The organism is Mangrovimonas cancribranchiae, assembly GCF_037126245.1.
Classification (GTDB): Bacteria; Bacteroidota; Bacteroidia; order Flavobacteriales; family Flavobacteriaceae; genus Mangrovimonas; species Mangrovimonas cancribranchiae.
In genome coordinates, this window is the sequence record NZ_CP136925.1 from 115344 (window position 1) to 346029 (window position 230686).

202 protein-coding genes, 4 tRNA genes, 1 pseudogene and 1 riboswitch (2 of these 208 only partly in view) are annotated in these 230686 nt (G+C 34.5%); of the genes and pseudogenes, 141 read left to right on the forward strand and 66 right to left on the reverse strand.

Going from position 1 to position 230686, the window contains the following annotated elements; all coding sequences use genetic code 11:
* The 3 genes in view from R3L15_RS00490 to R3L15_RS00500 are tightly spaced (at most 26 nt apart) and all read left to right on the forward strand, a layout consistent with a single transcriptional unit that may run on beyond the window.
* A protein-coding gene (locus R3L15_RS00490; protein ID WP_338732576.1) for a gliding motility-associated C-terminal domain-containing protein crosses the window boundary here: on the forward strand, window positions 1-2464 show its 3' portion. It extends 3485 nt beyond the left edge of the window; 2464 of the gene's 5949 nt are visible here — the last part of the coding sequence; the start codon falls outside the window, past its left edge; the stop codon is at window positions 2462-2464.
* 26 nt (window positions 2465-2490) lie between these two features.
* The gene (locus R3L15_RS00495; RefSeq protein WP_338732579.1) at window positions 2491-3402 is read left to right on the forward strand and encodes a type IX secretion system membrane protein PorP/SprF; all 912 of its coding nucleotides are present in this window, start codon (window positions 2491-2493) and stop codon (window positions 3400-3402) included.
* Window positions 3403-3423: 21 nt separating this feature from the next.
* Window positions 3424-5331 carry an OmpA family protein gene (locus R3L15_RS00500; RefSeq protein ID WP_338732581.1) on the forward strand — a complete coding sequence of 636 codons (1908 nt, stop codon included), beginning with the start codon at window positions 3424-3426 and terminating at the stop codon, window positions 5329-5331.
* 59 nt (window positions 5332-5390) lie between these two features.
* Here the strand turns inward: R3L15_RS00500 and R3L15_RS00505 are convergent, their stop codons facing one another.
* Together R3L15_RS00505 and R3L15_RS00510 are read right to left on the reverse strand one after the other, a co-directional pair.
* Window positions 5391-6935, reverse strand: a complete 1545-nt coding sequence (locus tag R3L15_RS00505) for a ribonuclease E/G (RefSeq protein WP_338732583.1) — start codon at window positions 6933-6935, stop codon at window positions 5391-5393.
* A 307-nt stretch (window positions 6936-7242) separates the two neighbouring features.
* Window positions 7243-7551, reverse strand: a complete 309-nt coding sequence (locus R3L15_RS00510) for an HU family DNA-binding protein (RefSeq protein WP_317124821.1) — start codon at window positions 7549-7551, stop codon at window positions 7243-7245.
* Between the two features lie 119 nt (window positions 7552-7670).
* On the opposite strand from R3L15_RS00510, the gene mutY reads away from it, so the two are divergent.
* The 4 genes from mutY (at window position 7671) to gldD (ending at window position 11165) form a co-directional block, all read left to right on the forward strand.
* Window positions 7671-8705 (forward strand): A/G-specific adenine glycosylase, encoded by a 1035-nt coding sequence (gene mutY, locus R3L15_RS00515; protein WP_338732585.1) that lies wholly within the window; start codon window positions 7671-7673, stop codon window positions 8703-8705.
* 84 nt (window positions 8706-8789) lie between these two features.
* Complete coding sequence (locus R3L15_RS00520) at window positions 8790-9236, forward strand: single-stranded DNA-binding protein (protein WP_338732586.1); 447 nt, start codon at window positions 8790-8792, stop codon at window positions 9234-9236.
* Between the two features lie 36 nt (window positions 9237-9272).
* Window positions 9273-10580 (forward strand): gliding motility-associated protein GldE, encoded by a 1308-nt coding sequence (locus R3L15_RS00525; protein WP_338732587.1) that lies wholly within the window; start codon window positions 9273-9275, stop codon window positions 10578-10580.
* Window positions 10581-10583: 3 nt separating this feature from the next.
* Window positions 10584-11165, forward strand: coding sequence for a gliding motility lipoprotein GldD (gldD, locus tag R3L15_RS00530; protein WP_338732589.1), 582 nt, complete (start codon window positions 10584-10586; stop codon window positions 11163-11165).
* A 51-nt stretch (window positions 11166-11216) separates the two neighbouring features.
* Here the strand turns inward: gldD and R3L15_RS00535 are convergent, their stop codons facing one another.
* Window positions 11217-11732 carry a heavy metal-associated domain-containing protein gene (locus R3L15_RS00535; protein WP_338732591.1) on the reverse strand — a complete coding sequence of 172 codons (516 nt, stop codon included), beginning with the start codon at window positions 11730-11732 and terminating at the stop codon, window positions 11217-11219.
* Window positions 11733-11821: 89 nt separating this feature from the next.
* Between R3L15_RS00535 and R3L15_RS00540 the strand changes: the two genes are divergently transcribed.
* Window positions 11822-12706 (forward strand): EamA family transporter, encoded by an 885-nt coding sequence (locus tag R3L15_RS00540; protein ID WP_338732593.1) that lies wholly within the window; start codon window positions 11822-11824, stop codon window positions 12704-12706.
* Between the two features lie 36 nt (window positions 12707-12742).
* On the opposite strand, the gene R3L15_RS00545 is transcribed toward R3L15_RS00540, so the two are convergent.
* Window positions 12743-14806 carry a pitrilysin family protein gene (locus R3L15_RS00545; RefSeq protein ID WP_338732594.1) on the reverse strand — a complete coding sequence of 688 codons (2064 nt, stop codon included), beginning with the start codon at window positions 14804-14806 and terminating at the stop codon, window positions 12743-12745.
* Window positions 14807-14822: 16 nt separating this feature from the next.
* Complete coding sequence (locus R3L15_RS00550; RefSeq protein WP_338732596.1) at window positions 14823-16142, reverse strand: pitrilysin family protein; 1320 nt, start codon at window positions 16140-16142, stop codon at window positions 14823-14825.
* A 192-nt stretch (window positions 16143-16334) separates the two neighbouring features.
* Here R3L15_RS00550 and R3L15_RS00555 point away from each other — a divergent pair, with 192 nt between their 5' ends.
* The 6 genes from R3L15_RS00555 (at window position 16335) to R3L15_RS00580 (ending at window position 23605) form a co-directional block, all read left to right on the forward strand.
* Window positions 16335-16787 (forward strand): DUF4199 domain-containing protein, encoded by a 453-nt coding sequence (locus R3L15_RS00555; protein ID WP_338732597.1) that lies wholly within the window; start codon window positions 16335-16337, stop codon window positions 16785-16787.
* Window positions 16788-16873: 86 nt separating this feature from the next.
* Window positions 16874-17536, forward strand: coding sequence for a 50S ribosomal protein L21 (gene rplU / locus R3L15_RS00560; protein ID WP_125466791.1), 663 nt, complete (start codon window positions 16874-16876; stop codon window positions 17534-17536).
* Between the two features lie 36 nt (window positions 17537-17572).
* Complete coding sequence (rpmA, locus tag R3L15_RS00565; protein WP_125466792.1) at window positions 17573-17833, forward strand: 50S ribosomal protein L27; 261 nt, start codon at window positions 17573-17575, stop codon at window positions 17831-17833.
* A 142-nt stretch (window positions 17834-17975) separates the two neighbouring features.
* Window positions 17976-19547, forward strand: coding sequence for a tetratricopeptide repeat protein (locus R3L15_RS00570; protein WP_338732602.1), 1572 nt, complete (start codon window positions 17976-17978; stop codon window positions 19545-19547).
* Between the two features lie 157 nt (window positions 19548-19704).
* The gene (locus R3L15_RS00575; protein WP_338732603.1) at window positions 19705-22581 is read left to right on the forward strand and encodes a TonB-dependent receptor; all 2877 of its coding nucleotides are present in this window, start codon (window positions 19705-19707) and stop codon (window positions 22579-22581) included.
* A gap of 7 nt (window positions 22582-22588) precedes the next feature.
* Window positions 22589-23605 (forward strand): phytase, encoded by a 1017-nt coding sequence (locus R3L15_RS00580; RefSeq protein WP_338732604.1) that lies wholly within the window; start codon window positions 22589-22591, stop codon window positions 23603-23605.
* A gap of 131 nt (window positions 23606-23736) precedes the next feature.
* Here the strand turns inward: R3L15_RS00580 and ahcY are convergent, their stop codons facing one another.
* Window positions 23737-25053: an adenosylhomocysteinase gene (gene ahcY, locus R3L15_RS00585; protein WP_338732605.1), complete on the reverse strand. Its 1317-nt coding sequence runs from the start codon at window positions 25051-25053 to the stop codon at window positions 23737-23739.
* 129 nt (window positions 25054-25182) lie between these two features.
* Between ahcY and R3L15_RS00590 the strand changes: the two genes are divergently transcribed.
* From R3L15_RS00590 to R3L15_RS00640, 11 genes are all read left to right on the forward strand, one after another.
* Window positions 25183-25809, forward strand: a complete 627-nt coding sequence (locus R3L15_RS00590) for a 4'-phosphopantetheinyl transferase superfamily protein (protein ID WP_338732606.1) — start codon at window positions 25183-25185, stop codon at window positions 25807-25809.
* Between the two features lie 5 nt (window positions 25810-25814).
* Window positions 25815-26558, forward strand: a complete 744-nt coding sequence (locus tag R3L15_RS00595; protein ID WP_338732607.1) for a geranylgeranylglyceryl/heptaprenylglyceryl phosphate synthase — start codon at window positions 25815-25817, stop codon at window positions 26556-26558.
* A 16-nt stretch (window positions 26559-26574) separates the two neighbouring features.
* Complete coding sequence (locus R3L15_RS00600; protein WP_338732608.1) at window positions 26575-26835, forward strand: thiamine-binding protein; 261 nt, start codon at window positions 26575-26577, stop codon at window positions 26833-26835.
* Window positions 26819-27451 (forward strand): nicotinamide riboside transporter PnuC, encoded by a 633-nt coding sequence (gene pnuC, locus R3L15_RS00605; RefSeq protein WP_338732609.1) that lies wholly within the window; start codon window positions 26819-26821, stop codon window positions 27449-27451. The genes R3L15_RS00600 and pnuC overlap by 17 nt, the downstream gene beginning before the upstream one ends.
* Window positions 27412-27981, forward strand: coding sequence for an ATP-binding protein (locus R3L15_RS00610; RefSeq protein WP_338732610.1), 570 nt, complete (start codon window positions 27412-27414; stop codon window positions 27979-27981). Before pnuC ends, R3L15_RS00610 begins: the two co-directional genes overlap by 40 nt.
* Window positions 27978-29510, forward strand: a complete 1533-nt coding sequence (locus R3L15_RS00615; RefSeq protein WP_338732612.1) for a DUF4301 family protein — start codon at window positions 27978-27980, stop codon at window positions 29508-29510. Before R3L15_RS00610 ends, R3L15_RS00615 begins: the two co-directional genes overlap by 4 nt.
* Window positions 29503-29910: an alternative ribosome rescue aminoacyl-tRNA hydrolase ArfB gene (gene arfB, locus R3L15_RS00620; protein WP_338732614.1), complete on the forward strand. Its 408-nt coding sequence runs from the start codon at window positions 29503-29505 to the stop codon at window positions 29908-29910. Before R3L15_RS00615 ends, arfB begins: the two co-directional genes overlap by 8 nt.
* Before the next feature lie 52 nt (window positions 29911-29962).
* A riboswitch (TPP riboswitch) is annotated at window positions 29963-30098 on the forward strand.
* A 92-nt stretch (window positions 30099-30190) separates the two neighbouring features.
* Window positions 30191-32374, forward strand: a complete 2184-nt coding sequence (locus R3L15_RS00625) for a TonB-dependent receptor domain-containing protein (protein ID WP_338732615.1) — start codon at window positions 30191-30193, stop codon at window positions 32372-32374.
* Between the two features lie 388 nt (window positions 32375-32762).
* Window positions 32763-33428 carry a hypothetical protein gene (locus R3L15_RS00630; RefSeq protein ID WP_338732616.1) on the forward strand — a complete coding sequence of 222 codons (666 nt, stop codon included), beginning with the start codon at window positions 32763-32765 and terminating at the stop codon, window positions 33426-33428.
* A 430-nt stretch (window positions 33429-33858) separates the two neighbouring features.
* A complete protein-coding gene (locus R3L15_RS00635; protein WP_338732618.1) occupies window positions 33859-34227 on the forward strand; it encodes a hypothetical protein in 369 nt (122 codons plus the stop codon).
* Between the two features lie 17 nt (window positions 34228-34244).
* A complete protein-coding gene (locus R3L15_RS00640) occupies window positions 34245-34622 on the forward strand; it encodes a hypothetical protein (protein WP_338732619.1) in 378 nt (125 codons plus the stop codon).
* Between the two features lie 2 nt (window positions 34623-34624).
* Here the strand turns inward: R3L15_RS00640 and R3L15_RS00645 are convergent, their stop codons facing one another.
* Complete coding sequence (locus R3L15_RS00645; RefSeq protein ID WP_338732620.1) at window positions 34625-35074, reverse strand: hypothetical protein; 450 nt, start codon at window positions 35072-35074, stop codon at window positions 34625-34627.
* Between the two features lie 230 nt (window positions 35075-35304).
* Here R3L15_RS00645 and greA point away from each other — a divergent pair, with 230 nt between their 5' ends.
* Window positions 35305-35778, forward strand: a complete 474-nt coding sequence (gene greA, locus R3L15_RS00650; protein WP_338732622.1) for a transcription elongation factor GreA — start codon at window positions 35305-35307, stop codon at window positions 35776-35778.
* A gap of 100 nt (window positions 35779-35878) precedes the next feature.
* Window positions 35879-36268 carry an HIT family protein gene (locus R3L15_RS00655; RefSeq protein WP_338732624.1) on the forward strand — a complete coding sequence of 130 codons (390 nt, stop codon included), beginning with the start codon at window positions 35879-35881 and terminating at the stop codon, window positions 36266-36268.
* On the opposite strand, the gene R3L15_RS00660 is transcribed toward R3L15_RS00655, so the two are convergent.
* Both R3L15_RS00660 and R3L15_RS00665 read right to left on the reverse strand, forming a co-directional pair.
* Window positions 36243-36590, reverse strand: a complete 348-nt coding sequence (locus R3L15_RS00660; protein WP_338732626.1) for a hypothetical protein — start codon at window positions 36588-36590, stop codon at window positions 36243-36245. The genes R3L15_RS00655 and R3L15_RS00660 overlap by 26 nt on opposite strands.
* A gap of 11 nt (window positions 36591-36601) precedes the next feature.
* Window positions 36602-37798 carry a HAMP domain-containing sensor histidine kinase gene (locus R3L15_RS00665; protein ID WP_338732628.1) on the reverse strand — a complete coding sequence of 399 codons (1197 nt, stop codon included), beginning with the start codon at window positions 37796-37798 and terminating at the stop codon, window positions 36602-36604.
* A 118-nt stretch (window positions 37799-37916) separates the two neighbouring features.
* On the opposite strand from R3L15_RS00665, the gene R3L15_RS00670 reads away from it, so the two are divergent.
* The 4 genes and pseudogenes from R3L15_RS00670 to aat all read left to right on the forward strand — a co-directional run bounded on the left by R3L15_RS00670 (window position 37917) and on the right by aat (window position 41244).
* Entirely contained in the window at window positions 37917-38786 is an 870-nt protein-coding gene (locus R3L15_RS00670; RefSeq protein WP_338732630.1) for a flavin reductase family protein, read from the forward strand.
* Between the two features lie 18 nt (window positions 38787-38804).
* Window positions 38805-39182, forward strand: coding sequence for a DUF3127 domain-containing protein (locus R3L15_RS00675; protein ID WP_338732632.1), 378 nt, complete (start codon window positions 38805-38807; stop codon window positions 39180-39182).
* Between the two features lie 65 nt (window positions 39183-39247).
* The gene (locus R3L15_RS00680) at window positions 39248-40624 is read left to right on the forward strand and encodes a TIGR00366 family protein (protein ID WP_338732634.1); all 1377 of its coding nucleotides are present in this window, start codon (window positions 39248-39250) and stop codon (window positions 40622-40624) included.
* Window positions 40621-41244 (forward strand): annotated as a pseudogene (gene aat, locus R3L15_RS00685) (leucyl/phenylalanyl-tRNA--protein transferase). Before R3L15_RS00680 ends, aat begins: the two are co-directional and overlap by 4 nt.
* 2 nt (window positions 41245-41246) lie before the next feature.
* Here aat and R3L15_RS00690 read toward each other — a convergent pair.
* Window positions 41247-41810 carry a DNA-3-methyladenine glycosylase I gene (locus tag R3L15_RS00690; RefSeq protein WP_338732635.1) on the reverse strand — a complete coding sequence of 188 codons (564 nt, stop codon included), beginning with the start codon at window positions 41808-41810 and terminating at the stop codon, window positions 41247-41249.
* A gap of 112 nt (window positions 41811-41922) precedes the next feature.
* Between R3L15_RS00690 and R3L15_RS00695 the strand changes: the two genes are divergently transcribed.
* Window positions 41923-42531, forward strand: coding sequence for a thioredoxin family protein (locus R3L15_RS00695; RefSeq protein WP_338732636.1), 609 nt, complete (start codon window positions 41923-41925; stop codon window positions 42529-42531).
* Here R3L15_RS00695 and R3L15_RS00700 read toward each other — a convergent pair.
* The 6 genes from R3L15_RS00700 to R3L15_RS00725 form a co-directional block, all read right to left on the reverse strand.
* Window positions 42515-43123, reverse strand: coding sequence for a hypothetical protein (locus R3L15_RS00700; RefSeq protein WP_338732637.1), 609 nt, complete (start codon window positions 43121-43123; stop codon window positions 42515-42517). The two genes, R3L15_RS00695 and R3L15_RS00700, sit on opposite strands and share 17 nt — an antisense overlap.
* A 166-nt stretch (window positions 43124-43289) precedes the next feature.
* Complete coding sequence (gene truB, locus R3L15_RS00705) at window positions 43290-43985, reverse strand: tRNA pseudouridine(55) synthase TruB (RefSeq protein WP_338732638.1); 696 nt, start codon at window positions 43983-43985, stop codon at window positions 43290-43292.
* 2 nt (window positions 43986-43987) lie between these two features.
* The gene (locus R3L15_RS00710) at window positions 43988-44782 is read right to left on the reverse strand and encodes an undecaprenyl-diphosphate phosphatase (protein ID WP_338732639.1); all 795 of its coding nucleotides are present in this window, start codon (window positions 44780-44782) and stop codon (window positions 43988-43990) included.
* Window positions 44783-44828: 46 nt separating this feature from the next.
* Complete coding sequence (locus R3L15_RS00715; RefSeq protein WP_125466818.1) at window positions 44829-45092, reverse strand: DUF3098 domain-containing protein; 264 nt, start codon at window positions 45090-45092, stop codon at window positions 44829-44831.
* Between the two features lie 2 nt (window positions 45093-45094).
* Window positions 45095-45454 carry a hypothetical protein gene (locus R3L15_RS00720; protein ID WP_338732641.1) on the reverse strand — a complete coding sequence of 120 codons (360 nt, stop codon included), beginning with the start codon at window positions 45452-45454 and terminating at the stop codon, window positions 45095-45097.
* 60 nt (window positions 45455-45514) lie between these two features.
* The gene (locus R3L15_RS00725) at window positions 45515-46393 is read right to left on the reverse strand and encodes a permease-like cell division protein FtsX (RefSeq protein ID WP_338732642.1); all 879 of its coding nucleotides are present in this window, start codon (window positions 46391-46393) and stop codon (window positions 45515-45517) included.
* A 127-nt stretch (window positions 46394-46520) separates the two neighbouring features.
* Between R3L15_RS00725 and leuS the strand changes: the two genes are divergently transcribed.
* The 4 genes from leuS to R3L15_RS00745 all read left to right on the forward strand — a co-directional run bounded on the left by leuS (window position 46521) and on the right by R3L15_RS00745 (window position 53797).
* A complete protein-coding gene (gene leuS / locus R3L15_RS00730) occupies window positions 46521-49352 on the forward strand; it encodes a leucine--tRNA ligase (protein WP_338732643.1) in 2832 nt (943 codons plus the stop codon).
* 137 nt (window positions 49353-49489) lie between these two features.
* A complete protein-coding gene (locus R3L15_RS00735; RefSeq protein WP_338732645.1) occupies window positions 49490-51808 on the forward strand; it encodes a DNA topoisomerase 3 in 2319 nt (772 codons plus the stop codon).
* Window positions 51809-51923: 115 nt separating this feature from the next.
* Window positions 51924-53027, forward strand: a complete 1104-nt coding sequence (gene ald, locus R3L15_RS00740) for an alanine dehydrogenase (RefSeq protein WP_338732647.1) — start codon at window positions 51924-51926, stop codon at window positions 53025-53027.
* Between the two features lie 74 nt (window positions 53028-53101).
* Window positions 53102-53797 (forward strand): zinc metallopeptidase, encoded by a 696-nt coding sequence (locus R3L15_RS00745; protein WP_338732648.1) that lies wholly within the window; start codon window positions 53102-53104, stop codon window positions 53795-53797.
* 55 nt (window positions 53798-53852) lie between these two features.
* Here the strand turns inward: R3L15_RS00745 and R3L15_RS00750 are convergent, their stop codons facing one another.
* Both R3L15_RS00750 and R3L15_RS00755 read right to left on the reverse strand, forming a co-directional pair.
* Window positions 53853-54323: an Lrp/AsnC ligand binding domain-containing protein gene (locus R3L15_RS00750; RefSeq protein ID WP_338732650.1), complete on the reverse strand. Its 471-nt coding sequence runs from the start codon at window positions 54321-54323 to the stop codon at window positions 53853-53855.
* Between the two features lie 57 nt (window positions 54324-54380).
* Complete coding sequence (locus R3L15_RS00755; RefSeq protein WP_338732652.1) at window positions 54381-55745, reverse strand: saccharopine dehydrogenase family protein; 1365 nt, start codon at window positions 55743-55745, stop codon at window positions 54381-54383.
* A 78-nt stretch (window positions 55746-55823) separates the two neighbouring features.
* Here R3L15_RS00755 and R3L15_RS00760 point away from each other — a divergent pair, with 78 nt between their 5' ends.
* The 3 genes from R3L15_RS00760 (at window position 55824) to R3L15_RS00770 (ending at window position 59018) form a co-directional block, all read left to right on the forward strand.
* On the forward strand, window positions 55824-56207 hold the full coding sequence (locus R3L15_RS00760; RefSeq protein WP_338732654.1) for a DUF423 domain-containing protein: 384 nt from the start codon (window positions 55824-55826) through the stop codon (window positions 56205-56207).
* A 74-nt stretch (window positions 56208-56281) separates the two neighbouring features.
* A complete protein-coding gene (gene pckA / locus R3L15_RS00765) occupies window positions 56282-57898 on the forward strand; it encodes a phosphoenolpyruvate carboxykinase (ATP) (RefSeq protein ID WP_338732655.1) in 1617 nt (538 codons plus the stop codon).
* Window positions 57899-58067: 169 nt separating this feature from the next.
* Entirely contained in the window at window positions 58068-59018 is a 951-nt protein-coding gene (locus tag R3L15_RS00770; RefSeq protein ID WP_338732656.1) for a T9SS type A sorting domain-containing protein, read from the forward strand.
* Window positions 59019-59092: 74 nt separating this feature from the next.
* Here R3L15_RS00770 and R3L15_RS00775 read toward each other — a convergent pair whose 3' ends face one another.
* Window positions 59093-59842, reverse strand: a complete 750-nt coding sequence (locus R3L15_RS00775) for a uroporphyrinogen-III synthase (RefSeq protein WP_338732657.1) — start codon at window positions 59840-59842, stop codon at window positions 59093-59095.
* A gap of 20 nt (window positions 59843-59862) precedes the next feature.
* Window positions 59863-60510, reverse strand: coding sequence for a DUF4271 domain-containing protein (locus R3L15_RS00780; protein ID WP_338732658.1), 648 nt, complete (start codon window positions 60508-60510; stop codon window positions 59863-59865).
* 107 nt (window positions 60511-60617) lie between these two features.
* On the opposite strand from R3L15_RS00780, the gene R3L15_RS00785 reads away from it, so the two are divergent.
* From R3L15_RS00785 to R3L15_RS00795, 3 genes are read left to right on the forward strand one after another with little or no spacing between them, the layout of a single operon-like run.
* The gene (locus R3L15_RS00785) at window positions 60618-61355 is read left to right on the forward strand and encodes a polyprenol monophosphomannose synthase (RefSeq protein ID WP_338732660.1); all 738 of its coding nucleotides are present in this window, start codon (window positions 60618-60620) and stop codon (window positions 61353-61355) included.
* On the forward strand, window positions 61345-62688 hold the full coding sequence (locus tag R3L15_RS00790) for a dihydroorotase (RefSeq protein ID WP_338732661.1): 1344 nt from the start codon (window positions 61345-61347) through the stop codon (window positions 62686-62688). The genes R3L15_RS00785 and R3L15_RS00790 overlap by 11 nt, the downstream gene beginning before the upstream one ends.
* Window positions 62685-63134: a DUF4296 domain-containing protein gene (locus tag R3L15_RS00795; protein ID WP_338732663.1), complete on the forward strand. Its 450-nt coding sequence runs from the start codon at window positions 62685-62687 to the stop codon at window positions 63132-63134. The genes R3L15_RS00790 and R3L15_RS00795 overlap by 4 nt, the downstream gene beginning before the upstream one ends.
* Before the next feature lies 1 nt (window position 63135).
* On the opposite strand, the gene R3L15_RS00800 is transcribed toward R3L15_RS00795, so the two are convergent.
* Window positions 63136-64137 (reverse strand): NAD-dependent epimerase/dehydratase family protein, encoded by a 1002-nt coding sequence (locus R3L15_RS00800; RefSeq protein WP_338732665.1) that lies wholly within the window; start codon window positions 64135-64137, stop codon window positions 63136-63138.
* Between the two features lie 136 nt (window positions 64138-64273).
* Between R3L15_RS00800 and tyrS the strand changes: the two genes are divergently transcribed.
* Window positions 64274-65581 carry a tyrosine--tRNA ligase gene (gene tyrS / locus R3L15_RS00805; protein ID WP_338732667.1) on the forward strand — a complete coding sequence of 436 codons (1308 nt, stop codon included), beginning with the start codon at window positions 64274-64276 and terminating at the stop codon, window positions 65579-65581.
* A gap of 118 nt (window positions 65582-65699) precedes the next feature.
* On the opposite strand, the gene R3L15_RS00810 is transcribed toward tyrS, so the two are convergent.
* From R3L15_RS00810 to R3L15_RS00820, 3 genes are all read right to left on the reverse strand, one after another.
* The gene (locus R3L15_RS00810; protein ID WP_338732669.1) at window positions 65700-66677 is read right to left on the reverse strand and encodes an acyl transferase; all 978 of its coding nucleotides are present in this window, start codon (window positions 66675-66677) and stop codon (window positions 65700-65702) included.
* A gap of 72 nt (window positions 66678-66749) precedes the next feature.
* Window positions 66750-69074 carry a lamin tail domain-containing protein gene (locus tag R3L15_RS00815; RefSeq protein WP_338732670.1) on the reverse strand — a complete coding sequence of 775 codons (2325 nt, stop codon included), beginning with the start codon at window positions 69072-69074 and terminating at the stop codon, window positions 66750-66752.
* 111 nt (window positions 69075-69185) lie between these two features.
* A complete protein-coding gene (locus R3L15_RS00820; protein WP_338732671.1) occupies window positions 69186-69515 on the reverse strand; it encodes a T9SS type A sorting domain-containing protein in 330 nt (109 codons plus the stop codon).
* 272 nt (window positions 69516-69787) lie between these two features.
* Between R3L15_RS00820 and R3L15_RS00825 the strand changes: the two genes are divergently transcribed.
* Both R3L15_RS00825 and R3L15_RS00830 read left to right on the forward strand, forming a co-directional pair.
* A complete protein-coding gene (locus R3L15_RS00825; protein WP_338732672.1) occupies window positions 69788-70471 on the forward strand; it encodes a response regulator transcription factor in 684 nt (227 codons plus the stop codon).
* The gene (locus R3L15_RS00830) at window positions 70471-71508 is read left to right on the forward strand and encodes an ATP-binding protein (protein WP_338732674.1); all 1038 of its coding nucleotides are present in this window, start codon (window positions 70471-70473) and stop codon (window positions 71506-71508) included. Before R3L15_RS00825 ends, R3L15_RS00830 begins: the two co-directional genes overlap by 1 nt.
* Here the strand turns inward: R3L15_RS00830 and R3L15_RS00835 are convergent.
* On the reverse strand, window positions 71491-72543 hold the full coding sequence (locus tag R3L15_RS00835; protein WP_338732675.1) for a glycosyltransferase: 1053 nt from the start codon (window positions 72541-72543) through the stop codon (window positions 71491-71493). The two genes, R3L15_RS00830 and R3L15_RS00835, sit on opposite strands and share 18 nt — an antisense overlap.
* A 59-nt stretch (window positions 72544-72602) precedes the next feature.
* On the opposite strand from R3L15_RS00835, the gene trmB reads away from it, so the two are divergent.
* The 8 genes from trmB to R3L15_RS00875 all read left to right on the forward strand — a co-directional run bounded on the left by trmB (window position 72603) and on the right by R3L15_RS00875 (window position 78188).
* The gene (gene trmB, locus R3L15_RS00840; RefSeq protein ID WP_338732676.1) at window positions 72603-73283 is read left to right on the forward strand and encodes a tRNA (guanosine(46)-N7)-methyltransferase TrmB; all 681 of its coding nucleotides are present in this window, start codon (window positions 72603-72605) and stop codon (window positions 73281-73283) included.
* Window positions 73280-73909 carry a LysE family transporter gene (locus R3L15_RS00845; protein WP_338732677.1) on the forward strand — a complete coding sequence of 210 codons (630 nt, stop codon included), beginning with the start codon at window positions 73280-73282 and terminating at the stop codon, window positions 73907-73909. The genes trmB and R3L15_RS00845 overlap by 4 nt, the downstream gene beginning before the upstream one ends.
* Window positions 73909-74235, forward strand: coding sequence for an MGMT family protein (locus tag R3L15_RS00850; RefSeq protein ID WP_338732678.1), 327 nt, complete (start codon window positions 73909-73911; stop codon window positions 74233-74235). Before R3L15_RS00845 ends, R3L15_RS00850 begins: the two co-directional genes overlap by 1 nt.
* Before the next feature lie 55 nt (window positions 74236-74290).
* Complete coding sequence (locus R3L15_RS00855) at window positions 74291-75139, forward strand: hypothetical protein (protein ID WP_338732679.1); 849 nt, start codon at window positions 74291-74293, stop codon at window positions 75137-75139.
* 104 nt (window positions 75140-75243) lie between these two features.
* Complete coding sequence (locus R3L15_RS00860) at window positions 75244-76398, forward strand: Mrp/NBP35 family ATP-binding protein (RefSeq protein WP_338732680.1); 1155 nt, start codon at window positions 75244-75246, stop codon at window positions 76396-76398.
* A 2-nt stretch (window positions 76399-76400) separates the two neighbouring features.
* Window positions 76401-76643: a NifU family protein gene (locus R3L15_RS00865; RefSeq protein ID WP_338734095.1), complete on the forward strand. Its 243-nt coding sequence runs from the start codon at window positions 76401-76403 to the stop codon at window positions 76641-76643.
* A 148-nt stretch (window positions 76644-76791) separates the two neighbouring features.
* On the forward strand, window positions 76792-77853 hold the full coding sequence (locus R3L15_RS00870) for an NAD(P)/FAD-dependent oxidoreductase (protein ID WP_338732681.1): 1062 nt from the start codon (window positions 76792-76794) through the stop codon (window positions 77851-77853).
* A complete protein-coding gene (locus R3L15_RS00875) occupies window positions 77853-78188 on the forward strand; it encodes a ferredoxin (protein WP_338732682.1) in 336 nt (111 codons plus the stop codon). Before R3L15_RS00870 ends, R3L15_RS00875 begins: the two co-directional genes overlap by 1 nt.
* A 3-nt stretch (window positions 78189-78191) precedes the next feature.
* Here R3L15_RS00875 and R3L15_RS00880 read toward each other — a convergent pair whose 3' ends face one another.
* The 5 genes from R3L15_RS00880 to R3L15_RS00900 all read right to left on the reverse strand — a co-directional run bounded on the left by R3L15_RS00880 (window position 78192) and on the right by R3L15_RS00900 (window position 82227).
* Window positions 78192-79088 (reverse strand): serine/threonine protein phosphatase, encoded by an 897-nt coding sequence (locus tag R3L15_RS00880; protein WP_338732683.1) that lies wholly within the window; start codon window positions 79086-79088, stop codon window positions 78192-78194.
* A gap of 66 nt (window positions 79089-79154) precedes the next feature.
* On the reverse strand, window positions 79155-80333 hold the full coding sequence (locus R3L15_RS00885; protein WP_338732684.1) for an acyl-CoA dehydrogenase family protein: 1179 nt from the start codon (window positions 80331-80333) through the stop codon (window positions 79155-79157).
* A gap of 63 nt (window positions 80334-80396) precedes the next feature.
* Window positions 80397-81110 (reverse strand): methyltransferase, encoded by a 714-nt coding sequence (locus tag R3L15_RS00890; RefSeq protein ID WP_338734097.1) that lies wholly within the window; start codon window positions 81108-81110, stop codon window positions 80397-80399.
* Entirely contained in the window at window positions 81103-81636 is a 534-nt protein-coding gene (gene rimM / locus R3L15_RS00895; RefSeq protein ID WP_338732685.1) for a ribosome maturation factor RimM, read from the reverse strand. Before rimM ends, R3L15_RS00890 begins: the two co-directional genes overlap by 8 nt.
* Before the next feature lie 81 nt (window positions 81637-81717).
* Entirely contained in the window at window positions 81718-82227 is a 510-nt protein-coding gene (locus R3L15_RS00900) for a 30S ribosomal protein S16 (RefSeq protein WP_125466850.1), read from the reverse strand.
* Window positions 82228-82380: 153 nt separating this feature from the next.
* Here R3L15_RS00900 and R3L15_RS00905 point away from each other — a divergent pair, with 153 nt between their 5' ends.
* The 8 genes from R3L15_RS00905 (at window position 82381) to R3L15_RS00940 (ending at window position 93105) form a co-directional block, all read left to right on the forward strand.
* Window positions 82381-83388, forward strand: a complete 1008-nt coding sequence (locus R3L15_RS00905) for a DUF6252 family protein (RefSeq protein WP_338732686.1) — start codon at window positions 82381-82383, stop codon at window positions 83386-83388.
* Window positions 83389-83553: 165 nt separating this feature from the next.
* Window positions 83554-87936: a DNA polymerase III subunit alpha gene (dnaE, locus tag R3L15_RS00910; RefSeq protein WP_338732687.1), complete on the forward strand. Its 4383-nt coding sequence runs from the start codon at window positions 83554-83556 to the stop codon at window positions 87934-87936.
* 216 nt (window positions 87937-88152) lie between these two features.
* Complete coding sequence (trxA, locus tag R3L15_RS00915; protein WP_125466853.1) at window positions 88153-88470, forward strand: thioredoxin; 318 nt, start codon at window positions 88153-88155, stop codon at window positions 88468-88470.
* 65 nt (window positions 88471-88535) lie between these two features.
* The gene (locus R3L15_RS00920; RefSeq protein ID WP_338732689.1) at window positions 88536-89465 is read left to right on the forward strand and encodes a DUF58 domain-containing protein; all 930 of its coding nucleotides are present in this window, start codon (window positions 88536-88538) and stop codon (window positions 89463-89465) included.
* A gap of 77 nt (window positions 89466-89542) precedes the next feature.
* A tRNA-Asp gene (locus R3L15_RS00925) sits at window positions 89543-89616 on the forward strand.
* A 485-nt stretch (window positions 89617-90101) separates the two neighbouring features.
* Window positions 90102-90284 carry a hypothetical protein gene (locus R3L15_RS00930; protein ID WP_338732691.1) on the forward strand — a complete coding sequence of 61 codons (183 nt, stop codon included), beginning with the start codon at window positions 90102-90104 and terminating at the stop codon, window positions 90282-90284.
* A gap of 115 nt (window positions 90285-90399) precedes the next feature.
* On the forward strand, window positions 90400-92415 hold the full coding sequence (locus R3L15_RS00935; RefSeq protein WP_338732694.1) for a tetratricopeptide repeat protein: 2016 nt from the start codon (window positions 90400-90402) through the stop codon (window positions 92413-92415).
* Window positions 92416-92427: 12 nt separating this feature from the next.
* Window positions 92428-93105 carry a DNA-binding response regulator gene (locus tag R3L15_RS00940; RefSeq protein WP_338732696.1) on the forward strand — a complete coding sequence of 226 codons (678 nt, stop codon included), beginning with the start codon at window positions 92428-92430 and terminating at the stop codon, window positions 93103-93105.
* Between the two features lie 224 nt (window positions 93106-93329).
* Here the strand turns inward: R3L15_RS00940 and R3L15_RS00945 are convergent, their stop codons facing one another.
* Window positions 93330-93839 carry a DUF456 domain-containing protein gene (locus R3L15_RS00945; protein WP_338732697.1) on the reverse strand — a complete coding sequence of 170 codons (510 nt, stop codon included), beginning with the start codon at window positions 93837-93839 and terminating at the stop codon, window positions 93330-93332.
* Window positions 93840-93961: 122 nt separating this feature from the next.
* Between R3L15_RS00945 and R3L15_RS00950 the strand changes: the two genes are divergently transcribed.
* The 4 genes from R3L15_RS00950 (at window position 93962) to R3L15_RS00965 (ending at window position 97402) form a co-directional block, all read left to right on the forward strand.
* Complete coding sequence (locus R3L15_RS00950) at window positions 93962-94321, forward strand: BlaI/MecI/CopY family transcriptional regulator (protein ID WP_338732698.1); 360 nt, start codon at window positions 93962-93964, stop codon at window positions 94319-94321.
* Between the two features lie 119 nt (window positions 94322-94440).
* Window positions 94441-95739 carry a M56 family metallopeptidase gene (locus R3L15_RS00955; RefSeq protein ID WP_338732699.1) on the forward strand — a complete coding sequence of 433 codons (1299 nt, stop codon included), beginning with the start codon at window positions 94441-94443 and terminating at the stop codon, window positions 95737-95739.
* Window positions 95732-96862: a tetratricopeptide repeat protein gene (locus tag R3L15_RS00960; RefSeq protein ID WP_338732700.1), complete on the forward strand. Its 1131-nt coding sequence runs from the start codon at window positions 95732-95734 to the stop codon at window positions 96860-96862. Before R3L15_RS00955 ends, R3L15_RS00960 begins: the two co-directional genes overlap by 8 nt.
* A gap of 63 nt (window positions 96863-96925) precedes the next feature.
* The gene (locus R3L15_RS00965) at window positions 96926-97402 is read left to right on the forward strand and encodes a hypothetical protein (RefSeq protein WP_338732701.1); all 477 of its coding nucleotides are present in this window, start codon (window positions 96926-96928) and stop codon (window positions 97400-97402) included.
* Here the strand turns inward: R3L15_RS00965 and R3L15_RS00970 are convergent.
* From R3L15_RS00970 to R3L15_RS00985, 4 genes are all read right to left on the reverse strand, one after another.
* Complete coding sequence (locus R3L15_RS00970) at window positions 97399-98133, reverse strand: Bax inhibitor-1/YccA family protein (protein ID WP_338732702.1); 735 nt, start codon at window positions 98131-98133, stop codon at window positions 97399-97401. The two genes, R3L15_RS00965 and R3L15_RS00970, sit on opposite strands and share 4 nt — an antisense overlap.
* 1 nt (window position 98134) lies before the next feature.
* Window positions 98135-99019, reverse strand: a complete 885-nt coding sequence (locus R3L15_RS00975; RefSeq protein WP_338732703.1) for an outer membrane beta-barrel protein — start codon at window positions 99017-99019, stop codon at window positions 98135-98137.
* Window positions 99020-99104: 85 nt separating this feature from the next.
* On the reverse strand, window positions 99105-100232 hold the full coding sequence (locus R3L15_RS00980; protein WP_338732705.1) for a glycosyltransferase: 1128 nt from the start codon (window positions 100230-100232) through the stop codon (window positions 99105-99107).
* Complete coding sequence (locus R3L15_RS00985) at window positions 100233-101201, reverse strand: hypothetical protein (RefSeq protein ID WP_338732706.1); 969 nt, start codon at window positions 101199-101201, stop codon at window positions 100233-100235.
* Window positions 101202-101227: 26 nt separating this feature from the next.
* Here R3L15_RS00985 and R3L15_RS00990 point away from each other — a divergent pair, with 26 nt between their 5' ends.
* The 10 genes from R3L15_RS00990 (at window position 101228) to R3L15_RS01035 (ending at window position 107961) form a co-directional block, all read left to right on the forward strand.
* Window positions 101228-101866, forward strand: a complete 639-nt coding sequence (locus R3L15_RS00990) for an outer membrane beta-barrel protein (RefSeq protein WP_338732708.1) — start codon at window positions 101228-101230, stop codon at window positions 101864-101866.
* Window positions 101866-102420, forward strand: coding sequence for a crossover junction endodeoxyribonuclease RuvC (gene ruvC / locus R3L15_RS00995; protein ID WP_338732709.1), 555 nt, complete (start codon window positions 101866-101868; stop codon window positions 102418-102420). Before R3L15_RS00990 ends, ruvC begins: the two co-directional genes overlap by 1 nt.
* Window positions 102420-103559 (forward strand): radical SAM family heme chaperone HemW, encoded by a 1140-nt coding sequence (hemW, locus tag R3L15_RS01000; RefSeq protein ID WP_338732710.1) that lies wholly within the window; start codon window positions 102420-102422, stop codon window positions 103557-103559. Before ruvC ends, hemW begins: the two co-directional genes overlap by 1 nt.
* A 14-nt stretch (window positions 103560-103573) precedes the next feature.
* The gene (locus R3L15_RS01005; protein ID WP_338732711.1) at window positions 103574-104320 is read left to right on the forward strand and encodes a cyclase family protein; all 747 of its coding nucleotides are present in this window, start codon (window positions 103574-103576) and stop codon (window positions 104318-104320) included.
* Window positions 104321-104671: a DUF4260 domain-containing protein gene (locus tag R3L15_RS01010; protein ID WP_338732712.1), complete on the forward strand. Its 351-nt coding sequence runs from the start codon at window positions 104321-104323 to the stop codon at window positions 104669-104671.
* 2 nt (window positions 104672-104673) lie between these two features.
* The gene (locus R3L15_RS01015; RefSeq protein WP_338732714.1) at window positions 104674-105294 is read left to right on the forward strand and encodes a DUF4230 domain-containing protein; all 621 of its coding nucleotides are present in this window, start codon (window positions 104674-104676) and stop codon (window positions 105292-105294) included.
* The gene (locus R3L15_RS01020; protein WP_338732715.1) at window positions 105291-105650 is read left to right on the forward strand and encodes an MmcQ/YjbR family DNA-binding protein; all 360 of its coding nucleotides are present in this window, start codon (window positions 105291-105293) and stop codon (window positions 105648-105650) included. Before R3L15_RS01015 ends, R3L15_RS01020 begins: the two co-directional genes overlap by 4 nt.
* Window positions 105651-105841: 191 nt before the next feature.
* Window positions 105842-106666, forward strand: a complete 825-nt coding sequence (locus R3L15_RS01025) for a hypothetical protein (RefSeq protein ID WP_338732716.1) — start codon at window positions 105842-105844, stop codon at window positions 106664-106666.
* A 104-nt stretch (window positions 106667-106770) separates the two neighbouring features.
* Window positions 106771-107349 (forward strand): PhnA domain-containing protein, encoded by a 579-nt coding sequence (locus R3L15_RS01030; RefSeq protein WP_338732717.1) that lies wholly within the window; start codon window positions 106771-106773, stop codon window positions 107347-107349.
* A 330-nt stretch (window positions 107350-107679) separates the two neighbouring features.
* Complete coding sequence (locus R3L15_RS01035) at window positions 107680-107961, forward strand: STAS domain-containing protein (RefSeq protein WP_338732718.1); 282 nt, start codon at window positions 107680-107682, stop codon at window positions 107959-107961.
* Between the two features lies 1 nt (window position 107962).
* On the opposite strand, the gene R3L15_RS01040 is transcribed toward R3L15_RS01035, so the two are convergent.
* The 5 genes from R3L15_RS01040 to R3L15_RS01060 form a co-directional block, all read right to left on the reverse strand.
* A complete protein-coding gene (locus tag R3L15_RS01040; RefSeq protein ID WP_338732720.1) occupies window positions 107963-108409 on the reverse strand; it encodes a nuclear transport factor 2 family protein in 447 nt (148 codons plus the stop codon).
* Window positions 108410-108512: 103 nt separating this feature from the next.
* Window positions 108513-110555 carry a M56 family metallopeptidase gene (locus tag R3L15_RS01045; RefSeq protein ID WP_338732722.1) on the reverse strand — a complete coding sequence of 681 codons (2043 nt, stop codon included), beginning with the start codon at window positions 110553-110555 and terminating at the stop codon, window positions 108513-108515.
* Window positions 110556-110670: 115 nt separating this feature from the next.
* Entirely contained in the window at window positions 110671-111036 is a 366-nt protein-coding gene (locus tag R3L15_RS01050) for a BlaI/MecI/CopY family transcriptional regulator (protein WP_338732724.1), read from the reverse strand.
* 245 nt (window positions 111037-111281) lie between these two features.
* Window positions 111282-111665: a DUF1801 domain-containing protein gene (locus R3L15_RS01055; protein WP_338732725.1), complete on the reverse strand. Its 384-nt coding sequence runs from the start codon at window positions 111663-111665 to the stop codon at window positions 111282-111284.
* 114 nt (window positions 111666-111779) lie between these two features.
* Window positions 111780-113168 carry a dipeptidase gene (locus R3L15_RS01060; protein ID WP_338732726.1) on the reverse strand — a complete coding sequence of 463 codons (1389 nt, stop codon included), beginning with the start codon at window positions 113166-113168 and terminating at the stop codon, window positions 111780-111782.
* 109 nt (window positions 113169-113277) lie between these two features.
* On the opposite strand from R3L15_RS01060, the gene R3L15_RS01065 reads away from it, so the two are divergent.
* The 9 genes from R3L15_RS01065 (at window position 113278) to R3L15_RS01105 (ending at window position 124018) form a co-directional block, all read left to right on the forward strand.
* A tRNA-Leu gene (locus tag R3L15_RS01065) sits at window positions 113278-113359 on the forward strand.
* A gap of 209 nt (window positions 113360-113568) precedes the next feature.
* Window positions 113569-115077, forward strand: a complete 1509-nt coding sequence (locus R3L15_RS01070; protein ID WP_338732727.1) for a sodium:solute symporter family transporter — start codon at window positions 113569-113571, stop codon at window positions 115075-115077.
* Window positions 115052-116560 (forward strand): class I adenylate-forming enzyme family protein, encoded by a 1509-nt coding sequence (locus R3L15_RS01075; RefSeq protein WP_338732728.1) that lies wholly within the window; start codon window positions 115052-115054, stop codon window positions 116558-116560. The genes R3L15_RS01070 and R3L15_RS01075 overlap by 26 nt, the downstream gene beginning before the upstream one ends.
* Before the next feature lie 10 nt (window positions 116561-116570).
* Complete coding sequence (locus R3L15_RS01080) at window positions 116571-117509, forward strand: alpha/beta hydrolase (RefSeq protein WP_338732730.1); 939 nt, start codon at window positions 116571-116573, stop codon at window positions 117507-117509.
* A gap of 3 nt (window positions 117510-117512) precedes the next feature.
* The gene (locus R3L15_RS01085) at window positions 117513-118928 is read left to right on the forward strand and encodes a hypothetical protein (protein ID WP_338732731.1); all 1416 of its coding nucleotides are present in this window, start codon (window positions 117513-117515) and stop codon (window positions 118926-118928) included.
* A 158-nt stretch (window positions 118929-119086) separates the two neighbouring features.
* Window positions 119087-121558, forward strand: coding sequence for a TonB-dependent receptor (locus R3L15_RS01090; protein WP_338732732.1), 2472 nt, complete (start codon window positions 119087-119089; stop codon window positions 121556-121558).
* Between the two features lie 8 nt (window positions 121559-121566).
* Complete coding sequence (locus R3L15_RS01095) at window positions 121567-122355, forward strand: alpha/beta hydrolase (RefSeq protein ID WP_338732733.1); 789 nt, start codon at window positions 121567-121569, stop codon at window positions 122353-122355.
* Complete coding sequence (locus R3L15_RS01100) at window positions 122348-123118, forward strand: 3-hydroxybutyrate dehydrogenase (RefSeq protein WP_338732734.1); 771 nt, start codon at window positions 122348-122350, stop codon at window positions 123116-123118. Before R3L15_RS01095 ends, R3L15_RS01100 begins: the two co-directional genes overlap by 8 nt.
* Before the next feature lie 102 nt (window positions 123119-123220).
* Complete coding sequence (locus tag R3L15_RS01105) at window positions 123221-124018, forward strand: hypothetical protein (protein ID WP_338732735.1); 798 nt, start codon at window positions 123221-123223, stop codon at window positions 124016-124018.
* Here R3L15_RS01105 and R3L15_RS01110 read toward each other — a convergent pair.
* A complete protein-coding gene (locus tag R3L15_RS01110; RefSeq protein ID WP_338732736.1) occupies window positions 124010-127687 on the reverse strand; it encodes a metallophosphoesterase in 3678 nt (1225 codons plus the stop codon). The two genes, R3L15_RS01105 and R3L15_RS01110, sit on opposite strands and share 9 nt — an antisense overlap.
* A gap of 156 nt (window positions 127688-127843) precedes the next feature.
* Between R3L15_RS01110 and R3L15_RS01115 the strand changes: the two genes are divergently transcribed.
* On the forward strand, window positions 127844-129028 hold the full coding sequence (locus tag R3L15_RS01115; protein ID WP_338732737.1) for a Pycsar system effector family protein: 1185 nt from the start codon (window positions 127844-127846) through the stop codon (window positions 129026-129028).
* On the opposite strand, the gene R3L15_RS01120 is transcribed toward R3L15_RS01115, so the two are convergent.
* The 3 genes from R3L15_RS01120 to R3L15_RS01130 all read right to left on the reverse strand — a co-directional run bounded on the left by R3L15_RS01120 (window position 129025) and on the right by R3L15_RS01130 (window position 135114).
* Complete coding sequence (locus R3L15_RS01120) at window positions 129025-131421, reverse strand: GAF domain-containing protein (protein WP_338732739.1); 2397 nt, start codon at window positions 131419-131421, stop codon at window positions 129025-129027. The genes R3L15_RS01115 and R3L15_RS01120 overlap by 4 nt on opposite strands.
* A gap of 88 nt (window positions 131422-131509) precedes the next feature.
* Window positions 131510-133948 carry a DUF4982 domain-containing protein gene (locus tag R3L15_RS01125; protein WP_338732741.1) on the reverse strand — a complete coding sequence of 813 codons (2439 nt, stop codon included), beginning with the start codon at window positions 133946-133948 and terminating at the stop codon, window positions 131510-131512.
* 2 nt (window positions 133949-133950) lie between these two features.
* Window positions 133951-135114 carry an arabinogalactan endo-1,4-beta-galactosidase gene (locus R3L15_RS01130; protein WP_338732743.1) on the reverse strand — a complete coding sequence of 388 codons (1164 nt, stop codon included), beginning with the start codon at window positions 135112-135114 and terminating at the stop codon, window positions 133951-133953.
* A 115-nt stretch (window positions 135115-135229) separates the two neighbouring features.
* On the opposite strand from R3L15_RS01130, the gene R3L15_RS01135 reads away from it, so the two are divergent.
* The 4 genes from R3L15_RS01135 to R3L15_RS01150 are packed head-to-tail and all read left to right on the forward strand — an operon-like array spanning window position 135230 to window position 139277.
* Complete coding sequence (locus tag R3L15_RS01135; protein ID WP_338732745.1) at window positions 135230-136228, forward strand: GntR family transcriptional regulator; 999 nt, start codon at window positions 135230-135232, stop codon at window positions 136226-136228.
* Window positions 136228-137094: a hypothetical protein gene (locus R3L15_RS01140; protein ID WP_338732747.1), complete on the forward strand. Its 867-nt coding sequence runs from the start codon at window positions 136228-136230 to the stop codon at window positions 137092-137094. Before R3L15_RS01135 ends, R3L15_RS01140 begins: the two co-directional genes overlap by 1 nt.
* On the forward strand, window positions 137091-138239 hold the full coding sequence (gene galK / locus R3L15_RS01145) for a galactokinase (protein ID WP_338732748.1): 1149 nt from the start codon (window positions 137091-137093) through the stop codon (window positions 138237-138239). The genes R3L15_RS01140 and galK overlap by 4 nt, the downstream gene beginning before the upstream one ends.
* A 9-nt stretch (window positions 138240-138248) precedes the next feature.
* Complete coding sequence (locus R3L15_RS01150; protein ID WP_338732750.1) at window positions 138249-139277, forward strand: UDP-glucose--hexose-1-phosphate uridylyltransferase; 1029 nt, start codon at window positions 138249-138251, stop codon at window positions 139275-139277.
* Between the two features lie 64 nt (window positions 139278-139341).
* On the opposite strand, the gene R3L15_RS01155 is transcribed toward R3L15_RS01150, so the two are convergent.
* Genes R3L15_RS01155 through R3L15_RS01175 form a run of 5 tightly spaced genes read right to left on the reverse strand, consistent with a single transcriptional unit; the run spans window position 139342 to window position 149753 of the window.
* A complete protein-coding gene (locus R3L15_RS01155; RefSeq protein ID WP_338732751.1) occupies window positions 139342-142215 on the reverse strand; it encodes an alpha-amylase family glycosyl hydrolase in 2874 nt (957 codons plus the stop codon).
* Between the two features lie 59 nt (window positions 142216-142274).
* Complete coding sequence (locus R3L15_RS01160; protein WP_338732752.1) at window positions 142275-144101, reverse strand: SusE domain-containing protein; 1827 nt, start codon at window positions 144099-144101, stop codon at window positions 142275-142277.
* 6 nt (window positions 144102-144107) lie between these two features.
* On the reverse strand, window positions 144108-145169 hold the full coding sequence (locus R3L15_RS01165; protein WP_338732753.1) for a SusE domain-containing protein: 1062 nt from the start codon (window positions 145167-145169) through the stop codon (window positions 144108-144110).
* 12 nt (window positions 145170-145181) lie between these two features.
* On the reverse strand, window positions 145182-146765 hold the full coding sequence (locus tag R3L15_RS01170; RefSeq protein WP_338732755.1) for a RagB/SusD family nutrient uptake outer membrane protein: 1584 nt from the start codon (window positions 146763-146765) through the stop codon (window positions 145182-145184).
* A 12-nt stretch (window positions 146766-146777) separates the two neighbouring features.
* Window positions 146778-149753, reverse strand: coding sequence for a TonB-dependent receptor (locus R3L15_RS01175; RefSeq protein ID WP_338732756.1), 2976 nt, complete (start codon window positions 149751-149753; stop codon window positions 146778-146780).
* Window positions 149754-149973: 220 nt separating this feature from the next.
* Between R3L15_RS01175 and R3L15_RS01180 the strand changes: the two genes are divergently transcribed.
* From R3L15_RS01180 to R3L15_RS01215, 8 genes are all read left to right on the forward strand, one after another.
* Entirely contained in the window at window positions 149974-151014 is a 1041-nt protein-coding gene (locus R3L15_RS01180; protein WP_338732757.1) for a LacI family DNA-binding transcriptional regulator, read from the forward strand.
* A gap of 135 nt (window positions 151015-151149) precedes the next feature.
* Window positions 151150-152529, forward strand: a complete 1380-nt coding sequence (locus tag R3L15_RS01185; protein ID WP_338732758.1) for an MFS transporter — start codon at window positions 151150-151152, stop codon at window positions 152527-152529.
* 2 nt (window positions 152530-152531) lie between these two features.
* Entirely contained in the window at window positions 152532-153188 is a 657-nt protein-coding gene (pgmB, locus tag R3L15_RS01190) for a beta-phosphoglucomutase (RefSeq protein WP_338732759.1), read from the forward strand.
* A complete protein-coding gene (locus R3L15_RS01195; protein WP_338732760.1) occupies window positions 153185-155491 on the forward strand; it encodes a glycoside hydrolase family 65 protein in 2307 nt (768 codons plus the stop codon). Before pgmB ends, R3L15_RS01195 begins: the two co-directional genes overlap by 4 nt.
* Before the next feature lie 54 nt (window positions 155492-155545).
* Complete coding sequence (locus R3L15_RS01200; protein WP_338732761.1) at window positions 155546-157462, forward strand: glycoside hydrolase family 13 protein; 1917 nt, start codon at window positions 155546-155548, stop codon at window positions 157460-157462.
* A gap of 44 nt (window positions 157463-157506) precedes the next feature.
* On the forward strand, window positions 157507-160998 hold the full coding sequence (locus R3L15_RS01205) for a TIM-barrel domain-containing protein (protein WP_338732762.1): 3492 nt from the start codon (window positions 157507-157509) through the stop codon (window positions 160996-160998).
* 3 nt (window positions 160999-161001) lie between these two features.
* A complete protein-coding gene (locus R3L15_RS01210) occupies window positions 161002-162438 on the forward strand; it encodes an alpha-amylase family glycosyl hydrolase (RefSeq protein WP_338732763.1) in 1437 nt (478 codons plus the stop codon).
* Between the two features lie 4 nt (window positions 162439-162442).
* Window positions 162443-164497 carry a glycoside hydrolase family 97 protein gene (locus R3L15_RS01215; protein ID WP_338732764.1) on the forward strand — a complete coding sequence of 685 codons (2055 nt, stop codon included), beginning with the start codon at window positions 162443-162445 and terminating at the stop codon, window positions 164495-164497.
* 23 nt (window positions 164498-164520) lie between these two features.
* On the opposite strand, the gene R3L15_RS01220 is transcribed toward R3L15_RS01215, so the two are convergent.
* A complete protein-coding gene (locus R3L15_RS01220; protein WP_338732766.1) occupies window positions 164521-167790 on the reverse strand; it encodes a T9SS type B sorting domain-containing protein in 3270 nt (1089 codons plus the stop codon).
* A 120-nt stretch (window positions 167791-167910) separates the two neighbouring features.
* Here R3L15_RS01220 and R3L15_RS01225 point away from each other — a divergent pair, with 120 nt between their 5' ends.
* The 15 genes from R3L15_RS01225 to R3L15_RS01295 all read left to right on the forward strand — a co-directional run bounded on the left by R3L15_RS01225 (window position 167911) and on the right by R3L15_RS01295 (window position 181806).
* Window positions 167911-169470 (forward strand): protein adenylyltransferase SelO family protein, encoded by a 1560-nt coding sequence (locus R3L15_RS01225; protein ID WP_338734098.1) that lies wholly within the window; start codon window positions 167911-167913, stop codon window positions 169468-169470.
* A gap of 26 nt (window positions 169471-169496) precedes the next feature.
* Window positions 169497-170360 carry an acyl-CoA thioesterase II gene (locus R3L15_RS01230; protein WP_338732767.1) on the forward strand — a complete coding sequence of 288 codons (864 nt, stop codon included), beginning with the start codon at window positions 169497-169499 and terminating at the stop codon, window positions 170358-170360.
* Window positions 170357-171574 (forward strand): NAD(P)/FAD-dependent oxidoreductase, encoded by a 1218-nt coding sequence (locus R3L15_RS01235; RefSeq protein ID WP_338732768.1) that lies wholly within the window; start codon window positions 170357-170359, stop codon window positions 171572-171574. Before R3L15_RS01230 ends, R3L15_RS01235 begins: the two co-directional genes overlap by 4 nt.
* Window positions 171571-172098 (forward strand): DUF1697 domain-containing protein, encoded by a 528-nt coding sequence (locus R3L15_RS01240; RefSeq protein WP_338732769.1) that lies wholly within the window; start codon window positions 171571-171573, stop codon window positions 172096-172098. Before R3L15_RS01235 ends, R3L15_RS01240 begins: the two co-directional genes overlap by 4 nt.
* 9 nt (window positions 172099-172107) lie before the next feature.
* A complete protein-coding gene (locus R3L15_RS01245) occupies window positions 172108-173199 on the forward strand; it encodes a diphosphomevalonate decarboxylase (protein WP_338732770.1) in 1092 nt (363 codons plus the stop codon).
* A 61-nt stretch (window positions 173200-173260) separates the two neighbouring features.
* Window positions 173261-173608 carry a four helix bundle protein gene (locus R3L15_RS01250; RefSeq protein WP_338732771.1) on the forward strand — a complete coding sequence of 116 codons (348 nt, stop codon included), beginning with the start codon at window positions 173261-173263 and terminating at the stop codon, window positions 173606-173608.
* 36 nt (window positions 173609-173644) lie between these two features.
* On the forward strand, window positions 173645-174574 hold the full coding sequence (locus R3L15_RS01255; RefSeq protein ID WP_338732772.1) for a mevalonate kinase: 930 nt from the start codon (window positions 173645-173647) through the stop codon (window positions 174572-174574).
* Window positions 174575-174713: 139 nt separating this feature from the next.
* A complete protein-coding gene (locus R3L15_RS01260; protein WP_338732773.1) occupies window positions 174714-175628 on the forward strand; it encodes a geranylgeranylglycerol-phosphate geranylgeranyltransferase in 915 nt (304 codons plus the stop codon).
* Between the two features lie 41 nt (window positions 175629-175669).
* Window positions 175670-176548, forward strand: coding sequence for a pseudouridine synthase (locus R3L15_RS01265; RefSeq protein ID WP_338732774.1), 879 nt, complete (start codon window positions 175670-175672; stop codon window positions 176546-176548).
* Window positions 176549-176869: 321 nt separating this feature from the next.
* The gene (locus tag R3L15_RS01270; protein ID WP_338732775.1) at window positions 176870-178270 is read left to right on the forward strand and encodes an arginine decarboxylase; all 1401 of its coding nucleotides are present in this window, start codon (window positions 176870-176872) and stop codon (window positions 178268-178270) included.
* On the forward strand, window positions 178260-179198 hold the full coding sequence (gene speB, locus R3L15_RS01275) for an agmatinase (protein WP_338732776.1): 939 nt from the start codon (window positions 178260-178262) through the stop codon (window positions 179196-179198). The genes R3L15_RS01270 and speB overlap by 11 nt, the downstream gene beginning before the upstream one ends.
* Window positions 179188-180162: a deoxyhypusine synthase family protein gene (locus R3L15_RS01280; protein ID WP_338732777.1), complete on the forward strand. Its 975-nt coding sequence runs from the start codon at window positions 179188-179190 to the stop codon at window positions 180160-180162. The genes speB and R3L15_RS01280 overlap by 11 nt, the downstream gene beginning before the upstream one ends.
* Window positions 180163-180164: 2 nt before the next feature.
* On the forward strand, window positions 180165-180476 hold the full coding sequence (locus tag R3L15_RS01285; protein ID WP_125466915.1) for a hypothetical protein: 312 nt from the start codon (window positions 180165-180167) through the stop codon (window positions 180474-180476).
* A 257-nt stretch (window positions 180477-180733) separates the two neighbouring features.
* Window positions 180734-181027, forward strand: coding sequence for a bleomycin resistance protein (locus tag R3L15_RS01290; RefSeq protein WP_338732779.1), 294 nt, complete (start codon window positions 180734-180736; stop codon window positions 181025-181027).
* The gene (locus R3L15_RS01295; protein WP_338732780.1) at window positions 181027-181806 is read left to right on the forward strand and encodes an RMD1 family protein; all 780 of its coding nucleotides are present in this window, start codon (window positions 181027-181029) and stop codon (window positions 181804-181806) included. Before R3L15_RS01290 ends, R3L15_RS01295 begins: the two co-directional genes overlap by 1 nt.
* Here R3L15_RS01295 and R3L15_RS01300 read toward each other — a convergent pair.
* The 3 genes from R3L15_RS01300 to R3L15_RS01310 all read right to left on the reverse strand — a co-directional run bounded on the left by R3L15_RS01300 (window position 181803) and on the right by R3L15_RS01310 (window position 183657).
* Window positions 181803-182624: an alpha/beta fold hydrolase gene (locus R3L15_RS01300; RefSeq protein WP_338732781.1), complete on the reverse strand. Its 822-nt coding sequence runs from the start codon at window positions 182622-182624 to the stop codon at window positions 181803-181805. The genes R3L15_RS01295 and R3L15_RS01300 overlap by 4 nt on opposite strands.
* A gap of 11 nt (window positions 182625-182635) precedes the next feature.
* Window positions 182636-183448, reverse strand: coding sequence for a purine-nucleoside phosphorylase (locus R3L15_RS01305; protein WP_338732782.1), 813 nt, complete (start codon window positions 183446-183448; stop codon window positions 182636-182638).
* Between the two features lie 133 nt (window positions 183449-183581).
* Window positions 183582-183657, reverse strand: a tRNA-Phe gene (locus R3L15_RS01310).
* A gap of 102 nt (window positions 183658-183759) precedes the next feature.
* Here R3L15_RS01310 and R3L15_RS01315 point away from each other — a divergent pair.
* The 7 genes from R3L15_RS01315 to R3L15_RS01345 all read left to right on the forward strand — a co-directional run bounded on the left by R3L15_RS01315 (window position 183760) and on the right by R3L15_RS01345 (window position 191506).
* The gene (locus R3L15_RS01315; protein WP_338732784.1) at window positions 183760-184491 is read left to right on the forward strand and encodes a type III pantothenate kinase; all 732 of its coding nucleotides are present in this window, start codon (window positions 183760-183762) and stop codon (window positions 184489-184491) included.
* Window positions 184488-185804: a hypothetical protein gene (locus R3L15_RS01320; protein ID WP_338732785.1), complete on the forward strand. Its 1317-nt coding sequence runs from the start codon at window positions 184488-184490 to the stop codon at window positions 185802-185804. The genes R3L15_RS01315 and R3L15_RS01320 overlap by 4 nt, the downstream gene beginning before the upstream one ends.
* A 21-nt stretch (window positions 185805-185825) precedes the next feature.
* On the forward strand, window positions 185826-187202 hold the full coding sequence (locus tag R3L15_RS01325; protein ID WP_338732787.1) for a tetratricopeptide repeat protein: 1377 nt from the start codon (window positions 185826-185828) through the stop codon (window positions 187200-187202).
* 32 nt (window positions 187203-187234) lie between these two features.
* Complete coding sequence (gene lptC / locus R3L15_RS01330) at window positions 187235-187756, forward strand: LPS export ABC transporter periplasmic protein LptC (protein ID WP_338732789.1); 522 nt, start codon at window positions 187235-187237, stop codon at window positions 187754-187756.
* Between the two features lie 34 nt (window positions 187757-187790).
* Window positions 187791-187982 (forward strand): hypothetical protein, encoded by a 192-nt coding sequence (locus tag R3L15_RS01335; protein WP_125466924.1) that lies wholly within the window; start codon window positions 187791-187793, stop codon window positions 187980-187982.
* 8 nt (window positions 187983-187990) lie between these two features.
* Complete coding sequence (locus tag R3L15_RS01340) at window positions 187991-189280, forward strand: hemolysin family protein (protein ID WP_338732790.1); 1290 nt, start codon at window positions 187991-187993, stop codon at window positions 189278-189280.
* 99 nt (window positions 189281-189379) lie between these two features.
* Window positions 189380-191506 carry a peptidylprolyl isomerase gene (locus R3L15_RS01345; RefSeq protein WP_338732792.1) on the forward strand — a complete coding sequence of 709 codons (2127 nt, stop codon included), beginning with the start codon at window positions 189380-189382 and terminating at the stop codon, window positions 191504-191506.
* 47 nt (window positions 191507-191553) lie between these two features.
* Here the strand turns inward: R3L15_RS01345 and R3L15_RS01350 are convergent, their stop codons facing one another.
* Both R3L15_RS01350 and R3L15_RS01355 read right to left on the reverse strand, forming a co-directional pair.
* Window positions 191554-192474 carry a GYDIA family GHMP kinase gene (locus tag R3L15_RS01350; protein WP_338732793.1) on the reverse strand — a complete coding sequence of 307 codons (921 nt, stop codon included), beginning with the start codon at window positions 192472-192474 and terminating at the stop codon, window positions 191554-191556.
* Entirely contained in the window at window positions 192474-193790 is a 1317-nt protein-coding gene (locus R3L15_RS01355) for a hydroxymethylglutaryl-CoA reductase, degradative (RefSeq protein ID WP_338732794.1), read from the reverse strand. The genes R3L15_RS01350 and R3L15_RS01355 overlap by 1 nt, the downstream gene beginning before the upstream one ends.
* A 235-nt stretch (window positions 193791-194025) precedes the next feature.
* Here R3L15_RS01355 and R3L15_RS01360 point away from each other — a divergent pair, with 235 nt between their 5' ends.
* The 4 genes from R3L15_RS01360 to R3L15_RS01375 all read left to right on the forward strand — a co-directional run bounded on the left by R3L15_RS01360 (window position 194026) and on the right by R3L15_RS01375 (window position 200110).
* On the forward strand, window positions 194026-196251 hold the full coding sequence (locus R3L15_RS01360; protein WP_338732795.1) for a S9 family peptidase: 2226 nt from the start codon (window positions 194026-194028) through the stop codon (window positions 196249-196251).
* Between the two features lie 30 nt (window positions 196252-196281).
* Entirely contained in the window at window positions 196282-197682 is a 1401-nt protein-coding gene (locus R3L15_RS01365; protein WP_338732796.1) for a peptide MFS transporter, read from the forward strand.
* A 17-nt stretch (window positions 197683-197699) separates the two neighbouring features.
* The gene (locus R3L15_RS01370) at window positions 197700-199475 is read left to right on the forward strand and encodes a peptide MFS transporter (RefSeq protein ID WP_338732797.1); all 1776 of its coding nucleotides are present in this window, start codon (window positions 197700-197702) and stop codon (window positions 199473-199475) included.
* Window positions 199476-199561: 86 nt separating this feature from the next.
* Window positions 199562-200110, forward strand: a complete 549-nt coding sequence (locus tag R3L15_RS01375) for a thioredoxin fold domain-containing protein (RefSeq protein WP_338732798.1) — start codon at window positions 199562-199564, stop codon at window positions 200108-200110.
* On the opposite strand, the gene R3L15_RS01380 is transcribed toward R3L15_RS01375, so the two are convergent.
* Genes R3L15_RS01380 through surE form a run of 5 tightly spaced genes read right to left on the reverse strand, consistent with a single transcriptional unit; the run spans window position 200100 to window position 204945 of the window.
* A complete protein-coding gene (locus R3L15_RS01380; RefSeq protein WP_338732799.1) occupies window positions 200100-202166 on the reverse strand; it encodes a ComEC/Rec2 family competence protein in 2067 nt (688 codons plus the stop codon). The two genes, R3L15_RS01375 and R3L15_RS01380, sit on opposite strands and share 11 nt — an antisense overlap.
* A 33-nt stretch (window positions 202167-202199) precedes the next feature.
* The gene (locus R3L15_RS01385; RefSeq protein ID WP_338732800.1) at window positions 202200-202760 is read right to left on the reverse strand and encodes a C40 family peptidase; all 561 of its coding nucleotides are present in this window, start codon (window positions 202758-202760) and stop codon (window positions 202200-202202) included.
* Window positions 202761-202763: 3 nt separating this feature from the next.
* Window positions 202764-203879: a lipid-A-disaccharide synthase gene (gene lpxB / locus R3L15_RS01390; RefSeq protein ID WP_338732801.1), complete on the reverse strand. Its 1116-nt coding sequence runs from the start codon at window positions 203877-203879 to the stop codon at window positions 202764-202766.
* Window positions 203880-203891: 12 nt separating this feature from the next.
* The gene (locus tag R3L15_RS01395) at window positions 203892-204176 is read right to left on the reverse strand and encodes a hypothetical protein (protein WP_125466936.1); all 285 of its coding nucleotides are present in this window, start codon (window positions 204174-204176) and stop codon (window positions 203892-203894) included.
* Window positions 204169-204945 (reverse strand): 5'/3'-nucleotidase SurE, encoded by a 777-nt coding sequence (surE, locus tag R3L15_RS01400; RefSeq protein WP_338732803.1) that lies wholly within the window; start codon window positions 204943-204945, stop codon window positions 204169-204171. Before surE ends, R3L15_RS01395 begins: the two co-directional genes overlap by 8 nt.
* 204 nt (window positions 204946-205149) lie before the next feature.
* Here surE and R3L15_RS01405 point away from each other — a divergent pair, with 204 nt between their 5' ends.
* Both R3L15_RS01405 and R3L15_RS01410 read left to right on the forward strand, forming a co-directional pair.
* Window positions 205150-207294, forward strand: a complete 2145-nt coding sequence (locus R3L15_RS01405) for a carboxy terminal-processing peptidase (RefSeq protein ID WP_338734099.1) — start codon at window positions 205150-205152, stop codon at window positions 207292-207294.
* A 7-nt stretch (window positions 207295-207301) separates the two neighbouring features.
* A complete protein-coding gene (locus tag R3L15_RS01410; protein ID WP_338732804.1) occupies window positions 207302-208387 on the forward strand; it encodes an ABC transporter permease in 1086 nt (361 codons plus the stop codon).
* A gap of 15 nt (window positions 208388-208402) precedes the next feature.
* Here the strand turns inward: R3L15_RS01410 and yihA are convergent, their stop codons facing one another.
* Together yihA and R3L15_RS01420 are read right to left on the reverse strand one after the other, a co-directional pair.
* Window positions 208403-209008, reverse strand: coding sequence for a ribosome biogenesis GTP-binding protein YihA/YsxC (gene yihA, locus R3L15_RS01415; protein WP_338732805.1), 606 nt, complete (start codon window positions 209006-209008; stop codon window positions 208403-208405).
* A 10-nt stretch (window positions 209009-209018) separates the two neighbouring features.
* Entirely contained in the window at window positions 209019-209783 is a 765-nt protein-coding gene (locus R3L15_RS01420) for an alpha/beta hydrolase (RefSeq protein WP_338732807.1), read from the reverse strand.
* A gap of 286 nt (window positions 209784-210069) precedes the next feature.
* Here R3L15_RS01420 and mraZ point away from each other — a divergent pair, with 286 nt between their 5' ends.
* The 16 genes from mraZ to R3L15_RS01500 all read left to right on the forward strand — a co-directional run bounded on the left by mraZ (window position 210070) and on the right by R3L15_RS01500 (window position 226973).
* Window positions 210070-210537 carry a division/cell wall cluster transcriptional repressor MraZ gene (gene mraZ, locus R3L15_RS01425; RefSeq protein WP_338732808.1) on the forward strand — a complete coding sequence of 156 codons (468 nt, stop codon included), beginning with the start codon at window positions 210070-210072 and terminating at the stop codon, window positions 210535-210537.
* Window positions 210524-211435: a 16S rRNA (cytosine(1402)-N(4))-methyltransferase RsmH gene (gene rsmH, locus R3L15_RS01430; RefSeq protein ID WP_338732810.1), complete on the forward strand. Its 912-nt coding sequence runs from the start codon at window positions 210524-210526 to the stop codon at window positions 211433-211435. Before mraZ ends, rsmH begins: the two co-directional genes overlap by 14 nt.
* Window positions 211425-211742 (forward strand): FtsL-like putative cell division protein, encoded by a 318-nt coding sequence (locus R3L15_RS01435; RefSeq protein ID WP_125466944.1) that lies wholly within the window; start codon window positions 211425-211427, stop codon window positions 211740-211742. The genes rsmH and R3L15_RS01435 overlap by 11 nt, the downstream gene beginning before the upstream one ends.
* Before the next feature lie 60 nt (window positions 211743-211802).
* Window positions 211803-213758, forward strand: coding sequence for a penicillin-binding protein (locus R3L15_RS01440; RefSeq protein ID WP_338734100.1), 1956 nt, complete (start codon window positions 211803-211805; stop codon window positions 213756-213758).
* A complete protein-coding gene (locus R3L15_RS01445) occupies window positions 213755-215221 on the forward strand; it encodes a UDP-N-acetylmuramoyl-L-alanyl-D-glutamate--2,6-diaminopimelate ligase (RefSeq protein WP_338732812.1) in 1467 nt (488 codons plus the stop codon). Before R3L15_RS01440 ends, R3L15_RS01445 begins: the two co-directional genes overlap by 4 nt.
* Window position 215222: 1 nt before the next feature.
* On the forward strand, window positions 215223-216464 hold the full coding sequence (gene mraY, locus R3L15_RS01450; protein WP_338732813.1) for a phospho-N-acetylmuramoyl-pentapeptide-transferase: 1242 nt from the start codon (window positions 215223-215225) through the stop codon (window positions 216462-216464).
* Window positions 216465-217796 carry a UDP-N-acetylmuramoyl-L-alanine--D-glutamate ligase gene (gene murD, locus R3L15_RS01455; protein WP_338732815.1) on the forward strand — a complete coding sequence of 444 codons (1332 nt, stop codon included), beginning with the start codon at window positions 216465-216467 and terminating at the stop codon, window positions 217794-217796. It begins immediately after the preceding gene.
* Between the two features lie 9 nt (window positions 217797-217805).
* A complete protein-coding gene (locus R3L15_RS01460; protein WP_338732817.1) occupies window positions 217806-218996 on the forward strand; it encodes an FtsW/RodA/SpoVE family cell cycle protein in 1191 nt (396 codons plus the stop codon).
* Window positions 218996-220087 (forward strand): undecaprenyldiphospho-muramoylpentapeptide beta-N-acetylglucosaminyltransferase, encoded by a 1092-nt coding sequence (gene murG / locus R3L15_RS01465; RefSeq protein ID WP_338732819.1) that lies wholly within the window; start codon window positions 218996-218998, stop codon window positions 220085-220087. The genes R3L15_RS01460 and murG overlap by 1 nt, the downstream gene beginning before the upstream one ends.
* Before the next feature lie 3 nt (window positions 220088-220090).
* On the forward strand, window positions 220091-221443 hold the full coding sequence (murC, locus tag R3L15_RS01470; protein ID WP_338732821.1) for a UDP-N-acetylmuramate--L-alanine ligase: 1353 nt from the start codon (window positions 220091-220093) through the stop codon (window positions 221441-221443).
* A complete protein-coding gene (locus R3L15_RS01475; protein WP_338732823.1) occupies window positions 221433-222152 on the forward strand; it encodes a hypothetical protein in 720 nt (239 codons plus the stop codon). The genes murC and R3L15_RS01475 overlap by 11 nt, the downstream gene beginning before the upstream one ends.
* Window positions 222153-222155: 3 nt before the next feature.
* Complete coding sequence (gene ftsA, locus R3L15_RS01480) at window positions 222156-223490, forward strand: cell division protein FtsA (protein WP_338732824.1); 1335 nt, start codon at window positions 222156-222158, stop codon at window positions 223488-223490.
* 16 nt (window positions 223491-223506) lie between these two features.
* Window positions 223507-225471 carry a cell division protein FtsZ gene (gene ftsZ / locus R3L15_RS01485; protein ID WP_338732825.1) on the forward strand — a complete coding sequence of 655 codons (1965 nt, stop codon included), beginning with the start codon at window positions 223507-223509 and terminating at the stop codon, window positions 225469-225471.
* Between the two features lie 108 nt (window positions 225472-225579).
* A complete protein-coding gene (locus R3L15_RS01490) occupies window positions 225580-226032 on the forward strand; it encodes a GatB/YqeY domain-containing protein (protein ID WP_338732826.1) in 453 nt (150 codons plus the stop codon).
* 10 nt (window positions 226033-226042) lie between these two features.
* Window positions 226043-226116 (forward strand) — tRNA-Arg (locus R3L15_RS01495).
* 437 nt (window positions 226117-226553) lie between these two features.
* A complete protein-coding gene (locus R3L15_RS01500; RefSeq protein WP_338732827.1) occupies window positions 226554-226973 on the forward strand; it encodes a CBS domain-containing protein in 420 nt (139 codons plus the stop codon).
* A gap of 36 nt (window positions 226974-227009) precedes the next feature.
* Here R3L15_RS01500 and R3L15_RS01505 read toward each other — a convergent pair whose 3' ends face one another.
* The 4 genes from R3L15_RS01505 to R3L15_RS01520 form a co-directional block, all read right to left on the reverse strand.
* Window positions 227010-228074: a nucleotidyltransferase family protein gene (locus R3L15_RS01505; protein ID WP_338732828.1), complete on the reverse strand. Its 1065-nt coding sequence runs from the start codon at window positions 228072-228074 to the stop codon at window positions 227010-227012.
* Between the two features lie 66 nt (window positions 228075-228140).
* On the reverse strand, window positions 228141-229268 hold the full coding sequence (locus tag R3L15_RS01510; RefSeq protein ID WP_338732829.1) for a hypothetical protein: 1128 nt from the start codon (window positions 229266-229268) through the stop codon (window positions 228141-228143).
* A 21-nt stretch (window positions 229269-229289) separates the two neighbouring features.
* Complete coding sequence (locus tag R3L15_RS01515) at window positions 229290-229466, reverse strand: hypothetical protein (RefSeq protein WP_338732830.1); 177 nt, start codon at window positions 229464-229466, stop codon at window positions 229290-229292.
* A gap of 8 nt (window positions 229467-229474) precedes the next feature.
* A protein-coding gene (locus tag R3L15_RS01520) for a T9SS-dependent choice-of-anchor J family protein (RefSeq protein ID WP_338732831.1) crosses the window boundary here: on the reverse strand, window positions 229475-230686 show its final stretch. The gene runs 3090 nt beyond the window's last position; 1212 of the gene's 4302 nt are visible here — the last part of the coding sequence; the start codon falls outside the window, past its right edge; it ends in the stop codon at window positions 229475-229477.

The window sequence follows — 230686 nt, forward strand, 5'->3', positions numbered from 1 at the left end:
CGGTCAGGATACAGAAAATTATGAAATTAATGCTATAGATACGTGCCCGTCACCACCAGTTGATGGTGCTACACCAACAAGTGTAGATAGTGATGATGTATGGTCAGAAGTTATTGACCTTGGATTTGAATTCTGTTTCTATGGAGGTGTATATGACCAAGTAATAATAGGTTCTAATGGTGTAATTAGTTTCGAAACACAATATGCAGGAACAGGAAATGGCTGGGCTTTTGATGATACCGATACATTACCCAATAATGATAATGCGTCTATAACAGAAGGTAATATTTTTGGAGTAGGTCATGATATCGATCCAAGTGTTTGTGGTAGTATAGATTATGTTGTATTAGGATCAGCACCTTACAGACAGTTTGTAGTTAATTTTAATGATGTTTGTCATTTTAGTTGTAATGATATACAATCAACTAGCCAGATTGTGTTACATGAGTCCTCTAATAATATCGATATCCATATTATTGAAAAACCAACTTGTCCAGGATGGAATGACGGTTTAGCTGTTGTTGGTTTACAAAGTATAGACGATACGCAAGCAACAACACCTCCAGGACGTAATATGGGAGTTTGGACTGTAACAGAACCAGAATCTTGGAGATTCTCGCCATCTGGAACACCAAACTATACTTTAGAGTGGTTAGATGAAGATGGAAACTCTGTAGGAAATACAGAAACAGTAACAGTATCACCAGGTGAAACAGAAAATTATACGTTTGAAGTAACTTACGATTTATGTACTGGTGGTCAAGCAACAGTTTCTGATGAAGTCCTTGTTGAATATATTGGAGGCGATGAATTTGATGCTACATTTACAATGGAGCCAACATGCGATGGAGGTATAGCAACTCTTTCTGCTACAGCTGATACAGGAGGAACATTCGAATTAGATCCTGCACCAACAGATACTGCAGTTATCGATCCTGCAACAGGAGAAGTAACTAGTGGAACTCCAGGAGAAACTTATACTGTTCAATATACAACTTTAGGTAACTGTCCAGCAATAGAAACACAGACAGTTACTGTATTAGGGGTAGGCGATGCATCATTTACAATGGAGCCAACATGTGATGGTGCTACAGCAACTATTACTGGAGATGCAGGTGGAACATTTGCCTTTAACCCGGCACCAACTGATGATGCAGTTATTAATCCAAATACAGGTGAGATAACAGGAGGTAATACAGGAACAATGTATACTGTAGAATATACTTCACCAGGAGATTGTCCAGCAGTTTCAACACAAACAGTAACTACATTATCTGGAGGTGACCCAACGATTACTGTTGCACCAACTTGTGATGGTGGAACTGTTACCATTGTTGGAGATGCAGGCGGAACATTTGCTTTCAATCCAATGCCGAATGATGGAGCAGTTATTAATCCTACTACAGGAGAAGTAACTGGAGGAACTCCAGGAGCAACTTATACGATTGAATATACTGTTACAGTAGGTTGTACCGTTGTAGGAACGCAATCTTTAACAGTGCTACCTGCGGAAGACGCCACATTCACTATGGAACCAACTTGTGATGGAGCAATAGCTACAATAACAGGAGACATGGGCGGAACATTTGCTTTTAACCCAGTACCAACTGATGATGCAGTTATCAACCCAAATACAGGTGAAATAACAGGCGGAACTCCAGACACAAGTTATACAGTTGAATATACAACAGCGGGTGATTGTCCTCAAACCGAGATGCAAACAGTTACTACTCTACCTTTAGATGATGCTACTTTCACAATGGTTTCAACTCCTTGTGGTGCAGAAGTAGATAGTGTAATAACACCAGGTGGTACATTTACATTTAATCCAGAACCTAACGATGGTGCTTTAATAGACCCTCAAACAGGTGAGATTACAGGGGCTATGCCTAATACAGATTACACAGTTGAATATACAACGCCAGGAGAATGCTGGTCAACATCAACAGTAACAGTTACTCCTGAGCCAGGCGATGATCCTTATTTTGAGATGGAGCCAACAGTTTGTGGAGCACAAGTAGTCGAAGGTAGTGTGATGACACCAGGAGGAACCTTTAGTTTTGATTCATCACCATCCGATGGCGCTGAAATTAACTCCAATACTGGTGAGATTACAGGCGGTACTATTGGAACCACTTATTCTGTTCTTTATACAACAGCAGGAGATTGTCCAGAGTTTATGGTTGTTGATGTTACTGTAGAAGTATGTACTATTCCTCAATTAATAACACCAAATAATGATGGTAATAACGATGTATTTGATTTAGATGGGTTTAATGTGAGTAGTTTAGAGATCTTTAACAGATATGGTGTTAAAGTTTATAGTAAACAAAACTATACAGATGAGTTTGGAGGTATTTCAGATGATGGCGAAGAATTGCCAACAGGAACCTATTACTATGTAATGAAGTATCAAGGCAATCAAGTTAAAACGGCTTGGTTATACATCAATAGACAGAAGTAAACCACTAAATCAACTAATATATTATAATGAAAAAACTATATATAATAATCGTAACAGTTTTGCTTGCATATCAAGTGCAGGCACAGCAAGACCCACAATATACGCAGTATATGTATAACATGAATATCATCAACCCAGCCTATGCTGGATCAGTTGAAGATGCTATATCTATAGGTGCGTTATATAGAAGTCAATGGGTTGGTTTAGAAGGCGCTCCTAAAACAGGAACATTTTCTATCCACTCACCTGTAGGTAGACGAGTAGGTCTAGGACTTTCTTTTATAAGTGATGAGATAGGTCCAGTAAATGAAAACAATGTGTATGCAGATTTCTCATACACATTGCCTTTAGGTGGCGATCATAAGTTAGCCTTTGGTGTTAAAGCCGGTGCTACTTTTCATGACATTGGTCTAGGTAATCTAGATGTTATTGAAGAGAATGACCCTTTAAGAGAAAACATTAACGAAGTAACGCCAAACATTGGTGCTGGATTGTACTTATATCAACCTAATAGATACTATGTGTCTTTATCTATGCCAAATATGTTGAATTCGGTACATTTAGATACTAATGGAAGAAAAATAGGTTCAGAAGTACAACACTTTTTTGCAGCAGCAGGTTATGTGTTTGGTTTGTCTGACAACTTTAAGTTAAAACCACATGCGTTTCTTAAAGCGGCTGTAGATGCACCAGTGAGTTTTGATGTTAATGCCAACTTATTTATGTACGATTTGGTAGAACTAGGAGTAGGTTACCGCTTAGAAGATTCGTTTAGTGGGATGATTAATTTCTTAATTACGCCAAACCTAAGAATAGGCTATGCGTATGACAGTATTCAATCAGATTTAGACATTGAAACCTCATCGTCACATGAAATTTTTATCAACTTTGATATTAATTTAACGAAGAAAGTATCACGTTCACCACGTTACTTCTAATAACTACTTAAGCTAAACATTATGAGAAAAATTAAAATATTTATCACATTGATATTAATGAGTAGTTTAAGTGTAACTGCTCAAAATAAACACACTAAAGAAGCCGACAAACGTTTTGCAAAATACGAATTTGTCGAAGCTATCGAAGATTACAATAAATTGGTAGAAAAAGGTAAGGCCGATAGTTATGTTTACGGGCAATTGGCCGAAGCTAACTACAATATTTTTAATACTGAAGAAGCCGAGAAATGGTACGCAAAGGCCTTAGAAACCTCAGAAGATCAAGATTCTGAAATGGTGTACAAGTATGCACAAATGCTTAGAGCCAATGGTAAATACGACCAATCTAATACGTGGATGCAAAAGTTTGCCGCTATGGAGCCAAAAGACGATCGTGCAAAAGCGTTTACATCAAACCCAGATTATGTTTCTAGTATTTTAAATGCAAAAGAAAACTATGAATTATCATCGCTTGATATTAATTCTGAAGTAACCGATTTTGGAGGAACATTACAAGATGGTGTGCTTTATTTTTCATCAGCAAGAAATAATGCACGAAGAGACTATGGGTGGAATGAAGAGCCGTTTTTAGACGTTTATCAAGCAGATATGTCTATGACTGACGGCGAAGTAGCTGAAGCAGAAAAAGTATCAGGAGACATTAACACAAGATACCATGAAGGTCTAGTTACGTTTAGTCCAGATGGCAACACCATGTATTTTTCTAGAGAGAGCTTTTTTGAAGGTGTATATGAAAAGAATAAAGGCGACAGAACAAAAATAAGTTACCTTTATTTGTACAAAGCTACTAAAGATGGTGTACAATGGGGAAATGTCGAACTATTACCATTTAATGGCGAAGACTACTCAGTTAAAAATCCATCATTAAGCCAAGACGGAAAAACACTATACTTTGCCTCTAATATGCCAGGCGGAATAGGAGAGTATGATATTTATAAAGTATCAGTAAACGATGATGGTTCTTTTGGTACACCCGAAAACTTAGGCGATAAAGTAAATACAGAAGGACAAGAAATGTTTCCTTACATTAGTGATAATGGCACGCTTTACTTCTCTTCAACAGGGCATTTAGGCCTTGGAGGATTAGATGTATTTTATGTTGATGATTCTGGAAAAGCCCAAAATATAGGAACACCAGTTAACAGTAAAGCCGATGATTTAGCTTTCACAATTAATGAAGAAACAGGAGCAGGATTTGTATCATCTAATAGAACAGGTGGACAAGGAAGCGACGATATTTATGGCGTACAACGTTTAAAACCATGTAATGTGGATTTAACTATAGTTATTGTTGATGAAGACACTAACAATCCATTACCTGGTGCTAATGTAACTGTAGCCGATGCCAATGGGAGAGTTGTTTTAACAGAAACAGCTAATGCTCAAGGTGAGGTTATGTATACGGTGCCATGTTCAGAATCGTTAGATATTTCTGCAAAGTTAGCAGACTATGAAAGTAACCAAGTTACTTTTTCTGGAAGTGAAAAAGAAGAAGACATCTTTCAAGTTAATTTAAAGCCAATAGAGAAGATTATAGTTAAAGATCGTGTGGTGTTAAACCCAATATTCTTTGAGTTTGATAAATCTAATATCACATCACAAGGTGCTTTTGAGTTAGACAAACTTGTAGCAGTTATGAAGAAATACCCAGACATGGTCATTTCAGCAGAATCACATACCGATAGTAGAGGACCAAAACGTTATAATGAGCAATTATCGGAAAGACGTGCGCAATCTACAGTACAGTATGTAATTTCTAAAGGCATAGATGCTTCTAGAATATCAGGTGTAGGAAAAGGCGAAAACGAACCAAAAATAGATTGCGGTTCTGGTTGCAGCGAAGAAGAACACCAAGAAAACAGAAGATCTGAATTTATTATAGTAAGTGGAGGACCTTCTCAAGAATAAATTTAAGATATAAACAATACAAAAAAAGCCTTACTAAATTAATAGTAAGGCTTTTTTTGTTATTTAATCTTTTTACCATTCTTATCAAAGAAATGGTATTCGAGATATGTGTAAGCATCTCTTGGTAAAACTTTAACCCATTTTTTATGTTCAAAAAACCATTTTGAACGTATAGATGGAAATCCTCTTGTTAAAAAGGCTGCTATAAAAGGGTGTGCATTTAGCGTTACTTTTTTATAGTCTTTTTTAAATAATTGCTCAAGTTCGTGAGTTATTTTTTGTACTAAAACAATAGGCGCTTCAATTTCAGAGCCGTTAGTCCCATTAGGGTTTGTTTCCCTTGTTTTAATGTTCATTTCAGGTCTTACACGCTGTCTTGTTATTTGTACTAATCCAAACTTACTTGGAGGCAATATTTTGTGTTTTGCTCTATCGTCTTTCATTTCATCTCTTAAATGATTGTAGAGCGCTTTTCTATTTTCAGCTTTTGTCATATCTATAAAGTCAACCACAATAATGCCACCCATATCACGCAATCGTAATTGTCGTGCCATTTCTGTTGCGGCAATAAGGTTAACTTCTAAGGCTGTTTCTTCTTGCGATTTGGCTTTATTAGAGCGGTTTCCACTATTTACATCAACGACATGCATCGCTTCTGTATGTTCTATTACTAGATAGGCTCCTTTTGCCATAGAAACAGTTTTCCCAAAAGAGGTTTTTATTTGGCGTTCAATACCAAATTTTTCAAAAATGGGAACTTTAGTTTGATATAACTTAACTATAGATTCTTTTTTTGGTGCAATTTGCTGCACATAATCTTTAATTTGAATATAAAGCTCTTCATCATCAACATGAATACTTGTAAAGGTGTCGTTAAAAATGTCTCGTAAAATAGACGAGGCTTTGTTTAACTCTCCTAATACTTTGGTTGGGTGATGAGCTTTATGTAATTTTTTACACATGGCGTTCCAACGCCCCATAAGGTTGTGTAAATCTTTGTCTAATTCAGCCACTTTTTTGCCTTTGGCTACAGTACGTACAATAATTCCGAATCCTTGCGGTGTGATACTTTTAACAAGTCGTTTTAGGCGGTCTTTTTCTTCTTTGTCCTCTATTTTTTGAGAAATAGAAATACGGTTAGAAAAAGGTACTAAGACGATGTATCTGCCCGCTATCGAAAGTTCCGAACTTATGCGCGGCCCTTTTGTTGATATGGGTTCTTTTACTACTTGTACTAAAATAGACTGATTTGATTTTAAGACGTCGTTTATTTTGCCGTCTTTATCAATCTCTTTTTCAAATGGGAAGTTTTTTAAAGAAAAATCTTTTAGTTTTCCTGTGCTTACACGTTTTGTGAATTTTAAAAGGGAAGATAGTTTAGGGCCTAAATCGTGATAATGTAAAAAGCCGTCTTTCTCGTAACCTACGTTTACAAAAGCAGCGTTTAAGCCGGGAATAACTTTTCTTATTTTGGCAATAAATACATCGCCAACAGCAAAGTTATTACTTTCTTCATCTTTATGTAATTCAATTAATTTTCCATCTTTTAATAAGGCAAAATCAACATGTTCTGAATCAGATCTAATGATCAATTCTTTTTCCATTTTGTTAATTTTTATCCATACAATTACGTACAGATGGATTAAATAATATTTTCACAGGATTGTTAATCCAGAGGGTTTTAGACGGCGTAAGGTAAGCGCTGTCTTTTATAAAAACCCGTTATCAAAGAACGTTTTACTATAAAACCAAAAAAGTAGTTAACAAACTACTTTTTTGGGTTTATTTTTTCTTTTTATGACGATTAGCGCGTCTTCTTTTTTTACGCTTGTGCGTAGCTACCTTGTGTCTTTTACGTTTTTTACCACTTGGCATAAGTTACATGGGTTTAAAATTAATATTGTGTTTTAATTACTTTACTTCAACATTAGCTTTTACGCCTTCTAAGAAAACTTTAGCAGGTTTAAATGCTGGTATGTTGTGTGCAGGTATTTTAATAGTTGTGTTTTTAGAAATGTTACGTCCTGTTTTTTCAGCTCTAGTTTTCACGATAAAACTTCCAAAACCTCTTAAATAAACGTTATCTCCACTTTCTAAAGACGTTTTTACTTCATCCATAAAAGTTTCAACCGTTGCTTGAACATCTCCTTTTTCTATTCCTAATCTTTCAGAAATCTTTGCTACTAAATCAGCCTTAGTCATTTTTAAAATATTTTGTATAGTTACTATTAATTATAAAAGGGTTGCAAATATAGTCATTTAATATTCAATTTTTCAAACCTAAATAACTAAAATTTAACATTATAAACGTTTATTTTTGCGTTTAGTATATATTTTTCATGGTATTTTCACAAACTTTAACTAATTGGTACTCAGTAAATAAACGCGATTTGCCTTGGCGAAACACCGTCGACCCTTATCGTATTTGGCTATCAGAAATTATTTTACAGCAAACACAAATTAAGCAAGGATTACCTTATTATCAAGCATTTGTGAACGCTTATCCAAATGTAAAAAGCCTTGCAGATGCCTCGCAAGATGACGTTTTAAAGTTATGGCAAGGTTTAGGGTATTATTCTAGAGCGAGAAATTTACATGAAACAGCTAAACATGTTGCTTATAATCTTAACGGGAGTTTTCCAGATAGTTATAAAGAGTTATTAAAGCTTAAAGGCGTTGGCGATTATACAGCAAGTGCTATAGCATCTATTTGTTATAATGAAAAAAAGGCTGTTTTGGATGGTAATGTGTATAGAGTTTTATCTCGCTATTTTGGGGTTGATGAACCTATAAATACATCGAAAGGGTTTAAAGTTTTTAAAGTTTTGGCGCAAGAACAACTCGATTGTAATAACCCAGCAAATTATAACCAAGCTATTATGGATTTTGGCGCCACACAATGTACGCCAAAAAAAGTAGCGTGTAAAAACTGCCCGTTAATGGAAGGTTGTGTTGCCTACAGAAAAGATTTAGTTGAAGCTTTACCTATAAAATTGAAGGTAAAAAAGCCTAAAAAGAAATATTATAACTTTTTGGTTTACTTATCGGCAGATAATAAAACGCTACTAGAGCAACGACAAGGGAAAGGAATTTGGGAAGGATTATATCAATTTCCTTTATTAGAAACCGAAAAACCAATAACACATGCAGATTTAAAAAAGCAAATTGCAAATAATCAAAAGCAAGCATTTGATTTAAGGCTTTTTAATACAAAAGATATAGTACATAAACTATCTCATCAACATTTGTATACTAAGTTTTGGATTATTGATGTTCAAGAACTTTCAGAAAACAGTATTTTATTTTCAGAATTAAAAAGTTATCCTGTACCAGTTTTAATCGAGAAGTTTATTGAAGCGTTTAACTTTTCATAAAGCTGTAAGCTCATATTTTTTTATTAATTTTAATGAGATGTAAAGCAAAAACGTAATTTTGTTATTTAAAACTAAAATAAAGACATGTCAGGAACACTAAATAAAGTTATGCTTATTGGGCATTTAGGAGACGAAGTTAAAATGCATTACTTTGATGGCGGCGGATGTATTGGACGTTTTCCTTTGGCTACAAACGAAACATACACCAATAAACAAACTAACGAGCGTGTTACAAATACCGAATGGCATAATGTTGTTGTAAGAAACAAAGCAGCAGAAATTTGTGAAAAATACTTAAGTAAAGGCGACCGCATTTATGTAGAAGGTAGAATAAAAACAAGAAAATGGACAGACGATAGCGGTAATGAAAGATATTCTACAGAAATACAATGCACAGATTTCACGTTTTTAACTACAAAGTCTGAAAGCGGTAACAACCAACAACCAAAACAAGCAACACCATCGCCACAAAAGCCTGTTGAGAACAAAGAAACTTCAGGTGATAATGAAGATGATGATTTGCCTTTTTAATAAACCACTAACGTTTGTTTAACCAAAGTTTTACTATTGGATTCAGAACCTCCGAGTTTACTGTTAATGTATATTTTAACAATTGATTACTCAATTGTATTTGGATTTGCCTTGCTTTTTGTGTTGTTACTATGCTCTGCATTAATATCAGGCGCAGAAGTAGCGCTTTTTTCTCTCACAAAGTCAGATGTTGAAAATAGTATTGAAGAAGATGTAGCGGCAATTAAAATCGTTTCAGCATTACTTGAAAGACCCAAAAAATTATTAGCCACCATACTTATAGCCAATAATTTTGTAAACATTGCTATTGTTATATTGTTTGCTTATTTAGGCGAATTCTTATTTAAAAGTTTAACCACAGCTTGGTTAAGGTTTGTAATAGAAGTCGTTGTAGTGACATTTTTTATATTACTATTTGGTGAAATTTTGCCAAAAATTTACGCCAGCCGAAACAATCTAAGATTCGCCACTTTTATGGCTTATCCACTTAAAATTTTAGACACCATTTTTTCACCTTTAAGTTTACCTATGCGAAGTATTACAATAGGAATTCATAAACGTTTGGGTAAACAAAAAACAAATATAAGTGTCGATCAGCTTTCGCAAGCCTTAGAGTTAACAAGCGAAGAAGACACCACAAGTGAGGAGCACAAAATTTTACAAGGTATTGTGTCTTTTGGCAATACCGATACCAAGCAAGTTATGAAGCCTAGGATTGATATTTTTGCACTTAATATCAATCAAAAATATCAAGATGTTATTCCAGAAATTGTGAACAATGGTTATTCCAGAATCCCTGTTTTTGAGGATAATATCGATAATGTAAAAGGGGTTTTATACGTAAAAGATTTGTTGCCGCATATAGACAAAAAACAATTTGATTGGACTACATTACTAAGAGCGCCCTTTTTCGTGCCCGAAAATAAAAAGCTTGACGATTTAATGGTTGAGTTTCAAGAAAAGAAAGTCCACTTAGCCATTGTTGTAGATGAATATGGTGGTACATCAGGTGTTATTTCATTAGAAGATATTATAGAGGAAATTGTTGGCGACATTAGTGATGAGTTTGATGATGAAGACCTCGTGTATTCTAAATTAGATAAGAACAATTATGTTTTTGAAGGAAAAACACCACTAAAAGACTTTTATAAAATTATAAAAATAGACGATAATACTATCTTTGAAGAGAAAAAAGGTGAAGCAGAAACTATAGCAGGTTTTGTGCTTGAAATATCTGGAAGTTTTCCGAAGTTAGGAAGTAAAATAAATTATAAAAATTACGTTTTTACTATAGAGTCTTTAGACAAAAAGCGCCTTAAAAGAATAAAAGTAACCATACCTTAATTTATGAGATTACCTATTTCAATTTTAACTATGTTTATTTTGCTAAGTTGTGGTGAAGATCCCTTGCCAAAACCTAAAGCATATTTAAGATTAGACTATCCAAAGCCAGAGTATAAGACATATAAGTCAAATTATACGCCAATCGTGTTCGATAAAAATGAAGAAGTTTCTAAAGTAAATGTTAGAGAGCTTCAAGGTGAAACAAAAACTGTTGGTGTGGACTTAGTATATAAAAATTTGCAGGGCACTATTTATTTAACCTATAAACATGTTGAAGGTGATAAAGAACGATTAATAACGTTTTTAAAAGATGCTCAAAAATTTACGCAAGAGCACACTAGAAAAGCAGATGAAATTGTTGAGCAGCCTTATTTAAATGCTGAGAGAAAGGTTTACGGTATGTTTTATGAAGTTGGTGGAAATGCCGCTTCGCAATCTCAGTTTTATGTGACAGATAGTTTAAATCACTTTTTAACAGGATCGCTTTATTTTTATACAAAACCAAATTACGATTCTATTTTGCCAGCTGCAAAATACTTAGAGAATGATATTAAGCGTATCATGGAAACAGTAAATTGGCAATAAAAAAAAGCACTCTAAACTAGAGTGCTTTTAATGTAAGTATTGTATTTTTTTCTAAGCTTGCTTTTTATCTGCACAGCATGGTTTTTTACAATCTTTAGCGCAAGCAGTCTCTTTTTTAGCCTCTTCCTTATTAGCACAACAAGCCATTTTGCAATCTGCTTTGCATCCTTTTTTTGTTGAAGCCTCACCAGATCCATCAAGTGTTTTCATGTTTTTTACAGAATACATGTCGCCAGCTTTCTTTACAGTTTCTTCTAAAGAAGTTGTGTTAACTGTTGCTACATCGTACTCAACCATGGCTAATTCTTTATCAAAATCTACTGTTGCAGATTTTACACCATCCATGTTAGCTAATTTTTTCTCGATAGTTTTGGCGCAACCTACAGCACAAGTCATGCCGTCTATATTAAACTCAGCTTTAGCGTAAGTAGCATTTGGGTTTAATTTTTTTGTTTTAGATGTTTCAACTTCTACAGTTTTTACTTCTGGAGTTGTGTTGTTCTCTTTACAAGCAATAGTTAATAATGAAATGGTAACTACAGCAAAAAAATATTTTAAGTGTTTCATCTTTAATGAATTTTATTTCATACAAAATTAAGAAATATTGCCTTTTATTCTATTAAAAGTTAGAGTTTTGTGCTTTTTTAAAACTATCTATGAAAAATATACATCCTAAATGGCTTTTTCTAGTGTCATTATCTCTTATTTGGGGAAGCTCGTTTATATTAATAAAAAAGGCGCTTTTAGGTTTTACACCTTTTCAGTTAGGAGCTTTAAGGTCGGCGCTTACAGGATTGATTTTATTGGTTTTTGGTGCTAAGTATCTAAAGCATATTCCTAAGGAGAAATGGAAATGGATTGCGTTATCGGGTTTTCTAGGGTCTTTTTTTCCGGCGTTTCTGTTTGCGTTTGCACAAACAGAGATAGATAGTTCTATCGCGTCCATTTTAAACTCTTTGGTGCCTTTAAATACGACTTTAATTGGACTTACAATTTTTAAAATTATTTCTACCAAACGCCAAATATTAGGTGTAATGATTGGTTTTTTGGGTACAGCAATATTAATTTTTGAAGGTGCTGATATTAATCCAGATCAGAATTACTTTTATGCCCTTTTTGTGATTACTGCAACGGTTATGTATGCGTTTAATGTAAACATTATTAAACGGTATTTGCAAGATGTTAAACCATTGGCTATTGCTACTGGCAATTATCTTGTTATTTTCTTACCAGCACTATTGGTTTTGATTTTTTCAGGGTTTTTTACGTCAAAAACCATTCATGGAGTTATGTTTATGGAAGCATTGGGATTTGTAGCCATTTTAGCGTTGTTTGGTACAGCCATGGCAAAAGTTATATTTAATAGGTTGGTACAAATATCAACACCAGTATTTGCATCTTCAGCGACATATTTAATGCCAGTTGTTGCCTTGTTATGGGGTGTTTTGGATGGTGAGGGTTTTAGCGTATTACAAGCTTTAGCAACCTTAATTATTTTATTTGGGGTTTATCTTTCTCATAAACGAAAAAAGCCCGAATAAGTTATTCGAGCTTTTTTAAATATTTAAGTTTAAAACTTAGTTGAAGTCTTCTTCTGTAACACCTTCGTTAATAACTACTTCAATTAATTTAGAAGTAATAGGCTGTCCCATTTGGGTACCTTCTTTAACTGAAGGGAAAAGAATACCATCGTAATCTTTATAGTCTTTTAAAACAGCTTCTTGAGTTTGTGTTTGTCCTTGCATAGAAGTGGTTTGAACTTCTTTGACTTTAAGACCTGTTTCTACATCGTAATATAAGGTAACAGATACAACTTCTCCAGAAACATCAACTTTATAAGCGTCTTTCCCATCGATTTTTTCCATTCCAGAAAGCTTAGCTTTGTCTGAGTTTAATAAATCTTTTTCTAAAAATAAGCCTGCCATTATTTTCATGTCATTGGCCATATTTTCAGGAAGTGGTTGTTTCATGCCGCCTCTTTTCATAAAAGTTTCTTTTTGAGTAACAACAACAGTCATCATTGGTGCACCATTCATAGAAACAACTTGAGCCATTTTGTTGTCTACCTTTTTCTCTTCATTTAATAATGTAGATCCCATGGCATTGGCTTCGTATTTTAAAATTAAAGACGATACTTTATTTAATCTTTCTTCGCCGCCAATAGCCTTAATGTAATTGTTTAAAACAGTATTTACATCTACCCCTGATACTTCTTTAGGAGCTTCTGGCTTTTTAGTTGGGTTAGCGTACTTGTCGTAATATTTAATTGGTAAACCAGTTTTTTCAAGGTTTTCTATAATTTCACTGCCTTTACCTACAACAACAACACGTGCATTTTCAGGTTTGAAATATTTATTAGCGACACGTTGTACATCGGCAGTAGTAACAGCATTTATTTTTTGAAGATATGTTGAGTAGAAATCTTCTGGTAAATCGTTTATAATAGTGTTTAAAGAATATCTAGCAATTGTTTGAGGACTTTCTAATGCTAGTACAAAATCACCCATATATTTTGCTTTAGCATTAGCTAATGCTTCTGCAGTTACAGGCTCGTTTTTAATTCGTTTAATCTCTTTTAAAGTCTCTACTACAGCACTATCTGTTACAGCGTTTCTAACTGATGCTCCTGCGCTAAAACGCGCTACATATTTATCGGCACTTAAACTTGATCTGGCGCCGTATGTATAACCATGCTCTTCACGTAAATTCATGTTTAAGTAACTGTTAAAGCCACCACCAAGAATTTTGTTGGCGATTAAAACGGCATGATAATCTGGGTCGTTCATTTTAAGGTCTACTGTGTGCGTTAAAGAAATATTAGACTGCACAGCATTAGGCATATCAACAAAGTCAATTTGTGTTTTACCAACATTGTATTTTGCATCTGGAACGTTATAAGAAATATCGGCGCCTTGTTGCCATTTTCCAAAGTACTTTTCAACTTGCTTTTTTATGTCGTTGAATTTAACATCACCTACAACAACTAAGTAACCGTTTTTAGGGTTAAAGTTTTCTTGGTAAAACTTTTTAACATCTTTTAACGTGGTTTTGTTAAGGGATTCTTCGGTAACAAATTCTCCGTAAGGGTGGTGTGTGCCATAAGCTAAAGCTCTTCCAACACGTCCAGCAACTGTAGAAACGCTATTTTCTCCAGATTTTATATTTTCTATAGCTTTATCTTTTTCTTTGTTAAATTCTTCTTCGTTAAAAACAGGGTTTATAGCAGCATCTGCCATTAACTCTAAAATTCTTTCAGAATATTTAGTTAACGATCTAGCATAACCACCTCTGTAACTAAAGTTCATAGAAGCACCTAAAAAATCAATTTCTTCGTTAAAAGCATCTTTAGAAATGGTTTGAGTGCCATTGCCCATCATACTCCCAAAAAGTTGAGAAACACCTGCAATATCTCCTTCTTTAATAGGTTTGTTATCTATAGTTAAACTATAAGAAACACGAGGGAGTTTATGGTTTTCAACAACAAGGACTTTAAGTCCGTTTTTAAGTTCAAATTCACCAGGAACTTCCAAAGTTATTTTTGGAGATGGTCCAGGTTCAGGTTGTTTAGATCGATCTACTTGAGCGTGAACCCCTATAGATATAAAAAACAATGCGATTAATGGATATATATATCTTTTCATTTTTTGTAATGTCTTTTTATTGGTCATCTTTTTTAGGTAAGTATTCTAGCACTAATCTTTGGTTAGGATTAAGATATTTCTTGGCTACATTACGAATGTCTTCTCTTGTAATGGATCTGTAAATATCTATTTCGTTATTAATTAATGCCGTGTCTCCATATAGCATATAATATCTCGCCAAAGAGTTAGCAATACCTTGAATACTTGAGTTTGAATTTACGAATTGGTTTTCAAACTTATTTTGCAGTTTTTGATAATCTTTTTCTGAGATTAATTCGTTTTGAACCTTAACAATTTCCTCGTCCATTTCGGCCAATAAATCGGTTAAAGGTACGTCGCCTAACGGAAGTCCAAAAAGTGCATAAATGCCATAATCTTCTTGACTAATATTAACGGCTTGTACTTGAAGAGCTTGTTTTTGCTCGTCAACTAATTTCTTATATAATACAGAGCTTTTACCGCTGCTTAAGTATGTTGAAAGCATGTCTAAAGCATACGCATCACGTTCTTTAAAAGAAGGTGTTCTGTAAGCTGCAATAACTGCTGGTATTTGAATGTTTTGATCGTAAGTCTTGGCATTAATTTGCTGAGTAATAGGATCCTCTTTTGGTAGATTTCTAGTAACCTCTTCGCCTCTAGGAATAGTACCAAAATAATCTTGAATCATTTTCTTTACCGAAGGAACATCGATGTCTCCAGCAACAACTAAAACAGCGTTGTTAGGAACGTAAAATTTATTGTTAAACGCTTGAAATTCTTCTAAAGTTGCGGCATCAAGATGGTCCATAGAACCTATTGTAGCCCAACGGTAAGGATGTTTTTTAAAGATGTTTTTCTTTACTTCAGCAAGTAGATTTCCATAAGGTTGGTTATCTACACGTAGTCTTTTTTCTTCTTTTACAACTTCATTTTGTGTATCAACACCTACTTGGTTTATTACGGGATGTAATAATCTTTCCGATTCCATCCATAGTCCTAATTCCACATTATTAGATGGGAAAACTTCGTAATAATATGTTCGGTCGTCTGTAGTGTTAGCATTATTGCTACCGCCATTAGAAGAAACAATATTAAACCACTCGCCTCGTTCAATATTTTCGGTGCCTTCAAATAATAAGTGCTCAAAAAAGTGCGCAAATCCAGTACGTTCAGGATTTTCGTCTTTGGCACCTACGTGGTACATAACAGATGTTGTTACAACGGGAGCAGAATTATCTTGATGTAAAATAACGTGCATGCCGTTATCAAGATCGTATTCTTCATACTTAACTTCTTGTGCTTTTAAGGCTAAATTTGCACAAAGCAAAGAAGATAGAAAAAAGATGCTTTTTTTCATTTCAGATTTTGTTTTTAATTATAATTAATAACTGTTTGTATACAGTTATGTAAAAAAGTTACATAAAAATCAAAAATAAACATTTGTGTTGAGTATATATTGCTAAAAAGTTAAAAAAAAGATATTTAGAGGTAAGAAATGGTATTTTTTTCCGAAATTTAAAGAAAGTAACAACTTAAAATTCTGTATGTTATGAATTCAACAGTTGCAGTTTCGTTTAAATATGGTTTGTTTACAGCTATCATGTTAATAGCTTATTTTTTAATTTTAAAATTGTTTGGGTTGCATTTAAATCCGTGGTTTCGGCTTTTTAATGGTGTTTTAATGGCTGTAGGTATTTACATGGCAATTAAACTCTACAAGTTAATTTCTGGTGCTAGCTTTAATTACGTTAATGGGTTTAAAACAGGTTTGTTAACGGGCTTTTGGGGAACATTTCTATTTGCTGTTTTTATGGCGATTTACATGTTTCATATTGATGTAGAATTTATGAATACCTTGCTTAAAGATTGGTTTCAAGACATGAACAGAGGAGGCGGTATTTTAATTTTTATCATTTTAATTGAAGGGTTAGCCTCTACAGCAGTATTAACCTTAACTTTTATGCAAATTTTTAAAAACAGTACTAAATTAGTTGAAAACTAATAAAACGTTTGTAGTTTAATAATTTAGCAGTATATTTGCACTCATTTTTTGAGTAAAATTATTAACATAAACTTAAACGTTACGCTATGTACGCAATTGTAGAGATAGCAGGGCAGCAATTCAAAGTTGAGAAAGACCAAAAAGTTTTTGTTAACCGTTTACAAACAGAAGAAGGTAAGAAAGTTTCTTTCGATAACGTTCTTTTAATTGGAGATGGTGACAATGTAACTGTTGGCGCCCCAGCTATAGACGGAGCTCAAGTAGGAGCAAAAGTCGTGAAGCACCTTAAGGGTGATAAGGTTATTGTTTTCAAAAAGAAAAGACGTAAAGGCTACCGTGTGAAAAATGGTCACCGTCAAGCGCTTTCTGAAATCGTAATCGAAAACATCGTAGCTTCAGGAGCAAAAAAAGCTGCTCCAGCTAAAAAAGAAACAAAAAAAGCAGCGCCTAAAGCTGAAACTAAAAAGGCAGCACCAAAAAAATCAACCGCTAAAGCAGATGATTTAAAGAAAATTGAAGGTGCTGGACCTAAAGCAGCTGAAGCTTTAGTTAATGCAGGACTAGACACTTTTGCAAAAGTTGCTAAAGCAACACCAGAAGAGTTAAGTACTATTTTAACAGAAGCTAGCTCAAGATTAGCTCATTTAGTAACAGAAACTTGGCCAAAGCAAGCTGGATTAGCTGCTGAAGGTAAGTGGGATGAGTTAAAAGAATTACAAGATAGATTAGACGGCGGAATAGAAAAATAATTCCGTTAATTATTAACAAAATAAAACCTTAAGACAATGGCTCATAAAAAAGGAGTTGGTAGTTCTAAAAACGGTAGAGAATCAGAATCGAAACGCCTTGGTGTTAAGATATTTGGTGGTCAAGCTGCTGTTGCAGGGAACATTATCGTAAGACAAAGAGGTACAGCTCACAATCCAGGTGAGAATGTATACGCAGGAAAAGACCACACTTTACACGCTAAAGTTGATGGTATCGTGAAATTCGAAAAGAAAAGAGATAACAAATCTTATGTTTCAGTAGTACCATTTGAAGCATAAAAGCTATCTTTTATAGAATAAAAAAAGGCGTTTGAATTTAATCAAACGCCTTTTTTTGTTTCATAACATAAGCATGATATAAACAAGATGTTTAAGTAATATGCAGAATGTTACTTTACGAGTTATTATAACATGTAACGTTTTGACTACTATTAAACACTTTATCTTTTTACTTGGGTTTCTTACTTCCTTAACTTTATCCGCTCAAAACAAACAGGTAGGAAAAGCCGTAGACGCCGAACTTATTACCCTTAAAACCGCTTTAAATAAAGCTACTGTTTTACAAGATTCGCAAAAAATTGCGATGGCTTATCTTAAACTTGCAGAATTCTACAATCGCTTACATATAGATAGCGAAGCTACAAAACACTATCAGCATTATTTAGATATTGAAAGTGAGAAAGATACTGGTTTTGTGTATGTGAAAAATGCATTAGGAGCCATAAATCTCGATTTAAAAAAGTTTAAAGACGCTAAGCATTACTTACAGCAAAGTCTATTAGTTTCACAAGAATTAAATTATAGTAAAGGTCAAGCAAAAACACACGCATTATTAGGGAGTGTTTACGAAAAAACTAAAGCGTATAAAAAAGCTTTAAAACATCAAAATATTAGTCTGTCAATATTCAAATCTTTAAACGACAGTACAGGATTGGCTATTACCAACGAAAACTTAGGAAGTGTCTATGAAGACCTTGAAAAATATAATGTTGCTTATAAGTACTTTAAAAAAGCCTTTTCTTATGCCGAAAATGGTCGTTCGGATATAAAAATTAACATTATCAATAATTTAGGTGATATTAATAGAAAAAGCGGACATTATAATAAGGCTTTATCCTACACAGAACAAGCTTTATTGTTGGCGCAAGAAACACAAAACAATTCTCAAATAGAAAGCGCCTTAAAAGACTTGGCTAGAATTTATGCTGGACTAGGAGATTTTGAACAAGCATATCAGTATTTAAGTCACCAAAGTATTGTAAACGAACAAGAGATTGAACGTCATAATGCCGAACTGGTAAGTGCTATGCAAGTGCTTTATGAAGTCAAAGAAAAAGAAGCCGAACTTAAATTACTTAATAAGCAAAATCAAATAAACACTGTTCGTCAATATATTATCTTGGTTTGTGCTGTTGCCTTATTACTAGCATTAAGTGTAGGTTTTTTATACTGGAAGAAAAAACGAAAACACGAACAGCATATTTTAGAGTACAAACAACAATTGTTACAGGCAGATTTAGATAAGAAAACCGTAGAAGAAGCTGCTTTAAAAAGAGAAATAGATATTAAGGTATCTTCTCTGGCTAATTACAGTTTACATATAGCACATAAAAATAAAATGTTATCAGATGTTTCGAGAACGCTTAGTAATCTAAAAGATAGAAATGTGGTGTTAATTAAATCTAAGCTTATAGAAATAACAAAAGACATTAATTCAGATTTATCTAATAATAATGAGTGGACAGAACTGATGAGTTATTTTGGCCAGATACACCCAGACTTTTTTGAAACCCTTAAAAAAGTAGCCTTAAACAAACTCTCATCTTCAGAAATGCGATTATGTATGCTGCTTAGGTTAAACTTGTCATCTAAAGAAATAGCCGAGATTTTAAGAATTACTTCAGATAGTGTTCGAATAGCAAGATATAGACTTCGAAAAAAATTACCTATAAATTCAAAAGACGACCTGCAAGCCTATTTGTTAAATTTATAGTCTATATGTTTTAAACTTTTCCCGTATGTTAATTTAATGTGAATGTTGCTATGTTTTATAGCCAATTTGCGGTGTTGAATTACTTTTTGTTAACAGTTCCTTTAGCTAAAAAAGAAGGTTGAGATATAGCTTTGTTCAAAACAAAAATCAACCTATAATGAAACATTATTTTACTTTTTTATTAATAATATCTGTGACCTTTTTAGGGGTTTCTCAAAACGGAAACTTACAAGGTATTATTACAGATGAAAACGGACTTACTGTTCCAGGAGCAACCGTTGTAATAGAAACATTAAATAAAGGCTCTGTTACCGATTTTAACGGAAAATATACCTTAATAAACGTGCCAGAAGGTAACCAAACAGTTACAGTAAAGTATTTAGGTTATGCAGATGTTAGCCATGAGGTAACTGTAATTGCAGAAGGCACAACAACATTAAACTTTACCTTAAGTGCTGAAAATACAGAGCTTGAAGAGGTGTTAATTACGGGTTACGGTTTAAGTGGCCAATCAAGAGCACTTAACACTCAAAAAAACAAAACTAATATTACCAATATTGTATCTACCGATCAAATTGGGAAATTCCCAGATGCCAATATTGGAGATGCCGTAAAACGTATTCCAGGTATTACCATGCAAGTCGATCAAGGGGAAGCGCGTAATATTATTGTTCGTGGTTTATCGCCACAATTAAACTCGGTAACGTTAAATGGTAGTAGAATTCCTTCTGCCGAAGGCGATAATCGTAATGTGCAAATGGATTTAATTCCATCTGATATGATTCAAACCATAGAGGTTAACAAAGCGGTGACCCCAGATATGGATGGCGATGCTTTAGGAGGTTCGGTAAATTTAATTACAAGAACATCGCCTCAAGGGTTTCGTTTGTCGGCAACCTTAGGATCAGGGCTAAACTTTATCACAGATAAACGTATTTTAAACGGATCATTTTTGGTCGGTAATCGTTCTAAAAACGATAAGTTTGGTTGGATGGTTTCAGCTTCTATAAATGACAACGATTTTGGAAGCGACAATGTAGAAGCCGAATGGACTGATGAATTTGAATACTATACAGGTGTTGATGATACCGAAGGGGACCCAATTATGGAAGAGGTTGATGTAAACCCTTATGCCAATGTATTCGAAATGAGAGAATACTTAGTACAGCGTATTCGTAGAAGTTTCTCGGCTAATTTTGATTATAAATTAGATAAAAATAACACCCTTTACTTTAAGTCTATTTATAACTGGAGAGACGATCGTGAAAATAGATTTAGGTTAGAACATGAAATGTTAGATGGTGAATATATCGAGCTTGGAGACTTTACTGTAGATGGAAACGGAAACTTAACCAGTTTCCCTGTAGAAGCAAAACGCCAAACAAAAGGTGGTATTGATAGTAAACGAAATAAAAATGCCAGATTAGAAGATCAACGTATGCAAAACTATAGTTTAGGTGGTGAGCATTTAATAGGAAACATACAATTAGATTGGATGGGATCGTTTTCAAAAGCTTCAGAAGAACGTTTAAACGAACGTTATTTAGAATACGAAAGTGAATACAGTATTAACTTCAATAACAATGAAGATAAACCCTTATTTACACCTGTAAGTGCTGCTGATGCGAATTATGCCGATTTTGAATTAGGTGAAATCACCGAAGAAAATCAATATACCGAAGAAGAAGACATCAACTTTTTTGTAAACGCGCAAATTCCATTATCCATTATTAAAGAGCAAGATGGATTTTTAAAAGTAGGAGCTAAAACAAGGCTTAAAAACAAAAACCGTGATAACGATTTTACCGAGTATAGCGACGAAACAGGAGCTTTAGAGTTTTTAGGAATGATTCCAACTAGAAATTACTCAGATTCCGATTTTCTTGCCGGAAGTCAATACGCCGTTGGAACCTTTGCTAGTACAGATTACTTAGGTGGTTTAGATTTTAATAATACCAATCGTTTTACAGGCGAAGATTTACCCGACGAGTATGCCACAGCAAACTTTGATGTAAATGAAGATGTATATGCAGGTTACGTCATGATGAATCAAAATTTATCAGACAAGTTTAGCGTACTAGCAGGTGTGCGTTTAGAACATACTGCCATTGAAAGTCAAGGAAATGAACTAGAGTTTAATGAAGATGGTGATGTTTCAGGAATTAAAGAAATAAACGATGAAAGCTCTTATACTAACATTTTGCCAGGTGTTCATTTAAAGTATAATCTATCTGATAATACCATATTACGTTTTGCTTGGACAAACACATTAGCAAGACCTAACTACGAAGATTTAGTGGCTTACAGAGAGCTTAATAGAGAGGATGAAGAAATCTTTTTAGGAAATTCAGAATTAGACCCAACCACATCTATGAACTTCGATATTATGGCAGAGCACTACTTTAAATCGGTAGGTATCATTTCTGGTGGATTATTCTATAAAGACATTAAAGATTTTGTATACACCTTCCAAAGTGAAACTACAGATAATACATTTGGTAATAACACCGAAGGATTTGAGGTTTACCAACCATTAAATGGTGAAGGTGCCAGTATTTTTGGTGCCGAAATTTCGTTACAAAGGCGTTTAGACTTTTTACCAGGATTTGCTAAAAACTTTAGCGTGTACGTAAACTATACATATTTAACTTCTAGTGCAGATGGTATATATAACGAAGATGGTGAAGAACGTACCGATCTTGATTTACCAAACACCTCGCCAAACATGTTTAACGGATCTTTAGGGTATTCAGGTAAAAACTTTAGCTTACGTTTATCAGGAAACTATTCCGATGCTTACATTGATGAAATTGGAGGTAATGCTTTTGAAGACAGATACTACGACGAACAATTTTTCTTAGACTTTAATGCCAACGTAGCCATTAATAAAAACTTAAGCATCTACCTTAATATAAATAATATAACCAATCAGCCATTACGTTACTATCAAGGTGTTAAAAGCAGAACCATGCAAATGGAATATTATGAAAAACGTTTAACCTTTGGCCTGAAATACGATTTATTTAAGAAATAAAAGAAACATGAAAAAAACAATAATTTTAAGTGCCCTTTCGCTAATAATATTGTCTTGCGGAAATAACTTACCAGAAATAACTCCAACGTTAAAAACCAATAAAGTACCACACGATAGCGACGATCCAGCTATTTGGGTAAATAGTAAAAACCCAGAAAAAAGTATCGTTTTTGGTACCGATAAAGACGAGATAAATGGTGGAGTTTATGCTTTTGATTTAGAAGGAAAAATCATTAAAGAGAAAAGCTTAACAGGAATTAGTTATCCAAATAATGTAGATGTTGAATACGGTTTTAAGCTAACCGATTCGACACAAACAGATATTATGATATTTACCGAAAGGGAAAAGCATCAGGTTCGCGTGTATTCAATACCAGATATGACACCGTTAGACAATGGTGGATTTAAAGTATTTACCGATGAAAACAATGTGGAAATGAAACGACCAATGGGAGTTTCCATCTATAAAAACCCAAGAAATGGTGAGGTCTCTTATTTTGTCAGTAGAAAAGAAGGACCAACCCAAGGCTATTTATATCAATATGGGTTAACCTCAGATACAACAGGTGTTCATGCAACGCTTTTAAGAAAGATAGGTGCATTTAGTGGAAAAAAAGAAATTGAAGCCATTGCGGTAGATGATGAATTAGGCTATGTGTATTACTCAGATGAAGGTGTTGGTGTTAGAAAATACTATGCCGATTCTAAAAAAGGCGATGAAGAACTTGCCATGTTTGGAGGTGAGTATTTTAAAGACGATATAGAAGGTATTGCTATAGCAAAGTATAATGATGGAGAAGGTGCTTTAATTGTATCTAATCAACAAGACGGTTCCTTTAATTTGTTTAGCAGAAAAGACAATAGTTACATAAAAACGTTAAACCTAGGAACTCTAGAAACAGATGGTTGCGAGGTAGTAACAAAACCATTAGGCGCAAAATTTCCAAACGGATTATTTGTTTCTATGAACGACGAACAAGACTTTTTCTATCATGCAGTTGACTCATTACAGTTGAGTAAATAAATTGGTAATTTTCTCGTTAAAAGTCCTTTCTATTATGGAAAGGGCTTTTTTATTTTTAAGCTATTACAAAAAACCCCAAACATTTCTGTTTGGGATTTTTATCTAATTATATAATAGTGTAACGGTCTTATTTAGTATCTATAGTGCTCTGGTTTAAAAGGCCCTTCAACTTCTACACCAATATACTTAGCTTGATCTGGTTTTAACTCGGTAAGCTCTACACCAATTTTCTCTAAGTGTAATTTAGCTACTTTTTCATCTAAATGTTTTGGTAGCATATAAACTTCGTTTTCATATTTATCAGAATGATTCCAAAGTTCTATTTGTGCTAACGTTTGGTTTGTAAACGAGTTACTCATTACAAAACTTGGATGGCCAGTTGCGCAACCTAAGTTTACTAAACGACCTTCGGCTAAAACAATAATATCATTACCGTCAATAGTATATTTATCTACTTGTGGCTTGATAGTGTCTTTTGTATTACCATAGTTTTCGTTTAGCCAAGACATTTGTATTTCATTATCAAAATGCCCAATATTACAAACTATAGTTTTGTCTTTCATAGCTTTAAAGTGCTCTGAACGTACAATGTCTTTATTTCCAGTGGTTGTAATCACAACATCAGCGTTACCTACAACAGTTTCTAGCTTTTTCACTTCAAAACCATCCATAGCAGCTTGTAGTGCACAAATTGGGTCAATCTCGGTTACGGTTACAATACTTCCTGCGCCTTTAAAAGAGGCTGCAGTACCTTTACCAACATCGCCATAACCACAAACCACAACGCGCTTTCCGGCTAACATCAAGTCAGTTGCACGACGTATGGCATCTACAGCACTTTCACGACAACCGTATTTGTTGTCAAATTTAGATTTAGTTACCGAGTCGTTTACATTAATAGCTGGCATAGGTAATGTGCCATTTTCCATGCGCTCGTATAAACGGTGAACGCCTGTTGTAGTTTCTTCAGAAAGTCCTTTAATGGCAGTAGCTAACTCTGGATATTGGTCTAAAACCATATTCGTTAAATCACCACCGTCATCTAAAATCATGTTTAAAGGTTGTCTGTCTTCGCCAAAGAATAAGGTTTGTTCAATACACCAATCAAATTCTTCTTCGGTCATGCCTTTCCATGCATATACTGGAATACCAGCGGCAGCAATAGCTGCAGCAGCATGGTCTTGTGTTGAGAATATATTGCAAGAGCTCCAAGTTACTTCGGCGCCAAGAGCAACTAAAGTTTCAATTAATACTGCTGTTTGAATAGTCATATGTAAACAACCAGCTATTCTAGCACCTTTTAAAGGTTGTTGTGCGCCATATTCTTCACGAAGGCTCATTAAACCTGGCATTTCTGCTTCGGCTAGTTCAATTTCTTTTCTTCCCCAATCGGCCAAAGAAATGTCTTTTACCTTATATGGTACGTAAGGAATCGTTTTTGTACTCATAGTTTTCTTTAATTTTTTTATTGTATAACAACTTTGGCAATCGTCTTTAAATAGTTAAATTCGCTTAACAAAATTGTTTAAACTTCTTTCAAGAAGTGCAAAGGTAATCAATAACTTTCATAATTTTAAATGCCACTATATAAAACACTTACTCCAAATGCACAAACAACTGTTAAAATTTGGAAGATTACCGAATCTTATGATGAGTTAATAGCTCCAATTACTTTAAAGCCTCAAAACATGCAACGTGTTTTAGGTATGAAAAGTGAATTGCACCAACGCGGGTTTTTAAGTGTGAGACATTTATTAGCAGAGTTTGGGTATACCGATGACGATTTGTTTTACGATGAAAACGGGAAACCACATTTAAAAGATGGAAAACATATTTCTATAACACATTCTTTTACGTTTTCAGGAGTGGTTGTTAGTGAAGATGTGGTGGGAATAGATATCGAAAAACAGCGGGATAAAATAGGTGTGATTGCCCATAAGTTTATGGGCTACGAGTTTGAGTATTTAAACAAACGAGATGTAGATTATATAAATAAACTTACCGTGGTTTGGTGTATTAAAGAGTCGTTGTACAAATTGTTTGCTACACCAGGATTAAGCTTTTTAAAACATACGTTAGTTATTCCGTTTACTATAGAAGAAGCTTCCACGGTTTCTTGGATAGATTATAATAACAAAAAACACCGTTATCAAGCCGAATTTTTAGAGTTTGAAGGTTTTACTTGCGCTTATGTTATGCCTTAATTATAATGAAAACACTTTATAAAGACATATTACAAGCAATGCTAGAAGATGAAAAACTTTTAGCTGTTTTAATAGATCCTGACAAAATGAAATTGGACCATGTAGAGCTGTTTGTTAAAAAAGTAAATATCTCTCTGGCAACGCATATTTTTGTTGGCGGTAGCACAGTTGAAGCCAATGCGACGGATGTTTTAGTAACTAAAATAAAGCAGTTTACTACATTGCCTGTTATATTATTTCCAGGAGATGTCACGCAAATAACCAATAAAGCAGATGGGTTGTTGTTTTTAAGTTTATTATCTGGAAGAAATCCAGAATATTTAATCGATAAGCAAATAGCTTCGGTTTCTAAATTACGAAAGTCAACACTAGAAATTATTCCAACAGGCTACATTTTAATAGAAAATGGTAAGCAAACAGCTGTTCAACGCGTAACAGCTACAAAGCCATTGCCAAGAAATGATATCCAAAAAATTATAGATACAGCCAAAGCTGGAGAATATATGGGGAAGCAACTTATATATTTAGAAGCAGGAAGTGGCGCCATTCAACCTATTTCCGAAGATATTATCTCAAAGGTAAAGCAAGAATTAAGCATACCATTAATTGTTGGTGGTGGTATTAAAACCAAAAAACAACTACAATTGGCTTACGATTCTGGAGCAGATTTAGTGGTTATAGGAACTGCTTTTGAAGACGATGAATCGTTTTTTAACGATTTAAAAAGAAACGCAATAGCCACAACGTAAAAATATATAAAAGCATATGAAAATATCAGTAGAATTAACACTTACGCCAATCCAAGATGATTATGAGCCATCCATCATCCATTTTATAAAAAAATTAAGAGCGTCTAATTTAAACGTGTTAGAAAATCCTTTAAGTACACAAGTTTATGGCGATTATGATGAGGTTATGAAAGTGCTTACAACAGAAATTAAAGAAGCTTTCGAATTGGTAGAACGCGGTTTGTTATATATGAAAATCGTAAAATCTGATAGACACGATTATGAGCCACATTTTTGATTGGTTATTTGCACAATACCAAGGTGTTGATACACACTTAATCGTCTTAGAATTCATAGGGGTCTTTTTTGGTTTTTTAAGCGTTTGGTATTCAAAACAAGAAAATATACTGGTGTATCCAACAGGTATTATAAGTACCGCCATTTTTGTTTATATACTTTGGGTTTATGGCCTTTTAGGCGATATGTTTATTAATGCCTATTACTTTTCTATGAGTATTTATGGTTGGTATTTTTGGACAAGAAAAGATGCTAATAACAATGAGGTTCCTGTTACCAAAGCCACAAAAAAAGAACATTTATGGAGTGTGCTTATTTTTATAGCCACCATACTTTTTGTGGTGATAATTTATAAATTCAATAATAAATTCGATACTTGGACAGCTTATGTAGATACAGTTACAACAGCTATATTTTTTGTTGGAATGTGGCTTATGGCCAAAAAGAAATTAGAAAACTGGACCTATTGGATTATTGGAGATATCATATCGGTGCCTTTATATTTTTACAAAGGATTAGTATTTACTTCGTTTCAATATTTTTTGTTTACTATTATAGCTATTTACGGATTTAGAGCATGGAAGAAAAGCTTAAACAACACACCACAAACTGTATAAAAGTTGTTTTATTTGGTCCTGAAAGTACAGGAAAAACAACATTGTCTAAACAATTAGCTAGGCATTATAATTCTGTTTGGGTGCCAGAATACGCACGTGAATATCTTCAAAATAAATGGAATGAAGAACGCAAAACATGCGAGCCAGAGGACTTGTTACCCATAGCTGTTGGGCAAATGGCGTTAGAAAATGAATTAGCAACAAAAACAGACTCGGTGTTGATTTGTGATACCGATTTGTTAGAAACTAAAGTCTATTCCGAAGCGTATTATTCAGGGAGTTGCGATCCTTTATTAGAAAAATATGCGCTTAAAAACACCTATCATATATACTTTTTAACGTATATTGATATTCCTTGGGAAAAGGACGATTTGCGAGATAAACCTAACGAGCGTGAACGCATGTTTAAAGCCTTTGAAAATGCTTTAAAAAAGTATAACCGCCCTTATGTTTTACTAAAAGGAAGTAAAACCGAACGTTTACAAATAGCCGTAAATCATATTGATGAACTACTAAAAAATAATGTATGAATTTTTCCAAACAGGATGTTCAACAAATAAAAAACAAAGGACTTACAGTTGATAAGGTAAAAAACCAACTACAAATTTTTAAAACTGGCTTACCACCAACAAAACTAAAAGCAGCTGCAACAATTGGCCATGGAATTGTAAAAGTTTCAGAAGAAGAAAAACAACAACACATCAATTTTTTCTCTGAACATAAAGATGCTTTTAATATTCAAAAATTTGTACCAGCCTCTGGAGCTGCAACACGAATGTTTAAGTTCTTGTTTCAGTTTTTAGAAGAATTTAACCCAGAGGAAGATGACTTTAAAGCTTATATGCAAAACAATCCTAATGTAAAAACTTTTGCTGAAGGATTACAAAACTTTCCTTTTTATGATACCGTAGTTTCTAAAATAGACAATTACGATGCATTAGACTTAAAAAGTAAAACATACCATTTTGCAAATGTGCTTTTAAACGATACCATGTTAAACTTTGGGGCTTTTCCTAAAGGATTGTTGCCTTTTCATAAGTACAAAAATGCGATAAGAACACCTTTAGAAGAGCATTTGTTAGAGTCTTCAAAATATGCCTCATCAAATGGAAAAGCTAATCTGCATTTTACCATTTCGCCTAAACACGAAAGCAAATTTAAAACGGAGCTAGAGACTGTTTCAGTCGCGGTACAAAAGAAAACAGGTGTTACTTTTAATGTTACATTTTCATTCCAGAAAGAAGCGACCGATACCATTGCCGTAAACATAGATAATACACCATTTCGATTAGAAGATGACTCTATGTTATTTAGACCTGGTGGTCATGGTGCACTCATAGAAAATCTAAACGATTTAAATGCCGATTTAGTATTTGTGAAAAACATTGATAATGTTGTTGTTGATACTTATGAAGATGAAGTTGCCGATTACAAAAAAATGTTAGCAGGCATGTTGCTTGAACTACAAAAACAAGTATTTTCGTTTGCAAAAGCTATTGATAATGATAGTTTAACGGATTTAACAGAAGTAGAAGTTTTTTTAGTCAATAAATTAAATGTTGTATTTACAGGGGCATATAAAGCATTATCAACTTCTAAAAAGTTAGAGACTTTAAAAAACCATTTAAATAAACCTATACGCGTTTGTGGAATGGTAAAAAATGAAGATGAACCTGGCGGTGGACCATTTTGGACAGAAAATAGTAAAGGAAAAATATCCTTGCAGATTGTGGAATCCGCTCAAATGAATATTGAAGAAAAATTACAATATGAAATTTCACAAAATGCGACTCATTTTAATCCCGTAGATTTAGTTTGTGGTTTAAAGAATTACAAAGGTGAAACTTACGATTTAACTAATTTTGTTGATGAAGATGCAGCTTTCATTACACAAAAAACAAGAGAAGGGAAACCTTTAAAAGCCCTTGAACGTCCAGGATTATGGAATGGCGCTATGGCCAATTGGAATACTATTTTTGTTGAAGTGCCTTTAATTACATTTAATCCTGTAAAAACGGTAAACGATCTTTTAAAGCCAACACATCAACCTCATGTTTGATGTAGAAGCACTTATAAAAGAACTCGATTTTAAGGCTATAAAAAGCTCTGGTGCTGGAGGACAACATGTAAACAAAACAGCATCGAAAGTAGAATTGCATTTCAATATTTTAAACTCTCAAGTATTTAACCAATCGCAAAAGGAATTACTTTGTAAAAACTTAAATAACCGGTTGACAAAAGAGCAGGTTTTAATCCTACAATGTGGCGAAAGTAGAAGCCAACATAAAAATAAGGACCTTGTAATAACACGGTTTTTAGAGCTTATAAAAGAGGGTTTAAAAAAGCCAAAACCGCGAAAAAAAACAAAAATTCCTAAGGCAGTAAAACAAAAACGTCTTAAAAATAAGAAGCAACAGTCTGAAAAGAAAGCTAATAGGAAACCACCTAAATTACCGTAAAATAATCGGCGTAACGTATTGTCAATTATGAATTGTTACCTAAATTTGCGCCGTTCTCAAAAAGGGGTGCTTAAATTGGTTGATAGTTATTAGTTGTAAAACTTTTAATTATTAACTGAAAAAGCTGAGATCATACCCAATGAACCTAGAACAGGTAATGCTGTTTAGGGATTACGAATATTTGTTTCTGTATCCGGAACAGAAGCTATATTCAACATTACAATGTATTATTAACAAAGAATAATGACCTCTTTTTATTCGGCAAAAATTATTTTATCGAATGAAAAATCTATTCGCATTTTTAGCACTGTTTGTATTATCAGTCAGTGTGTTTTCACAAGAAAAACAACAAGACTCTACCAAAATTGAAACCTTAGATGAAGTTTTAGTAAAAGCGGTAAGAGTAGACGCAACCTCACCAATTACACATTCCAATGTCACTAAAGAAGACATAGAAAAGCGCAATTTAGGGCAGGATATTCCTGTGCTTTTAAACTATTTGCCCTCTGTGGTTACCACAACCGATGCTGGTGCTGGTGTTGGTTATACAGGTATTCGTGTGCGTGGCGTAAGTTCGCAATCAACTAACGTAACAATTAACGGGATTCCGTATAACGATGCCGAATCTTTAGGAACGTTTTGGGTTAATTTAGGCGATATCGCCTCATCTGTTGAAAGTTTACAATTGCAACGCGGTGTTGGTACATCTACTAATGGTTCTGGAGCTTTTGGCGCCAGTATTAATGTGCTTACCGATGCCGTTTCGGATGCCGCTTATGGCGAAATTTCAAATTCGTTTGGAAGCTTTAATACCCGAAAGCATACTTTAAAGTTTAGTACAGGAAAAATTAACGACCATATTGAAATTGCTGGCCGATTATCGCAAATTAAATCGGATGGTTATATTGATAGGGCTTCTTCAGATATTAAATCATATTATCTGCAAGCGGCTTATGTAAGTGAAAAAACCTTATTAAAAGCCATTACATTTTCAGGAAAAGAAGTTACCTATCAATCATGGAATGGCTTGGAAGATTTAGAAAAATTAGAAAACGATAGAACATATAATACCGCTGGTGAATATACCGATGAGAATGGGAATACACAGTTTTACGATAATGAAGTAGATGACTATCAACAGGATCATTATCAATTACATTGGAACCAAAAAATAGCCAATAATTGGTCAACAAACCTCGCATTAAACTATACGCAAGGACGTGGCTTTTTTGAACAATATAAAGAAGATGAAGATTTTTCAGATTATGGTTTTGAGGAGTTAACCGTTAATGGCGAAACGGTAAATACCACCGATTTAATTCGCAGACGTTGGTTAGATAACGATTACTATGTGGTAAATGCCAATGCTAATTACAAGGATAATAAGTTGAATGTAATTTTTGGCGGATCGTATAGTTATTACGAAGGCGATCATTTTGGTGAGGTTATTTGGGCACGTTATGCAACAGATAGCGAGATACGTGACCGTTATTACGATGGTGTAGGAAAAAAGCAGGATTTAAGTGGTTTTGCAAAAGCAACTGTTCGATTTAACGATAATTGGAGTTTGTTTGGTGATTTACAAGTAAGAAATGTAGCCTATGAAACCACGGGGATTTCTTCAGATTTAGTACCGTTTAATGTAGATGAAACATACACGTTTTTTAACCCAAAAGCAGGTGTAACCTTCGAATTGAATAATAAAAATAATTTCTATTTCTCGTATGCGAGAGCCAATAGAGAGCCCAACCGCGACGATTTTAAAGGCAATCCAGATATTAAACCCGAAAAGCTAAACGATTTTGAATTGGGTTGGAGACATAATAATGAAAATTTCAGAATTTATGCCAACGCCTACTATATGTTGTATAACGACCAATTGGTGTTAACTGGCGAATTGGATGATGTAGGAAGCGCACAACGTGATAACAGTGGCGAAAGTTACCGATTAGGTTTGGAACTTGATGCAGCAATAAAAATAAGCGATATGTTTTCCATACACCCTAATGTTACCTTAAGTTCTAATAAAAATAAGGAAATGGTAGCTGATATAGATGGTGAGTTGCAAAATTTAGGAACGACTAATATCTCGTTTTCACCAGAAGTAGTTGCTGGAAATGCGTTTGTTCTTAAACCTGTAAAAGGCTTACAAATGGCATTGTTAAGTAAGTTTGTAGGTGAACAATTTATGAGTAATACCGATGCAGAAAAATCGAAGTTAGACAGCTATTTTGTAACCGATTTTAATATTTCTTACGAGTTGAAAATGAATAAAATATTCAAATCGATTGTGTTTACAGGATTGGCCAATAACATTTTTGATAAAGAGTACATATCTAACGGGTATTACTATACTTACGATGATACTTGGACAGACCCTAACCAAGTAACCACTATAGAAGGTGCAGGATATTACCCACAAGCTACGGCTAACTTTTTGTTAGGCGCAACGTTAAAATTTTAAACGTTATGTTTCTCTAAGTTCTATTGGTACGAACTTAACCTAAAGCCCAAACACTTTGTTTGGGCTTTTTTTACGGAAAAACCGTAATGTGTTTAGTGCTTTTTCGATGAAAGTTACAAAATATTAAAAATTTGTTGCGTAAATAGATTTTTTTTTTTTTTAGGTTTGGAATGTCTGAAAATCAAGGCGAGTTAAGTAAGAAGTCTCTCAAATAGGTTTTTAGGCAAAATTGTTGCAACATAACTAGCGCTAGTTTTTAATCTTTCCCCCTTGTATTATAATTAATAGCGCTAAAAAGACTTCTTATAAAAGGCTTCTAAAATTTAGACTTCTTAAACGAATTATTTGTTTAATCAACCAAAACTTAACTGGTTTAAATTTTAGTATTATGAAAAAATTAATGAGATATTCTTTAATGTCTTTCTTTTCTATTTTATTCTTTTCCTGTTCTTTGAATAATGATTCTGAAGATATAAATAATAGTATAATTAAAGAGAATGAACATCTGAATAAAAATTCATCTGGATTGAGTGATGACATTAACTTTATAAATCTTGTACTTGAAATGGAGAGCTTTAAATCTTTTATTAATCAGGTAATAGTAAATAACAACCTTTCTCTTTCAGAAGTGGAATTAGAATTAGAAGAATTGAATTCATTAAATTACGATTATGAGAATCAAATAAGTAAAGTTAACCTAATTTTTAATGAAGATGTTAGTTCAGCTTACATTACGCATGTTGAAAATTTCAATGAAGCTTGGTTGAAAATTCAAACTGATTATCCAGATTTGGATGAAGTCTCAATTAAAGATTCTTATGCGACTGTACTTGAGAAAACGGATGCAAATGGAAGTGTAATTGGATTTGAATGTGGTTGGAGATATAATCTTTGTATCGCAGGAGCTGGTGCAGCTGCAGTTTTATGTCACGCTGGGTGTGATACAACAGCTTTAGCTACTACAGGTGGATTAGGGATTCCAGCCTGCATATGGTTGTGTGGAACGGTTCAAGTTGCAGCAAGTGCAGCCTGTTATGATCAATATTGTAATTAAAAAATTAATATTATGAAAAGTGACAAATCAAAAGAACGCAGAAAAATTTTACAAAGCAAATTTGGTTCTGCATTTATAATATTTTATGTTTTTAACTCATTGATGTTTTTTATATTTCCTGATAAACTGTTAGGAAACACATATATATTAATCGGTTACATCATTGCTTGTACTATTTTTCTTTATGTTTTTTATAATTTTAAAAAGAAATTAAAGTAAAGCTATTTACAAGAAAAATAATGTTTTTTCTAACAGCGATTTTAATCGCTGTTAGTTTTTCATGTAAGCAAACGGCATCTGTAATCTACGGAACCAATAAACCATTAAAAGAGAAGTCTTATTACATAAAGAAATTTGAACGAAAAAGCATAATCCAGATAAGGTTTTCTTTATTGATGAAACAAGCGTTGAATCGAAACTTCAATTTCTAATGGCTTTCCATTCCAACGCCCACTATTATTATTTTGGAACAATTTATAACAATAACAATCAATTACAGTTTAAAGACAATCAAGGGGTAGAATTATGGTGTAAGCAGGTCATAAAAAATTTAAAGGACGAAGAAACATTCCAATTTCACAAAATGCCTAACACTAAACAGGCACTTTTTGAAAACTTCCATTTTAAAAATTCACTCGATGAAAAATTTCAATTAGAAAATATTGAAAATAAAATCATTATATTTATATACAATCATAGTATGGGGAATATTTTTTTTAAAGATGCCAAAGAGATTATTGCTTTCTCAAAAAGTAACCCCGAATTTGATTATGTAATTTTAGTAACCGATTTTTTCTAGAGATTTTTAGTTTTTCTATGAAAGTACTACATATATTAATCGTTTTGTATCTATTGCCAATAACGCTATTGGCTCAAAATCCTTTCGATCAAGAAAAATCCTTGAAATTAAGTTCTAGTGATAGCTTTGGCTTTAAGTCAGATTCAATAGCTTTTAACAGTCTTGTTAAAGGGAATCAGAAACCAACTGTAATGGTTAATGGAATAAGTTTGGAAAGCAATTTAAGGTGCTCTAAACCGCTTAATCAAAATTTAAATCAGAACAATACCAAAACAGACTTCAGCTTGTATAAAAAAGACAATGGTTTGAGACAGATGACTTTTAAACAAACTTTTCCGGCTTATAAAGATCCAACAAAACGGTGGCACTACAAGTTTGTTGATAATTGTGATTAGAACTAATTATTCCAAACCCTAATAATATTTCCATTTACTTCAACAAAGTAACGGCGTAACGCATATTGGCCTGTCGTACCTTCTCTACCTAAACCTGTTAAAACATCATAAGAGTTGTCATCGTCGCAATTGCAAGTGGCAATAATCCCTTCAACAGTAAGTTTAGAGCATGTTCGTAAACCATGATTAGGATCGGTTATTTCAAAAGCATTGTAACCGCTACCCGTATTCATAACCACAATACCATTAATGCCATAAGCCGAGTTGTCTATTACTACAGGGTTATTAGGAAACGTTAAGTTGTTAAACTGTGGTAGGTTAGTGTTAATTAACGTACCCGTATCAAACGCTACATTAGGTAAATTTTGGTTATTGTCGTTGTCATCGTCACTTTTACTACAAGATGTAACAAAAAAGAAAGCAAACAAACCAAGTAACAAGGCATTTTTCATAGCATGAATTTTGGGTGTAAGTTACAAAAAAAGATAACTGATATAAATATTTTGTATATTTGTGTAACAATCTCGTGAAAACGGGATTTTTGTATTTTAATACACATAGTTAGATGGCTAGTAAACAGCTTGAAATAACACAAGAATGTTGAAAGAAATCTTGCTTTAAATGTCCATAAAATTGTTGGAATATAGGGTAAAAGCTGTATTATTAATTTAAAAATGAAGTTATGAGTAACGTATCTTATTACACAGCCGAAGGATTAAAAAATTTAAGAGAAGAGTTAAATCAATTAAAAGATATCGAGCGTCCTAAAGCTTCTCAAGCTATTGCAGAAGCAAGAGATAAAGGCGATTTAAGTGAAAACGCCGAGTACGATGCCGCCAAAGAAGCCCAAGGCTTATTAGAAATGAAAATTTCTAAACTAGAAGAAACCTTAGCCAACGCTAGGTTAATAGACGAGTCGCAATTAGACACCTCAAAAGTATTAGTGCTTTCTAAGGTAAAAATTAAAAACCAAGCCAATGGTATGGAAATGAACTATACTTTGGTGGCCGAAAGTGAAGCCGATTTAGCCTCAGGAAAAATCTCGGTAAACTCGCCAATTGGTAAAGGGTTACTAGGGAAATCTGTAGGCGACGTAGCCGAAATACAAGTCCCTAACGGTAAGATTAATTTTGAGATTATTGAAATTTCAAGATAAAAATTTATACAGAAAATAAACGAAAAAACATTCCTGTTAAGTTAATTTAGCAGGAATTTCTTTTTATATTTAATTGAATATTAACACTGATCTATTACAAATGGCTTCTATATTTACAAAAATTATTAATGGCGATATACCATGCTATAAAATAGCCGAAACCGATGAGTTTTTTGCATTTTTGGATATAAACCCAAACTCTAAAGGACATACGTTGTGTATTCCTAAAAAAGAAGTCGATAAAATTTTTGATTTAGATGAAGCAACTTACATGGGGTTAATGGCATTTTCCAGACAGGTTGCCTTAGCTATAGAAAAAGTAATCCCTTGTGAACGTGTAGGCATGTCGGTTATTGGTTTGGAAGTACCACATGTGCATGTGCATTTAATTCCTCTGCGTTCTATGGAAGATGCTAAATTTACAAGTAAAGATACCTTAACTCCAGACGAATTTCAAGAGGTTGCTACTGCCATAAAACAAGCGCTGTAATAATTCCGGCAGCCACGATAATTGAAACACCAATAATTAACCAAGCTAATTGTTTTAATTTTGTAGACGCCTTTTTAGGAATAAAAGCGCGTTGGTGGTAATTGTACACACGGTCAATATCGTCGGTCCATCTTGCCGGGTAAATAATGGTGTTACAAACCTTACACTCAATTTCTTGAGATGTCTCATTAGTGATAGATTTGTAAAGTTTAGTCTCAATAAACTTTTGCTTAAACGTTAAATGTAAGCCCGTATTATTGTAGCATTCAGGGCAATTATTGTTTAATGTTGCCTCTTTTACTGTAAAAAATCGTTCTTCCATAATCTTAAGCTTTAAATCGACTTTAATGTAATTTGCATGGTTGTGCCTTTATTTATTTCAGATTGCAGAACCTTTATTCTACCATCATGAAACTCCTCAATAATGCGTTTTGTCAAGGACAACCCTAATCCCCAACCTCTTTTTTTGGTTGTAAAACCGGGCTCAAAAATAGTATTAAATTGGTTTTTTGAAAGTCCTTTTCCAGTATCTGTTATTCTTATTTTTACAAATTGTTCTAACTGAAGAATTTCAATACTAAGCTTTCCTTTGCCTTTCATGGCATCGATAGCATTTTTTACCAAGTTTTCAATGGCCCAACTGTAAAGCTGTTTGTTTAAATTTACATAAATTTCTTCATTAGGTGCAACAATTTCAAAATGGATAAGTTTAGAAGCACGTGCTTTAAGGTAATCGTAAGAAGTAATGGTTTCTTGTACAATATCGGTTTTCTCTAAGGTTGGTACAGAACCAATTTTACTAAAGCGTTCGGTTATAGTTTGTAAGCGATTTATATCTTTTTCAATTTCTGTAATATATTCCGGATTGGTGTTTTCAGTCTTTAAAATTTCGGTCCAGCCAATTAACGACGATAACGGCGTTCCTATTTGATGTGCGGTTTCTTTAGCCATACCCGACCAAAGTTTATTTTGTGTGGCAATTTTTGTGCTTCGGTAAAAAAAGTAAACAACCGCACCAAACAATACAATAATTAACACTAAGGCTAACGGATAATACTTTAATTTGTTTAACAAAGGCGAGTTGCCATAATACAGTGTTTGATTTTCGTAACCAATGGCTATTGGAGCATTTTCTTTACTAAATTGTGTTACTAAGCGTTTTATATGCCGATTCACATAAATAGTATCCTCTTTAGTAACCGCATCGGTAGAAGAGTTTGCTTTTATATTGCTAAATGTGGCTACTGTAGAATCTTGATTAATAACGACCATAGGTGTTGTGTTATTACTGCCTAAAATCTTCCAAATTAAGTCAAGGTTGGTAGAAGTAATATTGTCATTAAGGGAAACCGATTCTATAATTTTTAAATACTCATTCTGCGCAAACGACCAGTTTTCCATTTTCATGCGTTCTTCAGCCTTAAATTTTTGAAAAAACACATATGTATTCCATAAAATAAGCGAAATAATAACAAACGAAATAAATACAATAACCCAGCGTATAAGGTTGCGATACTTAGAAAAAACCATCGTAAAACTTTTATGTTGAAATATAATGTAATTCTGTTAATAATATTGTGTTACAGAGTTCCAAATCATTTTTTGTTCACTAAAGGATTGGTTACATTTGCGAAAATAAATTGTATAAATGATTTCATTTGAACCTAAAGACCTATCTACAGGAAAGTTACATGGCTATTTGCTTAGTGCTGTGGCACCAAGACCTATAGCTTTTGCAAGTACTGTTGATAAAGATGGAAACCCCAATCTATCACCGTTTAGTTTTTTTAATGTCTTTAGTGCTAATCCGCCCATTTTAATTTTTTCACCAGCAAGGCGCGTTAGAAACAATACCACCAAACACACTCTTGAGAATGTTGAAGAAACTAAAGAAGTGGTTATTAATGTGGTAAATTACGACATTGTGCATCAAATGTCATTAAGCAGTACCGAATATCCAGAAAACATTAACGAGTTTGATAAAGCTGGATTAACCATGTTACAATCGGATATTGTAAAGCCATTTCGTGTGGCAGAATCACCTGTACAATTAGAGTGTAAAGTGAACGATATTATTAAACTAGGAACCGAAGGCGGTGCTGGAAATTTAGTAATATGCGAGGTAGTAAAGTTGCATATTGAAGACGAGATGTTAAATGAGGAAGGTATTATCGACCAAGAAAAACTAGATTTAGTAGCACGTGCTGGAGGAAGTTTTTACAGTCGTGCAAAAAAAGGCTTTTTTGAAATTCCGAAGCCATTATCAACTTTAGGAATTGGGGTCGACAGCTTTCCTGAGCATATAAAAAACAGTATGATTTTAACAGGAAACGATTTAGGGATGTTAGGAAACGTAGAAAAACTACCTACAACGGCCGAAGTAAAAACATTTATAGAAGAGGTTAGCGAACGTTATCCAAATATTTCGGAAGCCTCACATAGAGAAAAACATAAATTAGCACATAATTATTTAAGCTTTGGAGACATACAAAGCGCATGGAAAATTTTATTATCATAAATAACAGAAATAGAAAAGATGGAAGTACAAGGAAGAATTAAACTTATTGGAGAAACGCAGACGTTTGGTAATAACGGATTTAGAAAACGCGAGGTTGTGGTAACAACAGAAGAGCAATACCCACAACATTTAATGGTAGAGTTTGTTCAAGACAAAACCGATTTATTAAACAACTTTCAAGTAGGACAACAAGTAAAAATAAATATTAACTTAAGAGGACGTGAGTGGGTAAATCCACAAGGGGAAACAAAATATTTTAACTCTATACAAGGATGGAGAATTGAAACGTTACAACAAGAGCAAGGAGCCCAAAATGTTCCACCAGTACCACCAGCTGATGCTTTTGAGCCTGCTAACGATTTAAACGAAGATGAACACGACGATCTTCCGTTTTAATAACACAACAGAAACCATTACATTTAGACCTATTAAAGTTTACTTTTTTAGGTCTTTTTTTATTTATGAAGATTGCAAAATTTATAGAAACACTATTTAAACGCTATTTACCATCACCGTTTACCATTGCCGTACTATTAACACTACTTACGGTAATTCTAGCATTAGTATTAACAAAACCAGTAACAGGTGATAACCATGTTTTAGAAATTCTATCGTATTGGGAAAGTGGTATATGGAACAATAGTTTGTTGGTTTTTGCTTACCAAATGATGCTTATTTTAGTTTTAGGTCATATTTTGGTGCTAAGTAAACCTGTTAATAGATTAATAACAAGCATTACAACTTATGCCAACACAACACAAAAAGCTGTTGTATTAGTAAGTGTTACAACAATGTTAGTGGCGTTTTTTAATTGGGGGTTAGGCTTAATTTTTGGCGCTATTTTAGCACGGAAAATTGGCGAGCAAGCTCAAGACACAAAAACACCTTTAAACTATCCTTTAGTTGGTGCTGCTGGTTATGTAGGATTAATGGTTTGGCATGGAGGAATTAGTGGTTCGGCATTAATAAAAGTGTCTGAAACTAATCATATTAAAAACTTTATGGCTAATATTTCTTCTGCTGAAATGTTAGTGAAATTACCCGAAAGCATAAATTTTAATCAAACTGTTTTTAGTGGGACTAATTTATTGCTGTTTGCCATTTTACTAATTGCTATACCTCTTGTGCTTTCTAAAGTGGCAAAAATCACGTCGCCTACTGTAATTAATTTAGAAAGGTATCAGTTTACCACAAAAGCAAAAAATAATCTTAAAGGAGCGGAACAACTTGATTCTTCAAAATGGTTGTCCATAGGGTTTGGCGGATTAATTTTAATCGCCTTTTTGTATCAATATTGGGGCAGTTTAATGCAATTTCAAATTACACCTAACATGCTTAATTTTTTTATGTTAGGTCTGGGAATTATACTTCATGGCTCTTTTAATAGTTTTTTAAAAGCACTTGAAGAAGCCATAAAAGGCGCGTCAGGAATATTAATCCAGTTTCCATTGTATTTTGGTATAATGGGTATTATGAAAAGCACCGGAATGGTGGTTATGATTTCCGATTTTTTCGTGTCTATTGCAAACGAAACAACCTTACCCATTTTCACTTTTTTTAGTGCTGGACTAGTCAATATTTTTGTGCCAAGCGGTGGCGGACAATGGGCTGTACAAGGACCAATAGTTATCGAGTCTGCCTTGAAATTAGGAGTGCCTTTACCAAAAGCAATCATGGCGTTAGCTTATGGCGACCAAATAACCAACATGCTACAACCATTTTGGGCACTGCCATTATTAGGAATAACAAAATTAAAAGCTAAAGAAATTCTGCCATATACACTTATTATGATGGTTGTTGGCGTCATGGTGTTTCTTGGCGGACTTCTATTATTATGATAGTACTTACCAAAGCCATAGAATTTCCAGAGGTAAGTTTAGCGACTCCAGAGGGCTTGCTTGCTATTGGTGGCGATTTATCGATTGATAGACTATTGTTAGCCTATTAAAGTGGTATTTTCCCTTGGTTTGAAGACGATCAGCCTATATTGTGGTGGAGTCCAGATCCTAGATTTGTCTTGTTTCCAGAAAAACTAAAAATTTCAAAAAGCTTGAAACAAGTTATAAGGAATAAAGGGTTTCAAGTAACCACTAATAAGGCTTTTAAAGAGGTTGTAGAGAATTGCGCAGCAATCAAAAGAGAAGGACAATTAGACACTTGGATAACACGCGATATGATAACAACTTATACCAAATTACATGAATTAGGGTATGCCAAATCGGTTGAGGTTTGGTTAGACCATGAATTAGTTGGCGGATTGTATGGTGTAGATATAGGAAATGGTGTATTCTGCGGCGAAAGTATGTTTTCTAAAGTAAGTAATGCTAGCAAAGTTGGATTTGTCACCTTTATTCAAAAAACTAATTATAAGCTAATCGATTGCCAAGTACATACCAACCATTTAGAACGTTTAGGAGCAGAAAATATAGATAGAGAGGTGTTTTTGAGTTATTTGTAAGTTTAAACTTCATTATATCTAAAACAATCAACTTCATGATCGTTTACCATACCAGTAGCTTGCATATGGGCATAAATAACAGTCGATCCTACAAACTTAAACCCGCGTTTTTTTAAGTCCTTGCTTAGCGTGTCGCTTAATGTTGTGGTAGCAGGAGCATCTTTATAATTTTTCCAAGCATTAGTAATAGGTTTGCCATCAACAAAATTCCAAATGTATTTGCTGAAACTCCCGAATTCTTCCTGTATTTCTATAAACGCTTGTGCGTTTGTAACTGTAGCACGTACTTTAAGCTTATTTCTTATAATGCCAGCATCTTGGAGTAATTCATCAATTTTACCCTGTCCATACTGGGCTATTTTTTTATAATCAAAATCATCAAAAGCCTTTCTAAAGTTATCGCGCTTTTTTAAAACGGTAATCCAGCTTAAGCCTGCTTGAAAAGTTTCTAAAATTAAGAATTCAAAAAGGGTGTCGTCATCATAAACGGGAACACCCCATTCGTTATCATGATAAGCTTCGTATAAAGGGTCGCCAACACACCAGCCACATCTATGTTTCTCCATGTGAATTTAAAAATGTAAGTTTCTTTAATAAAGATAGACATAGTTTATGACATAAGTCATAGAAATTAAAGATTACTGAACTTACTTTTGACTAGCATTTAAGTTAATACCCATGAAACAGATTATAGAAAATAGTTTAAAAACCAGCATGTCTTACCAAGAGTATATCAATTTGGTAGATAATTTGACGTTGACTAACTCGACAACAGGACCAGAGAAAACAGAAGCTTTGGTTAATTACACGGCTTTAAACCAAAGGCGAATGGCACGATGGAATAAAAAGTTACATCTTACCGAAAGTCAAAAAGAAACGGTTAAGGCATTTAATAATCAAGTTATTTGGTTGGTGTTAACAGAAAGTTGGTGTGGCGATGCAGCTCATATTATGCCAGTCATAAATAAGGTAGCAGAATTAAGTGATAATATAAACTTAAGAGTTGTGCTTAGAGATGAAAACCTGGAGTTAATGGATTTATTTTTAACCAATGGTGGGCGCTCAATACCTAAACTTATTATGCTAGATGCTAAATCGCACGATGTTATTGGTACATTTGGGCCAAGACCTAGTGCAGCAACACAAATGGTAAACGATTATAAGGAAACTCATGGAACGTTAACACCAGAGTTTAAAGAAGATTTACAATTGTGGTATAATAAAGATAAAGGACAAACCATTGTAAAAGATTTAATTAATCTTTTACCTGTTAATGTTTTCCTTTAAAATAAAAAGTGATGGAGCCTAATTGCGAAGACTTATTCGCATCAGGGCTAAATTTAGCTTCTTTAGCATACTCCAACGCATGTTGTTTTAAGCATTCGTTGGTACTTTTTGTTGCGCCATTAACATAGGTTTTAGTAACAAGTCCCTTACTGTTTACGGTAATATTGATAATAATTTTACCACCAGATTCGCATAAATATATAGGTGTTGGTAAAAACACATGTGTTCTGTCTTTTAACGAATAGTGCATAGAACTATTCTTATTTGCCGATTGTTCGCTTGGAGCGCTTCGATGTTTTTTTAGAACACTATTCACGCTATTGTAAGATGATAATACATCGTCATCAATACCAGATGAGGTTTCTTGTTGCGGTGTTTGCGTTGTGCTCTCTGCTAAGTTTTTAGAAGGTGTATATTCGTAATCTTTGGGAGGTTCTATAGGCTGATAGGCTTGTGCAAAACGCTTGTATTCTTGAGTTTCGTTAAAAGCTTTGTTGGTTTCTGGTGTATTGGTGTTTTCTTCTGGAGTTTGTGTTAATTCGTCTTCTTCAAAAAACTTTTCAGGGTCAATTTCATAATAACTTTCAGCCATAAGTTCGGTCTGTTTCTTTATATGAAAACTAAATAAAGAAAGCAAAACGGTACCTGAAATTAAGCAGGTAAGTAGTAAGGCCTTTTGTTTGTTATTAAAATTCAAAAAAACATCAATTTACCCTAACATAAGTAGGTGTGTGCATTCTAATATACGTAAATAATGCTTATTTGGTTGTTAACGATTCCTCAAAAGCCATAGGGGTAATGGCATTATCAACTAAAAAATCACCAATTCGAGTACGTCTTAGTGCAGAAAGATGAGCACCTGAGTTTAGCGCCTTTCCAAAATCATGAGCTAAAGAACGAATGTAAGTTCCTTTACTGCAAACTACTCTAAAGTTTATATTATTGCCATCAATATTAGTAATCTCATACTCCGAAATAGTAATTGTTCTAGGGTTTATTTTAACGTCTTTACCCTCACGAGCAAATTCGTATAAACGTTTGCCTTCTTTTTTTATAGCTGAAAAAATAGGGGGATATTGTTCAATCTCACCTACAAATTGTTTGGTAGTATCGTGAATAAGTGCTTCTGTAATATGATTGGTAGGAAACGTATTGTCTATATCGGTTTCAAGATCGTAAGATGGTGTTGTGCTTCCTAAAACAAAGGTGCCAGTATATTCTTTTTCTTGCCCCTGAAACGTGTTGATTTGTTTAGTCATCTTCCCAGTGCAAATCACCAAAAGCCCAGTTGCTAAAGGGTCTAAAGTGCCAGCGTGTCCAACTTTAATCTTTTTAATATTGCAAGTTTTTCTAATAACCCAACGTAATTTGTTTACTACTTGAAAGGAGGTCCATTCTAAGGGTTTGTCTATTAGTAAAACTTGTCCGTTTTTAAAATCTTCAGCTGTTGTCATAGTTAATTAATAAATGAAAAAAGAATAGCAATTAGTCCTACAATGGCACAATAAAGCGCAAAATAAGTCAGCTTACTTTTACGTACTAAGGCAATCATCCAAGTGCAAGCAAAAAGTCCAGAAATAAAAGCGGCAAGAAATCCAAGGCTTAATGATAATGTGTTAGCGCTATCAAAAGCAAGTTCGCCACTTAAAATGTCTTTAGCAATTTTTCCAAATATAAGCGGAACGACCATTAAAAAGGAAAATCTAGCGGCTTTAGTTTTATCGTTGCCTAATAATACAGATGTTGAAATTGTTGCTCCAGATCGGGAAATGCCAGGTAACATGGCAATAGCTTGCGAAACACCAATAATAAAGGCGTTGCTAAAGCTTACTTTTTTATTGGTGTCTTTGGCTTTATCAGCTAAGAATAATAAAATGGCGGTAACAAGTAACATAAAACCAACGAGTAGAATATTACCACCAAAAAGACTTTCTAATTGGTCTTCGAACAACACACCAATAACAACAGCAGGAATCATGGAAACAATAATTTTTAACGAAAATTGTAGGTCGTCATTCCATTTAAATTGTAAAAGTCCTTTTAAAATAAGTGCAATATCTTTTCTAAAGATAACAATGGTACTTAATGCCGTAGCAAAATGTAACACAACGGTAAAAAGTAAACTTTCTTTGGGGACAGAGTGGTCGCCAAGAATGGCTTTTCCAAGCTCTAAATGACCACTAGACGATACTGGTAAAAATTCGGTTAATCCCTGTATAATGCCTAAAATAATTGAATCGATAACATCCATAGGGCAAAAGTATCAATTCTAAAGAATGATGTTAAAAATAAAGACGTTATTTTTTCGAATCCTTATCCGGATTTAATAAAATGGCGTAAACTTCAATGCCAAACCCTATAAGGACCAACATAGGTGCTAAACGAATACGTCGCCAACTAAAAATATCGGGACTAAACACATTAGGATCTTCACTGCCGCCGCCAGACATTAAAATAAAGCCTAATGCGATAACCAAAAGCCCAATAAACATAAACTTGTAGTTTTTTCTTCCGAAGATAAAATCGTTTTTAGTAGCCTCTTTGCGTTTTTGTTCTCCCATAATTAGTCAAATTCTGTATAGATAATCTTGTTGTCTACTTGTAGCTGTGCAATATGTTCCGAAGTGCCTAACCACAATTTCGCTAAGTGCAAAGTAACAGTTTTATTTAAAACTTTAGCGTTAAGAGAATCTAAATTTAAGCCATGATCTAAACCGCGATTAATGTAGTATTTGTCTCCAGAGGCCGCTTCAAACACAATATCGTTTGATGTGCCTTTAGAAATCTTAGTGATTTTTTCGCGTTCAGTAACGCAAGAGTCGACTGTTATAGTATCATCAACAAATAAAGATTTAATAAAAATGAAGCCAAAAAAGCCTACACAAAAAAACACGATAATAAGAACAATATGACTTTTTTTCATGTAAATTAAGTTGTTAGTTAATAACGTATTAACGCTTAAACGCGGAGCCTATTGCGTGTTTTAATAGTAAAGTTGGTCGGTCTTTAAGTTTAAAAAACGTTGGGTGGCAATAAACGTGCTTATCCAAGTAATAACAATACCTAAAAGAAATATAATAGCAAACAAGCCACCTATTAAAATACGATTGCTTAAAAAGTCTAATTCAGGAAAGGTTTTATTTATATAATACAACGTAATAGCCATGCCTCCCATGGCAACAATAGCGCCAATAATACCTAAGCGAACACTTTTCCAAACAAATGGTTTGCGTATAAAACGTTTTGTAGCACCAACCATTTGCATGGTTTTTATGGTGAAACGTTTAGAGTATACCGAAAGACGTATTGAGCTATTAATTAATAGTACAGCAATAACGGTAAATACACCACTTAAAACCAAGATCCAAAAACTAATTTTTCGCACGTTGTTATTCATTAAAGTCACTAAATCACTATCATAACGCACTTCTTCAACAAAAGATTTGGTGGTGGTTTCTTCGGCAATAGACTTAAGTTGTGTTTCGGTAACAAAGTCAGCTTTTATGGTTACATCAATCGAGTTTTGTAAAGGGTTGTAGCCTAAAAACTCCATGAAGTCTTCGCCATTTTCAGCTTTCATTAATTCGGCTGCTTGATCTTTAGAAACATATTCGGTAGCTTTTACATAATCTGCCATAGCCAAACTTTTTTCTAATTGTTTCACTTCAACATCTTTGGCAGAATCTTTTAAATAAATGGTGACAACAACCTGTTCTTTAAAATGGTCGGATACTTTTTTAGCATTTAAAACCAATAAACCTAATAACCCCAATAAAAATAAAACTAAGGCAATACTTAATACAACCGAGAAGTACGACGAAATTAATCGGCGTTTCTGATACCTTTCAAAAGATGAACTCATAAAAAACTAGTTAGCGATGTAAAAATATAAAACTATTCTGTACCCTAAAGGTTTATAACGTTGAAACTTTCAACATTGTTATAATAACTGTAAATTTGCGCTTTCAAAAATGCAGAAATTCAATCGAATGACATACAATTTTAACGACATCGAAGCCAAATGGCAAAAGTATTGGGCCAAAAACCATACGTTTAAAGCCGATAACTATAGCAATAAACCTAAATATTACGTTTTGGATATGTTTCCCTATCCATCGGGAGCAGGACTGCATGTTGGGCATCCGTTAGGATATATTGCGTCCGATATTTATGCGCGTTTCAAACGCCACAAAGGGTTTAATGTATTGCATCCGCAAGGTTATGACAGCTTTGGATTGCCGGCCGAACAGTATGCTATTCAAACAGGGCAGCATCCTGCGATTACTACCGAAACCAACATTGCTACCTATCGTAAGCAACTCGATAAAATTGGCTTTTCGTTCGATTGGAACCGTGAAGTACGCACGAGTAGTCCAGCGTATTACAAATGGACACAGTGGATATTTATCCAATTATTCGAATCGTATTATTGCAACGATGCGAACCAAGCACGTCCCATTTCAGAATTAACCGACGTATTTTCTGCGGAAGGAAACGCAAACATTAATGCGGTCTGCGATGATGATGTTGAGGTGTTTTCTGCTGAAGAGTGGAATAGCTTTTCCTCTGAAGAACAACAAGATATTTTATTACAATACCGTTTAACTTATTTAGCCGAAACCGAAGTTAACTGGTGTCCTGCTTTAGGCACGGTGTTAGCAAACGACGAAATTGTAAATGGTGTATCCGAACGTGGTGGTCACCCAGTAGTACGTAAAAAAATGACCCAATGGAGTATGCGTATTTCGGCGTATGCTGAGCGTTTGCTACAAGGCTTGGAAACCATAGATTGGACCGACTCTTTAAAAGAAAGTCAACGTAATTGGATTGGAAAATCGGTTGGAGCGAGCGTCTCATTTAACGTTATTTCGAGCGAAGCGAAGCATTCTCATCAAATAGAAGTCTTCACCACACGTCCCGATACCATTTTTGGAGTCAGTTTTATGACACTCGCACCAGAACACGATTTGGTGCAAAAAATCACGACACCAGAACAAAAAGCTGAGGTCGATGCTTATATAGAAGCGACAGCAAAACGTAGCGAACGCGATCGTATGGCCGATGTGAAAACTATTTCAGGAGTGTTTACAGGAGCCTATGCCGAGCATCCATTCACTAAAGAACCAGTACCTATTTGGATTGGTGATTACGTGTTAGCAAGTTACGGTACGGGAGCAGTAATGGCTGTGCCTTGTGGCGATCAGCGTGATTACGATTTTGCAAAACATTTCAACATTGATATTCCTAATATTTTTGAAGGCGTTGATATTTCTGAAGAAGCCTTTGCCGATAAAAACAACACCATTATTGCCAATAGCGATTTCCTAAACGGAATGAATAGCAAAAAAGCGACCAAACGCGCTATTTACGAATTGGAACAAATCGGGCAAGGAAAAGGAAAAACCAACTACCGCTTGCGAGATGCGGTATTTAGTCGTCAGCGCTATTGGGGCGAACCTTTCCCCGTGTATTATGTGAATGGAAAACCACAAATGATTGCCGAAGAACATTTGCCAATCACTTTACCAGAAGTCGAAAAATACTTGCCAACCGAAACAGGTGAACCGCCATTGGGTCGCGCCGATGTTTGGGCGTGGAATCGTGAAACCGCAGAGGTTGTGGGTAACGAGCTAATAGACGACGAGACGGTTTTTCCATTAGAGCTAAATACCATGCCGGGTTGGGCAGGAAGCTCGTGGTACTTTTTCCGTTATATGGAAGTGTTGGACAAACGCGACCAAGCCTTTACCACCCAAGACGCACTTAAATATTGGGAAAATGTCGATTTGTACATTGGCGGTAGCGAACACGCCACAGGACATTTATTGTATGCCCGTTTTTGGACCAAATTTTTAAAAGATCGTGGTTTTGTTGGTGTTGATGAACCGTTTAAAAAGCTCATTAACCAAGGGATGATACTTGGGACTAGTGCTATTGTGTATCGTGTTTCGGGAGAAAACAAATATGTATCTAAGGGATTAAAGGCTGATTATGATGTAGAAGAATTGCGTATTGATGTTAATTTAGTAAATGCTTCAGATGAGGTGGATGTTGAAGGTCTAAAAGTATGGCAGCCACAGTTTGAAGATGCCGAATTTATTTTAGAAGAAGGGAAGTACATTGTAGGTCGCGAAGTCGAAAAAATGTCGAAAAGATGGTTTAATGTAGTCAACCCAGATAGCATTTGCGAGCAATATGGCGCCGATAGTTTACGCTTGTACGAAATGTTTCTTGGACCATTAGAGCAAGCCAAGCCTTGGAATACGGCTGGTATTACTGGGGTTCACGGTTTCCTTAAAAAACTATGGAAATTGTTCTACGATAACAATGGTCTTAAAGTTACCGAAACTGAGCCAACAAAAGACAACCTAAAAACGCTTCATAAAACCATAAAAAAAGTAGAAGAAGACATCGAGAATTTCTCGTTCAATACTTCGGTATCGACATTTATGATTGCGGTCAACGAACTTACAGCGCAAAAGTGTACAAGTAAAACTATTTTGGAACAGTTACTTGTTTTGATTTCACCTTATGCGCCGCACATTGCAGAGGAGTTATGGGAAACACTTGGTAATAATGAAAGTATAGCTACAGCACCGTTTCCAGAGTTTAACGAAAAGCACTTGGTAGAAAGCAGTAAAGAATACCCGATTTCGTTTAATGGTAAAATGCGTTTTAAACTCGAGCTTCCTTTGGATATGAGCAAGGACGAAATAGAAAAAACCGTATTAGAGCACGAAAAAACGCAAGAACAATTACAAGGCCGTACGCCTAAAAAAGTAATTGTGGTTCCAGGTAAAATTGTTAATGTTGTAGGATAAAAAAGCGGGAAAAATAGGTGGTCTAGAATACTGAAGAGTAGGTCTAAATGGATTCTGAAATAAATTCAGAATGACAATTCTGTTTTTTAAAAACTATCTAAAAACCTTATTTTAGAACCCTGTTTTAAACTCAATTCATGAAAGTCTGTATTGCCGAAAAACCCAGTGTTGCACGAGAAATAGCATCAGTTTTAGGAGCTAAAACTAAACACGATGGCTATTTTGAAGGCAATGGGTATGCGGTAACATACACCTTTGGGCATTTATGTACTCTTAAAGAACCTAATGACTACAAACCGTATTGGAAACGATGGGATTTAAACAATTTGCCCATGTTACCAGAAAAGTTTGAAACCAAAGTAGTCGCTAATTCTGGAGTTCAAAAGCAATTTAAGATTGTAAAAGCCTTATTTGAAAAAGCCGATCTTATTATAAACTGTGGTGATGCCGGACAAGAAGGGGAGCTCATACAACGTTGGGTGATGAACGAGGCCAACTATCAAGGCGAGGTAAAACGCCTGTGGATTTCATCGCTTACCACCGAAGCTATTAAAGAAGGTTTTGAAAACCTAAAACCAGCTTCCGATTACGATAATTTGTACTATGCAGGTTTTTCAAGAGCCATTGGCGATTGGTTGTTAGGCATAAATGCTACGCGATTATATACGTTAAAACACGGCGGTTTTAAACAGGTGTTGTCTATTGGTCGGGTACAAACACCTACTTTGGCTATGGTGGTTAATCGGTTTAAAGAGATTGAAAATTTTAAACCACAACCGTATTGGGAACTGCAAACCTTATATCGAGACACCTTATTTAGTTACGAAGAAGGCCGTTTTCTTAAAAAAGAAGATGGCGAAGCTTTGGCAAATAAAGTCAAGGAAAGTGAATTTACTATAGAAGAGATTACCAAGAAAAAAGGTAAGGAATATGCGCCTAAACTATTCGACTTAACAGGACTGCAAGTATATTGCAATACCAAATTTGGCTTATCTGCCGAAGAAACTTTAAAAATTGTACAAGGTTTGTATGAGCGTAAAGTGGTGACCTATCCTAGAGTAGATACCACCTTTTTACCTAGCGATTTGTATCCAAAAGTAGAAGGGATCCTAAAAAAACTAACTAATTACGCCAAATTAACACATCCGCTTTTAGGTAAGAAAATTAAAAAATCGTCTAAGGTCTTTAACGATAAAAAAGTAACCGATCACCATGCTATTATTCCTACAGGTATAGAAACGCAATTGGCACCAAATCAACAACAAGTGTACAATATTATTGTAAAACGTTTTATTGCTGTATTTTACGACGATTGCTCGGTGTCTAACACAACTGTTATGGGAAGTGCTGCCGAAATTATGTTTAAGGCTACGGGAAAAGAAATTCTAAAAAAAGGGTGGCGAGTTGTATTTGAAAATCCAGAGGCTAAGAAAAAAGAAACGGGCATACTACCTGCGTTTTTGAAAGGTGAAAAAGGCCCACACGAGCCATCATTCTTAGAAAAAGAAACAAAACCGCCTAGGCAATTTACCGAAGCGTCTTTGTTACGTGCCATGGAAACTGCAGGCAAGCAAGTTGATGATGATGAGCTACGAGACTTGATGAAAGAAAATGGTATTGGGCGTCCGTCAACACGAGCCAATATTATAGAAACCTTGTTTAAAAGGAAGTATATAAAACGCAATAAAAAACAAGTTTTACCTACGGTAACAGGTATTCAATTGATAGATACCATTCAAAACGATTTATTAAAATCGGCCGAATTAACAGGGTCTTGGGAAAAACAACTAAAAGATATTGAAAAAGGCACCTTTAGTGCAGCAGCATTCATAAAAAACATGAAACGTATGGTCGATGCTTTGGTGTACGAAGTACGTAGCGAAACCAAACGCGCTAATATTTCGCATGCCACGACAACAAAGCAGAGAAAGGCCAAAGCCAAAAAAATAGAAGCCGCAGGTATTTTAAACGAAGATTGTCCTAAGTGTAAGCAAGCCAAATTATTAAAAGGAAAAACGGCTTATGGGTGTAGCCGATATAATAACGGATGCGATTTTGTATTGTCTTTTAAATTCATGGGTAAAAAAGTGTCAGAAAAACAGTGGATACGTTTACTTCAAAAAGCTTCTACTATTAATTTAAAAGGGTTTAAAACCGATGACGGTAAAGTAGAAGGGCTAATTAGATTTGATGAGAATTATAACCTAAAATTAGAACCGAAAAAATCATCAAAAAACAAAAAAGAAGAAGTAAGTCCCGAAGTATTGCATTGTCCTAAATGTGAAAAAGGTACTATTTTAAAAGGAAAAACCGCTTACGGTTGTAGTAATTATAAGGCGGGTTGTAATTTTAAAGTAACGTTCGAAACAGTTAAACAAGCCATAAATGGTCAAAAACCAACCAAACAATTAGTCTATCAAATATTGAAAGATAGTATTGCGAAATCCTCAAAATAAACCACTTATATTATTAATCTCTTAAAAAGTTCAAAATACTGATTTACAGAAAGGTATTTTGAAATTTAGGTTGTATTTTTAAGTCCAATCAATAATCTTTAAACCTTCAAAAAAGATGACCATTGGAATTCCTAAAGAAATTAAAAACAACGAAAGTCGCGTTGGTATGACACCTGCGGGCGTTTTCGAACTTACAAAAAGACATCATACGGTATATGTGCAGACTACAGCTGGAGAAGGAAGTGGTTTTTCTAATTCAGATTATGAAAACGTAGGCGCAATTATTTTAGATAGCATGCAACAAGTGTATCAATCAAGCGATATGATTGTTAAAGTGAAAGAGCCTATTGAAGAGGAATACAATTTAATTCAGCCACATCAAATAGTGTTTACTTATTTTCATTTTGCATCTAGCGAAACACTTACGTTAGCCATGCTAAAAAGTAAGGCTATTTGTATCGCCTATGAAACTGTAGAGGATGAAGATGGTACCTTGCCATTACTTACACCAATGTCTGAAGTGGCAGGAAGAATGGCCATTCAACAAGGTGCCAAATATTTAGAAAAACCTATAAAAGGTCGTGGCGTATTACTTGGTGGTGTGCCGGGTGTTCCACCAGGTAAAGTATTGGTTTTAGGCGCTGGTGTAGTTGGTATTCAAGCAGCAAAAATGGCTGCCGGATTAGGGGCTCACGTGACAATTTTAGATGTTAATATGAAGCGATTACGTTATGTAAACGATGTGATGCCAAGTCATGTAGTAACTGAATTTTCAAATGAGTTTAATGTTAGGAAACACATACAAACACACGATTTAATAGTTGGTGGCGTACTTATTAAAGGAGCTAAAGCACCTAAATTAATTACAAAAGACATGTTAAAGATTATGCGACCAGGCACCGTTTTAGTTGATGTAGCAGTAGATCAAGGTGGTTGTATGGAAACCACAAAGGTTACCACTCATGAAAACCCAACGTTTATTGTAGATGATATCGTGCATTATGGTGTTGCTAATATGCCTGGCGCTGTTCCTTATACATCAACTTTGGCATTAACTAATGTAACTTTACCTTATGTGTTAAAGTTGGCTGATAAAGGTTGGAAGCAAGCTTGTCAAGATGATAAACCCCTTGCTAGAGGACTAAATATAGTTGAAGGAGAAGTAGTTTATAACGAAATTTCAGAAGCTTTTGGTTGGGAGAATACATCTGTTAACTGACAAATTTTCTTAACGTAACTTTGGCTTATTATTTGCTAATATTATTCTAAATTTACACGAGAAAATAGAATAGTATGTTTGGATATTATATATTAATAGGTGGTATTGCCTTAGTAAGTTGGTTGGTAAGTAATCAATTAAAACAAAAATTTAAAAAATACTCGCAAGTACAATTGCGTAATGGTATGAGCGGCAAAGAAATTGCCGAAAAAATGCTAGCCGATAATGGTATTTACGACGTTGAGGTAATGTCTACAGCAGGACAATTAACAGATCATTATAATCCTAAAAATAAAACGGTTAATTTAAGTGAATCGGTTTATAACCAGCGTAATGCCGCAGCCGCTGCTGTAGCAGCACATGAATGTGGTCATGCAGTGCAGCACGCGCAAGCTTATGGTGCATTACAAATGCGTTCGGCTTTGGTGCCTGTGGTAAGTGTAACTTCTGGTATGTCGCAGTGGCTGGTAATTGGTGGTTTAGTTCTTGGCGCTGCTGCTGGCATAGGCTTAGGGTTTTGGGTGGCTGTTGCGGGATTAGTCTTTATGGGCTTTGCAACACTGTTTAGCTTTATTACCTTACCTGTAGAATATGATGCGAGTAACCGCGCATTAGCTTGGTTAAAAGCAAAAAACATGGTAACTCCAGAAGAGTATAAAGGTTCGGAAGATGCTCTTAAATGGGCTGCAAGAACTTATTTAGTAGCTGCTATTGGAGCCTTAGCATCATTATTATATTGGGCGCTTCAAATTTTTGGTGGCAGAGATTAAGTTACAGTTTTTAAATAAGTAAAAAGACCTTCAAACGAAGGTCTTTTTTTATGACTCATATTTTTATTTGCCTATCAATTTGTTGTTGTAACGAAATAAATGTCTCAGTTCGCGACACACCATTAATAGATTGTATTTCTTTATTTAAAACATGCATAAGATGTTCGTTATCTTTAGCAAGCATCTTAATAAAAATACTCCAATTTCCAGTGGTGTAGTGACACTCAATAACCTCAGGAATGTTACGTAATTGTTTAACCGCTTCGGGGTTGCTTACAGCTTTGTCAAGATAAACTCCCACAAAAGCCATGGTAGTGTAACCTAATACTTTTGGATTGATAATAAATTTAGAGCCATCAATTAATCCCGATTTTTCGAGTTTTCGTAATCGTTGATGTATAGCTGCCCCAGAAATCCCAACCTGACGAGCGATTTCCAAAATAGGAGTTCGGGCATCGGCCATTAAAGCTCTTAAAATCTTTTTGTCAATACCATCTATAACTATATTTTGGTTTTTTATCTTCAAAAGGTTGAGGTTTTATAAATTCATACCAAAAATACAAAATTGGTTATAATATGAAAGCTAGATGTTTAATGGGTTATATCCTAAATAAGGCACTGTTTTATCATGAAACACGATGCCATAATCTTCAAGTTCTTTTAAAATAGGGGTATAAACCTCTTTATTAATTGGAATTTGAACGCCTGGCGTTGTAATCTTGCCGTTTAAAATGGCAAGCGTAGCCATAGCAACTGGTAAGCCAACAGTTTTTGCCATGGCTGTATATGTTTGGTCTTCGCCAATACAAACCATAGTAGAATCTATTTGATGTTTTTTGCCATCTAGCTCATACCCAAATTTATGATACATCACAATCATGTCTTTGTCGTCATGATCCAATGTCCATTTGTCCATTAATATTTTTTGAAGAATTTGCGCAGGTGTGGCTTGTTTTAAATTTACCATTTTGGTTGGGCTAAAAATATCTAACTCTTCTAGTTTGTCCCATACAATATCGTCTTGATCTATTTTAAGTTGGTGTCTAAATTTTAATTCTACCGAATCTGTTGGACTGTAAGGTAAAAAGGCATTCACAAAATCGCGATAGCTCATATTTTCACTATCGTCTATAGTGTAGCTGTCATCGGTCATGCCTAATTGGACAAACATATTCCAAGCGCGTGAAAATCCAACGCGACGCATGGTACCACGGTATAGTGTTTTAACATCTTCTAAGCCATAAGCCGATTGGTATTTTAACGAATCGCGATTAGCATAGCCTTCAAAACGGCCAAAGCTATCAACTTCTAAAAATTCTGTTCGTCTAAACAAACGGTTGTAGGGAATGTATTTATAGGTGCCTTCTTGTAAAAATTTGGCTGCGCCACCTTGACCTGCTACAACAACGTTTCTTGGGTTCCATGTAAATTTATAATTCCAAAGGTTGTTGTCGCTTTCAGGAGCAACCAATCCACCACAAAACGATTCAAACAAAATCATTTTTCCACCTTTATCACGAATGTCATCAATAATTTTCATGGCACTCATATGGTCAATGCCAGGATCGACACCAATTTCATTCATAAATACAAGTCCTTTAGCCTTAGCTTCATCGTCTAAAGCTTCCATGTCTTTACTTACATAAGATGCCGTTACCATAGGTTTATTAAACTTTAAGCAATCTTTGGCGGCTTCAACATGAAATCTTGCTGGTAGCATAGACACAACAATATCAGCATCTTTAATAGCACGTTCTCTAGAGTCTTTATTAAAAATATCTAAAGTAATGGCTTTGGTATTTGGGTGATTGTTTACAAGTTTTTTGGCATTATTAATATCAAGATCACCAACCGTAATAAATAGCTTTTCGCTGTCTGATTTATCTAAAAAATATTTGATAAGAAAAGAGGTTGATTTTCCTGAACCTATAATTAATATATTTCGCATAATTGGGTTTTGTTCTGTAATTTTGTGTTCACGAATGTAATAAATCAAACGGGTTTTAAAAATCCGAAATAGTTAAATATGAATAAATCCATTTTAGTTACAGCCGCCTTATTTGGATTGTTAGCTGTTGTATTGGGAGCATTTGCTGCTCATGGGTTACAAAAATTAGTAACTCCAGAACAAATTGATACGTTTCAAACAGGTGTAACCTACCAAATGTATCACGCCTTTTTATTACTTTTTTTAGGTGTAACGACTAAAGTTAGTGTTAAAACCAAAAGAGCCGTTTATGTACTAATATTAATTGGTGTTTTTTTCTTTTCCGGATCTATTTATGGACTAGCGACAAATAGCTTAACGGCTTTCAATTTTAAAACAATTGCCTTAATAACCCCAGTAGGAGGAACACTTCTAATTTCAGCTTGGTTTGTACTGTTAATAAACTTTTTAAAACAAAAATAGGATTAACACAGTTCTTTATATGTACGTTTTAAAATAAAGTTTTAGCTTTGCATCATCAAAACAACACAAAAATTATGGTAAACCATACGCAAACTACGAAAACGATTTCGTTAGAAGAGTACGGCATTAAAAATGCTAAAGTACGATATCAGTTGTCTGCTGATGAACTTCACAAGGAAACAATAGAAAAAGAACAAGGCGTTGAAGCTTCTTCGGGAGCCTTAGCTGTAAAAACAGGTGAGTTTACAGGACGTTCGCCAAAAGACCGTTTTATTGTAAAAGATAGTATTACTGAAGACAAAGTTTGGTGGGGCGATATTAACATCCCTTTTGATTCTGAAAAATTCGACAAATTATACAACAAAGTTGTAGATTATCTATCAGAAAAAGAAGTGTTTGTTAGAGATAGCTATGCTTGCGCCGATGATAATTACCGATTAAATATTCGCGTGATTACCGAATACCCTTGGAGCAACATGTTTGCTTACAACATGTTTTTACGTCCAACAGAAGAGGAATTAAAAGGTTTCGATCCAGAATGGACTATTGTTAATGCGCCAAGTTTTATGGCAGATCCTAAAGAAGATGGAACACGCCAACATAACTTTGCCATTTTAAACTTCACTAAAAAGATTGCTTTAATAGGCGGAACTGGTTATACAGGTGAAATTAAAAAAGGGATTTTCTCAGCCTTAAATTTCATCTTACCAGTCTTTAAAAACACATTGCCAATGCATTGTAGTGCTAATGTTGGGAAAGATGGTGATACAGCAATTTTCTTTGGACTTTCCGGAACAGGAAAAACAACCTTATCTACCGATCCTAATAGAAGTTTAATTGGAGATGATGAGCATGGTTGGACAAACGAGAATACTGTATTTAACTTTGAAGGTGGTTGTTACGCTAAGGTTATTAACTTGTCATCTGAAAAAGAACCAGAAATTTATGGTGCTATAAAAAAAGGCGCTATTTTAGAGAATGTAATTATGGATGATAACGGTAATGTCGATTTTGCCGATACATCAATTACGCAAAATACACGTGTAAGTTATCCTATTTACCATATTGAAAATATTAAACAACCATCAATAGGAAAGAATCCTAAAAATATTTTCTTCCTAACAGCCGATGCTTTTGGTGTGTTACCTCCAATTTCTAAGTTAACACCTTCGCAGGCAGCTTATCATTTTATTTCTGGATATACAGCTAAAGTTGCAGGAACAGAAGCTGGTGTTGTAGAGCCAGTACCATCATTTTCAGCTTGTTTTGGAGCGCCTTTTATGCCATTACATCCAGCTAAATATGCCGAAATGCTAAGTAAAAAGATGAAAGAAGCTGGTGTAAATGTATGGTTAGTAAATACAGGTTGGTCTGGTGGCCCTTACGGCGTAGGAAAACGTATAGAGTTAAAATATACCAGAGCTATGATTAATGCTGTGCTTAATGGCGATTTAGGCTTATATAATTACGAAGATTACCATATTCACTCGGTGTTTGGAGTAGCACAACCAAGACATTGTCCTGGTGTACCATCAGAAGTATTAAGCCCAAGAACAACTTGGAATGATGATGAAGCCTATTATAAAACAGCCTTTAAGTTATCAAATGCTTTTAGAGAGAACTTTAAACAGTTTGAAGATTATGCTAGCGAAGAAATAAGAAGAGGTGGGCCACAACGTTATAGCTTTTAATAAAGTAGCCTTTTGTTTAAGATATAAGCGACTTCCATATGGAGTCGCTTTTTTATTTTCTTCAATTTAGCTGAAATGCATTATTATTAGATGTACAGTTGTCTTATGTGTTGTATTTGAGTGTTTTATAGAGTAGCTTTATAGTCTATTAATCAATGCTAAATGTATTATGAAAAAAATTACCTTATTTTTTGCGATGATAATCGCTTTAAATTCTTATATGCTTGCTCAAACAACAGCCATTCCCGATCCAAATTTTGAACAAGCTTTAATAGATTTTAATATTGATAGCGATAACACGCTTAATGGGCAAATGCCAACAGTAGATGCTAATAGTTATACAGGAACACTATCTGTACCTAACGAAGGAATTACCGATTTAACAGGTATAGAGGACTTTACAAATATTACAGGATTAAATATTCAATATAATGCAGGTATTACATCTTTAGATGTAACATCAAATACTAATTTAACACTTTTAAATGCTGAAGGTTGTACTAGTTTATCTACTTTAAATATTGCAAACCTTACTGCTTTAGCTGATATTAATATTGCGGGTTGTCCTGTTTCTTCTTTAGATTTATCAACAAATACGGGACTTGCAATACTTAATGTTAGGTTTATGGGAATCTCTGAATTAGACTTATCCAGTAATGTGAGTTTGGTGTCTCTTGATGCTAGAAATAACTCTTTAGTCGTTATAGATATGCGAAATGGGAATAACGCAAATGTAACCAACTTCAGAGGTGATTTTAATCCAGGGCCATGTATTATGGTAGACGATGTTACAGAGCCTAATTTAACAACTTGGACTATCGATGCGAGTAGTAATTTTTATGAAAACGATATAGATTGCCCAACACTTTCTGTAGAAGAGGCTATTAAGGAAACAGCTTTTAATATATATCCTAACCCAGTAAATAATAACTTGTTTGTAACCATAGATAATGCTAAAGGAAGTGTAGCAGTTTATAATATTACAGGGAAACAAGTTTTAAGGAAGGATTTACAAAAAGGAACAAATACATTAAATATGACTCAACTGTCTTCTGGTGTATATTTGGTAAGAATACAAACAGCAGATGTAGTAGAAACCAAAAAGCTTATTGTGCAATAAAAAAAAACATAGGTTCTAAAATAAAAAAGCGTCTTGATTCAAGACGCTTTTTTATTTTATAGTAAATAAGAAGATTACTTCTTTTTATTAGCCTCTTTAATGTATTTGTCTAACGCCATGGTCATAGAAGGTGTTTCTGGTGTTGGCGCCGAAATATCAACTCTTAAACCTCGTTCTTCAACCGCTTTTATAGTCGTATTTCCAAATACAGCTATGCGTGTATTTTTTTGTTTAAAATCAGGGAAATTATGAAATAACGATTCAATCCCAGAAGGACTAAAGAATACTAAAATGTCGTAAAACACATGTTCTAAGTCGGAAAGATCGCTAATCACGGTTTTGTAAAAGGTTCCTTGCATCCAATTTACACCAAGCTCATCAAGAATTTCAGGAACTAATGGTTTAAGCTTATCTGTTGTTGGCAAAAGGAACTTTTCGTCTTTATACTTCTTAATAAGAGGCGATAATTCTGCAAAAGTTCGTTTTCCTACGTAAATTTTACGTTTTCTGTATACAACATATTTTTGTAAGTAATAAGCAACGGCTTCAGATTGGCAGAAGTATTTCATGCTATCTGGAACCTTAAAACGCATTTCATCGGCTACTCTAAAGAAATGATCTACAGCATTTCTACTAGTTAGGATAATGGCGCTATATTTACTTAAATCTATTTTTTGCTTTCTTACCTCTTTGGCAGGGACACCTTCAACGTGTATAAAAGGCCTAAAGTCTATTTTCACTTTTTGTTTCTCCTCTAAATCAAAATAGGGCGAATTTTCTATTTTAGGTTCTGGTTGAGACACTAAAATGGTTTTCACTTTCATAAATGTAGGTGGATTAAAGCTTAATAATCAATAATTGTTTTATACAAAATCAGGAATGGCCCGATTTCGAGAGTGCAAAGATACAAAATAAAATAAAACATGTTCTGTTTTATTAAATTTTGATTTGATTTATAGGATGTTACCACTCCTACAATGTTAACAAGAAGCAATATAGCAATCGCAATATAAATGGCATAAACACTAGGGGTAATGCCAAATAGTAAGATGATATTTATAGGTATTAGTAATAGCCCTAAAAAGTTTTTATAGCTAATTTTTTGAAAAAGGTAAGCATCTAAAATCTTATCAATTTCAAATAAACTAGCAATGAGTCGTTCGAGTAAGGTTTTAAAAATGAAAAAAATAGCGATACCTATAATAAGTTTTAAAACAATATTGTAACTTATCTCAAAGGTGTCGTTAACGTAATTTAGGGAAACGCAACAAAATGTTGTTAGGCCTAAAACTAGATTGGCAAATAATAACCCATCAAATAGGTCGAAAAACCGTTGTTCTTTTTCATAAACTTTTAAATAGGTCGAGTTAATAAAAACATAGGTAAAATCTTTAAAGCGTCTTTCAAAAAACACTTTAGATAAAGCTACTAAAATTAAGCCAACCACAATTAAAACAGTAAAAACATCGTATGTTACAACCTGTCGAATCATAGTGTAAAATTATTATAAAATTAGGGTTTATTTAGCCTTATTTAAGGAATAATTAAAAAAATAAATCTTTTAAAAAGATTACATTTGCCTAATCAAAGCAGGTTTTAATGAAGGAAGCCATTGTAATTATTCCAACATACAACGAAATTGAGAACATCGAGCTCATTATAAGAGCTGTGTTTTCTCAAAACGCTACCTTTCATATTTTGGTTGTAGACGATAATTCGCCAGATTTAACTGCTTTAAAAGTAAAAGAGTTACAAAGCGAATTCCCAGAACGTTTATATATACTCAACCGTAAAAAGAAAACAGGTTTAGGAACCGCTTATATAGATGGTTTTAATTGGAGTTTAGAAAAAGAATATAGTTATATTTTTGAAATGGATGCCGATTTTTCTCATAACCCTAACGATCTTGAGAAATTATATAACGCTTGTAAATATAACGGAGCAGATGTTGCCATAGGCTCACGCTATGTACAAGGCGTTAATGTAGTTAATTGGCCTATGAGTAGAGTATTACTATCTTACTTTGCCTCCAAATATGTGAGGTTAGTAACAGGTATGAAAATTCACGATACCACAGCAGGATTTGTTTGTTACAATAACAAAGTATTGCAAAGTATTAATCTTGAAAACATTGAATTTGTTGGGTATGCCTTTCAAATTGAAATGAAGTTTAAAGCCTATTTAAAAAAATTTAAAATAGTTGAAGTGCCCGTAATTTTTACCGATAGAACCCGAGGAAAATCAAAAATGAGCGGCAGTATTATTTCAGAAGCTATTTTTGGAGTCGTTAAAATGAAGTTGAAAAGTATTTTTAATAAAAAACAACATGCAGCATAGTACCTTAATAAAAAATGCTAGAATTGTTAACGAAGGAAGCATTCTAGAAGGCGATATCTTAATAGAAGGCGATAAGATAGTAAAAATAGCACCATCTATTAGTGCTAAATCGGCCGATGTAAGAGTTGTTGATGCCGAAGGAAATTACGCTATCCCAGGAGTTATAGACGATCAAGTGCATTTTAGAGAACCAGGATTAACACACAAAGCAACCATAGAAACCGAGTCTCGTGCTGCGGTAGCTGGTGGCATTACATCGTTTATTGAAATGCCTAACACGGTTCCACAAACAACAACTATAGAGAAATTAGAAGATAAATTTTCTATAGCTTCTAAAAGTTCTTACGCCAATTATTCGTTTATGTTTGGTGGTACTAACGATAATTTAGAAGAAATCCTAAAAGTTGATCCTAAAAGTGTTGCTGGATTAAAATTATTTTTAGGCTCCTCAACAGGAAATATGCTAGTTGATGACCCACAGGTTTTAGAAAAGATTTTTTCAAGTACTAACATGGTAATATCGGTGCATTGTGAAGACGAAGCCACCATTAAGAAAAACCTTGAAACTTATAAAAAGGAATATGGAGATGATATTCCTGTTAAGTTTCATCCTAAAATTAGGAGTGAAGAAGCTTGTTATTTATCCTCGTCTAAAGCAATAGAATTAGCTAAAAAAACAGGCGCAAGATTACATATATTTCATTTGTCGACAGGGAAGGAAACCAACTTATTTACAAATAAAACACCTTTAAAAGATAAGAAAATTACAGCCGAAGTTTGTATTCATCATTTATGGTTTTCAGATGAAGATTACGATGAAAAAGGGACCTTAATAAAATGGAATCCAGCGGTAAAAACAAAAACAGATAGAGAGCAACTTTGGGAAGCTTTATTGGATGACAGAATAGATGTTATAGCCACAGACCACGCACCACATACACTAGAAGAAAAGCAACATGTTTATACAAAAGCACCTTCAGGTGGGCCATTGGTGCAACACGCCCTTGTAGCTATGTTTGAAGCACATTTAAACGGGAAAATAAAAGTTGAGAAACTTGTAGAAAAAATGTGTCATAACCCAGCTATTTTATTCGATGTTGAAAAAAGAGGATATTTAAAAGAAGGCTATTTTGCAGATATTGTATTGGTAAACCCTGCAAATCCTTGGACGGTAAATAAAGATAACATTGCTTACAAATGCGGATGGTCGCCAATGGAAGGCACAACGTTTAAATCGCGAGTAACCCATACGTTTGTTAATGGTGAGTTAGCATACGAAAACTTTAAGTTTAATAATAAGAAATTTGGAAAACGCTTAACGTTTAACAGATGAAAAAAATAAGTGTATACATACTTTGTTTTATGGTTTTTTCGGCTTGTAATTATTCATACAAACCAGAAAAACCAGAAAATTTAATTGCAAAAGATAAAATGGTCGATGTCCTAATGGATATCTCTTTATTATCTTCTGCAAAGGGAGTGAACAAAAAAAAGTTAGAAAATAAAGACATACATCCCGAAACGTATATTTATAAAAAGCATCATATAGATAGCTTACAGTTTGTGGAGAGTAATGCTTACTACGCTTCTAACGGTAAGGTTTACGAAGAGATTTTAAACGCTGTAACAGATAGTTTAAAACGCCTTAAAGATAAATTTGACGATCAAGTAGAAAAAGAGGCAAAAGATAAAAGGTTTAAAGACTCCATTAAAAGAGAGGAGACAAAAAAGAAAAAATTAAAAGAGTTTAAAGCTGTTACAAGACCAGATCAAAAGTAAATTAGAGGTCGCTTAAATACTGTTTAGAAATTCTGTTAATGCTTTTTTTAATAGGAGTAAAATTGTAGTCTAATTCGGTTTTTACTTTGTCATTACTGTAAATTTTAGTCGATTGTAAAGTGTTTTTTAAATGTTTGGTAAGTAATCTGTCTTTTCCTGTAAAAAACGATTTTAACCAATCTAACCTCCAACCAATATTTAGCAACATATTCGAAGCTTCTTTTTTAGGTGGCGTAACATGAAGCACTTTAGCTGTTTGTTCTAAAAAACCTTTGTAAGTCCAGTTGTCTGAAACTAAAATATAATTTTGGTTTTCAATTTTAGAAATCATTAATCGCTCCATAATTTCTACAACATCTAACACGTCAACATAACCAGCTGTACCTTTGGTGTAATAAGTGAGCCCGTTGTGAATTTTTTTAAAGATATAACAACTGCTATCATCCCAAAATCCACCACCTAAAATAACACCAGGATTAACAATAATAGCAGGAACCCCTTCTTGGGTCCCTCGCCACACTTCCATTTCAGCACCATATTTTGTGATACCATAAATACTATGGTTTTCTTCTGGATTCCAATAAGATGTTTCGGTTATAGTATCTTTTCCTGCAGTTTTACTTAAAGTTGCTACCGAACTTACATAGCAAAGTTTTTTAATGTTATTTGAAATACATAGATTAACAATGTTGGCTGTCCCTTCAATATTAGTGCTTCGCAAGGCGTGATATTTTTTAGGATCGAAAGAGACTAAAGCCGCACAATGATATACAATAGTAATATCTTTAAAAGCATTAGAAAGTTCTGGAATGTTTAGTAAATCAGTTTTTACCCAGTCTACCTTATCAAAACGATCACTAGCATTAAAATAGCTAAACACCCTCTTAACAAGAGGTAGTTTTTTTTCATCTCTATAAATAGCGCGAATACGTTGCTGTTTTTCTGTAAGTCTAACAAGTAAATGAGACCCAACTAATCCAGTGCCACCAGTAACTAATATCATAAAAACGAAAGTAAAGAATTATTCATAAACCCCTAGTAATTGAGTCGTGATTTTTATCTTTGCTAAATAATTAGCCTCATTACACTTGTAGGCTTTTATTTTTATAGAAAAAACACGATAGTAAATACACCTAAATATGTCTAAAACATTAGTTGACGAACTACGCTGGAGAGGAATGGTACACGATATCATGCCCGGAACCGAAGAACAATTACGTAAAGGAATGACAACCGCTTATATTGGGTTCGATCCCACTTCAGATTCGTTGCATATAGGAAGTTTAGTGCCTATAATTCTTTTGGTTCATTTAAAGCGTTTTGGTCATAAACCTATTGCCTTGGTTGGTGGCGCCACAGGAATGATTGGCGATCCTTCTGGAAAAAGTGATGAGCGAAATTTGCTAGATGAAGAAACGCTTAATCATAATGTGCAAGGTATAAAAAATGTGCTGTCTCGCTTTTTAGATTTCGATTCTAAAGAAGACAATGCACCATTATTAGTTAATAATTACGATTGGATGAAAAACTTTTCATTCATAGATTTTGCACGCGATGTAGGTAAACGAATCACTGTAAATTATATGATGGCAAAAGACTCTGTGAAAAAACGTTTTTCGGGTGAAGATGGTAATGTAGGTATGTCGTTTACCGAATTTACCTATCAGTTAATTCAAGGATACGACTTTTACCACCTATATAAAACGTACAACTGTGTGTTACAAATGGGCGGAAGCGATCAATGGGGAAATATTACCACAGGAACAGAATTGGTTCGACGTATGAATGTAGGTGAAGAAGCAAAAGCTTACGCCATGACGTGTCCGTTAATCACAAAAGCAGATGGCTCTAAATTTGGAAAAAGTGAAGGTGGAAACGTATGGTTAGATGCTGATAAAACATCGGTGTATAAATTTTACCAGTTTTGGTTAAATACCTCTGATGAGGATGCCGAAAAGTATATAAAAATCTTTACATTCTTAGATAAAGACACGATAGAGGATTTAATAAAAGCACATAAAGAAACGCCTCATTTACGACTATTACAAAAGAAATTAGCCGAGGAGGTTACTATATTTGTACACTCTAAAGCCGATTTTGAAGTTGCTGAAAAAGCCTCGAACATCTTGTTTAGTAAAACCTTTAAAGAAGATATTAAAACCTTGGATGAAAGTACTTTTCTGGATGTTTTTGAAGGTGTGCCACAAGCCGAGATTCTATTAAGTGATTTTAACGACGGCGTTGATATGATTGGTGCTTTGGCTGCTAAAACAAATTTCTTAGCTTCTAATGGAGAAGCAAGACGCGCTTTAAAAGAAAACTCCATTTCTGTAAACAAAGAAAAAGTAGGAGAATCCTATAAGTTAACCACAGAAGATTTGATTAATAACCGTTATGTGATTATTAATCGTGGTAAGAAAAAAACATACATAATTAAAGCTGTATAATTAAAAACGCCTGATAGAAATATCAGGCGTTTTACTTTCAATTCAAAATTTAACTAACCAACCAATTTTTCTTTCTCATCTTGAAAGCAATATGTTAGTCGGAAAAAATAATAAGACCTTACAATACCATTAAATTACAACCACGAACATCAGAGTGGTCAAAGCGTCCTAAAACTTCAAATGTATTGTTGGTATGTACTTTGCCTAAATCTTGAGTGGCTATAAAACTGCAGGAGTTAATATTTGCTAAATCGATAATATTTAATCCGCCAGAAGATGACGTGTTTAAAATAGTTAAAGGGTCTTCGGTATCTCTTGTTACTACACGCATCCAATTAGGACATTTATATATACCTTGCCCTTGGGAGTAGGCTTGACTTAACAGTTCTGTCATGCCGTATTCACTATGAATATTTGTAATACCAAATCCTTGTTTTAAGATGTTATGTAATTCTTCGCGAATTAATTCTTTACGTCTACCCTTCATGCCTCCTGTTTCCATAACGACAGTATTTTTTAACTGAAATTGATGGTGTTCAACTAAATCTAATAATGCAAAAGACACCCCTATTAATAAGGTTTTTTTGCCCTGTGCTTCAAGTTTAAGTAACGTGTTTTTTAAATCGGATAAATTATTGAGGTAATAACCGCTCTCGGCATGTTGCGATTGTGTTATTAAATGGTCTACCATATAAATTAAAGACGATCCGTCACGTTCTAAATATGATGGTAAGAGTGCTAATATGGTGTAATCTTCAACATTACCATAAAACTTTTGAAATCCTTTTGTAAAACTGTTTTCGTAAATACTCAAGTCGCTAACATGATGTTTGCTTGTTGTAGTACCAGTTGTGCCAGAACTAGTAAAAGTTTTTTCAATGTTCTTTTGGCTTAAAACGGTGTGTGATTTAAAAAACTGTATGGGTAAAAACGGAATATCTTTTACCTGTGTAATATCGCTAGGATGTTTGTAAAGTAAATCGCAATACGACCTATAAACGGGATTATTTTCAAATTGAAATTTGAAAATATCTAAAGCCGTGGTATTAAATTCTTGGCTAGTGTTTATATTAAAAATGTGATCAGCACTTATCATTCATGCAAAAATAGGTAAAATAAAAAGCGCTACCATAATAGTAGCGCTTTCTAAAAAAATTATTAAGACATGTTATTTAATAACAAGCTTTTTAGTTGTAGAAGCACCGTCTTGAGAAATTTTCAAGATGTACATTCCAGCATTAAGAGAAGATACATTTAAGGTATTTTCGGTTAATGTTTTATTGATAACTTGTTTTCCTAGAATGTCGTAAACAGCTACAGAAATAGTACTGTTTTTAGCCGATGTAATGTTAACATATCCCGTATTTGTTGGGTTTGGATATACACTAAAAGATGTAGTAGTGTATTGGTTTACAGATAATGGGATGTCATTGTTTTCTCCTGGAGAGAACAGACGACCATTATTTCCTGTAATAGTTGAGTGCTCAACAAAACTTCCAGTAAAATCAGGGCTTCTTCCAATAGATTGATCGTTACCGCCTTCGCTACCGTAAGTGTATGAAACAACTTCTACACCGCTAGCATTTTTTAGGGTTACAGTATCACCACCATTGTTAAATCCAAATGCGCCAGAAGTAGCTGTTTGGGAAATACCATTTATACCCGTTGGTGTTCCTCCAGCAAATACAGTAATAAAGCCATTAGCAGGAAGTATTGTTCCAGCAGGGAAGACGTGTCTGTCACTATTTCCATCGGCAATGATATAGCCTTCAAGGTCGATACTTGAAGTTCCTATGTTGTAAATTTCAACAAATTCATCTTGTTGTGTGTCAACAACACCATCACCATTGGCATCACCGTTGGTTCCATCTGGATCGGCCAATATTTCATTAATAACTAAATCGGTAGTTACTGGGTCGCAAATAGCAGAACCTACAGTTCCAGAAATAGTTGTACCATCGCAATCACCACCATTTAATGTTAAATCCCAAGCATCACCTTCTGATAAACCAGTTATTGTTATAACTCCGTCAGCAATAGAAGAAGGATCATCACCGCCAACTGTACCGCCAGAAGTTGTGGTAACAGAAGTTAATGAACTTTCTACACCGGTGTAAGGAATTTCAATAATTACAGCATCGTTATCATTTCCTGCAGTATTGGTGTCACAAACGTAGTCTTCTGTGCCTAAAGTTAGGTCGCATACAGCGCAGTCAGATACTGGTCTTGTGCCTAAAGTAGGGCAAGATCCAAAGGCATTAAGTGCAACGTTCTCTAAATCCCATCCAGAGTATCCGCCAGTTCCATCATCAGCGTATTGAATACCAATAAAAACCTCTGTTCCTGAAGCTGCAGCTAAGTCTACACTTATAGCGCCAGAATCTGTAATGGTTTGAGCAGTTGTCCAAGATGTACCTGAAGGACATCCAGAGTAAGCACTTGTGTAAGCTACAACCAAATCGGTAACTCCAAAGTTTTCAGAAGCATCAAAATCTAAAGTTAAATCAGAAACTCCTGTCATATCTAATGGGCCAAAAACCAACCAACTTTCTACTGGTTCTTCACAACCACCACCGCAATAGCCGTTTGCACTGTAAACGCCAGAGTTGTTTTCCCAAGTTCCATTGTTTGTAAAACCACTATTTTGAGTGATTACAACTAACTCAAATTGCTCGGTACCGTTGCTTAAATCAAAACAAGTGTTAGGAACAGGGTCGCATTCAGCAGCAGGAACAGTTCCTGAAGCAGAAATAGCGCCGCAATCTCCACCAACTAAAGCTAAATCCCAAGAATCACCTTCAGATAAACCTGTTATAGTGATTGTACCATCTGCAAAAGAAGCAGGATTGTTTCCGCCTACTGTGCCACCAGAAGTGGTTGTTACATTAGTGATTGCTGCATCAGATCCTGTGTAAGGAATTTCGATAGTAACAGAATCATTATTATCTCCAACGTTATTAGAATTACATATGTATGATTCTTGCTCTAGTAAAACACCACAAGATGTAGAAAAAGCAGTCCATGTAATATCATCAATAGTAACTTGTCCATCACTATTATTTACATTGATGAATTTTAAATCAAAACTTCCAGCTTCGTTTACAGTAATTGTTCCAGATGATTTAATAACTCCTTGTTCACCATCACTAGTTACCGTACCTACTACGTTACCATTAACTAAAACGTTTAAATTAACATTTGTGCTAAAAGCTTGCATATAATTAAAGGTAAGTGTTCCTATACCTCCAGAAATAGAACCAGAATAAACCTCAGCTTGAGGAGATCTATTTCTACCAAGCATTAAGGCATGTCCTGTGATTTCAGAATCTCCTCGAGACTGAACATAAGTCCAAGTAGAACCATCATTTCCTGTAAAGGTACCATCTGCATAAGATGATCCTGTTTCAGGAAAGTTGTCAAAAGTTTCTGTTCCTTGAGAATAGCCATAGTTAAGACCAATTAGAACAAAAACTAAAAAGTAAAGTTTTTTCATAATCGATTAATAGTTTAAATAAAAAATTAGAGTAACAAATATAAGGAGAAAATTGTGTTTTATCTATAAGGAGATAGGGCTAATTGCTTTTTTTACAATTATATAACATTGCTATTCTACAACAAGTTTTCTTGTAAACTCTTGATTTTGGATAGAAATTTTTAAAATGTAAATACCTGAAGGAAGCTTAGAAACGTTAAGCTTATTCTTTAAAAGAGATGTTTTTAGAACCTGCTTTCCTAAAACATTATATACCTCGATATTTTTTTTGTGGTCACTTTTAGAAGCTATAGTGACTACCCCATTTTTTACAGGGTTGGGGTAAACGTTAACTGTTTCTGTTTGGAGGGTGTTTATAGAATTTTGACGTTCTTGAGAAAACCCCTCAACAGAGAAACACAACGCAAATAAAAAGATAATAATAACGTATAATTGTTTCATAAACAGTGTTTATCTTTTACATGAAATAAAGCTACAAAAAATAATCAAATTTTATACCAAATTCTATTAATGTTCGCCAAAATGCATTCAAAAAATTAAATTAACGTCATTTAGGTGTTACATAATTGTTATTTGTTTTGTGTAGATTTATAAATCTTTGTTATTAATAGTATCTTTACACTAAATCGTAAAAAACACAACACAATAAGTGCGGTAACTATGGTTAGTTTTATACCAAGTTACGCCATCTGAAAAAAACAAATTTACAACAGATGAAAAAAAAGGACATTAAAATTTTACTTGTAGACGACGAGCCAGATATTCTAGAAATAGTAGGCTATAATTTATCTTCTGAAGGCTATCAAGTAACCACTGCAGAAAATGGTATGGAAGCTGTTAAAATAGCAAAAAAAGAAAAACCACACCTTATTATATTAGATGTGATGATGCCAGAAATGGATGGTATTGAGGCGTGCGAACAAATAAGAAAACTTCCAGATTTACAAGACACCATAATTACCTTCTTAACAGCAAGAGGCGAGGATTATTCGCAAGTTGCTGGGTTTGATGCTGGTGCAGACGATTACATTACAAAACCAATAAAACCAAAAGTTTTAGTAAGCAAAGTAAAAGCGCTTTTAAGACGATTAAAAGAAGACGAGAGTCAAGACAGTGTGGTTAAAATAGGTAACTTAACCATTAATAGAGACGAATATAAAATTGTTTTAAAAAACGAAGAAATTATATTGCCTCGTAAAGAGTTTGAATTACTATCTTTGCTTGCATCCAAGCCTGGAAAAGTGTTTAAACGCGAGGAGATTTTGGACAAAGTTTGGGGAAATGAAGTTGTTGTAGGAGGAAGAACTATAGATGTTCATATTAGAAAACTTCGTGAAAAAATTGGCGACAAATCATTTAAAACAGTTAAAGGTGTTGGGTATAAGTTTGTAGATTAATGCAAAAACTCAAAAAAACATACAAGTTTGCGTTCAAAACTTCGTTGTTTATAACCGTAACTACAACACTCCTTATGAGTGTTTTTTTATGGATTATAAAAGCCTTTAGTTGGTTAATATTGCCATTCGCAATAATTCTATACGCTATTTCATTTATTGTCATTCAATATCGTGTAGAACGCTTTATATACAGAAGAGTAAAGAAAATTTACGACGATTTAACACTTTTAGAATCTACCTCGTTAACCAACAAAGCCATAACTACAGATATAGCTACACTTACCAAAGAAATAGATAAGTACGCCAAGGATAAAAAACTAGAAATAGAAACCTTAAAAGTTAGAGAGGAGTATCGTAAAGAATTTCTTGGTAATGTGTCTCACGAGTTAAAAACACCTTTGTTTACCGTACAAGGTTATCTGCTCACACTGCTTGATGGCGCTAAAGACGATAAGAAAATACTATCTAAATACTTAAGTCGTGCCAACAAAGGTGTAGAAAGATTAATATACATTGTTAAAGACTTGGATATGATTACCAAGTTGGAAGTTGGCGATTTAAGATTAAATATTGAAGTTTTTGATATTGTTGAGCTGGTGAAAAACGTATTTGAACTGCTTGAGATGAAAGCTGCCAAGAAAAAAATAACCTTGACTTTTGACATTGATTATGACAAACCTATCTACGTAAAAGCCGATAAAGAGCGTATTCAGCAAGTGCTTACAAATTTAGTGGTTAATTCTATTAAATACGGAAGAGAAAAAGGCACCACAGAAGTTAGTATAGAAAATCTTATAAAAAATAAAGCCATTGTTAGGGTAACGGATAATGGCGAAGGTATTTCCAAAGAACATTTATCGCGAGTGTTTGAACGCTTTTATCGTGTAGATAAAAGTGGCTCTAGAAAAGAAGGTGGTTCAGGATTAGGGTTGTCCATCGTAAAGCATATTATAGAAGCACACGACGAGAAAATATACATTGAAAGCGAAGCCGACGTTGGTAGTGAATTTTCTTTTAGCCTAGAAAAGGCTGAATAACTTTTTATAATTCACTTCATAGTCAAAAGTGGTTAACCCTTGATAATCTTTAACTCTTTCTAAAGCTTTAATAGTAAAATCATTTTGGTTACAATGTGGTACTAAACCATCATTATCAAGTTTTTTAGCTAAATACTCTTGTTCGGTTTGCCCTGGAGTAGGAATGAAAAAAGCCTTTTTGCATAGTTTAGCTAAATCCATAACGGTGGTGTAACCCGAACGAGAGATAACTAAATTGCTTCTATTTATGGTGTCTTCAAGTTCGTTGCTAGTCATAAAGTTTACAATTGTGAGGCTACCAGAAACCTCTTTGGTTTGCGAGCGTTCTATTTTTCCTTTAATAAGAATAACCTTGCCATTAAAGAATTTGAATTCATGTAATAGCTTTTCTTCTAAAAAACCACGTTGTGGTTCTGGACCAGAGAGTAAAATCATAACATCGTACCGAGGTTCTGAAAAGGTTTTTTTAAAGCGACTTAAAGGACCAATATATTTCGTTTTTATAATTAGGTTGTCTATATGGCCAAGTTTTCCGCTAAGATTTGGAGCATTAAGATTGTCGGGCACCCAACATTCGTTAAACTTCTTAATAATTTTATGATGAATCTTAGTGCTAAACCATGTGGTTGTTCCGCTTAATACTTGCAGTTGATGTGTAATAAATACCGAAGGAATATGTTTGTTATACACGCCAAATCGGTTATCCGAAATAATACCATCAATCTTATAATCGGTAACTATTTTCGTAAGAGCTTTTTTTTCAGCTTTAAAAGTTTTTAGCATTTTAGGAGAATCTTTAATAAGCTTAAGTTTAAACAGACTTCCTTTTTTAGCGTAAGTAATATTATAGGACGGAATTTCAATATGCGTTAACTTAGGAAACTCCTTTTGTAATAACTGTAGTGCCACACCATCGCTAGCAATAACGGGTTCAAAGCCTTGAGACTCCAATGCATTAATAATAGGAATGCATCTTGTAGCGTGACCAAGACCCCAATTTAAAGGCGCAACTAAAATTCTTTTTTTCAACTTCATAAAAAAAGCAAATGTAATACTAATATGTTTCCTTAATTTTGCCTAAATATTAAATTACTGTGGGAAGCAAAAATAAACTAAAACGATTTAAGGAAAACGAGACCTTTAATAATGTTATTCAGCCAACTAGAGAAGAAATGGTTGAACATAAGTTTCCGTATAAAGGTAAGTGGAATAAAGATTTTTTCAAGAATAATAATCCACTCGTATTGGAATTAGGTTGCGGAAAGGGTGAATATTCTGTTGGTTTGGCAAAAAAATATCCAAACAAAAACTTTATAGGAATCGATATTAAAGGTGCAAGATTTTGGCGTGGCGCAAAAACCGCTATAGAAGAAAATATACCTAATGTAGGGTTTTTACGTACCCAAATTGAACTTATAGAATATGCTTTTGATGTAAATGAAGTCGATGAAATCTGGATTACATTTCCCGATCCACAAATAAAATATAAGCGAACCAAACATAGAATGACGAATAAAGCTTTTCTAAAGCGTTATAAAACTATTTTAAAACCAGATGGTGTAGTAAATCTTAAAACCGACAGCGAGTTTATGCATGGTTATACACTTGGTTTGTTACATGGTGCAGGGCACGAGGTTTTGTATGCCAATCATGATGTTTATAAGTTAGGCGGAAGCCCAGAAGAAGTCACTGAAATTCAAACCTTTTACGAAAGCCAATATTTGGAACAAGACAAAGCAATTACGTATATTAGGTTTAAAATAAACAACGTTTGAATTTAACCATTGTTTTTTTACTAGGTTTTGCAGCAACGTTTTTAGCAACACTTCCACCAGGTTTGTTAAATATGAATGCAGCGAAAATATCCATGAAAGATGGGCATGTAAGAGGCGTTATGTTTTCTTTAGGAGCCTGTTTAGTTGTCGTTTTTCAAGCACTAATAGCAACAGTATTTGCACGATATTTAAGTAACCACCCCGATGTTATCGATATTTTGCAACGTGTAGCCTTTGTTATTTTTGTGCTAGTTTCTGTATATTTTCTGTTTATAGCGAAAAGCACCGATAAACCTAAAAAAGAAATTGAAGTTAAAAGTAAATCAAGTCGCTTTTTTCAAGGAGTGTTTTTATCGGCAATAAATGTATTTCCTGTACCTTTTCAGGCCTATATGGCCATTACCTTATCGTCTTTTGGATGGTTAAGTTTCGATAAAACTAGCATTGCTTCTTATGTTACTGGAGCAACAACAGGGGCTTTTGTTGTGCTGTATATTTATATGTTCTTTTTCGAGAAAATTAAAGGACGATCGTTTACATCACAAAAAAACATGAATTACCTTATTGGTGGTATTACTGGCATTGTAGCTGTAATTACATTAATTAATATAATTAAAGAGGTGTAATGAAACCCGAAACACTTAACTTTTTCGATAAGGTTTATCAGGTTGCTCGGCAAATTCCCTATGGACGAGTAACTAGTTATGGTGCCATTGCAAAATATTTGGGCGCGCCACGAAGCGCAAGAATGGTGGGTTATGCTATGAATAACTCTTCGGGGAAAGATGTGCCAGCTCATCGTGTGGTAAATAGAAAAGGACTCCTAACTGGAAAACATCATTTCGATGGTACAAATCTGATGCAACAACTTTTGGAAAGTGAAGGGGTAACCGTAGTAAATAATCAGATTCAGGATTTTGAAAATTTGTTTTGGGATCCAGCTAGTTTGTAACGGTATAATTTTTGAATTAATTTTAAAGATGCATTTTTTTCGTATAATTTTAGGAGTGATGCTTTTTTGTTGTTTAGGTTGTGGTAAAGCTATTCCTAAGCTTCCTAAAGCAGCTGTAGATAATGAAGTTGATTCATTAATAACAATGGAGGTTTTTAATATGAATCCAATGAAGACTGTTGTCTATGATGTAAATATTAAAGATTCAATAAGTTTTGTGTTGCCAAAAAAGTATAATAAACTTAATTATACGAAAACCTATTCAACATTTAAAAACAAGGCTTACGACAGTTTAAGGGTGTTTGTAGATACTTCGAACAAAAACTTTCATTCTTCTGAAATTTCTATATTAGATATTCCGCCACCAATACAAGTAGTAGACTCTATATACAATAAAGAAATTGAAGATTACGACTACAAGTATTACATAGATACTATTAGTGCTAGAAAACAAATAAAGAAAAGAAAACGAATTCATTACAGTTCTTATCCAGTATATATTTACAATTTTGCACATAGTAGCAGAAGAGTTCAAAGGCCGGTCGATGCCAATGATTTGTTTTTCATTTTAGAAGCAAAAAACAGTAATGGCGATTGGAAGCCTGTTGAATATCATAAACAAGCTTATTATGATTGTGCTTATAAACACAAAGACTATATGCTTGAACCACAAAAATTTATCGCATCTACCGTAAAAAGATATAAAGGAGCATATAAAACCAAGTTAAGAGTTAAGCTAGTATCATTTCAAAACACATTTTACTCAAATGTTTATGAAGGCTACATAAATTATAAGCAATTCGATTCAACTAAAGTCATGGAAAGTCTTAAGCGGTTTTCCTACAAAGGAGATTCTATTCTAAATAAAAAACTCAAAAGAAGTTTTCTAAACTTTGCAGAGTAATAGACAGAAAAAATTCAAGCATCAATCATTTCAATTAAACAGCTTCAAATTGTAAAGATTTCGCAGTATATTTGTAATCTTAGAACCAGTCTAAATTATTGATTTTGAAACTAAATAAACAAGATATATTAAAAGCACTCGAAACCATAACCGCTCCTGGCGAAGGACAGAATATGGTGGAAAGTGAAGCTGTAACCAATGTCGTTACTTTTGGCGATGAGGTTGTTGTAGATGTTACCATAAAAAACCCAAGTTTACAAGCCAAAAAGAAAACCGAAGTCGAAATCATGAAAGTCATTCACGACAAGGTTTACAAAAAAGCAAAAATAAAAGTAAACATAAAGGTTGATGCTCCTGCTAAACCTAAAAATGGTATGTCTGCAGGTAAGCAAGAAATAAAAGGAAAGCCTATTCCCGGAATTAAAAATATTGTAGCTGTAGCCTCTGGAAAAGGAGGTGTTGGTAAATCTACCGTAACAGCAAATTTAGGAGCCATGTTAGCTAAAATGGGCTTCAAAGTAGGTATATTAGATGCCGATATTTATGGGCCATCTATCCCTATTATGTATGATGTGGAAAATGAACGTCCATTATCAGTAAACGTAGGTGGGAAGTCTAAAATGAAGCCTGTCGAGAACTATGGTGTGAAAATATTATCCATAGGTTTCTTTACCAAACCAGATCAAGCTGTTATTTGGCGTGGACCTATGGCTGCAAAAGCATTAAACCAAATGATTTTCGATGCCGATTGGGGCGAGCTAGACTTTTTACTAATCGACTTACCACCAGGAACAGGCGATATTCACTTAAGCATTATGCAAGCTATGCCAATTACAGGTTCTGTTGTGGTTAGTACACCGCAGCAAGTAGCCCTAGCCGACGCTAGAAAAGGTGTAGCTATGTTCCAGCAGGATAGTATTAACGTACCTGTTTTAGGTATTGTTGAAAATATGGCGTATTTCACACCAGAAGAATTACCAAACAATAAATATTATATTTTTGGTCAAGAAGGCGCAAAACACCTATCCGAAGATTTAAAAGTCCCATTTTTAGGAGACATACCTTTAGTGCAAAGTATTCGTGAGGCAGGTGATGTTGGAAGACCAGCAGCTTTACAAACAGCAACACCTTTAGAGCAAGCCTTTGAAGAATTAACCAAAAATGTTGTGCAAGAGGTTGTAAGACGTAACGATGCCTTACCACCAACAGAAGCAATTAAAATTACAACAATGGCCGGATGTTCGGCAGTTAAGAAATAATGATGACACAAGAAGAATTAAAAAAGAATGTGGAAAAAGCATTGGAAGAAATTCGCCCGTTTTTACAAAGCGATGGCGGTAACATCTCCTTACTTTCCATAGAAGATGGAACTTTAGTAAAAGTTCAACTAGAAGGTGCTTGCACCAATTGTAGTGTTAATCAAATGACGTTAAAGTCTGGTGTAGAAATGACCATAAAAAAATATGCGCCACAAATAGAACAAGTCATTAACGTAGTAGCTTAATGTGTTAATAACAAGGTTTCTATAACATTTCCTGCTTTATGCAGGAATCTTTTTTGTAATATTTTGAAGAATGATAATTGTCATAGAATTTCCACTCGAAACACATGACATTTGTGTCATATAAAGTAAACTTTTTCAGAAGAAGAATATGATTAAGACCGATATTTTAATTATTGGCGCTGGCCCAACAGGATTATTTACTGTTTTTGAAGCTGGGTTATTAAAGCTAAAGTGCCATCTTATAGATGCCTTACCACAACCAGGCGGGCAATGCTCAGAGATTTATCCAAAAAAACCTATTTACGACATACCAGCTTATCCAGAAATTTTAGCCGGCGATTTAACCGAAAGACTTTTAGAACAAGGAAAACAGTTTGAGCCAGGATTTACCCTAGGCGAACGAGCCGAAACCATTGAAAAACAAGACGATGGAACCTTTATTGTGACGACTAATAAGGGAACCAAGCATCACGCGCCAGTAGTTGCTATTGCTGGTGGGTTGGGTAGTTTCGAGCCTAGAAAGCCTAAAATTCATAACATTCATTTGTATGAAGATACTGGTGTAGAATACATGATTAAAGACCCAGAAATTTACCGCGATAAAAAAGTGGTTATTGCTGGTGGTGGCGATTCAGCTTTAGACTGGAGTATTTTTTTAACAGATGTTGCCAAAGAAGTAACGCTTATTCATAGAAGAAATGAGTTTCGAGGAGCTTTAGATTCGGTAGAGAAAGTGCAAGAGTTAAAGAACCAAGGGAAAATCAACTTAATAACTCCTGCAGAAGTTGTAGGTATTTTAGGGGAAGATCATGTTACAGGAGTTGTTGTTGAACAAGCACAACATATTAAAAACGAATTTGAAATAGAATGCGATCATTTTGTGCCATTATTTGGTTTGTCTCCAAAACTTGGTCCAATAGCAGATTGGGGATTAGAAATTGAAAAAAATGCCATTAAAGTAAATAATGCTTTAGATTATCAAACCAATATTCCAGGAATTTTTGCCATTGGCGATGTAAATACCTATCCTGGAAAACTAAAGCTTATTCTTTGTGGTTTTCACGAAGCAACCTTAATGTGTCAAGCGGCTTATCAAATTATTAATCCAGGCAAACGTTATGTGTTAAAATATACAACCGTTAGTGGTATTGATGGATTTGATGGTAGTAGAAAAGAAGCGCCAAAAGCTGTAGTAAAAGCAATAGAGTAATGGAAGAGCAAGATGTAAAAATTACAATTATAGATCGCGATGGCGTAACACACGAAATTGATGCGCCAACTGATATGGCCATGAACTTAATGGAAGTAGTTCGTAGTTACGAATTAGCTCCTGAAGGTACTATTGGTATTTGTGGCGGTATGGCCATGTGTGCTTCATGTCAATGTTATGTGTTGTCTGATCACGAGCTACCAGAAATGCAAGATGATGAAGAAGCTATGCTTTCTGAAGCTTTTGATGTGCGAGATAATAGTAGATTAGGATGCCAAATTCAAATTACCCCAGAAATGGATGGCTTAAAAGTAGAATTGGCTCCAGAGAGTTAAAAATCACTCGGTTTTATAATCAATCAGCCTTTTAGGTCCTTCCAACAGTACGCGAACAATTTGTAGCGTGCCGTTGTCTGTGGTAGCAATTTGCCATTTTATTAAAGAAATCATTCCGTTTTCAACTTCAATGCCAGTAATGCTTCTAGGGTGAACACAGCTCCCATCGTTAAAAAAAGCAATGTCACCTGGTTCTGGAAAACGAGGACGATGAGTGTGCCCCACAACGGTGAGTAGGTTGTTGTTTTCAATAATCCACTTTTTAAGGCGTTTTTCAACTTTTATGAGTTCTTTGTAGTTTTTCGCTGGGCTTGTTGGGTCTGCAATACCCATAACGTTTAGGGGTTTCCAAAGTATTCTAACCAAAAATCGACTCCACCGCCAAAAGGTATAGTTCCACCAATCGGCTTGATGGCCGTGTGCTAAGAAAAGCTCTTGTTTGGTTTCGATATGTTGTAACACTAAGGCTTCGTGGTATTTTATGTTGCAAAATAGGTCTTCATTTTCACCAGTTTTAGGATCGAAATAACTGTTGAGGTACTTGTCTACATATTTAGGGTCTTTATAAACCATATCATGATTGCCCCAAACCATGTGCAATCTGCCTTCATCGTGGAATAATTTCAGCAAATCATACACGTTCTTGTGTGCAAATAATAAGGATTCGAAAGTTAGGTTTTCCCAAAGCTCGTCGCCATCTCCCAATTCACAGTATTGAAAGCCTTCTACGAAATAATGTTTTAATGCGTGAAAATAAATATTGCGATTGTTAGCAAAATCATCTGCAAAACTATTGTCGCCACGATGACAGTCACTAAAAAAGACAAACTTAGAACTGTCGTCAAAAGGAATTCTTTTGGCATTCTTATAAGCGCGATCTAATCTTGTTTTGGAAGACATACTGTAAATATCAACAAAAAAAGCGAGTTATAAAACCCGCTTATTTGTATTGAAAAACAATCTTTTCTATTTAAAAGCATTTAAACCTGTAATATCCAATCCAGTAATTAGTAAATGAATATCGTGTGTTCCTTCATAAGTAATCACGCTTTCTAGGTTCATAGAATGACGCATGATACTATATTCACCAGTAATTCCCATGCCGCCTAACATTTGTCTAGCTTCACGAGCAATATTAATGGCCATATCTACATTATTACGCTTGGCCATTGATATTTGTGCCGAAGAGGCTTTGCCTTCATTACGAAGCACACCTAAACGCCAAGTTAATACTTGTGCTTTGGTAATTTCGGTAATCATTTCGGCTAGTTTCTTTTGTTGTAATTGAAATTGTCCTATAGGTTTTCCAAACTGCGTACGTTCTTTGCTGTAACGTAATGCTGTGTCGTAGCAATCCATAGCTGCACCAATAGCTCCCCAAGCAATACCGTAGCGTGCGGAATCTAAACATCCAAGTGGTGCGCCAAGTCCTGATTTATTAGGTAATAGATTTTCTTTAGGCACTTTGACATTATCGAAAATAAGCTCTCCAGTAGCCGAAGCTCTTAAGGACCATTTATTATGTGTTTCTGGAGTAGAAAAGCCTTCCATGCCACGTTCTACAATAAGCCCGTGAATACGGCCTTCTTCATTTTTAGCCCATACTACAGCTACTTGTGCAAATGGCGCGTTGCTTATCCACATTTTGGCACCATTTAATAAATAATGGTCACCCATATCTTTAAAATTAGTAACCATGCCTCCTGGATTAGATCCGTGATCAGGTTCTGTTAAACCAAAACACCCCATCCATTCGCCACTAGCTAATTTTGGTAAATATTTTTGACGTTGCTCTTCGGTGCCATACTTCCAAATAGGATACATTACCAAAGAAGATTGTACCGAAGCCGTACTACGTACACCCGAATCACCACGCTCAATTTCTTGCATAATCAATCCATACGAAATTTGGTCTAAACCTGCGCCGCCATATTCTTCTGGAATATAAGGGCCAAAGGCACCAATTTCTGCTAAACCTCCAATAATTTGTTCCGGAAACTCTGCTTTTTGGGCATAGTCTTCTATAATTGGTGAAACATCACGCTTGACCCATTCACGGGCTGCGTCGCGAACCAATTTGTGTTCGTCAGTAAGTAATTCGTCAATATTGTAATAATCTGGCGCTTCGAATAAGTCTGGCTTCATAATTGATTTTTAATTTGAAATCCAAAAATAACGAAAACGTTTTCAGTGTACAATTTTTTAAGTCTACATTTTAAGGTAAAAATCCTTGGTAAGGGTAATGTAATCTTGGGTATAATTATGCCTTGAGGTTTCGATAACAAGATCTTCTATGGTTGTTTCTGTTTTGTTGAACGAAAAGCTTATTAAACTCCTTTTGGTTTCTGATTTTGGGGTGCCTTTAATATGAAGAATATCTTTTGCAAATAAATGATGTTTAAATGCTAAATTGATGAAAGTTTGTTCTTCAGAAAAAGGAATAACTACTGAAAATATACCTTCTTTTGATAGTAGTTTAGATACGCTTTCTAATAAATGTTCAAAAGGCATAGCATCTTGAAATCTTGCTAAATCACGTTGCTTTTGGTTTGTTTTATAGTTGTCTTGATAAAATGGCGGGTTGGAAACAATTACATCGTAAGTGTCGTCTATTTCTTCTGCAAACTCTAGTAAGGAAGCATGGTAACAAAAAAGTCTGTCGTTCCAAGGCGATTGTTCAAAATTCTCAACACATTGCTCATAAGCATTTTCGTCTATTTCTAAGGCATCAATGACTTGAGCCGAACTACGTTGAGCAAGCATTAAAGCGATAACGCCGGTTCCAGCGCCAATATCTAAAATAGAAAAGGGATTGTGATTTAAAGAAGTCCATGCGCCAAGAAGCACACCGTCTGTGCCAATTTTCATAGCACAACGGTCTTGGTTAATTGTAAATTGTTTGAATTGAAACGGCTTATGCATCATTAATATATAAATCGATTAAGCCTTCTGGGGTTTCTACAAGAATGGTTTTGTTGGGCTTGTCAACCTGTTTGATGAACTCATCGTTCATGGGAATTAAAATTTCCACACCATTCCTGTCTATTACAAAAAGGGCTTGTGCTGTTGAGTCGTTTATAGATGTTATTGTGCCAACATTGCCAAAATTTGTGTCAGTAATAGTAAATCCAATGATTTCGTGATAGTAAAATTTATCGTCTTCAAGTTTTGGTAAAAGTTCCAAAGGAAGATATACGTCGCTTTTTAAAAGGGCATCGGCATCGGTTTCGTTATTAACATCTTCAAACCTTACGCGTAATAAATCTGATTTATGTAATTGAGCATGCTCGACAAAAAATGGGATTAGGTTTCCGCGAACCTCTAAAAACATGGCGTCTAAGTTTTCGTAAATTTCGGGTTCGTCTGTATCTAGCTTAATGAGTAACTCACCCTTGAAGCTATATTTTTTTACAATTTTACCTAAAAAAAAGCAGTCTTCTTTTTTCATATTGAGTTGTCGAGTAGGTAGGATAACAAATAAAAAACCCAGACATAATGCCTGGGTTCAAAAGTATAAAAAAATATTTTTTTATTCTTCTTCGTTTGAAGCATCTGCTTCAGCAGCTGGAGCTTCTTCTGCAACTTCCTCTTCAGGAGTGTTTGCAGCAATTCTAGCTTCATTTACAGCTTTTTCAGCTTCAAGTGCTTTTGCTTTCGCATCGGCATCAGCTTTTGCTAAACCACTGGCTTTAGCTTCAATTTTAGCCGCTTTTTCTTCTAACCAAGCGTTGAATTTTTCTTCAGCTTGCTCTTCAGTTAAAGCGCCTTTTCTTACACCACCAGCTAAATGGTTTTTTAACAATGCACCTTTGTACGATAAGATAGCTTTTGCAGTATCTGTTGGTTGTGCACCATTTTGTAACCATTTTACAGCACCATCAACGTCAAGTTCAATAGTTGCTGGGTTAGTGTTTGGATTGTAAGCACCTATTTTTTCAAGGTATTTACCATCTCTTTTTGCACGCGAATCTGCGGCAACAATCCAGTAATAAGGTTTTCCTTTTTTACCGTGTCTTTGTAATCTAATTTTTACAGGCATAGATAATTAATTAGTGAGGTTCACGACCTCGATTATTAATAAGGGTGCAAAGATACGATATTTTTTTAATTTTCAATCTTTTATAAGCTTCAATGAATATTAATTTTTTTTATTCTATTTTTGAGTGCTTAAATACAAAATACAACAAAATTTATGAAAAAGTTTTTTGCCCTTTTGCTACTAAGTTTAGTCTTTTTTGGATGTAGCGATGAAGTGGAGTTTAACTCGCCAGCAGTACAAGGAAAGAAAGATGGAAATAGATGGAAGGCCGTAGCTTACAATGCTACATTTGATGATAATGGTAGACTAGTCGTTACTGCTAGTGATAATTATGATGACATTACTTTAAGGGTGTCATCTCTTTCTGTAGGAACAGAGTTTGTTTTAGGGCAAAATAATGTTGATATGGCAAGCTTAGTAAATAACCAAGGTGATAGTTTTTCAACAAATAATTTACCTGATGGAGATACGCAAGTTTATCCTCCAGAGGGTATTATAAAAATTACAAGATATAACCAGTCTAAAAATACTGTTTCGGGTGAATTTTGGTTTAATGCCTATAATGAATTAGGTAATGAAACCGTAAACTTTAATAGAGGTGTATTTTTTGATTTGCCTTTACCATATACGTCTTCAGATGTTGTGTCCTGCGAAGAGGCAATTATTGAGACTCAAACTGCTCAAGAAGCTTATTTTAACTCAGACCCAGCTACCGATCCTAGTTATTCTGCAAAATGCCATGCTTACATGGTAGCCTTAATGCAACAACAAGATTCCTGTGTAGATGAAACAGGTATGCTTCAAGAAGTTATTGATGGGTTGTTGTGTGATGATGACGATGAAGATGGTGTAATGACTGTTTTAGAAGATATTGATGGTGATGGTAATCCGGAAAATGATGATACCGATATGGATGGTACTCCAAATTACTTAGATACAGATGATGATGATGACACCATATTAACCATAAATGAAGATGTTGATGGCGATGGTAATTTTACAAATGACGATACTGATACTGATGGTATACCAAACTACCTAGATAATGACGATGACGGTGATGGTATTTTAACTGCCGATGAAGATGCTAATGGCGATGGCGATTTAACAAACGACGACACCGACATGGATGGTATTCCAGATTATTTAGACGCCGAATAATAACAATTAACGATTACGTTAAATGAAAAGCGACCTAATTCAGGTCGCTTTTTGTTGTTTATAACTGTTTATAACTTCACTTTAAAAAAGAGAAAATTCTACGTACTTTTATTCGTTCAAATTTTTTAAAAAATAACCCTCAAGAATAAACAACCAAGCTTTTTTATGTACTTAATTTTTGATACAGAAACGACGGGATTGCCAAAAAACTGGAAAGCGCCTATTACCGATACCGACAACTGGCCAAGAGCTATCCAGATTGCCTGGCAATTACATGATGAAATGGGGAATTGTATCGAACATCAAGACTACCTTATTCAACCAGAAGGGTTTAATATTCCTTTCGATGCCGAGAAAATCCATGGTATTTCTACCGAATTAGCTCAAGAACAAGGAGTGTCGCTAGCTGAAGTTTTGGAAAAATTTAATGCAGCGATTAACAAGACCAAATTTATAGTAGGACAAAATGTAGGGTTTGATGTTAATATAATGGGCTGCGAATTCTTTAGAGAAGATGTAGCTAATAAATTACAGGAGTTACCTGTTTTAGATACCTGTACAGAACATACAGCACAACTGTGTCAAATTCCTGGTGGTCGAGGTGGTAAGTTTAAGTTGCCAACATTAACCGAGCTTCATGAGTATTTATTTAACCAGCCATTTGCCGAAGCACATAATGCCACAGCCGATGTGGAGGCTACCACACGGTGTTTCTTAGAGTTAATAAGAAGAAAACAGTATACTAAAGAACAGTTAGATGTTCAACCAGATTATTTCGAGCGTTTTTCAGAGGAAAACCCTCAAGAAATCCAGCTTATAGGATTAAAACATATTAATCTAAAACGCGAAAGTGCTAAAATACGAGAGCGTTTAGAAAAAGAGCAAACCGATACCATTTCAACAGAGGAAATAAAACAAAATATTTCCAATTTAGCCGATATCGATTTTGTGCATTTACACAACCATTCGCAATTCTCTATTTTACAATCAACTATAAGTATTGCAGATTTGGTGACTTCGGCAGCCAAACATCAAATGCCGGCGGTAGCCTTAACCGATCACGCTAACATGATGGGAGCCTTTCACTTTGTAAGCGCTATTAGTAAACACAACAAATCGGTTGAAGAAAAACATAAAGAGGCTCAAGAAAAAGGCGAGGTTTCAACAGCAAAACCAATAAAAGGTATTGTGGGCTGCGAGTTTTTTGTTTGTGATGATCATGCCGATAAAACACGAAAAGACAATGGCTATCAAATTGTTATGTTGGCAAAAAACAAACGTGGTTATCATAATTTAGCGAAGCTTTCATCAATCGCCTATACCGAAGGGTTTTATTATGTGCCGCGAATTGATAAAAAGCTTATTGAACAGTATAAAGACGATGTTATAGTACTTACAGGAAACCTGTATGGCGAAGTGCCTAGTAAAGTATTAAATGTAGGTGAAAATCAGGCAGAAGAAGCCTTGTTGTGGTGGAAAGATACCTTTGGCGATGATTTGTATATTGAATTAATGCGTCATAATCAAGAAGATGAAAACCGTGTTAATCAAGTTTTGGTAGCATTTTCTAAGACACATGATATTAAGCTAGTAGCGTCTAATAACACATATTACGCCGAAAAAGGAGATGCCAATGCGCACGATATTTTATTATGCGTAAAAGATGGCGAAAAGCAAGCCACGCCTATTGGTCGTGGTCGTGGCTATCGTTACGGGTTGCCAAATCAGGAGTATTACTTTAAATCTTCTAATGAGATGAAAGAACTCTTCAAAGATTTGCCCGAAGCTATTACCAACCTTCAAGAAGTAGTTGATAAAATTGAGCCTTTCGAGTTAGCTCGAGATGTATTACTACCAAAGTTTGATATTCCAGAGAAATTTCAAGTAGAAGAAGATAGTGTAGATGGTGGTAAACGCGGTGAAAATGCGTACTTGAAGCACCTAACATACGAAGGCGCTAAAAAACGATATGGCGAAATTACCGATGATATAAAAGACCGTCTCGATTTCGAGCTAGACGTTATTGCCAATACAGGGTATCCCGGATATTTCTTAATTGTAGAAGATTTTATTAGAGAAGCCAGAAACATGGATGTGTCTGTGGGGCCAGGACGTGGTTCGGCTGCTGGTTCGGCGGTGGCCTATTGTTTAGGTATTACCAATATGGATCCTATTAAATACGACTTGCTGTTTGAGCGTTTCTTAAATCCAGATCGTGTAAGTATGCCCGATATTGATATCGATTTTGATGATGAAGGTCGAGGTCGGGTTATGGATTATGTTATTGATAAATATGGCGCTAATCAAGTGGCGCAAATTATTACATACGGTACCATGGCAGCAAAATCTTCCATTCGTGATACAGCACGGGTTTTAGATTTACCATTGTTTGATGCTGATAGGATTGCTAAACTCATCCCAAATACCAAGTTGGCCAAGATTTTTGGAATGGATGAAAAAGCGTTGAAAAGTAAGTTCCGTTCGGAGGAAGTCGAACTTATTAATGAGCTGTTGAATATTTCTGAAGGCGAAGGCTTGGAGGCCGAAACCGTTAACCAAGCGCGTGTACTAGAGGGTTCGGTTAGAAATACTGGAATTCACGCTTGTGGTGTTATTATCACGCCAGATGATATTACCAAGTTTGTGCCAGTATCAACGGCTAAAGATTCCGATTTATATGTTACCCAATTTGACAACTCGGTAGTTGAAAATGCCGGATTACTTAAAATGGATTTTTTAGGTCTAAAAACGTTAACCCTAATTAAAGATACCATTAAAATTGTAAAGGCAAAACATGGTATTGAACTTGATCCTGAAAGTTTTCCTTTAGACGATGAAAAAACTTACGAGTTGTTCCAGAGAGGTGAAACGGTTGGAATATTCCAATACGAATCACCAGGAATGCAAAAACACATGAAGGATTTAAAACCTACGGTTTTTGATGATCTTATTGCCATGAATGCCTTGTATCGTCCAGGGCCAATGGAATATATACCAAGCTTTATTGCTCGTAAACATGGTCGAGAAGATATTGTTTACGATTTGCCAGCCATGGAAGAATATCTACAAGAAACTTACGGGATTACAGTATATCAAGAGCAGGTGATGTTGCTATCGCAAAAACTAGCAAATTTTACTAAAGGTGAAGCCGATGTATTACGTAAAGCTATGGGTAAAAAAATCTTTGCTTTATTAGAAAAACTTAAACCAAAATTTTTAGATGGCGGCGAAGCCAATGGACATCCAAGAGATGTACTTGAAAAAATTTGGAAAGACTGGGAAGCTTTTGCGAGTTATGCGTTTAACAAGTCGCACTCTACCTGTTATGCCTGGATTGCTTATCAAACAGCTTATTTAAAAGCTCATTATCCAGCCGAATATATGGCAGCGGTATTGTCTAATAATATGAACGATATCAAGCAAGTTACGTTCTTTATGGAAGAATGTAAACGAATGAAGTTAAATGTACTTGGACCAAGTGTTAACGAATCGTTTTATAAGTTTTCTGTGAACAAAGATTATGCGGTACGTTTTGGTATGGGCGCGATAAAAGGGGTTGGTCATGGTGCTGTAAAAACCATTGTAGAAAATCGAAAAGAAGACGGCTTATACAAATCTATTTTCGATTTAACAAAACGAATTGATTTACGAGCAGCAAACAAAAAAGCCTTTGAAAATTTAGCCTTAGCAGGAGGTTTTGATTGTTTTTCTGATACGCATCGTGCGCAATATTTTCAAGATGAAGGCGATGGTATTACGTTTTTAGAAAAAGCCATGAAATACGGTGCCAAACACCAAGAAAATGAAAATTCTGCCCAAGTAAGCCTGTTTGGTGAGGCTAGCGATGTTCAAATTCCAGAGCCACAAGTGCCACCATGCGAAGATTGGGGGACCATGGAAAAACTAGCTAAAGAAAGAGAGGTTGTTGGAATATATATTTCTGGTCATCCTTTAGACGATTTTAAAGTGGAAATGACCAATTTTTGTAATGCCGATTTATCTTTGTTTAACAACTTAAATAATTACGTAAATAGAGAGTTGACTTTTGGCGGTGTAGTTACCGATGTGCAACATCGTATTAGTAAAGCAGGAAAAGGTTGGGCGATGTTTACCATGGAAGATTACGAAAATAATTTTGAGTTTAGAATTTTTGGTGAAGAATATTTAAAGTTTAGGCATTTCTTGGTTAATAATTCCTTTCTTCATGTAAAAACATTTGTTCGTGAAGGTTGGGTAAATAAAAATACAGGCATAAAAGGCGACCCTAGACTGCAATTTAATAGTTTTCAGTTACTACATGATGTTATGAATAACTATGCAAAAAAGCTATCTGTAAAATTAGATATTTCCGATTTACAGAATGACAGAATTCAGGTATTGCAAGATTTGTTTAGGCTTCATAAAGGTGAAAAAGCCTTGAGTTTTATAATTTATGATAGCGAAGAGCGTATTAAATTAAATATGCCTAGCAGAAAGCAAAAGGTAAAAATATCTAAAGAGTTACTAGATGAACTTAACGAAAACGAATTAGTTTATAAATTAAACTAATCGCGCACTAGGGATTGAGGTATTTGTTGAAGCTCTTTTTTTAAAAAAGCGACTACCGAAAGCCCGCCCAAAAGTATTTTGGGAGTGCTATAAACAAGAAAATAAGGTAAGCTAATGCTTATATAAGTAAAACAAATTGATAGGTTGTAAGCTTTCGTGATTTTTTTGACTAATATTGCATAGAAACTAGAAGTACAATTTTTTAAATCATAAATTATGGCATTAGAAATTACAGATGCAACGTTTGAAGAGCAAGTATTAAAAAGCGACAAGCCCGTAATGGTAGACTTTTGGGCAGCTTGGTGTGGACCATGTAGAATGGTAGCGCCTATTATTGATGAATTAAGTACAGAATACGAAGGGAAAGCTGTAGTAGGAAAAGTAGATGTAGATGCAAATCAAGAGTTTGCTGCAAAATATGGTGTAAGAAACATTCCTACCGTTTTAGTTTTTCAAAATGGAGAGGTAGTAGGACGCCAAGTTGGTGTAGCACAAAAAAGCGCTTATGCAGAAGCTTTAGATTCGCTTTTGTAAATAAAAGATTAAAGAAATGATAAAAGGTTTGCTGTAATGGCAAACCTTTTTTAGTTTAGATGTGTATGGATTTACAACAAGAATTAAATAAGGTAGGCGGGTTTAAAAATCTAGATTTGTTAGCGAAACAAGTTGTTGAAGGATTTATAGCCGGTATGCATAAGAGTCCGTTTCATGGCTTTTCTGCAGAGTTTGCAGAGCATAAAATATATAACCAAGGCGAAAGCACAAAACATATAGATTGGAAGCTATTTGCAAAAACAGATAAGCTATATACAAAACGCTACGACGAAGAAACCAACTTGCGTTGCCATTTAATTATAGATAATAGTAGTTCTATGCATTATCCAGAAATGTCGTTGTTTTCTATTGATAAGCTTAATAAAATTGCATTTTCTGCTTTGGCTTCGGCAAGTTTAATGCATATTTTAAAAAAACAGCGCGATACTGTTGGGTTAAGCGTGTATAGTAATGCGTATGATTTTTATGCGCCAGAAAAAGGAAGTGAAAGACATTACCATATGTTGCTACATCAGTTAGGAGAGTTGGTGCAATCTAAGCCCGAAAGTAAACAAACAGAGACATATACTTACCTTCACCAGATCGCTGAGAAGATTCACAGGCGATCGTTAGTGTTTTTATTTACAGACATGTTTCAAACCGAAACCAATGAGGAGAAGTTGTTTGAAGCCTTACGACATTTAAAACACAATAAGCATGAAGTTGTGTTGTTTCATGTTTTTGATAAAGCTAAAGAGTTAATGTTCGATTTTGATAATTCGCCGCGACGATTTATTGATGTTGAAACAGGAGAACATATAAATTTATATGCCGAAAATATTAAGGAGAACTATGAAAAAGCCGTTAATAAGTATTTTAATGACATAAAATTAAAATGTGGGCAGTATAAAATTAATTATGTGGAAGCCGATGTAAATAAGGGATTTAACGCTGTTTTATCTACCTTTATGGTGGAGCGTCAAAAATTTTTATGAGATAATTTTTAAAATTTCTTGTAAAATATTTGAGATATAAAAAAAGGCGTGTATATTTGCATCCGCAATTGTGCAACGGTCTGGTAGTTCAGTTGGTTAGAATATCTGCCTGTCACGCAGGGGGTCGCGGGTTCGAGTCCCGTCCAGACCGCAAAAATTGCTAAAGCTTCAATTTTTATTGGAGCTTTTTTTGGCAATAAGATTTAGTTGTGTTGTTTTTGCCTTAATGTTGTTATTAAGGCAAATATGTAGAGATACTCAATAAAGTTGAGTATTCCAATGGAAAGCTTTCCTTTTTTCACTTAGGTGAAAATTGGGATGCTTTTTTGTTTTCTAACCACTTAGAGCAACATTAAATACCTCTTAATCGATAAAAAATGCATTTCATCGTGTTTTTTTAGTTGATTAAGTTATTTTACAATACATTTGATATTCCTTCGTAAGCCCCAAATTGATTTACAATCAGCTTATTAAGGTTTTTAATCCATTTTATCCCTCACAATAAGGCATGCTTATGGTTTTGTCATAAGACTGCGTATTAATTATCCATTTATCATCCCTCAACTTTTAGAGCTTTTTAAGCTCTTAATCGGTTTTGAATTTATTGTATAACCTAAATATAAAAAGTTGAAAAGTATGAAACCCCTAACAATTACATTATTAGCAGTTATTTTTTGTGTAGCCTTAACAGGATTAAACAGTGAAAAAAACATTAAACCAGAAGGTGTTAACCATAAAGAGGTTAAAACCAATGATTTTAAATATGATTTTGCTGTTAATAAGCATGTAAGAAAAAAGAGAATTCCACAACACGGATAGTATTTGTAATTTTATTATAGATAACCCAATTTGGCTTTGCCGAATTGGGTTTTTGTGCTTTCTGTATTTTCCATTTTTTTGTTTTAAATTTGGTTACACCCTCTAAATAGTTTTTGTGTACAAAAAAATTTTAATTTTATTTCTCTTTTTAGGACCAGAATTAGTAATGGCGCAATCTAGTTCTTCTTTATTGGATAGTGTTAGGTTTTATAGAGGAGAAGCCCAAAAGGGTAGCTATAGTTTAAATGAGCAAATTAAACATGTGCAAAAAGCTATTGCGTTTTCTAGGCAATACAATAAAGATAGTACGTTGTTAAAGAGTAGAAGGTTGCTAGCAACACTTTACCTTCAAAAAAGAGATGTCGATACACTTTTAAAAATTAATAGAGACAATTTAGCTCTAGCAAATAAAATTAACGATTCTGTAGCCGTAGGTTATATTAGTAATGTTTTGGGGTGGTGTCACTCCTCCAAAGTAAAATCGGATAGTGCTTACTACTATTATTATAATGCTTCAAAAGTATTTTCTAATTTAAATATGGAGCAAAACTATGCCGAAGCGCTTTTAAATATGGCTAATATTCAGTTTGAAGAAAAGGATTATCTAGGAGCTGAAAGTAATGCTATTCGTTCGGTACGTTTATTCCAAAAATTTCCTAAAACCGAGTATAATTTAGATGCCCTTTGGTCTATTTATAATCTTCTTGGAATACTTTCAGATGCTTTAGGGTTGTATGACAATGCTATTGAGTACCACGAAAAAGCTTTAACATATAGCGATCAAATTGAAGATCATTCCCTATATACATTATATTCTAAAAGTAATATTGCCTTAATTTATAAGGAACAAGAAAAATATAAGGAGGCCATACAAATTTATAAGGAGTTGTTTGAGAAAGAGGAGGAGTTGCTTAAAGATCTTTCTAACTATGCTTTAATTTTAAGTGATTATGCTTTTATAAAGCATTTGTCAGGAGATTTCTCTGATAAGGAAATTAAAACCATGCTGAGTAAATCGTATAAAATTAGCGACAGTATTCAAGATGGATTTAGTATTATGACGGTGTCTTTAAATGCTTCTGAATATTATTTAGATAAAAAACAAAAGGATTCAGCCTTATTATTTGCTAATCGTGCTTACACATTAGCTAAAGAAACAAACTCTAACGATGTTACTTTAAAATCACTTTTATTAAAATCGAAAATAGAATCGCCAGAAAAAGCAAAAGAATACCTAAAATCTTATGTCGCCATAAATGATAGTTTGCAAGATAAAGAGCGTGCTATAAGAAACAAGTTTGCCAGAATAGAGTTTGAAACAGATAATCTTAAAGAAAGAAACAAACAAATCGCACGTGAGCGGATGTGGCTTATTGTGTTATCGGCAAGTTTGGTATTTACCTTAATCTTGTTGTATATTATTATTTCACAGCGTGCCAAAAACAAAGAATTACAGCTAGTACAACAACAGCAAGAAGCAAACGAAGAGATTTATAATTTAATGCTCTCGCAACAAGATAAAATAGATGAGGCTAGAGTGATTGAAAAAAAGCGAATATCTGAAGAACTTCATGATGGTATTTTAGGACGGTTATTTGGAACACGATTAAGTTTGGATAGCCTAAATATGGTTTCTACAGACGAAGCTATAACCAATAGAAGTAAATATATTGAAGAATTAAAAAACATAGAACACGATATTAGAAAAGTATCTCATGAACTTAATACCGATTTTGTTTCTGGATCAAGTTTTTACAACATTATAAAGTCTTTAGTGGAAACTCAATGTGTTGCCTATGGACTAGAGTTCGACTTAAAAAATGATGATAGTATAGATTGGGATAACGTGTCAAATAAAACAAAAATTCACTATTACAGGATATTACAAGAATCGCTTCAAAATATATATAAACATGCCAATGCCACAAAGGTTGAAATTAGTTTTAAGCAAAAAAATAATGTAATTTGCTTACAAGTTTCTGATAACGGTTCTGGTTTTGATGTAAGCAGAGCAAGAAAAGGAATCGGCCTAAAAAATATAGCCTCTCGTGTTACAGAAATTGACGGAAAATTAACTATTGAATCAAACCAAGAAAACAGAACGACTATAACTGTAAGTGTACCTGTTTAAACCCAAAAAACAATGTCTCAAGAAACCATACGAATATTAATGACAGACGATCATCCTATTATAATTGAAGGCTATCAAAACACATTGTTAGCTACAAAAAAGGAGGATCAAGATCTTAAAATAGATATCGCCAATAATTGTGATGAGTCGTTACAGTTTATGCAGCAAGCGTTAGATTTTGATAAGCCTTACGATTTACTGTTTATGGACATTAGTTTGCCGCCATCATCTGATGGTAAATTTACATCGGGTGAGGATTTAGCTAAACATGCAAGAAAGATAATGCCTAATGCGAAAATTATTATTTTAACCATGTTTAATGAGTCTTATAGAATTCATAATATCGTAAAAAGTATCAATCCAGAAGGCTTACTTATTAAAAGCGATTTAACCTCTAACGAGCTTTCAAGTGCTTTTCAAGCCGCATTAAAAAACCCACCTTTTTACAGTGGTACTGTAAATAATTTGATAAGAAAAACCATATCTAGCGATATTGAGGTAGATGATGTTAATCGTAAAATTTTACATTTATTATCACAAGGTGTAAAAACGAAGAGTTTAAAAGATCATATAAACTTATCAATGAGTGCAATTGAAAAACGTAAAAAACACTTAAAAGAACTCTTTTTTGTAGAAGACGGTAATGACGAAACCTTATTAAAAGAAGCGCGAAAAAAAGGGTTTCTATAAGCAGATAAAAGTAAACTTAATTCCGACTATACTTTAAAACTACGGTTTTTCCGTAATTATTTTGTGGTTAAACCGTAAAGGTTCTATTAGGATTTAGATTACTTTTGTTTAAGTCAACAGCAAATAATTAATTAATCCCTCAAGAAGAATTTTTGTTGATAATAGCATTTACACTAACCTTGTAATTTTTCAACTTTGTTTTAAAATTGCAAGGTTCTTCTTTTTTAGAAAGAGAAAATACGATCAAAATGCTGCACTAAAACTTTTATAAAAATTCCTAAGAAAACGATTGATAGAATAAATTTTAAAAACGTTCCTGTTAAAAAGCCTAAAAACGATCCCAAAGCTGCTTTGGTAGCTGTTTTAGAATCCGATTTATTCATTAGCTCTCCAATTAAAGCACCAATAAAAGGCCAAATAATAATACCAAACACCCCTAAAACAGGAAAAAATATAGCGACCACAAGTCCTAAAGTAGTGCCAATAATACCTTTTCGGCTTCCGCCAAATCGTTTTGTTCCTATGGCAGGAATAATATAATCCAAAGCGAAAACAAGTAGAGCAACGGCAAGTGTAATACTTAAAATCCACCAGTTGTTCTCCACGGCTTTAGTAAGATAAAGCATGAGTAATCCTATCCAACTTATTGGTGGACCAGGCAAAACAGGTAAAAAGCTTCCTAAAATACCTAGAAGTATAAACAGAAAACCGATAAAAGTAAGTACAATATCCATATACAACAGTTTATGTATAAGACGAAAATACAATATCTATGTTACATTTTAAACTAAAAAATTAGTTTAAACTAATTTTTTAGTTATATTTGCTATATAGAACTAAATTCTTAGTTGATAAAATGAAACAACTTACCAAGGCAGAAGAAGAGATTATGCAAATTCTGTGGCAATTACAAAAAGCCAATGTAAAACAGGTTATAGAGCAATTACCCGAACCAAAACCTGCTTACAATACAGTATCGACTATAATACGAATATTAGAAAGTAAAGGAATTGTGAGTCATGATAAAAAAGGAAAAGGTCATGTGTATTTTCCTGTGCTTAAAAAACAAGATTATAGTAATCAGAGTTTAAATACTTTGGTTGAAAATTATTTTCATGGCTCATTTAAAAGTATGGTGTCTTTTTTTGTGAAGAAAAACGACATTAGTTTAAGTGAATTAGAATCTGTGTTAAAAGAAATTAATAAAGACAATTAACCATGTTACATTATATTTTTCAAATAATGGTTTGCCAATTCCTTTTTATGTTGGTCTATGATTTTTTCTTAAAAAAAGAAACGTTTTTTAATTGGAACAGAGCTTATCTGTTAATAACAATGTTGCTTTCTTTTTTAATACCTATTATAAAAATAGAGCCATTTCAAGCAGCTGTAGCTAAACAAAACCTAGTTTTATTACCCGAGGTTTTAATAGGAAATAAAACGCCTATAATTTTAAATGAAGTGCTTTTGGAATCTAATCAAGTAGTTGGTTTTTCATGGTCTTGGAGCTATTTATTTGTCCTAGGAAGTAGTATTATGTTGCTGATTTTTCTTGGGAAACTATTCAAGATTATTGCTCTGTATAGACAAGGTATCAAACAAAAGGTGAATAATATTACCATTGTTAAATTAAACCACAGCAACGCAGCATTCTCTTTTTTTAATATCATTTTTATTGGTGATTTAGTAGAACTCCAAGAACGAGAAAGCATATTACAGCATGAGTTAATTCATGTAAAGCAAAGGCATTCTTTAGATATGGTATTTTTCGAAATATTAAAAATTGGGCTTTGGTTTAACCCTATGGTGTACATCTATCAACAAAGAATAAGTAATATACACGAATTTATTGCCGATAAAGAGATAGCCAATCACGAAGGTAAAAAACAATATTATTTAAACTTATTATCGAAAATATTCGACACAAAAAAAATAGCATTCATCAATACATTTTTTAAACAATCATTAATCAAAAAACGAATCGTTATGTTACAAAAATCAAAATCAAAACAAATTAAGTTAGTTAAGTATGCGCTTTTATTGCCTGTTATTTTTAGTATGTTAGTGTATTCTTCATGCTCAAATGAAAATTTAAATAATCAGAAGCATAATCAAGAGGTATCAATAATGGAAAATATTGACGCTTTAAAAGAATCGATAGCTGCCAAGGGAGAAATGACGCCAGAAGAAGAAAAAGCATTTAAAGCATTGGTAGTATTAATTTCAGATGAAGGTTTAAACCACGACTATTATGAAGAAGTGTCTGATGTTGTCGAAATTCCCTTTGGCATTGTAGAGAATGTGCCTGTTTATCCAGGATGCGAATCTTTAGAGAGCAAGAATGAAGTGATAAAGTGTATGCACCAAAACATTACAAAATTTGTAGGTGATAATTTTAACACTAAAGTTTCTAAAGGTCTTGGTTTAGAAGGCAACCAAAGAATTATGGTTACCTTTAAAATCGATACACAAGGTAACGTTACGGCAGTAAAGGCAAGAGCAGCTCACAAAGCATTACAAGAAGAAGCTGAAAGAGTTGTAAGCCTGTTGCCTAAAATGAAACCAGGAGAACAAAAAGGTAAAAAAGTTACTGTGCCTTATGCGTTACCTATAATGTTTGCATTAGATGAGTAGAATATTGTTATTATGTTTACTAATATGTTTTAAAGCCGAAGCACAAACTTCGGCTTTATCTGTAGCCGATAGCTTGTATGCTCATGGCAAATATTCGCAAGCTATTACAATTTACAAATCAGATACTTTAAACCCAGCAACCAATTTAAAAATAGCAAGATCCTACGAAGCCATTGGTAATTATGATAAAGCCTTAAAACATTATCAAAAAGGCCTAACTAACAATGACTTGCTATCGCGGTTTAACTACGTTAAATTATTATCTAAAACCAAACAATACACGTTAGCAAAATCGCAACTTGAAACCTTAATAGCATTGGATAGTGTAAATCCTAATTATCACTACCAATTAGGTGTAATTTTAGAAGCAACAAACGATTCAACAGCAATTAATAAGTATCAAACAGCTTATAATTTAGATTCTACGCATCAAAAAGCCATTTATAAAATTGCGCGTGAGTTTGTTAAAACAAGACAGTTTGATAAGGCCAATGAGTTTATCGATAAAGGCTTGATGGGGTACGCTAATAATGTTAGCCTTATAAGCTTAAAGGCACAGAATTTATATTATAAAGAATATTACGAACAGGCACAACAATGGTTCCATAAACTTATAGATTTAGGCGAGCAATCCGAATTTATTTATGAAAAACTTAGTTTATGTTATGCTAAAAACTTTCATTATAAAGAAGCAATAACATATAGACAGAAGACTTTAAAGTACAACCCCCAAAACGCCAACGCTATGTTTGTAATAGGAAGTTATTATGAACAATTACAAGATTATGAGAATGCCAAAAAATATATAGAACAAGCGTTGTTAATTAAAGATCAGCCGTTGGATTTTGAATATCAAAAATTAGCCATGGTATATAACCGATTAAAAAAATATGATAAAGCCATTGAAGCTTATAAAAAAGCTATTAAAGAAGCTCCAGATAGGGTTGACATTCATTTTTTCATGCTTCTATCCAAAGAAAGATACTATGCCGATATGGACGCGAAAATTAAATTGTATGAAGACTTTATAAAGCGATTTCCAAATGAAAAGAATTTTGTGGCTATAGCCAATAGGCGGTTGCAAGAACTAAAAGAAGAAAAATTTATGTCTAAAACCAATTAGCATCATTAATATTTTCTTCTCAGACACCTAAAAAAATTGTACTTTTCGCTTTCATAACAATTTATGAAAAAGTTAATTACGGTTATATTACTTTTATGCTTTACGTCGTGTAATTATTTTGACGTTAAAAAAACATCTACCGAAACCATTTTAAATGAAGAATTAAAAACATTTAATTGGAAAGATGTAGATGAATATCCGTCGTTTTCTTCCTGTGATAATACTTTTCAAAAAGAAGAACGAAAAAGGTGTTTTACACAAACGCTAATAAAAACCATATCCAATCGGTTAGCGCATCAAAATATTGTGGTTACTGAAGATGTTACCGATACGGTTATGATGCGCTTACAGGTTTCTTATAAAGGGGAATTAAAGGTGTTAAGTATTAAAGCCGATACGTTAACATACCAGCAAATACCAAAAATAGATAGTCTGTTAGTAAGCACGTTAGATTCTCTACCTAAAATTTACCCTGCTGTAAAGCGCTCTCAGCAGGTCACAACTGAATTTAGTTTGCCAATACGAATTCATGTTAACTAAAACCTGATAGCAAGCTTTTTCATTAGTCTTAAAATTTCTACGTAAAGCCAAATTAAGGTGACTAAAAGTCCCCAAGTGGCAAACCATTCTTTGTATTTAGGGGCTTTGTTTTTATGGCGTTCTATAAAATCGTAATCTAAAAGCAAGGATAACGAGGCCACAATAGCAGCTAAAATATTAAAAATAATAGCAATCCAAGAGGTTCCCCAAATAAAGGTTTTAATGCCAAAAAAACTTAAAATAAAAGAGATGATATAAACAACAAAAATACTAGCTGCAGATGTAATAATAACGCTCCTGAATGTTTTAGTAACTACAATAAGTCTTGTTTGGTAAAGTATAAGTGTCACAAAAAAAGTTACAATAGTAACGCCAATAGCTTGATAAGGCATTTCTGGAAACTTAGCTTTAATGTAAGCAGAAAACCCGCCTAAAAAACAGCCTTTGGTGATGGTGTAAAGTGGCACTAAAATATGTGCCCAATGTTGTTTGTAAGATAGAATTACACTTATAATAACCGATCCAATAATACCGCCATAAGTAAACCAACTAACATCAACACCTTGCTCGTAAAGTTTCCATACGCCAAAGGTAACTCCCATAATAATCAGAATACATAACATGGATTTTATAAAAATCCCTTTAACCGTCATTTTAGACGTATGTTTACTATTGTCGTTCCAGAAGTAGGGCGTGAAAGCTGGATTTGAAGTTTTTAACTTTAAAGCCATACTAAAGAATCATCTTAAAACCTAAAGAAACGTCTGTCGAGAAATTATCTGAGTTATCTAAAAATATAGCAACAAGTCTGTTGTAATTTAAAGAAATAAAAGCACGATTACTTATGCGATATTCCCCGCCAATTCCAAAAATAAAAGGCGCATCAAAAATGGTTTCATGATCGCTTGTACTAACTAATTGCGAATTGTTGTTTTCGTAGGTATATGTAACTTTATTAAAGCTTAATGTTGCAAATTTAACATTGGCATAAACACCCAATTTAGATGTGCTAACAAAGCGATATCTATAGCCAAGAGATAATTCGGTGCTTGAATATTGTAACTCGTCGTTTTCTAAAGCATGACGTAATTGAAAAAATCCAGAATGTCTTGGTTTTTCTTTGTTAGAAATAACTTCTAGTTCGGTGCCAAATATGGGAGACAATGCATTGTCTGGGTTTTCAACAAAAGGAAAATTGGTAATTCCGCCTAAAACCCCTAATCGTAACTGTGGTTTTGCCTTTTTTACTACCGATTGGTAAGCTACATCGGAAGTGCCGTTGTATAAATCAATAACTTTTTTTAAACTAGGAAGTGTAAGATCAACATTATCAATCGAAACATTATAGCCGCTATCCATAACGCTGTTTAAAGTAGCTTTATATTCTTCTTGAAATTTTTTATTGCTGCCTTTCGTATTTTTTAGTTCAGAGATTGTACCATCTTTAGTCCTAACAAAATAGCGGTATTGTCCATTAATAACATTCCAAAGTAAGTCTAAATTACCTTCAACTTCGGTTTTCAGTTCTAAAGTCTCTTCGCCAACAGTATAGGTTTCTTGAGCTTGAGCCACAAAAAAGCTTAGTAAAAAAACTAAAGCGAGTATAATATTTTTCATAAAAGGTATGATTTAGGTTTGTAAACAGACATGAATAAAAACAATAGCTTTTGAGTAAAGCTAACAAAAATAAACGAGAGTGTGTTTATTTTTTAAAGGTTCTTCCTTTCCATTTATAACTTGAAAAAATAGAAGCAATAGCTACAAAAACAGACATAAAAGGATATAAAAAAACACTAATAATGTATGTTGTAAAACTAAAAGACTGCTTAAAAAACCGAGCCGTTTTAGCAATAAGTAAATAATCAATCAACCCTTTAATTAAGAAGAAACATAGCAGTAGTTTAAAGTTAAAATTCCCTGTTAACCCCATGACTGAAAAACCGACTAAAACACCATTAGCTAATAGTACAATTATTCCTGTGGTTTTAGCAAAGTTGCTAGAGTAATGTGTGGCTTTTGAGGCCCAACGTAAACGTTGCTGAAAGTAAGCTTTTAGCGTGGTTTCGGTTTTTGTTGTAACAATAGCCTTGTTGTTTTTTAAGTATAGCACATTTTTAGGAAAGTATTTTAAAGCATTTTCCAAAAGAAAAATATCGTCGCCACTAGCAATATTGTTGTTGCTTGAAAATCCATTAACCTTTAAAAAAACAGTTTTTTGATAGGCTAAATTAGCACCATTAGCCATAAAAGGTTGTTTTAAGCCAAAACCACCAATAGTTGTACCTTGAAGGCTTAACACATCTAAAAGTTGATAGCACTTAAAAAAAGTGTTTGTCTTGTGTAATGTTACTGGAGCAACAATAACTTTTGGCTCTTTTTTTGCTATAAACGAATTAAAACAATTTAACCAAGAATTTGGTAAAATACAGTCGGCATCGGTTGTGATTATCCAAGAATATTTAGCAACAGAAATAGCCGTAGTAATGGCGTCTTTTTTAGGGGAATTGGATGTTCTTTTGTTGTTTAAAATGGTGAAATCTACATCGCTATTTTTTAAATAATCTTGAATTAATTTAACGGAATTGTCTTTAGAAGCATCGTCAACAAAAAGAATTTCAAAATGTGACTTTGAATACTTTAAAGCCTTTATTGATTCCAGAAGAAAAGGCAAATCTTTTGCTTCGTTTCTAAAAGGAATAATTACCGAAAAGGTGTTTTTTGCAACAAGTTCTTTGCAAGTGTAAGAAGGTGTTTTGTTAAATCCTATAACAAAACAACCTACTAAAACGAGGTAAGAGGTAATAATTATAATGGCAAAAACGATGAGCATTTAATCAGATTCAGGGAGTTTAAAGTTTAATACATAATAACTTCCAAAAACACTAGGTAACGCAAAATTAAGCAGCCACATTAGCATTACAGTACTAAGAATAATAAAGTCGTTTACACCAACACTAGTAAACAAATAAACAGCAACACTTCCCTTTATAACCACATCAAAAATAGAAATAGAAGGAATAATAGAAGCTAATAAATACATACTTGAAATAACTATCATAGCATTAGGGTAAGATATATCAACCCCAAAAATGAGCAAAATCCAATAAAATTGAAACGAAAAAACAGCATAACGCAATAACGAAAAAGTACTAGCCTTGTAAATATTGTTTTTAGGATAGTCTTTAAAAAACGCTTTGATTTTTGAAAATGACTGTCCCTTTATTTTAAAAGGGTATTTTTTTAAGCCAAAACCAATCATAAAACTTATTAAAATAACAATGGTTAAAAAACGCAAGACTTTTTTAAGGCTGAAGTCAATATCGTAGTTAAAAAAAAACAAAGTCAGTCCAATACAACCAAGAATTGTAGTAACTCCCATTTGTGTTATATTACCTAAAAAGTTTATTAAAACTACACGTTTTCTAAGAGGCGGTTCAAAATATAAAACCTTAGCACCATATTCGCCAATTCTATTTGGAGTAAACAACGACGCGGTTAAAGCGCCAAGAGTTTGTTGGGTAGCATTTTTTATTGAGATTTGTTTAATAGGATTTGTGAGAGTTTGCCATTTTAGAATATCAAAAAACCAGTTTAAACTACTTAAAAACACTAAAAAAGCCATATGTTTTATAGAAAACACGTCATGTTGCTCTAAATAATTAATAAACGTATGATAGCTTAAGTCACTATTTAATGTTATTTTTTGATAGATAAAATAAAAAGCCCCAACAACAATACTTAATTTAATAAGTACAATAAAGAATTGCTTAGTTTTGTATGGAAGTGCTCCAAAGCGCATACTGCAAAATAAACCATTTTATCAATATGAATTTAGTTACAAAGACGAATAAAAAAATATTAAGCTTAAGCGTATTTATTTTAATAACTGCATTTGGGTTTTCGCAAAGAACGACAAGTAAGTGGAAAGCGCAATTAGCATTAGGTGTTAATAGCCCGTCGCAATCAGGTTTTGTTCATGATTTTGAAGGAAAATCCATTAACTTTCCAACAGTTAATTTAGGGCTCCAACACATGTTTAAACGCCAATTAGGTGCTAAATTAGATTATGGGTTTAATAGAATCTCAAACCAAGATAATACACCAGAATTCAAGTTAAATTATTCGAGGATTAACGCTCAATTTGTTTACGATCCCACGCCTAGCTTACATTTTTTGCCGTTTAGGATGGGCGTTGTAACCCATGCTGGTCCAGGATATTCGTTTGTAAAGCCTTTAGGTGTTTATACAGATAATAATACGTCTTTTTTTAATGTTATGGCTGGTTTAGAAATGCATTATGGTATTACTGAACGCTTGTCTATTTACACCGATGTGTCTTATATTTATGGGGTGTCAAAAGATTTTGATTCAACTACAGAAGGCTATGGTAGTTTTAATGGAAATTTACTAACCATCACAGCGGGAGTTACGTTTTCGCTTAGTGGTTGCCAATATTGCGATTAATGAAGAAAGAAAAAATTATTTTAGGAATTGACCCAGGGACAACTATCATGGGGTTTGGACTCATAAAAGTTGTTGGAAAATCGATGACATTTTTACAACTCAATGAATTAGACCTAAAAAAGTACAAGGATCATTACTTAAAACTGAAATATATCTTTGAACGTACAGTAGAATTAATTGATACTTATCATCCTGATGAGATAGCTATTGAAGCACCTTTTTTTGGGAAAAACGTGCAAAGTATGCTTAAACTAGGACGTGCTCAAGGGGTTGCCATGGCGGCAGGTTTATCTAGAGAAATTCCAGTAACAGAGTATTCACCAAAAAAAATTAAAATGGCCATAACAGGCAATGGAAATGCTAGCAAAGAGCAAGTGGCCAGAATGCTACAAAGTACTTTAGGATTAAAAAGTTTGCCTAAAAATTTAGATTCAACCGATGGATTGGCCGCAGCTGTTTGTCACTTTTATAATGAAGGTCGCGTTGAGGTTGGTAAAAGTTATAGTGGTTGGGCTAGTTTTGTAAAGCAAAACGAAGGCCGAGTGAAAAAGTAATGGCAGGTATTTATATCCATATCCCGTTTTGTAAGCAAGCTTGTTATTATTGCGATTTTCATTTTTCAACTTCACTAAAGAAGAAAGGCGACTTACTTTCTGCGTTAAAATTAGAGTTGCAACTTCGAAAAGGTGAACTTGAAAATCAAACCATAGAAACTATTTATTTTGGAGGAGGAACACCATCGTTATTAAGTAATAATGAAATACAAGGCTTAATTTCTGAAGTTTACAAGAACTATCAAGTAGCCAAAAACCCTGAAATTACGTTAGAAGCTAACCCGGACGATTTAACTAAAACCAAAATTTTAGAACTTGCCAAAAGCCCTGTAAGCAGATTAAGCATCGGTATTCAATCCTTTTTTGAAGAGGACTTAAAGCAAATGAATCGCGCACACACGTCTCAAGAAGCTAAAGCATGTTTAGAACAGGCCACGTCATATTTTGATAATATTACCATCGATTTAATATATGGTATCCCTAACATGAGTATAGAAAAATGGGACGCCAATTTGCAAACAGCATTTCAGTATGGTGTAAATCATATTTCAAGTTACGCTTTAACTGTTGAACCAAAAACAGCTTTAGAAACGTTTATAAAAAAAGGACAGTATCCGCCAATAGATGATACTTTGGCACAGCAGCATTTTAATTATTTGGTTAGCGAAACACAAAAACACGGGTTTGTACATTATGAAATCTCAAACTTTGGAAAACCAAACTATTTTTCCAAACACAACACGAGTTATTGGCAAGGAAAACCATATTTAGGTATTGGGCCTTCGGCACATTCTTTTATAGGAAAAACACGTAGTTGGAATATTGCTAATAACTCAAAATACATTAAAAGAATTCAAGATGAAATATTGCCTAGTACTTCAGAAGAATTAACAAATAAAGATGGCTATAACGAATATGTAATGACTGGTTTGCGCACTATTTGGGGTGTTTCTTTAAATAAAGTCGAAGCCGATTTTGGCGTAAACTTTAAAACATATTTACTTACAGAAGCCCAAAAATTTATCGACAAAAAATTATTAGAAATTGATGATAGCAAAGCAACTTCTATAACATTAAAAACCACCTTAAAAGGCCAGTTTTTAGCCGATGGAATCGCTGCAGAGCTATTTATGATTTAGTATATTTGATTACTATGAAAGCAACAATACAATATAACTCCAGAAAACTTCAAATAGATTTAGCAAAACCTTTAGATATCTCCATACCTATAAAAGCACCAAACGCTGTAAAAGCATGGTATGTTCAAGACCCTAAAATTGCTCCTGTGGTTATGGATAAATGGGTAGGAAGTGTAAAGGAAGGCGCTTCGGTAAATTTTAATACCATTACGTTTAATCCACATAGCCATGGAACGCATACAGAATGTGTAGGGCATATTACCGAAAAAAACGAATCGATTAACAAGAGTTTAAAAAAGTTTTTTGTCCTAGCTGAAGTTGTTACAGTTGCACCAGAAAAAAAAGGTAGTGACTTTGTAATATCAAAAAAACAAGTACAATTTGCTTTAGGAAATAAAAAACGCGATGCCGTTATTATTAGAACGATACCAAATACAACAGAAAAACTAAGTAAAGAATATTCTAATACAAACCCGACATATTTATTGCCTGAGGTAGCCGTGTATCTTCGTGAAAAAGGAATTAAGCATTTATTAGTAGATTTACCAAGTGTAGATAAAGAAAAAGACAACGGTAAACTCATGTCTCATAAGGTATTTTGGAATGTAGATGGGAAAATTAGAAAGCACGCTACAATAACCGAATTGGTTTTTGTGCCAAATAAAGTCACCGATGGTGAGTATTTTTTAGATTTACAAGTGGCACCCATAGAAAACGATGCTGCACCAAGTCGCCCTGTATTATATCAAATAATCGATTAAATGAAAACAACTATAAAAATAGAAGAACTGTTTATGTTTATTTTAAGCATTTACATGTTTTCAATCTTGCCTTTTGCTTGGTGGTGGTTTCTAGTGTTAATTTTATTACCAGATTTGGGTATGTTAGGCTATTTAGTAAACACAAAAGTAGGAGCGATATGTTATAATATATGCCATCATAAAGGTATAGCAATTGCCATTTTTTTATTAGGCATTTGGTGGCATAGTGACGTGCTTCAGTTAATAGGTGTCATAATATTTGGACACGCATCTTTAGACAGGATGTTGGGTTACGGTTTAAAATATTCAGATAATTTTAAACATACACATTTAGGTAAAATAGGACGATAATCATGGAGATCTTTATAGGACTTATTGTAGGAATATTAGTGTCGATGGTTGTGTTGTGGTTTTTTCAAAAAAAGCGAGCTAAAGTAAAGGCACACACACAATCGGTAATTTTATTAGATAAAATAAAAAAGGTCTATAAGTTTATTACAGTTGAGGGTGATTTTGCTGAAATTTATCATTACGAAAATACCAAAGACCGCTTTTTAAGCCTAATAAGTAGTAAAAAGAAGGCTTTAATAGTAATTAATGCCAAAGCACAAATAGGTTACGACTTTTCTAAAGTATCGCTACAAGCCAACGAAAAGCAAAAAACAATAGTTTTAGGGGCTTTTCCACAGCCAGAAGTCTTAAGTATTCAAACCGATTTAAACTATTATGATAAAAAAGACGGTATGTTTAATAAGTTTGAAGCGTCCGATTTAACCGAATTAAACAAAGAAGCCAAACAACATATATTGGATAAAATTCCAGAAAGTGGCTTGTTTCAAGTAGCACAAAAAGAAGCTTTAGAAGCTATAGCGTTAATCGAAAACATTGTGCAAACAATAGGTTGGAAATTAGATTATTCAGCATTGGAATTAGATGACACAGCAGCTAAACTAATCGATAAGACAAAACAATGAATATAGAGCAACTTTATCAATACTGCCATAGTAAAAAAGCTGTGACCGAGCATTTTCCGTTTGATGAGAATACATTGGTATTTAAAGTAGCAGGAAAAATGTTTTTGTTAACCTCTATAAAAAACTGGGAAACAGGCACGCCAGCAATAAACTTAAAATGCGATCCCGATTACGCTCAAGAACTTCGCGCTCAATACGAAAGTGTACAGCCAGGTTATCACATGAATAAAACCCACTGGAATACCGTTAGCCTATATAAAGATTTACCATCAGCATTAATCCCAAAATTAATCGATCATTCTTACAATTTAATTATTGAAAGTCTTCCTAAAAAAGTAAGAAATACGTTACAGTAGTGTTTTTTGAAATTACATTTATCACGTATATTTCTGATAATCAAAAACTTATTTGTATATTAGCGTTTCCTTAGAATAATTACTTCACCTATAAAGTAAACATAGCGTTTTACCCCAAAATTCAGGTTGTCCCAAGGCAAATTAGTATCGAAGATTAAACATTTATACTAACCTTAATTTGATTTGTAATTATGAAAACAAACAACCGAATTTTTATTGTAACAGTATTCTTACTATTACTATTTACAGCACCTGTCTTGTCTCAAGCAGAGCGAGAAAGACCAGCATATGTTGTTGTAACAACAATGCATTGGGATTTAGACTATGAAGATTTTGATAAAGCTAAATGGATAGCTACAGAAAAAGAGTTTTTTGATAAAGTAATTAAAAAGAACGACCATATTGTGTCGGCAGGAATTTATACCCATTTGTTATCTGATGATAATAGTGAACTACTTTATGTGCAAGTATACAATACTTGGAATGATATTGATTTAGCCGCAAAAAAGAATCAAGAACTTGCCGAATCTGCTTGGCCTGATGAAAGCAAAAGAGAAGCATTTTTTGATAAACAAAATGCTTATTATGCACCAATGCATTCAGATGAAATTTATGCTACCATGGATCATGCAAAATTATTTCAAGGAGATTTTAACGATGATATGGTAGTCTATGTTAGAAAGAATCATTTTGATTTTCCTGAGGATGGCAGTGCAGAAGAATTTAATAGCATGAATACAGAATTTATTAAAAATGTTATTCATAAAAACGAGTACATTAAGGGATACTACCCGCATTCGCATGCCTATGGTGCTAATAGCACAGATTTTATTGAAGGATTTTATTTAAATTCTATGTCGGATTTAGAAAAGATGTTTGAACGAAGCCAAGAGCTAATAGAGGCTCATTGGAGTAGTGAAGCGAAACAAAAAGAATTTACGAAAGTAGCTAGTAAGTATTTTACAGGAAAACACAGCGATGCTGTATATGCTGTTATTCCAGAATTGAGAAAATAGATTAACTATCTAATAAGAAGAGGCATCCAGATATTATATTTTGGATGCTTTTTTACTTTAATAAAACCCAAGAAAATGTATTTTTGTATCGTAATTATAATATCATGCAAATTCTACAAACTCTTCAAGAACGTAGCAATAACTCATGCGAGTTATGTGGCTCAAAAGATAATTTATCACAATATACTATTCCGCCATCTTTAAATGAAACAGTTGATAATAGCTTATTGGTTTGTCAAACCTGTTTAAATCAAATTAATGAAGATGAGGATATGGATGCTAACCATTGGCGTTGCCTAAACGATAGTATGTGGAGCCAGTATGTAGCCGTTCAAATTATGGCTTGGCGTATGTTACAGCGTTTACGTGCCGAAGGTTGGCCACAAGATTTATTAGGCATGATGTATTTAGATGATGAAGCTTTAGCATTAGCCAAAGAAACAGGTGAGGATAAAGACGACTCCGAAAAAATTATACATCGAGATAGTAATGGGGCTATTTTAGAGGCTGGTGATTCGGTAGTTTTAATAAAAGACTTAAAAGTAAAAGGCTCTAGTATGGTGGCTAAACAAGGAACTGCTGTAAGAAATATTCGTTTAGATCATGAAAATGCCGAATATATTGAGGGTAAAGTAGATGGTCAAAACATTGTTATTATAACTAAGTTTGTAAAGAAGCTTTAAGGTGTATTTTTATTTTTAAAAAAGCCAACACCTAAAGGAAAGATAAACACTAAAAACAAATATCTTCCTGTAACTAGTCCAAAAATAGTTATAACTGCAAGAAGTAACATTATAACTATTTTGTACGATTGCTTCATGTGGCTAAATTACATATTCTTCTGACAAATAATACTTGTGTTAATCGATAAAAAGATCTTTTTAACGTGTAAATCTAAAGTTCTAGTACTTAGTCGAAAAAAATAGGGTTAATCAAATAATTTTCAGACATTTACATTGTATTACCTCTTTTGATTAATAGCATAAATATTTATGATAATAAAAATTTATGTTATGAATTTAATTATAACTAGTGCAAATAACCATTTTAAAGTAAAAGGTGTTTTAAACAGGCAAACAGTTCATCTGTTTAAAAGTGAATTGTTTAAAGCTTTAAACAAATTAAACACAATTGTTTTAGATATAGAAGGCTTGAAGGATATAGATAGGTATGGTGTTAGTGTTTTAGCACAATTACATAATGAATCTATTTCTCAAAATAAAAAAATGTCTATTGTGGGTTTGGGCTGTAAAGAGCTTTATGATCATTTTAAATCGGAGGAAACAGCAGCTTAGTTTAGCAAGACATATCGGCAACAATTTTCCATTTACCATTAATTTTTTTGAAAATAATGAGAAATACACCATTGGCATTGCCAACGGGACGCGTTAAATGGTATTCGCCCATTACATAATAACTATTGTCTTCTATTTGCGTTATAGTGTTAATTACAAATTTTAATGTACCGCTTTCTGCTTTTGTTGGATAGCCTTTTTTGTAATTATTCAGGGTGTTTTTCCAACCATAAGTAATACCGCGGCTACCATAAAATTTTAATGAGTCACTTTTCCAATACCCTTGCATAAAGCCTTCTAGGTCATGATTATTCCAAGCTCTTTCTTGCGCTTTCATAACGCTTAAAATATCAGCTTTAATAGTCGCTTGCTTGTTACTGTTGTCTGGATTTTGCCCAAAGGATATTGACGCATAGAAAACGCATAATAAAATAACGAATAGTCTCATAATAAAGTTTATTTAGAATCCTAAGTTACAAAATCTGTAATGTATATGATTAAAGAAAAAAGCCTCGATTTATCGAGACTTTTAAGAAATGACTACTAAATTGTTATTTTTCTACAGACCAAAACTTTACAGTGCCTTTGTTGTCTTTAATGTTTGTGCTAATATTAATGTTTGGTTCTTTTTTTGTTATATCAAGAATGTCTTTAAAAGAAACTTGTTTTTTGTTGTAGTAGTAAGTTATGTTTTTACCTTTTAAGCTTTTAACATAACTGTATGCAGATTTTGTTGATGTAGGTTGCTCATTTGTTCTATGTTTTGAAAAAGATGTTTCAGAATATGATATGTCTTGAAACTTGGCGTCTACTTTCCATGGAGAACCAGCTTTTTTTAAGGAGTCGTTATAGCTTTCTAGATCTTTTGTACTTCCTTCATTCATTATTTTATTGTAATTAGCTTCTGCTTCTTTAAGAGTTTTGCCTTCGTTGGATAAAACATTAAAAGGTTTAAGATTGTGTTTATTCAGAGCGTTAGTGTTGCTAAGTGAGGTGCTGTATATATCAATACTTCTAAGTTCTTCTATAAGTTGCTTTGCAAATGGTTTACTTCCTTCATCTTCGTATAAAATGGAAGCCCAAGCGTATTTTTGTTTTTGTTTAGGGGTTAAAAAAGTATTAAGTCTATTAACTTCTTTTATAATATTATGCTGTGTAACAGGTTTGTTGTTTAATTTTAATTTATTGTCTTTGCTAATAAATATGTTTATAGGATCTATAGTTGGATTTTGATTTTTAGAAGTTGAAGCGTTTTTTAATACAGTTTCAACTTTTGTCCATGAATTACTTTGCGTTTTTTTTTTAGAATTAATTTTAATGAGAGCACCTTTACTAAGAGGTTTAATACCATTTTTATAGCGTTCGTAGTATTTGCTATGTGTGTATAAACTAACTTGATAATAATGTTTACCGTAATTAACAGCGTTTTTCTCTAGTTTACTCACATAATAAAGTGAAAAGTCGGATGGAGAATATGTTTTTAGAGAGTTATTTTTTATTCTTCTGTCATCTAGCCAAACGCCATAAGTTTTTGAATCTTGCCAAGCAGTTAATTCCGAGTTTGAAGGAGATTTTTTATTAGGAATTTTTGGCGGTGGAGGTAATTGCTGTTTCTCTTCCTTAGTAAGTTCGTTGTAACTTTTATTTCTAATTGTATTAGAGTCTTTTTGTGAAATTTGAAATGTTACATTTTGGTAGTATTTTGCTTTTGCAGTAGTATCAATATAGGTTACTTGTAAAGCATTTACTTTTTCTAGCTCTTTTTTTATAGAATCAACTAAATCATTTTTGTTCTTCTTTTTTTCTTGCGGCAATAATATTTGTGGAGTCTCTTTTACTATTTTCTCTCGTTTACTAAAGCTATAAATTAATATAGCAAGTAATGGTAAAAGTACAATGCTTTTTAGTAATGTTTTGGTTTTAGACGTGTGTGTTTTCATAACTGTAAATCGTTTTTTGATTGATGAATAATTTAAGGCGTTTACCAATTGTGATTCTTGGGCATTTGATGAGAATGCTAATAAAGTATTTTGATAATTTTTAACGTCAAAACCGTTGTTTAAAACGGCTTGATCGGCTAAAAACTCATGATTGAGTTTAATATCCTTCTTAAGGAAATACAATAGTGGGTTAAACCAAAAGATAATTTGTAACACCTCAATAAATAAAATATCTAAAGCATGTTTTTCCCGAGCGTGAGTTTCTTCGTGAAGCAGTACTTCCTTAGGGATTTTATTAGCTTCATATTTGGCTTTATTAAAAAAGATATAATTTAAAAATGTGTGCGGTTGCACTAAATCGTTTAATAATACATAGATAATGGAATGCTTTTTAAACTTAGGGTTTTGTTTAATGCGTTTTATAATATGGTTTAAATTTACAGAAAAACGAATAGTGAAAATTAAAACACCAATTCCATAAATGGACCATAATATGGCTGGCCAATAATTAATGGGCTCCTTAAACATATATTCTGGAACATAAGGAGGTGTGGCTATTTCAGAAGTGTGTATAGGTGTTTGGAATGCTGGAACTTCAACATATGTTGTAAATGTTATAAGTGGAATTATAATCGATAATAAAAGTGTTCCCAATAAATAGAAGCGTTTAAATTTATGAAAACTTTCCTTTTCCAAAAGAAGCTTGTAGAATATTATAAAAATAGCCAAGCAAGTGCTAAATTTTAGAATATATGGTATTATAGGCATCTTATCTGTTTTTAATTTCGTTGTCAATCAATTTTTTAAGTTCTTCCAGTTCGGCTTTAGAAAGATTGGTTTCTTTGGTAAAAAAAGAAGCAAATTGGCTAGCGCTATCATTAAAAAACTGTTTAATAAGCCCGTTTACATACTTAGAAAAGTAATCTTTCTTTTTAACTAAAGGATAGTACTCACGAGATTTTCCGTAAAGTTTGTAATTAACAAACCCTTTTTTATTCATGCGTTTTAATAATGTGGCTATAGTAGTTGTGGCAGGTTTTGGCTCTGGGTAGGCTTCCAATAAATCTTTCATGAACGCTTTTTCAAGTTTCCATAAATGATTCATAAGTTCTTCTTCTGAATTTGATAATTTCATTTTTCTACAAGTTTAGATGCGTCTCTACAAATGTAGAGTAAAAATACATATTCTACAAATGTAGAAGTTAAAAAAGAAAAAAGCCTCGATTTATCGAAGCTTTTTTTTGTGTTAGCAATTGAAGCTGGCGGTTTCGAAGCACTTTCCTGCCCACCGAAATGAAAACTGGCTACGAAGCGAAAACCGTACTGGCAAGCATTTACCCGTTATAAGTTATATGCGTTGTTGTAGCACGTATTTCTTTCTTATTTGCTTAGTAACTCTTCCTTTCTAAAAATTACCATACGTTTAATGAGTTCTTTAGGCAGAGGTTTGTTAAATGGAAACTTTACAGTTCCCTTGCCTAATTCAAAGTTTTTTAACTCGTCAGCAAAATGTTCTACGGCTGCTTGATAAGGATAGAAACTAACATATTTCGCATAAGCTACAATCATTAATTGTTTTTCAGGTTTTGTCTCTGGTATAAGTGTAAAAGAAGGAACTTTATAGTTTGAAATTTCGACTGTTTCCGGAACAGCCTCTTTTATTAGGCTTCTTAGTTCACGCAAAATTACTTGTGCCTCTTTCTTTTGATTGACGATGTAGTCGTCAATTGTCTTAAAGTTTGGCATTGCTCCTTTTTTCTCCATTACATTGTGGTTTTTAATTATCAAATAATGCGCATTTCGTTCATTTTATGTGTGCTACAACTACCGTGTAGTGCGTAAAGCGCGACCGTTATTTTTGGCTGGAACACCCAAATATTAGTTGTTTAGCTCGGTAAAATACTTGTAAAACCAAGGTATGGTTTCAATGCCTTTTAAATAATTCCAAACACCAAAATGTTCGTTAGGGGAATGGATGGCGTCGCTATCTAAACCAAAGCCCATTAGTATGGTTTTACTTTTAAGTTCTTGTTCAAATAATGACACAATAGGGATGCTGCCGCCGCTACGTTGAGGTATTGGGGTTTTGCCAAAAGTTTTTTCGTAAGCTTTGCTTGCTGCTTGATAGCCTTTGCTGTTTATTGGTGTTACGTAACCTTGTCCGCCGTGATGCGGATTAACTTTCACTCTAACACCTTTTGGTGCAATATTTTCAAAGTGTGTTTTAAATAATTGCGTAATCTCTTGCCAATCTTGATTAGGAACTAGTCGCATGGATATTTTGGCATAAGCTTTACTTGGTAAAACTGTTTTTGCGCCTTCGCCAATATAGCCGCCCCAAATACCGTTAACATCTAATGTTGGGCGAATGGAGTTACGCTCGTTAGTGGAAAACCCTTTTTCTCCATAAACGGCATCAATGTCGATAGATGCTTTGTATTTGTCTAGAGAGAACGGTGCTTCGGCCATTTTAGCACGTTCTTTATTGCTAAGTTCTTCTACGTTATCGTAAAAACCAGGAATAGTAATATGATTGTTTTCATCGTGTAAAGACGCAATCATTTTACTTAAAATATTAATAGGATTTGCTACAGCACCGCCGTAAAGTCCAGAATGTAAATCACGATTTGGACCAGTAACTTCAACTTCAACATAGCTTAAACCGCGAAGCCCTGTTGTAATTGAAGGTACATCTTTAGCAATCATACCCGTATCGGAAATTAAAATAACGTCGTTTTGCAGCTTGTCTCTATTGGCTTTTATAAAATCGGCTAGATGTTCGCTACCTACTTCTTCTTCACCTTCAATCATGAATTTAACATTGCATGGTAATTTGTGTTCTTTTACCATATATTCTAATGCTTTAACATGCATATACATTTGTCCTTTGTCGTCGCAGGCACCACGAGCAAAAATAGCACCTTCGGGATGTTTGTCTGTAGGTTTTATAACCGGGTTAAAAGGCTCGGAGTCCCATAGTTCCATTGGGTCTGGTGGTTGTACATCGTAATGTCCATAAACCAAAACGGTTGGTAAATTGTTGTCGATTATTTTTTCGCCATAAACTACGGGATGCCCTTTTGTAGGGTGAATTTCAACGGTATCGCAACCTGCTAGTTCTAATTGTTTTTTTACAGCTTCGGCAGTTGTTTTTACATCATTTTTATAAGCAGAATCGGCGCTAATAGATGGGATTTTAAGTAAGTCGATTAACTCGTTTAAAAAACGTTCTTTGTTGGTTTCTATATAAGAAGTTATATTGTCCATATCAATATTTTGTGTTTGTTTCAAAGGTACAAAATAGCTAAGACTTAATTTCGTAAGTATTTTGTTGTTTGTATATAAAAAGAATGTGTATATTTGCATCCACAATTTTGCGGATGTGGTGGAATTGGTAGACACGCTAGACTTAGGATCTAGTGCCGCGAGGCGTGGGGGTTCGACTCCCTTCATCCGCACTTAAAAAACCTCTCAATATTTTTTGAGAGGTTTTTTTATTTTTCATAATGACTTTAATTTTTAGTCGCACCTTTTGTATTAATTGTTTTTGAAGGGTTTTTTATTGTTTTGTGCATTTTTATGTTGAAAGTCTTAGTAAATAAATTACCTTTCTGCTCTTTATTTGATTTTTAAATCAAGTTTATTTGTTTTTAAAAGAAGCATACTTATGAAAGCATCAGAGCAATGGGTGACCTTTATGGCAATTTTATTAGTAGTATATGCTGCTGTAATTTTGTTTTTTGTAATTCGAGGTGCTTTAAAGGTTAAAAATATATCTGATTTTGCCGTTGGTAATATTGGGTTTCCTTCTTGGGTGGTTGGATTGTCGTTGGCCGCTTCTATGACGAGTGCAGCAACTTTTATAATAAATCCTGGGTTTATTGCGCTTTATGGTATTTCTGGGGTGTTGTCGTTTGCCATTGTATTGCCGTTGGCTGCTTTTATATCGTTAATTGTACTAACAAAAAGATTTGCTAAATATGGGCATAGTGTAAAAGCAACCACAATGGCACAATGGATGGGGAAACGTTATAAAAGCAAAAGTTATGCTTTTTTTATGGCTGTTCTGGCATTGTTACTTATAGCATTTATTGTATTGATTAATGTTGGATTAACACAAGTTATCTCTAAGTCGCTTAACGCATCGTCATTTTATGTGTTGCTAGGCATAACTGTTTTTGTGTTTGGTTATATGATGTTTGGTGGAGCTAATTCTATGGTTTATACCAATACTATTCAAGCTATAATTATGTTTTTTGTAGCGTTAGTTTTAATAGGTTCGGGTTACGAATATTTTAATGATGGTATTTCCGGTTTTTTAAATCAGTTAAGTAATATAGATGAAAACCTAACAACACCCGTTAATACAACTAGCTTCCTGTTTCGTGATTATTTTGAAATCATTCTTGTTCAAGCCATAATAGGGGTTGCTATTGTTTGTCAACCACATATTATTACAAAATCTTTGCTGCTTAAAGACTCTAGTAAAATTAATAAGTACCTTTTTAGTGGTATTCTATTTATGATTGTCTTCTTTTTAGTTGTTGTTGTTGGTTTGTATGCGAGAATTATGTTTCCTGACTTAAAGATTGATGGAACTTCTCTAAAAATGGATGAAATTATACCAACTTATGTTGTTGTTAAGTTTTCTGTTGGCGTAGGAATGTTTATTGTGGTTGGACTTATATCGGCTGGATTGTCTACCTTAGAGAGTTTAATACAGTCGTTGTCAATTACGATTACTCAAGATATTTTACAGCCTATTTTTAAGAAAAGTGTTCAGGAAAACTCAGTATTAGTTAACAAAGGTGTAATTGTTGTTTTGGGAGTTGTTAGCTTTCTGTTGAGTTGGAATCAAATTGTGAGTCCAGATGTTAGCGTAGCTATTTTTGCACAAAATGGGGTATATGCTTATTTTGCTGCAGCCTTTGTGCCAGTACTTTTTGGTATGTTTTTTAAAAATGTGCCTCTCAAAGCTGTCGCTGCGGCTAGTGTTGTTGCTCTCATTGTTCATTTTGGAATCTACTATGGGCGTCTCACGCCTTATATGCAAGAGCCTGTAAATAATCCGGGAATTCCAGCTGCAATAGCTATAGTTAGCTCAGTTGTTGTTGGGAGTTTAATATATTATTTCAATAAAGAAAGTAATCATGGGAACGCTAGATTGGATAGCTAAATGGGCAGATTATACGCCAGATAAAGTTGCTGTAACGTCTTTTGATAGTGAAGAGAAATACACTTATAAAGATCTTGATGTTTATGCAAATAGGTTGGTAGAAAAGTTTGAATCTTTTGGGCTTCAAGAAGGCGATCGAATTGCTGTATTAGCAGAGCATAGTTTACATTACATAGTTTTGTTTTGTGCTTGCCAACGTAGCGGTATAATACTGGTGCCTCTAAATTACAGACTGTCGCTTAGCGATCTTCAGGCGCTTATTGTAGACTGCAATCCCAGTTTATTGTTGTTTAGTGAAACGCAAAAGGAAAGATTGACAGAGTTGTCTATACCATTGCCTAAAACAATTCATTTAGATGTTATAAAGTATTATTATAAAAATGATGTTGTTGTTAAGTCTAAGCCATTTCATATTAAAGAGAAGACTCCTGTTTTTATATTTTACACCTCTGGAACTACGGCTAAACCAAAAGGAGTTATTTATACTAATGGTATGATGTTTTGGAATAGTCTTAATACATCCATGCAATTAGGGATTACTTTTCGTGATTCAACTATTAATACATTACCGCCATATCATACTTCTGGATGGAATATATTTATAACGCCTTTATTGCATAAAGGTGCTCATATAGGGATGGTTGAAAAATTTGATTCGGAACGTGTATTGTGTTTATTGGAACTTTATGAAACCACATTGTTTATGGCTTTGCCAACTATGTTGGGAATGATGCAAAAAACAGAAGTTTTTAAACGCGTTAATTTAGAAAAATTACGATTTATTATCTCTGGAGGAGAAACAGTATCTTCTAATTTATTGAAATACTGGAAGCAGGAAAAAAATATTACCATTAGACCAGGTTATGGTTTAACCGAGGCTGGACCAAGTATTACCTCTTTACATCATGAAGCGGTAATGTCGAAATCTGGGTCTATAGGAAAACCCAATTTTTATTTAAAAACAAAAATAGTAACCGCTTCAGGAAAAAAAGCTCGCGTAAACGAAGTTGGCGAGTTGTGCATTAAAGGGAATATTGTTACTCCTGGGTATTGGAATAATTCTGTGGAAACAACAAAGAAAATAAAAAATAATTGGTTGTATACAGGGGACTTGGTAGCAAAAGATGCCGATGGCTTTTTGTATTTAAAAGGACGAAAAGATGATATGTATATTTCAGGAGGAGAAAATATTCACCCTCAGGAAATAACATCAAAACTTTTAATGTGTAATAGTGTTTTAAAAGCTGCTGTTTTAAGTGTTTCCGATGCCGTTTGGGGGCAATGTGGTGTGGCTTTTGTTGTGGTTAAAAAAGGAAAAAACCTAGAAGATGTTTTGGCATTTGTTAAAGATAGCCTTGTATCGTTTAAACGGCCTAAACATGTTATTTTGTTAGAGGATATTCCATTAACAAGTGTGGGGAAAATATCAAGAAAAAAACTACTCGCCTGTTATGAAGCCTATAAAACCAATCTACAATCTTAAACTAATTACAATGAAAAAAAACATATTCTTCTTCTTATTTATGTTGCCACTAATTGCGTGTTCACAAACCTCAAATACAATGAAAAATATAGTGTCCGATTACGAATTTACATCTCATTATATTACTCTAGATAGTATTGATATTAGTTATGTTAAGGAAGGTAATGGCAGTAAAACATTGTTGTTTGTACATGGTTTAAGTAGTAATGCCGATGCGTGGTCTAAAAATATAAAACATCTCAAAAAAAGGTATACTTGCGTAGCCTTAGATTTACCTGGTTATGGAAAGTCAGCAAAGCCTAATGTAGCGTATACGCCAACATATTTTTCTAAGATTATAGTTGCTTTTATTAAACAATTGGATTTAAAAAATGTTATACTCGTTGGGCATTCAATGGGTGGTCAAGCCAGTATAAAAGTGGCAATTAATAAACCAGACATAATAGATAAATTAATTTTAGTGGCACCGGCTGGAATAGAAGAGTTTTCTAAGGAACATGGCAAATTTATGAAAGCTACATTTACACCAGAATTTGTTGCTGGTACAACAAATGAGCAAATAAAAAACAACTATGCTTTAAACTTTTATAAGCAGCCTAAAGAAGTAGATAAAATGATAGCTGATAGAATTGCTATTAAAAAAGCATCAGATTTTGATGCGCATTGCAGAGCTATTTCAAAAAGTATAGCAGGAATGTTAGATGATCCAGTTGTGAATGATTTAGGTCAAATATCGCTTAAAACATTAGTGCTTTATGGAGAAAATGATATGTTAATTCCTAACCGCTATTTTCATCCAGAATTAAATGTTGTTAAAATAGGTGAGACAGCCAAAGAAAAAATAACGCATAGTACACTTGTTTTTGTAGAAGAAAGTGGTCATTTTTTACAATTTGAACAAGCCGATAGCGTAAATAATTTAATTGAAGACTTTGTGGAAAACAACTAGTCTATGAAAGTTAAGCTTAAAAAGTTTACCGAGTTTAGTAAAACAATCCTTCCTAACGAAGCTAAGTATTTAGCATCACAATATAAGTTCACAGATAACGAAAAAATAGAAATTATTAACCGCTTAACTACTGGAGCTATGGCAGAAAAAGTTATGCCTAGTTTTGATGTTGATATAGACAAGCGAAAATATTCTTATGTTAAAGATTGGATTGTAAAAAAGCTAACTAGCATTGATGTTGATAAAACAGCTGCATGGATTTTAGATTTAAAAAAGAAAATCCTTTTAGATGCTATTGCTTCTTCCGAGGAAAAAGCGTTTTTAAATTTTCTAACAAATTATAAAACAGTTGGGTATAACTTCCAGATAGTTTACGAATTAGCCCAAGAATACAAACCTTATTTATTAATACGATTACGGTATAAAGACCATGAGATTGTAGCCAACTTTTTAAATCAATTTGAGGCGCATTATAAAAAAGCTAAAGATATTCAGCAAAATATTTATAATGCCACAACCGAGATTACCAGCCAGTACACAAAAAAAGAAACCGAAACAAAGTATTGGGAACGTTGGCTTTTAAAAGTGTTTAAAGCAGAAGGCGTCGATGGGAAAAACCGATATATGGCGTTTATTACATTGGCGTTTTTGTATACTAATTATAATGAAAGCACTAAGCTTAAACTGTTGTTTGATGAAATAGATGATTATTTTAGTAATGGTTACATGTACTCTAGGAGGTTGCTGTCTAATTACTATGCGAGTAGAGTGTTAATGCATTCAAAAGAGAATGAACTCGATTTAGCCGAGTATTATGCTTACCTTTCTATTAGGCAAGATAATAACGACACCTTAATGTATGTAAATAACTTAGTGGCTATCTTGCTTAAAAATAAAAAGGCCGAAGAAGCGAGTAAGGTTATTGATAGTTATTATGCGTTGTATAAAGAGTCTCATAATTACCATCAAAAAATAGGGTTTTATTCTTACAGAGTACGGGTTTTAAATCAATTAAGCCAAAATAAATTAGCCGAAGATGCAGCTGTAACTTTTTTAAAACAATACAAAAAAGAAGTGATAAAACATCGTTGGCATCATTTTTTTACATCGTATTTTAATGTGTTAATTGCGCAAGAGAAGTATGCCGAATTACTTAAAATAGCTTCAAAATTCGATATTTCAGAAAAAGAAAAAGAGCGTAGGTCGGGGCATAATTATATTCCTAATATATCTTGGAGTATCTCGTTGTCTAGGTTTATGGAAGGGCAAATAAATTCTAGTAAATTGTTAGAAGAAATTAAAGCGCCAATGCAAGGAATAAAGCCCACAAAAAGCCAGCGTTTAATTTTAATTCAGGTTATAGATACGCTTTCAAATAATCTTCCAGAGGCTTTTTTAAAGTTAAAGTCATACCTTTAGTAAAAAGCCTTGTATATTTAGTTTTCTTGTGTTTTTAGGGCTTTTTTTTGATTAAAATAATTAAAAGTCACAGCTGTTAACTTTTGCTTTTGTCTTTACATACATATTTATTCATAATAGATTGCACTCATCAACATATTTAACATTTATTTAAAGTTATGAGAAACATATTACTATTAACTATTTTTATGATTACCGGGTTTGCATTTTCGCAAGACACAGGAAGTGTTAGTGGAAATGTACAAGACTCGCAGGGAAATCCATTACCAGGAGCTACTATACAAATATCTGATTTAAGTATTGGTGTTGTGTCCGATTTTAATGGCGATTTTATGATTGAAGATGTGCCAGAAGGAGATCACACCATCACAGTTTCTTTTATGGGATATAAAACAACAGAAAATACGGTTTCTGTAGTAGCAGGACAAAGTGTGGTAAGTAATGTTACACTAACTGAAGATGAAAATATTCTTGGTGAAGTTGTGGTAACCGCAGGAAAAAAACCGCAAAAAATTACTGAGGTTCCGGCAACAATTGAGGTTATTTCTGCTCAAGAAATTTCTGAGTTCCCTAGTTTTAATATAGGGGAATTAGCTGCCAGACAAAAAGGGGTAGATTTTGTACGAACAGGCGTTTTAGGCACAGGTGTTAATATTCGTGGGTTTAATTCTGCGTTTAACTCTAAAAACCTTCAATTAACAGACGATAGAGTATCTATGCTTATTGCAACAGGATTACCTTATGGGTCTTTTTCAACCATAATAAAAGATGATGTAGAGCGTGTAGAAATATTACTTGGTCCTAATGGAACACTTTACGGTCCAAACGCTCACAACGGTTTAGTAAGTACTATTACTAAAAATCCAAGAACATCAGAAGGTACTACTATGGCTTTTGGTGCAGGAAACCAAAATGTTATAAGTGGTCGTTTAAGACATGCGCAGGTTATAAATGATAAATGGGCTTATAAAGTACATTTTGAAAGAACAGCAGGAACAGATTTTAGATATAACGATTCTGTTTATGTAGGAACAACAGCCTATAAAGAACATAATTTAGACCGTGATTTCGATGCCTTAAAATATGGAGGATCTGTTTATTTTAGACCAAGCAAAGCTTCAGAAATAACAGCATATTATGGCCATAGTAATAATACTAATTTAGCCGTAACAAACGCAGGAAGAAACCAGATTAAAGATTGGACCATAGATGTGGCTCAGCTTAAATATGTATCTAAACACTTTTTTGCAAATGCATACTATACATGGAGTAACACAGACGATACTTATGCCATTAACCAACGTACGCAAAACTATGTGTCTTTTATAGAAAATGGTTTTTCAGAAAAAGAATCTTGGGAGCGTGCTTTATATGAGCAATGGGTACCTTCATTAGGTATAGCTATACCAAGAGGGGCTTTATTTAAAGATGCATCAGAACGTTTTAATGGTGAAGCACAATACAATAATAATTGGGGGAAATTCCACTTAACAGTAGGAGCACAATACCAATTAGATATGGCTAATTCCGATGGAACATATCTTTTAGATCAAGATGGGCCAATTGAGATTGCGCAAACAGGATTTTATGGTCAGTTCGAATATAAATTAGATTCAGGATGGAACTTCTTAGCAGGATTACGCGCCGATAATCATGAACTTTACGGTACAAACTTACTACCAAAAGCAGCTATAACTAAAACAGTAAAAAATGGAACATTTAGATTAACTTACGGTAAAGGTATGGCCGTACCTTCAATACTAAACTTAAAAGGAAACTTATTTGGTGGTTTAGTGTTAGGTAATGGCGAAGGATTTACACTTACCGATGGCACAAAAATAGATGCTTTAGAAGTAGAAACAATCAACTCTTTTGAATTAGGATTTAAAGGAAAAATTGCTGATAAACTTTTTATAGATGCAAGTGCTTATTATAACATGTCTGAGGATTTTATCAGTCCGTTACGTAATATTGCAGACGCCGCAAACGGCAATTATGTAACTCATATAGGCGATCAACCTATAGATGAAGTGTCTCCAGGAGCTAGTGCGTCGCCAGCATTATTAACCTATAGTAATTTTGGTAGCGTAGATACTTATGGTTTCGATTTAGGGTTAAACTATTACATTTCAGATGCTGTAAGAACCTCTCTTAACTATTCTTACTTTGGACGTAGCCTTGATACAGACGATCTAGATAACGATGGTAATTTAGATGGTATTGTATTAGAAAGTGAACTACCAATTAATACACCAGAGAATAAATTAAGTTTAGGAGTGCATTATGGCGGTAAAAAACTATACGGATCAATTTTTGGACGTTGGGTACAAGATTATAATTTCTTCTCAGGAATTAATGTTGCTTCAGAAACTCAAGATATGGACGGTGATGGTGTAAATGAGATTGTTGAAAATTCGCAAGTAGGAAGAACATGGAACTATGGTCCGCTTGGAGGATTTACAGTTGACGCTAATTTGGGCTACAATCTTAACGAAAATATCTCTTTAGGTGTTAATGTAACCAATATTTTCGATGCCGGAGTACGTGAGTTTGTAGCTTCTCCAGAAATAGGACGCCTAATATCTTTCGAGCTTAAGTACAACATCAACTTCTTTAAAAAGAAACAATAAAAAATAGCATGCCAAAAGAAATAAATAAGCAACCTATTTCTTTAGACTACTCCAATACAGGTCATGGTGATAATGTATTATTGTTATTACATGGCTTAGGCTCAACAAAACAAGACTGGAAGTTTCAAATTCCAGAATTTTCCAAAGAATACCGCGTAATCGCACCAGATTTGCGCGGTCATGGAAAATCGTTTTACGAAGATCTTGCTTATGGAGTTGCGTTTATGGTAGAGGATGTTGTCAATCTTTTAAAGCAATTACAAATAAAAAAAGTAACCCCAATAGGGTTTTCAATGGGAGGAGCCGTAGCCTATCAATTAGCTTACGACTATCCCGAGTTAGTCGATAAATTAATTATAGTAAATAGTGGCCCCGATTTTAATGGTTTAGGAAAAATAGGAGAAGACCTTTTAACTAATAGAACAGAATTTTTAAAAACAAAAGGATTAAAAGCATTAGCTAAAGAAGTCGCTCATAATATGTTTCCAGAGCCAAATCAAGAAGCCCTAAAAAATGAATTTGAAACACGTTGCGCTGCTAATAATTACAATGCCTATTACCAATCGTTTATAACATTAATGGATTGGGGACTTGGCGACAAACTAAAAGCAATAAAAGCAAAAACATTAGTGGTTGCCTCCGATATGGATTATACCCCTGTAGATTTTAAAAGAGCTTATGTAGAGAGAATGCATGATGCCCAATTACAGGTTGTTAAAAATTCAAGACATGGCGTGGTTTTAGATCAACCAGAAGTGTTTAACCAAATCGTTTTACAATTTTTGAATAATGAATAAAGTAGCACTAATAACAGGAAGTACCAGCGGTATTGGTTTGGGTATAGCAACACATTTTGCTAAGAAAGGATACCATATTATGTGCCATGGTTTAGAAACTAATGGTCCAGAAATAGCTGAAGATATTAGTAAAACCTATGGTGTTGATGTGGCGTTTTCAAACGCCAATCTAATTAACGCTAATGAAGTAACGCAATTAGTAGAAGACACTGTAAAAAAATTAGGCCGAATAGATGTTTTGGTTAATAATGCAGGTATTCAGTATGTGGCACCAATAGATGAATTTCCAAATGACAAATATGAAGCCATAATAGCAATTAATATGAATGCGTCTTTTTATGCTTCAAAAGCAGCTTGGAAATACATGAAAAAACAGAATTTTGGAAGAATTATTAATGTTTCATCTGTACACGGGCTCCGCGCTTCAGAATATAAAACAGCTTATGTTACCGCTAAACATGGTGTTATCGGTATGACAAAAGTACTTGGTTTAGAAGGTGCGCCGTACAATATTACATGCAATGCTATTTGTCCTGGATATGTAAGAACACCTCTGGTGGAGAAACAAATTCCAGATCAGGCAAAATCTCATAACATGTCAGAAGAAGAAGTTATAACAAATGTGATGTTAAAAAAACAAGCCGTAAAATCGTTTGTGCCTATAGAATCTTTAGCCGATATGGCTTTATTATTGGCAAAAGAAACGTCATCAACCATTACAGGCTCAGAATTTGTTCTTGATGGCGGATGGACAGCTCAGTAAATATTCACTGAATTAGTTTAGTTTTTAAGTAACCACCATTTTTTAATGGTGGTTTTTTTAGTTTTGTATAACCATGTTTTACATTAAGCTAATTTATATAAAATGATAGTTGTTAAGAAGTTATTTTTGGCTTTAGGGGTAACCTTAGTGTCCTGTAATTTTGGGAACCTAAAGTTTATGGGCGATATAGAAAACAACTTAAAAGAAGTTTCTGCGGTCGAAACCATAACGCAATCAGATCTATATTGGGTGATAGAAGATTCGGGAAATGATAATGTGCTTTATGGTCTAGATGATACGGGGAATTTAATATCCGAGGTAAGGATTTTAAATAGTAAAAATAAGGACTGGGAAGATTTAACTTCAGATAATTTAGGGAATATTTACATTGGCGATTTTGGTAACAATTCTAAAAAGCGTAAAAAATTTCAAATTTATAAAGTAACTAATCCACAAGATAAAACAGAAACTACTGCTGAGGTTATAGAATTTAAATTGCCAAAAAAAATGAAGTCTGAAGATTTTGAAGGCTTTTTTCTATATCAAAACTATTTTTACATTTTTAGTAAAGAGAAGAAATCAGCTATAATGATTAAAGTTAAAAATGAGATAGGAGAACAGAAGGCAAAATTTGTAACAAAATTTAAATTAAAAGGAAAAAAAACAAAAATAACCTCTGCCGATATTTCTAGCGATGGAAAAACAGTTATTTTGCTTAATCATGATAAACTATGGAAGCTAAGTAATTATTCTAGCGACAATTTTTTTAATGGAGACATTGAAAAAGTTCCATTTAAGCATAATTCGCAAAAAGAAGGGCTTTGTTTTAAAAATGATACCATAATTATTACAGATGAGAGAAATGGTAGTGAAGGAGGTAATATGTATCAATTAAAATAACACCCCTAAACCAAATGCAAATCTAGGGTTTTCATTACTGTTAAATAATGAAATATTAGCCGTAAGCATTTCGGCGCCAATAATCATGATTCCTCCACCATATGAGGTGTGCCATGTGTTAGAAAAATCATTTTCTAGCCAAACACGACCATAATCAAACCCGCCATAAAGCGCTACATTAATAGGAAGTAATCCTGTACGCATTTTGTCAAAGAGGTAGCGTATGTCGGTTAATTGGTAAAATGCATTTTTACCAGTAAAACGTTCGTTTCTGTAGCCTCTTAAGCCATTACTAGCACCAATTGATGCGGCTTGGAAGAATTCAAATTCATTTCCTATCGTAAAATGCCCTTTTAGTTTTGAAGCTAATACTAATTTTCCATTTGAAATAAGTTTGTAATCTATACTCATATCTGGAATAATATATCCAAAGTCTTTATGATTATCGATATTGGTTTTATAGCCTGTTGTAATACCAAAAGACATACCTAAAGTAGGAAAAGCAGTATAATCTTTATTTTGAAATGCATAAGAAAGCTCCAAGCCAGCGTAGTGGTTTCTATTTTCAATAAGAGTATTATTATAGTAGGTGTTTATAAAACGATGTTGTATTTGTTCTACTTCAATGGTTTCGTATAGAAGTTTTAACGAAGTTTTGCTTCCCAAGTCGCCACGTTTTATAAGGCTAGGAGCAATTTTAAAGGCACTTAATTTAACACGGTTGTAGTCTAAATCGTAAATATGATCATTAATATAGTTAGGGTTTATTGTTTCGTTGCCAAACCCAAAAAAGTTAATGCTGTAGTTAGGGCTTGTTAATCTGGCGTTAAGCCCCAAATTAAAATCATTAATTACTTGAGCAAATTCCCCTTCGTACTCCATATCAAATCCTTGTGTTGCAAAATAGTATGCTGCAGATAGTTTGTGTTGTTCGGTAAAAGGGTTTCTTTTAAAACCATTAACGGTATAGGTTCCGGATAAGCCTAGTTTTACACCATCATCTGGATTGTATCCTAAAATTGGCGCTACTGCGAAAGCATTAAAACTAGGCTTTTCATAGTCGTAAATGTTTATATCGTAGTCATCTGTTAATGTAACACGCCCTTTTGTAGTTTTAAAGGTATTCGGTTTCGATTTAAAATCGTAAACAAATACTTTTTTACCGTTTTCTATAGTGTAGATATCATTGTTTTGGCCACCAATAAGGTACATTGCAATATATTTATTGCTATTTCCGTGAACGTGTAAAACATCATCGTCATCCAGAGCATAGAGCCAAATGGCTTTGGTTTCAGACAAGGTAAAGGTGCGTTTAAAAAATACATCGGCTTTTTTTCCTTTTTTTATTCTGTAGCCAATAATTTTTGTCTGTCCATTGGGTAAGCGTTCAATATCAAACCAATCGTCTTTATCTGTGCCCTGAACAACAACAGTTTTAGAAACGATGTTGTAATAATCTTTAGCCATTTTTAATAGGTGAGAACGCCTTTCCTTAAGCTGTTGTTTAATCGTGTTGGTGGTGCTGTTTTTAACTCCTTCGGGGAAGTCTTCAAAAGCCTTATCAATAACTTGGTCGGTTAAATGTGTTTGTATGTATTTGGCTTGTTCCTCCCAAATAGTACTATCAGATTGCGATGTGAGTACAACATCTAATTTATAAGGTGTTAAGTTGAACCATTTAATGTCTTTTAATTGGGTATCGTAAGTTTGAAATTTTCTAGCCAGTGGTATAAGAATACGCCCTATGGAGAACAAAAACCCATCGCCAATTTTAGAGAACGCTTGATCGCGATCTCTAGGCACAGGCTGGTAGACAACTTTCTTATCTGCTTTTGTGGTTGCCCAACGCCATTGATCGGCATGTCTATCCCAATCGCCAATTAGCATATCAAATAATCTGGCACGAATAAAAGCGGCCTCGTCAATAATAATATCTTCATCAGAGCGTATTTCTAAAAACATATCATCAGTTCCAATAAGCTCGTCTGAATAAGCAAAGCTTTTAAGATGCCCGTGGTCGTCTCCAGCGTGTTCTTCAATCATATATAATTCATCGCCAAAGGTGTCAATATATTCTAAAAATGTCTCTTGTTTAGGGACGTAGTAAAGCTTTGGATTAGTATGTAATACATTAATTGGAGTTGAAAGATTATCTATTATAAAAGGTGCATAAGGATGCGACCCTGTAAAGACATCGAAAACCAAACCTTCAGTGTAGGTGTTGCTAAATTGACCTTCTACATATTGATCTTTAAAAGCGACCGATTGGATGAAATTTTGCGCGTTTTTACGCAACCCACGCATGACAAATTCTTTTCCTGTAGAATCGGCCAATCGTAAGGAGTTAGATTGTGTTCCACCTCCTTTTCGTATTGGAGTTAGACCGCCCATTAACGTATCTAACATAACTGTTTTTGTAGAAATAGGAGTGCTGTAAGCGTTGCGATAGCGATTACCCCATAAAAACCTATAAAACTTAGATTTTTCGGTTTCTTCTGGTGTGTAAACCGAAGCGGTTACAGTAGGGTTATAATGCTTTTTAAAAGTTTTTTGTGGAAGCGTTTTAGAGGTGTAAATTTCAGTGGTAAAAAGTGATTCTTTTGTGTTGGAATCGACATATTCAACAGCTGAAGACCCATCTTCATAAATTAATAATTTAGCAAAACCGTTATTGCTTGAGGTAAATTGTGCGCCAGCTTCTAACTTGGTTGCTGTGGATTTAGATCCAGAGCCACTAATTATTTGAGGTAAATTATCTTGAACTATATATTGCAAACTATGCTCATGCCCAGATACAAAAATAACACGATCGTTTTCTTGAGCAATTCTAATCATACGTTTTCTAAACTCGTTATAGCGTTTAAATTGTATGTCGGCAGGAACAACTCCAGTAGTTTTTCTAAGTACATTTTTTAGTGTACCTAAACCAGGAACAGGTTTTAAATGCTCTTGAAACGAATACTTGCCATTGTGTGGGCCAAAAGAAAATAAAGGATGATGCAGAGCAATAACAGTTGTTTTGCCTCGTGATTTTTTCACATCGCTTTCAAACTCATCCCAAAAAACTTCTCGGGTTTTTATGTCGCACTCGTCATTCATGGTTGGGTGGTTGTTCCAATTGGTTAAATACCACTCAGAATCGACAATAATAAGCTCTATATCATCAGAAATAGTTTCGCGCTCTAATGGGCAACCGTGTTCTGGTAAAAAGGAATTTTTCCCTAAAGCATCGTCAATATAGTCTTCTTGACGTTCAAGACCATTTAAACCGCTGTACCAATCGTGATTTCCTGGAATAAAAATGGCTCTTCCTTTAAAGTCTTTTGCAGCTTGTGTTTGAACATGTAATTGGTGTTCGGCGAAATCTCTTCCTTTTTTGCCCTTTTTTGGCATACCTTTAGGGTAAATGTTATCACCTAAAAATAATGCCGTACTATTTTTATTAGCAGTTTCTAAAGTTTGTTTAAAATGCTGAAGAGCTTTTGTTGAGGTTCCTATGGGGGAGTTTCCTGCATCACCAATAAGATAAAACGTATGGGCAATAGGTTTGTTACTTAGGCTGTAGTCCTCTTCAATATGTTTATATTGCGTTTTAAATGTGGCGCAGCTAATAGCTAGAAAAGCTATAAGAAATAGAGAGAGAAATCTGCTAAGTTTTAAATGCGTCATATTAAAGAAAACAAAAGCTAAAAGTAACGATGTTGTCGTTAGGTTTATGTTTTTCTTTCAAAAAAAATTACTTTTACTGTAATTTGAAAGTTTTCAACTTAAAAATAGACAAAACTTTTCAGAAATCATTTGTCATTATATAATCAAACTACAATCATGACTACATTAGAGCAACAATCGGTTGATTTTGTATTTAATCTTTTTAAAACTCAGCTTTCTAGTACGTTTTTATATCATAATTATATACATACAGAACGTGTTCTAAAGAGTGTTAACGAGATACTTGAAGCCCTAGAGTTAAGCGAAGATGAAATGTTAATTGTAAGGTTAGCCGCCATTTTCCATGATGTAGGTTATGCTACTTCTACAAAACAGCATGAAAAAGAATCGGCAAAGGTTGCCAAACATTTTTTAGAAGATAATAACGTGTCTTCAGAGATTGTAAGTGGTGTAGAACGTTGTATTTTGGCAACTTGTCTTGATGAAGTTCCTAAAACGTTATTAGAGCAAATTTTGTGTGATTCAGATACCTCGCATTTTGGAAAAAAATATTTTGAAGAAACAAGTGAGCTATTAAGAAAAGAACTTGAAATAAGAGATGTAGTTTATTACACCCATGACGAATGGTTGGAGGAAAATATTAAAATGTTGGCCGAAAAGCATAAATTTTTTACCGAATATGCTATTAAAAATTGGCAGCCACAAAAGGAGAAAAACTTAACCAATTTAATTAAGAAAAAGAAAAAGAAAGCCGAGCGTGTTGAAAAAGAAAAATTACGCGCAAAGTATAAAAAGGAAAGTCCAGAGCGTGGCGTGCAAACCTTTTATAGAGTGGCGCTTAGAAACCATATTAAACTAAGCGATATAGCCGATACAAAAGCCAATATTTTATTATCAGTCAATGCTATAATTATATCGCTTATTATTTCAAACTTATTGTCAAAGTTAGATAATCCTTCTAATGCATATTTAATTTGGCCAACAGTTATTTTTGTACTGTTTAGTTTAATTTCTATAGTGCTTTCTATTATAGCAACACGACCTAATATTACTAGAGGCGAGTTTACCAAAGAAGATGTGGAAAACAAAAACGTTAACCTCACGTTTTTTGGAAACTTTCATAAAATGAAACTTGAAGAGTTTGAATGGGCGGTTAACGAATTACTACAAGATAAAGATTATGTGTACAGTTCCTTAACTAAAGATTTATACTTTTTAGGAAAAGTTTTAGATAGAAAATACAGAATACTTAGAATTACCTATTCTATTTTTATGGTAGGAATTGTTGTATCTATACTAGCTTTTGGTATTTCGTTTAATATCATGCAAGGTGGTCATTAAGCTTTTATAACCTGCATTAAATCATCGTAATTATAATATGCTTTAGAGCTGCTTTTTGAAGTGTTTTTTAAGGTGCTTTTATACAGTATACCAACTTTTATAGCTTTAAGTCCTGTAACGCCTTGTAAATCTTCTAGTTCTACTATTTGAACATTTTTATCTAACATGTTTTTATGCTGAAGAAACTTTACATAGCGTAAATATTCTTCTTCATCTTCTTTTTGAGAGTAAACAATAGAAAGTTTTCCAGGCTCGGTAATACGTTGATTGGTGTTTTTTACAAAAGCTTTATCAACACGTTTTTTAACGACTTCGTATCTAGCGTTGTAAGTGCCGTCAACATCAAATTTCTTTTCATCCATTCTAAACCTAATAGACATAGGTTGGTTAAAAACTAAAATTAAAGAAGCCACATTTAGTGGTACCAAGAAATCCTCTTTTTTGTTGTAAAATTCGTTTTCCATTTCACACATAACTTGCATTTGCCACAAACGCAAATTATAAAGATAAATATCGCTAAAACTATCTTCTCTTGTTATAGACTCACCAATATACATGTTGTGCTCAACACCATCGGTTTTAAAACGCTCAAAGAAATGTGGGTACATCTGTTGGGCATCTTTTTGACGCTTGTCTAGAAGCCTCGACATGGAGCGGTTGATAATTTTAACCGTGTCATCAAATTGGTTTCTGTGGTGGTAAAACACCTTTAAATCCGTATCTATTTTTGATTTATACTTATGAATTGAGTTAGATAAAGAATCATCGTTTTTAAGAAGTAAATCTAATAAAGGATAAACATCATGTTTTAAAAATAAACCAATTTTATGTTCGCTGTCAACTTTAAAGTTGTTATTTAAAAGTTCAAGATATTCTTCAGTTTGAAATAATACCTGCTCGTAAACAGGCATGCTGTTAAACTTATATGCTTTTTTAAGTAGCGAAACGGTCTCCTTTAATTGTTTTTTTAAATCTTGTTGTGTGGCTTCGTTTCTGGCATTTGAGGAGCCTTTAATATCAATCTGTCCAAATAAAGGATATACATTTCTAAATATTATTTTTTCAAACGTGGTGTTTTTATTTAGATAAATATTTTTGTTTATAAAGTTTATCGCAGCTTTTCTAAAGCGCCAATGTACACTAGGATGAATAGAGGTGCATTCTTGTTGTATAACAGCATCAACCAAATGTTCATGTGCGTTTTTAGAGCGTTCAACGGCAGCAACAATATAAGGCATAACCTCATTAAGCTTATTGGCGTTTATGCTGTTAAGTGCTCTCGAGGTATATGAGACTAATTCTAAAATACCCATGAGGCCTTTTTCATTGGCAATAGGGGCAAAAATAGCACTTTTAATACCTTGTTTGTGTAACACTTTAATGTAGGAAATTTTACCTCTAGACCGGTGATATTGTAAATCAACATCAGAGATGGCAAAAAGCTTTCTGTCTTTTAGTAATTTTTCATAGCTATTATTACATAGTGCATCGAGACAATGCTCTTTTTCAAAGTCGTTTATAATATAACTGTGTATGTCTTCACCAAAAAACCTTTCAAAAGAATCCTCTTTTCTGTCGTATAACGAGAAACCTACATTAATATCTTTAATTTTATAAAATGCCCTGAAAACGTCTTCAAAATCTGAAATGAAACTTGCGTCTTTTGGGTTTTCAATTTTAATGAGGCTTGATTTAATGTTTGAAATAGATTGATCGTCTGTAATATCAAACATGTTTGATATGACAAATCCCTTCATAATATAGCTATGAGGAGGAAATTTTTCTTTCCAAAGGTCTATGTTGTCAAAGTTGTCAAGAAGTAAGCTAATGTCGTCTTCAGATAAATTAGGAGCTTTGTCTGTTTTTATTATCTCTGTAAAGTCGGCATTATAAGTTATTTTATAATACCTAATAACGCCATTTTTGTCTGGAATTTTATAATAGAAAGGTCTTTTGAAATTAAGGTCGAAATGGTAATGATATTTTAAAATAGCGGCGCAACCAACAATATAAAAATCTTCATCTGGCATGTTGATGATGGTAGGCGTAAAGTTATTTCCAGCATCTTTTATAATGTCCTTAAAGCGTTGCGAAGACCTAAATAAAACATCGCAAAACGGTAATCCTGCGGTTTTAATTTCGTTCTGAGTTAATAGGTCGCTAAACGAATCTTGGAGGATCTCGTTAATATCTTCAGAAAACGTTTCTATTAATTTGGTGTCTGTAAATCCTTCTCTAAGTTTAGGGTTCTTTTCAGCGATTTGTAATACAGCCTTTGCGCGTTGCGAACTCAAGGTGTTTTCACTTGATGCAAGACGCTCGTATTGGTCCAGGAGTTTACCAAAACCAATTTTTAAAAATAAAGGCGATTCAAAATCTGTGTTTATAGACATAATGCAAAATTAACTAAAAAAAAGCGTTTATGCCTCTTTAGACGAAAAAGTCCTTAAAACGTTACATGTTGTTATTTTATAATATAACTTATTGTACTGATTTTAATTCAACTTTTGCAGGCTGTAGGTCTTTCCCAGATACCGTAAGCGAAATATTACCAGCTTCTTTTGTAGATTGTACCAAAACAACAAGTTTGCCGCTAAACAATTTCATAGTTGGTAAATGAAACATCTCTAACGATGTTGCGTCACCATTACAAGCAGCACGATAAACACCTTTGCCTTCCACTTTAAATTTTAATTGATTAGTAGCTGTAGGACAAGGAATGCCATTTTTGTCGACTACCGAAACCGTTACAAAGGCAATATCTTCGCCATTGGCTTTTATGGTTGTGGTGTCAGGCTCCAAAACCAATTGATGTGGTTTTCCAGAGGTTTTTATTTCTTTTTCAGCTGCTGGATTACCTTGATCATCAAAAGCAACGACTTTTAAAGTTCCGGGTTCGTATGTAACGTCCATCCACATTAAACGATAACGGTGTTGTGGTGAGCTATTGTTTTTGGTTTGAACGCCCAAACTTTTTCCATTTAAAAATAATTCGGCGCTATTGTAGTTTGTGTACACAAAAACAGGTGTGATTTCGCCTTCGCGACCTTTCCAATTCCAGTGTGGTAATATATGAAGGGTTTCGTCTTTGGTGTTCCATCGGCTTCTGTACAAATAATAGCGGTCTTTTGGCAATCCAGCTAAATCGTTAATACCAAAGTAGGAACTTCGTGAAGGCCATACTTCGTCATAAGGTGTTGGTTCGCCCAAGTAATCAAATCCTGTCCAAACAAATTCGCCTAAAACCCAAGGCTTGTCATCTTGCAAGATAAAATCGTCTTCAGGAAGATTTGACCAACTGCAATATTCCAAATCGTAAGATGACGATTGATAATCGTCGTGTTGTATCATACTCCCTTTTTTAGCAGGAAAATGATAAACGCCACGAGAACTTACGGTTGAAGCTGTTTCGGAACCTAAAATATATCCTTGTGGAAATCGCTCGTAAGCTTCTTCGTATAAATGAACACGATAATTTAAACCAGGAATATCCATAATGGCTCCAAAACCAGATTCCATAACAGCTTTTACTTGATCCATACCTACGGTAACTGGACGTGTAGGGTCTTCACGATGAAAAATGTCTTGTAACCATTTGGCACGTTTTACACCTTCGCTACCCCATTGGTCTGGCACTTCGTTACCAGAACTCCACATTACAATAGATGGATGATTTCTGGTTGCTTTTATAAGGTTTACAATATCTTTTTCGGCATAATCGTCAAAATAGAGGTTGTAGCCATTTTTTACTTTTGGTTTTTTCCATTCATCAAAGCTTTCGGCCAAAAATAAAAAGCCCATTTCATCACATAGTTCCAATTGTTCAAACGAAGGCATATTGTGGGAACTGCGTATGGCGTTGACTCCCATATCTTTTAATATTTTTAATTGACGCCTTAAAGCCGATTTGTTTACGGCTGTTCCCAAAGGGCCTAAATCGTGGTGTAGACAAACACCTTTAAATTTAGTTGGAACCCCATTCAAATTAAATCCAGATTCTCTATCATATTTAATGTCACGTATTCCAAATTTTGTGGTGACTTCGTCTTTTAGGATATTACCAGCGTATAATTTTGAAACAGCTGTATATTGATATGGATTTTCAGTGTCCCATAAAACAGGATTGTTGACAGCAATATTTTGTTCAAACTGATTGCCAAAACGTGCTGTAGTTTCATTTGAAACAACTTCGTTGCTTTCAGCATCAAAAATAGTGGTGATTAACTTTAGGTTATCTCCCGTAACATTGGTTTTTACATTTACTTGAGCAATTTTATCGGTGATATTGGGTGTTGTAATAAAAGTTCCCCATTGATCGATGCTTTCTTGGTTTTTTACAATCACGCGCACATTTCTGTATAACCCAGCACCAGGATACCACCTTGAAGATAAGCCATTGTTATTTAGCTTTACAGCTAGGGTGTTGTTTGTCGCTTTTATGTGTTTAGAAATATCAAAATAGAAATAAGCATAGCCATATTTCCATTCACCTACTTTTTTTCCATTGATGAAGACTTCAGGTTCGCTCATTGCGCCTTCAAAAAGAATTAAGACTTTTTTATTTTCATTGTAATTAGGAATATCAAATGTGTTTCGGTACCAAGCTTCACCTATGTAAGGTAAAGCGCCTGTTCGCCCTGTTTTTTCAGTAGCTACAGTTTCTCCGTTTTGAACAATTGCTACGTCTTGTTTGTCTATTTCTTTGTCAAAAGGACCATAAATTGCCCAATCGTGCGGTACAGTTACAGATTCCCAGTTGGTGTCATCATAGCCAATTGAAATAGCGTTTGGGTGACTCCCTTTTTGGAATTTCCACCCTTCTTTTAGGGAGATGACTTCTCGAGTGGTCGTGTTGCTATCTGTTTTAGAACATCCAAAAAATATTAATAGTACTATGAAAAGAAGGCTTCTGTATATCATTATTAATTGTCTTGTGAACCGTTGTAAAATTGCATTCCCAAAGTGGCTTGATTATTATGGTCGAAAAGCGTGGCGTTATCCCAATGCGAGCCTTGTCCCCATTGTGTGGAACAGCTGGTAGATACCCAGGCAGGTTCCCAATATACAATGCCTTCGCCACCAGCATTTTTAACTATAGATTGCAATTGATTTAAATAGCCTAATTGCCCTTGTTGTGTAGCAGAATAGCCAGATACCAAGGCATCGTTACCTAAAATATTGCCTGCATTGTCATTATCTGTCATAGTAAATGGGTAGGCTGTTTCAACAATCATTAAACGTTTGTTGTATGTGTTTATTAGTGTGCTTAATGCTGTGCCAACATTGTTAAGGTTGTAGTCGCTCCAAATAGGGTAATACGAAAGTCCAATCCAATCATAATCGGTTATACCATTATCCGTAGCTTGCTCAAACCACCATAAACCATTTTCGGGTTGGGCAATGTGAAGCATAACTTGTATGTCTTTATTTTTTTCGGTTGAAATATGTCTAACAGCTTCAATACCTTTATTGATTAAGTGTGCGTTTCGTTCCCAATCAATAGGCCAAACCAGTTCACCTTGTTGTAAAATCATTCCGTTAATTTCGTTTCCAACTTGTACAATTTCGGGTAATAAATTGTTGTCTGATAATTCTTCTAGTGTGTTGTAGGTATAGTTGTAAAGTAACTCTCCTAAAGCTTCTGTATTATCAATTTCGCTCAACCAAGCAGCTGGAATTTCTTGTTTGCTAGGATCTGCCCAAGTATCGGAATAATGAAAATCCAATAATACATCCATTCCCTTAGCTTTGGCACGTTGAATGGTTGTTTTTACATCTTCAAGGGTTGAGTAATTGGTCCAAGTTGGATTGTGCCAAAGACGAACACGAACCAAGTTTGTTCCTGCTTCTTGAAAAATGGTATATGGGTCTTTGGTGTTACCATTGGCATCTTTGTATGTGGCACCACAATCTTCCATTTCATTAACATAGGATAAATCGGCGCCGTAATAAAACGAATTTTCAACAGGTGGATTTGGGTCGTCGTCTGTTGAGCTGGTGTTATTTGAATTATCGCTGTCTGATGAACACGCAATAAAAGACAATATAAACAATACAATTATGTGGATGTTGCTGAGAGATTTCATAATAATTAATCCTTTAAATCATTAAATTATGTAAAAACAGTTGTGTATTATGCGAATTTAAAATTTTTTCCTCAAAAACCCTACTAGTACCTACCAGTTTTTATATCTTTGTATTATGAGTATTATTTCGGTTTCAGAAAAATTAGGTGTGCCAAAGTATAAGCAAATAGTTTCTTCGGTAGAAGACGGACTGTCTAGCGGATTACTTAAAAAAGGAGATAAATTACCATCTATAAATAGTATTCGAAATAAATTTGATTTGTCTCGGGATACCGTTTTAATGGCTTTTAACGAGTTGAAAATGCGTGGTATTGTCGAGTCGATTTCTGGAAAAGGCTATTATGTGAAAAGTGAAGATGTAGGTGTTAAACAAAAGATTTTTTTGTTGTTTGATGAATTAAATGCTTTTAAAGAGGAGTTATATTATGCTTTTTTACAAGAATTGGATGACGACATTCAAGTAGATATTTTCTTTCATCACTTTAGTTTTAATGTATTTCAAAAGCATATTTACGATAGTATAGGTAATTATAATTATTATGTTGTGATGCCTGCAAATTTACCAGATACTCATATGGTCTTGGATAAATTGCCAGAGGATAAAGTGTATCTTCTCGATCAAACATCAGAAGCGTTAATGCATTTTCCATCAGTTCATCAAAATTTTGAAGAAACGATTTTTAGTAATCTCAACAGTGCCTTTTACCTCATTAAAGAATATGAAAAAATAACCTTGTTGTTTTCAGATAAAAAGCAGCCAAAAGGAATGATAAGCGGTTTCCGGAAATTTGAGAAATCGGTAGATTTTCCTTGTGATATTATAGACTCGTTGGAGTATAGAGACATAAAAAAAGGTGAAGTTTATGTGGTTTTAGATGATCGAGATTTAATTTTTTTAATCAAAAAAATCAAAGAACAAAACTACAAAGTTGGTGAAGATGTAGGTATTATATCATACAATGAAACATTGCTTAAAGAAGTTGTGGAAAATGGGATTACTACTATTTCAACCGATTTTAAAACTATGGGAAAACGATTAGCACAAATGCTTGCTAATAATGAAAAAGCGAGTGTGGAAAATCCCAATACATTAATTATTAGGAACTCATTATAATGATAGATAACAGCGAACATATAAAAACGGTAGCTTTAAAAACTCAAGAAACTAATACTTACGCCAAAGTAGATTTGTCTTTTGGTGCTGCCTTAAAAGACCTTGTTTTACAAGGGAAAACTATTATTTCAAAACATAATAAAAAGCCCTTTGCATCATCTATTTTGTTTCCGTTTCCAAACCGTATCAAGAATGGAGAATATGAGTTTAATGATGCGTTGTATCAATTGGAAAAAGGGTCACCCGATATCGATTCGCATAATGCCATTCACGGATTGGTATTTAATAAAAACTTCACGATTGAAAGCCAAACTGAAAATGAAGTTGTCTTAACTTTTTCGCAACATACACCAGAAAAAGGCTTTCCTTTTACGTTTGATATTTCGGTCACATATACATTGACAATGTCTGTGTTATATATAGAAGTTCTAGTGAAAAATACCGATATTAAGGCGTTTCCATTTGCTTTGGGTTGGCACCCGTATTTTGAAACGTCAAATCTAGAGAATAGTGAGTTGTCTATAAAAAGTACTGAAAAACTTTTAGTTGATGATAAAATGATTCCTAATGGGAAAACAGTAATCAATTGGAATGGCTTTGAGACAATAAACAATCAAGTATTTGATGATTGTTTTGAATTGCACTCCAATGAAATTCAGCTTAAAACACCAGACTATCAAATAAAAATAAGCAGTTCGTCCAAAAACAACTACTTACAGCTATATACGCCAGAAGACCGAAAATCTATGGCCATAGAGCCACAAACAGCACCAGCTAATTGCTTTAATACACAAGAAGGACTTCAAATACTGCAACCAGACGACGTTTATAAATTACAATGGACCGTTGAATTAGAAGGCAAATGAATACAGAATTAACAGCTTATATAACAAAACAATTTCAGGAGAAGTTTGGTGAAAATCCATTGATTATACATTCTCCTGGACGCATTAATTTAATAGGAGAACACACCGATTATAATGAAGGATTTGTGTTTCCTGCCGCCATAAACAAGGGTATTGTTACGGCTATTAGTAAAAGCAATAGTTCAACTTGTAAGATTGTTGCTAGCGATTTGGAAGAAACCTATGAGTTTGCATTAAATGACATAAAGCCCATTCCAAACGGTCAATGGCGTAATTATATTATTGGTGTTGTGGGTGAACTTCAAAAACGCGACATAAATATTGAGCCTTTTAATGTTGTATTTGGTGGCGATATTCCTAAAGGCGCGGGATTATCATCTTCTGCAGCCTTAGAAAATAGTGTTGTTTTTGGTTTGAATGAATTGTTTCAACTGGGATTAACTAAAGAAGAAATGATAGCCATTTCCCAAAAAGCCGAACATAATTATGTGGGTGTTCGTTGTGGTATTATGGATCAATATGCCAGTATGTTTGGTGAAAAGGATCGCGCGTTATTACTAGATTGTAGAACATTACACGCAGACACTTATCCATTGGAGTTTAATGATTATCAAGTGATGTTAATAAACACAAACGTAAGTCATAATTTGGTAGATGCCGAGTATAACGATAGAAGAGCCGTTTGCGAGAAAGTGGCTTCCTTATTGAATGTTGATTTTTTAAGAGACGCTACAGAAGCAACTTTGGGGACTATTAAAAATCAACTCTCAGAAAGCGAATATCAAAAAGCATTATATGTTATTCAAGAAAATAAGCGTGTTCTTGATGCTGGCGATTTCTTGAAAAAAGGAGATATTAAAGGCTTTGGCGATTTGTTGTTTAAAGCACATTATGGGGCGCAACATCAGTTTAAAATAAGTTGTAAAGAGCTTGATTTTTTAGTTGACCAAGCAAAAGAAAACCCAAACGTTATTGGCGCAAGAATGATGGGTGGCGGTTTTGGTGGTTGTGCAATTAATATTATAAAAAAACAGGCTGTAAATACATTTTCAACTAATATATCTAAAAAATATAAAGCCCAATTTCATAAAGACTGTTCTATTTATTTTGTTGAATTATCACAAGGAACGCACCGTATAAATTAAAAAATAGTTATGGAAAATATCCAAGAATACTCACATAAACGTTACAATCCATTAACAGGTGAATGGGTGTTAGTCTCTCCTCATCGAGCCAAAAGACCTTGGCAAGGGCAGGAAGAAGAACCTAGTAAAGAACAACGACCTTCTCACGACCCAAATTGTTATTTATGCGCAGGAAATACGCGCGCTAATGGAGAAACAAATCCAGATTATAATGATGTTTATGTTTTTGTAAATGATTTTTCGGCACTTCAAAAAGATTCTAAGCAGTTTTCGGTTAACGATGGTTTAATTAAAGCGGAAGCCGAACAAGGTATTTGTAAAGTGATTTGTTTTAGCCCTGACCATTCCAAATCCTTAGCCGATATGAATGTAAAGGATATTCAAAAGGTAGTTCATACCTGGCAAAGTGAATATGTATCCTTAGGAAAACAGCCTAATATAAATTACGTGCAAATTTTTGAAAACAAAGGCGCTGTAATGGGATGTAGTAATCCGCATCCACACGGTCAAATTTGGAGTCAATCAACCTTGCCTAATGAAGTTGTGAAAAAAGATAGTCAGCAAAAAGCATATTTTAAAACACATCAAAAAACCTTGCTTCAAGATTATTTAAAGCAAGAATTAAAACTTAAAGAACGTCTTGTTTTTGAAAATAGAGCTTTTGTAGTTTTAGTGCCTTTTTGGGCTGTATGGCCTTATGAAGTGATGATTGTTCCAAAACAACCACAAGAAGACATAACCATATTACCACGGGAAGAAACCATTTTGTTTGCTGAAGCTATTTCAGTGCTAACAAGAGCTTACAATAAGTTATTTAATACGTCTTTTCCTTATTCTAGTGGAATTCATCAAGCACCAACAAATGGCGAAGATAACGATCATTGGCATTGGCATATGAGTTTTTATCCGCCATTATTACGAAGTGCCACTGTAAAGAAGTTTATGGTAGGTTACGAAATGTTTGGCATGGCACAACGGGATATAACTCCAGAAACGGCTGCACAAACATTAAAGCATTTAGCCGATAATTTATATTAAACAAAAAGCTTCAACATCATGTTGAAGCTTTTTTACTCAAGACAATAATTGTTTTAAAGTTGACTTAGAACTTTACAAGTTTAGTGGTTTTTATAGCTCCTGAGTTGTTTTTTGCTTTCACGATATATAGACTTTTGGCAAGTTCAGAAATATCGAAGGCGTGATTCTTTGAGAAATTACCGTTGAATTCTTGTACAACCTTTCCATTTAAGTCTATAATTTTTACATTACTTACTTCAGTGTTTATGTAAAATGCATCGTTTGCTGGATTAGGGTAAATAGAAAGTGGTTGTTGTCTCACATCGTCAATACTTAATGTAGATGCAGCATTACCATAAATTCTAAATTGTCCAGCTGGAATACTTATCGTAGCCGTTGTACTAGTTACGTTAATTGAAGTATTTCCAGTTTCGTCCATTAAATCGTACCAAGTTCCTGTATAAGGGAAATCTGGAACAATATTTTGGGTGGTTACGCCAAAGTTTGCTAAAATCACAACATTTTTTAATTCGTTAGCAGGAATGTTATCATCCCAAATATAAATTCTTGGCGTTGTATTTCCAGAGTTTATAGCATAATCACCTTCAAAAACAGCTTCGTTAATTTTTAAATAGTTTAACCTTGCCCAATCGTTATAAATTTGACTTCTATTGGCATCACTTAACCAGTTATTAGTCCATTGTGGTTGTGGTTTTGTGCTTAATTTACAATCGCCATCATCATTGCCATCGTAGTCTGTGTTTACTGAACCATTATCACAAGTCCAAATAGAAATATCCATACCTAAATCGGCAAAATGCCAAATCATTTTTGGTCCTGGAATAGTTAAAGAAATAGCGCCAATAGACGACATTCTTTCTAGAGCCGTGTTTAAATTAGTAACATCGTATCCGCCACTACTGTTTCCAAATTGAAGCATTTCGTACATAATGCGGTCTTTATCATGACTTTCTGGATAACCAAGGGCTCTTTTTTCTGTAAAACCATTTGCTACGTTGCCCATAGCGTTGATGTTTCCTGAATTTCCTTGAGCTAGGTTTTTATAATCGTTCCATATTTCTTTCCACATCATAATACCTTTGCCTTCATTTATACGGTAGTTAGCCCATTGTTGTTCTTCCGAAGTACCTCCAAGATGCTCAAAAATCACATAATGATCAGGATCTAAGCTCCAGCTATAATCTGCATAAGATTTTAAAACATCTACACGATCTTGCTGGTATGAGTTGGTACAACCTTCGTCACTTTCAGAACAGTTTTGTGTAAATCCTTTGGTTAAATCCCAACGGAAACCGTCAATATTAAATTCTTCAATCCAATGCTTAACAACACGTTGTACATAATATTGTGTTCTAGACTCTTGGTGGTTAAAATCGTTACCAACATTGTAACTATGTCTAGGTGTTTGATTAAAATAAGGATTTTCGCTACTTGGTCCGCCCCAGCCATCGCCATCGGGATCGTCCATCCACATTCTAACCATTGGGTTCCTGCCAAAGGCGTGATTTAACGCAACATCTAAAATAACAGCAATATCGTTTTGGTGGCATACATCGATAAACTCTTTAAGCTTATCCTTTGTTCCATAAAATTTATCTAAAGCCATATGAAATGACGTATTGTATCCCCAACTTTCGTTGCCTTCAAACTCCATAACAGGCATTAATTCAATAGCATTAATGTTAAGATTTTTGAAGTAATCAATTTTGTCGATTAAATCTTGGAAGTTTCTATCGCTATCAAAATCACGAATAAGAACTTCGTAAATAATAAGGTCTTCTTTTTTGGGTTTTTGAAAATTGGTTACTTGCCAATTATAAGGTGTTTGTCCAGTTTTTAACACGGTAACTTCGCGTTCTTGTCCTACAGGATATGTTGGCAAATTAGGATAGGTGTTTGCTGATATCCAAGGATCATCGTAAGGTGATAATACAAGTGTGGAAAATGGATCAGCCGTTTTAACTTCATTAGGAGATCCGTTAACAGGATCGTTATCATATATCCAATATTGATAGGTGTAATTAGTACCAGAGGTTAGACCTGTTAATTCTAGCCAAAATTTAGAGCTAGAAGGGTCTTTTTTCATTAAATGCGTATCATAGGGATTCCAGTTGTTAAAACTTCCAGCTAGATAAACAAAATCTTTATTTGGCGCATCTAAAACTAAAGTTGCTTTAGAATTATCTGTTTCGTTATAATTTATACCGTCTTCTAAACCTGGTGGAAGTGTTTCCAGTGTTAAAGAAGCAATGGCAACTTCAAAAGAAGCTTCGCCAGATTCTGAAGACCCAAAAGGTGTTCCCTCAACTCGAATAGTTCCTGATTCAGTAATGTTATTAATGGTAGTCCCAAAGTTAGGAAATCCAGTACCTGTAGCTATTGAGTTGTTGTTTAAGAAAACTTCAAAATCGCCTACTTCAATATTTCCTCCAGATTGCATATAAGCATTTATATTAATGCTTCCTCCAGATTCTATTATAACAGTATCGGAGGTTGGATTGTTTAGAAATACATTAATTATCCCAACATAGTATGTCTCATCTTGCGATTGTTGCGAACCATCGTCACTTTTAACAAGCATACCAATTTGACTAATTCCTGTGTCATTGAAAAAAGTACTAGGTATTAAGGTAAAGGTGTAAGTTCCATCACCATTATTAGTGAATTGTTGTATTTCATTAGAATCACTCCATGAACCATTTGTAGGGGAGTCGCCAACTTGATTACCATTGGTGTCATAATACCATGCCCAAAGGTAAATATCTTCGCCATTAGTGCTGCCCCAAACAGAAGCATCAAGGTTAGAGACAGTGATAGTTATTTCATCGTTTTCTTCAAAAGCAGAAGGGCTAACATTGAAAGTGACATCATTTTGAGTTTGTGCAGATAACGTTAGTGTGCACAAGAAAAAAAATATGTAATGTAATATATGTTTCATCGTTTTTATTTGAATACATAAAAGGCTATGGAATTCCATAGCCTTTTTATTTTAACTTATTATTGAATAGTTATCGTTTTATTAACCGTATCCATTGTTAGAGTATATGTTCCGGGGGTTCCAATAAAGCTAAAGTTATTGTCACCATCTCCAGCGTTTTCAAAATTAGCATCAATTGTATACCCTTCGTTTTCGTAATAAGGGTAATTTCTACCAGAGGTCCAGTCGCCATTTGTTGTGAAGAATCTAAAGGCATCATTAGCAAGAGTTATTTCAGCGGAATAAACACCTCCTCCAATACAAGGGAGCTCAACAGGTGTATCCCAAACCCAACCGGCATCTGGAACGCCAGCTCCTACCAACCATAATTGGTCGAATTCACAGTTTACTTGAGCTGCCCCTAGAGTTATCGTTTTATTTATTGTATCAATAGTTAAAAAGTACTCTCCTGTTGTTCCTACGAAAGCAAAATTACTATCGCCATCGTTGGCATTAACTAAATTACTGTCTATTGTGTATCCATTGTCTGAATAGTAAGGATAATTAAAACTATCTGGTCCCCAGTCTTGTTGAGCAAAGAATCTAAAATTATTATCTATTCCAGAATTGTTTTGTAGGGTTACATTTCCTGAATAGACACCATTTCCTGTGCAAGGTAGTTGTACGGGAGAATCCCAGACCCAACCAGCGTCTGGTACACCAGCGCCTACTATCCAAAGTTGGTCATATTCACAGTTAGGTCCTGAAACGGGCGGGCCTAACGTTATCGTTTTATTTTCAGTATCAATTTCAAGAAAATATTCACCTGCAGTACCAATAAATTGAAAATTATTATCATTATCGTTAGCGTTAACCAGATTCTCATCTATGGTATAACCTCTAGTTTGATAGTATGTGTAATTAAAACTATCTGGCCCCCAATCTTGCTGAGCAAAAAATCTAAAGTTACCTCCATTGTCTGGTGATAAATTAACGTTTCCAGAATAAGTTGTGCCTTGTAAGGCAAACTCTATAGGAGAGTCCCAAACCCAACCAGCATCTGGCATACCTGCTCCAACACCATATAATGTAGGAGGTAATGCTGTTTCGTAAGGGGTTACTGTAATGGTTATAAATTCGGATATACGTTCTAGAGTTCCAGAAGCTGTTTCTAGTGCTGCACGAACTCTTATATCCATACTTCCTGCTTCATCAACAGTTAATCCTAAATTTAAAGCCGAGGCATTTAATTGACCATGGGTTAATTCTAAACTTCTATCTCCAGTATTACCTAAGCTCTCTATTGTGGCAAATTCTGTCCCTGCAATAGAAGCTTCTATAAAATAGTTAATGGCTACTGAGGTGTTCTCGGAAAAGTCTGGATCTGTCCACTCAATAGTTGTGGCGACCTCATCTTCAGTAATATCAGATAAAACAATTTCAAAAGTACTATCTGGATTTGTTATTACTGGGTTATTTTCTGGATACGAACTGATAAACATTTTTAATGTTTCTGAAATAGATTCGCCTCCAATGATTCTTAGAAAAACTTCTGTTTCTTCTAAAGCTGAAATATTATACTCTAACAGCATTGCATTAAGTTCTGCTACTGTTAGTGTAAGCGTATTGCTTGAAGATGTTCCTAATGTATATGGTTGGGAAAATTCTTCGTCTAAAGATAGTTCAACAGTATATGATTCTGCACCAGAAATATTATCCTCCCAAACAACTGTTAGGGCATTGTTATTGGGGTTTTCACTATCTAATAATAGTGCAGCGTTTTCACTTGGTGATATAATGCTAAAATTTGCTTCTGGTGTAAGGTATGTGAAATCGTCTGATTCATTACAACTAATCACTATAGCTAATAGCGACAAGACAGAAAATATTTTTAATAGATTTTTCATTGTAAATTAGTTTTGTGTTAGAGAGTAAGTGTATTCTCTAGGATTAGATAGGTCTAATACTACGTGGTAATTACCAGCAGGGCCATCAAAAGTTAAATCGCCTCCATTTTGTAAGAAACCATCACTATCAACGGTTCCTAAGTCAAAATCGCCCCATTCATTGTTACCTCTAAATTTAAAGGCTCCAGGAGTTAAATCTATATCTGCTTCTAAAGTACGATTATCGCTATTGTAAACTAAATCGGTATCTGAATCCCATCCTGTAGGAGTTGCCTCGCCGATAATACCCCAGCTAACAGGAGTTGTTGAATAGATTAAAGTGCCAGTATTTGCCTCAACAAGATAATAGCCTGCTGTGTCTGCAATACAGTCTGTTTCATCGTTTTCGAGTAGTATACCTTCAAAATTTCCATTATCTCCCCAATCGGTGTTCCCCCATTCAAATTCACCAAGAACATTTGGTGCTAAAAATTTGTATGCGCCATCAAGCCAAACGTATCCTAGGTAATCTGTTTCACCAAATGCTGAAGATGCTAATAAAGGTGCTGTAGCTGGATCCCAATCTTGATGGTTTCCTGGAACGGCTAGTTTAGGAAGGTCTGTTGTAAATGGTGTTACCATAATAGTTTTAGAACTTGAATACAATATGTTGGCCTCTTCTGAACCGATAGATGATTTTACTCTAACATCTAAACTCCCTTCAATAAATGGCGGGATACCACTTTGAACAGCATAGCCGTTAAAAGCAGTGATATTAATAGCTAATACAGTAGAGTTAGTGGAACCAACTACAATTGGAGTTTCAAAATTTGTTCCAGCAGTTGCCATTTCTACAGTGTAATTAATTTGGGTTGGTGTGTTATAGTCTGCATCCTCCCATGTAATAGTAATGGCTGTGTTGGTTTGGTTTTCGTAAGGATTAAGTTGATAACTTTGTCCTTCTTCTGGTGTTATTATATCTCCAAATGTGCCTTTTGTAGCTTGAAATTCGCTACTTAAGTCATCATCGCTACATGATGCGAAGAACAGCACAGTTAAGATTAAACAAAGGTTTTTTATTTGTTTCATTGTAATAATTTTTTAGTATCCAGGGTTTTGCTCTAGATTAGAATTTGTAGCTAAAGTGTTACTTGGAATAGGAAATAGGTTTCTATATGAATCTACAGCAATACCATTAGGTTGATTGCCTTTCCAAGGCCATAAATAGTTGCCTGTAGTAAAATAGTTATAGCGCACTAAATCTGTGCGTCTTTGACATTCCCAGTATAGTTCTCGTGATCTTTCATCTAATATGAAATCAAGTGTTAGGTCTCCAGAGGTTATATTTCCAGTGGTTCCCCCATAAGCACGGGTTCTTAACTCGTTTATTTTTTGTGTAGCAGTACCTACATCGCCATTGCCTCCTCTAAGGGTAGCTTCGGCATAGTTTAGATATATTTCGGCAAGACGAATAAGAGGTAAATCGGTATCGGTTCTTAAATCTTGACCAGTACCAACACCTGGAACACCATTTATGTCTATATTTTTAAATTTAGTAACAGCATAACCATTGCTAAATTGACTAATTTCTTCAATTTCTAATGATTGGCCATCGGAATAGAACATGCCTCTCATATCTTGATCGTCAAATTTTTCAACTAGACTACTTGTTACTCTCATTCCTGCCCAGCCACTGTCAACTCCAAAATCTGAAGGAGTCATAGAGCCGCCTATTTGACCATGGACAAGGAACGTTGTGCCTCCATAGGTTTGCGTTTGTATACCATCAAAATTTAAAGCAAAAATAAATTCTCTTTGAGCGCCGTTAGTGTTATTGTCGGCTAAGAATAGTTCATCGTAAGCAGTTCCGTTATTGTTGCCGTCTGTTGTGTTAATGGTGTATGATGAATTCATAACATCATTAGAGAAAGAAACACAGTCATCGTAACGCGGTGTTCCTGTCCACACTTCAGCATTCAAGTACAATCTTGATAGTAAGGCCCAAGCGGCTACTTCGTCTACACGACCATACTCGTTACTTCCACTAGAGGCTAATTGATCTTGAATATCAAGTAATTCTGATTCTACAAAATTAAAAACTTCTTCTCTTGAATTTTGAGTTGGTAATGTAGTTGCAACTGTTGTTTGAATAGGAACATTACCGTATAAGTCTAGTAGGTTGTAATATGCAAATGCTCTTAAAAATCGTGCTTCTGCAATGTATGTTTGCACGACACCATCGGATAATCCTAAAGCATTTTCTATAAAAGAATTACAGAATGATATTTCTTGCCCTAAACGGTTGTACATGGCATTGGTAAAATCATTACTAGCTGTCCAATACATGCCATGCATATCTGGAACACCAGCATCTCCCCAACCAAGTACAGAATGGTCTGTTGTTAACTCGTTTAAGTAGAATAAAGTTCTGGAAAATTGAGAAAATCCTTCATCAATATCATCTGGGTTTAAATCTGGATTACCAGCAGGTCCTTGTTGACCAGTTACTGCAAATCCAGCATAAAGTTTAGCTAAAGCACTTTTTGCTTCATTGGCATTAGCGTAAACATCTAATTCAGAAAAGATATCTGGATCAATAGGTTCTTGATCTAAATCATCGTGACAAGCAACTAATGTTATAGATGCGAGTAGGATAAAAGTTAATTTATTAAATATATTTTTCATAATTACAATTTTTTAAAAGTCAAGATTAACACCAAATACAAACGATCTTGGTCTTGGATAGAAACTATTGTCTATACCACCATTAATTTCAGGGTCTAATCCATCATAATCTGTAATGGTTGCTACATTTTGTACAGAACCATATAGTTTAACTACCACATCTTTAATGGCTTTGTCTAATGTATAGCCTAAAGTAATATTATCTATTTTAAAGAAAGAAGCATCTTGGATAAAGTAGTTGCTTAATAGGGTGTTGTCTGTTATTTGTTGAAACCCAGAGTTTAAATATTCTGAATGTAGATTAGTTAAGTAGTTATTACTAGCTGGTACAACATTATTTAAATAGGCATTACCAGACGCTACATTATTGTAGGCGTAGTTACCAATACTTGCTCTAGTTTGAACAGATAAATCCCACTTTTTGTAATTTACATTTGTATTAAGCCCCATTAATACATCAGCATAAGGATCTTTGTAAATAAATTTGTCTTCATCGTTAATAACATTATCTCCGTTTCTATCAACAAACGCACCTTCAATAGGATTTCCGTTTTCATCATATACTTGTTGATACACTAAAAAACTATAAGGCGCTTCACCTTCTACATGTGTTTGAATATTATTACCAACACCACCAGAAATTCCTCCAGTATATTGTTGGTCTGGCATTCTAGTTACTTCGTTGTCATTAAACGAGACATTGTAATTTAGAGACCATTCAAAATCTTCTGATCTTACAGGAATAGCTGTTATGTCAAATTCAATACCGCGGTTTTCCATGTCTCCAATATTGGCAGCGATTCTATTTGAGAAGTTAGTAAAAGGATCTACTGTTGATGTTGCTATAAGATCGTTAGTTTTTCTTATATATGCATTAACAGATCCCGAAACACGTCTATCTAAGATAGAATAATCTAATCCTACATTTAATGTTTCACTAATTTCCCATTTTAGGTTATTATTAATAGGGTCTGGTCTATAAGTAGGATAATATTGAGGGTTTCCACTTGTGTCGTAACCAAATTGATATTGTGCTAGAGAATTACTTCCAGTATATCGTGTTAGGAATAAATAATCTCCAAGACCATTAACGTTACCTACAGTTCCGTAACCTACTCTTAATTTTAATTCATTAAATAAATTACTTTCATTCAAGAAATCTTCTTTGTGTATATTCCATGCAATAGCACCAGAGGGGAAAATGCCCCAACGATCGTCTGGATTTAGCTTTGAAGAAGCATCTGCTCTTAATGTTCCAGTAACTAAATATTTACCTTTGTAGTCATAATTTAAACGCCCAAAGTACGATAATAAGACGCTTTTACTTTTATCTATATATTCAAACTGAATATCACTATCTGGGCTATTAATAGCACTAATTTCATCTAAAAGGCTGTAACTATAACCATCATATTCGAAAGATTGATATGAATATCCAGCTGTAACAGTTAAGTTGTGAATGTCTTCATTGAACGATTTGTTATAAGTTAAATATGCATCAAATAATAAATCGGTTCTTTCTTGAGAATAAGAGTTTCTAGAATATTCGCTTCTATCTGTAACACCTTCATCGGTTGTAGGAATAAGGTTGGACGTAATAGTTCTTCCATTACTGTTAGACTTGTCAATACCTACATTAACTGTAGCGGTTAAATCTGGGAAGAAGTGTAATTTATAATCAACTTTTGCATTTGCTAAAATACGTCTTACCTCAGATGTGTCATCATTAAGATTAAGTAAAGCAACAGGGTTAGTAGGTGCTAAACCAATATGTGTGCCAGTGTCGTCTGTCCAATCAAAATAGCCACCATATTGTGAGTTAGCGTCGTATACGGGTTGTGTTGGGTCGTAAACATTGGCAGAGCCAATAGCACCACGGTTAGCAAAAAAGTTTTCGGTGTATTGTCCTTTAGCATTTAAATCTAACTTTAAATGGTCGTCCATAAAAGAAGGTGTTACACTTAAAGCAGCGGTAGTTCTTTTAAAATTATCACGTTTTAAAATCCCATCATGATCCGAATACCCTAAAGAAGCTCTCATAGGAACCCCTAAAACACTACCTAAAGCTGTAAAAGAGTGGTCTTGCCCAAAAGAGTTTCTGTAAATTTCATCTTGCCAATCTGTGTCGTAATTACCTAAAAGTGCTACTGTATCAGAATCGCCTTGAGGATGTGTATTTACAATTTGTCTAAATTCATTAGCAGATAAAACATCTACACGATCTCTTGAAGTGTGGTGTGTGGTTGATGAACTTATATTAAATTTAAATTCACCATCCTTACCCTTTTTTGTGGTTATGATAATAACACCGTTTCCACCTCTAGCCCCATAAATAGCTGTTGCAGAAGCGTCCTTTAAAACCACCATGCTTTCTATATCATTAGGGTTAACAAGGTTTAGTGGGTTTCTTGAGCCTCCAACAGAATCGTTGTTTAAAGGAATACCATCAATAACTATTAAAGGATTACTACTTAAAGAAAGTGAACCAGTACCTCTAATTCTAATATCTTGACCATCACCAGGTGCGCCACTTCCAGAAGTTATAGAAACACCGGCAACTTTTCCTGTAATAAGTTGTTGAGCGGAGACAATAGGTCCTTTGTTAAAGTCTTTATCAGTAATTAAATCTGCTGTACCTGTTAAATCCTCTTTTTTTACACCACCATAACCAATTAAAACGACTTCGTCTAATTGAGCCGCATCTTCAGATAAGCTTATATTGATTGTAGCTTGTCCGTTGTATACTATTTCTTGGGTAATGTAACCAAGATACGAGAATACAATAGTGTCTCCAGTATTAGCTTTAATTTGATAATTACCATCAAAATCTGTAGCCGTTCCTGTTGAAGTCCCTTTGATGATCACATTAACACCAGGAAGTGGTAATGACGATTCATCAATTACTGTTCCCGAAACTTGATTTTGCGCCAACAGAAATGATGGTACAAGCAAGAACAAAAACAATAAGCTATTTAAAGTTGTTTTCATACAAAATAATTTGAATTAGTCTTTTGTTTATTAGTTATATTTTTACTTCTCGACGTTAAATCTATGTAAAAATAACCTAAAAAAAGTCAGTGTTTTTGCGATATCTACAACGAAAACGTTTTCGTGTTAACAACTTTTTAAGGTTTCTGTATTTTGCGTGATAGAATTGTTAGAATGCCTTATCTTTAGACTTTCTTTAAAATATACAAAAAAAATACATATGAAGCGGAAAGTAACGCTTAAACAAATAGCAAAAGAGTTAGATGTTTCAATATCAACGGTGTCCAAGGCTTTGAGAAATAGTAAGGAGATAAGTGAAGATACCAGAGAAAAAGTACAGGCTTTTGCTAAATTATATAATTACAAGCCTAACAACATTGCCCTAAGTTTAAAAAACAAAAAAACGAAAACAATAGGTATTATCATTCCCGAAATTGTACACCATTTTTTCTCGAAAGTCATTAGAGGGATCGAGCTTATAGCGAATAAGCGTGGTTATAACGTTATTGTTGGGCTTTCTAACGAGTCGTTTAATAAGGAAGTGATTAATATGGAAATGTTAGCCAATGGAAGTATAGATGGGTTTATTTTATCTATCTCAAAAGAAACCCTATTGCAGCAAGATTATCATCATTTTAACGAAACCATAAATCAAGGTATGCCTATAGTTATGTTTGATCGTGTCGTTAACGATGTAAGATGTGATAAGGTGATAGTAGATGATTTAAAAGGCTCTAAAAAGGCAGTAAACAAACTAATAGAAAATGGCTGTAAGAACATCGCTATAATTACAACAAAAGATTACGTTAGCGTAGGGAAGTTGCGTACACAGGGGTATCTTGAAGCTTTAGAGGATCATAAGATTCAGCCTAAGTCTGAATTGATTTTAAAGATTGTAGAAGAATTGGATGCCGAAGATCATTTAGAAGATTTAGAAGCCGAGATAGAATGTCTTATCAAAAGCAATCCAGAAATAGATGGCGTTTTTGCTGTTAATGAGCTGTATGCGCTTACCGCTATGAAAGTGGCAAAAAAACTAAACAGAAAAATACCTAACGATATTCAGGTTATTGGTTTTACAGATGGTGTGTTGTCTAAACACGCTACGCCAAGTTTAACAACCGTAAGTCAGCATGCGCAGCAAATGGGCGAAAAAGCAGCAGAATTGTTGATAGATAATCTAGAACATGAAGAAGAGGAGGAACACTATAAAACGGTTGTTATAGAAACAGAATTAATAGAGCGAGAATCAACAAAATAGGATTTTAACATGGACTAATTAAAATCTTTTATATCTTTACCGCCTGAAATCAAAACTTATATTTTTACTTCTCACCATAAGTTTTGATAAGTTATACCGCTTGTCAAAATAGTATTAATTTAAAATATACTATTAATGAAAAAGCGCGCCTTAAATTTTTGGGAAATTTGGAATATGAGTTTCGGTTTCCTAGGAATTCAATTTGGTTTTGCCTTACAAGGAGGCTTTATGTCTCGAATATTTCAAACACTAGGAGCCGACAAAGATGCTATTCCTTTGCTTTGGATTGCAGCACCTTTAACAGGACTTATTATACAACCCATTATTGGGTATTTAAGCGATAAAACGTGGCACCCAAGATGGGGAAGACGTCGTCCATATTTTTTAATAGGTGCAATTTTAAGCTCCTTGGCCTTGTTTTTTGTACCGCATTCACCAGCATTATGGGTGGCTGCAGGGTTTTTATGGATTCTAGATGCTTCTATAAATGTTTCAATGGAACCTTTTCGTGCTTTAGTAGCCGATAAATTACCTAATTCGCAACGATCGTATGGTTTTGTCGTGCAAACTCTTATTATTGGTATTGGTACTTGGGTAGCCAGTAATTTACCTTGGATGGTATCGCAACTTGGTGTTAGCGATGCGGCACCAAAAGGTGTTGTGCCTATGTCGGTAAAAGTAGCGTTTGGTATTGGAGCCGTAGTGTTTTTAGTAAGTATTTTATATACGGTGTTTACCACGTCGGAATATCCTCCTGAAGATATGGAGGAGTTTGAACGCGAACGAAAAAAGAAAAATCGCTTTATTCCAGATATTTTAGAGAATATTGGAAAAATGCCACTAACAATGAAAAAACTTGGGCTTATTCAGTTTTTTAGTTGGTTTGCGTTTTTTACAATGTGGAGCTTGGCAAATCCAGCGCTAACGGAACACGTTTTTAATACGCCAGCGCCTATAGAAACAGCTTTCGATTTAACAATCCCCTCGCAAGCCGAAGCTTTTGATACAGCAAACACCGCATTTCAAAAATCATCAAATCTAGTTGGTTCTGCAATGGGTGTTTACGGATTGTCTTCTATGGCTTTTGCGTTGCTACTAGCCTTTTATACATCTAAAAAACGCATTAATAGAAAGTTTGTGCATATGGGGTCGCTGTTTTTGGGAGGCCTAGGTTTTATTCTAATGTTTTACGCCACGCCAGAAACGCTAAAATACTGTTTCATATTAGTAGGTATTGCTTGGGGAAGCATCTTGTCTATGCCTTACGCTATGTTGTCAAGTTCAGTAAACCCTAAGAAAATGGGTGTTATTATGGGGATATTCAATATGTTTATTGTAATCCCGCAAATTATTGCTGCTGTTGGCGGCATAAATTATGTGTCTAGTCTTTTAGGGGATGACGCTATTAATGCGATGACAATTGCTGGTATTAGTTTAATTCTAGCAGGACTATGCAATTTGTTAATTGTTAATAAAGATGCTATTTCATATCAACCAGAAAACGAAATAAATTAAAAATGAACACAAAAGGATTCATATTTGACCTCGATGGCGTTATCGTAGATACAGCAAAGTATCATTTTTTGGCGTGGAAAAAATTAGCCAATAGCATTGATGTCGATTTTAATAAAGAACAAAACGAACAGCTTAAAGGCGTAAGTCGTGTTAAGTCGTTAGAGAAAATTTTAGCTTGGGGAAATAAAAGCATTTCAGAAGATGAGTTTATGTCTTTAATGGCCAAGAAAAACGATGATTACTTAAGCTATATAAACAAAATGGGAGAAGACGAAATTCTTCCTGATGTGCCAAAAATATTAAACTATTTAAAAACCAATAATCAAGCAATAGCTTTAGGATCTGCTAGTAAAAATGCTAGAAAAATATTGGAGAAAGTTAACCTTATTTCAAGCTTTCAGGCCATTGTAGATGGTAATGATGTTAGTAAGGCAAAACCAGATCCGGAAGTGTTTTTAATAGGGGCAAAATTATTAAATCAAAAACCTGAAAACTGCGTGGTTTTTGAAGACTCTGTGGCTGGCATTCAAGCCGCGAATATTGCCAATATGATTTCTATTGGTATTGGTGATAAAAATGTGCTTCACGAAGCCGATTACATATTTAAAGATTTTACAGAAATCTCAACAGATTTTATAAAAGAATTAGTAAAAAAATGAATCAAGATTATATAAAACCAGATAATTGGTCCATTATAGAGGAAGGCTTTGAACCAGAAAGAGTCAAGTCTTCAGAAAGTTTATTTAGTATCGGTAATGGTGCTATGGGACAACGTGCCAATTTTGAAGAAACTTATACAGGCGACACCTTTCAAGGTAGTTATATTGCTGGCGTATATTATCCAGATAAAACCCGAGTAGGTTGGTGGAAAAACGGTTATCCAGAGTATTTTGCCAAAGTGCTAAATGCACCAAGTTGGATTGGCATTAACGTGACTGTTAATGGTGAAGCTTTAGATTTACATACGTGTAAACAAGTTGAAGACTTTCGTCGCGAACTTAATATGAAAGAGGGTTGGCTATCTAGAAGCTTTGTGGCTACATTGCCAAACGATGTGCAAGTGAAAGTGGAAGTGCTTCGATTTTTAAGTTTAGAACTAGATGAAGTAGGCGCTATAAAATATGCGGTAACGCCATTAAATGCTGATGCTGAAATTAGTTTTACACCATACATAGATTCTGGTATTACTAACGAAGACACCAATTGGGACGACCAATTTTGGAACACCACAAAGTTAACCTATACATCAAACCAAGCATTCATTGAGGCACATACAATGAAAACCAATTTTCATACCTGTACCTTTATGCAGTCGCAATGTTTTGTAGATGGAAAAATTAGTAAAATTGAACCACAAATAGAGCAAACTGCACAAAAGGTGTCGTTTGAGTATACAGCTGAAATTCAGCAAAATCAAACGTTTACCATTCATAAATTTGGCGGTTATACTGTAGATAGAAATCACGATAAAGACAACTTAGTTTCCGCAGCAAAAAATACTTTAGAAAAAACATTGCAATTAGGGTTTGAAGGCTTGTTGGATACTCAAAAACAAGCTTGGGCTAGTATTTGGGATATGGCCGATATTACTATTGAAGGTGATGTGAAAGCACAACAAGGGATTCGTTTTAATATCTTACAATTAAATCATACATACTTAGGTAAAGACGCCCGATTAAATATTGGGCCAAAAGGATTTACAGGAGAAAAGTATGGCGGAAGCACCTATTGGGATACAGAAGCTTATTGCATCCCATTTTATATGGCAACCAAAGATCAACAAGTTGCTAGAAATCTATTGGAGTATCGTTATCATCACCTAGGAAAGGCCATTGAAAATGCCGAAAAATTAGGATTTACAAATGGAGCGGCTTTATATCCTATGGTAACAATGAATGGTGAAGAATGCCACAACGAATGGGAAATTACTTTCGAGGAAATCCATCGTAATGGCGCTATTGCTTTTGCCATTTTTAATTATTATCGCTTTACGGGCGATTACAGCTATATTCCCGAAAAAGGCTTGGAAGTACTTATTGGGATTGCGCGTTTCTGGCAGCAACGCGCAACGTTTTCAACAGCAAAAAACAAGTATGTTATCTTAGGTGTTACGGGGCCAAACGAATATGAAAATAACGTTAACAATAATTTTTATACCAACTATATCGCCAAATGGTGTGTTGATTATGCCATAGAAAACATAAACAAGGTAAAAGCTGAATACGCTTCAGATTTTACTAGAATTATGGAGAAAACCAATCTGTCTGATGCCGAAATTTCCCAATGGCAACAAGTAGCCGATGCGATGTATTTTCCATATTCAGATGAGCATCAAGTCTATTTACAACAAGACGGCTTTTTAGATAAAGAATTAATCACGGTAGATAAGTTGGATGCAAACCAACGCCCTATTAATCAATACTGGTCTTGGGATCGCATTTTACGTTCACCATACATTAAACAAGCCGACACCTTACAAGGATTCTATTTTTTTGAAGACCATTTTTCTACAGAAGAACTACAAAAGCATTTCGATTTTTATGAGCCTTTTACGGTACACGAAAGCTCATTGTCGCCTTGCGTACACAGTATTCAAGCCGCAAAATTAGGTAGAATGGAACAAGCCTATACCTTCTATTTAAGAACTTCAAGATTAGATTTAGATGATTACAACAAAGAAGTTCACGAAGGCTTGCACATTACATCAATGGCCGGAACGTGGATGAGTATTGTGGAAGGTTTTGGCGGTATGCGCGTTAAAAACGATATGTTGAGTTTCGAACCGCAAATTCCGAAACAATGGCAAGCATTTTCATTTAAAGTCAATTTTAGAAATCAAATTTTAAAGGTGAATGTTTCTCAAAAAGAAACCAATTTTGAGCTTGAAGGAACTACCGATTTAACCATTTTGGTAAATGGAACCCCTATAACCGTTACACGAAATAATTTGGTAAAAGTGTAAAGTGAATAAGCGTCATTTTATACAATGATGCAGAATCTAAAAAAAATGTGGATTATGAAGTATCATATTGGTATTGTATTGGTTTTAATAACGTTGTTAGGTTGTAAAGAATCAAAGGAACAACATCCAATGGAAGGGGAAAAAACCATCCCAGTTTCAAACACTTCTTTAGAGCGTGTAGAACCACCACATTGGTGGGTTGGTTTTAAAAACACCAAGTTACAATTGTTGGTAAATGACAATGGTATTGGTAGCTTTTCTGCACAAGTTGCTTATCCTGGCGTTACGGTAACTAAAGTGCATCAAGCTGATAGTCCCAACTATTTGTTTGTGGATTTAGAGATTGACAACACTACAAAACCTGGGAAGTTTGATGTACTATTTGAAGATGAAAATGGCACAAAAAAAACGCATACCTATGAGTTAAAATCAAGAACAATTGCTGCCGAAGATTATGTTGGTTTTGATAGTAGCGACGCTATTTACCTTATCACACCAGATCGTTTTGCTAATGGTGATCCCTCTAACGATATAAATGAAAATTTACGGGAAACCACCATAAATCGTAACGATGATTACGGTCGTCACGGTGGCGATATTAAAGGTATCACTCAGCATTTAGATTACATTGAAAAGTTAGGATTTACGGCTATTTGGCCAACGCCAATGCTTATTAACGATATGCTGCAATCCTCATATCACGGGTATGCAATGACTGATTTCTATCAAGTCGATCCACGTTTCGGATTGTTGGAAGATTACAAGAATCTATCTCAAAAAATGCGAGACAAGGATATGAAATTGATAATGGATATGGTGGCTAATCACTGTGGGAGCAACCATTGGTGGATGGACGATTTACCATTTAAGAATTGGGTGAATCAGCAACAGGCTTTGGAGTCTGGTGACGCATTAAAAAACTCCAACCATCGCCGAACGGTTAATCAGGATAGCTATGCTTCAAAAAAAGATAAAGCCGAAATGAACGAAGGTTGGTTTGTTCGTGCGATGCCAGATTTAAACCAACGTAATACGTTTATGGCAAACTACATCATTCAAAATAATATTTGGTGGATTGAAACCCTACAATTAGGTGGAATTCGTCAAGATACGTATCCATATCCAGATAAAGACTTTATGAGCGATTGGGCAGGCGCCATTATGACCGAATACCCCAATTTTAATATTGTAGGCGAGGAATGGAGTACCAATCCGTTGTTGGTAGCCTATTGGCAAGAGGGGCATCAAAATAAAGATGGTTACAAGTCCAATTTAAAATCTACAATGGATTTTCCTATGCAGCAAACCATTGTTCAAGCATTAAATGAAGAGGAATCTTGGGGAACTGGTTTAGTGCGTATGTATGATGGTTTAGCTAACGATTTTGGCTACACCAGACCAGAGGATGTTTTGGTATTTCCAGACAATCACGATATGAGCCGTGTTTATACACAATTGGGTGAAAATCTTACCAAAACGCAAATGGCATTGGCCTATATGGCGTGTATGCCACGTACCTTACAAGTGTATTATGGTACAGAAGTGTTGATAAGCGATGCTGAAAAACCTGGAGATCACGGGTTAATTAGAACCGATTTTCCCGGCGGTTGGGAAGGTGATACTGTAAACGGATTTACAGGTGAAGGTTTATCCGATGAGCAAACCGAAATGCAAACGTTTGTAATGAAACTTATGAATTACAGAAAGGATAGCAAAGCTATTCACAAAGGGGAAACCGTTCATTTTGCACCAGAGAATGGTGTTTATGTTTTGTTTAGAACTATGGGAAATGAAACTGTTGTCTGTGTTTTAAATAAAAATGAAGAACCAGTTGAGTTGGATGTAAACCGTTTTTTAGAAATGAATTTAAGAGGGAAAACATTCCACAACATAATATCTGACGAGTCTGTACAATGGAATGATACCCTGAAATTAAATAATAAAGGAGTAACACTATTGACTACAAAATAAAACAACTTGTCATTCCGAACTTGTTTCGGAATCTTAATATAAGTATGAAGCAAATTAAATATATACTATTTTTCTTATTATTTCAAGTAGTAAATGCCCAAGTCACCGTTGTTGTAGAAGACCTTCCGGAGCAAACCCTAAACGATGCTTCCATATTTATTTCAGGAGATTTTGAAGGCTGGTCTGGTGGAAGTGCCGCTTATCAACTTCAAAATACTAATGGACATTATTCGATAACACTTCCCAAGCAAAAAGGAAGCATCAATTTTAAGTTCACTCAAGGCTCTTGGGAAACTGTGGAGAGTGATGAAAAAGGCTCGGCTATAGACAATCATTCTTACACTTTTGAAAACCCCAACGACACACTAAAGCTAAGTATAAAAGGTTGGACACATCTTTTCGATGAGCAACCACAATCCACTGCAGCAAAAAACGTCACGGTAATTTCAACCGAATTTGAAATACCAGAGCTCAATCGAAAACGCCGTGTTTGGATCTATTTGCCACCTAATTACAAAGTGTCCAAAAAATCATTCCCCGTCGTTTATATGCACGATGGTCAAAACCTGTTTGATGCCACAACATCCAATTTTGGGGAATGGGAAATAGACGAAACCTTAAACAAGCTCTTCAAGGAAAAACAAATGGAGCTTATTGTTGTTGGTGTTGATAATGGCAGCGACAAACGTTTGGATGAATACTCGCCTTGGGAACACGAAAAATATGGTGGTGGCGAAGGCGATGCCTATCTAGAATTTATTGTCAATACCTTAAAACCTTACATTGATACGAATTACAATACGCTAACCGATAAAAGCAACACAGGTATTTTTGGGAGCTCAATGGGTGGTTTGATATCGCATTATGCAGCCTTAAAATACCCTCAAGTTTTTGGTAAAGTAGGGGTGTATTCGCCAGCATTTTGGTTTGCGCCTCAAGTGTTCGATTTTACAAAAAACAAAGCCAATGTAGGTAATACAAAAATGTACTTTTTGGCAGGAGGAAAAGAAGGCGAAAAAGCAGGTTATAATGAAATAAGCCAGACCGTTAGCGATATGAACAAGATGGTCGAAACACTCAAAAATAATGGTTTCCCGTCAAAAAGCATCACGTCCAAAGTTGTTCCCGAAGGCAAGCACAACGAAAAGTTGTGGCGCGAAAATTTTGAAGAAGCCATACTGTGGTTGTTCCCAGAAGCTGTTACTGAAAGAAAATTCGTGAGTGCTGAATTTCAAGATGGCGAGTTTTTAAAGATTAAAATGAATGATGGCGAATACAAAATTGAATTTTATACACCTGAAATTGTAGAAACAACTTTTATCCCCAATGGCGAACAATTAAAACCCAATTCGCACGCTGTTGTACTATCTAAAACTGCATCGGATGTTCAATTCAAACAGAACGATTCACTGTTGACGTTTGGTACAGATGATTTTCAAGTTAAAGCGCATAAAAATCCTTTTAAAATAGCGTATTGGTATAAGGGAAAAGAGGTTACTTCAGAGCAATATGGTTATCAAAAAACAGATGGTTTTGAAAGCTTGAATTTCAATTTAAAACCAGATGAAATCTTATACGGTGGCGGAGCCAGAGCTTTGGGGATGAACCGTCGCGGGTATCGTTTGGAGCTCTACAACAAAGCTCATTACGGTTACGAAACGCATAGCGAATTAATGAATTTCACCTTGCCAATTGTCTTATCTTCAAATAAATATCTGCTGCATTTTGATAACGCCCCAATTGGCTTTTTAGATTTGGATAGTCAAGAAGATAATACGCTAACTTACGAAACCATTTCCGGTAGAAAAACCTACCAAGTTGTTGTTGGGGATTCGTGGTATGATATAGTTGATAACTATACTAATCTTACCGGAAAACAACCTATGTTGCCACGTTGGGCTTTAGGTAATTTTTCCAGTCGATTTGGATACCATTCGCAAAAGGAAACTTTGGAAACCATCAAAAAATTTAAGAAAGAAAACATTCCTGTGGATGCCATTATTTTGGACTTATACTGGTTTGGAAAAGAAGTGATGGGAACAATGGGAAATCTAGAATTTGATAGAGATTCGTTCCCAAATCCCAAACAAATGATCAAAACCTTACGTGATCAAGATGTGGAAACCATTCTCATTACCGAGCCTTTTATTTTAACGACCTCCAAGCGTTGGGAGGAAGCAGTTGCCAACAGCGCTTTGGCAAAAGATAGCTTGGGCAATCCGGCAACCTACGATTTTTTCTTTGGCAATACAGGTTTGGTCGATGTGTTTAGTAAATCTGGTTACAATTGGTTTAAACATATTAATAAAAGTCTATTAGATTTCGGCGTAACCGGAATTTGGGGCGATTTGGGTGAGCCCGAAGTCCATCCGTCAAGCTTGGTTCACGAAACAGGAACTGCCAATGAGGTTCACAATATTTATGGGCACGATTGGGCAAAATTAGTACAAGAAGCATTTCACGAAGCTAGACCAAATCAGCGACCATTTATTTTAATGCGTGCTGGTTATTCAGGCTCACAACGCTACGGGATGGTGCCTTGGTCTGGCGACGTCAATAGAACTTGGGGCGGTTTGCAGAGTCAGCCTGAAATTGCCTTGCAAATGGGAATGCAAGGGTTGGCTTATATGCATAGCGATCTCGGTGGTTTTGCAGGAGCTAATCTTGATGATGAATTGTATGTGCGCTGGTTACAGTATGGTATATTTCAACCTATTTTTAGGCCACACGCACAAGAAGAAGTAGCGAGCGAACCTATTTTTAGAAGCGAAAAGGCCAAAGCATTAGCAAAGCAAGCTATTGAATTACGTTACAAATTGCTGCCTTACAATTATCAAATGATGTATGAAAATAATACACAAGGTAAGCCACTAATGCGACCTTTGTTTTTTGAAGAACCAGAAAATCAAGACCTATTGGGGTATTCTAAAACCTATCTTTGGGGATCTGATATTTTGGTAGCGCCAATTCTTGAAGCCGACCCAAAAAGCCAAGAGGTTTATTTTCCAAAGCCATCTAATTGGTTTGACTTTTATTCCGATGAAAGGTTCAAAGGAGGAAGCACTACAACCTACGATTTAAAAGAAGAGAGTATTCCAACCTTTGTGCGTGGCGGAAGCTTTGTTCCTATGGCAAAACCCATACAATCTACAAAGGCATACGATGGTAATATTTTGGAACTTCATTATTATTTTGATGAGACCATAACCGAGAAGTCCAAAAGCCAATTATATAATGACGACGGAATCACAGCCAATGCTTATGAAAAAGGGCTGTATGAAATCTTGCAGTTTGAAGCCGAAATTAAAGGGCGTAACTTAGAAATTGAATTTGAAACGGAGTTAGGTGCAAACTATCAACCAACAACAAAGCAAATTGAGCTTATCGTTCACAATATTCAAAAGCAACCAAAACGTATAAAAGTTGATGGAAAACGTCAAAAAACACGCTACAATTCAAGTAAAAAAACAACACATATTCCAACCACTTGGAATACTAAAAATAACAAAACAATTACACTAAAACTAAACCTATAGACAATGAGAAAATTAATAGCTCTTTTGGTAACTATTACCGTTTTTACATCTTGTAAAGATGAGAAAAAAACAGAAAATGAAAGTCCTGTTGTAGAAAAGCAGGAAGAAACAATTCCCGATTTTAATGCCAATGTAGAAGAACGCGCAGTGATTTATGAAGCCAATATTCGTCAGTATTCACCAGAAGGTACTTTTGATGCTTTCACCAAAGATATTCCTGTATTAAAGGACTTGGGCGTAAAAGTAATTTGGGTAATGCCAATTAATAGAATTTCTGAAGTAAAACGTAAAGCTACAGATGGACAGTTCACAAGCAATATCGAGGACGAAGAGGAACGTAAGAAATATCTGGGAAGTTATTATTCGGTATCCGATTATCGTTCTATAAATCCAGAATTTGGAACTTTAGAAGACTTTCAAGAGTTGGTTGATACAGCTCACGAAAATGGTATTTACGTAATTGTCGATTGGGTGCCAAACCACACAGGTTGGGATCACCCTTGGATTACAGAACACCCTGAATATTTTACACAAAATGAAGCAGGTGAAATCATCGATCCCATCAATCCAGATACTGGAGAATCTTGGGGTTGGACAGATGTTGCCGATTTAAATTACGATAACCAAGATATGCGTAATGCTATGATTGCCGATATGAAATATTGGGTGGAAGACGTCAATATTGATGGCTATAGAATGGACGTGGCACATAAAGTTCCAGTTGATTTCTTTAAACGTGCTATAGATACGTTAAAAGCTGTAAAACCTGTATTTATGTTGGCAGAAGCAGAGCAACCAGATTTATTGCAAAACGGATTTGATATGCATTATGGTTGGGAAGCTCATCACATTTTTAACGATATAGCCAAAGGCCATAAAACCGTAAAAGCATTGGATGAGTATATGGTGAAAATTGATTCGACTTTACAAGCCGATGATATCAATATGTACTTTGTTACCAATCACGACGAAAACTCTTGGGCTGGAACTTTAAAAGAACGTATGCCAGAAAACAAGGAGATTTTTACTGCATTGAGTTATACAATTCCAGGAATGCCTTTGATTTATTCAGGACAAGAATACGATATGGAACATCGTTTAAAGTTCTTCGAGAAAGATTCTATTCCAAAAACAAAAGGCGCTTATTTTGAATTGCTTAAAAAGCTAGGTGAGTTAAAGAATACCAACAAAGCCTTAAATGGTGGAAAAGCAGCAGCAGCTTACCAAAGATTGAATGCTGAAAATGAAAAAGTTTTGGTTTTTAAACGTGAAAAAGCAGGAGATGAAATCATCTTTGTGGGTAATTTCACAGCAGAATCACAATCTGTTACCCCGGAAGTTTCAGGAGATTTCACCGATTACTTATCCAATCAAACGGTAAAACTAGAAGGCAATGAAATAACATTACAACCTTGGGAATATAAAATTTTAGTAAAGTAAAATAATGAAACATACAGTCGTTATACTTATTACTGCAATTATATTATCAAGTTGTAGTGAGCCAAAACAAAAGCGCTATCAGACTAGTTCACCTAATGGGAATATTGAGGTCGATTTTAATGTGAACGACCTAGGTGAGCCATTCTATTTGGTTGCATTCAACAACAAAACTATTGTAGATACATCGTATTTAGGATTTGATTTTGTGGATGCGAAATCTTTAAAAGATAACTTCAAGATCATCAATTCAATTGCATCAACTTTTAATGAAACTTGGCAAATGCCATGGGGCGAACAAGAAGATGTGGTGAACCATTACAACGAATTGAGAGTTGAATTAGAGGAAACTTCAGAATTAAATAGAAAAGTAAATCTTGTTTTTAAAGTGTATAACGACGGTATTGGTTTTAGATACGAATTTCCAGAGCAGCCAAACTTTAAAGAAGCTTTAATTACCGAAGAGCAAACCGAATTTAATCTAACAGAAGATTACAAAACCTTTTGGATTCCTGGAGATTGGGAGATTTACGAACATTTATATAGTACGACCAAACTATCAGAAATTGATGCGATAAGCAAACGTAACCATCCTAATTTGGCACAAACTCATATACCAAATAATGCGGTAAATACACCAGTAACAATGGTTGGTAAAGATGGTACGCATTTAAGTTTTCACGAAGCAGCACTGGTAGATTATTCAGGGATGACTTTAGAGGTTGATACTGAAAATTTAAACTTAAAAAGTGTGTTAGTAGGTAGCGATAATACCAATTACAAAGTAAAACGTAGTTTACCGTTCAACACACCTTGGAGAACGCTTCAAATTAGCGATAGTGCTCCAGATTTAATCGAGTCAAAACTGATTGTAAACCTAAACGAACCGAATAAGTTAGGCGATGTCTCTTGGTTTAAACCTATGAAGTATGCAGGTATTTGGTGGGAATTACATCTAGGAAAGAGTACGTGGGATTATGCCTCAGGGAAACACGGAGCAACAACAGAAAACGCAAAAAAATATATAGATTTTTCAGCAAAAAATAATATTGGAGGTGTTTTGGTAGAAGGCTGGAATACTGGCTGGGCTGAAGAAGAAGGTGGTTTCGATTTTATAACCCCTTATCCAGATTATGATATAGAAGAAGTTGTAGACTATGGAAAAGAAAAAGGAGTTGAGATTGTGATGCACCACGAAACTTATGGCGGTGTAGACACTTATATTAAATATCAGGATTCTGCTTATGCTTTAATGAATCATTTGGGCATACATTCAGTAAAGTCTGGTTATGTTTTTACACTGTCTCCAAAAGGCGAATATCACCATGGGCAGTTTATGGTGAATCATCATAACAATTCGGTAATTAAAGCGGCAGAAAATCAAATAGCTGTTAATGCGCACGAACCTATAAAAGCTACTGGTTTACGTAGAACGTATCCTAATACCATTGCTCGGGAAGGGTTGCGAGGTCAGGAGTTTAACGCATGGGCTTCAGATGGTGGCAATCCACCAGAGCACCTGCCAATTGTCGCTTTCACACGTATGTTGGCTGGCCCTATAGATTATACACCTGGTATTTTCAATATAAAATTTGATGAATACAAGCCCGATAATCAAGTGAATACTACGTTGGCTCAGCAATTGGCATTGTATGTGGTTATTTACAGCCCCATACAAATGGCTGCCGATTTGATTGAACATTACGAAGCCAATCCAAAGGCGCTTCAGTTTATAAAAGATGTTGGTGTGGATTGGCAACAAACTAAAGTTTTGAATGGCGAAGTAGGTGATTTTGTAACCATCGCCAGAAAAGAACGAAAAACAGGTAATTGGTTTGTTGGTGGAATAACCGATGAAAATGCACGAACTGTTACCGTCGATTTTAGTTTTTTAGACGATAATGAAACCTATCAAGCTACTATTTACAAAGATGGAAAGAATGCCCATTGGAATGACAACCCGTTGGATTTGGACGTTGAAACTATTAATATTACAAAAGACTCTAAGCTTAGCATAAAACTTGCAGAAGGTGGTGGATTTGCAATTAGCCTAATGAAATAATAAAAAGCTCCGAAAGGGGCTTTTTATCGTTTTAATGTAAAATGTCCTTTATGTGTTGTGCCGTCTTCTCGTTTTACTAAAAACCAATAATCATTAGTGGGCATATTATTCCCATTATAGGTGCCGTCCCAACCTATGCTATTTCCATTGAAGGAGGAAAGTATTTTACCATACCTATCAAAAACAACAACTTCAAGATTAGGTTCTGTTTGAGACTCGTTTATTTGCCAATAATCATTATAGCCATCATTATTAGGGGTGAAAAAATGTGGATGATTAAGAAGAGATATGTCTTCCGAAATAATACCGCAGTTGTTTAAATCTTTTACAAATACAGTATAAACCCCAGGTTCTAAACCAGTAAAGATATTTTCTTCTTGATAGTTGATGTTATCTATTGAATATACGTAATCGCCATTACCTGATACAGTTATAGTAAAGGCGTTGTTGTTCGAAGTCCAATCAGAGATGTCAATATTTTCAAAAGTAGCGATACTTGATGACGTTACTGTAAATGTTTGTGTTGATTCGCAAAAATTGTCTCCATAAAGGGTTTTAACAGAAACTGTATATGTGCCACTTTCGTTAACAGTAATATTTTGAGTTGTTTCTCCTGTAGACCATTCATAAGTATCGTACCCAGAAATGGCATTAAGGGTAATAGTACTACCATCGCAAACAGAGATATTTTCATCTGCATTAAAATCGGGTATTTCACCCACATTAAGTTGAAATGATGTGGTGGCATGGCAAATATTTAATGAGTTATGAATAACTCTTGTGTAGATGGTTTGTGGGTTTGAAATGTTTGTGTAGTTTTCTGGTAAGGGGTTGTCTCCAGAATCGGCATCTGTTTGATTTAAGTGATAGGTAACCGTAAAGTTTTCTGGATTTTGATTGCCTAAAATTTGAGAGTTTTGATTTGTTAAAGCAAAGGTGGGTGAGGTGCTTTCATTTGAACACGTAAACATATTATCGGGAGTATAAATATTTACAACAGGTAAGAGGTCTTCAATGTTTATTACAGCGTTTTCAATGTTCCCACAAGCGTCTTCGACTTCTATTTCGTAGATGCCTGCTGCTAGATTGGAAAAAATATTATTCTCTCCATTATCAAAACTATAAGGCGAAATAATACTAAAATTATAAGGTTCAATCCCGGCAACATCTATCAAAACATCTGAAGGGCCAGTGCCTCCTTCACATCCTAAATTATATATGCCAGAGACAGTTAAGTCTGAGTAGATATCGAAATTAGTGAAAAAGTCTAAACAAAAATCATCTGTATTAACATCATTAAATGATTGAAAAACTTTAATTATTCTAAAGGTTCCTGTTAAAAAAATATTATAGAGTGTTTCTTCATTTTCAATTTCAATTGCTGTGTCTGGATTAGGGATGTCGCCTTCTGTATATAATTCTTCGGTGTATGGATGTCCCCAAGAATCTGTTTCTGGAAAAAATTTCTGAAACCAATAACTTTTATTTGTTACTGAATCGTCAGGATCTAGAACTCCAACATCAAAAGAACCACAGTTTCTATTTAATGTATATGCATTAGGTGTACTGATATATGAATTTATATAAATATTTGGAAAGTACTCAAAGCCACATTCATCAATAATTTCAAAAGCATAATCTCCAGAAGTAAGATTGTTTAAAACAATGGCGCCTTGACCATTAATAAGGTGAGAAATATTGTGAGGTATATTTTCATTATAATTATTAGGTGCCGAAGTAATTGTGATGGATGCTATATTTTCATGTCCACTAGCAATTCTAATAGATCCAGTATTTGTTGAGCAATCAGCTCTATTGATAATAGATAATTCTCTAAATGAAAATTCTGGAACTGTAGTGTCTATAATATGCTCTCCGCCGCATTCGTCAATTAATGTTAAGGAGTAGTTGCCACTAGGAAGGTTGTCCATTGAAAACACTCCATTTTCAATAAAGCTAGAAACATTATCGGGTAACGTATTTGGGTAAGTGTTAGGTGCTGCTGTGAATATAACCGAAACAATATCTCTATCTGGAATGGAAATATTTATTGTGCCATTTACACTACAACCAGAATTAGCGGCATCTACATCAGGTTCGGGAAGTTCTTCTTCTAGTACAATAGAGTATTCGGCGGTATTTCCACAGGCATCCGTTACTAAAACAGAATAATAACCAAAAGGGATAGGGGTATTTGTAATTTGAAAGAAGATTGAAGGCTCAGAGAAAGGTCCTGGATATGTACTATTGTATTCGTTTGCTATAAACTCAGGTGGAGCTTCTATAAAATCGACTGTATAAGGTGGCATGAAGTTATCAATCATTAAGTTAAGATGATACCCACAAAAAGCATCATAAGGCAGTAACTCCACAGTAGGGTTTGGATTAATTTCGTTGCTATTACTAAATTCATCGCCACATGAGTCGGTAATTAAAATATCTACATTAAAAACTTGATCACCATAAAGAGGAATTGTTTGCAATATATCAATATGATGTTCTGCGCCAGAAGTAATGGTTTGCGTTACAGTAAATGTTGGCGATCCGTTAGGCGGAAAAATAGTATAAGTAATATCAAGCGGATAGATTATTGGGTTTTCAGTAGACGAACTTAAGCTATTTGAAAGATTAATTTCTGTGCAAGAACTATGTATACTAGGAATAACACCATCTGATATTTCAATATCATTAGTGTTTAGTATTAGCGTATAAGTTTTTGTAAGGGCATTATCGCAATCATCAAAAACTCTAATAATATAGGTGCCTTCGGGTAAGTTGTTAAACTCATTAGATGTTTGGACATTGGTTGTCACTGGGCCAGAAATAATTTCAAAACTAACAGGGTTTCCTGAGGTAACATTCACAATAAGACTACCAATGGTATCGCAATTATTAACCGTATTTTGTGTAATTTCAAAATCTAATTCTGTTGTTAAATTAGATATAGAAACATCTTGTTGCGCAGAATTTTCATCAGGTTCAAGAGTTTGCGTTGCTATAACGCGATAGTCTCCAGAATTAAGGTTGTTAAAGATGTTGTTAGATGTTTGTGCTATTGGTGTACCAATATCAGGAAAAGCATAAAGTGTATAAACTATTTCTGAGCCACTAGTTGTATTAGAAACACTCATTTGTATAGCGCCATTTCCAGAACAAGTCTCATCAATAGAAGTAACATTTAAGGTAAAGTCAGGCAACTGAGCAAAACTAATAAACACCGAAAAAAGCATAGTAAGTAATGCTAAGTAAAACTTTAACTTTAGTATAGCTATATTAAAAGATGCCTTTAACATATTTAGTATTGCGTGTAAAAAACATAAAGATAGTAAAATGATTATCAAATGCTTTTTTTGATAGTAAACAACTAACTTTGTATGATTATGTCTTTTGAAGAAATAAGTGAAAAGGATAAAATGCAATTAAAAATAGACAACACATTCACAAAAGAACTTCCGGCAGATACTGTCAAGGAAAATTATGTCCGTAAAGTAAATAATGCGTGTTTTTCTTATGTGTTACCTGTAACCACTTCAAATCCAAAGTTGATTCACGTTTCTTTAGAATTTGCCCAAAGTTTAGGTTTTGCAAAACCCGATTTAAAATCTAAAGCATTTTTACATCTCATATCAGGAAATACCATTTACCCAAATACCAACCCCTATGCTATGAATTATGGCGGACATCAATTTGGGCATTGGGCAGGACAGCTAGGTGATGGTCGTGCGATTAACTTATTTGAGATTAAACATAATAACCAACGCTGGGCATTGCAGCTAAAAGGCGCTGGAAAAACACCCTACTCGCGACAAGGAGATGGATTAGCCGTATTGCGCTCTTCTATTCGGGAATATCTGTGTAGTGAAGCTATGCATCATTTGGGAGTGCCAACCACACGTGCGTTGTCCTTAGCATTAACGGGAGATCAAGTGCTTCGAGATATGTTGTATAATGGTAATGCCGAATATGAGCTAGGAGCGATTGTATGTCGTGTGTCACCAACGTTTATAAGATTTGGTAGTTTTGAAATTTTAGCAGCGCAACAAGACATAAAAACCTTAAAACAACTAGCCAATTATACCATAAAACACTTTTATCCGCATTTAGGAACACCTTCAAAAGAAACGTATATTCAGTTTTTTGCTGAAGTGTCTCAGCGCACTTTAGAAATGATTATCCATTGGCAACGTGTAGGGTTTGTTCACGGCGTTATGAATACCGATAATATGTCCATTTTAGGATTAACCATAGATTATGGACCTTACGGTTGGTTGGAAGGTTTCGATTTTGGTTGGACACCCAATACTACCGATGCACAGCATAAGCGTTACCGTTTTGGCAATCAACCCAACATAGCGCTGTGGAATTTGTATCAACTAGCCAATGCATTGTATCCGCTAATTGAAGATGCCAAGCCGTTGGAAGACATTTTAAATCAATTTAAAACCGACTTTGATGTCAAGTCCTTACAAATGATGCGTTCTAAATTGGGACTGTTTGAAAATGATAATACAGATAAATTGCTCATTCAAGATTTGGAAGATAATTTACTGCTAACCGAAACTGATATGACCATATTTTTCAGAAAGCTGTCAGAATTAAAAAAAGATGAGTCAGAACAAGGACTTTCAATAATTTCTGAAGCTTTTTATGCTGAAACCATTTCCAAAGACATTAAAGAAAAATGGAAGAAGTGGTTTGCAGAATATGCTAATCGATTGCAGCAAGAACGACTTTCAGATGATGAGAGAAAACAAAAAATGAATCAAGTAAATCCAAAATATGTCTTACGAAATTATATGGCACAATTAGCTATAGATGATGCAGAAAAAGGCGATTATAAATTACTAGACGAATTATTTACAATGCTGCAAAACCCATACAACGACCAGCCTAAATACAACAAGTGGTTTGCCAAACGCCCCGAATGGGCAAGACATAAAGTAGGTTGTTCTATGTTATCGTGCAGTTCTTAATATATTTGTAAAAACAAGTTTTTAGAATGACATCAATAGATGATTTATACAACATACTTCACTTAAACCAAGTTGAAGATTTAAGCTTTCAAGGTGTAAGCAAAACCGTTGGTAGTCCCAATGTATTTGGCGGACAAGTTTTAGCGCAAGCCTTAAACGCCGCTTATCGTACCATTACCAATAACCGTGTGTTGCATTCTATGCATTCCTATTTTTTGGAAGCTGGCGATTTAACCCTGCCCATTACCTACGATGTTGGCGTAATGCGAGATGGTGGCAGTTTTTCGGTACGTCGTGTAACGGCAAGTCAAAACGGGAAGCTCATTTTTATTTTGTCGGCATCGTTTCATAAAAATGAAACAGGATATAACCATCAAATTGATATGAAAACTGATGTTGCGCAGCCTGAAGATTTATTGAGCTGGGATGATATGCTAGAGCAATTTGGCGATACGTTACCGGAAAAAACCAAAACCTTTTTAGAAATTCCAAGACCAGTATCCTTTAAACCTACGCAAGTGGCCAACCCTTTTGAAAAGAAAAATTTACCGCCTTATATGGATGTTTGGTTTAAGGTAAAAGGTGATGCTTCTAACTACAATTTAGAGACAAAACAACAGATTCTAACTTACATTTCAGATTACAATATTCTAGCGGTTGCTTTGCATAGACACGCTAGTAAAGCGCATTGGGGTAATACGCAAACGGCAAGTTTAGACCATTCTATGTGGTATTATCGCGATTTCGATTTTGACGATTGGATGCTTTTTTCTATGGATACGCCAAATACGTCTAATGCCAGAGGATTTGCTAGAGGAAATATTTACACACGAGATGGTGTTTTAGTAGCGTCGGTAGCACAAGAAGGGTTAATGCGACCAATACAATGAAAACTTACGATGTTATAATTATTGGTGGCGGAGCAGCAGGTTTTTTTGCAGCCATTAACATAGCTGAACAGAACCCAGGTTTAAGTATTTGTATTCTTGAAAAAAATAAAGAAGGCTTGCAAAAGGTGAAAATCTCTGGTGGCGGTCGATGTAATGTGACACACGCCGAGTTTATACCGCAAGAGTTGGTACAGAATTATCCTAGAGGAGAAAAAGAATTGTTGGGGCCGTTTCATCAATTTATGACAGGCGACACGATTGAGTGGTTTGAAAAGCGCAGTGTAGCATTAAAAATTGAAGACGATGGTAGAATGTTTCCCGTTTCAGATTCCTCACAAACTATAATCGATTGTTTTTTAAACGAAGTCAGAAAACACAATATAGATGTTCTATATAGTCAGAATGTCACAAAAATATCACCACAAGAGCAGCCAACAAGTTTTGAAGTAAACACAAAATCTGAAGTCTTTCAATGTGAAAAATTACTCATAGCAACAGGAAGCAGCGTAAAATTTTGGAAATTGATAGCCCAACTTGGTCACACTATTGCTAAGCCTGTTCCGTCGTTGTTTACGTTTAATATTGATGATGTACGAATTAAAGATATTCCTGGTGTCGTGGCTCAAGATGTTGAGGTGAAAATCCTGGAAACCAATTTAGTTTCAGAAGGACCATTACTTATCACGCATTGGGGAATGAGCGCACCCGCTATTTTAAAACTATCGGCATTTGGGGCTGTTACGTTGGCGAAAATGGATTATAAATTTAATATTGAAATCAATTTTATAAAACAAGATTTTGATGTTTGTTTGCATCATTTAAAAACAATAAAACAAGATTTAGGAAAAAAACAGGTGTTAAAATCGCCACAATTTGACTTGCCTAAACGGTTATGGCAACAATTGGTTTTGGCTTCAAAAATTAATCAAGATACGCGTTGGGCAGATTTAAATAAAGAGCAATTAGAAAATTTAACCAAACAATTAACCCAAGCCATTTTTAAAGTAAATGGGAAAAGTACCTTTAAAGAGGAGTTTGTTACCGCTGGTGGTGTCGATTTAAAAGAAGTTAATTTTAAAACCTTTGAAAGTAAACGCATTCCAAATTTATATTTTGCAGGAGAAGTACTCAATATCGATGCAGTAACCGGTGGATTTAATTTTCAAAACGCGTGGACAGGAGCGTTTGTGGCTTCAAAAGCAATGTCAAAATGAGATATATAGCCTTACTTCGTGGTATAAATATTGCCGGACAGAAAAAAGTCCCAATGGCAGAGTTACGCGAATTATTAACAAAATTGGGTTTAAAAAATGTACAAACTTACATTCAATCTGGTAATGTGATTTTTGAATCTAATGAAGAAAATACACAGCAATTAGAAGGTGAAATTCATAATAGCATTAAAGCGTATTTTGGTTTCGAGGTGCCAGTTTTAGTGAAAACACCAACACAATTACAACAAATTTTTAAGGATTGTCCTTTTCCTGAAACCAAAAAACAGAACAGTTACTTCTCGTTATTATATACGGTTCCAAACCAAGAGTTGGTAGATGAGGTCTCTAAAATTTCTTATGAAAATGAAGAAATTGTTATTACCAAAAACTGTATTTATTTTTATTGTGCAACAGGGTATGGGCGCACCAAATACAACAACAATTTCTTTGAACGCAAATTAAAAGTCACGGCAACGGCAAGAAACTATAAAACAATGCTAAAGTTGTTATCTTTGTCGCAATAATTAGTAAGAATGACCGAACAAGATTTTATTCCCAAGCCGTATGAAAATTCAGTTGAAAACGGTACTGTAACTTGGGAATCGCCAAGCAATATTGCTTTGATAAAATACTGGGGAAAACGCGATCCGCAAATTCCAGAAAATCCTTCTGTAAGCTTTACATTAAGTGAATGCAAAACCATAACCAAACTAACATACACAAAGAAAAACGACACTAAAGATTTCTCATTTGATGTGTTTTTAGATGGCGATAAAAAAGACGATTTCAAACCAAAAATCGAAACGTTTTTTAAACGAATAGAAGTTTACGTGCCATTTTTAAAAGACTATCATTTCACTATTGAAACAAAAAACACTTTTCCGCATAGTTCGGGTATTGCGTCATCGGCTTCAGGAATGAGCGCTTTGGCGTTGTGTTTAATGCGTATTGAGAAAGACCTCTCGACTACGCTCGAGGTGACAGAAGAATACTTCAATAAAAAAGCATCGTTTTTGGCGCGTTTAGGTTCTGGAAGTGCTTGTAGAAGTATTGAGGGCAATCTGATTGTTTGGGGAAAAACAGCACACATTGAAGGAAGCAGCGATTTGTTTGGTGTAAAATATCCGTATAAAGTCCACGACAATTTTAAAAACTATCAAGATACCATCTTGTTAATTGATAAAGGGGAAAAGCAGGTTAGTAGTACTGTTGGTCATCAATTAATGCACGGTCATCCGTTTGCCAAAGAACGTTTTGCACAAGCACACGATAATATGAAAGCGTTGAAGTCAATATTGGAAACAGGCGATTTAAATGCTTTTATTAACCTTATGGAAAGCGAAGCATTAACCTTACACGCTATGATGATGACCAGTAATCCCTATTTCATTTTAATGAAACCAAACACCTTGGAGGTCATTAATCGTATTTGGGAGTTTAGAGCAGAGACAGGACTTCATATTGGTTTTACGTTGGATGCTGGCGCGAATGTACATATTTTATATCCACAGTCAGAAAAAGCACAAATTCTTGAATTTATTGAAAACGAATTGGTTGCGTATTGCAAAAATGAAGAATATATATGCGATGTTGTTGGTGCTGGCGCACAACGAATTAATAATTAAGAATGAATAATTAAAAACTAGAAACGATTGTTGAGTATTTAATCTGTTTTGGATTTACGAGATGAAGCCTAATATTATTAAAGAGAAAAGTTTTAATTTTGCTGTTGAAATTGTGAATTTGTATAAAGATTTGGTTAACAGTAAAAAGGAGTATGTGATGTCTAGACAGTTGTTGAAATCTGGAACTTCCATTGGAGCTAATGTTAGGGAAGCTGAGTTTGCCCAAAGCAGAGCTGATTTTATCAACAAGATGTCCATTGCTCTTAAAGAAGCTAATGAAGCAAACTATTGGATAGAATTACTTTACGAAACCAAGTTTTTAAATGATGAAGAATTTCAAAAGTTTAAGTCTAAATCACAGGAAATCTTGAGATTATTAGTTAGTATTGTTAAAACATCTAAAGATTAATTCTTAACTTTACATTATTAATTTTTCATTAAAGAAATGAAAGGACCACTTTTTTACTCTAAAATCCTACTTTTTGGTGAATATGGAATTATTAAAGATTCCAAAGGATTATCCATTCCGTATAATTTTTATAACGGGGCTTTAAAAGTCACCAATAAAGATACAGAAGAAGCCAAAGCATCTAACAATGCATTACATCATTTTGCAGCCTATTTAGAACAAATAGATGCCAATTTAGTAACCTTCGATATTGAAGCCTTAACACAAGATATCGCCGAAGGAATGTATTTTGATTCGTCTATTCCGCAAGGTTATGGCGTAGGGAGTAGCGGTGCGCTTGTTGCTGCTATTTATGATAAGTATGCTAACGATAAAATAACCGTTCTTGAGAATTTAACGCGTGAAAAATTATTACAATTAAAAGCTATTTTCTCTGAAATGGAATCGTTTTTTCATGGAAAATCATCAGGACTAGACCCATTGAATAGCTATTTAAGTTTACCAATACTGATTAATTCTAAAGACAATATTGAAGCCACAGGAATCCCATCGCAAAAGGTTGATGGTAAAGGCGCTGTGTTTTTATTAGATAGTGGTGTTGTTGGTGAAACTGCACCAATGGTAAGTATTTTTATGGAAAATATGAAACAAGAAGGCTTCCGTAATATGCTTAAAGACCAATTTATAAAACATACCGATGCTTGTGTGGAAGATTTTTTAAAAGGCGATGTGAAGTCCTTGTTTAAAAATACCAAGCAATTATCTAAAGTGGTGTTAAGTCACTTTAAGCCAATGATTCCAAAGCAATTTCACGAACTGTGGAAAAAAGGACTGGAAACCAACGATTACTACCTAAAACTTTGTGGCTCTGGTGGTGGCGGTTATATCTTAGGATTTACAGAAGACATCAATAAAGCCCAAAAAGCCTTGAATGGTTATAAGCTAGAAGTGGTTTATAACTTTTAATTGTTTTTTATGGATACACTAATTAAAGACTTTTCAATAGGATTGTTTTTGTGGCAGTTTATCTTAGTAGTTCTTTTTATAGGAGCAATTTATCTTTTAATTAAGTTCGTAAAGCGTAACAAAATTAAGTAAGCTTTTCATGCTAACCAGAAAGCAAAAACATATTCTACTTAAGTTTTTTAGTATGTTTTCTGTAATTCGCGGTTACAATATTTTGGTTGTTGCTGTGGCTCAGTATTTAGCCTCCATTTATATTTTGGCTCATTATAAACCCGTCAAAGAAGTGGTTTTTGATGTAAACTTACTTATGCTAGTTTTAGCATCATCGGCAACAATTGCTGGTGGTTATATTATCAATAATTTTTACGATTCCGAAAAAGATTTAATCAACAGACCAAGAAAAACCATGTTAGATCGTTTGGTCAGTCAAAATACCAAATTGTCTTTTTATTTTGTGTTGAATTTTATTGCGGTTATTCTAGCTAGTTATGTGTCGTTTAGGGCTGTTGTGTTTTTCTCTATTTATATTTTTGGTATTTGGTTTTACTCACACAAACTCAAAAAAATGCCTTTTATAGGCAATTTAACATCGGCCATTTTAACCATTACGCCGTTTTTTATCATTTTTGTGTATTACAAGAATTTCGAGCACGTTATTTTTGTGCACGCTATGTTTTTGTTTTTAATAATATCCATGCGAGAGCTTACCAAAGACTTAGAAAACCTTCAAGGCGATTTGGCGCAGAATTATCAAACCATTCCTGTGGTTTATGGTGAAAAAGTATCAAAAATAATGCTTACAGTTCTAGGTGCATTAACATTACTTCCGGCCTTGTTGCTTATTTTCCAATATCAAGTAGGTAAAATGAGTTACTATTTTTACTTGAGTATTGTGTTGTTAATTGTTTTTGTAATGATGCTTTGGAAGTCAAATTCAAAATTGCAATACCTTATTCTTCATAATATTTTAAGGTTGATTATTGTGTTAGGTGTGATTAGTATTCCGTTGATTGATATAGGTTTGGTGCTTAATAAAATCACTTTTATTCGATAAGCAATTATTTATCATATATCTTTGCAAAAAAATTATAAGTAATGAGCAGAAAGCAAGGAACAGGAGGAAAGAATAGACCATCGGGAAGAGGGCAAAGACAGAATAGCGGAAATAGGTCTAGCAGAGGCGGAAACAATTCTGGAGGGAAAAGCTTTGCAAGAGGAAATGCTCCAGTGAAAAAGAAAAACACACCGAGTAAAAGCAAGTCGTCTTCAGGGGACATACGCTTAAACAAATACATTGCTAATTCTGGAATATGCTCACGTCGTGAAGCTGATGAGCATATTGCTATAGGTTTGGTAACCGTAAACGGAAAAGTGGTTACCGAAATGGGTTACAAGGTACAACTGGAAGACGATGTTCGTTTTGATGGACGCCGCATTAATCCAGAACCAAAAACATACGTTTTATTAAACAAACCAAAAGGGTTTGCCACAACAACAAGCAATGCCAAGGATAGAACTGTAATGGATTTAGTGGCTAATGCCACCAATGCTAGAATAAAACCTATTGGCCGTTTAGGACGAAATTCAACTGGTTTGTTATTGTTTACCAATGACGATACCGTTGTAAAAAAGTTTACTAACTCTAAAAATGGCGTACCGCGCTTGTTTCAAATAGAATTAGATAAAAATCTTAAATTTGAAGACCTCAAGCAGGTAGAAGAAGGTCTGAAGATTGATGGTAAAGAGGTTGTTGTTGAGGAAATTAGCTACATTGAAGGTCAAAGTAAAAACCTAATTGGGCTAAAAATAAAGAACACCGGAAATTCTATAATCCGTAATATTTTTGATCATTTAGGCTATAACATCATAAAAGTAGACTGCGTGGCGATTGCGCATCTTACCAAGAAAGATTTGCCAAGAGGCTATTGGAAGCATTTAACCAAACAAGAGGTTAATGCGTTGAAGATGTTGTAGTTGGGTGGTTTAATTTTTTTTAAAAAAAGTATTGTAATTCAAATTTTTGTATTTCATTTGCATCAGTTTTTTAGCTGAACAAAGTGAACACTGTTTATACGTTTGGGCTTTTGGGAATTAGGAAGTCATACCCAAAAGCAACCCTTAAGAAGGGAAACCGAAATTTAAAGCTAACTTCCGTAGAGCACTACTCAAGCCAACATTTGTTTGGCTTTATTCCTACAACCCAACGCCAACTGTTGGTTTGATAATCATTGTTTTTTATTGACGTAATGTTGCGTTAACACGCATTTTTCATCTTTAACCTTTAATAAAAAAACAATGAATACTAAATATATTGATTTAATCAATCAAACCTTTTATTTCCCTCAAGACGAGTTTGCACTCGATGGGCAGTTTTTAAAATTTCACAATATCGATCTAAAAGCATTGGTCGAAGAATATGGAGCGCCGTTAAAATTCACTTATTTACCACAAATAGCCAATAACATCAATCGCGCAAAAGGCTGGTTTGTAGCTGCCATAAAAAAGCATAATTACCCAGCAACGTACAACTATTGTTATTGTACGAAGAGTTCACACTTTAAGCACGTGTTAAACGAAGCACTAAAGAATGATATTCATATAGAAACGTCTTCGGCTTTTGATATTGACATAGTGGAAAACCTAAAACAGCAAAGTAAAATTACCGATGATACGTATGTGATTTGCAATGGTTTCAAACGTGCACAATATATAACCAATATTGCACGATTGATCAATGAAGGACATAACAATTGTATCCCCATTATCGATAATTACGAAGAAATCGATTTGCTTTCAGAAGAAATCAAAGGCAAATTTAAGGTCGGGATCAGAATAGCTTCAGAAGAAGAACCAAAGTTTGAGTTTTACACCTCACGACTAGGTGTTGGATATAGAAATATTGTACCATTTTACAAAAATCAAATACAGAATAATGATAAAGTAGAATTAAAAATGCTTCACTTTTTCATCAACACAGGTATTCGTGATAATGCTTACTATTGGAACGAATTACTTAAGTGCTTAAAAGTGTACATAAGCTTAAAGAAAATTTGCCCAACTTTGGATAGCTTGAATATTGGTGGCGGATTTCCTATTAAAAATTCATTGGCATTCGATTTTGATTACGAGTATATGGTTGATGAAATCATTAATCAAATAAAAATAGCTTGTGATGAAGCCGAAGTTGACGTGCCAAACATTTTTACCGAGTTTGGAAGCTTTACCGTTGGGGAAAGTGGTGGCGCTATTTACGAAGTGTTGTATCAAAAACAACAAAACGATCGTGAAAAATGGAATATGATAAACTCATCATTCATTACAACCTTACCAGATACTTGGGCCATAAACAAACGCTTTATAATGTTGCCTATTAACCGTTGGAACGATGGTTATGAGCGTGTATTGTTGGGAGGATTAACCTGTGATAGCGACGATTACTACAACAGCGAGCAGCATATGAATGCTATTTATCTACCCAAATACAACAAAGACAAACCGCTTTATATTGGCTTTTTCAATATTGGAGCTTACCAAGAAACCATTGGCGGTTTTGGCGGCTTACAACATTGCTTAATTCCATCGCCAAAACATATTTTAATAGATAAAGATGCCAATGGCAATTTAACAACAACACTATTTAGTGAACAACAAAAAAGTGAAGACTTACTTAAAATTCTAGGTTACGATGCAAACTAAAACTTACGCAGGAATCCCTGAAAAATATGCAAAATTAGACAGTTCTAAAATTGTATTAATTCCAGTACCTTATGATGGTACGAGTACTTGGCAAAAAGGTGCCGATAAAGGTCCAGAAGCCTTTTTGCACGCTTCAGAAAACATGGAGTTGTATGATATTGAAACACAAACGGAAGTTTATAAACAAGGGGTTTTTTTGGCCAATGCCGTAACCGAAAATAGTTCGCCGGAAACTATGGTAAATGCGGTGCATAAAGCCACTAAAAACTATATTAAGCGTAATAAATTTGTAACCATTTTTGGAGGCGAACATTCCATTTCCATTGGTACTATTCGCGCGTTTAATGAATGTTTTGATAATTTAACAGTGTTGCATATCGATGCGCATGCCGATTTACGAAAAGAATACGAAGGCTCTGCTTGCAATCACGCTTGTGCCGTTTACGAAGCAAGCCAGACTACAAATTTAATTCAGGTGGGAATTCGCTCAATGGACATAATGGAAAAAACCGTTATGGACCACGACAAAACCTATTTTGCTCACGAACTGGCACAAGACGATGCTTGGATGGATTCGGCATTAGACCAAATGACAGATAATGTGTTTATTACTTTCGATTTGGATGCATTCGATCCATCAATTTTACCAAGCACGGGAACACCAGAACCTGGTGGTTTGTTTTGGTATGAAACCCTTGAGTTTTTAAAAATGGTCTTTGAGGAAAAAAACGTGGTCGGATTCGATATTGTAGAACTTTGCCCTAATGAAAACGAAAAATCTTCAGATTTTTTAGCAGCCAAATTATATTACAAAATGTTATCGTACAAATTTATGGGAGAAGGTGCTGAAGATTCTTATGAAAGTAATTTTGATAACAATGATAACGGAATAAATAAATTTTCTAAATTTAATGACGATGAATACTAAAGGAGAAATATCAAAATTCATTGAGAAATACTATTTGCACTTCAATGCTGCGGCATTGGTAGATGCTGCTAAAGCTTACGAAGATCAATTAAATATTGGCTCTAAAATGTTAGTATCGTTGGCTGGTGCGATGAGTACTGCCGAGTTGGGTAAAATCTTTGCAGAAATGATTCGTCAAGACAAAGTGCATATTATTTCTTGTACTGGAGCTAATTTGGAAGAAGATATTATGAATTTGGTAGCCCACTCACATTACGAGCGTGTACCCAACTATCGCGATTTAACCCCAAAACAAGAATGGAATTTACTTGAACGTGGCTTAAATCGTGTAACCGATACGTGCATTCCAGAGGAAGAAGCCTTTAGACGTTTGCAAGAGCACATTTTTAAAATATGGAAAGATGCCGAAGATGCAGGAGAACGCTATTTTCCGCACGAGTTTATGTACAAAATGCTGTTAAGCGGCGTGCTGGAAGACTATTACGAAATAGATTTAAAAGACTCGTGGATGTATGCCGCTGCCGAAAAGAATTTACCAATTGTGGTTCCCGGTTGGGAAGATAGTACCATGGGGAATATTTTTGCAAGTTACGTGTTAAAAGGCGAGTTAAAAGCCAGTGCCATGAAATCTGGAATTGAGTACATGACCTTTTTAGCTGATTGGTATACCGATAACTCTAAAAATGGTATTGGGTTTTTCCAAATTGGAGGAGGCATTGCTGGAGATTTTCCTATCTGTGTTGTGCCTATGTTATACCAAGATATGGAACGAACCGATACGCCATTTTGGAGCTATTTCTGTCAGATTAGTGATTCTACCACAAGTTATGGATCGTATTCGGGAGCGGTGCCAAACGAAAAAATCACTTGGGGAAAACTAGATATTGATACACCTAAATTTATTATAGAAAGTGATGCTACCATAGTAGCGCCATTAATATTCGCCTATTTATTAGATATGTAATTATGAAGGACAATTTAAAACGCGTCATTGTTGACTTTAAAAAACTAACACCAGAGATTTTGGCTTTATTGGTTGAAAAATATCCTGATGGATATGATGACGACCAAATAATCAAGTTTAAAAATGCCAAAAGTGAATTGGTAGAAGCTGTTGAAGTAACCACAGAAGATACCAAGTATTTGGTGAAAGTAAGTACCAAGTTAGCCGTAACTATGGAAAATTATGATGAAGAAGACTATGATGATTTTGAAGATGATGATCCAGAAGCAGTACAGCCACCAGAGGTAGAAGAAGCGGATAACGACGACGATTAATTACCAGATTTAAATAACAACTAATTCAGATGTAACCTTCTGAAAACAGGATACTATGCTTTAAAAATAGATGGTTTTAAAGCCATCTATTTTTTTATGTAACCAAGTGTTTTTGTATTGAAAAATACATTAAATTTATAAAAAACACCATTCCACCTCGCATTGCCCTGTGTTAGTATTAAGGATACCACAACATTTTACACCAACGTTTTAAAAGCATCGGTTGGCGTTCTGCACAAAACTGGGTAGATGTTAATTTGTACGGCCATCAAATTACATTTACAAAAACAGGTCGTTTTAATTTTGATTATAGGAGTTATTCCTTAGGTGATGAAGTACTGCCATCATTTCATTTTGGTGTTATCTTAAATAAAGATGATTGGAACAAACTTTATTCATCACTAAAGAGTAACGATGTGTCTGTTACTAATAGCATAGATTTTCTAGCAGGAAAAACAGGTGAACACCAATCGTTTTTTATAAAGGATCCTAATGATTATACCGTAGAATTTAAATGTTTTAAAGAGCCATCGGCCATTTTTAAAGAATAATGTACCAGGTTGTTGCCTACCAAGTAGCCAGCACTATCCATACAAAAAGCGTAAAAGAACAGTTGGATTGGGAACTGCTGTTTTCGGATAGTGACGAATTGTTTTATAAATTTTCAAAAGATCAATTTATCTATATTTTTCAATATGGAATGGTTGGTTTTTTTAATCTCTCAACAGATGATATAGGAGAAGTTTTAAAACAGCTAAAACCATTTTCTAGAAATTTTTTTCAGGAAAGAATATCAGAAACCATCCATGTTGATGTGCAGCAGAACATCCTTAAAGTAGCGTTTGAAAAAGTCATTTTACCATATTTAGATACCGAAATGATACGGTTGGTTGTATTGAATGCTTCGCAATCCGTGGCACTAAACCGCTATTCAGAAATTACTGAAGAATTATTGGAAGAAACCAACAAGCACACGCTCTATCTAGAGCGCAAGGGTAAATTGGATATCTCTGGAAATAAGCTAAAGCGCTTTATTGGTAAAACGCTTAACATTAAAAATAAGATTTCAGAAAACCTATATATTTTCGATGCGCCAGAGATTACATGGGAAAGTGAACAATTGAATAGATTAAATACCGATTTAAAACAGTCTTTCGATCTTACAGATCGTTATCATTTAATTCACGATCGCATCGAGATTATTAAGGAAAACCTCGAGCTGTTTAAAGATATTATGGATCATAAGGAAAGCAGCAAACTAGAATGGATTATCATTATCCTAATTCTAGTTGAAGTAGTGGATATGTTTGTGGTAAAAATTTTCTTTTAAAGGAGTGCTTTTAAGGCGTCATAATATTGCTTGGTAATATGAATGCCATTATGCCCGGCATCGGTTATAATTGTTAAATCGATGTTTTCTGGAGCAATGGCTTGTAGTTTTTTAGAGTTTTCATCAATATGAACGAGGAAATCGCGACTACCGTGGAAAATTTTTATAGGGCATTTCACCTCTTTTATAAATTTGTAGGTAGGAATGTCGTATTTAACTATAAATTCTGGAATAGGTGGCGCAATTTGTTCGGAAATTAATGTCTTCCAAGAATAATAAGGCGCATTTATAATTAACATTTTTGGGTTGTTTTTGGAAGCTACATAGGTTGCTAATCCGCTGCCTAAAGAAAACCCTAGAGTAATAATGTTTTCTTCGCTATATCTGGTTTTTGCAAAATCATACACCTTTTGAGCATCATTTAATAATTGCTTGCTGTTGCTGTATTTTCCATCACTTTTACCATAACCTCTATAATCAACAAATAAAATATCGTAATTGTTTTCCAAATATAGAGGAGCACGTTTTCCCCAATCATGGATAGCTCCAGCGTTTCCATGATAATACACAATAACACCTTTTGATGCTTCAGCTTTAAAAAGTAAAGCGTTTAAAAACACATTGTCATCAACTTCAATATTTAATTCTTCAAAAGGTTCTTCAAAGTTAAAAACATAGGTTTTGTCTAGAGTTTTGGGATTGAAAAAAAAGCGTTCTTGTTTAAAATATAAAAACACTAAAATTAATACATGAAGAATTGCTAAAACCACAACAACCCTTAGTAAACGACGGAAAATTTTCGGGAAGTTTATTTTCAAAAGACAAAAATTTAAAGTGTTTTTATAAGCGCTTTAAAAAGCGTTATTAGGTTAGGTTCTGCTTTTTTTGCCATAGCGATAATGTCTTCAATATTTACTGGCTCTAGATTCTCTGGATTGCATTCATCGGTTAATACCGAAATAGCAGCCACCTTTAGGTTTAAGTGATTGGCAACAATAACCTCGGGAACAGTGCTCATGCCAACAGCATCAGAACCTAAAATTTTAAGCATGCGGTATTCGGTTTTGGTTTCTAGCTGTGGGCCAACAACGCTAGTATAAATACCCGAATGAAGGGTTATGTTTTTGTCACTAGCAATGGTTTTTAGTTTGTTTTTGATGTTTGTGTTGTAGGGTTCACTCATATCAACAAAGCGTTCGCCTAAAAGCGAAACACCTTTAAAGGCTAGAGGAGAATTGCCTTGTAGATTTATATGGTCGTCTATAAGCATCAATTCCCCTTTTTTAAAGTTTAAGTTTATAGCACCGCTAGCGTTAGAAATAAGTAAGGTGTGGATGCCTAGTTTTTCCATAATTCTAACCGGGTAAGTAACGTCTTGTAGTGAATACCCTTCGTAAAAATGGAATCGACCTTGCATAACAACAACCTTTTTGCCTTCTAAACTTCCATAGATTAATTTTCCTTTATGAAATTCTACAGAAGCTGTAGGGAAATTAGGAATATGATTGTAGCTAACTTCTTGTATTACGTCTATATCATTTACAATTTGATTTAAGCCTGTGCCAAGAATTATACCTATTTCAGGACTGTCAAATCCTTTGTTTTTAAGGTAATCGGTGGTTTCGTTTATAAATTCAATCATAATTATACATTAAAATGATATTACGAATATAGGTTAAAAACACTTTTTATGTATGGGGGTGTCCTTAATGTTGTAGTTTTTAAAACCAAAAAAGCCCTAAATCATTTGTTATCAAATGTTTAAGGCTTTAAGGTGGTGGTGCCTCCAGGAATCGAACCAGGGACACAAGGATTTTCAGTCCTTTGCTCTACCAACTGAGCTAAGGCACCAGTTGCTTAATTGCGGATGCAAATATAACGGCATTTTTAATAATCACAAAAGAAACTAAATAAAAAATTCCTTTTGTACCTTTATCCCTTTATAAATTACACATGAATTTAATTATTGATATAGGAAATACAGCAGTTAAAATAGCTGTTTTTAAGGAAGGTACGCTACTTTTTAGTTCAAGAGGCAAAGTTGCAAACCTTGAAGAAATAATAAATGAAATATTTCAAGAGTATCCTCAAATTTCACAAGGTATTATTGCTTCAGTTGGAAAATTACCTCTAAATGTTGTTAATTGGTTGAAGAATAAAATTAATATTATTATTTTAAATAATGAAACAAAATTACCCTTCAAGAATCAATATAAAACACCAAAAACGTTAGGCGTAGATCGTATAGGGTTAATTAGTGCAGCTGTTGAGGAATATCCCAACAAGCATGTGCTTATAATAGACGCGGGAAGTTGTATCACGTACGATTTTGTAACTAATAATGCCGAATATCTTGGCGGCGCTATTTCTCCAGGGGTTCGAATGCGTTATAAAGCTATAAATACTTTTACTGCAGGATTGCCATTACTTGAAACTAAAATACCACAACATTTTGTTGGGAACTCTACAGAAAACTCAATACAATCAGGTATTGTGTATGGAGTTTTGAATGAAATTGATGGTTTTGTTAAAGAATACCAAAATAAATATTCAGATTTAACAGTTATTTTAACAGGAGGAGACGCTAATTTTTTGTCTAAACAATTAAAAAGTAGCATATTTGCCAACTCGAATTTCCTTTTACAGGGTTTGAACTATATTTTACGATTTAATTTAATTGAATGATTAAAAAGCTTTTAATAGTTTTTCTTGCATTAATTGCATTTACTAGCTACGCTCAAGAAGATGCTGCTTCACCTTATTCGTTTTACGGTATAGGTAGCCTAAAATTTAAAGGTACTGTAGAAAACCAAAGTATGGGTGGACTTAGTATTTTTTCTGATAGCATCCATGTAAATTTACGAAACCCTGCATCTTATGCGGGTAAAAACCTTGAGATTTATGGTAATAAATCAAGGCCAGTAAAATTTACTGTTGGAGGAAGTCACTCTACGGCTAAACTAAAAAGTAACTCTGGAGAAGATAGGTATAATAGTTCAACATTCGATTATATAGCACTTTCCATACCTATGAATAAGTTTGGATTTGGTTTCGGATTGTTGCCTTACACATCGGTTGGTTATAAGCTAGAAACTTATGGAGCCAATGGTATTGAAACAAGATTTAGAGGAGAAGGTGGCGTTAATAAAGCATTTTTGTCTTTAGGATATCAAATTACCGATAATTTAAGTGCAGGTATTGATGTAAATTACAATTTTGGAAATATTCAAAATAAAACGTTAGCCTTTTCTTATAATTCCGATGATGAATTAACAAGATATCAAACTCGAGAAGATAATCGATCTGATTTAAGTGGTTTTAATATCAATCTAGGAGTAATTTACAAACGTAAAATTACCGATAAATTAGAGTTAACCTCTGCGGCAACTTATACGCCAAAAACAAAATTAAATTCACGTAATCAACGTTACTTTAATACTATAGCGTACAATACAAGTCTGCAACAAGAGTTTATTGTTAATACAATTGAAGCTAATTTAGATGCTAACGGATTAAAAGAAACCGAGTTAGTTATGCCAGCTAAACTATCGGTTGGAGCAGGGATTGGACAACCAAGAAAATGGTTTGTGGGCGCCGAATATACATTTCAAAAAACAAGCGACTTTTCAAACGAATTGTATAATGCTAGTCAATCTGCAGTAGCAACTAATTATAAAAATGCCTCAAATTTTTCTTTAGGAGGATTTTTTATTCCTGAGTATAATTCATTCTCAAGCTACTTAAAACGTGTGGTTTATAGGGCTGGTGTGAGGTTTGGGAATACCGGGTTAAGTATAAATAATGAAGATATAAACGAGTTTGGCATATCTTTTGGATTAGGTTTACCAGTTGGGAACGCATTCTCAAATGCCAATCTAGGTATCGAAGTAGGAGAAAAAGGAACAATTAACAATAACCTAATACAAGAAAACTTTGTTAATATTAACTTGAGCCTCTCTTTAAACGATAGATGGTTTGTTAAAAGAAAATATAATTAAGCTTACAATAAATTACGAATTATGAAGACGAAGATTACATTATTAATTACCGTTTTGTTTTTAGGACTAGGAGTTACCAAAGCTCAAAATGAAGACCTAAACACACTTTCCATCATGACGGAATATACCAAAGCGAAAAATTACGACGCTGCATATAAACCGTTTATGGAACTAAGAGAAAGAAACCCTAAATATCACAGAGGGATTTACAAATACGGTGAAGATATTCTTGATTATAAAATAGAAAACACTACGGGTGCAGAGCAAGTAGCTTTTATTAACGACTTATTAAAACTTTGGGAACAAAGAGCAACGTATTTTGCTAGTAAAACACCTAAAGGAGAGTATGGCGCGAAAGCATGCCAGTTAATGTATGATTACAGAAAAGATTTAAGTAAAACCGATGAGGAACTTTATGAATGTTTTGATGCGGCTTATAAAGCAGATCCTAAAACGTTTACAAACCCAAAATCGTTATACACATATTTCTCTTTAATGGTAGATTTATACGATGCAGGAAAGAAGCAACCAGCAGAATTGTTTAACAAATATGATGATGTTGTAGAAAAAGTAGAAAGCGAAGTAAGTAACTACTCAGAGAAGTTAAACAAGCTTATCGAAAAAGAAGATGCAGGAACAGCGTTAACATCAAGAGACAAGTCTTATAAAAGATATTATGAGAGTTACCTTTTAAATTATGATAAAATTTTAGACGCTATTAATAGAAAATTAGGTGAAAGAGCCGATTGTGAAAACTTAATTCCACTTTATACTAAAGACTTTGATGCTAACAAGAACGATGCCGTTTGGTTACAAAGAGCCATGAGTATGATGTACCAAAAAGGTTGTACAGACGATGCATTATTTGTAAAAGTTGTTGAACAAAAAAACAGTATCGAGCCAGATGCTAATACAGCATTTTACGTAGGTATTCTTAAAGATAAAGCTGGTCAGTCTTCTGAAGCACTTAAATATTACGAGCAAGCATTAAGCCTAGAAACAGACGGCTTTAAAAAGGCAAAACTTTACAATAAAATTGCGATAAAGCTAAAAAGTAAAGGAAGTTACTCTAAAGCAAGAAACTATTTTAGAGAAGCACTAAAATTAAACCCTTCAAACGGAAGACCGCATTTATCAATTGCTGGAATGTATGCAAGTAGCGCTAATAGCTGTGGCGATTCAAGCTTTAATAAAAGAGCTGTATTTTGGTTAGCAGCATTAGAAGCAGAAAAAGCAGGACGTGTAGATCCAACATTAAAAAGTTCTGCAGCTCAAACAGCAGCAAACTATAGAGCAAAAGCACCTCAAAAATCGGATATCTTTAGTAAAGGTAACGCAGGTGAAACTATTAGAATTGGTTGCTGGATTGGAGCTAGTGTTACAGTACCACAAATATAATGCGTTTACACTTTAAACATATTACAAAACTTATGGTCACAGCATTTGCTGTGACCATGTTTTTTTCATGCAAAAACAACTTCGAAGAGGTTAAAAAAATAGGTGTTTCGGAAAACGAGCCTATTGGTATCGCCGAAAATATTAATCTTAAATATACCGACTCTGGTAGAGTAACAGCAAATTTAAGGAGCCCTAAAATGCTAGATTTTACCAACAGAGAGTTTGCGTATAATGAATTTCCAGAAGGAATTACCTTGTATCTTTTTGATGAACAAAATCAAAAAAGTACTGTTATTTCAGATTATGCTATAGTTTACGATAAAACAGGACTAGTAGATATGCAAGGAAACGTTGTTTTAGCATCAGCAACAAACGACACCTTGTATGCAGACCAATTATATTACGACCAGAATAAAGAATGGTTGTTTACCAATCAAGCTGTAACCTTTAAAACAGGTAGAGACCGTATTAATGGCACAGGATTCGATTCCGATGTAAAATTTAAACAAGCGCAGGTTTTAGAAATAGATGGCATCATCACACTTGATGAATAATTCGCTATCTTTGCTGTATTAAATGTCCTTATATATGAAAACCAAACTGTTCAAGTTTTTTCAATACGCATATTTGTTTTTTGCAGTTGTATTTCTTTACGATGCTGTAAATAAATATATGACCGATGGTAGTATTGCTTACATGTCTTTATTATTGGCTGCTACGGCTGTTTTTATGTTTTTCTTCAGAAGAAAATTTAATAAAAGATTCGAGGATAAGGAGTAATTCACTCTATGGGAACCGAAGTTGTAATTATAATCATTTCTTTAATTTTATCGGCGTTTTTTTCAGGTATGGAAATCGCCTATGTGTCTTCGAACAAGATTCATATTGAAATTGAGAAAAAACAGTCTGGGGTTCTCGCTAAAGTCTTATCTAAATTAACTGCTAAACCTTCAAAGTTTATTACAACCATGCTTATTGGTAATAATATAGCATTGGTGGTTTATGGGTTTTTTATGGGCGATTTGTTGGTAAGCTGGTTTCAAGAATCGTTACTTCCATCAAATTATGCTGTTGTAAACTATTTGTTTGATGAGTTAAGTTTACTCTCGCAAACCATAATATCAACTTTAGTTATTTTAATTACAGCCGAGTTTTTACCAAAGGTATTTTTTCAAATCTATGCCAATACCTTATTAAAAGCATTGGCCTTACCTGCGTATGTATTTTACGTGCTATTCTCACTCGTGTCGCAATTTGTTATTTGGATTTCAGATTTTATTTTAAAACACGTTTTTAAAACCGAAGGCGACCAAGTACAATTAGCCTTTTCAAAAGTAGAATTAGGCCATTATATAAGCGAGCAAATGGAATCGGTAGAAGAGCATGATGAAGTCGATAACGAAATACAGATTTTTCAAAATGCGTTAGAGTTTTCCGATGTAAAAGCACGCGAAGTTATGGTGCCAAGAACCGAAATTGTTGCGGTAGATGTAAACGAAACGCCTAAACAACTTAACGCTCTTTTTACCGAAACAGGCTTTTCTAAAATACTCGTTTTTAAAGAAAATGTAGACGATATTTTAGGGTACATTCATTCGTTCGAGTTGTTTAAAAAACCTAAAACAATTAAGTCTATAATTTTGCCAGTTGAGTTTGTTCCAGAGACCATGCTGGTAAAAGACATTTTAAATGTGCTTATAAAAAAGCGCAAAAGTATGGCTGTTGTTTTAGATGAATACGGCGGAACTTCAGGGGTTATGACGGTGGAAGATATTGTAGAAGAACTTTTTGGTGAAATTGAAGACGAACACGATACCGTAGCATTAATAGAAGAAGTTGTTGGCAATGCGTACAAGTTTTCGGCACGATTAGAAGTCGATTATATTAACGAAACCTATAAGTTAGAACTTCCCGAAGGCGAAAACTACGAAACCTTAGGCGGATTAATTGTAGATCATACAGAAGAAATTCCTAAACAAAACGACATAGTTCTTATAGAACCATTTCAATTTACTATTTTAGAAGTGTCTAATACCAAAATAGACTTAGTCGAACTCAAAGTTTTACAAGAAGACTAAAATACTAACCCCTTAATAATTAAAGAGATTTTCTACTTTTATTATTAAATAGAAAATGGTATTTTCGCGCACGATAATTTTAATTCAACAAAGAAAAGAATGGCAGTTTTAAATAACATTAGAAAACGCGGACTATTTTTAATCATTATCATAGCATTAGCATTATTCTCATTTGTGTTAGCAGATTTGTTTAGAAATAGCGATGCCTTAATGAACAAATCCCAAAACGTTGTAGCTACCATAAACGGTAAAGATATTACTAGAGAAAGCTTTATGCAAAAGGTAGAAGCAGCCCAAAGACAAATGGGTGGAAACGGTACAACTACACAGGCAATGAATAGAGTGTGGAACCAAGAGCTAAGACAAGCCGTTTTACAAACTCAGTTTGAAGAGTTAGGATTAAGCATTGAGACAGATGAAATGAAAGACTTGCTAAGAACAAGTTTAGCAAACAATCCAAACTTTCAAAATGCCGCAGGACTTTTTGATGAGGCTAAAATGAACGAATATATTGCCAATTTAAAAGCCACTTCAGATGTAGCTTACCAACAATGGGTAGATTACGAAAACAGCATAGCAACAAACTCGTTACAGCAAGATTACTTCAATATGGTAAAAGCTGGAATGATGGGAACTGTTGCCGAAGGAGAATTAGAGTACAAACTTCAAAACGATAAAGTGGATATTAAATTTGTACAAGTACCTTACAGCGCTATTCCAGACAGTACAGTAGCCGTATCAAAATCTGAAATTAAAGCTTACGTACAAGATCATAAAAAAGAGTTTGAGGTTGAAGAAACAAGAGATGTACGTTACGTAAAATTTGAAGAAAAAGCATCTTTAGAAGATGAAAATAACATTAAAAAAGACCTTGCAAACCTTTTAAATGATAGCGTAGAATACAACGAAGTAACAAAAAGCAACGATACCATTAAAGGCTTTGCACATGTAACTAACAACAAATCTTACATTAACAGACACTCTGATATTAAATTTCAAGATCGTTTTCAGTTTAAATCAGAAATTTCTAAAACAATTGCCGATAGCGTTTATAACTTAAACGTAGGTGATGTTTACGGACCTTATAAAGACGCTGGTTATTTCAAATTAACAAAAGTAATTGAAACTAAAAACTTACCAGATTCTGCACAAGCAAGACATATTTTAATTCCTTTTGTAGGCGCATCTAGTGCTGGACCAGAAATAACACAAACAGAAACTCAAGCGAAAGCCACAGCAGACAGCCTATTAAACGAGTTGAAAAACGATTTATCTAAATTTGAAACTTTTGTAACTGAATTTTCTTCAGATCAAGGAAGTGTGGAAAAAGGAGGTAGATACGAGTACTTTAGCTACAATACCATGGTGCCAGCGTTTAGAGACTTTGTTTTTGAAAATGACAAAGGTGAATTAGGCGTTGTAAAATCACCATTTGGTTTCCATATTATCGAGGTAGAAGGACATAAAAACGAGCAAAAAGTACTTAAGTTAGGAACTATTGCCAGAGAAATTGAGCCTTCAGAAAAGACTATTGATAATGTATTTATGGATGTATCTAAATTTGAAATAGCCTTAGAAGATGGTGATTTTGAAACATTAGCTAAAGATAAAGAATACGTTATACGTCCAGTTAACGGAGTAAAAATTCTAGATGAAAATATTCCTGGATTATCAAGCCAAAGACCAATAGTGCGTTGGGCTTTTGAAGAAGGAACAAAAGTAGGCGATTATAAACGTTTTACAGTTCCTGGAGGTTATGCTGTTGTACAAGTTGTTGGTAAGCACGACGCTGGTTTAATGAATGCTGAAGAAGCTTCTGTAAAAGTATTACCAGTTTTAAGAAAACAGAAAAAAGCAGCACAAATAAGAGAACGCGTTACAGCAACTACATTACAAGATTTAGCATCGGCTGAAAGTACTTCTGTAAGATCTTCAATGGCAATTAACATGAAAAACCCAACCATATCTGGTGCAGGACAAGAGCCATTAGTAGTTGGACAAGCGTTTGCAATGGAAGAAGGTGAAACATCAAACTTAATTGATGGTGAAAAAGGTGTTTACATGATAGAGGTGACTAAGAAAACTCCTGCAGCCGATATGGATAACTACCAAGGATTCTCTTATCAAGTAGAGCAGCAAAAAGTAAACTCTGTAAACTCAACGTTATATAACGCTTTAAAAGATCAAGCAGAGATTGAAGATAATAGAGCGAACACAGTTCAGTAAAAACTGTTTAAAATATATTAAAAAGCCTCACAAATGTGAGGCTTTTTTTATAGAATTATATTATTGTAAGGAATAATAGTATGGTACCCTTTCTCAGAAAAATAGGGTGTTGGATCTGTTAAATACGATACTAAAATAAAATCGCCGCCCCAAGCCCCAAGACTTTTAATCGCACCATTAAAGTCTGGAAAAAGCCTTTCTTTAATAGGGGTTTCATTTAAAATAGTGCCAATAAGCGCTTCATGTTTCTCGACACATTCGTTAAATAACGAAATATTTGTAGCTGAAATTATTTCATTGGTTAGGTTATTAACTTTGGATATAACGTCATTTTTATTAAAGTCTTTAGCTCTGTAATGTTTAATGCCATCACGGCTATTCTGCTTTTTATTAAGATGAACAAAATACAGGTGATTCTTAAAACTTGGATTAAAGTTTATAGGTGAAATCGCTCGCTCATTTATACTTTTATGGGGATTACAAAATAACTGATATGTAATTGGTGTTTTAGCACTAGCACATGCAATATCGTAACCGCTTCCTCCAAAAGTTGCCTCGGAAAGTAAAAAAGGATCAACATTAGCCCATTGCGCTATATTATTAATTAGAGTAGACGAAGACCCTAAGCCCCAATCGCGAGGAAATGTTAGGTGACTTTCTACACGATGTCCTGTGATTAAAAAATCAGGATTCAATATTTTAGCTTCGTTTAATAGTAAAAGCAACCATGTTGTAGTTTCATCTTTATTGGAAGCTTTAACTTTTCCATTAGCTAACCGAAATGTGTTTTCGTACCAAAGCGTATTGTTGTTATCAAAACTTTTCCATGAAATAACATTTGTAGCTTTACTATTGTTAACCTGAAGAGATTGCCCAAAACGTGTTGGTAAAGCCAAAGCTTTGGCGCCATCTAATACCAAATATTCGGCAGTTAATAAGAGTTTTCCTTGACTATGAAATGTTTTCATTAAGAACGAATTTTTTCAATAGCGTCTACAACAGCACTATGGGTTACCGTGTGGTTTTTAAAATACTGAATAAGTTGTTTTTTTTCGTTTTCGGTAGCTTCAAATTGATTGAGGATATTCATTAAATGCATTTTCATGTGGCCTTCTTGAATACCTGTTGTTGTTAACGAACGAAGAGCCGCAAAATTTTGAGCTAAACCGGCAACAGCTACAATTTGCATAAGATCTTTAGCAGAAGGTTTGTGTAACAACTCTAAAGATAATTTAACTAACGGATGTAAACTGGTTAAACCACCTACAGTACCTAAAGCTAAAGGTATTTCAATCCAAAACGTGAATTGTCCATTGTCTATTTTGGCATGTGTTAAACTTTTGTATTGTCCGTCTTTGGCAGCGTAAGCATGAACGCCAGCCTCAACAGCCCTAAAATCATTACCTGTGGCTAGTACAACAGCATCAATACCGTTCATAATACCTTTATTGTGTGTTACAGCACGATACGGTTCTACTTCGGCAATGTTTACAGCTTGAACAAACTTGTTGGCAAATTCTTCAGGATTTATATCATTATTTTCGGTGAGTTTTTCAATAGGACAACTAACTTCGGCCTTAACTAAACATTCTGGGACATAGTTTGATAGTATGCTCATAATAATTTCAATGTGCTTTTCATCATCATTAAAATCAGCAAAGGTTAGTGCTTGTTCTTTAAAGGTTTTGGCAAACTCTTCTAAACAAGAGTTAATAAAATTTGCGCCCATGGCATCCAATGTTTCAAAGGTGACATGTAATTGAAAATAGCCATCAATATCGGCTGTTTTATCACGTAATTCAATATCTAAAATACCACCGCCACGTTTTTGCATGTTTTTGGTAATGTGTTTGGTAGCATTTAGTAATTTTGGTTTTACAGTATTGAAAAATTGATGTAGTGTCGTTTTGTTGCCGTGATAATTAAAATGAACTTGACCAATTTTTATGGTAGAAATAACTTCTGCTTTAAAACCACCACGATCAAACCAAAACTTAGCCGCTTTACTAGCTGCAGCAACAACCGAACTTTCCTCAATAGCCATAGGGATAGTATGAACTTTTCCATTGATTAAAAAGTTAGGAGCAACACCAAGCGGTAAGTAATAATTTGTAATGGTGTTTTCTATAAACTCGTCGTGAAGTTTTTGTAGTTTTTCGTTAGTGTTCCAATATTGTTTAATAATGTTTTTAGCATTTTCATTGTGGCTAAAATAGGTGTCGACAATCCAATCTATTTTTTCAGATTTAGATAACCTTGAGAAACCCGATATTGATTTGTTCATAGTATTGTAAACTCTTGCGTATTGAGTGTTAAGTGTTTGTTTTTAAGCTGTTTATTTTGATTGAGCTAAGGCAGCTTTATTTTTAAAGAATTAAGCTTAATTACAAAGATACTATTTCTTGGGTACTATTCTTAAGATGTTAAACTTATAAATAGCCTATTAAACTGTTAATATCTACGGTTTTTTGAGGATTTTTTAGTAAACTTGACATCATTTTGAAAAAAAATAAGAATTAATGAAATTTATGAGGTTTTTGTCGCTATTTTTCTTCTTTGCGACATGTATAGCAACTGCACAAAATAAAGAAATAACCCTATCTGAAATTTGGAATGGCACATTTAGAACAGAACGTATGGATGCGTTACATTCTATGAAAAATGGGCAACAATATTCTGTGTTAAATTTTGATAGGTATTCTCGTTCTACATCTATAGATGTGTACGATTACAAAACACTTTCAAAAGTAAAAACACTTGTAAGTTCTGCATCAATAAAAGAAATCGATTACTTTACCAATTATACTTTTAGTAACGATGAGAGCAAAGTGCTTTTAGCTACCAATGTAGAATCTGTTTACAGACATTCAACTTTAGGAAAGTATTATGTTTATAACCTTACTTCGGGAGAAGTAACTTTAATTGCCGAAAAGAGAATTCAGGAACCAACCTTTTCTCCAGATGGTAGCAAAGTAGTTTACGGGTATAACAATAATCTTTTTATTAAAGACTTAATTTCTGGAGATACTAAGCAGATTACTTTTGATGGTGAAAAAAACAAAATAATAAACGGTATAACAGATTGGGTTTATGAAGAAGAATTTGCTTTTGTAAGGGCTTTCGAGTGGAATAAATCAAGCGATAGAATAGTCTTTATTAGGTTTGATGAAACTAATGTACCACAATTCTCTATGGATGTTTTTGGTACACAACTTTATCCAGAAGAACAAGAGTTTAAATACCCAAAAGCAGGAGAGGCCAATTCTGTTGTATCCCTTCATTTGTATGATGTGAATAAAGAAACACTTGCCGAAATTAACGTAGGAAAAACATATAACGATTTTTATATTCCTAGAATTAAATGGTCTGAAAATGAAGATGTATTAAGCGCACAATACATGAATCGTCATCAAAACGAACTAGATTTATGGTTTATTAATACTAAAAAAGATACCGCAAAGTTAGTGCTTGCAGAAACCGACAAAGCGTATGTAGATATTACAGATAACCTTACATTTTTGAATGATAATAGCTTTATTTGGACAAGTGAAAAAGATGGGTTTAATCATATATATCACTACAGTAAAGAAGGCGATTTAATTAACCAAGTAACTAACGGAACATGGGAAGTAACTGCCTATTATGGATATGATGAAAAATCGAAAAAAATATTTTATCAATCTACAGAAAATGGTTCTATCAATAGAGATGTGTATTCAATAAAATTGAACGGTAGAAGCAAAGAGCGGTTAACAAAAAGTACAGGTACAAACAGCGCTGCATTTAGTGCCGATTTCTCTTACTTTATAAACACCTTTTCTAGTGCCACGACACCACCAGAATATACATTAAACAACGCTGAGTCTGGCGATGTCATTAAGAGTATTAAAGACAATGATAAATTAGCTAGTAAAGTTTTAAATTATAAAACATCTGAAAAAGAATTCACAACTATAAACGTAAATGGTAACGACTTAAATATGTGGCTAATTAAGCCTGCCGATTTTGATGAAAATAAGCAGTATCCCTTATTTATGTACCAGTATTCGGGACCTGGATCGCAACAAGTTGCAAACCGCTGGAATAGCTCAAACGATTATTGGTACCAAATGTTAGCACAAAAAGGTTATATTGTAGCCTGTGTTGATGGTCGTGGAACAGGTTATAAAGGTGCTGAATTTAAAAAAGTAACTCAAAAACAACTAGGGAAATACGAAGTAGAAGACCAAATAGCAGCCGCTAAAAAATTAGGCGAACGTTCTTACATTGATGCTTCTAGAATTGGAATTTGGGGATGGAGTTACGGTGGCTTTATGAGTAGCAATGCCTTGTTTAAAGGTAACGATGTGTTTAAAATGGCTATTGCTGTTGCCCCTGTAACGAGTTGGAGGTTTTACGACTCTGTTTATACAGAACGTTACATGACCACGCCACAAGAAAACCCAGGTGGTTACGATAATAATTCGCCATTAAGTCATGTAGACAAGTTAAAAGGAGACTTTTTACTAATACACGGTTCGGCAGATGATAATGTGCATTTACAAAATACCATGCGTATGGTGGAAGCCTTAATACAAGCCGATAAACAATTTGAATGGATGATTTATCCAGATAAAAACCATAGTATTTATGGAGGTAATACAAGGTTACATTTGTATAAAAAAATGACCAACTTTATCGATAAAACTTTAGGAGATAAGATTCAAAATCAGCTAGATGAGGATGAAGTAAACATAAAATCATAAAAAACGAATAACTAACTAATACAACTATATATGTCAACTCAGGGAAATACAATAAAACAAAAAGAACTATTTGGACACCCGGTAGGATTGTACGTTTTGTTTTTTACAGAGATGTGGGAGCGTTTTTCTTACTACGGAATGCGTGCTATTCTGGTGCTCTATTTAGTAGCTCAAACAACCGATGAAAATGCTGGTTTAGGATGGACCAATGCTGAAGCTTTAGCGCTTTATGGATGGTACACTATGCTAGTTTATGTAGCTTCTATCCCTGGCGGATGGATTGCTGATAAACTATTAGGGCAGAAAAAATCGGTGTTATATGGAGGAATCCTATTAGTCGCAGGTCATAGTGTTTTGGCTATCGAAGAAATGTGGGCATTCTATACAGGGCTTGGGTTAATTATTGCTGGAGTTGGTATGTTAAAACCAAACATTTCTACTATGGTTGGTGGTTTATACAAAAAAGGAGACATTAGACGAGATAAAGGGTTTACCATTTTTTACATAGGAATTAATGTAGGGGCATTTTTATCTAGTTTAATAGTTGGTTATGTTGGTGAAGTTCATGGTTGGCATTATGGCTTTGGATTAGCAGGTATTGGAATGGCTTTAGGTTTATTGCAATACGTCTTAGGACAAAAGCATTTAAAGTATGTTGGGAATTTTATAGGAACCTCTGAAAATGCAGAAGATAAAGAAGCCATGAATAGACCATTAACCAAAATAGAAAAAGATAGAATAGTCGTATTGCTTATCTCTTTTTTATTGGTAATTGTGTTTTGGGGCGCTTTTGAACAAGCAGGAGGTCTTATGAATATTTATGCTATGGATAATACTAATAGGATGTTGATGGGCTGGGAAGTTCCTGCCTCTTGGTTTCAATCTTTAAACGCCATGTTTATTATTTTTCTTGGAACTACCGTAGCAGGGTTTTGGGCAAAAAGAAAGTTGGAAGGAAAAGTAGCAACATCATTATTTAAAATGATTATTGGTTTAATTATTATGGGAACTGGCTTTTTCTTTATGTCTGCAGCTTCTGCTCAATTAGAAAGTACAGGAACTTCTGCTATGTATTGGTTGGTGCTAGCTTATTTATTTCATACTGTAGGAGAGCTGTGTATATCACCAGTAGCATTGTCTTATATTACCAAATTAGCACCTTTAAAATACGCCTCTTTAATGATGGGGGTATTTTTTGCAATGACAGGACTTGGTAACAAGTTAGCTGGATTATTAGGTGAATCAGCATCAAAGTTTGGTGAATTTACCATATTTACTGGAATCGCAGTATTTTGTATTGCTTTTGGCGCAATAGTAATGTTATTCAGAAAAAAATTAGAAGTTCTAACCCATGGAGTTGAAGATGATGAAAGAGATATGAACGACGAGCTTCCTGAAGGGTACGAACTAGCCGATGAAAAAATTAACTAATAACAATCTAACCAATTATGAATACCGACGCAGAAAATTTATTTAAGGATAAAGTCTTAGGTCACCCAGCAGGCCTTTTTGTATTGTTTTTTACCGAAATGTGGGAGCGTTTTTCGTTTTACGGAATGCGTGTGCTTTTGGTAAACTTTTTAACGTATGCTGTAGTAGGTGCTAACCCTGGTTGGGGATGGTCGGCAGAAAATGCCGGAGCACTTTTTGGTACTTATGCCATGCTTTTATATATCACACCTATTGTAGGTGGGATTATAGCAGATAAGCTTACAGGCTATCGTTGGGCTGTTGTAATAGGGGCTTTAGTTATGACCTTAGGTCATGCGTCTATGGCTCTAGAAACGGAGTTTTCGCTATACCTAGGCCTAGGATTGTTAGTTATAGGTACAGGTTTTTTTAAGCCAAATATTACCTCTATTATTTCAGAAATGTATAAAAAGCATCCCGAAAAGAAAGATGGTGCTTATACCATTTTTTATATGGGTGTAAATGCAGGCGCATTCTTTGGAATGATGCTTTGTGGTTATTTAGCCGAGAAAATAGGGTGGTCTTACGGATTTGGTCTAGCCGGTATTTTTATGTTATTAGGAACACTTCAGTTTTACTTCTCTAAAAACTTATTTGGCAAAATAGGCGTTAAACCTACCAAGGTTCATGAAGTTGAAGATGTACAAGACGCCGATAATTCTATAGCTGAAATAGATGAGGAAGAAGAGGTCGAAAAACCAAACCCGTTTACAACTTTAGATAAAATTTTAATCGTTATATGTTCGGTGGTTGGATTGGGTTATGCTATTAATGACCCAATGTCTAAAATTGCTGGAATAGATATGTTTTCTGCATTAGAAATGGGTGGTTTCGAAGGACAATATACAGCGGTTTTATTTGCATTAGCATTATTCTTATTTTTAGTTATAGGGCGTATTTTAAGATACTCAGCCATAGTAAGGGATCGTATGATTGCCTTTATAGTGTTTGCCTTTTTTACAGTATTTTTCTGGTTATCGTTTGAGCAAGGCGCTTCATCTTTAGTATTATTTGCTAGAGATAATGTGGATAGAGTGTTAGAAGGAAACTCTGCCATGGCTTTTAATGTAGTAAATGCCTTACTAACCGTGATTCCTTTATTAATAATTACGTATGTGTTGTATGATTTATGGAAGAAAACATTCCGGAAAATACCTTATTCAAACATTGTTTTGGTAATCTGTTTTCTATTTATGTGGGGTATTGTTGCCTGGATGTTACAAAGAGAATTTACAGCAGAAGTTTCTGAGATTACCGTATCATGGTTTAGTATTTTAAATTCATTCTTTATTATTGTGTTTGCCTCATTATTTTCAAAGTGGTTTGAAAGTAAATACAATCCTTCTGCTGCATCAAAATATGCTTTAGGACTTATTGTTATGGCGATAGGGTTCGGGTTGTTAGCTTTCGGGTCTTATGGAATAGAAGAAGGTGTTAAGGTAAGTATGATATGGTTAATTCTAGCTTACTTGTTCCATACTTTAGGAGAATTATGTTTATCTCCTGTAGGACTGTCTTATGTAAGTAAATTAGTGCCGGCAAGAATGATTGCCCTTATGTTTGGTATGTGGTATTTGGCCATCGCTATAGGTAATAAGCTAGCCGCTGTACTAGGAGGACAAATTGAAAACATTACAAAAGAGTATAGTCTTTCTACATTCTTCTTAATTTTTACCATTGTACCGCTTGTAGCTGGACTACTTGTATGGGCTTTAAATCCTGTGATGAAAAAATTAATGCATGGTGTGCGTTAAACTATAAAACCGTTAAAAAAAAATAAAATGCTCCATTCTTGGAGCATTTTTTGTAAGTTAGGAACAACTTTTGCAACAAAAAAACTATGAGAACACATATTACAATTCTAATCGTTTCACTACTGTTTGTCGGGAATCTTTGGGCACAAGAAATTAATTGGGTGTCTTTAGAAGAGGCTGTAGAACTTCAAAAGAAAAATCCAAAAAAAATCATTTTAGATGCTTATACCAAATGGTGTGGTCCATGTAAAATGTTAGATAGAAACACCTTTAGCAATAAAGATGTTGCTGCCTATATTAATGAACATTATTATGCGGTAAAGTTTAATGCCGAAGGAAATGAAGAGATAACGTTTAAGGACAACACATTTACAAACCCTAATTACGATCCTGCAAAAGCCAACAGACGTAATTCACCGCATCAATTATCACGATATTTTAGTATAAGGTCGTATCCAACATTGGTATTTCTTGATGAAAATGCCAATTTGTTAGCGCCAATTATTGGCTATAAAACGCCACAACAATTAGAGTTGTATTTAAAACTATTTAAAGACAATAAGCATACCGATATGAATACGCAAGAAAAATTTAATGCGTATTATAAAGCATTTAAACCTGAGTTTAGTAATTAATTTTAGGTTGATGTTTTAAAATAAAAGCTCCTTTTTCATAAGTATAATGGAAAGGGAGTTTTTGTTTTTTACAGGTTGTTTTCCAGCGTGCCACATAAGACTTGTAATTGCTACCATCTGCAATAATAAGTTTGGGTTTAATCGAGTCTATTAAACGAGTTAAGTTTATTTTAGGCGAGTTTCTTAGTAAAATAATATCAGGAATTAGTGTCTTAGTGTTGTAAACTCCTATGCTATCAACAATAAGAAGTAGTTGGTCATTTATTTGATAAATAGGATTTATGGAATCATATTCTGTCATAGAAATATGTGCACCAACCCGGTAGTTTTTAAGAAACTTTTGCGTTTTGATGGCTTCTGATTTTAGGTTGTGATTAATGGTTAGCAAATCATTCGACTTTTTTCCTATTATACTATGTCTGCTTTTATGAAACACAATAAACTCATGGGTGCTTGTGTGGTATTTTTCGTAGAGAAACGTTAGTTGTAATATTAACACGCTTATTAAAAAAGGGATAACTAAGTTAGATTTGTTTTTTGAAGTAATTAGGAAATAAGAAACCACGATTAGTAAATACGTTGCAATAACTTGAGGAAATTCAAAAGAAATATCATCAAAAAAGAAGGCTTCTTGTTTAGCTACCCAAGCCACTAACTTATTTATTTGGGAAATAAGCCAACTATATATGTCGGGCAATAGCGGGATATTAATGTTTACTAAAGCAAAAAATATAATTAAAATGCCAAGGGCTAGAATACATCCTAAAAACGGAATAATTACAATGTTTGAAATAAAAAACAGCCCTGGAAATTGATGAAAATAAAACAAAGCAATTGGCGCAACGCCTAGTTGTGCTGCAAATGAAACGGTAATAACGTTCCACATAAGTTTATCAAAAGCCCATTTTGGTGTATAGAGGTTGTAAAAAACAGGTTGAAATGCTACAATAGCAATAACGGCTAAGTAACTTAATTGAAAACCAACATCAAATAAAAATAGGGGTTTTACTAAAAGTAAAATAAAAGCCGAGATAGCTAAAATATTGTAAATGTTAGTGGGTTTTCTCAAGTTTATAGAAATTGCCACAGCCGTAAACATAGTAACAGCTCTCACAACAGAAGCCGATAATCCTGCAATTATAGCAAAACTCCATAAACACAATAAAATAACTATTATTTTAATAAATTTTCCCTGTTTTAAATACTCTAATAGGCGTAAAACAAAATTTAAAATAAGTAAAACGATACCAACATGTAATCCAGAAACAGCTAAAATATGAACTGCGCCAGCATGGGTGTAATTAGTATAAATGTCTTTATTAATATGTTGTCGTTGTCCTAACAAAAGGGCATTGGTTATAGCGAGTACGTCTTGGTTAAATTCATAGTGTTTAAGTTGTTTATTTATCTGTCGCCTTATTTTGTAAGCGATACCATAAATAGATGTTTTGTGTAATGTGTCAAGCTTTATAAGATTCTTATTACTACTAAATATTTGATGGTATACGTACGATTTTTCTAAATATTCTTTATAGTTAAATTGAAATGGATTTAATGGTTCGTTAATTTGTTTTAAGCTGGTTCTTGAGGTATAAACGGCATCAACATGTATAGCGTTATTTTGTATGCTATCTTTTGCAACATTAAGTAGTATTTTACCAATAACTGGTTTGTCGTTAATAGTAAGAACATTAGCGATGTATTTGTTGTAATAGGCTCCTGGTTTAAGTACTTCTCTAATTTTAAATGTTACTGTAGAAACTTCGTTGCGATTAGTTTTTATTAGGTGAACATAATGATTTTGCGACATTTTTTCATTATGAAAGTTTACTGTAGCCATCCCTAGGAAGAACGTTGTGAAATAGCTTATTAAGCCAAACCAAATAGTTTTCTTAAATAAATGTTTGCTAATGAAATAAGTTAGTATGAAAAGAGAGAAACTTAAACCAAGAATTAGATATGTAAGATGATTAGAGATGTTTAGAAAAACACCTGCAGAAATACCTATAATTAGTACAAGAAGTAATCTTACAATAACAAAATCTAGCAACTTCATGCGTTAAGTTACTAAAAATAAGATTAATATATGTTATAGGACGCGTCTGGCTTGTACAAAAGCAAAATACCAATATTTTTCAGAAAGCTTAGACGTAATAACACCACGACTAGTCGTAGAGTGAATAAACTCCACATAACCTGGTCGCGTATTTGTTACAATCCCTACGTGGTTAACTTTACGACTATTTTTTCTTGTCGCAAAAAAGAGTAAATCGCCTTTTTGGACATCTTTTAAATCAATCCAATTGCCATGAGTAGATAAACTAGAGGTTGTTCTTGGTAATAGAATATCTTCACTTTTAAAAGCTGTAGTAACAAGCCCAGAACAATCCATGCCGCGTTTTGTGTTACCGCCATATTTATACCTAACTCCATGGTAAGTTTCGGCTTCAGCTATAATATTATTTATAGTTGTATTCGAGCTTGTAGAAGCTGTATAAGTTTTAGATGAAGTAGTCGTAGTTGTTTTGGGAGAGCTATTTTTAGTAGTTGTATGCTTACTTTTTTTTGTAACTACTTTGGTGCCTTTGGTTGACTTACAGGAAACTAAAGTAAGTGCCACAATACACAACAGGTAAAATGTGTTCTTCATGAATTAAGAAATCTTTTCGTAGATGAGTTGAGCTGTTTTTTTACTGGCGCCTTTTCCGCCTAATTTTTTCTCAAGCTCATAATAGTTTATAAAAAACTTAGTGCGCTCATAGTCGTCTAAAATAAGATCAAGTTCAGCTTTTAATCGTTTTTTATTAAAGTCGTTTTGAATTAACTCGGTAACCACTTCTTTATCCATAATAAGGTTAACTAAAGAAATGTATTTAATGTGTTTAACCAATCGTTTTCCAATTTGATATGAAATCCAACTACCTTTATAGCAAACAACTTCGGGAACTTTAAATAAGGCCGTTTCTAAAGTTGCCGTTCCAGAAGTTACTAAGGCTGCTGTGGAAACACTTAATAAATCGTAAGTTCTGTTAGAAACAAAGTGGACATTAGATTTTTTAAGAAATGGTTTGTAAAACTCGTAGTCTTGACTTGGAGCTCCAGCAATAACAAATTGATAGTTTGGATAGTCGTTACTAACGTCAAGCATAACCGAGAGCATTTTTTTAATTTCTTGCTTCCGGCTTCCGGGTAGTAAAGCGATGATGGGCTTTTCGTTTAATTCGTGTTTCGCGCGAAAATCGTATTCATCAATTTGAGTTCTATTGGAAATAGCATCTATTAATGGATGACCAACAAAATGAACAGGAAACCCATGTTTTTTCTCGTAAAAGTCTTTTTCAAACGGAAGAATCACATACATTTCATCAATATCTCTTTTAATGGCTTTAATTCTGTTTTCTTTCCATGCCCAAATTTGAGGTGAAATGTAATAGTGTGTTTTGTAGCCTAAGGCTTTAGCCCATTTAGCAATACGAAGATTAAATCCTGGATAATCAATAAAAATAATAACATCTGGATGATATGCTTCAATATCTTTTTTACAGAACGACAGATTTTTGGTTATGGTTCTTAGGTTCATAATAACTTCTACAAACCCCATAAACGCTAAATCTTTATAATGTTTGATTAAGTTGTCGCTTACATTTTGCATTAAGTCGCCACCCCAAAACCTAAACTCGGCATTAACATCTTGTTTAAGTAATGCTTTCATTAGGTTGGAGCCATGTAAATCTCCCGAAGCTTCGCCTGCAATAATGTAGTACTTCATTATTTAAAATGCTTATAAGAATTTAATGATAAACGTTAAAACAGCTGCAAAAAGAGTAGCTAACAAAACGCCTCTTGCTCGGTATTCTTGTTTCTTTTTTAAAAATATAAAAAAAGCTAATAGATTTAAAACAGCACCAAAACTAATTAATTGACTAATCGAGCCATGAGAAATAGCGGCGTTTAGTGTTTCCCAAAACGGACGGTTGCTATTATAAAATAATGTAGCCATAAATAAACCAATTATATTGGCAATTAAGCCAACTACGAATCCGATAATAATATCTTTTTTATTCATTAAAATTCCACGAGTTTAAAGTTTGAATAGTATGATGTGCAGTTAAATCAAATTGTACAGGAACAATAGAAACATAATTGTTGTTTAAAGCCCATTCATCGGTATCTTCACCATTGTCAAGATTAACAAATTTTCCTGTTAGCCAATAATAATCTTTGCCAAGAGGTGTTTGTCGTTTGTCAAATTCTTCAACCCAATTAGCTTTGGCTTGTCTGCACACTTTTATGCCTTTAATGTCATTAAAAGGTGTGTTTGGAAAATTAACATTTAATACAGTATCTTTAGGAATACCTTCGTTTAGCGCTTTTTTAACAATTTTAGTGGCAAAATGTTTGGCGGCTTCAAAATTAGCATTGTAATTATAGTCGCATAACGAAAACCCAATAGCGGGAATGCCTTCTATACCTGCTTCTAAAGCAGCACTCATGGTGCCAGAATAAATAACGTTGATTGAGGAGTTAGAACCATGATTTATGCCAGAAACACAAATGTCGGGCTTACGGTTTAAAATTTCTCTAACAGCAAGTTTTACACAATCAGCAGGTGTGCCAGAACAACTATACTCAGTTTGCGAACCATCGTCTATAGTAACACGTTCTAAATGTAATGTAGAATTTACTGTTATGGCGTGTCCCATACCGCTTTGTGGGCTATCTGGTGCAACAACAACAACCTCGCCTATAGTTTTCATGGCAGTAATTAATGTGCGAATACCAGGAGCTGTTATGCCATCATCATTAGTGACTAGTATAAGAGGTTTTTTGGGCATTTTAAAGGCATTTAATTTATCAAGCTAAAATACATAAAATCTATTGTAAACTATGATTTTATCTTGTTTAACAAAAAATTAGTGCCAATAGGTTTTATTGGCATGGTTTTTTCTTTAATTTAGTAATCTTATAAACTTAATTTAATATAAGTTTTCCGGCCTTTTTATTAAGCCAAATTAGTGTAAAAAATGATGATAAGACTTATGAGAAGAAATTATAAAATTTTGATGTTGGTGTTGTTGTTAGCATTCGCATCATGCAGCTTTACGTCTAAAACCTTCGATAACCCTGATAGAGACAAATTATTAGTTCAGGTGATTACTTATGTGCTTGAACGCGGACATTTCGACCCTAAAGAGTTAAACGATAGTTTTTCTGAAGAGGTTTACCAAGATTATTTAGACCAGATAGACCCACTAAAACGTTATTTTCTAAAATCAGATATTAAGGAATTTGAAGCCTATAAGTATCAAATAGACGATCAATTAAAACAGTTTGATATTTCGTTCTTTAACTTAACCAACGAACGGTTAATGAAACGCATTGAAGAAGCTAAAGTTATTTATAAAGATGTTTTAGAGAAGCCTTTTGATTATTCGGTAGATGAAGCCTATAGTTCTGATTACGAAAATCAAGATTATGCAAAAAATAGTCGCCAATTAAAAGAGCGTTGGAGAAAACAGCTTAAATTTAGCAACTTAGCTAATTACGATGCCTTAATGCAAGAGCAGAAAAACTTAGAGGAAGATGAATCTGATGCTTCAGAAAAAGTTGTAAAAAAATCAGCAGCTGAAATAGAAAAGGAAGCCAGAGAGGAAACCTTAGAGTCTATCGATTTGTATTTTAATGACTATATAGACGATTTACAACGAAAAGATTGGTTTGCTATGTATGTTAATTCAATTGTTGAAGAGTTCGATCCGCATACCTTTTATTTTGCTCCAGAAGATAAAGATCGTTTCGATCAACAAATGTCTGGGAAATTGGAAGGTATAGGGGCGAGACTTCAAAAGCGTATGGATAACACCAAAATAGTCGAGCTTATTTCTGGTGGGCCAGCATGGCGAGGGAAAGAACTGGAAGTTGGCGATGTTATTATGAAAGTACGTCAAGAAGATGAAGATCAGCCAGTAAATATTGTTGGCATGCGATTAGACGACGCCATAAAATTAATTAAAGGTCCTAAAGGCACTAAGGTAATTTTAACAGTAAAAAAAGTAGATGGAACGGTGGAAGATATCACTATAACTAGAGATGTTGTAGAACTAGAAGAAACTTATGCCAAATCGTCTATAGTTAAGAAAAACGATAAAACATTTGCGGTAATTAATCTGCCTAAGTTTTATGTGGATTTTGAAAATTACAAAAACAGAAATGCTGCTTCAGATATTAAAAAAGAAATCGAACGCCTTAAAGAAGCTGGTATGGAAGGCTTGGTGTTAGACTTAAGAAATAATGGAGGTGGTTCACTACAAACCGTTGTAGATATTGCTGGATTGTTTATAAAAGACGGTCCAATTGTTCAAGTAAGATCTACAGGCGAACCTAAAGAGGTTTTAAAAGATAAAGACAAATCTATTATTTGGGATGGACCTTTAGTTATTATGGTAAACGAACTGTCAGCCTCAGCATCAGAGATTTTAGCAGCAGCCATGCAAGATTATAAAAGAGCTATTATTATAGGAAGCAGACAAACCTATGGCAAAGGAACGGTGCAAAATATTTTTGACTTAAACCGAATTGTTAAAAACAATAGAAATGGCGATTTAGGCGCGCTTAAATTAACCACACAAAAGTTTTATCGTGTAAGTGGCGGATCGACACAATTGGAAGGTGTTAAAAGTGATGTTGTTGTGCCAGATAGATATTCTTACATTGATATAGGAGAGAAAGATCAGGAAAATCCATTACCATACGATAAAATTGCTTCTGTAGAACATACCTATTGGGATAATTATTACGATTATGACAACGCTATTAAAAACAGCGAACAACGTATGATTAATAATGAGCAGCTAAAACTTATTAATGAAAACGCTTTATGGGTTAAAGAACGAATGGATGAAACGCATCATTCATTAAATTATAATGCTTATAAAGCTAAACTAGATGAAAACGAAAAAATAGCTGAGCGTTTTGATAAACTTAACGATTACAAAACAAACTTGACGTTTGAGTCGTTACCTTACGAGCAAAATATGTTTTTAAAAGACACCGTTTTAAAAGATAAACGCGATCGTTGGCATAAAAGCTTGAGTAAAGACGTGTACATAGAAGAGGCCTTGAATGTTTTAGAAGACTTAAAGCTTTCCTACTCTATAAATAAAGTAGCTACGGTAAAGGACTAAGACTTTTATGAGTCGCGAATCAAATTCATTAACAGCATTAGCGCTCCAAAAATTCAAACGTAATTTTTGGGGCGTTTTTAGTTTCCTATTTGTGGTTCTAATAGGGCTAATTTCAATATTTGCTTACGTTGTTGCGCCAGATAATTCGGAGCATGCAAACCAAATGCATCTTTCTATACATTCAAAAAATCCTGGATTTAAAGTTGATATGTTAACTGTTCCATCGGCAGTAAATACAAATCAAAATACTTTTAATGAATGGTTTTTTGGAGTGAAAAATTTAGATGAAGAAATTCCTATTTCATATTATAACATACAAAACGACACGCTTTTTTATAAAGAATATGTATCTGATGGATTAGAGGCAGAAGAAAAGCACATCGTATTCTCTTCAGGAAAGTTAAAACCTTATGTGAAACAAAAAACCTTTCTTTTTGGGACTGATAAATATGGAAGAGATATGTTAAGCCGTATTTTAGTAGGCGCAAGAATTTCTTTTTTTATCGGTTTTGTAGCGGTCTTTATTTCTTTAGTTGTGGGCATTTTATTAGGAAGCCTTGCTGGGTATTATGGCGGTAAAGTTGATGCTGTAATTATGTGGTTAATAAATGTAACATGGTCTATACCTACATTACTGTTAGTAATAGCAATAACCTTAGCATTAGGCAAAGGGTTTTGGCAAGTTTTTATAGCAGTTGGGTTAACCATGTGGGTAGAAGTGGCACGTGTGGTTAGAGGGCAAGTAATGAGTGCGAAAAATATGCAGTATATAACGGCAGCAAAAGCTTTGGGGTATAAAGACGTTAGAATAATACTTAAGCATATATTACCTAATATTATGGCGCCAGTTATTGTAATTTCAGCTGCTAATTTTGCAGCAGCCATTTTAATTGAAAGCGGATTGAGTTTTTTAGGGATTGGCGCACAACCACCAATGGCAAGTTGGGGCGCTATGATAAAAGATCACTATAATTATATTATTCTTGGGAAACCTTATTTAGCATTAATTCCTGGATTGTGTATTATGAGTTTGGTTATGGCGTTTATGCTTATAGGAAATGCATTGCGAGATGCTTTGGAAGTGAAAACTTAAAAAGGTTATTAAAGGTTAAGAAGGTTTAATAGAATTATTAATATCCTCAATATAATTTAAAAGCTCATCTTTACCCATATCTTTTGTAGAGGAAGTTATAAAGTGGTTTGGCATCTCCTCCCAGTATTCTAGCATGATGGTTCTGTAATCGTTAATATGGTTTTCTATGGCTTTAGGTCTTAGTTTATCAGCCTTTGTGAAAATAATAGAAAACGGAATCATGTTTTCGCCTAGCCATTGCATGAATTCTAAATCGATTGGCTGAGGTTTATGTCTAATATCTACTAAAACAAAGGCGCTAACCAGTTGTTTGCGTTTTTCAAAATACTGTGTAATAAACTTTTGAAATGTTTTTTTAGTGCTCTTTGAAACTCGCGCATAGCCATAACCGGGTAAATCAACTAAATGCCAATTTTTATTAATTAAAAAGTGATTAATTAATTGTGTTTTTCCAGGTTTTCCAGAGGTTTTGGCGAGCTTTTTTCGGTTAGTAAGCATATTTATCAACGACGACTTGCCTACGTTACTTCGTCCAATAAAAGCGTACTCCGGTAAATTTGTATTTGGACATTTACTGACTTCAGAATTACTTATAACAAACTCTGCTGTTTTAATTTCCATGGTTGCTTTTTTAAAACTGCCTTTTTGTAAGCCACTTTTCAAGAATACTATTAAATTCTTCTGGGTGTTCCATCATAGCAGCGTGACCACATTTGTCTATCCAAAATAAATCAGAATCTGGTAAAAGCTCGTTAAATTCTTCGGCCACTTCAGGAGGTGTTACCGTATCGTTTTTGCCCCAAATAATACAAGTTGGTGTATGCATATTTGGGAGGTCTTTAGACATGTTGTGTCTAATCGCACTTTTAGCAATGGCAAGTGTTTTTATTAGTTTATTTCGGTCGTTAACCGTTTCGTAAACTTCGTCTACAATCTCTTTAGTAGCAACTTCAGGATCGTAAAATACATCTTGCGCTTTCTTTTTAATAACTTCGTAATCGCTACGTTTTGTGTAGCCACTTCCCATAGCGCTTTCATAAAGCCCCGAACTTCCAGTTATAATAAGAGCTTTGACTTTTTTAGGAAACATTTTTGTGTGGTAAAGACCTATGTGTCCACCAAGCGAGTTACCTAATAAAATAACTTCATCAAATCCTTTGAATTCAATAAAATCATGTAAATACTTGGCAAAGCTTTTTACATTGGTTTTTAATAAGGACATGGTGTATATAGGGAGTTCAGGAATAATAACTTTATACCCTTTTTGGCTAAAGTGTGAAGTAACAGAGTCGAAATTACTTAATCCGCCCATCAACCCATGAAGCACGATAATAGGTGTGCCTTCTCCGACTTCTATGTAGCTGTAATCTTTCTCTTTTTTTAGTCTATGCGCCATTAATCAGTTAGTCTTTTCGTAAAAAACAAATATAGTCAAATCATTCAAAAAATCTACAATTATTGGTTTCGGTGTTTTTGTTATTTCTTTTAAAGCTGTTAATAAATAGTTTAGGGTGCCTTTTTACAGCTTTAAGGTGTTTGAAAATCAGTGTTTAAAGAAATTTTCATTGAGATAAAAACGACATATTCCTGCGGTTAATCGAAAAATTATCAACAAAGTGGTAAAATGTGGTAAAATGTGGTATATTTTTCGATATATTTGAATTTCAAAGATCGAACTGCTTTTGAACTCATTAATAGGAACATACGAATGTAAAGCTGATGCCAAAGGAAGGCTCATGCTTCCTGCTGCGCTAAAAAAGCAGTTGGCAGACGTGCTTCAGGATGGGTTTGTTTTAAAGCGGGCGGTGTTTCAGCCTTGCTTGGAGCTTTATCCAATGGCAGAGTGGGAATTGTTAATGCAGAAAGTAAACAAGCTAAATCGTTTTAAGAAAAAGAATAACGATTTTATTAGGCGCTTTACAGCTGGTGTTAAGCTGGTGGAGGTGGATAGTACAGGGCGTTTGTTAATCCCTAAGGACTTAGTTGTTTTTGCGGGGATTTCAAAAAATACAGTGGTTTCATCGGCGGTTAATATTCTTGAAATTTGGGATAAAGAACGCTATGAAACTGCTATTGATGATGCGGCAATGGACTTTGCTGATTTAGCTGAAGAAGTAATGGGTCAAGACGAGGAAGATGGAATATCATAATCCAGTGTTGCTTAAAGAAACCGTTGATGGATTAAACATTCAAGAAGATGGTGTTTATGTGGATGTAACCTTTGGTGGCGGTGGACATAGTAGGGAGATTTTAAAGCGTTTGGGAGAGAAAGGGAAATTGTTTGCTTTCGATCAGGATTTAGATGCGTTAAAAAATGAAATTGAGGATGATAGATTTACGTTGATTAATGAAAATTTTAGATACATGAATCGCTTCTTGAGGCTTTATGGTGTAAAGAAAGTAGATGGTGTTTTAGCCGATTTTGGTGTGTCATCACACCAGTTCGACAAGCCGGAGCGTGGGTTTTCAACAAGATTTGATGCAGAGTTAGATATGCGAATGAATCAAAACGATAAATTATCGGCATTTCATGTGGTTAATGAGTATGAAGAAAAACATTTAGCATCTGTTTTAAAGCAATATGGAGAATTGCGTCAAGCACCAGCAATGGCAAGAAGTATTGTTCATTTTAGAAAAGATCAAGAAATAAAAACAGGAGAGCGTTTAAAGCAAGCGTTAGCAAAGTTTTTAGGGCATAAAAAAGAGAATAAAATACTGGCTCAAATATATCAAGCTATTCGAATTGAGGTAAATCAAGAGCTTGAAGTTATTAAGGAGTTTTTAATTCAAGTGCCGCAACTTTTAAAGCCTCATGGACGCTTAAGTGTGATTTCGTATCACTCGTTAGAGGACCGTTTAGTAAAGCGATTTATAAGAAATGGCATGTTTGAAGGAGAGCCAGAGCGTGATATATATGGCAATTTTGAAGTGCCTTTAAAAAAAGTAGGGAAGTTAATCGTGCCTTCAAGAGAAGAGATTGCAATGAATAGCCGTGCAAGAAGTGCAAAATTACGAATAGCAGAAAAGGTGCCGTTAAGTGAAAAGTAGACTTCATAACATATTAAAAGGGAAGTTTCTAGTAAGTGAAGATGCTTTTAAAAACTGGCGTATGATTTTGTTTTTATCGTTGCTGGCTTTGGTAATGATAGCGAGTTCACACAGCGCAGATAGGAAAGTGCACGATATAGCAAAGCTTAAAGATGAGGTGAAAGAGCTGCACTCCATGTTTGTAGAAGGGAGAAGCGAGTTAATGCGGTTGAAAAAAGAGACTGTTGTAGAGTTAAAAATGAAAGAGAAGGGGATTTATATTTCAGAAATCCCGCCAACAAAAATTATAGTTAAATCTAGTAAATAGTTCAACTTGGCAGTAAACGAGAAGAACATATTAAATCGGTTGTATTTTATTGCGGGATGTATGTTCATCTTCGCGCTACTAATTGTGTTTAAATTGTTAACAATTCAATTAGTTCATGGCGATGAATACAAAAGTATGGCCGATGACCGTTTGGTGAAAAATGTGGTTATTCCAGCGAATAGAGGAAATATTTACTCTGTAGATGGTAATCTTTTAGCAACATCAATACCAAAATACGATATTCTTATCGATGCGGTAACGCCAACAAACAAACGATTTGAAGAAAACATAAAAGGGCTTTGCGATTCGCTTTCGGTATATTCCGGAAAGTCTTCAGCTTATTATCAGAAAAAACTACGACATGCAAGAGCGGTTAAAAACAGGTATTATCCGCTTGTGAGAAATGTAGGGTATTCCGATTATATGCGATTTAGAAGTTTTCCTTTATTGAACTTGGGGGCGTTTAAAGGCGGATTAATAGTCGAGCAAACCACTAAGCGCGAATATCCAATGGGTGGCGTAGCGCAAAGAACCATTGGTTACGAAAGAGTAGATGAAGAAGGGAATGTCACCCGGCCAGGATTAGATGGTGCTTTTGGTGCTAAATATTTAAGAGGCGTTGATGGTAAACGTTTAAAGCAACGCATAGGGAAAGGACAATGGAAGCCTATTGTAGATTATAATCAAGTTGAGCCAAAGGACGGTTACGATGTTTATACTACCATTAGTAGTAATATACAAGACATTGCGCACCATTCTTTGTTACAACAATTAGAGTATTATAAAGCCGAGCATGGTTGTGTGGTTGTTATGGAGGTTAAAACAGGAGAGGTTAGAGCGATATCAAACCTAGCGAGAACAGAAAATGGGAATTATTACGAAAAACGAAACTATGCCGTTTGGGAATCGCACGAACCAGGGTCTACATTTAAAACCATGGCGCTTATGGTGGCGCTAGAAGATAAGGTGGTTGATACGGCAACAGTTATAGACACTAAAAAAGGACGTAAGCAATTTTATCGAAGATATATTACAGATTCTAAACATGGTGGCTATGGTAAAATATCTGTTGCAAGAACTTTAGAGGTGTCTTCTAATATTGGAATGGCAACTTTGGTAGATGATAATTATTCAAAAAATCCAGAAAAGTTCCTATCTCGTTTAAGTTCTTGGGGGTTAGATAAACCAATAGGCTTGCCTATTATTGGGGAAGGGAAACCAGTTATTCCTAAACCAGGAGACAAGCTGTGGAGTAAAAATGCATTGCCTTCTATGGCATATGGATATAACCTGCGTTTAACCCCATTGCAAACATTAACATTTTATAATGCTATTGCGAATGATGGTGTTATGGTGAAGCCTCGATTTATTAAAGAAGTGAAAGAGCTTAATAGAGAGGTTGAAAAATTTGACAAGCAGGTGGTAAATAATAGAATATGCTCCGAGGAAACCCTGTATCAAATGCAAGATATTTTAAAACATGTAGTAGAAAGAGGTACCGGGAGGTCGTTGTATTCGCCGTATTTCTCCATGGCTGGAAAAACAGGAACTGCTAAGTCCGAATATTGGATGAAAGACTGGAGTGAAAATCCAAGGTATGTGTCATCATTTGCGGGGTATTTTCCTGCCGAAAACCCAAAATACTCGTGTATCGTTATTATACATAAACCAAGTGTTAAAAAGGGATATTATGGTGCAGATGTTTCTGGACCAGTCTTTAAACGTATTGCACAAAAAATATTTACCGAAACACCTATTGTAGATGAGTTAGAAACTTTAACGATTAAAAATGCGCTAGCTGAAAAAAGCTATCAAAGTTATTTTGATACGGCGCAAACCTATAAAACCATCATGCCAAGTGTTGTAGGAATGCCTTTAATGGATGCAATCTCTTTATTAGAAAATATGGATGTTGATATAAAAGTTATGGCTTCAGGGGAAGGGATTGTAGAGTCGCAATCCGTATCAAGAGGAACAAAATTAAAAGCAAATCAAACAGTTGTAATTAAAGCATGAAACACGCATTAAAAGACATATTATATAAAGTAAGCTTAAATGTCGTTTCAGGAAATACGCATCAAGACATTAATGGTATCCAGTTCGATTCAAGACATGTTAACAAACGCGATGTGTTTGTAGCTATTAAAGGAAGTGCTGTTGATGGTCATGACTATATTGAAACAGCTATAAATAAAGGTGCTGTGGCCATTGTTTGCGAAAAATTACCTAGTGAGAAAGTAGAAAAGGTGACTTATGTTGAGGTGGATAACGCCTCTGTAGCTTTAGCACAAATGGCGTCAAACTATTATGGCGCGCCATCCGAAAATTTAAAATTAGTAGGTGTTACTGGTACAAATGGTAAAACAACCATTGCGTCACTGTTATATCAGTTATTTAAAAACGCGGGTTATAAGGTAGGGTTGCTCTCTACTGTAAAAATTATGGTCGATGATAAAGCGTTTAAAGCAACGCATACAACGCCAGATTCATTAGCAATAAATAAATATTTAAAAATGATGAATGACGACGGTGTGGAATTTTGCTTCATGGAAGTGAGTTCGCATGGTATTCATCAAAATAGAACAAAAGGACTTGTTTTTTCTGGTGGGATTTTTACAAACCTATCGCATGACCATTTAGATTATCACGCGTCATTTGCAGAGTATCGCGATGTAAAAAAACGCTTTTTCGATGAACTTCCTAAAAGTGCTTTTGCGCTGGTAAATACAGATGATAAGAACGGTGCTGTTATGCTTCAAAATACTAAGGCCAAAAAATACACCTATGCGTTAAAAAGTATGGCAGACTATAAAGCCATGATTCTTGAAAATCAATTTAGCGGTTTGTTACTTAAAGTGAATGATAGTGAGGTTTGGACCAAGCTAATAGGAAGTTTTAACGCCTATAATGTTCTAGCTATTTATGGTGCGGCAGATTTATTAGGGTTAGAAAAAGTGGAAATATTACGCTTAATAAGCGAGCTAAATAGCGTAGCGGGCAGATTTCAATACCTTATTTCAGAAGAAAAAATAACCGCTATTGTAGATTATGCGCATACCCCAGATGCCTTAAAAAATGTGTTAGAAACCATAAACAGTATTCGTACAAAAAATGAAGAACTAATTACGGTAGTTGGTTGTGGCGGAAATAGAGATAAAAAGAAGCGTCCTAAAATGGGAAACATTGCGTCATTACTAAGTACAAAAGTCATTTTTACTAGCGACAATCCAAGGCATGAAGATCCAGATGAGATTATAAAGGATGTTGAAAAAGGTGTGCCACCAGATAATGTCAAGAAAACACTATCCATAACCGATAGGAAACAAGCAATTAAAACGGCGTGTCAAATGGCAAATACTAACGATATTATTTTAATAGCGGGCAAAGGCCATGAAACTTATCAAGAGATAAAAGGAGAACGATTTGATTTTGATGATTTTAAAATCATTAAAGAATTTTTAAAGCAATTACAAAAGTAACATGTTATACTACTTATTCGAATATTTAGAAAAACATTACCAATTTCCAGGCGCCACTTTATTTGGGTTTTTAACCTTTAGAGGAGCTTTGGCGATAATATTGTCGTTGCTTATTTCAACCATTTTTGGAAAACGAATTATTGCTTTTTTACAAAAACAACAAGTTGGCGAAACTATAAGAGATTTAGGGTTGGAAGGTCAGGTTGAAAAAGCGGGAACGCCAACTATGGGGGGGATAATAATTATTTTGGCTACCATTATTCCAGTGTTATTACTAGCTAAATTAGAAAATGTCTATATCATTTTACTGTTAATAGCGACAGTGTGGATGGGAACCATAGGGTTTATCGACGATTATATAAAGAAATTTAAAAACGATAAAGAAGGTTTAAAAGGTAAGTTTAAAATCCTTGGGCAAGTTGGTTTAGGAATTATCGTTGGCGCAACCTTATACTTTAACGATAGCGTAACGATAAAAGAGAAATTACCTATAGACCAGCAAAAAGTAATTCTAGCAGAAAACCCTAATGTGCAGCCTTCAAAATTATTTAAAGCCGAAGAAAAATCAACAAAAACAACCATACCGTTTGTAAAAGGGAATGAGTTTGATTACGCCAATTTAATTACTTGGATAAGTCCAAACTTAAAACCTTATGCTTGGGTTATTTTCATTTTGGCAACCATTTTTATCATCACAGCCGTATCGAATGGCGCCAATTTAACCGATGGTATAGATGGCTTGGCGGCAGGTACATCGGCTATAATTGTGCTCACTTTAGGCATTTTTGCCTGGATATCTGGTAACATAATTTTTTCCGATTACTTAAACATTATGTATATCCCAAAAGTAGAAGAAATAACCATTTACATTGCGGCATTTGTTGGAGCGTTAGTTGGGTTCTTGTGGTATAATACATATCCGGCTCAAGTATTCATGGGCGATACAGGAAGCTTAACAATAGGCGGTATTATAGCTGTAATAGCTATTGCTGTACGAAAAGAGTGGTTAATTCCAGTGTTGTGCGGTATTTTCTTAGCAGAGAATCTTTCTGTGGTGTTGCAGGTAAGCTACTTTAAGTATACAAAGAAAAAATTTGGTGAAGGGAAACGCATTTTTAAAATGTCGCCCTTACATCATCATTATCAAAAATTAGGATATCACGAAAGTAAAATAGTGACCAGGTTCTGGATTGTAGGCATTTTGCTGGCTATTGTAACGATAGTGACCTTAAAAATTAGATAAATGAATCGGTTAGTGATCCTTGGTGGTGGAGAAAGTGGTGTGGGAACCGCTTTGCTAGGAAAAGAAAGAGGGTACCAAGTCTTTGTCTCAGATAAAGGAGAGATTAAGAAAAAGTATAAAGACGTTCTTATACATAATAATATTGATTGGGAAGACAAACAGCATACAGTAAATAAAATACTTAATGCAGATTTGGTGATGAAAAGTCCTGGAATACCAGACACAGTTCCGTTGGTAAAGCAAATAAAAGAACAGCATATTCCTGTTGTTTCAGAAATTGAATTTGCGTCACAATACACAAGCGCAACCATAGTAGGGATTACAGGAAGTAATGGGAAAACAACCACAGCGGCGTTAACACATCACATTCTCAAGCAAGAATTACAAGTAGGATTAGCGGGGAATATAGGGGACAGTTTCGCTTTGCAAGTGGTAAATAAAAACGTGAAAACATTCGTGTTAGAAATTAGCAGTTTTCAATTAGATGATATCATGTCATTTAAACCACATATCGCAGTGATAACCAATATTACACCAGATCATTTAGATCGGTATGAGTATAAGTTTGAAAATTATATTGCATCAAAATTTAGGATAGCCGAAAATCAAACCAAAGACGATTACTTAATCTATGATGCCGATGACGAAGTGATTGTGGATTGGTTGAAAAAGCACCCGGTTAAGTCTACTTTACTGCCGTTTTCATTAACAAAAAAAGTGATAAACGGTGCTTATATAGAAAATGAAAAAATAATAATAACAATAGATAACAACAAAATAAATATGCCAACAGATAAATTAGCATTAGAAGGAAAGCACAACGTGAAGAATGCTATGGCAGCTTCAACAGTTGCGCATTTACTTAAAATAAGAAAGCAAACTATACGCGAGAGTTTAGAAAACTTTCATGGTGTAGAACATCGTTTAGAAAATGTACTTAAAATTAACAAAGTACAGTACATCAACGATTCTAAGGCAACTAATGTTAATGCAACATACTATGCTTTAGAGAGTATGGGAGCGCCAACTGTTTGGATTGTTGGCGGGGAAGATAAAGGCAATAATTACGAAGAGCTTTTTTCGTTTGTAAATGAAAAAGTAAAAGCTATAGTATGCTTAGGTGTTGATAATGAAAAACTCCTAAAAAGCTTTAGTTCAATGGTTGATGTTATCATAGAAACCCAATTCATGACCGAAGCAGTTAAAATAGCATATAAGCTAGCAGAACCAGGAGATAATGTGTTGTTATCGCCAGCATGTGCAAGTTTCGATTTATTTGAAAATTACGAAGATAGAGGAAGACAATTTAAAGAAGCGGTAAGAAATTTATAAGAACCATAAATGCAGGCCATTTTTAAAAATATAAAAGGAGATAAACTAATATGGGCCATTGCGGCTTTATTGGCTATATTCTCGTTTTTGCCTGTTTATAGTGCGGCGAGCAATTTGGCTTATGGCGGAAGAGGAGCAAGCACATTTACCGATTTTGCCAAACATTTTGTACACCTAGCGCTAGGGTTTGTAGTCATGTTTGGGGTGCATAAAGTGCCTTACCGTTACTTTAAAGGATTATCTATTGTTATGATGCCTGTTGTTTTAATACTCTTATTAACAACACTTTTGCAGGGAAGCACAATGGCGGGCGCAAATGCAAGTCGTTGGATAAATATTCCTATTGTAAATATGTCATTTCAACCATCTACTTTAGCCTTTGTGGTTTTAATGGTTTATGTGGCAAGATATATGTCTAAAATTAAAGATCAGGCAGTTACTTTTAAAGAGTCTATTTTGCCTTTGTGGGTACCAGTATTTTTAGTGCTTGTGCTTATTCTTCCAGCAAACCTTTCTACAGCTGCTATTATGTTTGTAATGGTACTTATGTTAGTGTTTTTAGGTGGATACCCTATACGATATTTAGCAGTAATCTTAGGTGCTGGTTTGTTAGGTTTAATATTTTTTGTGTTGGTAGCAAAAGCTTTTCCAGATGCTATGCCTAATAGGGTAGATACATGGATGAGTAGAATTGAAAGTTATGCCGATGATAAAGGGGAAGATGGTTATCAAATAGAAAAAGCAAAAATAGCTATTGCTTCTGGAGGCGTGCAAGGTCTTGGGCCAGGAAAAAGTAAACAAAAACACTTTTTGCCACAATCGTCTTCAGATTTTATTTTTGCCATTATTGTGGAAGAATATGGGCTGATAGGTGGTTTTTTCTTAATGGTACTCTATCTGTGGCTGTTGTTTAGAATTGTTATTGCATCGCAAAAATCCGATACAATTTTTGGGAAACTTTTGGTCTTAGGTGTTGGTTTGCCAATTGTTTTTCAGGCGCTCATAAATATGGCAGTAGCTGTAGAGTTGTTCCCTGTGACTGGGCAAACTCTACCTCTAATTAGTAGTGGAGGAACATCAATATGGATGACTTGCCTAGCTTTAGGTATTGTATTAAGCGTAAGTGCAAAAAGAGAAGAAATTAAGGAACAAGAAGAGAAAGAAGATAACCCCTTAGAAGTGTTATCCGAAACGATATAATGAAAAAAATTAAAGTCATATTATCTGGAGGTGGAACAGGAGGTCATATCTATCCTGCGATTGCCATTGCAAATGAACTAAAATCACGGTATCCCGATGCTGAGTTTTTATTTGTAGGGGCAAAAGACCGTATGGAAATGGATAAAGTTCCAGAAGCTGGTTATAAGATAGAAGGACTTTGGATTTCTGGTTTACAGCGATCGCTAACTATTAAAAACTTAAGCTTTCCGTTTAAGGTTATCAGTAGTTTAATAAAGGCGCGTGGTATTATAAAACGCTTTAAGCCAGATGTAGCTATTGGTACAGGTGGTTATGCTAGTGGGCCGTTGCTTCAAGTGGCAGCGTCAAGCAATATACCAAGTGTTATTCAAGAGCAAAACTCATTTCCAGGAATAACTAACAAGTTGTTGGCTTCTAAAGTGGATAAAATTTGTGTGGCTTATGATGGTTTAGAACGCTTTTTTCCTAGTGAAAAAATTGTAAAAACAGGAAATCCAGTTAGGCAAGATTTACTAACCATAGACACAAAACGAGAACAAGCTTTAGAGCATTTTTCATTAAGCAAAGAAAAGAAAACACTTTTGGTGCTTGGGGGCAGTTTAGGAGCGCGAAGGATAAATCAGTTAATAGAAAAAGAACTCGATTTTATTCAAACGCATAATGTGCAAGTTATATGGCAATGCGGGAAACTATATTTTGAAAAGTATAAACTATATGACCATACTAAGAACGTACAAGTGCATGCATTTATAAAAGATATGGATTTAGCGTATGCTGCAGCCGACATTATTATTTCTAGAGCGGGTGCTATTTCCGTTTCAGAATTAAGTATTGTAGGAAAACCAGTCATTTTTATTCCATCACCCAATGTGGCCGAAGACCATCAAACAAAAAATGCCATGGCTTATGTTAAAGAAAATGCTGCCATGTTGATTAAAGAATCTGATTTAGAGGTTGATTTCGAAAACAAATTCACGAAGTTAATCATGTCGCCCGAACGTTGTGATGAATTAGGAGATAATATTAAAAAAATGGCTCTTGTAGATGCGACAAAGCATATTGTAGATGAAGTTGAAAAACTATTAAAATAAAACATGACTATTAACCAGATACATAGCGTTTACTTTATTGGTATTGGCGGCGTAGGTATGAGTGCCTTGGCAAGGTATTTTCATGCCAATAATAAACAGGTGTCTGGGTATGATAAAACACCAACCGAAATCACCAATGCATTAACCGATTTAGGGATAGAAATTCATTTTCAAGATAACCTAGATTTAGTGAATCTAGAAAGTTTAAACAAAGCCACAACATTAATCGTGTATACACCTGCAATACCTAAACATCATACCGAGCTTAATTACTTTATTAACGAAGGGTATCAGGTTATGAAACGGTCTCAAGTTTTAGGTCTTATAACACAAAATACGTTTTGTTTTGCCGTAGCAGGAACACATGGTAAAACAACAACAACTAGTATTTTGGCACACTTGCTTTACAGTTGCAATGTACCACTTACAGCATTTTTAGGAGGGTTTAGCGAGAATTATCAATCTAATTACATATCAAATGGTGCCGAGGTAACGGTAGTGGAAGCCGATGAGTTTGATCGTTCCTTTTTAACATTGTCTCCAAATTTGGCTTGTATAACCTCTATGGATGTCGATCATCTGGATATTTATGGTAATTCGGAAGCGTTGTCTGAGTCGTTTAAAGACTTTGCAAGTAAAGTAAAAGAAGATGGTAAGCTATTTGTTAAAAATGGGTTGACTATTAAGGGAATTACCTATGGCATTGAAGACAATTCAGATTATACAATTCAAAATATAACAATAAAACAAGGAAGTTATGTGTTTGATGTAAAAACACCTAAAACAACAATTAACAATATTAAATTTAACCTACCAGGTAGACACAATCTGTCTAATGCTTTAATAGCCTTGGCGATGGCTGTAGAATATGGTTGCCCTCACCAGCAGCTCGCCAAAGCTTTAGCATCATACAAAGGGGTTAAAAGGCGTTTTACATACCATATAAAAACCAACGACTTGGTGTATGTCGATGATTATGCGCATCATCCAGAAGAGTTAAAAGCAGTATACCAAGCGGTAAAAGAGATGTTTCCTAAACAAAAAAATGTGATTGTTTTTCAGCCGCATTTATTTAGTAGAACGCAAGATTTCGTCGATGAATTTGCCGAAAGTTTAAGTCTTTTTGATGAGGTATTGCTTTTAGATATTTACCCGGCAAGAGAATTACCTATACAAGGTGTAAATTCAAAGTGGTTGTTGGATAAAATTTCAAACCCAAACAAAAAACTTATAACGAAGAATAATATAGTTGAAGAAGTGCTTAAAACAAAGGCGTCAGTAGTTTTAACTGCTGGAGCTGGCGATATAGGAGCAGAAGTAAAACAAGTAAAAAAAGGGTTAGAACTTGCGCGTTAATTTTAATTACATAAAGCTATTTTTTCTACTCATTGTAGTAGTGTTTCTCTATGCGTTTTCTGCACATAGAAATGGGGCTAGAATTGTAGGAGAACCCAACGTGAAGTTTAAAGGTGGCGAAAACCTTTATATAGCTGCCGAGACTGTTAGTAAATTGTTAATACAAAATTATAAAGGCGTTAAAAACACATCTAAAGAAACTTTAGATTTGAATATATTGGAAACTGCCCTGAATTCCAATGCAATGATAAAATCGGCCGAAGTCTATGTGTCTGTAAATGGACAGCTTACAGCCGAAGTTGAGCAAAAAAAACCTATTGCAAGAGTGCTAGCAAAAACATCATATTATATCGATGATCAGGGAAGTTATATGCCGTTGTCTTCCTATCATTCTGCTAGAGTACCGCTTGTAACAGGTAAAGTAGATAAAAAAGACCTAAATAATATATATAAAATAGCCAAAAAAATAGCAACAGATAGTTTTTTAAAAACAAATGTTGTGCAAATACATCAATCAAAAAATAACGATTTGTTTTTGCAGTTTAGAGGCTACGATTTTACCGTTAAATTAGGCGGTTTAAGCAATTTAGAAAAGAAAATTAACAACTTAAAAGCCTTTTATAAAAAAGGTTTAAAAGATAAAACACTTAACGATTACAAAACGGTCAACCTTAAGTTTGAGAGTCAGGTTGTATGTACTAAAGCGTAAACCATGGAAAATAATATAGCAATAGGATTAGACATAGGAACCACAAAAATAGTGGCCATGATTGGGCGTAAGAACGAATATGGAAAAGTTGAAATTTTAGGCATAGGACGTTCTAAAAGTCTGGGGGTTCATCGTGGGGTCGTTAATAACATAACGCAAACCATACAATCTATTCAAGCTGCTGTTCAAGAAGCCGAAGCTAGTTCCGATCATAAAATAGAGGAAGTAACAGTAGGTATTGCAGGGCAGCATATTCGTAGTTTGCAGCATAGCGATTATATAACACGACCAGATTCCGAAACAGTTATAGACGAGGAAGATATTGTTCGTTTAATTAATCAAGTACATAAACTGGTGATGCTTCCAGGGGAAGAAATTATCCATGTGCTGCCGCAAGAATATAAAGTAGATGGGCAAGCCGAGATAAAAGAACCTATCGGGATGTATGGTGGCAGATTAGAAGCTAATTTTCATGTGGTTGTTGGGCAAGTATCGTCTATTAGAAACATTGGGCGATGTGTAAAAAGTTCAGGTTTAAACTTAGAAGGAATCACATTAGAGCCCTTAGCATCGGCTAATGCTGTTTTAAGTCAAGAAGAAAAAGAGGCAGGTGTCGCTTTAATAGATATAGGAGGCGGAACTACCGATTTGGCAGTCTTTAAAGATGGTATTATACGTCATACCGCAGTAATTCCTTTTGGAGGTAACGTGATTACCGAAGATATTAAAGAAGGCTGTTCTATCATAGAAAAACAAGCCGAACTCTTAAAAATAAAATTTGGGTCTGCTTGGCCAGGAGAAAATAAAGACAACGAAATTGTATCTATACCTGGATTAAGAGGTCGAGAACCTAAAGAAATCACCTTAAAAAACCTGTCAAAAATTATTCATGCGCGCGTAGTTGAGATTATAGAGCAAGTATATGTGGAAATTAAAAACTACGGTCATGAAGAGCAAAAGAAAAAGCTTATTGCGGGGATTGTGTTAACGGGAGGCGGAAGCCAATTAAAGCATTTAAAACAATTGGTGGAATACATCACAGGAATGGATACCAGAGTTGGCTTTCCTAACGAACATTTAGCAGGTAATAGCGACGACGAAGTGACGAGCCCGCTTTATGCCACTGCAGTAGGTTTGGTTATGGATGGTCTTAAACGACATGAACGTAAAAAAGCTGAAGAAGCAGCAACACAACAACCGATTGATGAGGACGATAATACTGAAAGTGAAGAAGACACGCCTCAAGACGAAAACATCAATCAACCAAAGCCAGAAAGACGTTCTTTTCTGGATAAATTAACAGAACGAGTAAAAGATTTTTTAGATAACGCAGAGTAATTAAAAACCGAAATTCATGAGTAGCAACAACGAATTCGAGAACAACATTTCATTTGATTTACCCAAAAACCAATCCAATGTCATTAAAGTGATTGGTGTAGGTGGTGGTGGAAGCAACGCCATTAATCATATGTTTCAATTAGGAATTAGAGGTGTCGATTTTGTCATCTGTAATACCGATGCCCAAGCCCTACAAAATAGCGGCGTGCCTAATAAAATACAATTAGGTGTTAACTTAACCGAAGGATTAGGTGCTGGCGCAAACCCAGATATTGGCGAGCAAGCCGCCGTAGAGAGTATAGAAGACATTCAGCATATGCTAGATACCAATACAAAAATGGTATTTATTACAGCTGGTATGGGCGGTGGTACAGGTACTGGAGCAGCACCAGTGATTGCTAAAATGGCTAAAGATTTAGACGTTTTAACAGTAGGTATTGTAACCATGCCATTCCAATTCGAAGGAAAAACCAGAAATAAACAAGCCCAACAAGGTGTAGAAAAACTTCGTGAAGTGGTAGACTCTTTAGTGGTTATAAACAACAATAAACTTCGTGAGGTATATGGTAATTTAGGGTTTAAAGCAGGTTTTTCAAAAGCCGATGAAGTGTTATCTACTGCTGCTCGAGGAATTGCCGAAGTTATTACGCATCACTATACGCAAAATATTGACTTGCGCGATGCTAAAACCGTATTAAGTAATAGCGGTACAGCTATTATGGGGTCCGCTGCTGCGTCAGGTCAAAATAGAGCGCAAGAAGCCATTAGAAAAGCGTTAGATTCGCCGTTACTTAACGATAATAAAATTACTGGAGCCAAGAATGTATTGTTGCTTATCGTTTCTGGTGCACAAGAAATCACTATTGATGAAATAGGTGAAATTAACGACCATATTCAAGAAGAAGCCGGCCATGGCGCCAATATTATTATGGGAGTTGGTGAAGATGATGCTTTAGAAGAATCTGTAGCTGTAACCATTATCGCTACTGGGTTTGATGTCGATCAGCAAGACGAAATCTCTAATACCGAGGTTAAAAAAGTCATTCATGCTTTAGAAGATGATAAACCCTTAGAACAGGATTTAACCAAGCGCGAAAAAAATCCAGCTATAATTACACCCAATATCGAGCTGGAAAAAAAGGAAGAACCAATAGTTAAGCACACCTTAGATTTAGACGAACTTAACGATAACGAAACGCCTTTAAATGAAAAGCCAACTTCAGAATTTGTTGAAACTACAGATAATATAAAAAACATTCCTGTAAATTATGAACAAGTTACGGTAAATGAAACTGCAGATGAAGAGTTTAATATCACATCGGTAACACCTGAAGAACCTATAAATGAAGAGACTTCAGAAGAAGAACAGCAATTTACATTAACTTTCGATATGCCAATAAGTAACGAAAGTAAAGAAACGCCAAAAGCTACGGATGAAGATTTTGTGGTTCATGAATTAGACGAGAATATTAAAAAACTACCTGTAAAAGATCATGTGGAACTCATCCCTATTACTGAGACTAATGATGAAGGTGAGAAAAGATATGTTCTAGATGATTACATGGAGTATGAGTCAACATTAAATAACACTCAGAAAACAGAAAAAAAACCTTCTGAAACGGTACGTAAAGTTGAAGAAGAAAGCGAAGATATTGTATTTGAAAAGAAAGTCGTTACGCCAGAAACTAATGAAACCCTCGAGAACGATGTAGATCCTATAAATGCACCTATTTCAGATTTGCTAAAAGAACGTGCTGCAGAGCGAAGACGTAAAATGAAAGACTTCAACTATAAATTCAATAACTCTAAAATTGATGACATAGAAAAAGTCCCAGCTTACAAACGTCAAGGTGTAAATTTAGACGAAGCAAAACATTCTTCTGAAAGTACGTCAATATCAAAAACAAGTATTAGTTCAGACGATAATGACGATATTCAGTTAAGAAGCAATAACTCCTTTTTACATGATAATGTAGATTAATTAATAGCGATTAAGTTTAGTGTTTAAGCTTCTCGAAAACCCGAGTCTTATGTCATGTAAGTTCGGGTTTTCTTTGTTATCTTCGCAGCAGATTAAAATTTAGGTAATATGAGTTTACAACAAGATGTGATGACTGCCATGAAAGCAGCCATGAAAGCTAAAGACCAAACAGCCTTAGCAGCATTAAGATCGGTTAAATCGGCAATATTATTAGCACAAACCGAAACCGGTGCTAAAGAAGACTTAACAGAAGAGCAAGAATTAAAATTGTTGCAAAAACTAGTTAAGCAAAGAAAAGATAGTGCCGCAGTTTATGTAGAACAAAACAGAGAAGATTTAGCAAAGCCAGAATTGGAAGAAGCTGATATTATTTCGCAATTTTTACCAGAAGCATTATCTGAGGAAGAAATTGAAAAAGTGGTGGTAATGGTTATAAACGATACCAATGCCGAAGGTATGAAAGATATGGGTAAAGTTATGGGGATTGTTAGTAAGCAACTGGCAGGACAAGCTGATGGTAAAACCATATCGACTATAGTAAAACAAAAGTTAGCGCAATAATAAGCGTTTTGGCCACGTAGTTCAACTGGATAGAATATCAGATTTCGGCTCTGAGGGTTGAGGGTTCGAATCCTTCCGTGGTCACAAAGTATAACAAGTCCCAGTAGATGGTTTGTCACCTTGAACCATCATACTGAGCTTGTTGAAGTGTTGGTTGTGCTGTCATTCTGAGGAGCGTTAGCGACGTGAGAATATTAAATATAGAATTTTCTTGATAGTGTCGGAGTGACATGGACAGTGAACAATTAAAAAAATAGTATCACCCTGAACGTGTTTCAGGGTCTAGGTTGTGAGACTAATGCCTAGTTTAGATGCCGAATAAAGTTTAGTAGTTACTATAGAACACTTTATAGAAACGTCGCAGGAATTTATAAGCCAATTTCCAGAGCTTTATACCAAAACCAAACAAATGCTTAACTTTAATTTTTCGGGTTATTAAAATGATGTCAACATGACTTTTATCATACTTTAATAGGAGATAGTAAGCTACTTTTAATGAAGAATTAAAAAAGCCATTACTCATGAAAATACATGCGCCTATTTCAGATATTATGACTAAAAAAGTCATTACACTAAAAACGACAGACGACTTAGAAACAGCCGAGCTCCTTTTTAAAACCCATAATATTCGTCATATACCTGTGGTAAATGGTAACGATATTGTAGGTATGTTAAGTTATACCGATTTACTACGTATAAGCTTTGCCGATGCTGTAAACGAAGACGATAATACGGTCGAATCTTTAGTTTACAATATGTTTACTATAGACCAAGTTATGGCTAAAAAACTAATTAGTGTGCCGCCAACAGCTACTATTAAAGAAGTCGCTGAAATTCTAGCTATGCGTGAGTTTCATGCCCTTCCTGTATTGCAAGAACGCACCATTGTAGGTATTGTAACAACAACAGACCTTATTAAGTATATGCTAAAGCAGTTTTAATGTATGGTAAGTAGCGCAGAAAAGAATGTTCCAGACTTAGTATTTAAACAATAAGCGTAAGATGCGTTTTCTATCCTGCCAAATCAGTTTACGGTAAGTGTGATTAGAAACAAACATATTAAAACGATCCCATAAAGTAGGGAAGCGATTACAAAACTTTAACGTTCTGTTGTAATGTTCCAGAAGTTTAGGGTAATTTAGTTTAAATTGGTAGAAACGCGCATGCCAATTGTTAACATTAGGTTGAAAAGCATTCACATCGCTAAAATAACCACGCATTATTTTAAAATACCTCTCTATAGATTTATTTTGTGGCCATGGTGTTTCTAGTAAATAGGGGTGTTTGTTTAGTATAATTACCGTATCGTAGGCTGACCGAAAGCTTAACGTATTAGTTAGGCCGCCAAAGTCATTATACTGCCAATTTAAAATATTGTGCCATAACAGGTGCTCCCAACAAGGTAACGAAAAACCCTGTATTTGCTGCTTATGGTGTAAGATGTTGTCTGCAATCAAAGGAGTATAGCTATGGTGTTCAAAAAGTTTACTGTGTAATTCTACAGCACCTATACCTGTCAATTCATTTGGTAATAACCGTGGTAAATGTTTATGTTCAAAATAATCAACACCAAAGGTCATGGGTGGTTTTTGGTAGCCATTGTCCAATAATAGCGCATAGGCTTCAGTCAGTTGTTTTGGAGCTATTAAAATATCAATATCGCCCAACATACGCTCGGCAGTATCGTTAAAAATACCCGATACCAAAAGCGCACTGCCTTTTAAAAACACATGTGTAATATGATGCTGTTTAAAAAGGTCACTTAGCACATTAATTTGACTAAGTAAGGCTTGATTACGTTCGCGATTCATTAGGCTAATCTCAGCTAAATAATTATTCAAATCATTAGGCATAAGGTGTTGCAAGTTCTTGCTATGCAAACTGGCGTATAGCGCTGGTAGGGTTAAATGGCTACTCGCTAATGTCACCAAGTCATCCCATAGCTCTGTTTCTGGAGATAAGGTTGTGGTCAAGAGCGAATCAGATGCTTCTCGACTAAAAATATGAGACAGGACACGGTATGTATGGGCTAGGTTTCTCAAAACTGGCTGTTGGTCAATTCAAAAATAGCTAAAAACAGTTTAGTTTTATGCTAAGCTCATGACTATTTACCTTAATTGGTTTAAGGCAGTCACTGCTGTTTCAATATTGTGGTATGTCAACTGATAACACGTTAAAGCGGCACACCAATCCATAAATAATTTGGCATGTTCCGTCGAAGCCGATAACCAAGACTCTGGAATAAGGGTTTCTAAGGCTGTTTTTTTATCGATAGGGAGTAACCCCTCTTCAGCGTTTGGATTATACGCGACCAAAACAATGGTCTGGCAAAGGTGTTTGTCTAATTTTGAATGCGCATTATGCAAATACCTAATAGGACCTTTTTGGGTGTTAAAGAGGTGTTTAGGAGTTGTTTCAAGTTCTGGGTAATAGGGGTTAAGAACCATGTAAGCCCCTTGTTTAATAGAAATACCATTAGGGTTGTATAAAATATTATGAGAGGTGTCTAAAGCACTGACATCATCGGCTAAAACCTCAAAACCATGTTGTCCTAATAAAGCTGTAAGAGTGCTCTTGCCGCGACCAGAGTGGCCTATTAAAGCGATGGCGTTGCCCGAATTGTTAACAACTGTAGAAGCATGTAATGTTCCTAGAAGTGTTTGTAGTTTACATGGTGCAATACTACATAGTATATGCGTTGTAAATGTTCCCTGTATAATATGGTAGGCGTGCTGCTTTACAACACGGAGTAATTGCCCATTTTTAAGTAAGTACATGATGCCTTCCTTACGAAAGATGGAAAACGTTACTGTGGCTCCTTGCTTGGGCTGAAAGACTTGGTAAACAGCCAAAGCAGGAAATACGGTTTGAAGCGTTTTATTATCATCGGTTTCTATAGCAATGGTTGTGCCGTGAATATCCAAATAAATAGGCGGCTGCTGCAAAGGAACTTCAGGAGGGGCTTTTATAGTTAAGATATCCGTATCTTCTTGAGGGGTCTGGCAAAGTTCTAGATAGGAAATAACCTGATTCCAACGGGCCTCGGCTTCCTTAAGACCAAGGGATTCCGACCAGGTATCCAAAAATAAGGCCTTGGATGGCGAAGACATCACGCTATCCAAGGCCTCTTTAAAAAGATTATCTATAATACTATATTGATTGCTAGTTTTAAACCATAACATCCAAGAGGTGTTATCTAAACGTTTACACAAACTAGGTGCTATGGGGGGGGTCATATATAACAAATAATATAAGTATTAACTAAATAGGTCTCCACCAGCATCTGGTGGGGTTGATTGTGCTTGTGCTTGTTTAGGGTTAAGAATTAAAAACGTACCTGCAGCTGTTAAGGCCGCATATTTTCCCATTTTCTTAATGGCTTCTTTGCGAGAGATACCCTTTTCTTCTGTTATATTTTGATGCTTTTTATTCATAGTAACTATTAGTTAAGAGCTATTTTTTTAGTTTGAGACGCGTTAGTGTTACCGACTTTTACAATGTAAATACCTTGACTTAATTGTTTTAAGGATATCGTGTTGTTAGTCGTACCAGTTTCAAGAGGGGTGTTGTAAACTAAACGTCCTTGCATATCGTAAACGCTAACTTGGCTATTAGGATTTACAGTACCTTCAATAGTAATGGTTTTGTTATGAGGGGAGCTGTAAATGTTAAAAGCGTCATGAGTCTCATGGTTCTGTATGCTTAAGGCTTGGTTTTCAAAGTGAATATAAAAACGTCCCGTTCCTTGCAGTGCAGCGTTTGGCGTTATGCTATAATGTGTTGTGTTAAGTAACGTAAACGTGTTATTAGATCTATCTTCTATATATACATTGGTGTTAGCAGGAAGCTGACTTTCTAAAATGCTAAAGGTTAATTGTTCGCCAGCATTTGCAACCACACCAAGAGGAATAGTAACATAATTCACAGCGTCATTGTTTAACGCTTGTAGGGCTATAGGTGTCCCTTGATTTTCGGTAACTAATTGCGAGTATAGGGCAAAACTAGGAACCGTACCTCCCCAAAGTTGGGCATCATAACCAGCATCTAAGCCCGTTGTGGCGTGGTCGTTAAAATAAAACTCGGTACGATATTGGTTGCTGGTAGTACTAGCAAGAAGTTTTAAGAACGTCAAGTTGTTATTAGAACGTCCCATAATAAAATCATCGCCGCCATCATGAGCGCGCATGCTAGGGGTAAAAGTCATGTCGTAATCTAAAACATGATCGCCATTGGCGGCTACAAAAAAGCCTTGCCCAGGAGCCATAAGTTCCCCAGTAGCATTCGCTAGAGTAATAACGGTCCATCCATCAGAGGCATTGCCATCATAACCATAAATCCCCGAATTGGTTAGCATTAAGTCTAGGTTGGTTATTCCGGTACTCACTTCATAATTTAAAAAGGTTTCCATGTCTAAGTACGATGGGTAAGGGTTGCCAATTAAATTCCATTGACCAAAAGTGGCATCGGTACCTACAGTAATATCTATAGGAACATTCCCCGTTTCAACAGTTCCTGTAAAGGTTAAAGCAGAACCATCTGTGGTGGCTGCACGATAGCCTGTTCCCGAAACTAAAGCCGTTGTGGCGTTAAGGGCTGTATCGTAGTTTTCGTAAGCACCACTGTTGTTGTTAAATGGTGCTAATGCTATGGTTGT

Coding starts and splice junctions, on each gene's coding strand:
- R3L15_RS00495 (WP_338732579.1), top strand. CDS start 2,491: ATGAAAAAACTATATATAATAATCGTAACAGTTTTGCTTGCATATCAA.
- R3L15_RS00500 (WP_338732581.1), top strand. CDS start 3,424: ATGAGAAAAATTAAAATATTTATCACATTGATATTAATGAGTAGTTTA.
- R3L15_RS00505 (WP_338732583.1), bottom strand. CDS start 6,935: ATGGAAAAAGAATTGATCATTAGATCTGATTCAGAACATGTTGATTTT.
- mutY (WP_338732585.1), top strand. CDS start 7,671: ATGGTATTTTCACAAACTTTAACTAATTGGTACTCAGTAAATAAACGC.
- R3L15_RS00520 (WP_338732586.1), top strand. CDS start 8,790: ATGTCAGGAACACTAAATAAAGTTATGCTTATTGGGCATTTAGGAGAC.
- gldD (WP_338732589.1), top strand. CDS start 10,584: ATGAGATTACCTATTTCAATTTTAACTATGTTTATTTTGCTAAGTTGT.
- R3L15_RS00535 (WP_338732591.1), bottom strand. CDS start 11,732: ATGAAACACTTAAAATATTTTTTTGCTGTAGTTACCATTTCATTATTA.
- R3L15_RS00540 (WP_338732593.1), top strand. CDS start 11,822: ATGAAAAATATACATCCTAAATGGCTTTTTCTAGTGTCATTATCTCTT.
- R3L15_RS00545 (WP_338732594.1), bottom strand. CDS start 14,806: ATGAAAAGATATATATATCCATTAATCGCATTGTTTTTTATATCTATA.
- R3L15_RS00550 (WP_338732596.1), bottom strand. CDS start 16,142: ATGAAAAAAAGCATCTTTTTTCTATCTTCTTTGCTTTGTGCAAATTTA.
- R3L15_RS00555 (WP_338732597.1), top strand. CDS start 16,335: ATGAATTCAACAGTTGCAGTTTCGTTTAAATATGGTTTGTTTACAGCT.
- rplU (WP_125466791.1), top strand. CDS start 16,874: ATGTACGCAATTGTAGAGATAGCAGGGCAGCAATTCAAAGTTGAGAAA.
- rpmA (WP_125466792.1), top strand. CDS start 17,573: ATGGCTCATAAAAAAGGAGTTGGTAGTTCTAAAAACGGTAGAGAATCA.
- R3L15_RS00575 (WP_338732603.1), top strand. CDS start 19,705: ATGAAACATTATTTTACTTTTTTATTAATAATATCTGTGACCTTTTTA.
- R3L15_RS00580 (WP_338732604.1), top strand. CDS start 22,589: ATGAAAAAAACAATAATTTTAAGTGCCCTTTCGCTAATAATATTGTCT.
- ahcY (WP_338732605.1), bottom strand. CDS start 25,053: ATGAGTACAAAAACGATTCCTTACGTACCATATAAGGTAAAAGACATT.
- R3L15_RS00590 (WP_338732606.1), top strand. CDS start 25,183: ATGCCACTATATAAAACACTTACTCCAAATGCACAAACAACTGTTAAA.
- R3L15_RS00595 (WP_338732607.1), top strand. CDS start 25,815: ATGAAAACACTTTATAAAGACATATTACAAGCAATGCTAGAAGATGAA.
- R3L15_RS00600 (WP_338732608.1), top strand. CDS start 26,575: ATGAAAATATCAGTAGAATTAACACTTACGCCAATCCAAGATGATTAT.
- pnuC (WP_338732609.1), top strand. CDS start 26,819: ATGAGCCACATTTTTGATTGGTTATTTGCACAATACCAAGGTGTTGAT.
- R3L15_RS00610 (WP_338732610.1), top strand. CDS start 27,412: ATGGAAGAAAAGCTTAAACAACACACCACAAACTGTATAAAAGTTGTT.
- R3L15_RS00615 (WP_338732612.1), top strand. CDS start 27,978: ATGAATTTTTCCAAACAGGATGTTCAACAAATAAAAAACAAAGGACTT.
- arfB (WP_338732614.1), top strand. CDS start 29,503: ATGTTTGATGTAGAAGCACTTATAAAAGAACTCGATTTTAAGGCTATA.
- R3L15_RS00625 (WP_338732615.1), top strand. CDS start 30,191: ATGAAAAATCTATTCGCATTTTTAGCACTGTTTGTATTATCAGTCAGT.
- R3L15_RS00630 (WP_338732616.1), top strand. CDS start 32,763: ATGAAAAAATTAATGAGATATTCTTTAATGTCTTTCTTTTCTATTTTA.
- R3L15_RS00635 (WP_338732618.1), top strand. CDS start 33,859: ATGGCTTTCCATTCCAACGCCCACTATTATTATTTTGGAACAATTTAT.
- R3L15_RS00640 (WP_338732619.1), top strand. CDS start 34,245: ATGAAAGTACTACATATATTAATCGTTTTGTATCTATTGCCAATAACG.
- R3L15_RS00645 (WP_338732620.1), bottom strand. CDS start 35,074: ATGAAAAATGCCTTGTTACTTGGTTTGTTTGCTTTCTTTTTTGTTACA.
- greA (WP_338732622.1), top strand. CDS start 35,305: ATGAGTAACGTATCTTATTACACAGCCGAAGGATTAAAAAATTTAAGA.
- R3L15_RS00655 (WP_338732624.1), top strand. CDS start 35,879: ATGGCTTCTATATTTACAAAAATTATTAATGGCGATATACCATGCTAT.
- R3L15_RS00660 (WP_338732626.1), bottom strand. CDS start 36,590: ATGGAAGAACGATTTTTTACAGTAAAAGAGGCAACATTAAACAATAAT.
- R3L15_RS00665 (WP_338732628.1), bottom strand. CDS start 37,798: ATGGTTTTTTCTAAGTATCGCAACCTTATACGCTGGGTTATTGTATTT.
- R3L15_RS00670 (WP_338732630.1), top strand. CDS start 37,917: ATGATTTCATTTGAACCTAAAGACCTATCTACAGGAAAGTTACATGGC.
- R3L15_RS00675 (WP_338732632.1), top strand. CDS start 38,805: ATGGAAGTACAAGGAAGAATTAAACTTATTGGAGAAACGCAGACGTTT.
- R3L15_RS00680 (WP_338732634.1), top strand. CDS start 39,248: ATGAAGATTGCAAAATTTATAGAAACACTATTTAAACGCTATTTACCA.
- R3L15_RS00690 (WP_338732635.1), bottom strand. CDS start 41,810: ATGGAGAAACATAGATGTGGCTGGTGTGTTGGCGACCCTTTATACGAA.
- R3L15_RS00695 (WP_338732636.1), top strand. CDS start 41,923: ATGAAACAGATTATAGAAAATAGTTTAAAAACCAGCATGTCTTACCAA.
- R3L15_RS00700 (WP_338732637.1), bottom strand. CDS start 43,123: ATGGCTGAAAGTTATTATGAAATTGACCCTGAAAAGTTTTTTGAAGAA.
- truB (WP_338732638.1), bottom strand. CDS start 43,985: ATGACAACAGCTGAAGATTTTAAAAACGGACAAGTTTTACTAATAGAC.
- R3L15_RS00710 (WP_338732639.1), bottom strand. CDS start 44,782: ATGGATGTTATCGATTCAATTATTTTAGGCATTATACAGGGATTAACC.
- R3L15_RS00715 (WP_125466818.1), bottom strand. CDS start 45,092: ATGGGAGAACAAAAACGCAAAGAGGCTACTAAAAACGATTTTATCTTC.
- R3L15_RS00720 (WP_338732641.1), bottom strand. CDS start 45,454: ATGAAAAAAAGTCATATTGTTCTTATTATCGTGTTTTTTTGTGTAGGC.
- R3L15_RS00725 (WP_338732642.1), bottom strand. CDS start 46,393: ATGAGTTCATCTTTTGAAAGGTATCAGAAACGCCGATTAATTTCGTCG.
- leuS (WP_338732643.1), top strand. CDS start 46,521: ATGACATACAATTTTAACGACATCGAAGCCAAATGGCAAAAGTATTGG.
- R3L15_RS00735 (WP_338732645.1), top strand. CDS start 49,490: ATGAAAGTCTGTATTGCCGAAAAACCCAGTGTTGCACGAGAAATAGCA.
- ald (WP_338732647.1), top strand. CDS start 51,924: ATGACCATTGGAATTCCTAAAGAAATTAAAAACAACGAAAGTCGCGTT.
- R3L15_RS00745 (WP_338732648.1), top strand. CDS start 53,102: ATGTTTGGATATTATATATTAATAGGTGGTATTGCCTTAGTAAGTTGG.
- R3L15_RS00755 (WP_338732652.1), bottom strand. CDS start 55,745: ATGCGAAATATATTAATTATAGGTTCAGGAAAATCAACCTCTTTTCTT.
- R3L15_RS00760 (WP_338732654.1), top strand. CDS start 55,824: ATGAATAAATCCATTTTAGTTACAGCCGCCTTATTTGGATTGTTAGCT.
- pckA (WP_338732655.1), top strand. CDS start 56,282: ATGGTAAACCATACGCAAACTACGAAAACGATTTCGTTAGAAGAGTAC.
- R3L15_RS00770 (WP_338732656.1), top strand. CDS start 58,068: ATGAAAAAAATTACCTTATTTTTTGCGATGATAATCGCTTTAAATTCT.
- R3L15_RS00775 (WP_338732657.1), bottom strand. CDS start 59,842: ATGAAAGTGAAAACCATTTTAGTGTCTCAACCAGAACCTAAAATAGAA.
- R3L15_RS00780 (WP_338732658.1), bottom strand. CDS start 60,510: ATGATTCGACAGGTTGTAACATACGATGTTTTTACTGTTTTAATTGTG.
- R3L15_RS00785 (WP_338732660.1), top strand. CDS start 60,618: ATGAAGGAAGCCATTGTAATTATTCCAACATACAACGAAATTGAGAAC.
- R3L15_RS00790 (WP_338732661.1), top strand. CDS start 61,345: ATGCAGCATAGTACCTTAATAAAAAATGCTAGAATTGTTAACGAAGGA.
- R3L15_RS00795 (WP_338732663.1), top strand. CDS start 62,685: ATGAAAAAAATAAGTGTATACATACTTTGTTTTATGGTTTTTTCGGCT.
- R3L15_RS00800 (WP_338732665.1), bottom strand. CDS start 64,137: ATGATATTAGTTACTGGTGGCACTGGATTAGTTGGGTCTCATTTACTT.
- tyrS (WP_338732667.1), top strand. CDS start 64,274: ATGTCTAAAACATTAGTTGACGAACTACGCTGGAGAGGAATGGTACAC.
- R3L15_RS00810 (WP_338732669.1), bottom strand. CDS start 66,677: ATGATAAGTGCTGATCACATTTTTAATATAAACACTAGCCAAGAATTT.
- R3L15_RS00815 (WP_338732670.1), bottom strand. CDS start 69,074: ATGAAAAAACTTTACTTTTTAGTTTTTGTTCTAATTGGTCTTAACTAT.
- R3L15_RS00820 (WP_338732671.1), bottom strand. CDS start 69,515: ATGAAACAATTATACGTTATTATTATCTTTTTATTTGCGTTGTGTTTC.
- R3L15_RS00825 (WP_338732672.1), top strand. CDS start 69,788: ATGAAAAAAAAGGACATTAAAATTTTACTTGTAGACGACGAGCCAGAT.
- R3L15_RS00830 (WP_338732674.1), top strand. CDS start 70,471: ATGCAAAAACTCAAAAAAACATACAAGTTTGCGTTCAAAACTTCGTTG.
- R3L15_RS00835 (WP_338732675.1), bottom strand. CDS start 72,543: ATGAAGTTGAAAAAAAGAATTTTAGTTGCGCCTTTAAATTGGGGTCTT.
- R3L15_RS00850 (WP_338732678.1), top strand. CDS start 73,909: ATGAAACCCGAAACACTTAACTTTTTCGATAAGGTTTATCAGGTTGCT.
- R3L15_RS00865 (WP_338734095.1), top strand. CDS start 76,401: ATGACACAAGAAGAATTAAAAAAGAATGTGGAAAAAGCATTGGAAGAA.
- R3L15_RS00870 (WP_338732681.1), top strand. CDS start 76,792: ATGATTAAGACCGATATTTTAATTATTGGCGCTGGCCCAACAGGATTA.
- R3L15_RS00875 (WP_338732682.1), top strand. CDS start 77,853: ATGGAAGAGCAAGATGTAAAAATTACAATTATAGATCGCGATGGCGTA.
- R3L15_RS00880 (WP_338732683.1), bottom strand. CDS start 79,088: ATGTCTTCCAAAACAAGATTAGATCGCGCTTATAAGAATGCCAAAAGA.
- R3L15_RS00885 (WP_338732684.1), bottom strand. CDS start 80,333: ATGAAGCCAGACTTATTCGAAGCGCCAGATTATTACAATATTGACGAA.
- R3L15_RS00890 (WP_338734097.1), bottom strand. CDS start 81,110: ATGCATAAGCCGTTTCAATTCAAACAATTTACAATTAACCAAGACCGT.
- rimM (WP_338732685.1), bottom strand. CDS start 81,636: ATGAAAAAAGAAGACTGCTTTTTTTTAGGTAAAATTGTAAAAAAATAT.
- R3L15_RS00900 (WP_125466850.1), bottom strand. CDS start 82,227: ATGCCTGTAAAAATTAGATTACAAAGACACGGTAAAAAAGGAAAACCT.
- R3L15_RS00905 (WP_338732686.1), top strand. CDS start 82,381: ATGAAAAAGTTTTTTGCCCTTTTGCTACTAAGTTTAGTCTTTTTTGGA.
- dnaE (WP_338732687.1), top strand. CDS start 83,554: ATGTACTTAATTTTTGATACAGAAACGACGGGATTGCCAAAAAACTGG.
- trxA (WP_125466853.1), top strand. CDS start 88,153: ATGGCATTAGAAATTACAGATGCAACGTTTGAAGAGCAAGTATTAAAA.
- R3L15_RS00920 (WP_338732689.1), top strand. CDS start 88,536: ATGGATTTACAACAAGAATTAAATAAGGTAGGCGGGTTTAAAAATCTA.
- R3L15_RS00930 (WP_338732691.1), top strand. CDS start 90,102: ATGAAACCCCTAACAATTACATTATTAGCAGTTATTTTTTGTGTAGCC.
- R3L15_RS00940 (WP_338732696.1), top strand. CDS start 92,428: ATGTCTCAAGAAACCATACGAATATTAATGACAGACGATCATCCTATT.
- R3L15_RS00945 (WP_338732697.1), bottom strand. CDS start 93,839: ATGGATATTGTACTTACTTTTATCGGTTTTCTGTTTATACTTCTAGGT.
- R3L15_RS00950 (WP_338732698.1), top strand. CDS start 93,962: ATGAAACAACTTACCAAGGCAGAAGAAGAGATTATGCAAATTCTGTGG.
- R3L15_RS00955 (WP_338732699.1), top strand. CDS start 94,441: ATGTTGCTTTCTTTTTTAATACCTATTATAAAAATAGAGCCATTTCAA.
- R3L15_RS00960 (WP_338732700.1), top strand. CDS start 95,732: ATGAGTAGAATATTGTTATTATGTTTACTAATATGTTTTAAAGCCGAA.
- R3L15_RS00965 (WP_338732701.1), top strand. CDS start 96,926: ATGAAAAAGTTAATTACGGTTATATTACTTTTATGCTTTACGTCGTGT.
- R3L15_RS00970 (WP_338732702.1), bottom strand. CDS start 98,133: ATGGCTTTAAAGTTAAAAACTTCAAATCCAGCTTTCACGCCCTACTTC.
- R3L15_RS00975 (WP_338732703.1), bottom strand. CDS start 99,019: ATGAAAAATATTATACTCGCTTTAGTTTTTTTACTAAGCTTTTTTGTG.
- R3L15_RS00980 (WP_338732705.1), bottom strand. CDS start 100,232: ATGCTCATCGTTTTTGCCATTATAATTATTACCTCTTACCTCGTTTTA.
- R3L15_RS00985 (WP_338732706.1), bottom strand. CDS start 101,201: ATGCGCTTTGGAGCACTTCCATACAAAACTAAGCAATTCTTTATTGTA.
- R3L15_RS00990 (WP_338732708.1), top strand. CDS start 101,228: ATGAATTTAGTTACAAAGACGAATAAAAAAATATTAAGCTTAAGCGTA.
- ruvC (WP_338732709.1), top strand. CDS start 101,866: ATGAAGAAAGAAAAAATTATTTTAGGAATTGACCCAGGGACAACTATC.
- hemW (WP_338732710.1), top strand. CDS start 102,420: ATGGCAGGTATTTATATCCATATCCCGTTTTGTAAGCAAGCTTGTTAT.
- R3L15_RS01005 (WP_338732711.1), top strand. CDS start 103,574: ATGAAAGCAACAATACAATATAACTCCAGAAAACTTCAAATAGATTTA.
- R3L15_RS01010 (WP_338732712.1), top strand. CDS start 104,321: ATGAAAACAACTATAAAAATAGAAGAACTGTTTATGTTTATTTTAAGC.
- R3L15_RS01015 (WP_338732714.1), top strand. CDS start 104,674: ATGGAGATCTTTATAGGACTTATTGTAGGAATATTAGTGTCGATGGTT.
- R3L15_RS01020 (WP_338732715.1), top strand. CDS start 105,291: ATGAATATAGAGCAACTTTATCAATACTGCCATAGTAAAAAAGCTGTG.
- R3L15_RS01025 (WP_338732716.1), top strand. CDS start 105,842: ATGAAAACAAACAACCGAATTTTTATTGTAACAGTATTCTTACTATTA.
- R3L15_RS01030 (WP_338732717.1), top strand. CDS start 106,771: ATGCAAATTCTACAAACTCTTCAAGAACGTAGCAATAACTCATGCGAG.
- R3L15_RS01035 (WP_338732718.1), top strand. CDS start 107,680: ATGAATTTAATTATAACTAGTGCAAATAACCATTTTAAAGTAAAAGGT.
- R3L15_RS01040 (WP_338732720.1), bottom strand. CDS start 108,409: ATGAGACTATTCGTTATTTTATTATGCGTTTTCTATGCGTCAATATCC.
- R3L15_RS01050 (WP_338732724.1), bottom strand. CDS start 111,036: ATGAAATTATCAAATTCAGAAGAAGAACTTATGAATCATTTATGGAAA.
- R3L15_RS01055 (WP_338732725.1), bottom strand. CDS start 111,665: ATGGAGAAAAAAGGAGCAATGCCAAACTTTAAGACAATTGACGACTAC.
- R3L15_RS01060 (WP_338732726.1), bottom strand. CDS start 113,168: ATGGACAATATAACTTCTTATATAGAAACCAACAAAGAACGTTTTTTA.
- R3L15_RS01070 (WP_338732727.1), top strand. CDS start 113,569: ATGAAAGCATCAGAGCAATGGGTGACCTTTATGGCAATTTTATTAGTA.
- R3L15_RS01075 (WP_338732728.1), top strand. CDS start 115,052: ATGGGAACGCTAGATTGGATAGCTAAATGGGCAGATTATACGCCAGAT.
- R3L15_RS01080 (WP_338732730.1), top strand. CDS start 116,571: ATGAAAAAAAACATATTCTTCTTCTTATTTATGTTGCCACTAATTGCG.
- R3L15_RS01085 (WP_338732731.1), top strand. CDS start 117,513: ATGAAAGTTAAGCTTAAAAAGTTTACCGAGTTTAGTAAAACAATCCTT.
- R3L15_RS01090 (WP_338732732.1), top strand. CDS start 119,087: ATGAGAAACATATTACTATTAACTATTTTTATGATTACCGGGTTTGCA.
- R3L15_RS01095 (WP_338732733.1), top strand. CDS start 121,567: ATGCCAAAAGAAATAAATAAGCAACCTATTTCTTTAGACTACTCCAAT.
- R3L15_RS01100 (WP_338732734.1), top strand. CDS start 122,348: ATGAATAAAGTAGCACTAATAACAGGAAGTACCAGCGGTATTGGTTTG.
- R3L15_RS01105 (WP_338732735.1), top strand. CDS start 123,221: ATGATAGTTGTTAAGAAGTTATTTTTGGCTTTAGGGGTAACCTTAGTG.
- R3L15_RS01110 (WP_338732736.1), bottom strand. CDS start 127,687: ATGACGCATTTAAAACTTAGCAGATTTCTCTCTCTATTTCTTATAGCT.
- R3L15_RS01115 (WP_338732737.1), top strand. CDS start 127,844: ATGACTACATTAGAGCAACAATCGGTTGATTTTGTATTTAATCTTTTT.
- R3L15_RS01120 (WP_338732739.1), bottom strand. CDS start 131,421: ATGTCTATAAACACAGATTTTGAATCGCCTTTATTTTTAAAAATTGGT.
- R3L15_RS01125 (WP_338732741.1), bottom strand. CDS start 133,948: ATGATATACAGAAGCCTTCTTTTCATAGTACTATTAATATTTTTTGGA.
- R3L15_RS01130 (WP_338732743.1), bottom strand. CDS start 135,114: ATGAAATCTCTCAGCAACATCCACATAATTGTATTGTTTATATTGTCT.
- R3L15_RS01135 (WP_338732745.1), top strand. CDS start 135,230: ATGAGTATTATTTCGGTTTCAGAAAAATTAGGTGTGCCAAAGTATAAG.
- R3L15_RS01140 (WP_338732747.1), top strand. CDS start 136,228: ATGATAGATAACAGCGAACATATAAAAACGGTAGCTTTAAAAACTCAA.
- galK (WP_338732748.1), top strand. CDS start 137,091: ATGAATACAGAATTAACAGCTTATATAACAAAACAATTTCAGGAGAAG.
- R3L15_RS01150 (WP_338732750.1), top strand. CDS start 138,249: ATGGAAAATATCCAAGAATACTCACATAAACGTTACAATCCATTAACA.
- R3L15_RS01155 (WP_338732751.1), bottom strand. CDS start 142,215: ATGAAACATATATTACATTACATATTTTTTTTCTTGTGCACACTAACG.
- R3L15_RS01160 (WP_338732752.1), bottom strand. CDS start 144,101: ATGAAAAATCTATTAAAAATATTTTCTGTCTTGTCGCTATTAGCTATA.
- R3L15_RS01165 (WP_338732753.1), bottom strand. CDS start 145,169: ATGAAACAAATAAAAAACCTTTGTTTAATCTTAACTGTGCTGTTCTTC.
- R3L15_RS01170 (WP_338732755.1), bottom strand. CDS start 146,765: ATGAAAAATATATTTAATAAATTAACTTTTATCCTACTCGCATCTATA.
- R3L15_RS01175 (WP_338732756.1), bottom strand. CDS start 149,753: ATGAAAACAACTTTAAATAGCTTATTGTTTTTGTTCTTGCTTGTACCA.
- R3L15_RS01180 (WP_338732757.1), top strand. CDS start 149,974: ATGAAGCGGAAAGTAACGCTTAAACAAATAGCAAAAGAGTTAGATGTT.
- R3L15_RS01185 (WP_338732758.1), top strand. CDS start 151,150: ATGAAAAAGCGCGCCTTAAATTTTTGGGAAATTTGGAATATGAGTTTC.
- pgmB (WP_338732759.1), top strand. CDS start 152,532: ATGAACACAAAAGGATTCATATTTGACCTCGATGGCGTTATCGTAGAT.
- R3L15_RS01195 (WP_338732760.1), top strand. CDS start 153,185: ATGAATCAAGATTATATAAAACCAGATAATTGGTCCATTATAGAGGAA.
- R3L15_RS01200 (WP_338732761.1), top strand. CDS start 155,546: ATGAAGTATCATATTGGTATTGTATTGGTTTTAATAACGTTGTTAGGT.
- R3L15_RS01205 (WP_338732762.1), top strand. CDS start 157,507: ATGAAGCAAATTAAATATATACTATTTTTCTTATTATTTCAAGTAGTA.
- R3L15_RS01210 (WP_338732763.1), top strand. CDS start 161,002: ATGAGAAAATTAATAGCTCTTTTGGTAACTATTACCGTTTTTACATCT.
- R3L15_RS01215 (WP_338732764.1), top strand. CDS start 162,443: ATGAAACATACAGTCGTTATACTTATTACTGCAATTATATTATCAAGT.
- R3L15_RS01220 (WP_338732766.1), bottom strand. CDS start 167,790: ATGTTAAAGGCATCTTTTAATATAGCTATACTAAAGTTAAAGTTTTAC.
- R3L15_RS01225 (WP_338734098.1), top strand. CDS start 167,911: ATGCAATTAAAAATAGACAACACATTCACAAAAGAACTTCCGGCAGAT.
- R3L15_RS01230 (WP_338732767.1), top strand. CDS start 169,497: ATGACATCAATAGATGATTTATACAACATACTTCACTTAAACCAAGTT.
- R3L15_RS01235 (WP_338732768.1), top strand. CDS start 170,357: ATGAAAACTTACGATGTTATAATTATTGGTGGCGGAGCAGCAGGTTTT.
- R3L15_RS01240 (WP_338732769.1), top strand. CDS start 171,571: ATGAGATATATAGCCTTACTTCGTGGTATAAATATTGCCGGACAGAAA.
- R3L15_RS01245 (WP_338732770.1), top strand. CDS start 172,108: ATGACCGAACAAGATTTTATTCCCAAGCCGTATGAAAATTCAGTTGAA.
- R3L15_RS01250 (WP_338732771.1), top strand. CDS start 173,261: ATGAAGCCTAATATTATTAAAGAGAAAAGTTTTAATTTTGCTGTTGAA.
- R3L15_RS01255 (WP_338732772.1), top strand. CDS start 173,645: ATGAAAGGACCACTTTTTTACTCTAAAATCCTACTTTTTGGTGAATAT.
- R3L15_RS01260 (WP_338732773.1), top strand. CDS start 174,714: ATGCTAACCAGAAAGCAAAAACATATTCTACTTAAGTTTTTTAGTATG.
- R3L15_RS01265 (WP_338732774.1), top strand. CDS start 175,670: ATGAGCAGAAAGCAAGGAACAGGAGGAAAGAATAGACCATCGGGAAGA.
- R3L15_RS01270 (WP_338732775.1), top strand. CDS start 176,870: ATGAATACTAAATATATTGATTTAATCAATCAAACCTTTTATTTCCCT.
- speB (WP_338732776.1), top strand. CDS start 178,260: ATGCAAACTAAAACTTACGCAGGAATCCCTGAAAAATATGCAAAATTA.
- R3L15_RS01280 (WP_338732777.1), top strand. CDS start 179,188: ATGAATACTAAAGGAGAAATATCAAAATTCATTGAGAAATACTATTTG.
- R3L15_RS01285 (WP_125466915.1), top strand. CDS start 180,165: ATGAAGGACAATTTAAAACGCGTCATTGTTGACTTTAAAAAACTAACA.
- R3L15_RS01295 (WP_338732780.1), top strand. CDS start 181,027: ATGTACCAGGTTGTTGCCTACCAAGTAGCCAGCACTATCCATACAAAA.
- R3L15_RS01305 (WP_338732782.1), bottom strand. CDS start 183,448: ATGATTGAATTTATAAACGAAACCACCGATTACCTTAAAAACAAAGGA.
- R3L15_RS01315 (WP_338732784.1), top strand. CDS start 183,760: ATGAATTTAATTATTGATATAGGAAATACAGCAGTTAAAATAGCTGTT.
- R3L15_RS01320 (WP_338732785.1), top strand. CDS start 184,488: ATGATTAAAAAGCTTTTAATAGTTTTTCTTGCATTAATTGCATTTACT.
- R3L15_RS01325 (WP_338732787.1), top strand. CDS start 185,826: ATGAAGACGAAGATTACATTATTAATTACCGTTTTGTTTTTAGGACTA.
- lptC (WP_338732789.1), top strand. CDS start 187,235: ATGGTCACAGCATTTGCTGTGACCATGTTTTTTTCATGCAAAAACAAC.
- R3L15_RS01335 (WP_125466924.1), top strand. CDS start 187,791: ATGAAAACCAAACTGTTCAAGTTTTTTCAATACGCATATTTGTTTTTT.
- R3L15_RS01340 (WP_338732790.1), top strand. CDS start 187,991: ATGGGAACCGAAGTTGTAATTATAATCATTTCTTTAATTTTATCGGCG.
- R3L15_RS01345 (WP_338732792.1), top strand. CDS start 189,380: ATGGCAGTTTTAAATAACATTAGAAAACGCGGACTATTTTTAATCATT.
- R3L15_RS01350 (WP_338732793.1), bottom strand. CDS start 192,474: ATGAAAACATTTCATAGTCAAGGAAAACTCTTATTAACTGCCGAATAT.
- R3L15_RS01355 (WP_338732794.1), bottom strand. CDS start 193,790: ATGAACAAATCAATATCGGGTTTCTCAAGGTTATCTAAATCTGAAAAA.
- R3L15_RS01360 (WP_338732795.1), top strand. CDS start 194,026: ATGAAATTTATGAGGTTTTTGTCGCTATTTTTCTTCTTTGCGACATGT.
- R3L15_RS01365 (WP_338732796.1), top strand. CDS start 196,282: ATGTCAACTCAGGGAAATACAATAAAACAAAAAGAACTATTTGGACAC.
- R3L15_RS01370 (WP_338732797.1), top strand. CDS start 197,700: ATGAATACCGACGCAGAAAATTTATTTAAGGATAAAGTCTTAGGTCAC.
- R3L15_RS01375 (WP_338732798.1), top strand. CDS start 199,562: ATGAGAACACATATTACAATTCTAATCGTTTCACTACTGTTTGTCGGG.
- R3L15_RS01380 (WP_338732799.1), bottom strand. CDS start 202,166: ATGAAGTTGCTAGATTTTGTTATTGTAAGATTACTTCTTGTACTAATT.
- R3L15_RS01385 (WP_338732800.1), bottom strand. CDS start 202,760: ATGAAGAACACATTTTACCTGTTGTGTATTGTGGCACTTACTTTAGTT.
- lpxB (WP_338732801.1), bottom strand. CDS start 203,879: ATGAAGTACTACATTATTGCAGGCGAAGCTTCGGGAGATTTACATGGC.
- R3L15_RS01395 (WP_125466936.1), bottom strand. CDS start 204,176: ATGAATAAAAAAGATATTATTATCGGATTCGTAGTTGGCTTAATTGCC.
- surE (WP_338732803.1), bottom strand. CDS start 204,945: ATGCCCAAAAAACCTCTTATACTAGTCACTAATGATGATGGCATAACA.
- R3L15_RS01405 (WP_338734099.1), top strand. CDS start 205,150: ATGAGAAGAAATTATAAAATTTTGATGTTGGTGTTGTTGTTAGCATTC.
- R3L15_RS01410 (WP_338732804.1), top strand. CDS start 207,302: ATGAGTCGCGAATCAAATTCATTAACAGCATTAGCGCTCCAAAAATTC.
- yihA (WP_338732805.1), bottom strand. CDS start 209,008: ATGGAAATTAAAACAGCAGAGTTTGTTATAAGTAATTCTGAAGTCAGT.
- R3L15_RS01420 (WP_338732807.1), bottom strand. CDS start 209,783: ATGGCGCATAGACTAAAAAAAGAGAAAGATTACAGCTACATAGAAGTC.
- rsmH (WP_338732810.1), top strand. CDS start 210,524: ATGGAATATCATAATCCAGTGTTGCTTAAAGAAACCGTTGATGGATTA.
- R3L15_RS01440 (WP_338734100.1), top strand. CDS start 211,803: ATGTTCATCTTCGCGCTACTAATTGTGTTTAAATTGTTAACAATTCAA.
- R3L15_RS01445 (WP_338732812.1), top strand. CDS start 213,755: ATGAAACACGCATTAAAAGACATATTATATAAAGTAAGCTTAAATGTC.
- mraY (WP_338732813.1), top strand. CDS start 215,223: ATGTTATACTACTTATTCGAATATTTAGAAAAACATTACCAATTTCCA.
- murD (WP_338732815.1), top strand. CDS start 216,465: ATGAATCGGTTAGTGATCCTTGGTGGTGGAGAAAGTGGTGTGGGAACC.
- R3L15_RS01460 (WP_338732817.1), top strand. CDS start 217,806: ATGCAGGCCATTTTTAAAAATATAAAAGGAGATAAACTAATATGGGCC.
- murG (WP_338732819.1), top strand. CDS start 218,996: ATGAAAAAAATTAAAGTCATATTATCTGGAGGTGGAACAGGAGGTCAT.
- murC (WP_338732821.1), top strand. CDS start 220,091: ATGACTATTAACCAGATACATAGCGTTTACTTTATTGGTATTGGCGGC.
- ftsA (WP_338732824.1), top strand. CDS start 222,156: ATGGAAAATAATATAGCAATAGGATTAGACATAGGAACCACAAAAATA.
- ftsZ (WP_338732825.1), top strand. CDS start 223,507: ATGAGTAGCAACAACGAATTCGAGAACAACATTTCATTTGATTTACCC.
- R3L15_RS01490 (WP_338732826.1), top strand. CDS start 225,580: ATGAGTTTACAACAAGATGTGATGACTGCCATGAAAGCAGCCATGAAA.
- R3L15_RS01500 (WP_338732827.1), top strand. CDS start 226,554: ATGAAAATACATGCGCCTATTTCAGATATTATGACTAAAAAAGTCATT.
- R3L15_RS01510 (WP_338732829.1), bottom strand. CDS start 229,268: ATGACCCCCCCCATAGCACCTAGTTTGTGTAAACGTTTAGATAACACC.
- R3L15_RS01515 (WP_338732830.1), bottom strand. CDS start 229,466: ATGAATAAAAAGCATCAAAATATAACAGAAGAAAAGGGTATCTCTCGC.